We start from the raw sequence: 197,419 nt of genomic DNA, 5'->3' as shown, positions 1-197,419 counted from the left end.
TCAGCAAGTCGTTCTTCACCGTCGGCGCTAAGGCGGCCGATAAGGACGACTTCGTTGGCTACAACAAGCTGACGGGCGACGTATGGTACGATGCCAACGGCAACAAAGCCGGCGGTCAGGTCGTCTTCGCCAATGTCGGCAAGAACAAGGGCCTCACAAACCTCGACTTCGTCGTCATCTAACGAAGACAAGCTCCAAACCGCGGCAAGGGCTCTCCATTGTGGAGAGCCCTTGCTCTTATCTGGGCGTCCGGAGCCTTCCGGCCCTGGTGCCGCAGTTCGGGGAAGGGCTGGACAAGGGAGGGGGCTGCCCATAAGTGAAGCCTATGTTCGAAGCAAAACCCCTCCCATTCTCAGCCAGCAAGCATGAGCTTTATGCCTCGCTTGCTCAGCAGCTCGCAGCTCTTCTGGAAGGCGAGCCCGATGCCATCGCCAATGCGGCCAACATGTCAGCTCTGATCTATCAGATGCTTCCCGACCTGAACTGGGCCGGATTCTATTTCATGCGGGGCGATGGTTTGGTGCTTGGACCGTTCCAAGGCAAGACGGCCTGCGTGCGGATCGCAGTCGGGCGTGGCGTGTGCGGCACCGCTGTCGAACGCAAGGCATCCATCGTCGTGCCGGACGTCCATGATTTTCCAGGCCATATTGCCTGCGATAGCGCCTCGCGCTCGGAGCTCGTGGTGCCACTTATCAAAAACGGCACGGTTCTCGGCGTGCTCGACCTCGACAGCCCGAATCCCAACCGGTTCGACGAAGAGGACCGGAAGGGATGCGAAAGCCTCGTGGAGATTTATCTCAAGGCTTCCGATTTCACCGGCTGATTGTGCACGAGGCGGCGATCAGACATCGCTGCCTCGTGCGCTCATGATCAGAGATAGAAGGCGCTTTTCGCAAGGGTCGTATAGCCGAAGACTGCGATTTGGAAATCGGCAATCGAGTCACCGTTCACATCGCCCAGCACCACACCTTCTAAACAGCGCAGCTCGCCGGCCTTTCCGGAGAAGTCCGTCATGAAGATGTAGGTGAAGGCCTGGTCGCCTGCTGTGCCCGTATCGGCATCGATGGCGCGAAGGTCGATACGGTCGTAGCGGCTACTGAAATCCCGGATAGTGTCGATCTCCGTAATGCCGGTTTCGGCGAAGACGAAGACATCGGATCCGGATCCGCCCGTCATGGTATCTTGCCCGGCGTTTCCATAGAGCATGTCGTTACCCGCTCCGCCATCCAGGACATCGTTGCCGCCGCGCGCATAGATTTTATCGTTGCCCGCGCCACCCTTGATGATGTTGTTGCCGCCGTTTCCGCGTATGGTGTCGGAATAGGCGCTGCCGATGACGCCTTCCACTTCGTAAATGGTGTCGCCTAGGGCAGCGCCGCCGTTCTTGGATGAGCGCATGAGGTCGATGGAGACGGCGGATTTCGCATCTGAATAGCTGACACAGTCCGTCCCCCAACCACCGTAGAGAGCATCCTTACCGAGGCCCCCGTTGAGGATGTCGTTGCCCGAGTAGCCATAAAGCTTATCGTTGCCGGCATTGCCGAATAGGCTGTTGCGAGCCGTGTTGCCTTTGATGATGTCGCTGCCCGAACCGCCCTTGGCGTTCTCGATCAGCGAGCGAGGGTCGCCATTGAAAAGAAGCGCATTGGCGATATTGCCGATGGCCTTCTTCGTGCCGCTCAAATTCAGCTTGGCGAGCTGCTCGGAGGCGGTCTTTGTCCATTGTCCAGGCCGCAGATCGACCTGCACGGCGGTGGTGTACTTCGACAGATCGTAGGTGTCGGTGCCGCCGCCATCCCAGATGGTGAGGAAGATCTGGTTGCCGCCGGGCGCGCCCTGACCCTTGCCGCTGATGTACATCTCGCCCGTTTTAGGGTTCCAGGAATAGGTGGTGTTGCCGCTGTTGGTCGAATAGCGAGCGCCATACATGTGCTGAAGCGCGGCGATGTCGTACATCATCAGCGATTGCGCGAAGCCCCAAGTCTCGTTGGTGTAGCCACTGACACTGGAGGCTCCCACATGCGAGCGATAGGTCATGACCGTGTATTCCATCGAGTCACGGGCATAGGGCATGGCGCCGTCTTCATGGGCGTGCTTGAGGCCCAGCGCATGTCCGAGCTCGTGCAGGAAGGTCGCATAGGCGTAATTGCCCTTGCGAGGAGCGTCGTAATCACCGTCGGAATTGTTGAACCAGAGATCGCCGCCATGATCGGCGATGCTTGGATAATAGGCCCAGGCCGTCGATGGAGCATCGGACTTGGCGAAGCGCAAAACCGCATGCGTGGAGGATGTCTCCGTGACTTCCTTGAAGTATAGATTGGCGACCGAAGCATATTGCTTCAGAGCAATCCTCGCCGTTGCCTTCTGCACGGAGTTGAGTGTCTCGAAGGCATCTGTCGGCTCGCCATAGCCGTAATAGCGCCCGTAATAGGACGAGGAACTCGGGAAGCTGAAGGTCAGGCTGTTCGTTTCCCATTTGCTGCCGCTCAGCAGGGCGTCGATACAGGCATCTCCCGTGGAAGTGACGAAGTCGATGTCGGGCATGGCATTCTGGCTTTCGGCGAGGAAGTCTTAAGACGGGATCGGCGTTGCTTCACCGAATCGGGGTTGGTGGGCGGATGCTAACGGCTCAGCCTGTCGGAAACCTTGCCGCCAAGTGGTGCTGACGGGCAGAAGAGAGCCGCCGGATGACGGTTTCGCTTTACCGATCTAGACGACACCCCTTGAAGGGCTGTCATCCAATGCATATGCAATGTTAATACGATACAAATCCTAGTACTGGCTAGATCAATATGCGCAGAAAATTGGGAGAAGCGGCACAATGCCTCCGCAGATCTTATCCGAAACAAGATTTGTCTCGTCTTAAGAGGACATAGGAGTTGGTGAAGCCTCTCGTCTTTCGGCTACCGAGTTCCATCAGTCTCTGTAGGCTGCAATTGGCTACTTAGTGCCAAGTCGCTCATATATAGCGGTAATTACGCAGCGTGGACTTCTCAATCCAGTCCTGCAGCAGGCGGATACCATACTGCTATGATGCGCTGGGATGGAGAACGGCGAACCCAAATTGCCGCCATCGCTGACATATCTAAAGCCTGTTCTCGCATGGGCGAGAAGGATGGAGGCTGATATCCTCTATAACCTCAAAAGAATCGTATGCTTCGCCCAGGCGGCCTATCCCCTTTGTAAGGGAGCACGGACGATTGCCCCAGCCCTCCCGTCAACCCCTCTGATGCAAGGGAATAGCCGGATCGGCCCACCTATGGTAATCCCTAATAAAACAAAAAGGGGCAATCATGGCTTGGAAAAGAACACTGCTTGTAGTGGCGGCTTCGTCCTGCTTGACGTTAGCTGTCGTGGCTGGGACTCTCTGGGCCTATCCAACCGCCATGAAATCCTCTGCTATCGAGGTGCGATCAATCGATGACCTGAGACCATATGCTATCCCCGGAGCAGGCGAGTTCCTGTTTAGGAATTATCGCATTGCCAAGACCTATTCCGATGCAGATGACAGGCTTGTGCCACCTGCCTCTTGGGAGCCTCGTCCGATCAACAACAATTTGGATGATCTTCTCCCCGATCCTTGGCCGGCAGCCTATATCGAGGTCTATAAACAGCGGTTTAACCCGAGCTCGTTCTTCACCAATGCGGTGATGCTGTGCAATTATGCCGCCACCCATCCAGAGAGCAGGATGAGTGTTAAGCCTTTCCTCGATGCGCTGATGGACCGGCTTCTTATGTTCTCCAGTGCAGAGGGAGATGCTCTTTTCGTCCGGTATGATTTCCCGTTCCAGGCTCCGGCCAAGCGAATGCTCGAGCGCGGTTGGGTGAGTGGGATCGGCAACGGCTTCGCTCTTCGCGGGCTGATGCACATTTACAACTGCACGAAAGACCAACGGGCGCTTGAGCTGGCGGATAAGTATGCCAATGCCTTCAAGATCATCAATACGGGGACCAAGCAAGGGCCGTGGTTCAGCTATGTGGATGGCTTCGGTTTCCTCTGGTTCGATGAGTACCCGTATGGAGAGGGAAGCCCAAGCTATGTCCTAAATGGGCAGATTTACACCATTATCGGCCTGCTAAGTTATTACAGGAACCGTCCCGAGAGATGGGTTTTGCGTATGGTGCAGGGCGGGATTACGACTGTTCGAGAGTATGCTCATCTCTACCGCCGCGCGGGCAAGGTCAACCGCTATGCCCTGAGCGACTGGAAGAAAGTTGATTATGCACCTTCCCGCACCCCCAAACAGCAGCTGCAGCTTTATCAGATCTCGGGAGACCCCTATTTCAAGGCAATGGCAGAGGCGTTTGAGCGGGATATGGGGAAGGCGGATTAAGGCTTCTGATCCCTACCCATCAACCGCCTCTGATCGTCCATGATGGGTGCCCCCATCATCCGCTTGCGGAGCTTCCTCGGAAAGATTGATCAGCGGTTCAGGCTCGCCGCTATCTAGGGCAGGGGCAGCTAGAAGACTCGCATTTTCCAGCATGGATGAACCAATCCGGCCTATCGCTACGGTCACGCAATCATCAGTTCCCGGATTTTCCGAGTCGAATGGGGATGTTCCCGTGAAGCTCTGCTTGATCCTGCCGGATGAAAGGAAGTTCTTGAGGGTCTCGAACCCTTGTGGCGTAAGGATTTGGGATGGTGCTGCCAGAGAGGATCGAACTCTCGACCTCTCCCTTACCAAGGGAGTGCTCTACCACTGAGCTACGGCAGCCCGCCAACGAGCAGGGCCGCTTACTGCCACAGCCCGGCCCGGTGCGCAAGATTGGAATCGATCTTTTATTCGGCAGCTTGTGCTTTTTGCCCCAGGGGAAGCTTCAAGGCGCCCCAAACCTCCACGAGAGCAGCGCCGAGAGCGTTGATCAGGGCGTCGCTGTGGAAAGGACCGGGAGTGATGCGCAGGCGTTCCGTGCCGCGGGGCACGGTGGGATAGTTGATCGGCTGGATATAGATTCCGTGCTTCTCCAGCAGGCGGTCGGAGGCCGCCTTGCAGGCTTCCGCGTCGCCGACCATCACCGGCACGATATGGGTCACCGTGTCCATCACCGGCAGTCCCAGCCCGTTCAGCACCTGCTTGGTGCGTGCGGCCTGCCGCTGCTGCATCTCCCGCTCCTTGGACGAGGCCTTCAGGTGGCGAATCGATGCCGTCGCGGCCGCGGCCACGCCCGGGGGGAGGGCGGTGGTGAAGATGAAGCCCGGCGCAAAGCTGCGCACGGCATCCATCACGGCCTTGGTGCCGGTGAGATACCCGCCCATGACGCCGAAAGCCTTGCCGAGGGTGCCCTCGATCACGTCGATCCGGTGCATGGCGCCCTCGCGCTCGGCGATGCCGCCGCCGCGCGGGCCGTACATGCCCACCGCATGGACCTCGTCGAGATAGGTCATGGCGCCGTAGCGCTCGGCGAGATCGCAGATGGCATGGATGGGAGAGATGTCCCCGTCCATGGAATAGACGCTCTCGAACACGATGAGCTTGGGCCGGTCGCCGGCGGTCTGAAGCAGCTCTTCCAGATGCTCGAGGTCGTTATGGCGGAAAATCACCTTGTCGCAGCCCGACTGGCGCACGCCCTCGATCATGGAATTGTGGTTGAGGGCGTCCGAGAGGATCAGACAATTGGGGATCAGCTTGGCCAGCGTCGAGATGCCGGTCTGATTCGAAACATAGCCCGAGGTGAAGACGAGGGCCGCCTCCTTGCCATGAAGGTCGGCGAGCTCGGCTTCCAGCTCCACGATGGGATGGCTGGTGCCGGAAATGTTGCGGGTCCCTCCGGCGCCGGTGCCGAGCCGCCAAGCAGCCTCGACCATGGCGCGGGTCACATCCCGGTTCTGGCCCATGCCGAGATAATCGTTGGAGCACCAGACCGTGATGGGCTTAGGGCCCTCAGGGCTGTGCCAGATGGCATGGGGGAACTGGCCTGCCTTGCGCTCGATATCGGCAAAAACACGGTAACGGCGCTCCGCCTGAAGGCGGTCGAGGGCAGACGTGAAGAAATCCTGATAGTTCATCATCTCACCGGGTGGGCAACGCAATGCCCGGGGATTTACTCATTCATTATGCCAGACCACCTTGATCCTGGTCAAAGCCGGTCTTCGATATTGCGGTTGAGGGCGCTTCGCGAAGCCTTTATTGGGAAAGGCGACGATGGGTCGCGTGAACCATGACTGACGCAAAATCGCAAGACAAGGCCGAGCGGCTTAAGGCGGCCTTAAAGGAAAATCTGAGAAAACGGAAGGCTCAGGCCAGGGGCCGGCTTCAGGCTGCGAAAGCGGCTGGAACCGAAACCGAGGGCGTGCGTTCGGACACTTCGTCCGACCGCGACAAGCCGTCGGACTAGCCTATAATGCTCAGGGCGCTCATAGCATAAGCCCACAAGTTCAAGAGGAATACAGTTACATGGACCGCATTCGCATCCGGGGCGGCGCGCCTCTCAACGGATTGATCCCGATTTCCGGCGCCAAGAATGCGGCCCTGCCTCTCATGATCGCGAGCCTGCTCACGGATGAGACGCTGGAGCTTGGCAACGTGCCGCGGCTCGCGGACATCTCCTCGCTCCTGCGCATCATGAGCAATTTCGGCGTGGATCATTCCATTGCCGGCCGTCGGCCCGGCCAGTCCTCCGAGACGGGCCAGACAATCCGGCTGACATCCAAGAATATCATCGATACCTGCGCGCCTTACGAGCTGGTCTCCACCATGCGCGCCAGCTTCTGGGTCATTGCTCCACTGGTGGCCCGCTTCGGCCATGCCAAGGTGTCCATGCCCGGCGGCTGCGCCATCGGCACCCGTCCGGTGGACCTGCTCATCATGGCCCTCGCCAAGCTCGGCGCTGCCATCGAGATCGAGGCCGGCTATGTGGTCGCCACCGCTCCCAAGGGGCTGCGTGGCGCCGAGATCGACTTTGGAAAAGTAACCGTGGGCGGCACCCACGTGGCCCTGATGGCCGCGACGCTCGCCCAGGGCAGCAGCGTCATCCGCAATGCCGCCCGCGAGCCCGAGGTGGTGGATCTGGCCGAATGCCTCATCAAGATGGGCGCCAAGATCTCAGGACACGGCACCTCCGAGATCGTGGTGGAGGGCGTCGCCAAGCTCAATGGCGCGTCCCATGACGTGATGCCCGACCGTATCGAGACCGGCACCTATGCCATGGCAGTGGCCATGACCGGTGGCGATCTGGTGCTAGAGAACACCCGTCCCGAATATCTTCAGGCTGCCCTCGACGTATTGGGTCAGTCCGGAGCTGAAGTGTCCCCGACCCATAGCGGCATCCGCATCCGCCGCAACGGCAACGGCATCCAGGCCGTGGACGTGACAACCGATCCGTTTCCGGGCTTCCCGACGGACCTGCAGGCTCAGTTCATGGCTCTCATGACCCGCGCCAGCGGCACGTCGCGCATCCGCGAGACGATCTTCGAGAACCGGTTCATGCACGTGCAGGAACTGGCGCGCCTCGGCGCCCAGATCCGCCTCGACGGCGATTGCGCCTATGTGGACGGTGTTCCGACTCTGAAGGGCGCGCCGGTCATGGCTACCGATCTTCGCGCCTCGGTGTCCCTGGTGATTGCCGGCCTCGTGGCCGATGGCGAGACCACCATCAACCGCGTCTATCACCTGGATCGCGGCTTCGAGGCCCTGGAGGCCAAGCTCGCCCGCTGCGGTGCCGAGATCGAGCGTATCCGCGGCTGATCGAGGCGGAGGCTCTAAGCCTCCGCTCCCAAATATTTGCTCAGTAACCGATGTTTCCGCGCTTCATGCCGAAGCCGGGAATATCGCAGCGGCAGCCGACGCCGATCCGGAAGGGTTGCGGGTATTCGCAGCTTCCCCGGGAAGTCACGCAGACATGGCCGTACCCGGACGCCGCACGGCGGGTCTCATAGCGAGGCCTTTCGTAGCGGGGCCGCTCGTAACGGTACACGCGCCGCTCTTCATAGGGTTGAGGGCGGTAGCCGTAGCCCGGGCTCTCGTATTCGTAATAGCGGGGAGCAGGGCGCCGCTCCTCGTAATAGGGATTGCCATAATATTGGGCGGCCGCCGGGGCCGCGAAGGCCAGAGCCGCCAGGGCTGAGAGCATGAGACGTTTCATTCGGCACATCCTTCCGTTGATTTAGGCCATCATAGCCTTTCAAAGCTGAACCCAGACTTAAGCGGAAAGGTTGCGCGAAGCCGGGTGGCTCTCTACCTAAACATTAAAGTTCAACATAGGTTTAGGCTCATGGACCTCCTGAGACTCGTTGCGTTCGATCCGGAAGATCTTGCCGTCATTTCCGCCCATTTGCAGGATTCGCTGCTGCGGATCGGCGATATCGCCTATCTCCCCAAGGAACGCCGCTTCGCCATCCAGACACGCCGCTACGATTGGGAGGCCGCCACGCCCCAGCGCCGGCTGACCTGCATGCATTTCGAGCATGTGAAGGCGGTGCGCGTGCGCGGCATCGACCAGTCCAACAAGGACGCGGTTCTTAACCTTCTTGCTATTGCGTTCGAGCAGGGCGATGCGCCTTCCGGCACTGCCACCTTGATCTTTGCCGAAGGCGGAGCCATCCAGGTGGACCTGGAGTGCATCGAAATGCAGATGAAAGACATCGGCCCGGTCTGGGCTGCCGAAAGCCGCCCCGTCCACGAGGATCAGCCGCAGTCGGAGCGCCTGTGATGGTGCAACGGCTCGACGCGCGGGACGCCTCGTTCCCGATGGCCTTCTCCGCCTTGCTCTCGGCCAAGCGCGAGGTGTCGGAGGATGTGGATCAGGCGGTGCGCGCTATCATCGAAGATGTGGTGGCCAAGGGCGACGAGGCTCTCATCGACTACACTTATCGCTTCGACGGATTGGCGCTCCAGCCCGAGACGCTGAGGATCTCCGACGCGGAAATCGATGCGGCCGAAGCCCAGTGCCCGAAGGAAGCGCTCGATGCGCTCGCCCTCGCGAAGCAGCGCATCGAGGCCTATCACCGCGCGCAGCGCCCTGAAGATTCGATGACAACGGATGCTCTCGGCGTCACCCTCGGCTGGCGCTGGACGGCCATCGAATCCGTGGGCCTCTACGTTCCCGGCGGACGCGCGAGCTATCCGTCCTCCGTGCTCATGAACGCCGTGCCCGCGAAGGTCGCGGGCGTGCCACGCATCGCGATGGTGGTGCCGACCCCGCGCGGCGAGACCAACCCGCTCGTGCTTGCCGCCGCGCGCCTTGCCGGCGTCGACGAGGTGTTTCGCATCGGCGGCGCGCAGGCTGTCGCGGCCCTGGCCTACGGCACACATTGCGTGAAGCCCGTCGCCAAGATCGTTGGTCCCGGCAATGCCTATGTGGCCGCCGCCAAGCGCCGCGTGTTCGGGCAGGTGGGCATCGACATGATCGCGGGCCCCTCCGAGGTTCTGGTCCTCGCCGATTCCCACGCCAATCCCGATTGGATCGCCGCCGATCTTCTGGCGCAGGCCGAGCACGATCCCGCAGCGCAATCGATCCTGATCACCGACAGCGCCTCGCTTGCCGATGCGGTCGAGAAGGCGGTCGAGCGTCAGCTCAAGACCCTGCCGAAGGCGGAAATCGCGAGCGCGAGCTGGCGCGATTACGGCGCGATCATTCTCATCGACAAGCTCGAAAACGCCATTCCGCTCGTCGACCGCCTGGCGCCCGAGCATCTCGAGATCGAAACCGAGAATGCGGAGGAGCTGGCGGGACAAGTGCGCAATGCGGGCGCCATCTTCCTCGGCAGCCATACGCCGGAAGCCATCGGCGATTATGTGGGCGGGCCGAACCATGTTCTGCCCACCGCGCGCTCCGCCCGGTTCTCCTCCGGCCTCGGGGTGCTTGACTTCATGAAGCGAACCTCGATCCTGAAGTGCGATCCGGGCGCCCTGAGGGCGCTCGGCCCCGCAGCTATCGCGCTGGGGCGGTCTGAGGGATTGGAAGGGCATGCACGGTCCGTGGCGATCCGCCTGAACCTGTGAGGCCTGTTGGAGGGGGGATGTCGAGCAAAACGAAGGAGCGGTGCCGCCTGGTGGCGGTCACCCTCGACGAGGCATCCATCGGACGCGGCAATCCCGATCAGGAACATGAGCGGGCCATCGCGATCTACGACATCCTCGAAGACAACAGTTTCGCGCTGCCGAACTATGACGGCGGCCCCTATGTTTTGCGTATCTCGCTGATCGAGAAGAAGCTCTGCCTGGAGGTTTCCGCGCAGGATGGGGCGCCTCTCGTCTCACATCACTTGTCGCTGACGCCATTCAGAAAAGTCATTCGTGACTACGACATGATCTGCGAGAGCTATTATCAGGCGATCCGCTCCGCTTCGCCCGCGCAGATCGAAGCCATCGACATGGGGCGGCGCGGCCTGCACAACGAGGCGGCGGAAATCCTTCGCCAGCGTCTCGACGGAAAGCTCGACGTGGATTTCGACACGGCGCGGCGCCTGTTCACGTTGATCTTCGCCCTTCACTGGAAAGGCTGACGCGTGGAGAACGCGCGCGAGAAGCGGATCCATTCGGTTCTGTTCGTCTGCGCGATGAACGCGGTGCGCTCGCCCATGGCCGAGGCGATTGCGCGCCACTATTTCGGCAAGTCCATCTATGTGCAATCCGCCGGCGTGCGCAAAAGCGAGCCGGATGGCTTCATGGTATCGACGCTTTCCGAAATCGGCATCGACGCCGCCAAGCACAAGCCGCGCACGCTGGAAGAGCTGGAAGAGTGGGAGGGATTGAACTTCGATCTCATCATCACCCTCTCGCCGGAGGCGCATCACGCCGCGCTCGAACTCACGCGCACAATCGCGGCGGATGTCGAATATTGGCCCACGCCCGATCCGACGATCACGCAGGGCTCGCGCGATCAGATGTTGGACGCCTATCGCAACATCCGCGACGGACTGATCTATCGCATCCGCGTGCGCCTCAAGCAGGGCTCACAGAAGAGCCCTGATGATGGAGAGGGTGCCTAAGCCCGCCGCAAGGCCGAGAAGATCGATGCGCGTTGTCGCCATCACCGCGATGGCCGCGCCGAGCGCGACGATGGCGGGCCAGCCGTTGTCGAGGGCGACAGGCAAGATCGTGGCAAGAATGATCGAGCCCGGCAGCGCGCGAAGCCCGCGCTCGACGCGCGGCGTAATGCGCACATGACTCATCAGCACGACGCCGCCGATGCGGCACAGGAAGGTGACGAGCGTCATCGCCGCAATGGCGAGAGCCGCGCCCCAGGGACTCGCAATGAAGCTGCTCATGTCGCTCATTCGATCAGCATCCCTGCAATCACGCCCGCAAGCGCGCCCGCGACGATGTAGCCGTAGCCGGGCAAAAGAGCATGCGTGATGTAGGAGACGAGGCCGGCCACGATCCAGGGCAGGGCGGTGCGCGGTCCTTTCCAGAGCGGCACCAGCATGACACTGAAGAAGATCGGCATCACGAGATCGAGCCCGAAGGTTCTCGGCTCCGGCACGAGTGCCCCCGCGAAGAAGCCGACGATCGTCGCGAATTGCCAGACGAGCCAGAGAATGAGCCCCGCGCCGAGAAGCACGCCCACATCGCGGCCGCCCTCGTTGTAATAGCGCGTGCCGATGAGCCAGCCCGCTTCCGTGATGAGGAAGAGATTGAGCGCACTGCGTGGGATGGGCTCGTAGCGCAGCCAGGGCTGGAGTGTCGCGCCGAGCAGGATCATGCGCGAATTCACGACAGCGGTGACGGTCATGATGGTGAGGATCGTGGTGGGTGTCCAAGCCTTCTGCCAGATCTCGAGCCCGACCATCTGAGAAGCGCCCGCATAGACGAAGGCGGAAAGCCCCATGGCTTCAAAAAGCGTCAGCCCTTTCTGGGCTGCGGCCGTGCCGAACGCGACGGCGAACATGATGAAGCCGGGAAATGCTGGCAACGACGCACGCGCGCCGTAGCGGAGACCGGCCAGAGAAAAGAAAGGGCGGGGAGAGGAGGACATGAGCGATATGCTCTCTGCCTTCCCGCATTCCCGCCGTCAATGGTGACAATGGTCGGACATGGGCCGACCATCGCGTTCCTTAAGCCAGGAAGCTCGTCACGTAGGGCGCTACTTCCACATAGCCTTCGTAGATCATCTTGAGAGCCACATAGAGAATGATTGCCAGACCCACATAGGCGATCCAGCGATAGCGCTGGAGCAGGCGGGCGATGTAGGAGGCGGCAACGCCCATCAGGGCGATGGAGAGGAGAAGGCCGAAGGCGAGGATGTAGGGATGCTCGCGCGCCGCGCCCGCGACGGCGAGCACGTTGTCGAGCGACATCGACACGTCGGCGATAATGATCTGCCAGGCGGCCTGGGCAAAGGTCTTGCGCGGCGCGCCGCCGGCAATGGTGCCGTCCGCGTTGAGGTCTTTGCCTTCAAGTGCTTCCTCAGCGGCTTCTTCCTGCTCATGGGTCGTGCGCAGCTCGCGCCACATCTTCCAGCACACCCAGAGCAGCAGAATGCCACCGGCGAGAAGCAGGCCGACGATCGCCAGAAGCTGCGTCGTGATGAGGGCGAAGACGATACGCAGGCCGGTTGCCGCGAGAACGCCGAGGAGAATGGCCTTGTTGCGTTGTTCCTTGGGCAGGCCGGCGGCGGCAAGGCCGATGACGATAGCGTTGTCGCCGGCAAGTGCCAGGTCGATGCCAACCACCATCAGGAAGGCGACCACTTCCGGGCCGAAGAATTGGGAGAGTTCAAACATGCGTTGTCTCGTTGTCGGTTGAGGAGCAGCGCATGTGATACCCTCGAGGAGACGCTTGTCCCGCATCGGCGGGGCCGGAAGACCGGCCCTGGCTGAGGATGCGGGCTAAACGTCTGCTTGAACGAATCCAGGCCACCCTGGTTCATCCAGTCCGACATCGCCGCCCAACGAGTTGAGCGACCAGAGGGGCCCGGCCTGGCTAGCGCGAACATCTAGACAACCTGAGGCGGTCGATCAAGTCGTTCCGCTCAAGCTTCCCATGAGGCGCCTGTGCCATATAAGGATTCTCCTCAGGCTTCGTTCCACATCGGGAACGAGAGGCATGCCCTGTTGAGAAGGCCTTCGCCTAAAGAGGCGGATGCTTGATCCCGGATTTTGCCTTAGGCCACATTGGCAATGAACGAGAAACAAGGTGCTCCCAAGCGCCTGTCGGGAGGTTTTCCTTCATGTCCATTCCTCACGAAAATCAGGGGGCGGCCTCCCGTCGAGGGGCGGTCCGGGCCCCGCAGAGCCTCGCAGGCGGCCTTTTTCTGATCGCGCTCGCCGCCTTGGCCCTGTGGCTCACGAAGGACCTCGACCAGGGACGGCTGAATGCCATGGGCCCCGCCATGCTGCCCCGCTGGCTTGCCGTCGGCGTGGCCCTTTCGGGCCTCGCGCTCATCGTTCTCGCCTTCATCAAGGATGGTGATCTGCTGGAGCGCTGGAGCATCCGCGGTCCCTTCTTCATCATCGTGGCGATCCTGTCATTCGCTTTGACGATCCGTGGCTATGCTTCCGGATCTGTCGCTATTCCCGGTCTCGGTCTCATGTTCGCAGGACCGCTGGCCATCGTCATAGGTGGCTTCGCGACGCCCGATGCACGCTTCAGAGAGCTTCTGATCCTCGCGCTCGCGCTGACGCCCGGTTGCATGATCATGTTCGGCGACAGCGCGCTGCTCAATCTGCCGATCCCGATGTTCCCGCAGGCCTTGGCCGGTGTCTTCCCGGCGGGCTGGTCGCAGAATGCGATCCTGCGCACCATCGCAGCCATCATGGCGATTGCTGCTCTCCTTGTTTTCTTCACGACCCGCGGCTCCCGCCGCACGACGGTCGATGTCGCCGACCATAGCGGGAGGATCTGATGGGCGATCTGTTTTCCAATCTCGGCCTAGGATTTTCCGTCGCCTTCTCGGTCCAGAATATTCTCTCGGCTTTCATCGGCTGCCTCGTCGGCACGCTGATCGGCGTGCTGCCGGGCGTCGGCCCCATCGCCACCATCGCGATGCTGCTGCCGATCACCTTCAGCCTCGATCCGACCGGCGCGCTCATCATGCTCGCCGGCATCTATTACGGCGCGCAATATGGCGGATCGACCACGGCGATCCTCGTGAATATCCCAGGTGAGGCGACATCAGTGGTCACCGCGCTTGACGGTCACCAGATGGCGCGCCAAGGCCGCGCCGGTATCGCGCTCGGCGTGGCTGCCATCGGCTCGTTCTTCGCGGGCACGGTTGCGACTCTCGTGATCGCCGCGCTCGGCAAGCCGCTCACCGGTCTCGCCCTACTCTTCGGCCCGACCGAGTATTTCGCGCTCATGGTCATGGGCCTTGTGTTCGCGGTGGTGCTCGCGCGTGGCTCGATCCTTAAGGCGATTGCCATGATCCTTTTGGGCGTGCTGCTTTCCACCGTCGGTCTCGATCTCGAGACGGGCGAGGAGCGCATGACCTTCGGTCTCGCCTTCCTCTCCGACGGCATCGATTTTGCAGTGCTGGCCATGGGCGTTTTCGGCATTGCCGAGATCATGCGCAATCTCGATCACACCGAGCATCGCGACGTGGTGCGCCAGGCGATTGGCCGTCTCTTGCCGAACAAGGACGATTTCAAGCAGGCCTACAAGCCCGCCATTCGCGGCACGCTCATCGGCGCCGTTCTCGGCATCCTGCCCGGCAACGGCGCGGTGCTCGGGCCGTTCGCGTCGTATACGCTGGAGAAGAAGCTCGCGAAGGATCCACGCCGCTTCGGACGCGGCGCCATCGAGGGTGTGGCGGGTCCTGAATCCGCCAACAATGCTGGCGCGCAGACCTCGTTCATTCCGCTGCTAACGTTGGGCATTCCGCCGAATGCGGTGATGGCGCTGATGGTTGGTGCCATGACGATCCACGGCATCATTCCCGGCCCGCAGGTGATGACGAAAAACCCGGACCTGTTCTGGGGCATGATCGCCTCCATGTGGATCGGCAATCTCATGCTGCTCGTCATCAACCTGCCGTTGGTGGGCTTGTGGGTGCGATTGCTCAAGGTGCCTTATCGCCTGCTGTTCCCCGCGATCCTGATGTTCTGCTGCATCGGCATCTACTCCATCAACTCGCTGCCGACGGACGTGATGTTCATCGCCCTCTTCGGCTTCGTGGGTTACATGCTGATCAAGTTCGGCTTCGAGCCCGCGCCCATGCTGCTCGGCTTCGTGCTCGGCAAGCTGATGGAAGAGAACCTGCGCCGTGCGCTCATCCTCTCGCGCGGCTCGCTCGAGACCTTCATCGAGCGTCCGGTCAGCGCGGGTCTTCTCGCCGTCGCGGCCATCCTGCTCATCATCGCGCTGCTCCCCTCCATACGAAAGGGGAGGGACGAGGTGTTCACCGAGTAGCTTGCAATCGGGACGCTGCTGCCCACAATGTAAGCGCATAACTTTCCTAGGGAGGAAGATTGATGAAGAAGATTGCTCTGGCCTTCGCCGCCGTCGCTGGATTGGCTGCAACGGGCGCACAGGCTCAGAATTTCCCATCGCGTCCGATCACCATGATCGTGCCGTTCGCGGCCGGCGGCCCGACGGACGTCGTGGCCCGCATCGTTACCGACCACATGTCCCGCACGCTCGGTCAACAGATCGTGATCGAGAACGTGGCGGGCGCCGGCGGCACCACGGGCATCACCCGCGCCGCCCAGTCGCAGCCCGACGGCTACACCATCATGATGGGCCACATGGGCACGCACGGCGCTGCTCCCGCCCTCTATCCCAACCTCAAATACGATCCGACGAAGGATTTCGCCGCCATCGGCATGGCCGCAGGCACACCCATCGTCATCGTGGCCAAGAAGGACTTCCCGGCCAACGACCTGAAGGGCTTCCTCGACTACATGAAGACCAACGGCGAGAAGGTGAACATGGCCCATGCGGGCGTGGGCTCGGTCTCCCACTCGACGGGCATCCTGTTCAATTCGATCATCAAGGCGAAGCCCACCATGGTGGCCTATCGCGGCACGGGCCCGGCCCTGAACGATCTCATGGCCAATACGGTCGATTACATGACCGACCAGATCGTCAACGTGGCTCCGCAGATCCAGGGTGGCAACATCAAGGCCTTTGCCATTGCCACTCCTGAGCGTTCGCCTGTTCTGCCGAACGTGCCGACGACCAAGGAAGCCGGCCTCGGCGATTATCAGGTCAGCGCCTGGAACGCCGTGTTTGCCCCGAAGGGCACACCCCCGGATGTGGTGAAGAAGCTCAACGAGGCTCTCGTGAAGTCCCTCGATGACGAGAACACCAAGAAGCGCCTGCTGGAGCTGGGCGGCGTCCTGCCGAGCGCCGAGGAGAAGACCCCCGAAGGCCTCCAGAAGCTCGTCAACAGCGAAGTGGCCCGCTGGACCCCGGTCCTCAAGGCCGCCGGTGCGACCGCCGAATAAGGCTTTTCGAGCCTAACCCCTTGAAGCGGCGGGCCATTTGGTCCGCCGTTTTCATTTCTGGGCCTGGCGATGCAAAGAAGCCTTGAAATTGATCGCAGGCGCGATTACACCCTGCCTCACGTGCAGCCGTAGCTCAGTTGGTTAGAGCACCAGATTGTGGATCTGGGGGTCCCCCGTTCGAGCCGGGGCGGCTGTACCATTCCCAACGGTGGGAAGAGGGAGGTCAGAGGCGGGTGCCCTGGCCTTTTTTTATTGGCTGAATGCGCTCTTAGCGGGCTGCCGTCATGCCGGCTGCTTCCGGGACGGGGCTCTTGGTCAGGATCATCCGGTCGCCGTTGCGCTCGCAGGAAACCGTGACGAACCCGTCCTCCGCATTGATCCGCACCGTCGTCTTGTCGCCGTTATCGACAAGGCGGACCGGCGCTTCATCCATCTCCTGTGCTGTCTCGGCAATGATGGCCAGGCAGTCGGAATAGGGCATCGACGCGATCCGGGTGTTCGCTTCCTGGGCATGTGCGGACAGAAGTCCGAAAGAGCTCAGCAGAACGGTCAAGATCAGGCGTCGCATTGCTTCATCCTCTCACTCTCGGAAGATCACCACGCCCGAGGTCGTGCGGCTGTGTCGTATCGCACATGAAGGCAACGAGCCTCGGGTGGAAGCCGTTCCTGGATGTCGATGTCGCAGGATGAAAAGCCTTTGCCGTTAAAGAAGGCTTAGCCGCTTGACTCCTTTAGGCGAGCCGACATCTCGCGGCCGCGTTTTTCCGCTGTTTCCAAAGCCTGAGCGATCAGATGGCGCATCTGCTGCGCTGCTGTTGAATCCTGCTTGTCGATCTGCGCGAGAATTTTCTCCGCTTCCATTTCGTGGCGTTGATCGGGCATGCGCGAGGCTCCTTCGAAGGGATGGCTTTGTCTTTCAAACAGCCAAGGATGACGCGCGGTTCCTGGATGTGAAAATGTGCCTGCAAGCTTGGCCATGCGGCATCTTGAGCCTTGCGCCGATGATGCAAATGTAAGAAGGTACCATTTATTGAAGCCCGCAAATCACCAGAACGGGCTCGGCTGCGGAGCAAGCTCCAGGCTGCCGACATTGATCCATTGCATGCCTTCGCTGATCGGGATCCTTGTTCCGCTCAGCACCACATTCACTGACGTTCCATTCCATTATCGTGGGGATCTCGGTCCCCTTATTTCAGAGTCTTCGCGTTCAGCCATGATTCATCCCAAGAAAGTCAGGGGTGGCCCCATGAAAGTTGGCGGACCAGATCCCTTACAGGAAGCACTCGAACTGCGTGCGCATATCAGAGGCCTTCAGGCCCTGCTCGAATTTCAGCGCTGGCAGATTGAGGTGCTCAATGACAGGCTCTACGCCGCGCAATCCGGCGGCACGGCCGCGCGTCGTCTCCTCGCTCTCAAGAAGAGCGAGGAAGAGGAGGCGCGCCTGCGTCGCAGAAATGCTTCCCGCACGGCGCTAGCGACGTAGCTTCCGCTCTTTCAGTGGCAGGGTGTCGAGCTCCGGGATGTTCAGCTCGCTGACGTCCCAGTTCTTGATCAGATCCGGGATCTGCGTGCTCGGATTTGCTCCGCCGAACAGGAAGCCTTGGCCTAGATCGCAGCCTTGCGCGCGCAGGAAGTTTGCCTGGATCGCCGTTTCCACGCCCTCGGCCACGGTAGTGATGCCGAGGCTCTTCCCGAGATTGAGGACGGCGTGAAGGATCGCCGGATCGTCAGGGTTGCTGGCGAGATCATGCACGAAGGTGCGGTCGATCTTGATGATGTCCACCGGGAACTGCTTGAGGTGCGAGAGCGAGGCATAGCCCGTGCCAAAATCGTCGAGAGCAATCTTCACGCCCTCGCGGCTCAAGGTGCGCAAAGCCTTCTCGACGGACTCGGCGCCTCGGCCGAGGAAGACTGTCTCGGTCACTTCGATCTCGAGGCAGCGGTTGGGGATATTTCCTGCGCGAAGGCGCTCGAGGATCCTGTCGGCAAATTCCGGATCGCGGAATTCCGCGGCCGAGGCGTTGATCGCCACGTGGCCGAAAGCGACGCCCTCCTGCAGCCAGCGGCGCATGTCCTCGAAAACCATGTCATGCATCTGCTTGCTGAGAGCAACCGAGAGAAGCGGGTCGTCGAAGGCGGCTTGGATGCTTGCGGGAAGCTCGATGCCTGCACGCGTGTTGCGCCATCTCAAAAGCGCCTCGAAGCCTGCGAGTTCGCCGGAATTCAGATACACCTTGGGCTGGTAGAAAGGCTCGATGCTGCGCGCATCGATCGCGCCGCGCGCGTTGTTGCGCATCTCGGCTTTCCTCTGCGCCTCGGTTCGCATGGAGGGCTCGAAGATCATCACCCGGTTTCGACCCATCGCCTTTGCGGTGTAGAGCGCAATGTCGGCCTGCTTGAGCAGATCGGGCGCCTCTTGCGCATGGTCTGGCCAGATGCTGGCACCGACACTCGCACGGCAATCGAGCATGCGCCCCGTATAGGGAAGGGGCCTTTGCAGCTGTTCGAGGATCGGTGTGATGAGCGCCTTGATGTCCTGTTCGTCACCGATGTCGGGAAGGATGATGGCAAACTCGTCGCCACCGTTGCGGGCGACCGTGTCGGTGGGGCGGACGGCGGCGCTGAGCCGGTTGGCCACCGCCTGCAACACGGCATCGCCCGCGTCGTGCCCGAGGCTGTCATTGACCTCCTTCAGGTGATCGACATCGAGGATCATCAGGCCGACCTTGCGGCCTGACTTTGCCGATTGCTCGAGAGCCTTGGCGAGACGGATCTGGAAGAGCGCGCGGTTGGGAAGACGTGTCAGCGGGTCGTGATGCGCCGCCCAAGTAATCTTGTCCTCCGCCTCCTTCTGCGCGGTGACATCACTGATGATGCCTTCGAGGAAAGCCGGCTCTCCCGACGCATCGAGAATGCATTGTCCGCGATCGGCAACCCAGCGGATGTCGCCCGAACGGTTCCTGATCCGATACACGACGTGGAAGGACTCCCGCTTCGCGATGCTGTCGAGAACGGCATTCTCGACCGCCTGAAGATCGTCCGGATGGATGATTTCGCCCCAGCTGATCTTCTTCTCGATGAAGTCGGGTGATGGGTATCCGCTCAGAGCCTCCGCGCCTTCGCTCATGAAGGTAAAGGGCCATGGTGCTGCGATATCGCACTGATAGACGAGGTCCGGCAGATTATCGATGAGCGTTGCGAGCTGGCGCTTGCTTTCGAGAAGTTCAGCCTCTGCCTGCAGGCGATCCGTCAGATCGCGGGAGACGCCGATCACGCCGACGATCTCGCCATTCTGCCACCAGGGCACCTTCACGGTTTGAAACCGTCGTGGGTGTCCCCAGATGGGGATGACCTCATCGATGGTGACCGGCTCGCCGGAGAACAGCACCCTGTGATCCGATTGAGGATGGACCTCGGTTGCGTCGGACGCAAAGAACTCCTTGTCGAGCGTTCCTTCGACCGGTCCGCAGGCCTGCGTGAGCTGGCGGTTCGCGAAGACGAAACGTCCTTTTCGGTCCTTTACAAAGATCAGATCCTGAATGCTGTCGATGACGACTTGCAGCAGGTCCTTGCTCTCACGTGCCGTCTCTTCCGCTTTCTTGCGGGCATTGATGTCCTCGGCCACGGTGATGACCGAGACTGGTTTTCCGGTTTCATCGCGCACGAAGGTCACCGTCACGGCGCACCACACAAGCGATCCGTCGGGACGGACATAGCGCTTCTCGATCTGGAATGGCTCGCCCGTTGCGAGATGCCGCTTGAACACGGCCAGATTTTCCTGGAGGTCTTCCTCATAGGTGAAAGCCGCAATCGGCAGGCCATCCAGCTCTTCCCTGGTACGGCCCAGGAGGTCGCAATATCGCTGGTTGATCATCAGCACACGGCTGTTCAAATCGCGATGCATGATCCCGACCATGGTCTGGCTGAAGACCGTGGCGAGTTGCTGCTCCCTGAGCTGTAATGCTTCCGCCGCAGCATGCCGATCATTGATATTGCGGAAGATGACCATGAGGCCATTGTCCACCGGCGTGGCATGCACCTCGTACCAAGCCGAGAGAGGCTCGAAGTAGGCTTCGAAAATCCGCGTTTCGCGTTCGTCTACGGCGCGGCGATAATTCGCTTCGAAGATGGTGCCGACGATTTTCGGAAACCTGTCCCAGATGCAAGCTCCCAAAACATCGGATTTGACCTTCAGTTCCGTGGCCCCGCGGGTGTTGAAGAATGTGAAGCGCCAATCGCTGTCGAGAAAGAACACGCAATCCGACGTGCTCTCTGCAAACGCGTGTGTATATCTCGAGAGATCAAAAGCATCTGCCTGCTTTTCTTGCAGGTGTGATAGCTCGCCTGGGTTCGGAAGACGCCGGCGTAACCATGATAGGCCCCAGAGACGCATAACGGCACTCTTGATCTTTGCTCACTGCATTCGCGTTGGGTGCGCTACTCTGCTTATGTAATTTGCGCTGCGATATCGCGAGCTGAACAATGTTATATTTCGAATTTTAGAATAAGCGGCTTCATTGCTACACGAGGCAATGCTCAAATACAAATAATAGAATGTATCCCAAAGATTTAGCTATGTAATATCATTTAAATTTCATAGTTTTTATTGCCGGAAAAAGATCGCAGCAGACAACGAAAAAGGCCCGATGCAAGCATCGGGCCTCCTCTTAATCTTATGAGCTAAGATTTAGTTGAACTTGTAGTTTACGCCTGCGCGGAACACGCCGAACTCCGTGTCGCGACGGATGTGCACGCGGTCGGCATGCACGTAGTTGTCCTTGGTGTCGAGGTTCACGTAGAGACCTTCGACCTTCGCGGTGAAGTTGTTGGTCAGAGCGTATTCAACGCCACCACCCAGAGTCCAGCCCCAGTTGTTGCTGTTCTCGCGGTGAGCGCCGAGTTCCGTGTCGAGGCCTTTGTTGCCGCCGATGTCGCCATAAGCGAAGCCGGCGGTGCCGAACACGAGAGCGCGGTCGAAGGCCACACCGGCGCGAGCGCGGATCGTGCCGAAGTAACCGTCGGAGTCGCCCGGATAGTAGGTGTTGCCGTAGGACGAACCCTTGTTGCCGACAGCGGCGTACTGGATGTCGGTCTCAGCGCCGAGCACGAACATGCCGAACTGATAGTTGTAGCCGCCCTGCGCGCCGCCGATGAAGCCGCCCTTGCTGCCGCCGCCCGTCACGCCGAAGGCCGGGTCATAATAACGGCTGGTACCCGTGCTCCAGCCATAGCCGGCATTCAGGCCAGCGTAGAAGCCGGTCCAGGTGAAGATCGGCATGGCGTTGTAGGCCGGGGCCGGGGAGTAGCGGGAGGGAAGGTCAGCAGCCTGAGCGCTCGAAGCGGCAATGGCGAGAGCAGCAGAGGCGGCGAAAAGAGCAAGAGCAGAAGTACGCATCACTTTAAGTCCCGAGTTAACATCGAAATACGCTAGGCAGTAATTGCCTGTCCCCTGTGTCATAAGCCCGGAAGAGGTACTCATGCAATATGATTGCCTGTATTCGATGGCGACATGCTTGACGCTTTATGAATGTTTACTTTTCATCAACCATGATCGCGCTGGTGTATTGCTGTAGTGAATGATTTCTGAGCGTATGACTTATTGATTTGAACCGGCCGGCTCAAAGCATAGAGACATCTCACCTTCAGCCCTGCCTTGCGGCAGGGCTTTTTCTTTGAAGCGGAGTGAGTGTCAGGGCCGATCCGTCATTCCGTTCATGCTCTCGGCCTTTCGGGCGATCACATCCACATCCGCGCTCATGGGAAGCGTTGCGGGATCGAGTTCATCCACGAAAAACCAGCGGGCCTCGAGGGCATCATCACCCGCCACAGGCTCACCGGAAAGCCAGCGGCATGTCACGGCGATCAGAATGTAATGCTGGCGGATGCCGCCGTCTTCGGACGGCACGAGGATATCGAGCGTGGTGATGACGTCGAGCGCCTCTGCCTCGACTGTGGTCTCTTCCTTAAGTTCCCGAAGGGCCGCGTCGGCAACGGTTTCTCCGAACTCGATCTTGCCGCCGGGAAAGCCCCACAGACCAGCATCGGGCGGATTGGCTCTGCGCACGAGGAGCGCCTCGCCCTCGCGGATCACGACAGCGATCACGGCGGGGATCGGGGAGGGCGCATGAAAAAAGGCCTGGCCAGTCATGGCCAAGCCTTATCGCATCATCGTGAGCGCCGATAGCTGTTGATCAGCGGTGGCGCAGCAGGGCCGATTGCAGCGGTTCCACGCTCTTCGTCATCCAGCGTGCCGTGGTCTCGGCCACGTCCTTCCATTGCGCGGAGGCCGTCTCGAAGGCCTGACGGGCCACGCCGGTCTGGACGTTGAAACCGTCCGGCTGGCGGGAGGTGTCGATGGCCGTGCGCCACAGGTCGAGGGCGGCGTGCCCCTGAGCCTGCAGGGCCTCGATGATCTTGTCGTTCACCTCGAGAGCGCCCTTGGCCGAGACGGAAGCCGCCTCGCGCAGAGCCAGGCGGAAAGCCTCGCCCTGGTCCTTCAGGGAGAAGGCAAGGGGCTCGCTCTCCTTGGCTTTCGTCTTGGCGGAGACGGAGGGCTTCGGAGCAGGCACAGGCTCCGCGGCCTCGACGATCTCCGTCACCTCGGCAACGGAAGCTGCCGCCATCTCGACGAGATCGGCTTTGGGAGCGCTTTTCGGAGCGCCCGCCGGCTTACGGGTCCTGGTCTTCTTGGTTTCCGTCATCGTGACGTCCTCGCGAGCGGGATAAAGAGAAGGGGCTTACTTCTTCGAAGTCGGCTGCTTCATGGCAGACTGCGCGAGCGAGCCGAATTCCTTCATCTGGGTCTGCATGGCCTCGAACTGGCTGCGGACGAACTCGGCCTGGATCTGCATAGCTTCCTGCATGTCCTTGGCGCGAACCATGCGCTGGGCGAGGTCGAAAGCCGCCGACAGGTTCTGCTCGGCATAGGTGAAGGTCTTGCGGGTGGCATCCTTCGCGCTGGCCTGGACCGTGTTGGCCGAACCCTCGAAGGTGTCGACGGTCTTCTGGGCGGCGGTCATGAAGCCGTCGATGGCCTTACGGGCCTGCTCGACGCTCTTCTCGGCGAAGTCGCGCATTTCGGCCGGGACTTCGTAGTTCTGGTTCTGGTTCGTCGCCATGGGGTGCTCCTCTTCCTTAAGGGTATTGTGCAGTGCAATATCACATTGTGCAATGCAAAATCAACTGCTTTAGGGACCTGAACCATTAAGGTTACCTGAAAGTAAAAGGATTCAAGGGCTCAAGCTTGCTGTCTCCTTGCCAAGTCTGGTCTAAAGTCTGTCCACTAAGCTTATTCCAGGATGGTTTGAGACCAAGGACGCCATGAACAAGGCTCCCAACCAGTATGAAGCGCTGATCGCGCGGCTTGCCGCCGAGCCGGACCTGAGCCTCATGGCCAGGCCTGGCGCGCCTGTGCTCGTCTGGGATCGGGCGGTCGAGCGGTTGCTCTGGGCTTCCCCGGCAGCCGAGGGCCTGGCCGAGGCCTTTGCCGACAAGTCGGGTCGGCTCATCTCCGATCTTCGCGCCCGCGAGCGCCTGAAGGCCTTGGCCGCAGGAGCCGCCCCCCGGGAGGGAGGGCGCCTGGAGCGGCTGCGTCTCAACCCCATCCGTCCCTGGCAGCCAGTTCCCTGCGCCTGCCGTCTGGCGGCTCTCGATGACGGGGATGAGGTTCTGGTGACCGCGCTGCTCGGGCCCGTTCCCCAGGGCTTCGAGCGCGATGCCGTACCTGAAACGCCGTCCCTTTCTCACATTGATGACGATGCCGCCGACGAGGATGCTTCGGAAGAAGTCTCCACGCCTGAAGACAAGCCGCGCGGCTCCATCCGTTTCGTCTGGCAGGCGGATGCCGACGCACGTTTCACGATGGTCTCGCCCGTCCTCGCCGAGGCTGTCGGCCCGAGGGCAGGGGATATTGTCGGAAAGACCTGGAGTGAGCTGACACGCTCCGTTGTGTCCGATCCCGATGGTGAGATCGAAGGTCTTTTCGCGCGTGGCGAAACCTGGAGCGCGCGCAATGTCTATTGGGCCATGGATCGCCAAGCCATGGAGGTGGCGGTCGATTGGGCCGGCATGCCGGTCTTCGGGCCGCACCGTGAGCTGACCGGATTCCGCGGCTTCGGTGTTCTGCGCATGGACGACATGCGCGAGCGGGAGAACGTGGAACTCCCTGCAGCCAATCCCGAGCTCGAGAGCTTCCTAACCGATGCGGCCTTGCCCTTCGCTCCCCCGGAAGAGATGCCGGTCGCGGAGGAGGATGAACCTACTGAAGCTCCGCAGGAGGAGGACAACTGGTTCTCCCATCTGCGCGATCGTGTGGCCGAGGCCCTCGCAAGCTCCAAGCCGGCGGAGAAGCCCACGGAGAGTGAGGGCGCGCCGCAGAGAGAACCAAGCGAAGAAAAACCGCGCGTTGAGCCCGCATCGACGCTGTCCTCCGCCGAGCGCAATGCGTTCCGCGAGATCGCCCGCGCGCTGGGCGCACGCCTCGAGGAGAAGAGCGCGCAGCATGCGCAAGCTCCCGAAGAGGTGGCATCGCACGACGAGGAGGAGATCGAAGAGGTCGAACGGGTTTCAGAAGAAGTCGAACAGGTTGTCGAGGAGACTCCCGGCGAGCCCGCGACGCCTGACGTCATCGATAATGGCGATCGCATCCTAGACCGTCTTCCCGTCGGTATTCTCATTCATCGCGGCGAACAGATTCTCTTCGCTAACCGCTTCCTTTTCGACCTGACCGGTTATGCGGACAGCGATCAGCTCATGCAGGCGGGCGGTCTTGTGCAACTCTTCAGCGGATCGCCCGCTCTTCGATCAGCGCAGGAGGACGAGGCCGGCCTCGCGCTCACGGCGCGGCATGGGGAGAACATGCCTGTCAGCGTGCGCGCCTCCGATATCGAGTGGAACGGAGAGCGCGCCGAGCTCATGCTGATCCGCAGGTCGTTCGCTCATGACAGGGCGGAGCGGTCGCAGGACAGCCGCGTGCAGGAACTGGAGGCTATTCTCGACACGGCGACGGATGGCGTGATCCTGTTCGACGAGGCAGGCCGTATCATCTCGCTCAATCGCTCGGCTGAAGCGCTTTTCGGTTATCACCAGCGTGAAGTGGCAGGCAATCTCATCACGATCCTGCTTGCTCCCGAGAGCCACAAGGCCGCGTTTGATTATCTTGAGAGCCTGCGCTCGCCGGGCGTGGCGAGCCTGCTCAATGACGGCCGCGAGGTTCTGGGCCGCGAGCGCCAGGGCGGCACCATCCCGCTGTTCATGACGATGGGTACGGTGGGCGACGGCGAAAGCCGCAAGTTCTGCGCGGTGCTGCGCGACATGACCACTTTCAAGAAGGCGGAGGGCGAGCTTGTCGGCGCGAAGCGCGCGGCAGAGCAGGCGAGCGCCCAGAAATCCGATCTTCTCGCCAAGATCAGTCACGAAATCCGCACGCCGCTCAATGCGATCATTGGCTTTGCCGAGGTGATGCTGGAAGAGCGTTTCGGTCCCATCGGCAATGATCGCTACAAGGAATATCTGCGCGACGTTCACGCCTCCGGCTCGCATGTAATCAGCCTCGTGAACGATTTGCTCGATCTCGCGAAGATCGAGGCGGGGCGCCTGGAATTGTCGTTCACGGGCGTGAGCCTCAACGATCTCGTCTCGTCCTGCGTCACCCTGCTTCAGCCGCAGGCCATGCGCGACCGCATCGTCGTGCGCACGAGCTTCGCTCTCAAGCTTCCGCCCGTGGTGGCTGACGAGCGCTCCGTACGTCAGATCGTGCTCAACCTCGTCTCCAACGCCATCAAGTTCACGGATGCAGGCGGCCAGGTGATCGTCTCGACCGCGATGACCGATCGCGGCGAGGTAGCAATTCGCGTGCGCGATACTGGCATCGGCATGACGGCGGAGGAGGTCGAGGCCGCCCTCGAACCGTTCCGCCAGATCGCAACATCCCGCAGGGCTGGCGGCACAGGCCTCGGCCTTCCGCTGACCAAAGCCCTGGTAGAGGCCAATCGCGGCGCCCTGCAGATTTCGAGCCAGCCGAACGACGGGACCCTCGTCGAGGTGATCTTCCCGCCGACCCGGGTGCTGGCGGAATAATCCTCTGTCTTTCCCGGCCTTCGATGTGAAGCATTTGATCCTTCACAGTTCCGCGTTAGCTTTAGCGAACCAATTCCAAGGCCCTCACGAGACGAAGGATCATCCATGTCCACCTATCGCCTCGACAAGCTGTTCTCGCCCCGCTCCATCGCCGTGGTTGGCGCGAGTCCGCGCGCCGGGTCGATGGGTCTGACCTTTCTGAAGAATCTCATCGAAGGCGGCTTTCAGGGAAATCTTTATCCCGTCAATCCTCATCACAAACAGATCGAGGAACTGCCTTGCTTCGCGTCCATCGCCAAGCTGCCGGAGACACCTGATCTCGTCGTCGTCGCGGTTCCGCCTCGCAGCGTGCTCGACGTGATCGAGGATGCGGGCGAGCGCGGCGTGGCGGTAGCGATCATCGTGACCTCGGGCCTGGGCCGTGGTCCGAAGTCGATGGCAGAAAAGGTGCGCCTTGCTGCGCGCCGCTACGGCCTTCGCATCGTCGGGCCCAACTGCCTGGGACTCATCGCGCCACGGGCGCGGATGAATGCGAGCTTTGCGGCGCATAACGCGCGACCGGGCGATCTCGCCGTGATTTCCCAATCGGGCGCGGTGTCTATCGGCCTTGTGGAATGGGCGGTTCAGCGGCAGGTGGGTTTCTCCGCCATCGTGTCGCTGGGCGACAAGATGGATGTGGATTTCAGCGATTGTCTCGACTTCTTCTCCGCCGATGCGGGCACCCGTGCGATCCTGCTCTATATCGAGGCCATCGATAACGCGAAGAAGTTCATGTCAGCGGCACGCGCGGCGGCGCGCATCAAGCCGGTGGTGGTGATCAAAGCCGGACGTCACGTGCAGCGCGAAGGAATCTCCACCACGCATACGGGCGCGCTGGCAGGCTCCGATGCGGTTTACGATGCCGCTTTCCGACGCGCGGGTTTGCTACGCGTGCTCGATCTCGATCAACTCTTCTCAGCAGCCGAAACGCTGGGTCGGCAAAAGCCGTTTCCCGGCAATCGTCTTGCGGTGCTGACCAATGGCGGCGGCCTCGGCCTTCTGGCTGTCGACCGGCTCATCGACCATGGCGGAACGCTCGCGGCCCTGTCCGACGATACCAAGCAGCGGCTCGACGATATCATTCCAACCGCGTGGTCGCGCGCCAATCCCGTGGACATCATCGGCGATGCCGATGCATCGCGCTATGCCGGAGCCCTCGAAGCATTGCTCGCCGATCCTGAGAACGATGCCGTTCTCGTGCTCAACGTGCCGACCGCCGTGGCCAGTGCGTCAGGCGTGGCCTCAACAATTGCCGATGTGGTGAAGCGCCATCGCGCCAAAGGCTATCAGCAGAAGCCCGTCTTCGCCGCCTGGATCGGAGAGGATCCGGATTCCGCGCGCGTGTTCGAAGAAGCGCGCATTCCGCATTTCAACACCGAGGCTGATGCGGTTCGGGGCTTTCTCCAGTTGGTGCGCTACCGCGAGGCACAGACCGAGCTGATGGAAACGCCAGACAACCTGCCGCACGATTTCTCCCCCGACACGGAAACCGCGCGCGCCATCGTCGCAGGGGTGCTGGCGCAGAACCGAAGCTGGCTCAATCCGCTCGAAGTCAATGCGCTGTTGCGCGCCTATGATATTCCCGTCGCCCCCGTCACGCTTGCGAAGACACCGGAAGATGCGGTGAAGGCCGCACAGCCCATTCTGGAGGCCGGCGGCACGGTGGCTGTAAAAGTCTTATCGGCCGACATCGTGCATAAATCCGACATCGGCGGCGTGAAGCTCGATCTCACGACGGAGAATGCGGTGCGCAATGCCGCTGCCGAGATCTTCGAGCGGGCTGCGCGCCTGAGGCCGGATGCGTCGGTCGCAGGTGTCACGGTGCAGCCGATGGTGCGGCGCGCGAAGGCGCGCGAACTCATCGCGGGAATCGCGGACGATCCGTCCTTCGGGCCCGTCATCGTGTTCGGGCGTGGCGGCACTGCGGTCGAGGTCATCAATGACAGGGCGCTTGCCTTGCCGCCACTCGATTTGAAGCTCGCGGACGATCTCATCGCTCATACCCGCGTGGCGCGCCGTCTCAAGGCGTATCGCGATGTGCCGGCGGCGGACGAGCCGGCGATTGCTCTGACCCTGGTGAAGCTCGCGCAGCTTGCTGCCGATCTGCCGGATGTGCGCGAACTCGACATCAATCCCCTGCTTGCTGACGACACGGGCGTCATCGCTGTCGATGCCCGCGTGCTCGTGTCGCCGGAAGTGCGGAAGGGAAGTGTTCATCCACGCTTCGCCGTCAGGCCCTATCCCAAGGAATGGGAGCGCACGATCGCGCTGCGCAACGGGCGCTCGGCCTTTGTCCGCCCGGTGCGTCCGGAGGATGAGGAGCGGTTCAGAGAATTCTTCGAAAAGATCACGCCTGAAGATTTACGCCTGCGTTTCTTCGCGCCGGTCCGCGACTTCAGCCACACCTTCCTCGCACGCCTCACGCAGCTCGACTATGCCCGTGCCATCGCTTTCGTGGCTTTCGACCAGGAAACCGGCGAGATGATGGGAGCGGTGCGCGTCCATGCGGATGCAAACCACGAAACGGGAGAATACGGCATTCTCCTACGCTCTGACCTGAAGGGGTTGGGTCTTGGTTGGGCGTTGATGCGCCTCATGATCGAATGGGCGAAGGTAGAGGGATTGCGCGAGGTCGAGGGCCAAGTGCTGCGCGAGAACACGACCATGCTCGACATGTGCCGAAGCCTCGGATTCTCCGTGCGCGTCGATCCTGATGATGCGGAATTGCGCCTCGTCACGCTGCCTATCGCTTCCATCGAAGAGCCTGAGAAGCTCGCCGAGGGCGTCTGAAACGAAACGACCCGCCACAAGAGCGGGTCGTGAATTCCATTGCGGTCCGGATCGATCTCAGTGATCGTCTAGGCCACCGATATGCTTCTGAGCATAGAGCTCGACGCCGATCTGCTCAATGAGGTTGAGCTGCGTTTCGAGAAAATCGATATGGCCTTCCTCGTCCGCCATCAGCTCTTCGAAGAGGTTCTTGGACACGCGGTCGCCGATGCTTTGGCAATATTCGGCGGCTTCCCCATAGAGATTGCGCGCATCGTATTCGGCGGCGAGATCGGATTCGAGAATTTCCTGGATGTTCTGGCCGATGCGCAGAGGGTCGAGCACCTGCAGGTTGGCAAAGCCCTCGAGGAAGATGATGCGCTCGATGAAGCGATCCGCGTGGTGCATCTCTTCGATGGATTCCTTGCGCCAGGTCTTGGCGAGTTCCTTGTAGCCCCAGTCATCGAGGAGGCGGTAATGCAGCCAGTACTGGTTGACCGCGGTCAACTCGCTGCGCAGGCCTCGATTGAGATACTCGATAACCTTCGGATCACCCTTCATCATACCCTCATCGTCAAAACAGCACCCGGGAGGTGCCCGGGCGATCTCTTCTTTAGAGGATTTATGAACTAGGGTGAAACACTCTTTGTTTAAAGGTTGGGTTCGGCCGCGACTTTCTCGATAGAGGCTGGGCAGCAGCCCTTCTGGCAGACGGCGATGGGCTCCACTCCTGCCTCAAGCAGCGCCTTGTCCATGATTTCGCGGATGGTACGGGCGCAGCGGCCGCAATTGGGGCTGCATCCCAGGCAGCGATAGACCTGCGCGGGGGAGCGCGGGCAATCCGGTCCCGGCTTCATGCAGGCCTTCACATCGCCATCGGAGAGAACGTTGCAGGAGCAGACGATCATTTTGTTTTCTAGTTTAGAATTATTAAAAACTATGTTTGATTTCAAATACTTAGATGAATTTTTCAGCGTGCGCCAGTGCCTCGGCCCGCGCGGAGTTGTCACGCCGGAGACAATTCGTCAGTCCAGGCGCCGGAACAAGCCAGGATAATCCCGTATGAACCCATCCTCATCGACGGGTAGATCGGCGGTGAAGCCGTTCTCCAGGCTCCCGAACCGGAATAGGGAGCCCGGCGTCAGCGCTGTGTAGCGCTGGTCCTGGGCGGAGATGGCGAGGTCGGGGAGGGCGATGTAGCAGAGCCGGATCTCGACGGCCTGACCGGCCTGCCATTCCAGGCGGCGGATCGGCAGGGTGTTGGTGAGCGGGGTCGCCTGGATGTCGACATCGATGCAGCCTTGAAGATCGGGCCGGGGCTTGCCGTTTTCGGTCCAGCCGCCTTGCCCGTTGCTTTCAAGGTCGAGATCGTGCCCCGAGGTCGTGCGCACCTGAAGTGCCCTTGTGCGCCAGGAGGAATCCACCTTCAGCCGATAGTGAAGCCCGAACTTCGTTGCTTCGTCCTGACCGATCACGACCCCGGAGATCATGAGGCCGCCGTCCGCAGGGCGCACATCCACATGCTCCAGGCCCGCCTCGCAGCCATCCCAGGCGGACCAGCGAAGGGTGCGGAAGATCATGGGGTGTGATCGCATGACGGTCTCCAACCTGCGCAGCAGGGAGATATGCCAGCGCGCAGAATTTTCGAGGCCGTCTTACTCTCGCACCACCACCACATGCAGCCTGCGCGGACCATGGGCGCCGAGAAGCAGGGTCTGCTCGATGTCGCCCGAGCGGGAGGGGCCTGTGATCCAGTTTACCGTGCGCGGCATGCCGCCTTTGCCGAAGGTGAAGCGCACCTTGCTCCAGACGGATTCGTAATCGCTCGCGATGTCCTTGGCCGAGACCACGATGATGTGGTTGTCGGGGAGGAAGTTGAGAGTGGAGGGATTCTCCGGGCCCGAGATCATGGCGAGCGTGCCGGTCTCCGCCACGCCGCCGAAGGCATGGCTCACCGCGTTGAGATCGCGGCCCTCGCTCGGGCCATGCGAGATCTCCAGCGCCGTCTCACTCCAGGGCATCACCTTCAGGCGCAAGTCGTCGCCCATGCGCAAGGTCGCCGGAAGATTGTGATTGCGCAGGAAGAGCGCGATGGATTGCGGCACATCGGCGGCGGATTCCACCTCGGTGACGGTCGCCAGGGACGCTTCGGCCATCGTCTTGAACAGTGCAACGCGTTCCTCGCCGGAAACCTGCCCGCGAGCAGGAATGACGCCGCGCGGCGCGCGCTCCAGCCGGTCCTGCACGATCTGCCTGCGGATCGTCTCGCTGCCCTTCACGCCGAGCGAGCGGCGGATGTTGCCGAGGATGTCGTCACGGGCGCTCATGCGGTTCGTCCTTTGCGCTCGCGCTGCCAGCGCGCCTGGAATGTTTCGCCCTGCGGCGCCGGGAAGTCGCGATAGGCTGTCCAGCCCTTCGCGAGGGGCAGCCATCTGAAGCGGCCGCGCTGACGCCCCATGAAACCAAGTGTTGCCATGGCCGCGCGCGTGGCAAAGCGATAGAGGGCAGGGCGCTTCGCGAAGAAGCCCCAAAGACCCAGGCCCGAACGCACGGAAGCGGGCGTGAGATGACGCTCGAATTCCCGCTCGCGCCAATGGCGCATGAGTTTGGGCAGCGGAATGCGCACGGGGCACACGCTCTCGCAGCGCCCGCAGAAGGTGGAGGCGTTGGGCAGGTGCCCTGCCTTGTCGACGCCGATGAGGGAAGGCGTGAGCACCGCACCCATGGGGCCGGGATAGACCCAGCCATAGGCGTGCCCGCCGACCGCGTGATAGACCGGGCAATGGTTCATGCAGGCGCCGCAGCGGATGCAGCGCAGCATCTCCTCGAAGCTCGTGCCGAGCATGGCGGAGCGCCCGTTGTCGATGAGGACTACGTGATAATTCGCAGGGCCGTCGGCATCGGCCGAGCGGCGCGGACCGGTGGAGAAAGTGGTGTAGACCGACATCTCCTGGCCCGTGGCGGAGCGTGCGAGTACGCGCAGCAGCTGACTTGCGTCTTCGAGCGTCGGCACCAGCTTCTCGATGGAGGCGAGCACGATATGCGTCTTCGGCAGGATCTGCGTGAGATCGCCGTTGCCCTCGTTGGTGACGATGATCGAGGTGCCGGTCTCCGCCACCAGGAAGTTTGCGCCCGTGATGCCCACATCCGCCGCGAGGAAGCGCTCGCGCAGCACGGCGCGTGCTTCAGTCAGCAATTGTACCGGCTCGGACAGGTCGCGTTTGGCGTCGAGATGCGTGTGAACACGCCGGAAATCCTGCTCGACCTGCGTGGCGTTCAGATGCACCGCCGGCGCGATGATGTGGCTCGGCAGCTCGTTGCGCAGCTGAATGATGTATTCGCCCAGATCCGTCTCGATGGGACGGATGCCGTTGGCCTCTAGGTAGTGATTGATCCCGATTTCCTCGGAGATCATCGACTTGCCCTTGGTCACCGTCTTCGCATCCGCCTTGCGGCAGATGGAGAGGATGATCTCGCGTGCTTCGTCCGCATTGCGGGCGAAATGCACATGGCCGCCGGAGGCCTTCACTTTCTCCTCATAGGCTTCGAGATAAAGGTCGAGATGCTCCAGCGTATGGTTCTTGATGTCGTGGGCAGCATCGCGCAGGGCCTCGAACTCGGGCAGCTTGTCGGCGGCGCTTTTACGCTTGTCGATGAAGCCCTGCTTCACATTGTTCAGCGCCTTCTGCAGCTGAGGGTCGTGAAGCGCGCGGGTGGCGTTCTGCTTGAATTGGGGGGATGTGCTGTGAACGTTCATGGCTGATGATTATTTGGCGCGCGCCGCTTCCTTGGCGAGGCCGATGCCCGGCTCATCCGTCATGCCAGCCAGGATCTCGGCCACGTGACGCACTTCGATGGGCTTGCCGTCACGGCTGAGCTTGCCCGCCATGTTCATGAGGCAGCCGAGATCGCCTGCAAGAAGCGTCGGAGCCTGGGAGGCCCCGATGTTCTTCGCCTTGGCATCCACGATGGCGCCGGAGATGTCGCTGTACTTTACGGCGAAGGTTCCACCGAAGCCACAGCACACGTCGCTGTCGTTCATCTCGACAATGGTCAGGCCTTTCACGCTCGACAGCAGCTTGCGCGGTTGGGTTTTCACGCCGAGTTCGCGCAGGCCCGAGCATGAATCGTGATAGGTCACCGCGCCGTCGAAAGTTGCATCGACCTGCGTCACTCCGAGGACGTCCACGAGAAAGCTCGTGAGCTCGTAGGTCTTGGCTGCGAGCGCGTCGGCCTTCACGCGCCAGTTCGGATCTTCCTCGAACAGCTCGGGATAATGCTTCTTGATCATCCCGGCGCACGAGCCGGATGGGGCGACCACGTAATCGTAGCCCTGGAAGGTTTCGATCATTCGCTGCGCCAGATCGCGCGTGGTTCCCCGGTCACCTGAATTATAAGCTGGCTGGCCGCAGCAGGTCTGGACCGGGGCTTCCACCATGCAGCCCGCATCCTCCAGAAGCTTGACCGCGGCAAACCCTATGGATGGACGCATCAGATCAACGAGGCAGGTGACGAAAAGGCCTATCCGGAGCCGAGGGGGCGAACCATTCACTGCTTCAAACTTCCCTTCTTCGAGCTTCGCCATAAGGCCGCTCCGGTCTGGTTTGGAGGTGCCTTGAGGGTCGCTCGCGCATGACGCTGCCGCATGCATAGCGAGGATGTGACAGAGCGCACAATATGTGAAATAGGATGATGCGATATTATAGCGTGATGAAACGACCTGAGATTCGATCTCAGGTGCTTGTAATCTTTAAGGTTTTCGAAATGTCCGCACGTCTCTCGATTCTGCGTCTCGGCGCTTTGCTTCTCGGCCTCGCCATCCTGCCGGCCGCCGCTGCCGACCGCGCTCCCCTGACCCCGCAGGTCGAAAATACCTTCGTGGCCTTCACGGAATGGGTTTACGACGTCAAGCTTTCGAATGCGGAGAAGGAACAGGTTCTCGCCGTTTTCCGCAACGAGTGGCTCGGTTCCGACGAGACCACTTATCGGAACGCCAAGAACACCATCGACATGTATGAGCGCGTCAAGCGCATGTCGAAGGGTGAGGCGGTCAGCATGCGCAACCAATATTTCTCCCGGTTCTGGCCGCTGATGGATGCCAATCGCCAGTTCCCGGACGTGAACGCGGTGATGACGGCTTATCTGCGCCAGCACCGCATGCTGGCCAAGGGCCATCCGCCTCTGAGCGAGGAAATAGCCGACGCCAAGGCCCGCTATGTGCAGTTCACGCTGGACGAGGGCTCTGGCGGCGTCGTCCGTCTCGATCTCGATGCGCTGAAGAAGCAGTTGGCCGAAAGCTATCCGTCCCTGTCGGCGGAGGAGCAGAAGGCCACCGTCCATGCCATGGGCCAATGGGCTGAAATCCAGTACGGCTGGCCGAACATGTCCGAGAGCGAGCGCAACAATCACCGTCGCGGTTGGCGTGCCCAGGCCGAGAAGCTCTATCCGGATGCCGTCGCGCAGATGCCGCCGCTGTCGAACAGCAAGCAGGCGTCGTCGTCTGGCTCCGGCGAGCGGAGCATGATGGACATCTTCAACAAGTATCAGGAAGACGTGAAGAAGGTCGACGAGAAGAAGGCCGCCGAGATCGAGGCCGCGCTTCGCTCCGTGCCTGAGCCGACCCCTGAGCCTTCCACCGGCAATCCGGACCTCGACAAGTACCGCGCCGCGCAGCGCAAGGTCATGATGGACCAGATGAAGACGCAGATGATCAGCAACATGCTGGCCTCTCAGCATCAGGCACGTATGGGCATCATCAGCAACATGCCCGGCGCTCCGCAATACAAGTGGGTGTGGACGTACCGATAAGCGTCTGACGCACTGGCAATGAAAAGGCCGCCTTCGACAGGCGGCCTTTTTCGTTGAGCGTCAGGCTGTTTCCACCAAGCCTGTCACATCATTGCGTGGTCTTCTGGCCCTGGGCGTCGAACTGCTTCAGGTAGGCCACGAGATCGTTGACCTTCTGCTCGTCCTTGAGGCCGGCATAGATCATCTTGGTGCCGGGGACCTTGGCTTTCGGATCCTTGATGTAGTCCCGGAAAGTGGCCTCATCCCAGGTCAGGCCGGAATTCTTGTTGGCGGGGGAGTAGTTATAGCCTTCGACCGACCCGGAGTGGCGGCCGATGACGCCGTTCAATTCGGGCCCAACGGCATTCTTCGCATTCGGACCAATCTGATGACAGGCGCGGCATTGCGCGAACACCTTTTCACCGGCGGCGGCATCCTGGGCTTGGGCCTGGCCGAGGCCGGCCAGCAGCAGGGCGGCGGAGAGAACCAAGGAACGCATCAAAAACTCCTTTCCTGGACGAATATCCCATCCTAGAGAGATTCTACATTATTGGAAAAACCCTCCAAGGCCAGCTACCTTGTTGGGTAACGCAGCCATGTCGCGAAAGCGGTGGAGAGGCGGCGAGGGAGGGTGTCATGACGATCGCATTTCCCAAACCGGATGAAGCCATTCTGGCTCGCCGCAAGGATATTATCGCCGGATTGGGGCGGCTCGTTCCCTCCGAGGCCCTGATCGTTTCCGAGGATGAGCGCCGGGCTTTCGAGACCGATGGGCTGACTGCCTATCGTCAGATGCCGCTTGCCGTGGTGCTGCCCTCCACGACGGAGGAGGTCTCCGCCATCATGCGCTTCTGTCATGAGCATGGCGTGAAGGTGGTGCCGCGCGGAGCCGGAACCTCGCTCTGCGGTGGGGCAATCCCGCAGGAAGATGCCATCGTGCTCGGCGTCGCCAAGATGAACCGGGTGATCGACGTCGATTTCGAGGGCCGCACGGCAAGGGTTCAAGCCGGCATCACCAATCTCGGCATCAGCCAGGCGGTGGCGTATGAAGGGTTCTTCTACGCGCCCGATCCGTCGAGCCAGCTCGCCTGCACGATCGCCGGCAACATCGCCATGAATTCCGGCGGCGCGCATTGCCTGAAATACGGCGTTACCACCAACAATCTCATGGGTGTCACCATGGTGATGCTCGACGGCACGGTCGTGGAGATCGGCGGCGAGCATCTCGACAGCGCGGGCTACGATCTTCTCGGTTTGATCTGCGGATCGGAAGGCCAGCTCGGCGTGGTGACGGAAGCGGTGGTGCGCATCCTGCGCGCAGCGGAAGGCGCACGCCCCGCGCTGTTCGGCTTCGAGAGCGTGGAGGATGCAGGCGCCTGCGTCGCCGCGATCATCGGCGCCGGCATCATTCCCGTAGCCCTCGAATACATGGACAGGCCCGCGATTCAGATCTGCGAGGCTTTCGCGCATGCAGGTTACCCTCTCGATGTGGAAGCCATGCTGATCTGCGAGGTGGAAGGCTCGGATCAGGAAATTGACGACATGCTTCGCCGCATCGTCGCCATCGCCGAACCCTTCAAGCCGAAGACCATCAAGGTCTCGCAATCGGAAGCCGAAAGCGCCGCGATCTGGAAGGGCCGGAAATCCGCCTTCGGCGCGACGGGGCGTGTCGCAGACTATATCTGCATGGATGGCACGATCCCTACAGGCCAACTGCCTTACGTGCTCAAACGCATCGACGAGATCGCGAAATCCTACGGGCTTGGCGTCGCCAACGTGTTCCATGCGGGCGATGGCAATCTGCATCCGCTCGTCATGTTCAACACGAATGTTCCCGGCGAGATGGAGAAGGCCGAGAAGGCAGGCGAGGATATTCTCAAGCTCTGCGTGGAAGTCGGCGGCTGCCTCACGGGCGAGCATGGAGTCGGCATTGAGAAGCGCGATCTCATGACGTGCCAATTCAACGAGATCGATCTCGCGCAGCAGATGCGCGTGCGCGGCGTATTCGATCCGCTTTGGCTGCTCAATCCGGCCAAGGTGTTTCCCCTGGAAGGAAGGCTTGCTGCGTGACCCATCATCTTCCCCGCGACGAGCAGGATGCTTCGACGATCATCCGTGAGGCTTCCGAGAAAGGCAGCCTGCTCAGCCTTTCCGGTCAGAACACCAAGGCCGAGATGGGTCGTCCCAATCAGACGGATGCGTCGATCTCGTCTGCTGCGCTCACGGGCATCACGCTTTACGAGCCCGCGGAGATGGTGATTGCCGCAAAGAGCGGCACGTCCTTGTCCGAGGTGGTGCGCACGCTTGCCGAGAAGGGGCAGGAACTGCCTTTCGAGCCGATGGATTACCGCCCGCTACTCGGCACGAAGGCGGAGCCCACCATCGGTTCGGTCGCCGCCATGAACATCTCCGGCCCACGTCGCGTCATGGCGGGCGCTGCCCGCGACAGCCTCATCGGCGTGCGCTTCGTCAACGGACGCGGCGAGGTGGTGAAGTCGGGCGGGCGCGTGATGAAGAACGTCACGGGCCTCGATCTCGTGAAGCTCATGGCGGGCTCCTGGGGAACGCTCGGCTTTATGACGGAGGTGACGTTCAAGGTGCTGCCGAAGCAGGAGCGTAAGACCACGCTCGTGCTGCGCGGCCTCAAGGATGAGCAGGCCATCGAGGCGCTCTCGCAAGCCTTGGGCTCGCCTTTTGACGTGACGGGCGCGGCGCATATTCCGGCGCGCGACCGGCAGGGCGCGAGTACGATGATCCGCCTCGAAGGGTTCTCTGCTTCCGTCGATTATCGCCTCGGCGAATTGCGGCGCCTGCTGAAGCGCTTTGGCGGTTCCACCGATATTCTGGAGGGCAGGGGCGCCGAAGCCGTTTGGCAATCCGTGCGCGATGCGACCGTGCTTGCCGACGGCGCCGACCGCGCGGTCTGGCGCGTGTCCACGGCGCCAACTAAGGGGCCCGGCTTCACGAAGCAGATCGCGCAGTCGCTCGACGCGCAATGGTTCTACGATTGGGGTGGCGGCCTCATTTGGATCTCGACGCCGGTCGGAGAGGATGCGGGCGCATCCGTGCTGCGCGAGGCCACGCGCGCCTTCGGCGGCCATGCGACGCTCGTGCGCGCACCCTCGGAGGTGCGCTCGGCCGTCGACGTGTTCGAGCCGCAGGCGCAGCCGCTCATGACGCTGACGAAAGGCATCAAGGCCTCCTTCGATCCGGCGGGTATTCTCAATCCAGGCCGGATGTACGCAGGGATATAAGATGACAGGTTCTGCAGCGTTGAGTCCAGCTGTCGCGAAGAGCAGCGTGAGGCCTGCCGTCTACGTCGCTCTGGCCGTAGCCATGATCGCGCTGACTGCCGCGATCCTTTATGCCATGGGGCGCACGCCAATCTGCAAATGTGGAACGGTGGAGCTGTGGCATGGAATCGTGCGCGATTCCGGCAACTCGCAACATCTGAGCGATTGGTACACGCCTTCGCACATCATCCACGGCTTCCTGTTCTATGCCGGAACTTGGCTCATCGGCCGCCTGCGCGGAAAGGCGCTGCTGCTCGGTCTCGCGCTGCTCCTCGCCATCGGCGTGGAGGCGGCATGGGAGATTGCCGAAAACACCAACACGGTGATCGAGCGCTACCGTGCAACGAATATCGCTCTCGATTATTACGGCGACAGCGTCATCAATTCGGTGTCCGATATTTTTGCCATGATCGTGGGGTTCTTTTTGGCGCGAACCCTTCCGGTCTGGCTGACGATTGTCGCTGCCGTGGCGATGGAGGCATTCACCGGCTACTGGATCCATGACAATCTCATCCTCAACATCATCATGCTGATCCACCCGATCGAGGCCATCAATCAGTGGCAATCGGCGATTTGAGATAAAACGATGCAAACCAATTTCACGCCTGAGCAGCTCAAGGATTCGGCGACAGCATCGTCGGAGAAGATTCTCCGCACCTGCGTCCATTGCGGCTTCTGCACGGCGACATGCCCGACCTATCTGCTTCTCGGCGATGAGCTCGATTCACCGCGCGGGCGCATCTATCTCATCAAGGACATGCTGGAGAGTGGCAAGCCCGCCTCGCCCGAGGTGGTGAAGCATATCGACCGTTGTCTCTCGTGCCTGTCCTGCATGACCACCTGTCCATCGGGCGTGCATTACATGCATCTCGTGGATCATGCCCGTTCCTATATCGAGGCGACGTATCATCGTCCCTGGCATGACCGGCTCCTGCGCGGCCTGCTCGCGCGCATCCTGCCCTATCCAAACCGTTTCCGCTTCGCCATGGGAGCAGCCATTCTTGCGAAGCCCTTCAAGGGGCTGATCGGTGCGCTGCCGGGTGTCGGCAACCGACTGCAGGCGATGATCGATCTGGCGCCGGCCCATGTGCCGGCCCGCACGCCTCTGGACCAGCCGGGCACGTTCAAGGCCGAAGGCGAGCGCCGGGGCCGCGTGGCGATTCTGTCGGGCTGCGCTCAGCCCGTGCTCAAGCCAGGCTTCAACGAGGCCGCCATCCGCCTGCTCAACCGGCATGGAGTCGATGTGGTGCAGCCCAAGGGTGAGGGCTGCTGCGGCGCGCTCGTCCATCATATGGGCCGCGAGGAGCAGGGCCATGCCTTCGCCAAGCAGAACATCGACGCCTGGATCGCCGAGATGGATGGGGAGGGGCTGGATGCCATCATCATCACCGCGTCCGGCTGCGGCACCACGATCAAGGATTACGGGTTCATGTTTCGGGACGATCCGGCCTATGCCGAAAAGGCGGCGCGGGTCTCTGCCATTGCCAAGGACATCACCGAATACGCCCTGACCCTCGACTTGGCGCCTCCGGTCCGGGAAACCGATCTCGTCGTGGCCTATCACTCCGCCTGCTCCATGCAGCACGGCCAGGCCATCCGCACCGAACCCAAGACCCTGCTGAAGAAGGCGGGCTTCACGGTGAAGGACGTTCCCGAGGGTCACATCTGCTGTGGTTCGGCCGGTACCTACAACCTGCTTCAGCCCGAGATTGCAGGGCAGCTCAGGGCGCGAAAAGTGGCGAATATCGAACGCACGAAGCCGGACCTCATTGCCACCGGCAATATCGGTTGCATGACCCAGATCGGGAAAGGAACTGACATTCCAATCGTCCATACGGTCGAGCTTCTGGACTGGGCAACCGGCGGGCCGATGCCTGAAACCCTTGAAAAAGCAGGGTTTCAGAGCCGCCTCTCTGGCCCGTTAACCATTGCAGCGGAGTGACTCTGTCGCAGTTCCCGGAAACGAAATTTTGTTTTCAACCTGCCTGACTCTGGGTTAAAAGATGCCCAAAGTGTGACAATTAAGGCGTGAAGGGACGGCGCGATGTCTTCGGGTTGGACGTCTTTCAGAAACCGTTTCGGCGGCAAAAAGCCGGGTGACGATGGTGTCAGCGTTCTGCCTGTTCAGGCTGACGTTGGGTCAACTGCTGTTGCGGCTGCGGCAGCCGTGGTTCCTCAGGAGAAGGAGCCCATCGTGGTGCGCCCCAATGGCGCCCTCGATTCCGTGGGCCAGAAGAACGAGCTGATCCGCGTTCGCTTCGCCAACATGATCGACCGGCTGGAGGAAATCCGCAGCCTGAAGGAGGACTTCGCCCTCCTGAGCGAGCCGGTGACCGAGCTGATCCGCAGCTATCCCCAGCTCCAGTCGCGCCTGCTGGAGACGGAAGCCGTGCTCAAGCAGGAAACCGAGACCACCGGCTCCCTGCGCCGTGAGCTGCACGATCTCAACACGGTCCATGCCCGCACCCTGGACGATCTCGCCGCCACCGTGTCCCAGCTCCGCAAGGCCGAGTCCAAGACCCGCGAGCAGGAGTCGCACATCGAGGACCTGCGCCTCAATGTGAAGGACAAGGAGGCGATGGTCGCCGATCTGGAGAACCAGCTCTCCATCGAAACCGAGCGCGCCCGTAACATCACGGAAGAAAACCAGGCCCTGCGCCTTGAGGCGCAGGAAGCCGACCAGACGGTCGCCCGCGCCGAGCGTGAGCTCATCGAGACCCGCGAGCGTAACGGCCTCCTCGACCACGAGGTGAAGCGTCTGCAGAAGGTGGCGGAAGACCAGAATTACCGTCTCTCCAGCCTCACCAACCGCTATGGCGAGATCGAGACCCAGCTTGAGGCCACCCGTCAGCGCGCTTCCGAGCTCGAGACGAAGCTCATGGCCGAGCAGGTGCTGCGCCAGCGTCTCGAGACGCAGCTCGATTCCGAGCGCTCCTCGCACCAGACGGATCTCTCGGCGCTCGACATGAAGATCGAGGGCCTGAACTCCCGCCTCGGCGCCACCGACAAGATTCTGTCGCATACCCGCGACCAGCTGCGCGACAAGAACGAGGCCCTGCGCTCCGTCGAGCGTAACCTCAAAGAGACCACGATCGAGAAGAACACTCTCGACCGCCGTCTCGAAGCGACGCAGCAGGAAGTCGAGCGTCAGGTCGCCATGGTCAACGAACTCCAGCGCTCGCGCATCGAGCTGCAGGAGCGCGTTGAGATGCTCAACAAGGCGATCGCCGCCAAGGACTTCCAGATCGAGAGCTCCGACAACAAGCTCACGAGCCTTACCGAGCGTATCGACCAGCTCACCAAGCGCTTCGAGCAGGATCGCAGCACCCTTGAGGCCGCCAATCGCCGTCTCACGGAAGAGCTGCAGAACGAGAAGGCCGAGCGCTCCCTCGTTCAGGGCGCCCTGGAGATCGCGCGCGAAAGCCGCATCAAGATCCAGAAGAAATACATTGCCCTGCGCAAGAAGACCCGACTCGACTCGCAGGAGGACGATGCCGGTCTCCTCGACGAGGAAGAGGTCGAGACGAATGTCCATCCGCTGAAATCCACGGATGCCGAATAAGACAAAAAGCCCCGCTCTCGCGGGGCTTTTTCTTTTAGGCTGCTTCAAATCGCTTTCACCAGCGCATGACGCTTGCGTCCCGCCGTCAGCATGACGGTGCCATTGCGCATGTCCGCTGTCGTGACGAGTGTCTCCTCATTCATGACAGCATCGCCGTTCAGCTTTGCTCCACCGCCTTTGATCAGGCGACGTCCTTCGCTGCGTGATGTGACGAGTCCTGCCATGTGAAGAAGGGTCGCAATGGGAAGTCCGGCATCGAGTTCTGCCTTTGGAATATCGATGCTCGGCAACCCCTCGGACGATGCGCCTTCCGCGAAGGTACGATGGGCCGTTTCCGCAGCCTCACGTGCCGCTTCCTCACCATGGGCAAGGCGCGTCGCTTCGTCCGCGAGAACACATTTCGCCTCGTTGATCTCGGATCCCTGCAAACGGCTCAAGCGCTGAACCTCGTCGAGCGGAAGCTCGGTGAAGAGGCGAAGGAACCGCGCGACGTCATCGTCCTCCGTATTACGCCAGAACTGCCAGAACTCGTAAGGGCTGAGTCGCTCGCTGTTGAGCCAGATTGCACCGCTTGCCGTCTTGCCCATCTTCGCTCCCGACGAGGTTGTCAGAAGTGGAGTCGTTAGGCCGAAGAGCTGCTTCTGGTCGATGCGCCGCGCCAGCTCTATGCCGTTGACGATATTGCCCCATTGGTCCGAGCCGCCCATCTGCAGCACACAATTCTGACGTCGCGACAATTCGAGGAAGTCGAAGGCCTGGAGCACCATGTAGTTGAATTCGAGCAATGTCAGCGGTTGCTCACGCTCGAGCCGCAGGCGTACGCTGTCGAAGGAGAGCATGCGGTTCACGGTGAAATGCGTGCCGAACTCGCGCAGGAACGGCAGGTAGCGGAGCGGATCAAGCCAGTCCGCGTTGTCCACCATCACCGCATCCGTCGGGCCGTCGCCGAAGGTAAGGTATTGCGAGAACACCTTCCGGATTCCAGCGCTGTTATGCGCGATCTGCTCATCGCTCAACAGGGGACGACTGGCATCGCGAAAGCTCGGGTCGCCAAGCTGCGTCGTGCCGCCTCCCATCAGAATAATGGGTTTGTGCCCTGTCTTCTGCAGCCAGCGCAGCACCATGATCTGCACGAGGCTGCCCACATGCAGGCTGTCCGCTGTCGCATCGAAGCCGATGTAGGCCGCGATGGGGCCTTTGCAGAGCGTCTCGTCGAGCGCCGCAAGATCAGTGCATTGATGGATGAAGCCGCGCTCCGTGAGCGTCTTCAGAAATGTCGATTGTGGAATTGTCATCGTGGTCTCCTGGGTTTTGGACAAACCGCAGACCGGAGACCGATCCAGAAATGAAAACGCCGCCGGAATGCGGCGGCATGGATCGTGAGGTCGCAACCAAACGCAGCCGCCCTATGGGGACGGCGTATAATAGTTGAAGAAGGTTGCGCGGCTCGTGATCATGGGGCTGTTTATAGGGGCAACGTGCCGTTCGGTCAATAAGCCATGAGATTCGTCGGCGTGCAGGCTCCTGTTGAGAGGTGCGGAGGCATCTTGCCAAGCTCGGCCATTGGCCGCACCAAGGAAGCATTCGCGAAATAATGGAATGGATATGAGCGAGACTTTCGATGCGGGGGCTTTTCGTGCGCAGGTTGCCCATCTGCTCGACGAGCATGATCGTACGTTCGGCTTCGTCAGCGGACGGCATGCCATTCTCCGCCGTCAGATCGAGAATGGAGAAGACATCCATTCCCGCTCCACTTTTCCCGGCCATGTCACGACGTCGGCTTTCATCCTCGACGGGACGGGCCGGCGTATTCTGCTGATTCATCATCGCTCACTCGCGCGATGGCTTCAGCCCGGCGGGCATTATGAAGTGCCAGAGACCTTGCAGGCATCCGCGCTTCGCGAGGCCTTCGAGGAAACAGGCGTGCCGAATTTGACCCTCGATCCTTGGCATGCAGCTTCCGGCCTTCCCATCGATATCGACAGCCATCTCATTCCCGCCCGTCCGCAGAAGGGTGAGCCCGAACATTGGCACCATGATATCCGTTATGTGGTGCGGGCGGAGGAGGGCGCCGTGCGTCCCGATCTGGTCGAGGTGCATGAAGCGGCATGGCGCGACGTGGCGGAGCTGGAGGGCATCGCGCCGGAAGCCCTGCGCAATATGCGCAAGCTTGGCTTGGTCCGCCCCTAACAAAACACGAAGCCGCGCTTACATTGAAGGACGACAGTCCATGCGCGAAGGAGGTTTGCCATGAACGATCAGGAACGTGAGGTCATCGCCGATATCTTCCGACGGCTCGAGCAGGTTGCGAACCAGCCTCGCGATCCGGAGGCGGAGCGCTTCATCGCCGAGAAGCTGCGTCAGCAGTCCTATGCGCCCTACGCCATGGCGCAGGCTATCTTCGTGCAGGAGCAGGCCCTGGCGAGGCTCCAAGAGGAGAACGAGCAGCTGCGCGCGGAACTCGATCACGCAAGCCGCCAGCCGCAGCAAGGCGGTTTCCTTTCCAGCATCTTCGGTGGTGGTGCCCGCCCGCCCGGACCGGCCTATAACGAGCCGCCGACCCGCAGGGCATCGCCCTGGGGCGGGCAGCAACCGATGCAGCAGCAATCCTACGGTATGCCGCCGCAAGCCTCTGGTCCCTGGGGCGGGGGCATGATGCAGCCGCGCGGCGGTGGCTTCCTGCAGACGGCGCTTTCGACAGCGGCTGGTGTTGCGGGCGGCATGATGATCGCCAATGCGCTTACCCACGCTTTCGGCGGCGATGAGAATGCGGCGTCTGCTGGCCAGTCGGCTCTCGCCGATCTCGGCAACGATCAGGGCGGCAACACGGATTTCGCCGGCATCACGGATTCGCTCTATGGGAATTCGGGTCAGGAGCAGAACGACTTCTCCGATTTCGGCGGCGATGCCGGCGATGACGGCGACTGGGCTTAATCAACATTGCCATGCAGAAACAAAAACGCCCGCATCATGCGGGCGTTTTCATTTTGAATATGGTTGCCGCCGATCAGATCACGATGACGCTCGTGCCGACCTTTACGCGGTTGTAAAGATCGACCACATCCTCGTTCAGCATGCGGATGCAGCCGGAGGAGACGGCCTGTCCGATCGTGTGCGGCTCGTTGGTGCCGTGGATGCGATAGAGCGACGAGCCGAGATAGAGTGCACGGGCGCCGAGCGGATTATCGGGGCCACCTTCCATGAATCGCGGAAGGTCGGGGCGACGGCGCAGCATCTCTGCCGGCGGACGCCAGCTCGGCCATTCGCGCTTCATGGAAACTGTCTGGCGACCGCTCCACTCGAAGCCCTCGCGGCCGACGCCGATGCCATAGCGGATGGCGCGGCCGCCATCCTGCACGAGGTAGAGGAACTTCTCGTTCGTATCGACGACGATGGTGCCGGGCCGCTCATTGCCTGGATAGGACACGATCTGACGCTGGAATTCGGGCGAAATCGCGTAATCAATGCTGTTGTCGTAGCCGGGATCCGAGTAAGTCTGCGGAAGGCCCGCAACCTGCGTGCCGGCTCGCACAGAGCCCGTCGTGTAGGGACCTGTCGTATAAGGATAGGAGCCGCGCGTCGCCGGGCGCGTCACGAGCGGGTAATCCTCGGTATAGCCATCCTGCGTGCGGGCGTAGGGATAGTTATATTCCGAAGAGATGTAGGTATTGCCGTAGTAAGACCCGCTGCCGTAGACCGACTGGGCCGAACCGGAGGCCGGAGCGAGGGCGACGAAAAGCATTGCGGTGCAAGGGATCCAAGCGCGCATCGACGTATCCTGATTGTTGTTTCGAACAATAAACGGCAAGCGCGGCTTTTGTTTCCATCGAAGTGTTTTGTCTTATGCGCCGGCGCACATGAATGCGCATTGGGGGCTTTTCTGTCGACAGGACGAAACGGAGGGTGAAGCGGCCTTCGAATTGCTGTAAGAGCTGCTCTCTTCCGCAAAGGCTTCCATCCTGGATGGCCAAGCGCCTCACATCGTTGTGATCCGAATGCAATACGGTCCCGCCCTGCGGGCAGCCGCGGGTATCGCGGTTCTGTCCATCATGGATGCGGTCATCAAAGCGATGTCCGCCTCCTATCCGACCTTCCAGGTCGCCTTCCTGCGCTTTGCCTGCGGAACCATCGTCGCCACGGGTGTGGTGGCTGTCATGCGTCCCGGCTGGCCGAGCCGCGAGACGGTGCAAGCCAACAGCCTGCGTTCCGTCATTGCAATCATCACGGCGGTCACCTTCTTCTATGCGCTGGGGCAACTGCCGCTGGCGGAAACCCTCGTCCTGTCGTTCCTCTCGCCCATGTTCATCGCACTCTTCGGGCTGCTTATGCTCAAAGAGCGGGTGGATCCGAGGATCATCGCAGCCATTGTCATCGGCTTCGGTGGCACGCTCATCGTGGTTCTGGGGCAGACGGAGGAGGCCTCGGCCACGCGCTCCTGGCTCGGCGTCGGCGCAGCGCTGCTCTCTGCCGTCACCTATGCCTTGAGCCTCGTGCTACTGCGCCAGCGGGCCCAGCGGGACAAATTCCTTCACATCGTCTATTTCCAGAACATCGGTCCGGCGCTGCTCGTCATGCCGTTCGGCATATGGTTCTGGCAGCCTGTGAACCCAATGGATCTCGCCTGGTTCATGCTGATGGGCGCCCTTGGGATGATCGGCCATGTGCTGATGGCCACTGCCTATGCCAAGGCCGAGGCTGCCCGCCTTGCGCCCCTGGAATACACGGCCCTGATCTGGGCGACGCTGCTGGGTTATGGCCTGTTCAGCGAAGTGCCGACGCTTGCGACCCTCGGGGGAGGGCTTCTCATCGTGGCGGCCGCCATGCTGACCACCCGGCGCTGAGGGTCAATTTTAACGAAGCGATCAAAAAACCCTTCAAAAACAATATGTAATAAAGTTATAACAAACAGACATCTTGACTCCTTTTCGGCTCCTCCTTATCTCGCCCTCGTCGTTGGCACTCGTCTCCGGACAGTGCTAACAGATCGCAGACCAGGGTTCGGCCAGAGGGGCCGTACCTCATAGTCAAAGGGGAAGTTCCATGAAGTTCCGTCCGCTGCACGACCGCGTCGTCGTTCGCCGCATCGAAGCCGAAGAGAAGACGGCCGGTGGCATCATCATCCCGGACACCGCCAAGGAAAAGCCGCAAGAGGGCGAAGTCGTCGCCGTCGGCGCTGGCGCCCGTGACGAGAGCGGCAAGATCGTCGCCCTTGATGTGAAGGCCGGCGACCGCGTCCTGTTCGGCAAGTGGTCCGGCACCGAGGTGCGCATCGATGGCAAGGATCTCCTGATCATGAAGGAATCCGACATCATGGGCATCGTCGGCTAATTCAGCCTTCGACCCACCAAAAGATTTCAATTTAACTGGAGGCTAAGCCCATGGCTGCCAAAGACGTTAAGTTTTCTTCCGAAGCCCGCGAAAAGATGCTGCGCGGCGTCGACATCCTCGCCGATGCGGTGAAGGTGACCCTCGGCCCGAAGGGCCGCAACGTCGTGATCGAGAAGTCCTTCGGCGCTCCGCGCATCACGAAGGACGGCGTGTCGGTCGCGAAGGAAATCGAGCTTGCCGACCGTTTCGAGAACATGGGCGCCCAGATGGTGCGCGAAGTGGCCTCGAAGACCAACGACATCGCCGGTGACGGCACCACCACCGCGACGGTTCTGGCCCAGTCCATCGTCCGCGAAGGCGCCAAGGCCGTTGCCGCCGGCATGAACCCGATGGACCTGAAGCGCGGTATCGACCTCGCCACCGCCGAGGCCATCAAGGACATCCAGGCGCGCGCCAAGAAGGTGAAGTCGTCGGATGAGGTTGCCCAGGTCGGCACCATCTCCGCCAACGGCGACAAGGACATCGGCGAGATGATCGCCCATGCCATGCAGAAGGTCGGCAACGAGGGTGTCATCACCGTCGAGGAAGCCAAGACCGCCGACACTGAGCTCGACGTCGTGGAAGGCATGCAGTTCGACCGCGGCTATCTCTCGCCGTACTTCATCACGAACGCCGAGAAGATGGTTGCCGAGCTCGAGGATCCCTACATCCTCATCCACGAGAAGAAGCTCTCCTCGCTGCAGACCATGCTCCCCATCCTCGAGGCCGTTGTGCAGACCGGCAAGCCGCTGCTCATCATCGCCGAGGACGTGGAAGGTGAGGCTCTCGCCACCCTCGTCGTCAACAAGCTCCGTGGCGGCCTGAAGATCGCCGCCGTGAAGGCTCCTGGCTTCGGCGACCGCCGCAAGGCCATGCTCGAGGACATCGCTGTTCTCACCGCCGGCCAGACGATCTCCGAAGACCTCGGCATCAAGCTCGAGAACGTGACGCTCCCGATGCTCGGCCGCGCCAAGCGCGTCCGCATCGATAAGGAGAACACCACGATCATCGACGGCGCCGGCAAGAAGGCGGACATCGAGTCCCGCGTCGGCCAGATCAAGGCGCAGATCGAAGAGACCACCTCGGACTACGACCGTGAGAAGCTCCAGGAGCGTCTCGCCAAGCTCGCAGGCGGCGTCGCGGTGATCCGCGTCGGCGGCGCGACCGAAGTCGAGGTGAAGGAGAAGAAGGACCGCGTTGACGACGCTCTGAACGCCACCCGCGCTGCGGTGGAAGAAGGCATCGTTCCCGGCGGCGGCACGGCTCTGCTCCGCGCCAAGGCTGCGGTTGCCAAGCTCTCCAGCGACAATGCCGACGTGAAGGCCGGCATCAACATCGTGCTGCGCGCGCTCGAAGCTCCGATCCGTCAGATCGCCGAGAACGCCGGTGTGGAAGGTTCGATCGTGGTCGGCAAGATTACCGAGAACAAGACCGACACCTTCGGCTTCAACGCTCAGACCGAAGAGTTCGTGGACATGCTGAAGGCCGGTATCGTCGATCCGGCGAAGGTCGTCCGCACCGCTCTGCAGGACGCAGCCTCCGTGGCCGGCCTCCTCGTCACGACGGAAGCCATGGTCGCCGACGCTCCGAAGCGCGACAACGGCGCTCCGGCCATGCCCGGCGGCGGCATGGGCGGCATGGGCGGTATGGACTTCTAAGTCCAGCGTCCCATCAGAAATGAAGAAGCCCCGGAGGAAACTCCGGGGTTTTTTATTGCGCCAAAGGCTTGTGGAAAGATATTTTATAACGTAACAAGACATTAAACCTAAGGGAGAAACGCCGTGGCAACCCGTATCATCGATCCTTCGCGCCCATTACCCCCTACCTATGAAGACTATCAAGACGCCTTGGTTTTAGAGGAAGGCGACACTCTCATATTGATGCCTGGAGCGGAGGTCGCCGCTCACGGATACGATGCTGTCGGCATTTATGCAGCTTGGGGCAACACTTTGCTGATTGATGGAAGGGTCTACAGCCACCAAGCTGCAGCGATATGGGCAACAGGAATAGTCAATATCGGGATGTCCGGGACGGTTTCGGGAGGCTTGTCAGGTCTGCGCTTTGGGCACGATCTTAATGTCCTTAATAATCAGGGCAGATTGTATGGTGTGAGTGAAGGTGTCTTTCTTGATGGTAGTCGCAATGTCATCAACAATTCCGGCGAGATCGTAGGCGATACTGGAATCTATCAGTTTGCCTTATCCGATCCGGGCGAGTTTCTTACCATTAACAACACGGGTATCATTAAAGGTACAGGGGGCATCGCTATCCTTGGCGTCGTTGGTGTTAGCTCCAACAACGTTGTTACCAATCGCGGAGTAATCGAGGGCGATGTCATTCTGGGCGGCAACGGTTGGCTTGAGCCTGCCGGTCCTCCGACGCATGTTTACGACGGCCGTGGCGGCACGATTTCGGGAGTTGTTCGCTTCGCATCCGGGAACGATATCGCTTATGGCGGCGATGGCTCCGAGACGTTTGTGTTGGGTGCAAATACAAACTTCGTCGATGGCGGCGGTGGGATCGACACGCTGATTTACAATTTCCAGGCGACGGTTGACCTGAGAATTACATCCAAGCAGCAGACCGGCACGAACGCTTGGGATACCATTCAGAACATCGAAAACCTAAACGGCAGTTGGCGTGCCGATCGCTTTATCGGGAATGAAGTTGCAAACGTTCTGGTTGGCAATGGGGGCAACGATACTCTCGACGGCTATGACGGCAATGACCTTCTCAGTGGTGGGGAAGGTAACGATCTGCTTGTCGGCGGCTCAGGTTTCGACACGGCGGTGTTCACCGGCAAGTTCTCCGACTACACCATCACCGTTATCGCAGGCGGTGGAATAAAGATTACCGACAATCGGGCCTCGGGTGATGGCACCGACTATCTCGGCGGCGTGGAATTCGCTCTCTTCAGCGACAGGATTTACACGCTACCGCCTGTGCCGCCTGTCGGGCCCGTTACACCGGATACGCCTGCCGTCAAGAATCTCACATTCAAAGGCAGCACCAAAGCCGACAGGTTCGTTGGTGGCAAGGGACATGATCTGCTCAACGGCGGTCTGGGCAATGATCGGCTGACTGGTGAAGAGGGGCAGGATACCTTCGTGTTCAGCACTAAGCTCGCCAAGAACGTAGATCGGGTCACGGATTTCAAGCACGCCGACGATACGATCAAGCTGTCTAAGGCGATCTTCAGCAAGATCGAAAAAGGCATGCTGTCCAAGGGCGCGTTCTGGATCGGCGCCAAGGCGCACGATACGAACGACCGCATCATTTACAACAAGGATACGGGTAATCTGTTTTATGATGCGGATGGCACGGGTAAGAAGTATGGCGCAATTAAATTCGCGCAGCTGAACGCAAAGACACTCCTGAAGCATGATGACTTCTTCATTGCTTGATTGCAGTGAGCTTCAGAAAAATAAGAAGGCCCCGGATCTCTCCGGGGCCTTTTCGCTTGTGCGATGATGATTTACGCCGCCTGCTTCAGGCCTTCGGCCACAAGCGCTTCCTGCACCTTCGGGCGCGAGGCGACACGGCCCATGAAGGCGCTGAGGTTCTTGAAGGACGAGATGTCGATGGCGTGGAAGTTCGTCCAGTTCACGACCGTGAAGAGATAGGCATCGGCAATCGTGAAGGTCTCGCCCATCAGGAAGGGCTGCTTGCCGAGCGTTTCGTCGAGATAGGCGAAGCGGGTGGCAAGGCGCTCCTTCGCGGCATTCTTCACGGCGTCCGGATTGGCCGGATTCCAGAGCGGGCCGAAGCCCTTGTGAATTTCGGAGCTGATGAAGGTGAGCCACTCGATCAGACGATAGCGCTCCGTGGTGCCGTTGGCAGGCGCAAGGCCTGCATCGGGCTTCTGGTCGGCGACATACTGAATGATCGCGGCTGCTTCCGTGAGCAGTGAGCCATCCTTCAACGTCACGGCGGGCACATAACCCTTCGGGTTGATGGCGCGGAAGTTCTCGCCGTTCTCGGTGAGGTGCTTCGAGAGATCCACCTTCACGAGGTCAACGCTCAGACCGGCTTCGCGAGCAACGATGTGAGGAGCAAGCGAGCAGGCGCCGGGGGTGTAGTAGAGCTTCATGTTTTTCGTCCTTGTTTGGCGAGGAGTTAGGCTGCGGGCTTCAGCGAGGCCGAGCCCGAGAAGCTGGAAAGGCGGATGGAAGGGTTGAGCGCGTAGGCGCCGTCGCCGAGCAGTGCCTGTGCCACGGAAAGCACGATCAGGTACAGCGGATATTCCCAGCCGCCGCCGGTGCCTGAGAACACCCAGCCATTGCCGGCATGCACCCAGAAGGCTCCCGCGAGGATCGGCAGGAGAGCAAGCGAGACCCAGCGGGTCTGCACGCCGAGAACCAGCAGGATGCCGCCGATGAGTTCGGCATAGAAGGTGACATAGGCCAAAAAGGCCGGGAGGCCGAGGGATTCGAAATACTGCGCCGTGCCTGCGAGCGTGAAGGTCATGTATTTCAGGATCAGGCTGTGGGCGATGAACATGACGCCGAGGGAGACGCGAAGCAGGAGAACGCCATAGGCGTTGCTGGAAGAGGAAGTGGGGTGTGACATCGGAAGAACTCCATGCAGATGCATAGATATTCATATGCACTTGCATGGAAATGTCAAATATGATGCACTTGCATAGAAACAGGAGAGGCTTTGCCGTGGCGCAAAAGGGTCAAGGTTCCCAGGGGCGGGACGCTCCCTTCCAGGAGCCGTCGGATGCGGTGACCGATACCTGGGTTCGCTTGATCCGGGCCGGTCGCGAGATCGCAGGCGGAATCGAGGCTGAGCTGAAGGAGGCGGGCTTCCCGCCGCTCGCCTGGTACGATGTGCTGCTGCATCTGAAGAAGCAGGACGAGGGCCGCTCCTCTCCCAAGGCCATCGAGGAGGCGGCCCTCTTTGAGCAATACAACCTCTCGCGCCTTCTGGACCGCATGGAAGCGGAGGGCCTCGTGCGCCGCATCCCCTATCCCGGCGACAAGCGGAGGCAGCTCATCGAGATCACGGGAGAGGGGCGGGCGCTCCAGAAGCGCATGTGGGGCTTTTATGGTCCTGCGATCAACCGTTCCATCGGCGACAGGCTGAGCGAGAAGGAAGCGGTGCAGCTGGCAGCATTGCTTCTGAAACTTGTCGGGCAAAAGAACGATCCTTGCAGCTGAGCGTTCATGAAAAGACGGCTAAGGTCCGGCGATCGACAGGGGATGACCCGTGACGGCACGCTTCTCTTCACTCTCCAAGCTGCGGTGTGGCATTCTCATGGGTCTTGCGATCCTGGGCTTGGGTTGCCTTGCCGTGTCCCAGCTTCCAGCCCTCGCGCAATCCGGCACCTCCCCACGTCAGAGCTCCACATCGATCCGGACACCGGATTTCGATGAGAGCGTGCGCTGGTATCAGGACAAGCTGGGCTTTCGCCTCATCGCGGATCAGAACTTCGTTCAGGGGCGCAGCGCGGTTCTGGAGCGCAGCGGCTTTCTGGTGGAGGTGACGGAGGTCGATCATCTCCTCCAAGAAACCCGCGATCCTCATGCCACGGGCAATGTCACGTCCGTGCCCGTGATCAGCATTCTTGTTCCCGATGTGGACGAAGAGATCGCCCGCCTGAGCAAGGCGGGTGTCGAGGTGCTGCAGGAGCCTGCGGACGAACTCGACGGACGTTACCGCACGGCGCAGATCCGTGACAACGGACGGCACAGGATCGAACTGCGCGAGCCCATCAATGAGGGCGGCTTCAACGCCACAGGACGATAACGAAAATTCTTCTGCCTTGATGGAATAAAGCCGGGCGGCGGCGTGTCTTAAAGGCTGGTCATTATGGACCTTCAGGAGGACACCCATGAAGCTGCTTCTCAACTCTGCTCTCATCGCCGGATTGCTCGTCGCTGGTGGCGCGATAGCGCAAGGCATGGCTCCCGCGAAAGTGGCGGATACGAGCAAGGGCAAGGCGCTCGTCGATGCCAAGGGCATGACGCTCTATACCTTCGACCGCGATGCGGCCGGCAAGTCGAACTGCAACGGTCAATGCGCCCAGAACTGGCCGCCGCTGATGGCACAGGCCGGCGCCGCCGCTTCCGGCGACTGGAGCGTGGTCACGCGCGACGACGGTGGCAAGCAATGGGCTTACAAAGGCAAGCCGCTCTATCTCTGGGTCAAGGATACGAAGGCCGGCGAAGTCACCGGCGATGGCGTGAACAATGTCTGGCATATCGCCAAACCTTGACCTGGCCATGCCGTAACGCTTGCCACGCGGTGTAGGCTCGTCTTTGATGGGCCTTCAGTTTTGAGAGTTCGACATTGGACGAGATCGCCTCCCTTCTCGAACCACAGCTTCCAGGCTTGCGACGCTATGCCTGGGCGCTGTTGCGCGACGACGAAGGGGCGGACGATCTCGTCCAGGACACCCTGGAGAGGGCGATCCGCCATTGGGCACAGCGCCGCCGCGACGGCGATCTGAAGGCATGGCTCTTCGCCATTCAGCGCAATCTGTTTCTCGATGTCGTACGTCGGCGCAAGAGCCATGGAATTCAGGTTGGCGTCGAGGCATTGGAAGAAGTTTCCGCATCAGCGGACAACCCTGAAAGCCAAGTGGGAATGCGCGACATTCTCACCGGGCTTGATACGCTCTCGGAAGAGCAGCGGTCGGTGCTGCTGCTCGTCGGTGTCGAGGACCTGTCTTATGAACAGGCCGCGCAGGTTCTGGATGTTCCGGTGGGCACGGTGATGTCGCGCCTCAGTCGCGCGCGGGGGCGTTTGAGAGATTTCATGGAAAACGGACGGAGTGCCGTTTTGAGGAGAGTGAAGTGACGGGCGAGCGACCCATCGGAGAGGACGATCTGCAGGCTTTCGTCGACGGAAGGCTGGCGCCTTCCCGTTTGCAGATGGTGAAGGCCTTTCTTGCCTCCGATCCCACACGGGCCGAGAAGATCGAGCGTGAGATCGCGCAACGCGATGCCTTGCGCGCGCGCCTTTCCTTCAAGGCGCAGGAGCCGATCCCCACGCGCCTGCGCATCGACAATCTGATCGCAGCACGGCGACGGCCGAGCCGCATTTACGGGCGCGGCATCGCAGCGGCTGTCGCATGGCTTTTGATCGGCGGTGCGCTCGGCGCGACAGGCGGTGCATGGTGGGGCACACGTCAGACACAAGCCGCTCCGCAAATCGCTGTCGCTGATAACGCCATTGCGGCGCACCGTATCTATGTGGGCGAGCGGCTTCACCCTGTGGAAGTGCCCGGTGACCAGGAAGCACATCTGGTGCAATGGCTGTCACGCCGCGTCGGCAAGCCGCTGGTTGCGCCCGATCTGAAGCCGCAAGGCTATCGCCTCATCGGAGGAAGGCTCTTGCCCTCCAATGGTGAGGCCGCGGCGATGTTCATGTACGAGAACGGAGGCGGCAGCCGCCTCACGATCTATGCACGCTCCAGCGCGGGCGAGGAGGAAACCGCATTCCGCTTCGAATCGAAAGGCGAGATCTCAGCCTTCTCGTGGATCGATAACGGCCTGTCATATGTCGTGTCGGCCAAGGCGGAACGGGCTGAGCTTCTGTCGCTTGCGGAATCGATCTATCACCAGTTCGAGACGGCAAGCGGCCCCGCGAAGGGCCGCCTGTAGAAAGCACGATCAGCCGAAGATCGAAGGGTCGGGGCCGACGCGACCTTGTCTATCGTCCATCGCCTCAATGACGCGCATATCGTCCGCATCCAATGTGAAGTCGAAGACATCGATGTTCTCGCGGATGCGCGAGGGCGTGACGGATTTCGGAATGACGATGAACCCGTTGTCGAGATGCCAGCGCAGGATCACCTGAGCGGGGGTCTTGCCATATTTGCGCCCGATGGCGGCGAGTTTCTCGTCCGTGACGAGGCTGCCCTGTCCGAGGGGGCCCCAGGATTCCGTCGCGATGTTATGCTGCGCATGGAAAGCGCGCAGTTCCTTCTGCTGAAAGCGCGGATGCAGCTCGATCTGGTTCAAGACGGGCACGATGCCTGCCACGTCGATCAGGCGCTGAAGATGCTTCACCATGAAGTTGGACACGCCGATGGATTTCACGCGCCCTTCCTCCTTCAGGCGGGCGAGCGCGCGCCATGCATCGACATAGCCTTCGCCGCTCACGCCAGGCCAATGGATGAGGTAGAGATCGACATAGTCCAGCCGCAGCCGCTTCAGGCTCTCATCGAACGCGGCAAGCGCGGCATCGTAACTGCGCTTGTCGTTCCAAAGCTTGGTGGTGATGAAGAGATCGCTGCGTGGAACGTCGGTTGTCGCGAGTGCTTGGCCCACGCCTTCTTCGTTCTCGTAGATCGACGCCGTGTCGATGGAGCGGTACCCCGCCTTGATAGCTTCCGTGACGCATGTCCCCGCATCCTCGTTCGAGACCCGCCAGACCCCGTAGCCGAGCTGCGGCATCGTATTTCCATCATTCAAGCGGAAAGCTGGGTGGGTTGGCATCGATTGCTCCTTGAAGAGGGATGAAAGGGTGCGAGGCAGAGGTAGGGTCTTTTGCGGGATAAACAAACCGTGACGGCGTGAGCTCAAGGGAACTCAGATGCTTGAGCGGACGTTCCGCTGCTTAGCATCCACGTGGTTTTAAGAACGGGAGTGTCCCTTGTCCATTCCAGAAGCAAGAACCGGCACGCCCGATCCCACCCTCGACGAAGCCGAATTTCGCAGACGCTTCCTGCAGCCTTTCCAGGATCAGGCTTTTGAGCCTTTGGGACAGGAATTGCAACGCATCGCTGATGCTGCCTGGGATGCCTACAGTCACCATCGCAAGAGCCCCAAGACCCGAAAGGCGGGACCGGGCTTTACCGATCCCGGTTACGACCTAGCCGTGGATTGGCTCGCAGCGAAGGAAGCCATCGACCTTGCGCAGAAGCGGCACGAGGATTCCAACGGACCTGCGCGCTTTCTCCTGATCTCGGCGGCGGCGCGAAGCGAACATACCTGCCCGGGTGAGATGTCGAAAACCTATCGGCTTGTCGAGATCGCGCGTCAGGTGATTGCCAGTGCCGAGAATGTGGAAGTCGAATTCCTCGATCTCAGCCGCGTGACATCCGAGTATGGGCGCCACATTCATCCCTGCAAGACCTGCTTCTCCACGGCGGCGGCGCTCTGCCATTGGCCTTGCTCCTGCTATCCCAATTACTCCCTCGGGCAGACGCATGACTGGATGAACGAGATCTATCCAAAATGGGTGGAGGCTCATGGGGTCATGATCGTCACGCCCGTAAACTGGTATCAGGTCTCGTCGCCGTTGAAGCTGATGATGGATCGCCTGGTCTGCGCCGATGGCGGAAATCCCGACCCCACATCCACGCACGGCAAGAAAGTGAAGGAAGCGAAGGAGATGGAGCTGAAAGGCTGGGATTATCCCAAGCATCTCTCCGGCCGTCTGTTCTCTATTGTGGTGCATGGTGATGCGGAGGGAGCGGACGGCGTGCGCCGCAGCCTGTCGGATTGGCTGCGCGCCATGGATCTTTCGCCTGCCGGCAATCTCGCGGAACTCGATCGCTATATCGGCTATTGGAAGCCCTATGCCACGAGCCATGAAGAACTCGACCGCGATCTCGATGTGCAGGCGGAAGTGCGCAATGCAGCGCTGACATTGCTCGATGCCGTCACATCGAAAAGGGCAGGTCGCTGGGCAGAGGCAGGCGAACGCTTGCAGGAGCCGCGTCAGAAATAGAACTCGTGCGACAACAACGAAAAAGGCCGGGCGATGCCCGGCCTTTTCCGTGATGTTTCGAGGCTTACCAGCTCGTGAGAACCGAGCCCTTGAACTTCTCTTCGATGAACTTCTTCACCTCGGGCGTGTGATAGGACTCGACCAGAGCCTTCACCCACGGCTTGGACTTATCTTCGGTGCGAACCGCGATGAGGTTCACATAAGGACCCTTCGGGTTCTCGCGGGCGATGGGATCCTTCACCGGGTCGAGACCGCCAGCGGTCGCGTAGTTGGTGTTGATGATGGCGGCATCCACGTCAGGAAGAACGCGCGGGCCCTGAGCGGCTTCGATCTCCACGAACTTGATCTTCTTCGGGTTGTCGACGACGTCGATCGGCGTGGGCTTGTAGCCGACATTGTCCTTCAGCTTGATGAGGCCCTTGTCCTGCAGCAGGATCAGGGCACGGCCGCCATTCGTCGGATCGTTCGGGATCGAGATGGTCGCGCCGTTCGGGAGCGCGTCGAGGCTCTTGTGCTTCTTCGAGTAGATGCCGATCGGGAAGTTCACCGTCAGCGCAACGCTCTCGATCTTGAAGCCGCGATCGGTAACTTGGTTGTCGAGATAGGGCTGGTTCTGGAACGAGTTGGCCTCGATATCGCCGGAGGCAAGCGCCGCGTTCGGCACTACGTAGTCAGTGAACTCGACGATCTTGAGGTCGATGCCTTTCTGCGCCGCAATCGGCTTCACGGCTTCGAGGATCTGCGCGTGCGGGCCAGGCGTGGCGCCGATGCGGACCACTTGCGTCTGGGCGGCGGCAGGCAGGGCGGCGAGGGAGAGGAAGGCGGCGAAGCCCAGCTTCTTCAGGGACATGGGGTTACTCCTTGTGCGAGGTCCTGAGGGATTCGAGAAGAAAGATCAGCCGTGGCGGATGCGTTTGTTGAGATGCCGGGCGAGGCGGTCACCGATGCTCTGGACGGCTTGCACGAGCACGATGAGCACCACGACGACGGCGAGCATCATTTCCGGCATGAAGCGCTGATATCCGTAGCGGATGCCGAGATCGCCAAGGCCCCCGCCGCCAACCGCGCCCACCATGGCCGAGAAGCCGAGGAGCGAGACGATGGCAAGAGTCAGTCCCAGCACGATGCCGGGCAGGGCTTCGGGGATCAGAACCTTGAGCACGATCTGCAGCGGCGTTGCGCCGAAGGCGCGGGCTGCTTCCACGAGTCCCTGATCAACTTCGCGGATCGCGCCTTCGATGAGGCGCGCGATGAAAGGTGTGGCGGCAATCGTCAGCGGCACAATGGCTGCGCTGGTGCCGATGGAGGTGCCAGCGATGAGACGCGTGAGCGGAATGATCGAGACCACGAGAATGATGAACGGCGTCGAACGCGTGGCATTGACGATGACGCCGAGGATGCGGTTTACCCATGGCGCTGCGAACAGCTCACCCTTGCCGCTGGTGGCGAGAAATACGCCGAGCGGCAGTCCGAAGAGCGTGGCGATGAGTGCCGCGACAGCGACCATGTAGAGCGTTTCGCCGGTGGAATTGGCGATGAGGCGGATCATCTCAGGCGACATGGCCGAGCACCTCCGTGTCGAGACCGTGTTTCTTCAGGAAGTCGAGCGTTTTCAGCGTTGCGTTCTCCGGCACGCCGACGACGAGCGTGCCGAACGGACGGCCTGCAATCTCGTCCACAGCGCCAGACAGGATGTTGGCTTCGATCCCTTCCTCGCGCGCCAGCCGTGCGAGAACCGGGTCCGTCGCGTGCGGGCCGCGGAAGCCGATGCGGATGACGGCCTGGCTGTTCGGTGTCGCCTCTAGCGTCAGTCTGCTCTGCACGTAAGGCGGCAGCACGCGGCCGGCTTCGTCGCCGAGGAACGAGCGCGTCACTTCATGCTGCGGGCGCGTGAATACCTCGAACACGTCGCCCTGCTCGACGATGCGTCCGCCTTCGATCACTGTAACCTCGCGGGCGATGTTACGGATCACGGCCATCTCGTGGGTGATGAGCAGAATGGTGAGGCCAAGCTCGTCGTTGATCTTCGCAAGTAGGTCGAGAATGGAGCGGGTGGTTTCCGGATCGAGCGCGGAGGTCGCCTCGTCCGAGAGCAGCACCTTCGGCTTGGTGGCGAGAGCACGCGCAATGCCGACGCGCTGCTTCTGGCCGCCGGAGAGTTCTGACGGATAGCGGTTGCGCTTGTCGGTGAGGCCGACGAGAGCCAGAAGCTCTTCGACGCGATTCCTGATCTCGGCCTTGTCGTAGCCTGCCACCTCAAGCGGCAGCGCGATGTTCTGTGCCGCCGTGCGCGAGGAGAGCAGGTTGAAGTGCTGGAAGATCATGCCGATGGAGCGGCGGGCATGGCGCAGCGCCGATTCCGGCAGGGCTGCGATGTTCGCCCCGTCCACGATCACCTTGCCGGTGGTGGGCTTCTCGAGCCCGTTCACGAGGCGGATGAGGGTGGACTTGCCGGCACCGGATCGGCCGATCACGCCGAGGATCGAGCCCTGCGGCACGGACAGATCGATCTCGCGCAGGGCCGTGACAGGCTGGCCGTCGCGCCCCGGAAAGGTCTTGGAGATCTTTTCCAGGCGCACGATGGGCTCCGCCGGGATCAGGCGTTGTGCCGGCTGGTCGCCGAAATATCCGAGGGGGGCGTTCATCAGGGTCGCCTTGGGGTCTTTTCGTGGTCGTCTCAGGGTCTATGACAGATGGGACATGGCGTTCTCTATGTCAACTGAAATGTTCTTTAAACAGGATTGTGTGTTCTGAAGAACGGCCTTGGCCTTATGGGAGGGCGGTTCTCAATAGGGGCGCGGCATCACGAACCGGGGATTGCCCTCTTCCAGCGGACATTTCTCCTTTCTTTCGCCATGAGCACGGTTGATCGGGCTGCCCTATGTTCCTATGGAGCCGAAGAACGGTTCCGCTTCAGGAGAAAAGAATGATCAAGGCGAGCATTGCGCTGGCACTTATAGGTTTGGGCGTTCTCGGCGCCTCCCTGTCCGGAGCGGTCGAGGTTCCGTTCTACCTGCCTCTGTCCACCTTGGCGCTTGCGGGGATCGTCTACGCAGGCCGTCAAATCCCGACCTTCCTGCGTATCTTCCTCGCTATGCTGTCCGTGACCCATGTGGCTCTCGTGCTGTTGGTTCTTGGTGCCGTGCTAGGCCTGATTACGGGCGATTACAAAGGTTATGTTCCGCCTCCCTCTTCGGCTCTCGGCGCAACCGCATTCGGCGCGCTGATCTATGGGCTCTCCTATGTGCGTGTGATCCGCACCATCTGCCGCATCACGGACCGCTATCTCGATTCACAGGCTCACAGCGTGATCCGCATTCCCGCCATGGGTTTGCTGCGGGCGCGGGAAGGCTCCATCGGCAAGTGGATAATTGCCAGTCTTATTGCTCTCAACCTGCTTCAAGTCGCGCTCAGTGTCCGCCTGAGCTTCTTCAATCGGGATATGTACAATGCGATCCAAGACAAGGATGCAGCAGCTTTCTGGTACCAGCTCCTTCTGATCTTCACCCCTCTGGCCGCAGTCTCGGTTGCGATGGCCTTGGCCGAAGTGTTGCTGCAGAACACGCTGACAATCCGCTGGCGCGCATTCCTGAACAACTTTTACGTCGGCGAATGGCTTGGCGACGGCGCTCACTACCGCATGCAGGTTCTAGGTCGGAACGCAGACAACCCGGATCAGCGTATTTCCGAAGATCTTAGGAAGTTCGTTGAAAGCACTTACTCGCTCTCAATTGGCCTGATGAGTCAGGCGGCAACGCTTGTCTCGTTTATCGCCATTCTCTGGGCGATCTCGAGTGGTTTCACTTTCCCAGGAACGGATTTTGTCGTGCCGGGCCTACTGGTGTGGGTGTGCTTGCTTTATGCAGTCTTGGGTACCTGGATCACACACCTGCTTGGGCGGCCTCTTATTGGGCTTTACTTCAATAGGGAGCGTGTTGAGGCGGATTACCGCTTCTCATTGGCGCGCCTTCGCGAATACAGCGAACAAGTTGCTCTTCTCTCCGGCGAGCGAGCGGAAAGAGAAGCACTCGCCCATGGCTTCGGGAAGATCGTCAATAACTTCATGCAGATCGTTATTCGCCTTCTCAAGCTGAGAACTTTCACGTTCTCATATTTCCAGGCGAATGTGGTGGTGCCCTACATTTTGACGGCACCGTACTACTTCGCCGGCAAGATCACGCTGGGCCAGATGCAGCAGGTGGTGGGCGCCTTCTCGCAAGTGGGCGATGCTCTGACATACTTCATTCAGATCTACACCACGCTCGCCGACTATAAGGCAGTGCTCGACCGTCTCACCACCTTCGAGGGTGCGATCGCATCGGCACAGCGTGTGGGTGGCGAGAGCAAGCTTGCGATCACGCCTGCAGCCAGCCGTGAATTGCGCCTTAGAGATGTTAACGTGCGCCTGCCCGATGGCCGCGCGCTCATGCACACGGATAACCTTGCTTTCCGTCCCGGAGAGCGCACGCTGATGACGGGGCCATCCGGTTCCGGCAAATCGACCCTGTTCCGCGCCATTGCAGGCATCTGGCCTTTCGGTGAAGGTGAGGTGGCAGTGCCCGCAGGACAGAGCATGATGCTGCTGCCGCAAAGACCCTATGTTCCCATCGGCACTTTGCGTGATGCGGTGACCTATCCCGGTGAAACCAATGCCTACAGCGACGCTGAGATTGCAGATGCCCTGCGTGCTGCGAAACTCTCGCAGATCGCCGACAGGCTCGATGAGGAGCGGGCCTGGGGGCAGACGCTTTCGCTCGGCGAGCAACAGCGTCTTGCGGTCGCGCGCGCGCTTCTCGCCAAGCCCGACTGGCTGTTCCTGGACGAGGCGACCGCGGCGCTCGACGAGCCGACGGAGGCAGAGATCTATCAGGTGATCAAGGAGAAGCTGCCGCAAACGACCGTGGTCTCCATCGGCCATCGCTCGACGCTTCTGAACTATCACGACCGCCGCATCGATCTGAAGCGGGCAGAGAACGGTCTGGCGACCCCCGTCGACATGATGCAGCCGCAGCCTGCGGAGTAACAACCATGTCATCCCGGGCGGCGTAAGCCGATCCGGGATCGGATTCAGGATGAGGCGCTACTCTCGTCATGCGATCCCGGATCTGCGCTTCGCTTCGTCCGGGATGACCCTTCATCAAAAGAAAAAGGCCGGCAGCGATGCCGGCCTTTTTCATGAAGGGATGCCTGTCTTACAGCGCGCGCTCGAGGCGCAGCTCGCCGGTCTGGCTCTTGATGATCAGGGTGCGGCCCTGAATGTCCCACTTGCCGGAGGTGCGCAGGGCCATGAGGAAGGCCTGCTCGGTTGCCATGGCGGCCTTGTCGCAGTTCTTCTTCGTCAGGGCGAAGGGCGCAACCGCCAGGCCCTGCTCACGGAGCGGGTAGGCGGTGGTGGAGTAGTTGTTGCAGCCGGAGAAGCCGGTGGCGCGCATCTGGTCGTCGAGCTTGAAGCTCGGACGCTCGCCGCCGCCAAAGGGCTTGCCGTTCAGGGTCACGGCGACCCAGGACGAGCCCAGGGGGAAGACCTTGCCTTGGCCGCCCGGCTGTGGAACCGCCTTGTTGTCCACCTGGCGGGTCGGGCCCGCGGGACGACCGAGTGTTGCCGCCGACTGGGCATAGGCCACGGAAGCGGTAGCGGTGAAGGCCGTCAGGAGTGCTGCCAATCGAAGGGCGTTCATGGGAACCTCTTCATCGTAAAAAACGCCGGAACCATAAGAGGCCTTGACCGTGGAGGCAACGCCTTGAGTGATATTGTCCTAGGGCATCGGCTCCAAAAGGGGAATGCGCTTTTAGGTCCAATGCCGAAGCAACCATTGCCACAGGAAAGCTGAAGCCTCGCTGAAGAGGCTCCAGGCTTTGGCCCATCAGCCGATCCGCCTCAGAAGCCGCTCGGTGAGGGCATTGGTGGGGCGGAACAGGTAGTCGAAGGTGCGGATCGTGATGTCCTGGGCTCCGAGCTCCTGTAGGGCAGCCACCATGTCGAACATCGATGAGGCCGGGCAATGGAGCACCACCTCGCGCCCGGCCGGAGAGCCATAGGGCAGGCTGGCGCCGAGGCCCTGGGCGATGGCGGGGAGCGCGGAGGCCCTGGATGGGTCGAGGGAGGCGCGGATCTCACGGCTGTCCCTGGCCTCTTCCTCCGCTGTGATGCGTGTCAGCACGGATTTGGCGGCGGTCCGCGCCCGCTCGGACCAGGGTGCTCGGGCAGAGGCCACGAGATTGGCCTCGGAGCGCAGCATCACCCCATCGTCGAGGATCTTCAGGGCATTGGCGGCGAGCGTCGCGCCGGTCGTGGTGATGTCCACGATCAGCTCCGCCGAGCCCGCGCCCGGTGCGCCTTCCGTCGCGCCCAGGCTCTCGACGATGAGATAATCGGCGATGCCCTTCTCCGCGAAGAAGCGGCGGGTGAGGTTCACGTATTTCGTAGCGACCCGCATCTTGCGGCCATGGCGGGCGCGAAGGTCTGCGGCCACCTCGTCGAGATCAGCCATGTTGCGCACGTCGATCCAGGCCTGCGGTACGGCTACCACCACATTGGCATTGCCGAAACCGAGCGGGGTGAGGATCTCGACAGCTTCATCCGCGTCGGGAATCTGCTCGCGGATCAGGTCCTCTCCGGTGATGCCGAGATGTGCCGCGCCGGTGGCGAGCTGGTTCACGATCTCGGAGGCCGAGAGGAAGGCCACCTCCACGTCGGGCACGCCCTTCAGCGTGCCGCGATAATCGCGTGCGCCACGTGACTGGGAGAAGACGAGGCCCGCGCGGGCGAAGAACGCGGCCGCGTTCTCCTGCAGGCGGCCTTTGGAGGGCACCGCCAGGATGAGAGGGGAATCGGTCATCAGGGCCTCCCCACGATGCGGTCGAGCCAGAAGGAGCAGCCCACCGCCGGGATCGGGCTGTCTGCGCCCAGATGCTCCAGCAGGCGGTCATAGCGTCCACCGCCCACGATAGGCTTGCCGTCGCTGCGGCGCGGGTCCTGCACCTCGAAGATGAAGCCCGTGTAATAATCGATATTGCGGGCGAAGGTGGCGGCAAACGAGAAGGCACTCACATCGAGCCCGCGCGCGGCCATGAAGCCGGTGCGTTCCTCGAAGAGGCCGACGGCCGCATTCAGGTCGAGCCCCGCATCGCGGGCGAGCAGGCGCACGGCATCCGCCGCTTGGTCAGGATCGCCGGAGATGGCGAGGTAGCGCTCCAGCACCGCCCGCGCCTCGTTCGAGAGAACAGTGCGGTTGGCCGCGCGGGCCAGGAAGCGCTCGGCGATCTCGCCTGCGCTGCGGCCGCCGACGGTCGCAATGCCGGCAATCGAGAGGATGTCTTCCACGAAGGCTTTCGCCGCCTGAGGAGCCTGTCCCTCGATGGCGGCGAGAAGGCCCGCATGTTCCTGGGCGCTCTGGAACTCTGTCTCGGAAAGGCTGGCGAGCCCCTGGCCGGAAACGATGGCGCGGATCACCCGGCGCTTGGCCGCAGGGGCGACGCCCAGCGCATCGATAAGGGCATGGAGCAGGCCCATGTCGCCGAGCTTCACGGAAGGCGCCGGACCGCCGATCAGGCTGAGGCCTTCGAGGGCAAGGCTAAGGATTTCGGCGTCAGCGGCGGCGATATCCGTCCGGCCGATGGATTCGAGGCCTGCCTGCAGGAACTCGCCGCTCTCATTGGGGCGCATGCGGAAAACGGGGCCGCCATAGGAATAGCCGGAGGGCCTGGCGCCGCGGGAGCTGAGATGCTGGAGACAGACGGGAATGGTGTATTCGGGCCTGAGGCACAGTTCCGTGCCCGAGGCGTCCTGCGTCACGAACATGCGCCGCCGGATATCCTCGCCCGAAAGATCGATGAACACGTCCGCCGGCTGCAGAACCGGCGGCTCGATACGCGCATAGCCCTCGCGCTCGAAGAGCCCGATCAGCGCAACAATGGCATCCGTCTCCGTCACTGGCGTCGCCCAAATCCTTGTGGTCGCATGCTCTCTAGCAATGCCGGGCCGGGAAGGCGAACGTTTTCAGTGGGAAGGGTGAACGGAGGGGGGCTTGTCGAGGAAGCCGTCATCCCGGACGCCGAAGGCGAGCCGGGATCGGTTGACAAGAATGACGCTCCATTCGGGCCCCGATCCCGGATCTGCGCTACGCTTCGTCCGGGATGACACTAGAAAAGGGCCATCAACCCTTATGGGCCGTGTCGCTCTTCTTCGAGGTCTTGCGCTTGCTGTGATCGCTGGAGCGGTGAACGTATTTCACCTTCTTTGCCTCGCTCTTGCCGCGCTCCTCGCCGCCTTCATCACCCGTGAGGTTAGCGGGCAGGAAATGGCGGGCGGCTTCCGTCACCACATTCGCGACGGCGCCTGCGGCGGTCTGGGTCAGGTCCGCTCCCTGCGAGCCGGCATTCTTCGCGGCGACCCCGGCCTTCTTGGCGGTGCGGGTCTGGGTGAGGGCGGCAGCGGCAGCGCCTGCTGCGGCGATCAGCGCATCCGCCAGGATTTCCCGGCCGAGATTCGTGTTGATCAGATCCATCAGGCCCGATTTCTTGGCGGTCTTCGCCAGCTTCGCGCCCGTGCTCTTCTTATTACTGCTCTTCTTATCCTTGCTCTTTGCCTTCGGCATAAGTGTCTCCTGATAGTCAAGCTTCAGGAGACAACCCGGAGAAAAGCAAAGCGGTTCCAGCTTGCGTCGGACTCAGCCGAAATGCCGCGCCAGAACCTCGCGCACCGCTTCCACTATCTTGCTCTCGGCCACGGAGAACTGGGCGGGGCGGGCGGCCTTCCATTCCTCGTTGGAGGAAATGGCGGCAGCGGCCTTCGCGCCCTCGATCAGGTCCTTGATCTCGACCTCGCCGCGCTCGCGCTCGTTGGAGCCCTGGATGATCACGCAGGGGCTCTGGCGGCGGTCGGCATATTTCATCTGGGCCTTCATGCCCGACGAGCCGAGATAGAGTTCCGCGCGGATGCCGGCCTGACGCAGGGTCGAGACCATGCGCTGGTAGGCGGCGATCTGGTCCTTGTCCATCACGAGCACCACCACCGGGCCGGGCTTCTCAACACCCGAGACGATGGGGCTTTTGACCATCTGCAGCGCCGAAAGCAGGCGCGAGACGCCGATGGAGAAGCCGGTTGCCGGAACGGGCTCGGAGCGGAAACGGCCCACGAGGCCGTCATAGCGCCCGCCGCCGCCGACCGAGCCGAAGCGCACGGGGCGCCCATCCTCGTCCTGCACCTGGAAGGTCAGTTCCGCCTCGTAGACGGGGCCTGTGTAGTATTCGAGGCCGCGCACGACGGAGGGGTCGATAGTCACGCGCTCTTCATAACCGGATGAGGCGATGAGCGATGCGATCTCGGCAAGCTCGTTTGCGCCCTCAAGCCCGCGCTCAGAAGAACCCACGACCTTGCGCAGATTCTCGACCGTCGCTGCGTTGTTCGCGCCCTTGGCGGCAGTGAAAGCAAGCACGCGCTCGATGGCCTCAGCGGAAAGCTCAGCGCCCTTCGTGAAGTCGCCGCTCTCGTCCTTGCGGCCTGCACCGAGCAGCTGGCTCACACCCTCGGCACCGAGGCGATCGAGCTTGTCGATGGCGCGAAGTACAGTCAGGCGCTGACCTGCCTTGTCCTCGCCACCGAGGCCGATGGCTTCGAGCACGCCGTCGAGAACCTTGCGGTTGTTGATCTTGATGATGAATTCGCCACGCTTCAGCCCAAGCTTTTCGAGCGTGTCGGCGGCCATCATGCAGATTTCCGCATCCGCTGCGACGGAAGCTGCGCCCACCGTGTCGGCGTCGAACTGCATGAACTGGCGGAAGCGGCCCGGACCCGGCTTTTCATTGCGGAACACCCAGCCCGCGCGATAGCTGCGATAGGGCTTGGGTAGGACATCGAAGTTCTCGGCCACATAGCGGGCAAGCGGCGCGGTCAGGTCATAGCGCAGCGACAGCCATTGCTCGTCATCGTCCTGGAACGAGAATACACCTTCGTTGGGCCGGTCCTGATCGGGCAGGAACTTGCCGAGCGCATCCGTGTACTCGACGAAGGGCGTCTCGACGCCCTCGAAGCCGTAGAGCTCATAGGACTCGCGGATCGCGGCCAGCATGCGCTCGGTGGCGGCGAGATCGGCGGGAGTGCGGTCGGCAAAGCCGCGCGGTGCGCGAGCCTTGATCTTGTCGGCCTTGGACATGGTTTAACAGCAGCCGTTTAAATGAGAAAAACGTGCTGCGGTCTAACCCGTGAGGGCCGGAGGGGCAAGGGTTGTTGCGACTTGCGCGAGAACCCGTCATCTCGCGAAGGAAGAGATCCAGAACCGCAAGGCTTCCAGGCGACACCGCTCCAGAATGGGTGGTGCAGGCCAGTCAAGCCCGGCCTTGTTGGGCGATGGAAAGATGATGTCAAAGAGCGAGCGGGAATGGCCTCGCGAGCTGTGTGCTCCGAGGTATGGGGTGAGGGAGACGCGAGAGGTCGTCCGGCTCGCTATGGAATGAGTGAAGAACCTGACGGCCCCTCGCGCACGGTTCTTTTAGGCGTTCATCGTGTCTTGCAACGATGGGCCTCCTGGCCCGGCTTGCGAGACCGAACCAGGACCGTTCCCGGCTCCATCATTCACGACGCCTCGCGAGCGCGCCCCTCATCGAGCCAGGACACTCCACATATAGCCAAGGTTAGGAGGATTGTCAAGAACAAAAGCGGAACATTGATCCCAGGGCGTCATCCCGGACGGCCTCAGCCGAGCCGGGATTGCGGGCAGGATGGGGCGCAGGTCACCTCTCCCGTGCGGGAGAGGTCGACGCACGGTAGTGCGGCGGGTGAGGGCCACCGCCCTCTCCGGAGAGACCTGTAACCCCTCACCCGGACCTGCGGTCCGACCTCTCCCTCAGGGAGAGGTATCCCGTGCCATTCTCGTCCGACGATCCCGGATCGGCTTTCGCCGTCCGGGATGACGCTTGTCATGGGAGATCAGGCGACGGCCTTGATCACCTTGGTGAGCTTGTCGACGATCTCGCCGATCTGCGTTTCGGTGATGATGAGCGGCGGGGAAAGGGCGATGGTGTCGCCGGTGATGCGCATCATCAGGCCGTATTCGTTGAAGGCGCGGTCCATGGCCTCGAAGGCGCGGGCGCCGACGGCGTCCGGACGCGAGGCGAGGTCGATGGCGCCGACGAGGCCGATGGTGCGGATGTCGAGCACGTTCGGCAGGCCTTTCAGCGAGTGGATCGCATCGGCCCAGACCGGCTCCAGCGTCTTCGCGCGCTCGAAGAGCTTCTCGTCGCGGTAGACATCGAGCGTCGCGAGCGCGGCGGCGCAGGCGAGCGGGTGGCCGGAATAGGTGTAGCCATGGAACAGCTCGATCATGTGCTCCGGGCCCTTCATGAAGGTATCGTAGATTCCTTCACGAACGATCACGCCGCCCATGGGCACGGTGCCGGAATTCACGCCCTTGGCGAAGGTGATCATGTCCGGGATCACGCCGTAGCGCTCGGCGGCGAAAGCGGTGCCAAGGCGGCCGAAGCCCGAGATCACCTCGTCGAAAATCAGCAGGATGCCGTACTTGTCGCAGATCTCGCGCAGGCGCTTGAGATAGCCCTTCGGCGGCGGCAGCACGCCGGTGGAGCCGGCCATGGGCTCCACGATCACGGCGGCGATGGTGGAGGCATCGTGCAGGGCGACGATGCGCTCGAGATCGTCCGCGAGATGCGCGCCCCATTCCGGCTCGCCGCGCGAGAAGGCCTGCTCGGCACGATTATAGGTGTGGGGCAGGTGGTCGACGCCCGCGAGGAGCGTGCCGAAGAACTGGCGGTTCTTCACGATGCCGCCGACCGAGATGCCGCCGAAGCCGACGCCGTGATAGCCGCGCTCGCGGCCGATCAGGCGCGTCTTGCTGCCTTGACCCTTCGCGTTCCAATAGGCCAGCGCCACCTTGAGGGCGGTATCCACCGCCTCGGAGCCGGAGTTGCAGAAGAAGACGTGGTTCAGGTCGCCGGGCGCGAGCTGGGCGATGCGGGAGGCCGCCGCGAAACCTTTGGCGTGGCCGAACTGGAAAGCGGGGGAGTAGTCGAGCTCGGCGGCCTGGGCCTGGATCGCCGCGATGATCTCGTCGCGGTTATGGCCGGCATTACAGCACCAGAGACCAGCGGAGCCGTCGATCACTTCGCGTCCATCGGGCGTGTAATAATACATGTCCTTGGCGCGGGCGACCATGCGGGGACGTTGCTTGAACGAACGGTTCGCCGTGAACGGAAGCCACCAGGCCTCCAGGTCGTTAGGTGATGAAATGTCGTTGGCGGCCCGAGACTGAGCGGTCATTTTATTCCCCAAAAAGACTTTGCGCGGGGAGCCTATCAGCCGTTCCTGAAAGCCGCAAAAGGAACTTTCTGGGAATATTTCGACCCGCGTCGGGGTCATCCTGTCATGGCATGGGCCTCGTATCCCGCCGCATCGAGAGCACGGGCTATCTCGACGCTCTGGGCCTGGGTCATCACGTGCACCCGGCCATGCTCCAGGTCAACCTCGACCTTGGCTGTGGGGTCCAGGCGCTGGATCGCCTTGGTCACTGCATTGACGCAGCCCTGGCAGGTCATGCCATCGACCTTCATCAACAGGTCCTTGCGGGGTTCTTCCATGGAGGCTCCTCTCAAAGCTGTGCGTTTCCGGCAACAGAAGGGCAGTAAAGCTGTCTATTGTTGCAATGCAACGCTTGTGGCCTGAGTCATGACCGTTACAACATCGTTGCATTACTGATTCGCATATTTCGAACCAGGGGAGCGGGGGCGCCCATGGTGACCGACAAGGTTCACATCGATAAGGAGCTGAGGGCGAAATTGTTCGCTCTTGCGCTCGCCAGCCTTGCCATGACGGGCGCAGCCATCGGCCTTTTGCCGACGGAAGCCTTGCTGCCGCTTGTCGCCTTCTTAGGGATCGCTGCCTCCGCAGGCCTTGTCCTGGCATGGAAAAAGGCTGAGGCAGCATCGGAACTCGCCCGGCAGGCCGCCGATGATCTGGCTATCGTTACAGAGCGACTGGCTCGTATCGAGGGCCTCCTCCAAAACCCGGCAGCAACCCCGGCCCTGCGCACCACCATGGCGGAGGTCACCGGCACGGTGGGCCTTCTCGGCGGCGTGGTGCGCGAACTCGCCAAGAATGTCGCTGCCCAGAACCGGGACGTGGCCGAGCTGAAGGGGAGCCTCCAGGCTGCTCCTCAGGTGGAGCAGGCCAAACCCGCTCCCGTCATGCTGCCTCAGACTGTCGAAATGAACCGTCCGGCGCCTCAGGCCGCGCCGCGCAAGGCGGCGGAGGACGAGTTGCGCCGGATGCGCCTGATCATGCAGGCCTTCGAGGCCGATGGCATCGAGCTCCATCTGCAGCCCATCGTGTCGCTGCCCCAGCGCAAGATCCGCTTCTACGAGGCTCTGGCGCGCCTGCGTCTCGCCGATGGCACGCTGCTCGGTCCTGCAGAATTCCTCGGCGTTCTCGAGCGCCTCGGTCGCGCGCCGGAATTCGACCGCCGCGTCCTCAACCGCGCCATGGCGGTAGCCTATCACCTCATCACCAAGGGCAGCGAGGCCATCGTCGGCGTGAACCTGACGCCGCACTCGGTGCGCGAGCCGGGCTTCCTGTGGTCGCTGACGGGATTGATGAATGCCGCTCCCGAGGCCCTGGGCAAGGTGGTGCTCGAATTCCCGCAGGAATGCTGGCGTGACCTCGATGCCGATCAGAAATCGGCGCTTGCCGCCCTGCGCGACAAGGGCGTGCCGCTTGCCCTCGATACGGCCACGGATCTGCGCTTCGAGGCGCGGGAGCTGGCCGATCTCGGCTGCCGCTTCGTGAAATTCCCGGCCGAGCTTCTCGTCGCCGCCGAGCAGGACGACAACCACCGTTACGGGCCTGAACTCGGAGTGCGCGATTTCGCCTCCGCGCTGCGCCGCGAGGGCATCAGGCTGGTGGCCGAATATGTGGAGCGCGAGGATATCGTGCCCGCTCTCGCTGAGATCGGCGTGCCGCTGGCGCAAGGCTTCGTCTTCGCAGCCCCTCGCGCCGTCAAGGCCGAGGTTCTGGGAGGGGCTGCCCCGGAGAGTGCACAGCCGCTGCTGCGCCGGGCCGGTTGACTTAAGGGCCGCAAGGGCCTACCCGCCGGGTTCATCCATGGAGCTGGATTGCCGCATTTTTGGGCGGCAAACCGGAACCACTTTGCCGAAAAATGCTCTAGCGAGATCCCATGACAGCCTCTTCCCGTCCCGCTCTCGTCGAGGGCCTGAAATCTCTTGCCGAGAATTACGACCTCATCCTGTGTGACGTCTGGGGCGTGCTGCATAACGGCGTTAAGGCCTATGAATCCGCAGGCGATGCCCTGACGCGCTTCCGCGAGAAGGGCGGTCGTGTTGTCCTTGTCTCCAACGCGCCGCGCCCCGGCTCTTCCGTGGGCACGCAGCTCGACGGCTTCAAGGTGCCACGCACGGCCTACGACGCCATCGTCACGTCGGGCGACTTGACGCGCCTTGCCATCGAGGAGCGCATCGACAGGGTCGTGAACCATATCGGCCCCCCGCGCGACATGCCGATCTACAACGGGCTCGACGTGCGCTTCGGCTCCATCGAGGAGGCTGATTACGTGGTCTGCTCCGGTTTCGATGACGACGAGCATGAGACCGTCGAGAATTATCGCGACCGCCTCGAGGCGATGTTGCGCCGCGACCTGCTGATGGTCTGCGCCAATCCCGATCTCATCGTGGAGCGCGGCCACATGATCCTGCCCTGCGCCGGCGCGCTGGGCCTCGCTTACGAGGAGATGGGCGGCACCGTGTTCTACGCCGGAAAGCCTCATGCGCCCGTCTACGAGAAGGCCCTCGCCGTTGCCTCGACCTTGAGCCATCGCACTATTTCGAAGAACCGCGTTCTGGCCGTGGGCGACGCCATCCGCACCGACATCGCGGGAGCTGTCGGGTTCGGTATCGACTCCCTGATGATCGCGCGCGGCATCCACGCGAAGGAACTCGGCCTCCACGAAGGCGATCTGGTTTCCGATCACGTGCAGGATTGGGCCGACCGCCAGACAGCGATGCCGACGGCGATCATGGACACGCTTACGTGGTAGGCGTGTCGCTCCTCCTTGACCCCGCTGCCGGTTGAGGTAGAGACCCGTCATGCCCTCCGACACGACTCCTTCCCCGGTTGCATCATCCTTCGCGGTTTGCCGCGATGGAGAGGCCGTGCCTGGGACGCTGAAAGGGGCGGTTGCCGCCATCGGCAATTTCGACGGCGTGCATCGCGGGCATCGCCATCTCATCGACATGGCCTTGACGTCCGGCAAGCCCGCCGCCGTGCTCACCTTCGAGCCGCATCCGCGCAGCTTCTTCCAGCCTGACAAGCCGCTGTTTCGCCTCACGCCAGAGGTAGTGAAGCTCGCGATCTTCGCGCGCCTCGGTCTCGCAGGTGCATTCGTACGTCGTTTCGATCATGCGCTCGCCGCGCTCAACGCGGAAGAGTTCGTGCACCTTCTCGCACACGAACTCCAATTATCCGGCGTCGTCATCGGTCACGATTTCCATTTCGGACGCGGGCGTGAAGGCAATCCCGCACGCATGAAAGAATTGTGCGACAAGCTCGGGCTTAAATGCTTCATCGCTCCGGCCATCGTGGAAGGCTCCGAACCCGTTTCCTCCAGCGCCATTCGCGCGGCCCTTGAAACGGGCGACATCGCCACGGCCAACAAGCTTCTGGGTTATCGCTGGTTCGTGCGCGCCGAGGTGCGCCACGGCGACAAGCGCGGACGCGATCTCGGCTATCCGACCGCCAACATGCGCCTGCCCGACGATTGCCGTCTGCATCACGGCATCTACGCGGTGCGGGCATCCGTTGATGGCAAATCCGTCGATGGTGTCGCAAGCTTCGGCCGCCGTCCGACCTTCGATAATGGCGCTCCGCTTCTCGAAACACATCTCTTCGGTTTCAAGGGCGATCTCTACGGGAAGACGCTCGATATCGAATTCATCGGCTGGATCCGCGGTGAGGAGCGCTTCGACAGCATCGATGCGCTGATCGCGCAGATGGATCGGGATTCGGCGCAAGCGAAACGCATGCTCGTCGAAGATCGAACGCCGTCGATGATCGCTTGATGTGCGTCATCCCGGACGGAGCGTAGCGGAGATCCGGGATCGTCGGCAGAATAAGGCACCATCTCGTCCAACGATTCCGGGTTCTGCTGCGCAGCCCCGGAATGACTGCAAGCAGGCTCACACCGCAGCTTTCAGCGCCTGAGCGGCCATCGCATATCCTCCCATCGCGCCATCGACGAAATGCACGTGATCGCTACGTGTGGGCGAGGGCACGAAGCACGTCATGAGAGCCGATTGTTGCCGGTGCAGGCCAAAGCGGGCGATGCCCTGTAGCCGCGCTTGCGACAGCAGGCCTTCCAAACGGTCGGCAAGGTTCGGTGTGCAATCCAGCGTCATGCGCAGGCCATCGTCGAATTTGCGGAAATCCGTATTCTCGACAAGCTGATCCTGATAGCGCACGGGGTCGAAGCGGCCGATGCGCCGTCCGAGTTTGAAGATTATGAAAGCGAGGAGACGATACGCCGCGAGTTTCGCCTTCGCGGCAAGATTCCCGCGCTTCAGGATTTTGGACTCGATGGAAAATCCCTGGAATGGATTGGCAAGAGGCAGGCCGCCTTCCGGAAGGGGGCGGCGAGCCTCCTTCGGATTGTCGGCGAGAGAAAGAACATCGGCGATGAGCCGGATGAAAGCGGTCTGGTCGCCGTTGGGAACAGGGATGACGATCAGCGAGAGAATGATGCCTTTTTCCGAGCGCAGCTCGTCGAACCCGCAGGACAGGCCCGTCAGGTCGGGCAGGGTACCGGGCGGCGCAGGCTGCACCGCGAAGGCGCCTTCCTTCATGCGCCGCTCGGCAAAACTCAAACCTCCACCGGAGAACATGGCGTAGGTCACGTCATGCGAGGCGGCGAAGCGCGCGATGCGCACGTCATAACCTGCTGCCCTGATTTCGGAGACAGGCACCATGGCCACGCGTAGGGTGAAGCCGAAAGAATCCCCGGCCCAGGCCGCAACAGCCGCCAGCACATCGCGCGCGAGATCGGATTGCTCCGGCGGCACGGCGAAGCTCGCGCCATCGCCGCCGAACACGAAAGGAAAATCCTGGTCGCCCAGCCGGTTCGACAAGGCAGCGATCAGGGAGGCCGCCGCCGTGTTGACCTCCTTGTAGCGACCCGCCGCGATGGCGGCGGTGGAGTTCACGATGTCGCTGAGGCCGAGAACCCAGCCCTCTGGCAGAGGCGTATAGACATCGGGATCGGTGAGCCTGGAAAAGGGGGCGACGACGGGCAGGCGGGCATAGAAGCCCGCATCGTTCTGCGTGTCGGCTTCCTGTCCGCCCGTGTCCATGGCCCCTAGCCCTGTACTTCGCCCTCGGGGGCGCCCCGGCCCAGGTCATCCGGAAGGGGATCGCCTTCGGCCACGAAGCGCATGGAGACAGAGTTCATGCAATAGCGCTCGCCGGTGGGGGGAGGGCCGTCGGGGAAGACGTGGCCGAGATGGCCCTCGCAACGGGCGCAGCGGATCTCGGTGCGGACCATGCCGTAGCTCGTGTCCCGCACGAAGGCGATGTGATCGCGGTCGATGGGGTCGAAGAAGCTCGGCCAGCCGGTGCCGGACTCGAACTTGGTGCCTGCATTGAACAGGGGCAGGCCACAGAGGCGGCAGCAATAGGTGCCCTTTTCCTTGGCCTCGTTGAAAATGCCGCAGAAGGGCCGCTCGGTGCCGTGGTCCAGAATGACGCGGCGCTCCTCCTCGTCGAGGTTGTCCACGAGGGCGCGGAACAGTTCGGGAGAGGGGGGCGTCAGGTCGAAGCCGGCGCGGGAGCGCTTGGCCGTCGGGGTGGTCGTGTCTGCCATGGGGTCAGTCCTGCCTGTCAGGGTTTCCGGCTCATAGATAGGGACGTTGAGCCCAAATCACCACGCTTTATTATCCGCCCCGGCGCTGCTAAAAGGCTCCCATGCCCATGGTTTTTCAGGCTCGACCCACGGCCGGCATCCGGCCCGCGCGAATTATCGGCCCGGCCCTCGCGTAACCCGCGAAGGTCCGGGATTGCTACCGTTCGCCTCAACTGAAAGCCTGAATAGAGCCCCAGGACCAGGGGCCGCTTGGATCGATTGACCGCTATGACCGATAAGCCCGAGAGCGCCGCTCGCGACTATTCCGAAACCCTGTTCCTGCCGCAGACCGAGTTCCCCATGCGCGCGGGCCTGCCCCAGCGCGAGCCCCAGTTCCTGGAGCGCTGGAACGAGATGAAGCTCTACGAGCGCCTGCGCGAGACCCAGAAGGGCCGCAGCCGCTTCGTGCTGCACGACGGCCCTCCCTATGCCAACGGCAACATCCATATCGGTCACGCCCTCAACAAGATCCTGAAGGACCTGATCGTCCGCTCCCAGGGCATGCTCGGCTTCGATTCCAACTACGTGCCGGGCTGGGACTGCCACGGCCTTCCCATTGAGTGGAAGATCGAGGAGGAGTATCGCGCCAAGGGCAAGAACAAGGACGAGGTTCCGATCGTCGAGTTCCGCCGCGAATGCCGCGCTTTCGCCGAGAAGTGGATCGACGTGCAGCGCGAGGAGTTCAAACGCCTCGGTGTCGGTGGCGATTGGTCGAACCCGTATCTGACCATGAGCTACGACGCGGAAGCGCAGATCGCTCGTGAGATCATCAAGTTCGCAGTAAGCGACCAGCTCTATCGCGGCTCGAAGCCGGTGATGTGGTCGTCGGTCGAAAAGACCGCGCTTGCTGAAGCGGAAGTGGAGTATCAGGAGAAGACCTCCACCACGATCTGGGTGAAATTCAAAATCACCAACACGCTCGATGGCGATCTCGACAATGCATCAGTGGTGATCTGGACGACGACTCCCTGGACGATCCCGGCGAACCGCGCCATCGCTTATGGCGAGGGCATCGCCTACGGTCTCTACAAGGTCACGGAAGCAGCTGACGACAATTGGGCGAAGGTGGGCGACCGCCTCGTGCTCGCCGACAAGCTCGCCGCCGATGTGTTCGCGGCAGCCCGCGTTGCCGGTTACGAGCGCGTGAAGGATGTGCTGCCGGTGATGATCGAGCGCTGCGCGCATCCGTTCCGCGGCATCGAGGGCGGCAACGGCTATTGGGATTATCCAGTGCCGATGCTGGTCGCCGATTACGTCACCGACGATGCGGGCACGGGCTTCGTGCACACCGCGCCCGGCCATGGCGCGGACGACTATAATACGTATGTGAAGCATCGCGATGTGTTCGCCGCCTGCGGCACGACGGAAGTGCCGCATACGGTGTCGCCGGATTCATCCTACTTCCCGAACATCCCGCTCTTTGCGGGCGAGCGCATCTATGACGACAAGGGCAAGGATGCGGGCGCCAATGAAGCCGTGATCAAGAAGCTCGTGGAAACGGGCGCTTTGATCGCGCGCGGTCGCCTGAAGCACCAATATCCACATTCCTGGCGCTCGAAGGGCCCGCTCATCTTCCGCAATACGCCGCAATGGTTCATTGCGATGGACAAGCCGCTCGATGGCAAGGGCGACACGCTCCGTCAGCGTGCTCTCGGCGCTATCGAGAAAACCCAGTGGGTGCCGGAATCCGGTGAGAACCGCATCAATGGCATGATCGCCAACCGCCCCGATTGGGTGGTGTCGCGCCAGCGCGCCTGGGGTGTACCGATTGCCGTCTTCGTGAAGAAGGGCACCAACGAGATCCTGAAGGACGACAGCGTCAACGAAGCCATTGCTGACGCTTTCGAGAAGGAAGGCGCGGATGCGTGGTATGCGGATGACGGCTCGCGCTTCCTGAAGGCCGGCGGCTACGACCTCAACGATTTCGAGAAGGTGAACGACATTCTCGACGTGTGGTTCGATTCCGGCTGCACGCATGCCTTCGCGCTCGAAAGGCGTCCCGATCTGCATGTGCGCCGCAAGGTCGATGGCGGCCCCGATCAGGTCATGTATCTCGAAGGTTCGGACCAGCATCGCGGCTGGTTCCACTCGTCGCTGCTCGAGAGCTGCGGCACGCGCGGTCGCGCGCCCTACGACATCGTCGTGACCCACGGCTTCACGCTGGACGAGCAGGGCCGCAAGATGTCGAAGTCCCTCGGCAACACGGTCGCGCCGCAAACCGTCATCAAGGAATACGGCGCGGACATCCTGCGCTTGTGGACGGCTGCCGTCGATTACTGGGACGATCAGCGCATCGGTCCCGAGATCATCAAGACGACGGCGGAAACCTATCGCAAGCTGCGCAACACGATCCGCTGGATGCTGGGCTCGCTCGCTCATTTCCGCGAGGCGGATAAGGTCGCCTACAAGGACATGCCGGAGCTGGAGCGTTTCGTGCTGCATCGCCTCGTCGAACTCGATGGCGAGATGCGCGAGGCTTATTCCACTTACGACTTCAAGCGTGTCGTGGCGTTGCTGAACTCGTTCATGACAACGGATCTGTCGGCATTCTATTTCGACATCCGCAAGGACACGCTCTACTGCGATCCGATCTCCAGCATTGCGCGCAAGAGCGCGCTCACGGTGATCGATCAGACCTTCCGCTGCGTGGTGGCCTGGATCGCGCCGATCCTCGCCTTCACGGCGGAGGAGGCGTGGCTTGAGCGCTATCCGAATGCGGAATCGGTGCATCTCGAAACTTTCCCGGAAGTGTCGGGCGAGTGGCGCAACGAGGCGCTGGCCGAGCGCTGGGCCAAGGTGCGCCGCGTGCGCCGCGTCGTCACCGGCGCGCTGGAGATCGAGCGTGCGCAAAAGCGCATCGGCGCGAGCCTCGAGGCGGCGCCCGTCGTGCATATTGCGGACGAGGATCTGTTCAAGGCCGTTCAGGGCCTCGACATGGCCGAGATCAGCATCACCTCCGCGATCCAGGTGGTGCAGGGCGAAGGCCCTTCGGATGCCTTCCGTCTCGAAGATGTGAAGGGCGTTGCCGTGGTGCCGGCCCTCGCCAAGGGCACCAAATGCGCCCGTTCCTGGAAGGTCACGCCGGATGTCGGCACCGATGCGGATTACCCGGACGTAACGCCCCGCGATGCGGCGGCTTTGCGTGAATGGGACCGGCTGAAGGCGGCTGCGGAATGAGCAAGGGTAACGGTCCGGATATGCCGGCTCCCGGGGCGAATGCTCCGGAGGCCGCTCCGCAGCGCCCCCGCGCTGCGGCCAAAACCCCTGCATCGAAGCCTCGTTCGCCCAAGGGCCGCGCCGCTCAGGCAGGCCTTTCGGCCGCTTCGATCATCGGCTTCGCGGCAGCTGTGATCACCCTGGTTCTCGATCAGGTCACGAAGATCTATGCTTTTCGGGTTCTCGACCTTCCGATCAACGAACCCCTGGTCCTGACGCCTTTCCTCAAACTCGTCGTGGTGTGGAACCGGGGGATTTCCTACGGCCTCTTCCAGCAGGACGGGGATTTGGGCCGCTGGATCCTCATCGTGTTGTCAATTCTGGCGGCTATCGGCCTGTCGGTCTGGATCCGCCGTACCAGGGCCAAGCTCCTCGGGGCTTCCCTGGGGCTCATCGTGGGCGGGGCCGTTGGGAACGTGATCGACAGGCTTTGGTACGGGGCGGTGTTCGATTTCATCCAGTTTCATATCGGGGATTGGTCCTGGTACGTATTCAACGTGGCTGATGCGGCCATCGTTGCGGGTGTAATCGGATTGCTCTATGACTCCTTCGTCCTGGAGCCGCGGCGGGGGCGCTGACCCTTAAGCTGCCTTATGTTCGCCTCAAAGAGCGATCAGGCGTTCCAGTATAAAGAGAAACAATGGTGGGTGTGCCATGAAGGGAATGAAAGTCTTTTGCCGCGCGGGAGCTCTTGCGCTCCTGTTCGCCGCTTCCTCCGCTTCGGCGCAGGAAGGCGAGGCCGTTAAGAGCCTGCTGGGCAGCATCGGCATCATCCCCAAGGAAAAAGAGCCGATCATCTATAACGAGCGCGCGCCTCTGGTGCTGCCGCCGAAGATGGACCTGCCGGCTCCCGCTCCCCAAGGCGCCGCCGAGGCCAATGCCAATTGGCCCAAGGACCCGGATCTGGCCGCCCGTCGCAAGGCTGCCATCGAGGCCAAGACGCCTTATACGAGCTCCGAGGTCTACAAGCACAACAGCGACAAGCCGCTCTCCATCGACGAGATCCGCGCCGGCCGTAATCCGAACAACCGCGTCAGGACCCCTGGTCTGGTGGGTGGTCAGGCCGAGAACAGCCGCATGACGCCGGATGAGCTTCGCTCCTTCGCGACTGACAAGAAGGCCGAACTTCAGGGCGATGGCCTGGAGCGCCGCTACCTGAGCGATCCTCCGCAGAACCTTCTCAAGGCCGCAGGTGGCATGCCCCTCAGGGCCTCTGCCGATCCTAAGCCGATGGGTGATCCGGATAGCCCGACGGCCTTCATCGAGCAGCAGCGGCGCCGTAATCAATAAGCTGCTGCCATTTTCCTTCTTCTTCAGGCGAACGGGTTACCCCCGCTTCGCCTGAATACGTTCTGGGGTATTGCAAAGCCAAGCCTGATCACGCTTTTTCGATGCCGACCATGTCGCACCGTGAAAATATCCTGCCTCGCTTGCGCACCCTCTCAATTGGACTATCCCCGTAGGGATTAACCTACGAAACGATTTTGAGCCTTTAAGGTTGAACCGTCATGAAGACTGCCTCCAAGCCCATCCTCAGAGTCGACGCCTCGTCCTTCGGGCGCACGGAAGGCGGTGGCCCCAACCTCTCTTCGTTCACCCTCGATAACGGACTCGACGTCGTCGTGATCCCGGATCACCGCGCGCCTGTCGTCACGCATATGGTGTGGTACCGCAATGGTTCGGCGGATGATCCGATCGGCCAGTCCGGCATCGCGCACTTCCTCGAACACCTCATGTTCAAGGGTACCGAGAAGCATCCCGCCGGTGAGTTCTCGAAAGTCGTTTCCGGCCTTGGCGGCCAGGAGAACGCGTTCACGTCGTTCGACTACACGGCCTATTTCCAGCGCGTCGCGCGCGAGAACCTGAAGGTCATGATGGAGTTCGAGTCGGACCGTATGACCAATCTTCTGCTCGAAGAGTCGGTGATCGGCCCCGAGCGTGACGTGGTGCTGGAAGAGCGCCGCATGCGCGTGGAGACCGATCCGTCCGCTCAGCTCTCTGAGGCCATGGCTGCTTCGCTTTTCGTGCATCACCCTTACGGCATTCCGATCATCGGCTGGATGCACGAGATCGAGACTCTCAACCGTGAGCACGCGCTCGATTACTACAAGCGTTTCTATACGCCGGAGAACGGCATTCTCGTCGTCGCGGGCGATGTCACCGCCGACGAAGTACGTCGCTTGGCGGATTCCACCTATGGCCGCATCGCGCCGCAGGGCAAGCGCCCGGTTCGCGTGCGGCCGCGCGAGCCGGAGCCCGTTGCCGCGCGCCACATCACGGTGGCCGATCCCAAGGTCGAGCAACCGACGCTGCAGCGGCTCTATCTTGTCCCGTCCTGCCGCACGGCTTCGCAGCGCGACTGCTACTCGCTCGAGCTTCTCGCGGAAGTGATCGGCGGCGGCCCGACCTCCTATCTCTACCGCAAGCTCGTCATGGAGCGTGGCATCGCGGTGAATGCCGGCGCTTGGTACATGTCTTCCGCCATGGAGGACACGCGCTTCTGCGTCTATGCGGTGCCGGCTGAAGGCGTCTCGCTTTCTCAGCTCGAAGAGGCCGTGGATCAGGTGCTCAAGACCGTCTCCGCTGAGGCTCTCGATTCCGATGCCATCGAGCGCGCCAAGACGCGTCTTGTGGCCGAGACGATCTATTCCACCGACAGCCAATCGTCGCTCGCGCGCATCTATGGCTCGGCTCTCGCCATCGGCGAGACGATCGAGGACGTGAACCGCTGGCCTGTCGAAATCGAGAGCGTGCTCAAGGAGGATCTTGCCTCCGCCGCCGAGCGCTATCTCATCGCCCGCCGTTCCGTGACGGGCTATCTGCAGAAGTCGGCATCCTGACCGCCTGCTTGAGATTAGAGGTAAAGATGACCGCTTCCATCGAAACCCTGTCCGCGTCGCCGACCAACGTGAAGGTTCTGACCTCCGCGCGCGGCGTAGAGGCATGGCATGTTGAATCCGATGTGGTGCCGCTGATTGCGGTCTCCTTCATCTTTGACGGCGGATCGGCGCATGATCCTGTCGACAAGCCGGGCGTGGCGCAGATGCTGGCGCGTTTGCTCGACGAAGGTGCGGGCGAATACGATTCAGACGCCTTCCAGGAGCGTTTGGCTGCGCGCGCCATCGAGCTCTCGTTCAACGCCGGCAACGATGCCATCGGCGGCTCGCTGAAGACGCTCGTCAAGCATGCGGACGAAGCTTTCGAATTGCTGCGTCTCGCGCTCGTCGAGCCGCGCTTCGATAACGACGCCATCGAGCGCGTGCGTGCGCAGACCATCGCGGGCCTGCGCTATCAGCAGAACGATCCGGGCGTGATGGCAACCCGCCGCTTTTTCGACGAGGGTTTTGCAGGTCACGCTTACGGACGCCCCACTTCCGGCACGCCGGAGAGCGTGGCCGCGATCACGCGCGACGATCTTATCGCCATGCATCGCACCATGATCGCACTTGGGCGCGTGAAGATCGCCGTCGTCGGCGCCATTGATGGCGATAATCTGTCGGTGCTGCTCGACAAGGTGTTCGGCGCACTGCCCGAGACAAAGCCGCTCCCCATCATTCCCCATGCCGAGCTGCAGAAGATCGGCTCGCGCATCGTGGTGGATATCGATGTGCCGCAATCGGTGATCCGTTTCGGCACGCCCGGCATCGCCTGGCGCGATCCTGGATTCATCCCGGCCTATGTGCTCAACCATATCTATGGCGGCGGCTCCTTCACGTCGCGTCTCTTCCAGGAAGTGCGCGAGAAGCGCGGTCTTGCCTATAGCGTCGGCACGTCCCTCGTGAGCTACCGCGCCGCCGCCATGACTTGGGGCTACACGGCGACCAAGAACGAGCGCGTGGTGGAATGCCTCGACGTGATCGCTGGCGAGATGGCGCGCCTCAAGGAAGAGGGCCCCTCCGACGAGGAGCTGCAAAAGGCGAAGGATTACCTGATCGGTTCCTATGCGCTCGGCTTCGACACCTCGACCAAGATCGCCCATACGCTCGCGCAGATCGCCTTCGAGGGCCTGGGCGTCGATTACATCGCCCGCCGCAACGCCCTGGTGGCTTCCGTCAGCCAGGCCGATATCCGCGATGCCGCCCAGCGCATCTTCGGCGACGGCCGGATGCTCACCGTCATCGCAGGACGGCCGACGGGACTGTGATGCGACATCCGTATCGAGCGATTGAGGAGCCCATGGGCTCCTTTTTCGTTTCTAAGACGGAATGGCCGGCCATATGGGTTTTCCCCATCCTCTAGCCGTGCCCCTCTCTCTGCCCTAAAGTTCCGCTTCTCTTCAAAACGAGTCGGAGTACCCGCATGGCCCTGCAGCAATCGATTGATCTTGCCCTGGAATCCTCGATCGGGGAGGGCGGTCTTTCGCAAGGTGCTTTCGAGGCGGCTCTCGAGGCCGTTGGACAGGCCATGAAGCGGCTGTCCGATGACGATGCGTCAGGTCGCCTGCCGCTGCTGCACATGCCCCGCACGACGGATGATCTGACCGCCGTCAAGGAAGCCGCGGCATGGCTTCGCCGGGATGCGACGGATGTGGTGTTCCTCGGCACCGGCGGCTCGAGCCTGGGCGGCCAGACGCTTGCTCAGCTCAAGGATTATGCCGTGCCTGGCGCGGGCCGCTTCACCGAGAGCCCGCGCGTCCACTTCCTTGATAATCTGGATCCTCTCACTTTCGACCACGTGCTGCACAAGCTGCCGCTGTCCTCCACGCGCTTCGTGTCGATCTCCAAATCCGGCGGCACGGGCGAGACGCTCATGCAGACCATCGCCGTGCTCTCAGCCCTCGACAAGGCAGGCCTGAAGGCGCTGCCGAAGGATACTTTCCTTGGCCTGTCCGAGCCGCGCAAAGAAGGTGGCCGCAATGCTCTTCGCGACCTCCTGGAGCCGGAGGGCGTGCGTTTCCTGGAACATCACACCGGCATCGGCGGTCGCTATTCCGTGCTCACGAATGTGGGCTTGCTGCCCGCTGCCGTGCTGGGCCTCGACATCGCGGCCATCCGCGCGGGCGCGGCGGAAGCCTATGCACCGTTCCGTGACGGCTTGGCCGCCAAGGATGCGCCCGCTGCCGTGGGTGCTGCGCTGAACGTGGCTGCAGCCCGCGAGGGCAAGGGCATTGCCGTCACCATGGCCTATGCCGACCGCCTGGAGCGCTTCACCCGCTGGTGGGTGCAGCTTTGGGCCGAAAGCATCGGCAAGGACGGCAACGGCACGCAGCCCGTGGCCGCCATCGGCCCGGTCGACCAGCACAGCCAGCTCCAGCTTTATCTCGCAGGCCCCAACGACAAGCTCTTCACGGTCATGACTACGGGCGTGGCGGGGCAGGGGCCGATGATGGACGAGAAGCTCGCCAAGCGCGCCGGCGAGCCGGGCTTCGGCGGCAAGCGCATCGGCGATCTCGTGGCGGCGCAGGGCCGCGCTACCGCCGACACCCTGGCCAAGAACAGCCGCCCCACCCGCCGTATCCATATCGAAAAGCTCGATGAGCGGGCCGTCGGCGAGTTGCTGATGCATTTCATGCTGGAGACGATCCTCACCGGCTATGCGCTCGGCGTCGATCCGTTCGACCAGCCCGCCGTGGAAGAAGGCAAGATCCTCGCCAAGCAGTACCTGGCTCAGGGCTAAAAGTTCAGCGTCATCCCGGACGGCGTCAGCCGATCCGGGACCGCGTGCCGGATAAGGCGCCATTCTCGTCCAACGATCCCGGGTTCTGCTGCGCAGCCCCGGGATGACCACGGTGGATGAGCAGGGGAATAACGTCGCGGCTTCTGGCATCGGCCGCGTTCGATCCCTATTTTAAGCCTTCCCGAATCCCTGTTCAGAAGCGCCTCATGCTTGTCCGCCGCCTCGATCCCATTCTCGTCGACCGCATCGCCGCGGGCGAGGTTGTCGAGCGCCCGGCTGCTGCCGTGAAGGAGCTCGTCGAGAACGCCGTCGATGCGGGTGCCTCATCCATCGAGATCACGGTGGAAGCGGGCGGACGCCGCCTGATCCGCATCATCGACGATGGCCAGGGTATGACGCCTGACGACCTGGAGCTCGCCGTCGAACGGCACGCGACCTCCAAGATTCCCGACGGCGATCTTTTCTCGATCAACACGCTGGGTTTCCGGGGCGAGGCGCTGCCCTCCATCGGCGCGGTGGCGCGTCTTGCGATCACCACGCGCACAGCGGATGCCGAGACCGGCTCCATGATCGTGGTCGAGGCCGGTGTGAAGCATCCCGTGCGGCCCGCTTCCGCTCCCAAGGGCACGCGCGTCGAAGTGACGGATCTTTTCGCCGCCACACCCGCGCGCCTGAAATTCCTGAAGAGCGACCGTTCCGAAGCACAGGCCGTGGCGGAGATCGTGAAGCGCCTCGCCATCGCGCATCCGACCGTGCGCTTCACTCTTTCGGGTGAGCACATCACTGCCTTCACCTATCCGCCAGAAGAGCCCGGCGAGCATGGTTTCCTGCGCCGTCTCTCGCGCGTGCTCGGCTCCGACTTCCACGAGAACGCCATGTCCATCGGCGTCGAGCGCGAAGGCGTGCGGCTCACGGGTTTTGCGAGCCTGCCCACCTATCATCGCGGCACGTCGACTTCGATCCATTTCGTGGTGAATGGGCGTCCCGTGCGCGACAAGCTCCTGCTCGGCGCTGTGCGCGGCGCCTATGCGGACGTGATGGCCTCCGACCGCCATCCGGTGCTCGCCATGATGATCGATCTCGATCCGCGCGCGGTGGACGTGAACGTGCATCCGGCGAAAACGGAAGTGCGTTTCCGCGATCCTGCTTTCATGCGCGGCTTCGTGGTGGCTGGGATCAAGGAAGCGATCAACCGCTTCGGCATGCGCGCGTCATCGACTGTGGGCACGCGCACGCTGGAGAGCCTGCGCCCGCAAGGTGCGCTGCCTTCGCACGGGTCTTACGGTCATCATCGTCCTTCCATCATCCGTCCATCGAGCGGCTTCGCCAATTGGCAGGCGCCGCTCGATCCTGCTCCGCAATCGTATGCGCCTGCATCCGGCCTTGCGGAGGCGCAGGCGCATCTGCCTGATCTCGCGATGCCTTCCGCCGACAGCCGCGCGACACTGACCGATGTCGCGCCGGAAATGGAGGCCGCGCCCCTCGGCGCAGCGCGCGCGCAGGTGCATGGTACCTACATTGTCGCGCAGACGCAGGACGGCATCGTCATCGTCGATCAGCATGCGGCGCACGAGCGTCTCGTTTATGAGCGACTGAAGCGCGAGCGCGCCTCGTCCGGCATCGGGCGTCAGTTGCTGCTCATCCCCGAGGTGGTCGATCTCGATCCCGTCGATGCAGATCGCGTGCTCGCGGAAGCCTCCATGCTGGAAGGCCTCGGCCTCGTCGTCGAACCCTTCGGCCACGGTGCGCTGCTCGTGCGGGAGGTGCCGTCGGCGCTCGCAGGCGGAAGTATCAAGGAACTGGTGCAGGATGTGGCCGATGCGCTTGCCGAATGGGGGCAGGGCGCCACCAATCCGCTGGAGGAACGTCTCGACGCCGTTCTCTCGCGCATGTCCTGCCACGGCTCGATCCGCGCAGGCCGCCGTATGCGGCCGGAGGAGATGAATGCGCTGCTGCGTGAGATGGAGGCGACGCCGCTTTCCGGGCAGTGCAACCACGGACGGCCCACTTATGTGGAGCTAAAGCTCACCGATATCGAGAGGCTGTTCGGGCGGCGGTGAGGTTGTGGAGGCGTCCTGTTAGCCCAGGCACTGGCAGGCGAGGAAGCTGGTAAGTCCCATTCCGAGCAGGAAGAACGGGAACCACGTTGGGCAGCAACTTGGCTCGTCGAGTTCCATTCTTCCCTCCTTGCCCATTCCTCATCGTGAGGAATTAGTCCCGCTCTATGCGTCAAACCCGGTTCCAGTTCGCCGGAAGATCTCCGTCTGGAATTCTCAAGTCTTGAAGCGGTGACCAGTACGATCATCCGTCGATACTTAATAATATTGCAGTTAAAGGAAGCGTCAATCCCACTTGAGGGCTAAGCCGGCGGCCTTGCCTCACTGCCTATTCCAAGGGATTTCACGACTTGGCGGCGCGTATGGGGCTGTAAGAACAGGGCACAGGATTGCGCTCGATCTCGACGCGGGTTCTCTCGGGATCGGCCGTTGCTTCGGGTTCGGATCGTGTAATAAACGCGACGCCGATCATCCCGTCCTGACGCCAGCACAGCCGCGCGCGATGAACCTGCAATTCATGAGCCGCAATGAAGAGATCGAAATCGTCGGGAACATGGTAGCGGCTGTCGAGGCTGATCCTTGCGCCGCCGGTGGAGATGTCCTCCACCATGCAGGTAATCATGATATCGGGATATACTACGATCTTCGCGACATGATGGGCGCGAAAGCGCCGCGATTGACGGCGATCGTCGATAGGATTGGGCAAGCCCATCGTCCCGATCCCTTCATGAAGAAGATGGCGCTCCTTGAGTTAAGCCGATGCCCGGAACTCACTCAAACATTCTGAGGAGGTAACCAGGAAGTCCGGAAATGGTTCGGCTTCCGGCACTGGCGCAGGAAATGGGATCGGAGCACATTCAGGCGGCAGGAGGTGCTCCATGACGGCCATGACAGTGAGCTTGCGCGGCATTCCGGAAACGGAAGCATGTCTTGGATGGGCGGGCACTCATTCCATTGTCGTTGACCGCCCGGAGGGAAGGGCAGGCGGCAAGGGACGCGGCTTCAATGGCGGACAGTTGCTCGCGCTAGCAATCGGCGGATGCTTCTGCAACGATCTCTATTACGTCGCGTACGAGATGGGCATCACGTTGACGCATGTGGCGGTTGACGTGACGGTGGCCTTCGACGGCAATCCACTCCGTGCAACATCCGCCGACGTCCGTATTGCCGTCGAAGCCGCCGATGAGAGCGCCGACATCGATGCTCTCATTCGTAAGGCGCAGGAAACATCCACGGTGAGCAATTCCATCTCGCGTGGCGTTCCCGTCAATGTCTCATCGCATCGCTGATTTTACTTTCCGCGCGATGGTCCCTGGCGTTCCGACGATTGCGCCCAGATGTTGAGACCGCCTTCTCCAGCATAGCGATCGATCTCGGCAAGTTCCTCCGTGGTGAAAGAGAGGTTCTTCAATGCGCCGACGCAATCCGTCACCTGCTCGGGCCTGCTCGCGCCGATGAGTGCGGAGGTGACGCGCCCGCCGCGCAGCACCCAGGCGAGCGCCATCTGCGCCAGCGTCTGCCCGCGTCGTTGCGCGATGTCGTTGAGGCTGCGGATACGAGCGATGTTCTCCTCGCTCAGGAACGTCTTCTGCAGCGACTTGCCTTGAGCCGCGCGGCTCTCATCAGGAATGCCGCCGAGATATTTCGTCGTCAGCATGCCCTGCGCCAGCGGCGAGAACACGATGGAACCCATGGCTAAATCATCCAGCGTGTCGAGAAGCCCATCCTCCTCGACCCAGCGGTTGAGCATGGAATAGCTCGGCTGGTGAATGATGCAGGGCGTCTTGAGCTCGCGCAGAATGGCGACAGCCTCGCGCGTGCGCTTGCTGTTGTAGGAGGAGAGGCCGACATAAAGCGCCTTTCCCTGTCGCACGGTGGTATCGAGTGCCATCATCGTCTCTTCCAGAGGTGTCTCCGGATCGAAGCGATGCGAATAGAAGATATCGACATAATCGATGCCCATACGCTTGAGGCTCTGGTCCAGGCTCGAGAGAAGATACTTCCGGCTGCCCCATTCGCCGTAAGGCCCCGGCCACATGCGGTACCCAGCCTTGGTGGAAATCACGAGCTCGTCGCGCAATCCATGAAACTCGCTGCGCAAGATCTCGCCGAACAATGTCTCCGCCGATCCGGGAGGCGGGCCGTAATTGTTGGCGAGATCGAAATGCGTGATGCCGAGGTCGAAGGCCGTTCGGCAAATTTCCCGCGCCATCGCAGCGGACTTGTCCTCGCCGAAATTGTGCCAGAGTCCCAGCGAGATCGCGGGCAGCTTCAGGCCGCTCCGACCGCAGCGGTTGTAGATCATCTCATCGTAGCGCGTGGCGGCGGGCTGATAGGCCATTTGCTTTCTCCAGAAGTGCTTTGCGTGGCAGGCTGGCACAGGATGGATAGCTGTGTCGAGAGATGCATGTGTCCAGTCTCACAGGCTCTGCACGCTGTAAGTGTCCCGTGTCGCTCAGACGACGAAGAAATCCGCGTAGGTCAGCTTCAGGCCCTTGTTGAGGGCCGCGATCTTGATCTGTGCAGCGGAGCCTGTTCCGTCCTTGTCGTAATAGAGAGCACCGGTCTTGCTGTCGTAGATGATGCGGTCTTCCTGATCCTGCGCGCGCGGGCCTTTGACGAACATGTCCGACTTGAACTTCACGCCCGTGGGCGTGCCTTTGCCGAGCTTGGTGAAGACGCTGTTCTCCAACCGGAACGAGTCATAAACCGGGTTGAAGTCGTAGATGCGGTCCACATTGTATGTCTTGTTCGGTGCCGTGTTGAACACGAAGGTGTCCTTGCCGGATCCTCCGTAAAGCCTGTCGTTGCCTGCGCCACCATAGATCGTATCGTTTCCGCCTTGGCCCTTCAGGGTATTGTTGCCTGCATGGCCACGGATTTCATTGGCGATGTTGGATCCTGTCAGGCTGGCCGGAGTTCTGGTCGATAGGCCTGAGAGTTTGAGAACTTCGATCTGCGCATTTGCCGCCAAGGTGTGGCTTGTCTTGACGACGACCGTATCCCAACCTCCGTTGACAGCTTCCTCCACATAATCTCTCGCTTTGATGATGTAGGTATCATTGCCGCGGCCGCCCTTCAGGCGCGCGGCGCCGTTGCCGTAGAAAACATCATTGTAGGAAGAGCCGATCAGGCCTTCGATGTTGCGATAGACGTCCCCCGCCGCATCGCCTCCGATGCCGCTGTAAAGAGTTGCCGTGATGCCCTTCTTCGCACTGGCAAAGGACACGTAATCGATGCCGCCTGCGCCATTGAGAATGTCGGCACCCGCGCTGCCACTGAAGATGTCGTTGAACCCTGTGCCGATATAGTGATCCTTGCCCGATGTTCCCGTCAGCGAAACCGCTTCCTCGCGCGGATCGACGATCTGGATGCCATTCGACATCAATGCGGTGATGCGTCCGTCCGCCATCAGGGACAGGCCCTTGAGGGAAACGAGGCTCCCTGTCGTGGACGTGCTGACGAGCAGCTTTTCGCTGACCAATGCGCCTGCCGCGTCATAAACGGCCAGACGAACTTCCGATGTGTTGGTCATGGCATTCGTGACGACCTGAGAAGCCAGGGCAAAGCCGCCATTGGGAAGGGCTACCACATACGGCGTTCCTGTTAACTCAGCCTCATTGACGGTTGCGTAGAACGACAAAGGCTCCGTGGCCTTCTCGCCGTCGGAATCGTAGATTTGATACCTGACCGTGACGAGGGGCTCCGCACCGCTCGGACCAATCCCTCCCGCCTCCGTCCATGTCACAACGAAGCCGCCGCCTTTGAGGGCAGTGATCTCCATCGACGTCATTCCAACGTCCGCGACGACAGGAATCGTCACTTCTTTCAGAATAACAGGATTGCCGCTCGCAGACGGGTCCAGCACATAAATCTTGTTCTCGGTTGCGCTGGCACGAAACGCAGCAACCACTTTGCCGTCGGCCAACATTGCGAGATCGGCGATGGAGCCGAAGCCCGTATTGTCTGTGGTGGCGATCGTTGGGCCGAGTTCCAACGGATCGGAGAGAGTTCCGTCGGGATGCCAAACGCGCAGAAAAGCCTTGCCGTCCAGGCTCCGATACGTGGTGATGATGCGCCCATCGGCGAGGCCGATGGCGTCATCTCCCTTGTAGTGTCCATTCAGACCCTGGGGAGCGCTTCCAAGACCGGCAACAGAGATGGGCTTTCCGATGGGCGTCAGGTCGCTCCCGTAAATTCCCATCCATGCTCCGCGATGTCCGGGAGCATTGCTCACAATCGACCATGTCAGGACAATGCGTCCGTCCGGAAGCCCTGTCGCAAAAGGGCTGCTCGATATGGCTGTCAGGGGAGTGTCGTAAAAGGGAGGGCCGTAATCCAGCGAGCCGATGATCTTCTCTTCCTTGAGCGAGCCATCGGCATTGTAGATCCAGGCTCTCAGCTTGGCGTTCGGCGTCGCTGCTTCCGTCTTGCCGAGGACCAGGAAATTGCCGTTGCTGAGCGTCGTCACGCTCATATCGCTGACGCCTCCAGGCAGAGCGATCTGAGATCCCCAGAGAAACGGCTGAGACATGGTGGCCCCCGCTAGGTCGAACGGTGATGCAATGATGCGTGGGCGCAATTTATAGAAATCTGACGTTAGGACAACCTTCTTGCGAGCTTGGAGCACGCAAAAGTTGCGGCCTTATCCTCTGAACCGCCCGAACACCACTTTCGTCTCGCCGTAGTCGCGTCGCTCGATCTCTTCGAAGCCTTCAGGCAGCGTGACATCGACGCCTTGCGCCTCCTCCACGATCACGAGTGCATCGGGCGTGAGCCATCCGCCTTCCGCACAGGAGCGCAGTGCCTTCGGCGCGAGATCCTTGCCGTAGGGTGGGTCGCAGAACACGACGGAGAAGGGTGCGTTGGGGGCAGCGTCACCCATGCGCGTGGCGTCACGTCGGAAGAGGCGGGTTGCGCCGCCGACGCCCAGCGTCTCGATATTCTCGCGGATGATACCGCGCGCCTGCGCGCCATCGTCGACGAGGAGCGCGAAGGCTGCGCCGCGCGAAAGCGCTTCGAGCCCCAACGCGCCGGTGCCCGCGAACAGATCGAGCACGCGCGCGCCCTCGATGGGGTCGTCATAGCCGTGCTGGAGAATGTTGAAGATCGTCTCGCGCAGGCGATCCGAGGTCGGGCGAATGGCGTCCGAGCTCGGCCCCTTGAGCGAGCGGCCGCGCCAGCGCCCGCCCACAATTCTCATCGTTCAATCCTCACTTAGCGACGACCGCGCGGTCCGCCCTTGGAGCCACCCTTGGAGCCGCCTTTAAAGCCGCCCTTGGATGCGCCGCGCGGTCCGCCCTTGAAGCCACCGCCGCGAGGTCCGCCTCGCGAGGGACCGTCTCCACGCGGAGGCCCACGGCGCGGACGCTCGTCGCCTCCCTCGCTGCGTGCGCGGAAGGGCCTGTCGCCCTGCGGCTTGCGCGGGCGATCCTCGCCGCCTTCGCGGGAGCGGAACGGACGGTCGCCTGCCGGGCGGCGCGGACGCTCGTCGTCATCGCGACGGGGACGGCCTGCACCGAAGTCACGGCCGCGACGGGCCGGGGCTGCATCGCGATCATCGCGACGACGCGGACGATCATCGTCACGGCCAGCGCCGCGACCCTTGCGCGGTGCGGGAGCCTGCTCTTCTTGCGGCTGGCGCACGAGGCGCTCCACCACAACCTTGCGGCCTTCGCCCGAAGAGATGGCGCCGACGCGCTCGCGCGGACGTTCTGCGCTGGCGGCGCGCGCCTCGCGCGGATCGGCGCCACGGCGCGGTGCTCGTTTACGCGGAGCATCCTCGTCGCTCTCGCCGGCGCGCCACACGCTCTTCTTCGCCTCCAAACGCGAAGGACGCTTCTTCGGCTCTTCCTCTTCACGCTCGAAACGATCCTTGCCGCGCGAACGGAAGGGCTTCTCGTCATCGTCACGACGACGCGGACGCTCGTCTCCGCCACGGCCGAAGCGGGCAGGGCGTTCGTCGCGATCATCACGATCCTTCTTCGACGAACCGAAGGGCGCGATGGGCTCGCGCACAGGGCTTTCGAAATCCACGCCGGCTTCCGCAGCGAGCGCAGCGCCGAGCTGATCCTTCAGGATCTTCGTCTTCACTTCCTCGACGAGGTCCTGCTCGAGATCGCCGAGCTGGAACGGGCCGAAGGACATGCGGATCAGGCGGTTTACCTGCATCCCGAGATGTTCGAGGATGCGCTTGATCTCGCGGTTCTTGCCTTCGCGCAGACCCATCGTGATCCACACGTTGTCGCCTTGCACGCGGTCGAGCCGCGCCTCAACGGGACCGTATTCGATGCCGTCGATGGTGATGCCGTCGCGAAGCCCGTCGAGATCGGCCTGCGTGATGTCGCCATGGGCGCGCACCTTGTAGCGGCGCAGCCAGCCGGTATCCGGGTGGGCGATGACGCGAGCAAGACCGCCGTCATTGGTGAGAAGCAGCAGGCCTTCGGTATTGATGTCGAGGCGACCCACCGCCACCACGCGGGGCAGGTCTTCCGGCAGGTTCTCGAACACGGTCGGGCGGCCTTCGGGATCGCGGGCCGTGGTCACGAGGCCGCGCGGCTTGTGATAGAGCCACAGGCGCGTGCGCTCCTTGGTGGGCAGCGGCTCGCCGTCCACGGTGATCTTGTCGGCGGCGGTCACGTTGATGGCGGGGCTCTCCAGAACCTTGCCGTTGAGGGTGATGCGGCCTTCCGCGATCATCGCCTCGACGTCACGGCGGGAGGCGATGCCCGCGCGGGCGATCACCTTGGCGATACGCTCCTCGGACGGCTCCTGCGAAACCTCGGCCTGAACCTCAGGACGCTCCTCGCGCGGACGGCGCGGGCGATCCTCGGCCGAGCGGTCGAAACGGCGCGGACGGTCATCGCCGCCACGGCCACGGAAGGGCCTGTCGCCCTCGTCGCGGCGCGGGCGGAACGGCTTGTCGCCGCGCTCGGAGCGCTCACGGAACGGGCGGTCCCCATCTTCGCGACGGGCGCGGAAAGGCTTATCGCTACCCTCAGAGCGGCTGCGGAACGGACGATCTCCGTCTTCCCGGCGGGCCCGGAACGGCTTGTCGCCGCCCTCAGGGCGGCTACGGAAGGGGCGATCCCCATCCTCGCGGCGAGCCCGGAAAGGTTTGTCGCCCTCAGCACGCGGACGGCGCGGACGCTCGTCGTTGTCCCGGCTGCGGAAGGGCTTGTCGCCTGCGTCGCGGGGCTTGCGCGGGCGGTCATCCTCGCCTCGGGCGCGGAAGGGGCGCTCGCCGCCTTCGCGGGGTTTGCGGAAGGGCCTGTCACCGGAGGTGCGGCCACGGTCGGAGCGTCCCGAGGAACGGCCCTTGCGATTATCGTCGTTGCTGTCGGTCATAAGAGCCTGATAGCAGAGGAGAGCACGAGAAGCGAGTGACATGAGAAACGCCGATCACAGCCAGTCCGATCCAGCCGGATCCGATCCGATGAGCGTAGCCTTCGACGAGGCGCGCGCCGCCGCCGCGCGCGGGGAGGTGCCGGTGGGGGCTGTGATCGTGAAGGACGGCCGCATCGTCGCCTCGGCCGGCAACCGGCCCCGGGAACTGCGTGACCCATCTGCCCATGCGGAAATGCTCGCCATCCGCCGCGCCTGCGAGGCGCTGGACGACGAGAGGCTCTCCGGCTGCGATCTCTATGTCACGCTCGAACCCTGCACCATGTGCGCGGGCGCGATCTCGTTTGCCCGCATCCGCCGGGTCTATTACGCGGCGCATGACCCGAAAGGCGGCGCGGTGGATAACGGCGTGCGCTTCTTCGATCAGCCCACCTGCCATCACGCGCCGGAGATCTATGGCGGCATTCGCGAGAGCGAGGCGGCAGCGCTGCTGAAAGAGTTTTTCGAAGAACGGCGCTGAGGCAGTCATCACGGACGAAGCGAAGCTCATATCCGGAATCGCATAGTGAGATGACGCCTCATTCTGAGGACGATCCCGGGTTCTGCTGCGCAGCCCCGGGATGACGTTCAGGACTTCAGGAATTCCTGCAGCGCTTCAAGCGTCGCGCTTGCGTTTTCTTCGGCCACGAAATGGCCAGAGGTTACGCCGATTCCGTGAGCTTTGGGTGCGAAGCTCTTGTGCCAGACCTCAAGGGGCTGCCGGTCGTCGCCGACAGGGCCACTGACGAGATAGAATTCACTCCAGATGAGATAGACTGGGCATTGGATTTTCTTGCCCGCCGCAAGATCGGCCTCGTCGGCCTCAATATCGCGCGTGGCACCGGCCCTGTAATCCTCGCAGAAGGCATGGATGCGCGTGGGCTCGTTACAGCTCTGCCAATAGGCTTCGAGCGCGCGCGGATCGAAGGCATCGAGAGAGCCTGCCGCCGACCAAGCCTTCATCAACCCCTCGAAATAGGGGATGGGATCGCGCGTAATTTCTTCTTCCGGTTTCGGATAGGCCTGGGAGAGATAACCCCAATGCGCCTCCGGAATTTTGCCGGAGCGCATCTGCTCCCACACGTGATAGGTGGGCAGAATATCGAGAAGAGCGAGGCGCTCAACACGGCCGGGATGGTCGAGCGCCAGGCGGTAGCCCACGCGCGCACCGCGATCATGGCCGATGACGGAAAAGCGTACATGGCCGAGCGCTTCCATCACACGGATGACGTCCTGGCCCATGGCGCGCTTGGAATATGTCTCGTGCTTCGCGTCTCCCTTCGGAGCGGTAGACCAGCCATAGCCGCGCAGATCCATGCAGACAACCTTGTGCGTCTCGGCGAGTGAAGGCGCGAGGCGATGCCACATCACATGCGTCTGCGGAAAGCCATGCAGAAGCACGATCGGCGGACCATCGCCTTTCGAGCGCGCGAAGATGCGCCCGATATCCGTATCGATCCAATGGCTTTCGAATCCGGGAAAGAGGTCGTCGCTCATGAAATCGTCGCTCGCCGGTTGTGGAGAGGATGGTTTCTAGAACTTAGGGAGGCAAGTGCGTTTGTCAGCCCCGCTCGCGCGCAACAGCACGCCAGCCGATGTCGCGTCGGCAGAAGCCTTCCGGCCAATCGATCTTCGAGACGGCTTCATAAGCCTTCGCCTGCGCATCCGCGATTGTTCTGCCGAGGGCCGTCACATTCAGCACGCGTCCGCCATTGGCGACGATCTTGTCGCCATCCTGTTTCGTGCCCGCGTGAAAGACGATCACATCGTCGAGTGCTTCAGCCTTGTCGAAGCCACGGATCTCGGAGCCTTTCTCCACCGTTCCGGGATAACCTTTCGCGGCCATCACCACCGTCAGCGCCGCCTTATCGGACCAGCTAAGAGAAACGCTATTCAGTTTGCCTTCGACGGCAGCGAGCAGCACCTCCACGAGATCGGAATTCAGGCGCGGCAGCAGCACCTGCGTTTCGGGATCGCCCAGGCGCGCGTTGTACTCGATGAGCTGCGGTCCATCCTTCGTGAGCATGAGGCCGGCATAGAGAATGCCTTTGTAGGGCGTGCCGCGCGAAGCCATGCCCTTCAATGTCGGCTCGATGATCTCGCGCATGACGCGCGCCTGAAGATCGGGCGTCAGGATGGCGGCGGGAGAATAAGCGCCCATGCCGCCCGTGTTCGGCCCCTCATCGCCGTCGAACACCCGCTTGTGATCCTGCGCGGTGCCGAAGGGAATGGCGTGAGTGCCGTCGCACAGGGCGAAGAAGCTTGCCTCCTCGCCATCGAGGAAGGCCTCGATCACCACTTCGGCTCCGGCCGTTCCGAGGCCGCCGCCGATCATCATGTCGATGGCGCTCTCCGCCTCTTCGAACGAGGTGGCGACCACCACGCCCTTGCCGGCGGCAAGGCCATCGGCCTTCACGACGATGGGCACGCCGTAACTGCGCACATAGGTCTTGGCCGTCTCCGCATCGGTGAAGCGGCGATAGGCGGCGGTGGGAATGTTGAACTCGGCGCAGAGATCCTTCGTGAAGGCCTTGGAGCCCTCGAGTTGCGCTGCGGCCTTGCTGGGGCCGAAGGCCTTGATACCGGCAGCCGTCAGATCGTCCACCAGCCCCGCCACCAGAGGAGCCTCGGGACCGACCACCACGAAACCGATGGCCATGACCCGGCAGAAATCGATGACCGCCTGATGGTCGGTGACGTCCAGGGCAACATTGGTGCCGGCTTGAGACGTGCCGGGATTGCCGGGAGCGATGAAGAGCTTGCTGCAAAGGGGGCTCGCCGAAAGGGAGCGTGCCAGGGCATGCTCGCGGCCGCCGGAACCGATGAGAAGGATGTTCATGCCTTAAAAGCCCTCCATGGCGTCGCTGGGCTATTAGCCCCTCGGGGGCCTTTCGCCTACCCCGAAAATGCGGAAAGGCCGGGTCCCTCGCAGAGCCCGGCCCAAAGCAGGGAGGTCTTCGCTCAGATGACGAAGAAATCCAGATAGGTCATCTTCAGCTTCGTCGGGAGCTGGGCGAACTTGATCGCCCCGCCCTTGCCAGAGCCATCCGCATCGTAGGAAAGCGCGCCGGTCTTGTCGTTGTAGACGATGTAATCTTTGGAATCTTTCGCCTTCGGGCCGATGGTGAAGAAGTCCTTGCTGAGCTTGCCGGTCTTGGTCAGCTTCTTGAAGATGGCGTTCTCCAGGTAGATCGTGTCGTCCTTCACGCTGAAGTCCTTGATCGTGTCGACATTGGAGCGCGCGTTCAACGCCGTATTGAACACGAACACATCCTTGCCCGCCTGACCATAGAGAACGTCGTTGCCAGCGCCGCCATAGATGAAATCGTTGCCGGTGCCGCCGTAGATCACGTCGTTACCGACGCCGCTCATCAGCGTGTCGTTGCCGGCAGCGCCATTGAGCATGTTGTTTCCGAGATTGGCATGGAGTCGGTCGTTGCCGCTGGATCCCGTTACCTTCTCGCTGATCCAATCCGTCACGGAAACCACGAGGCTCTTATCAAAGGTTTTCGTGCCGTCGCTCACCCTGACCTTGATGGTGTGGAACGTGGCTTGTTCGTAATCCAGAAGCAGGCCGTTATTGACCACGAGCTTATCGCCCTCGATCCTGAAGCGCCCGCCAGCCGTATCGACCAGTTCATACGTGAAGGTGGAGTTGGCCTGGTCGGTTGCGGACAGGGTGCCGACTTCCGTGCCGCTGGCAGAGGCTTCGAGCACGCTGCTCGTATCGAGCACGATATTCGTCGGGCTGCGGTTGACGATGGTCGTGCGTACCGTGACCTCATCATTGGAGATGACGGTATCTGGATGAGCCGTATCGCTCACCTGGATCGAGAACACCGTTGAGACAACGGATCCCGCTTCGGCCTCCGGGCGCGCCGTCGGCTCGAAACGCAGCATGCGCAGGATGAGAGCGAGCGTGTCCGCCTTCCCGCTGAACGTATAGGTTTTGGTGCCGCCAGCGACTTCCTCGTTGGCGTCGATATAATCCGGGATGATCAGATTGCCGTCGGCAGCGGAGAAGCTGACCTTCACCGTGAGCGTGTCGTTCTCGACATCGGACAGGTTCACGCCCTTGAAGGGGTTTACCGCAGGTCCCGTATCCGTCGTGTTGGTAACGGCCTTGCCTGCGGAGATCACCACATTGGGAGTGTGATTGACGGGCGTCTCGTCCACATCGGTGAGCTCTATGTCGAACTCCTTCTCGAAGGACAGCCCGCCTTTGTCGGTGACGCGCACCTTGATCGTGTGAACGGCGGCGCTCTCGAAATCGAGACGAGAGCCGTCCTTCACGCGGAGCTTGCCGTTAAAGATCTCGAAGCGGCCGCCCGCATCGTTCACCAGCGTATAGGTGAAGCTGTCGCCTGCATTGTCATCGAGGGCGCCGAACATGCCGATCTCGGTTCCATTGGCCGAGTTCTCGGCAATGGTAGCGGTCGAGAGCGTGATGCCGAAGGGAGCAGTGTTCGCAGGAGTCTCGGGAAGATCGTTGAGGTGAATGCGGATCGTTCTCTCGATCACATGCCCACCATCGGTGACACGAACCGTGATGTCGTGGAAAGAGGCGGTCTCGAAATCGAGAAGCCCGCCATTCGCGACCAGGATCGACTTGCCGTCGGCTCCGATCTTGAAGCGGCCGCCGGCATTGTCCACGAGTTCGTAGACATAAGCTCCGGTCGCATCGGGATCGAGCGTGTTCAATGAGCCGACGAAGATGTTGTTGGCGGCGTTCTCGTCGATCGATCCGCCGTAAAGCAGAATATCGGTCGGCACTTCATTGACGTTGTTGACCGCAATCGCGATCACCTTCGTGTATGTGCCACCCTTGCCGTCGGAGACCTGTACCTTGATCGTATAAGAGGTCGCCGCCTCATAGTCGATCAGGCTGCCATTAGACACCAGAATTTTGGTCGTGGACGCATCGAGCTTGAAGCGCCCACCGGCATCGTCGAGGAGGGTATAGCTGAATGTATCGCCGCTATCGAGGTCGATGGCGCTTAAGGTGCCGACTTCGATATCGGTTCCAGCATTCTCGTCGACGGAGGCGTTGCCTTTCGCGCCACCCGAAAGGGTGATGTCGACCGGAGCGTGATTGCCGGTATCGCCTGATCCTCCAGGTGTTTCCGTCACGTCGCCGACATCGATGTCGAATTCTTTCTCGAAGGAAAGACCGCCTTTGTCGGTCACGCGCACCTTGATCGTATGAACAGTGGCGCTCTCGAAATCGAGACGCGTTCCATCCTTGACGCGTAGCTTGCCCTCGAAAATCTCGAAGCGCCCGCCAGCGTCATCGACGAGGCTGAAGGTGAACGTATCTCCGATATTCGCGTCGGTGGCGCTGAAGCTGCCGATTACCGTTCCATTGGCAGCGTTCTCCAGGACGGAGAAGGCGGAAAGCATAATATTGGATGGGGCTTCGTTCGCTGGAGGCTCGGGAATATCGTTGAGCTGGATGCGAATTGTCCTCTCGACGACATGTCCACCATCCGTGACGCGCACTGTGATGTCGTGGAACGAGGCGGACTCGTAGTCGAGCAGGGCGCCATTGGCGACCAGAATGGATTTTCCGTCGGCGCCGAGCTTGAAGCGTCCGCCGGCATTGTCCGTGAGCTCGTAAACATAGGTGCCGCCAAAATCTTCATCGATTACGCCGAGAGAGCCGACGAAAATGTTGTTCGACGCATTCTCATCCACGGATGAGCCGGTGAAGACGATGTTGGATGGCGCTTCGTTGACGTTGTTGACGGCAATCGCAATGGACTTGGTGAAAGTTCCACCCTTCCCGTCGGAGACCTGAACCTTGATTGTGTAGGAGGCCGCCGCTTCGTAGTTGATCAGGCTGCCATCGGCCACGACGATCTTGGTCTTGGTGGCATCGAGCTTGAAGCGACCGCCTGCATCGTCGAGCAGCGTGTAGGTGAAGCTGTCGCCGCTGTCGAAGTCGATGGCGCCGAGGCTGCCGATCTCGATCTCGGTTACGGCATTCTCGTCCACCGAGGCATTGCCTTTCGCGCCGCCTGAGAGAATGATGTCCACCGGCGCATGGTTGGCCGGGGCCTCGGCAACGTCAGTGAGATTGATGATGATGGTCTTTTCGTAGGTCAGGCCACCCTTGTCCGTCACCAGAACCTTGATCGCATGCGAGGAGGCGGTTTCGTAATCGAGCCTCGATCCGTCGGCGACCAGGATCTTTGTCTTTGTGGCGTCGAGCTTGAAGCGTCCATCCGCATCGTCGACAAGCGTGTAGGTGAACGTGTCGCCCACATCTTGGTCGACAGTGCTCAAGACGCCGACTTCCGTGTCGCTGGCCGTGTTCTCGGCAATGGACGTTTTCGACAGCAGAATATCCGTCGGGGCGTCGTTCTTGCCAGTCACGCTCACGGTGAGCGTTTTCACCTGGCTCATGCCCTTGGCGTCGATCACGAGCAGGGTGAGGGTGTGGGATGCGCCGTCGGGATCCTCGAAGTCGATGAGCGCGCCATTCGCCACGCGGATCTCGCTGCCGACGATCTTGAAGCGACCGCCCGCATTGTCCAGCAGGGCGTAGGTGATCGCGTCGCCCTCCGGATCGAAGCCGGTCAAGGAGGCGACGAGCGTGCCGGTCGTAGCGCCTTCGTCCACGACGATGGCGCCCGAGGGGCCCGTGCCGGTGATCGCGGTGTCGGGACGCTCGTTGACGTCGGTGATGCCGATGGTGATCGTCTGTGGGGCGCTGACGCCGCCCTTGCCGTCATCCGCATAGATCGAGAGCGTGTAGTATTTCTTGCCCGTGGCGAGCGCTTCGTAATCGAGCACGGCGCTGGGCGCGAGCTTGATCTGGTTCGTCACGGGATCGATGACGAAGAGGCCGCCCGCATCGCCGCTGGGCGCGAAGTGGAAAGTCACCGGATCGCCGTTCTTGTCCGTCGCGCTCAAGACGCCGATGAACGTATCGATGGTGGCGTCTTCCGCAATCGCCGTGCCGAGGCCGCCGTTCAGGCGTATATCCGTCGGCGCATCGTTGGTGTCGGCGATGTCGTTGACGGTGATCAGAACCGTCTTCGTCACCGAAGCGCCGAGCCTGTCGGTTACGGTAATCTTGATGGCATGCGACTTGGCGGTTTCATAATCGAGGTTCTCGCCTGACTTCAGACGCAATTCGCTGCCGACGATTTCGAACTTGCCGCTCGCATCCTCCGCGAGAGAGAAGGTGAAGCTGTCGCCTAAATCCGGATCGACACCATCGAGCGTCGCAATCAGGCCGGTTTCATCCTCATCCACGGCAGTGCGCGAGAGGATGACGCCGGTAGGCACACGGTTCTCGACCACATCCTTTACGGTGATTGTGACGGACTTGGTGACGGAAAGGCCCGTCTGATCGGTGACGGTGATCTTGATCGTGTGGGATGTCGCCGTCTCATAATCGAGGCTCTCGCCTGCCTTCAGGCGCAGCTCGTTACCGACGATCTCAAACTTGCCGCTGGCATCCTCTGCGAGCGCAAAGGTGAATGTATCTCCGGCATTCGGGTCGATGCCATCCAGCGTTGCGATGACGCCCGTGACGTCCTCGTTCACGCTCTCGCGGGAGAGCGTGATGCCGGTCGGAGGCGAGTTGGTGAAGTAACGCTTCTGATAGATGCCGTAGCCGTCGCCGTCCTGGCCGGCGGATTGCCAGCTGACGATCCAGCCGTCGTTGAGCGCCGTCACGCTCGGCATTTCCTGGTTGCCGGCGGTGGTGGTGTTGACGAGCATGTCCGCTGGGCCTGCGGGATTGCCGTTCTTGTCGAAGGCCTGCAGGTAGATGCCGTTGCCCGAGCCATCCTGTCCGGCCGATTGCCAGACAACCACCCAGCCGCCATCCTTCAGGGCCGTGACGGTGCCCGGTTCCTGCAATCCTCCTGTCGTGACATTGACGCGTTGCGGCGTGGAAAAGAGCGCCACGCCGTCCTTGTCGAAACGCTGCTGAACGATGTCACCGCCGGCGCTGTAGGAGGTCCAGGTGACGACCCAGCCGCCATCGGCCAGCGTCGTGACGGTTGGCATGACCTTGTAGTCCGAGTTGGTCGTCTCGACAGGCAGGTCAGTAGCGGCGGAGGCGACGCCGCTCGCATTGTAGCGCTGCTGATAGATCGCATGCGCCCCGGACGAAGTATGGGACTCCCAGGTGACCAGCCAGCCGCCGTCGGGAAGAGACGTCACCGAAGGCCGGGATTGCCCGCCATCCGTCAAGGCATTGACCTTGGTCTCCGCACCGACTGCGGTTCCCGACGCGTTGTAGCGCTGTTGGTAGACGCCCATGCCAGAGCCGTCCTGGCCGTCGGTCACCCAGGTCACCACCCATCCGCCATCCTTCAGGGCCGTGACGCTCGGCAGGGACTGATCGAGAGCCACATTCGTATTGACGAGCTTGTCCGCCGTGTATTGAGCAATGCCATCCTTGTTGTAGCGCTGCTGATAAATGCCGCCGTTCCAGCCGATGTCCTGGTTCTGTGAGACCCATGTGACCACCCAGCCCCCATCGGGGAGGGCCGTCACGCTCGGATCGGCCTGGTCGCTCGCCGTGGTGAGGTTGACGCGGAGATCGCTCGTGGAGATGGCAGCGCCAGTCTTGTCGAAGCGTTGCTGGTAGATGCCGTAACCGCCGCCGTCCTGATTGTTGGACTGCCAGGTGACGATCCATCCGCCATCGGCCAAGCCTGTGATGCTGGGAGCCTTCTGGTCCGAAACCGTGGTGATGTTGACCTTGGTCTCGGGACCAATCGAGGTGATGGGTGTCGTCATGACAAAGCTCCCCCAAGCATAGGCTTGTTGTCATGCCAGTACCGCACTGTTGAAAAAGATACAACGTATCTCAAAGCTGTAGAGTAACTTTTTACTTTACCGCTCAGGTTGATGCCGTAACGGAAGTTCAAATTGATGTTACGGCTTCCACTTGCCGTAGCGGTCGTTTTTCTCTCCTTGGAGAAGAGTCTCGATCCAGAGAAAACGGGCTGCGTCGCTCAGGCAGTGGACAAGGGTGGATTTGCTGCGGATTGGGGCTTCATTGAGAGCGTCCTGGCCTTGGCAGAGGAGGGGTGGACCGATTAGGTTCTCCTCATGTTCGCAGAAAAAGCTCCCTCCAACGCCCAGGAATGGTCCGTTTCGGATCTCGCGGGCGCTCTCAAGCGCACCCTCGAGGATGCCTTCGGCTTCGTGCGCCTGAGGGGCGAGGTGTCGGGCTATCGTGGGCCCCATTCGTCGGGCCACGCCTATTTCAGCATCAAGGACCAGAATGCCCGCATCGATGCGGTGATCTGGAAGGGCTCTTTCGCCAAGCTCAAGATCCGCCCCGAGGAGGGGATGGAGGTCATCGCCATCGGGCGCATCACCACCTTCCCGGGCTCGTCCAAGTACCAGATCGTCGTCGAAACCCTGGAGCCTGCCGGCGTCGGCGCGCTCATGGCGCTTCTCGAGGAGCGCCGCCGCAAGCTCACCGCCGAGGGGCTCTTCGCCGCCGAGCGCAAGCGCCGCCTGCCGTTCCTGCCCCAGGTGATCGGCGTCGTCACCTCGCCGACGGGCGCCGTGATCCGCGATATTCTTCATCGGCTCGAAGATCGCTTCCCGCGTCGCGTGCTGGTCTGGCCCGTGCGCGTGCAGGGCGACACCTGCGCGGCGGAAGTGGCTGCCGCCATCCGTGGCTTCAACGCCCTCGAGCCGGGCGGCCGTATTCCGCGTCCCGATGTGTTGATCGTGGCACGCGGCGGCGGCTCCATCGAGGATTTGTGGGGCTTCAACGAAGAGATCGTGGTGCGCGCCGCCGCCGAGAGCGCGATCCCGCTTGTCTCTGCCGTGGGGCACGAGACCGACACCACGCTTATCGATTACGCCGCCGACATGCGTGCGCCGACGCCGACAGGCGCCGCCGAAATGGTGGTGCCGGTGCGCGTCGAACTAATGGCGGATGTGAACGATCTCTCCCGTCGCCACACGGAGACGATGCTGCGTCTCATCGACCGCCGCCGCTCGGATTTGCGCGCGACGGCCCGCGCGCTGCCGTCGCCGGAGGCTCTCTTCTCGCCCAAGCGTCAGCGTCTCGATCTTGCCGCGACCAAGCTCTATCCAGCATTGGCGCGCAACGCGCGTGGACACGAGGAGCGGCTGCTCAAGGTCGCGCGCCAGCTCGCGCACGTTTCGCCTGTCGCGAATGTGGCGCGCATGCGCGCCAGGCTCGATGCGGTGGGCTCGCGCCCCTACAATGCCGTCTGCCGTCTGGTGACATTGCGCGAGGAAACGCTGAAGCAGCTCGATCGCCGTCTCGTCGTCTCGCGTGAGACCTTGCTGCGCGCGGAGCGCACGCGCCTCGCGCAATCGACGGAACTCACGCAGCGCGTAGCCGAGCGTCTGGTGCCTGCTCTCAAAGGCCAGCTCGCGCGCAAGGCGGATAGGCTGGAAGCTGTGTCCAAGCTTTTCGACAGCTTGAACTACAAGTCGGTGCTCAAGCGCGGCTTCGCCCTCGTTCGCGACGTGGATGGCCAGCCTCTGCGCTCGGCGGATGCAGTGCTCGACGGTCAGGCTCTCGTTCTCGAATTCGCGGACGGCAAGGCCGACGCTACGGGTGGCCGCATCGGCTCACGGCCGAAGCCCGTGAAACCGAAGCTCGTCGTCAAGGAAGAGCAGGGCGCTCTTTTCTAGGCGGCATTGAAAAGCACTGCCGCAGTTCCCTTATAAGGGACGACCGAACAAGCGATGGCGTGAATGATGAACAAGCATGAGCGCAGCGGCGGCGAGGCCGTGGTGCAGTATCTCGACAGCAATCTCCGGGTGGTAAAGCCCGGCGCTTTCGTCCGTTGCGCCGTGACCGGCGAGGCCATTCCTCTCGATGATCTCAAGTATTGGAGCGTCGAGTTGCAGGAGCCTTACGCGTCCCCGGAAGTGGTGATGATGCGCATCACCGGGCAGAAGCCCTCAGCATCCACCGGCCGGTGATTGTCAGGGGCGGCGCAGCCGTCTCTCGCCGACCTTGCGCAGGATGAAATTGCGTAAGGCGGCTTCGTCGTCGACGTGCAGGCGCACCGGCAGAACCGTCAGTCCTTCCCACACCGCCGAACCGTTCAGGCTGACGATCCGCACGAAATCCTTTTCCGTCGTCACCGCCTGCAGGCCGCGTGTTTCTGCCTCCCGACGAAGAGCTTCGAGATCGCTCCTGTTGTAGGGATGGTGATCGGGGAAGGAGCGAGCCTCCACCACAATGGCACCGCAGGCATGCAGGGTGTCGAAGAATTTCTCGGGCCGCCCGATGCCTGCGAAGGCGAGCACCTTCTGTCCGTTCAGCGTATTGGCCAGTCCCGGATCGGGCATGAGATTGCCCTTGAAGACGCGCTTGTTCAGGAGCGCTGCCTGACGCGCCACGGCTTCGCCGGCGGCTCCTGCACCCATCACGAGAACGGCATCGACGGCAGGCCATTGCGCGCTCATCCAGGCACGCAGCGGACCGGAGGGAATGGGCAACCCATTGCCGATGCCGGTGGCGCCGTCGATCACGGCAATCGCGCAATCCTTCTTGATAGAGGGATTCTGCAGGCCATCATCCATGATCACCACGGTCGCGCCGATCTCATGAGCGAGCCGTGCGCCTGCGGGGCGGTCGGCGGAAACGATGGTGGGCGCCATGCCCGCGAGAAGGATCGGCTCGTCGCCGACATCCATCGCCTTGTGCTGCGGCTGCACCTGCAGAGGACCGCGGAGCGTGCCGCCGTAGCCGCGCGTGAGGAAGGCCGGGCTCTCGCCCGCCGCATCGAGGATCTCGGCAATGAGCAGTGCCGTCGGTGTCTTGCCGGCGCCGCCTGCGGTGAAATTGCCGATGCAGATGACGGGAAGGTCCGCGCGCTCTCCCTGCCGTTTCATTCGCATGCTTGAAACAGTGCCGTAGATAGCACTTACGGGGCGCAGCAGATTAGCCAGGAATGACGTGCTGTTCTGCCACCAGAAGGAGGGAGCACGCATCAGCGTCGCGCTCCGAGTTTCGCCTGCACGATAAAGGGCTCGATGGATTGCATGGTGCGATCCACAGCGCCGCCCAGAGACTGCACGGCTTCGCCCGCGGCGCGCGCCATATCGCGCGTCAGCGCCGTATTGGTCAGAAGCTCGCTGACGGCGCGGGCAAGCGCCGTCGAGTCCTTCACCATCAGCGCGCCGCGCGCGACATCGATGGCGGCATAGACATCCTCGAAATTGTGAACATGCGGTCCGTGCAGGATCGCAGCGCCCAGCTTCGCCGGCTCGATGGGGTTTTGACCGCCATGGGCAACGAGCGAACCGCCCATCACCACGATGGGGGACAGGCGATAGAACAGCCCCATCTCGCCCACTGTGTCCGCCACATACACGTCCGTGGCGCGGTCGGGATGAATGCCCTCTGAGCGGCGGCTCGCGCGCAGGCCTGCCTGCGCTGCGATGGCCGCCACTTCAGGGCCGCGATGCGGATGGCGTGGTGCGATGATGGTGAGCAGATGCGGATGGCGCTTGGCCAGAGCCCGATGCACGGCGACGATCACGCCTTCCTCGCCCGCATGCGTGCTGGCGGCGAGCCAGATGGGCCGTCCGGCGACGAGGCCGGAGAGATGCGCCACGACGCGTGGATCGGCGGGGGGAGGGGCTGCGTCGAATTTCAGATTGCCTGTCATTACGACGCGCGGCGCGCCGAGGCGGGCGAGCCGCTCCGCATCGTCCTGCGTCTGGGCAAGGCAGAGGGCGAAGCGTTCGAGCAGGCTTCTGATGATGCCGGGCAGTTTCTGCCAGCGCTGGAACGAGCGGTCCGACATGCGTCCGTTGACCATCACGAGCGGGATGTGCCGCTCGTCGAGGGCCATCACCGTGTTGGGCCAGATTTCGGATTCGGCGATCAGGGCGAGGTCCGGCTGCCAGTGATCCAGGAAGCGGCGCATGTAGCGCGGCACGTCGAGGGGCACGAACTGATGCACCGCGCCGGGCGGAAGGCGACGCGCGATGAGCGCGGCCGAGGTGCGGGTGCCTGAGGTGACGAGCACTGCAAGCCCGCGCTGGGTCAGACGCTCGACGATAGGCAGCAGCGAGAGCGTCTCGCCGATGCTTGCGCCGTGGACCCAGATCAGATGGCCCTTGGGACGCTGGCGGCTCGGATAGCCCTGGCGCTCGCCGATACGCGTGCGATCCTCGCGCCCTTTGCGCTGACGCCACAATAGGAGGCCGAGAACGGCCGGTTCGAGAATTGCGGTGGCGGTGCGATAGGCCTTGAACAGGATCGGGGTGCTCATGCGCGCGAGCCTCCCGCCAAGGCCGGGATGCTCTTGGCGCCGGGGTCCTTCGAGCCGACGAGGGCATAGGCACGCTCATGGACGGCATCGAGATCCCGCTCCACCCGCTGGCGCAGGGTTTCGAGCAGGGTTTCATCCGCATCGCGGGGAACGGCAATCGGCTCGCCCAGAACCATGGCACCGCGCCCGAAGGGCAGGCCGATGCTGGCCCTGTCCCAGCTGTTGAAATCGATGCGGCGGCTCGTGACCACGGCCACCGGCACGATGGGCCGACCGGACATCTGCGCGAGGGTCACGATGCCCTGGCCGCAGATGCGCGAGATCTTCGGAATGTCGGCGGTCATCACCACCATCTCGCCGCCCGCAAGCGCCTTGAGCATCCCGCGCATGGCCTGGACGCCGCCTTTCTTGCGGATGTCGCGGCCGCGCGCGCCGGAGCCGCGAATGGCGCGAATGCCGAGATGGCGAAGAGCGATAGCGTTGAACTCGCCGTCGCCGGAGCGGGAGACGAGGCTCGCCGCGCGGTCCTGAGGCCGCTTGGCGAAATGGATCATGAAATGCTGCCCGTGCCACATGGCGGCGATCACGGGCATCTGGGGGGCGATCCGGTCATAGGCATCAGCCGGTTCCATGACGAACCGGTTCGTGCGCTGCACGAACTTGAGATAGCCGGCGACCAGGAGCCCTAATGTCTCCTGAACCGGCCGCGAGCGCGTGATGCGTTTGAGGAGCCCCATCTCGATCCGTTGTTGTTCTTAGCCTTGCGGCTCCAGCAGGCGGTGCAGGTGCACGATGAAGTAACGCATCTGCGCATTGTCCACCGTAGCCTGAGCCTTGGCCTTCCATGCCATATGGGCCGAGGCGTAGTTCGGATAGATCCCGACGATGTCGAGCTTGGTCAGGTCCTTGAAATCGACGGATTCAAGGCTCTCGAGCTCGCCGCCGAAAACCAGATGGAGGAGCTGCTTGCCAGGCGTGTCGGTCATGGGTTCAGAACTCTTCTGAAAGGAGTACGGAAAGGGTTGATACGGTGAGGCAAACCTTGTTCAGGTCCTCATGGCCCCAATAGCACGAGGATGCAACCGTGACGCAACGGCAATCATCTCATCGTGACGAGGCTGGGGCTTGTTATAAGCCGGTGGCAGGCCTGCGAAATCCGTCAAAAGGCCACCTGCCTCCTTCAGGATAAGATCGGCTGCGGCGATGTCCCAGTCCTGTGAATTGTGGGAAACAAGCCCGATATCGATGGTTCCCTCCGCCACCCGGGCCAGCCGCAGGGCAAGCGAAGGCACCTTGGGCAGACGCTCGACGGGGCCCGTCTTGCGCTCGAACCGGTCCACGAGAGGCTTCGGCCCGGCCACCCGGGGCCGAGCAGGCGTCTCGGTTTCGGAGAGTTGAAGCCGCTGCCCGTTGCACCAGGCACCGCCGCCGATGGTAGCCTCGTAGAGCTTGTCATGGATCGGCGCATAAAGGCTCCCGAGCACCGGCAACCCATCTTTCACGAGCGCGATGGAGATTGCCCAGTCGGGGTGGCCTGCAGCGAAGGCACGGGTCCCGTCGATGGGATCGACCACCCACACATGGCTGCGATCCAGGCGCGAGGGGTCGTCAGCGGTTTCCTCGGACAGCCATCCGGCTTCCGGAAACAGGCCGGTGAGATGGTCCTTCAGGAAATCGTCGAGGGCGATGTCCGCTTCCGTCACGGGGGAACTGTGCCCCTTGTACCAGAGCCGCGCCGCCGTCTGCTCGCCCGCGCGGAAATAGGGGAGCGCCAGGGCGCCTGCCTGGTGGGCCGCATCACGCACGGCCAAGGCGAGACGATCGAGAGAAGGGGCTGAGGGGGATGACATCGGGCTCAATATGGACGCGGGCAGCGGACGATGCCAGGGAAAGGAGCGAAGAAACCCTTCGCCGTCAGGAAAGAGACTTTACCTTGTCTCTCAGAGAAGGGCATCGGCGACCATGGCCGCGAAGAGGATCAGGCCCGCATCCCGGTTCGACCGGAAGAGGCGCAATGCGCCTGCGCCATCGGCCCGGTCGATGCGGGTGACCTGCCAGCCGAGATGAAGCGCGAAGAGTCCAAGGCCGAGATAGGAGACGAGGCCCACGCCTGCCTGGATAAAGGCTGCTGTCATGAGGACGAGGGTCAGGCCGTAGCAGATGCCGATACCCAATCTCACGCGCTCGCCGAAGAAGCGGGCGGAGGATTTGATCCCGGCGATCTCGTCGTCCTCGATATCCTGAAGGGCATAAATGGTGTCGTAGCCCACCACCCAGGCGACGCTGGCGAAATAGAGTAGGAGCGCGGCGAGGCTCAAAGACCCGAAGAGCGCAGCCCAGCCCATCAGGGCCCCCCAGGAGAAGGCGAGACCCAGCACGATCTGCGGCATCCAGAAGAAGCGCTTCATGAAGGGGTAAAGGGCCACCACGCCGAGCGAGCCGAAGCCCGTGAGGATGGCGAAGGTGTTGAACTGGAGAAGGACGAGAAGGCCTATGAGAGCCTGCAATCCCAGAAAGGCGAGGGCGCCCTTCAGGCTCACCTGACCGGAGGGTAGGGGACGCTGGCGGGTGCGCTCCACGCGGATGTCCAGGTCCCGGTCGACGATGTCGTTATAGGTGCAGCCCGCGCCGCGCATGGCGACGGCGCCGATGAGGAAAAGCAGGCAATGGAACGGGTTGGGCCAGGGCTGCCCCGCCGCGATGGCGGCCAGTGCGGCCGACCACCAGCAGGGAAGCAGCAGCAGCCACCAGCCGATGGGGCGCTCGATCCGCGCCAGGCGCAAATAGGGGCGAAGGCCCACCGGCGCCCACCGGTCGGCCCAATGGCCGCGCACGGCATCGGGAAGAGAGGATGCCGCTGGGCGCTCCATCGTTCTCAACGCCGGATCAGAGAGCGCCCTTCGGCACGCTCAGCGTGCCGGTCAGGCCACCGCCCATGCGGTTGCCGCCCTGCTGGGCCTGCTGCTTGGCGCGCTTCTCGGCCTCGGCCACCTTCGCGGCTGCACCGCAGGCCTGGCCCTTGATGGTTTGCACGCGCTTGTTGTCCTCGGTGAAGCTCTCCACTGCCTGGTCGGGGACCTGGCACCAATCCTTGTTGGTGGACATCCACTTCAAAGTGGTCTCGCCGTTGGCGGCCATCTTGGTCAGGATCGTGCAGGCGGGGCGGGGATCGACATTCTTCTTCTTGCCGCCTCCGGTCAGATCCGTGAATTGCTTGACCAGACCCTGGCGCTCAAGCAGCAGCTTCTGGCCGTCCTGGCAGACGGCCGACTGTGCGAAGGCAGGGGCGGATGCGAAAATGCCAACGGCGGCAAGCGCGGCCATCAAGGTCGAACGGATGTGCGTCATGGCAAAAACCCTTCAAAGGAGCCGGCGACGTCTCGCCAGCCTGTGCTCTGTTAACAGGTAAGGCACCCAAAGGCCAAGGGGCGATTGGTCGCCTGCTTCTCAAGCTGTGCAGCAGCGCACCTGAATTTTGGATGAGCGGAGGGGCGGTCTCTCCCCAGGAGGCCCGGAAGTTGCTAATGCTCCCCTTGCTCAAGCTCTCAAGGTTTCCATGGCCGAATACGACTTCAACGCGCCCCGTCTGTTCATCGATTCCCCCCTCCGGAAGGAAGCGAGGATCGGGCTCGACCGGGGACAGGCCAATTACCTGTTGAACGTGCTGCGCATGAAGGACGGCGAAAGCGTGCTGATCTTCAATGGGCAGGACGGGGAATGGCGGGCCGAAGTCGCGGTCGAGGGGCGCAAATCCGCCGATCTCGTCTGCGCGGAGCGAACCCGTGAGCAGACGCCCCAGCCCGATCTCGTCTATGCCTTCGCGCCCCTCAAGCATGCGCGTCTGGACTACATGGTCCAGAAGGCCGTGGAGATGGGGGCGGGCATTCTCCAGCCCGTCATCACCCGCCGCACCCAGAGCACGCGCGTGAACCTCGAACGCATGCGGAGTAATGCCATCGAGGCGGCGGAGCAATGTGGGATCCTCACTATTCCCGAGGTGCGGGAGGAAGAGAATTTAGAGCGTTTTCTCAAGGACTTGGAGCAGGATCGCGTACTTGTGTTCTGCGACGAGGATGCCGCCATTGCAAACCCCGTGGATGCTCTGGCCAAGCTTGGGAACAAACGATCAGGCGTTGCCGTTATCGTGGGCCCCGAAGGAGGGTTTACCGATCAGGAGAGAGCGCTTGTCGCCGCCCACGAAAGATGTGTTCGCGTATCGTTGGGACCGCGCATTCTGCGAGCCGATACTGCCGCAGTGGCAGCCCTCGCGATCGTGCAATCCGTGCTCGGCGACTGGAACTGACGCGCCCATTCGACAACGGGCCAAGCCAATTCGCCTCTAGCATCAGAAGCTTGGCAATTTAACGCCGATTCGCCCCACTGGCGCCCCATTCGGGCGGAGTGTTGTGTGCAATCGGAGCGCCTCCACATGCAAGGTCGTTTGCAAGGGTCATTCCTGAAAAAACAAATAGAGGAAACCGGGAAATGAGCTGGGATTTCAAGTTCGGCATCGAGGAAGAGTACTTCGTCAACGATGCCGCCAAGCGAGACGTAGCCAAGAACAAGATCAAGGAATTCTTCGCTTCCTGCCGGGACAAGCTCTCGGACGACATCCAGCCTGAAATGCTCGAGCCGCAGATCGAAATCGCCACCAAGCCGGTGAAGGATTTCGCGGAGGCGCGTTCGCAGCTCGCCGGCATGCGCGCATCTGTGGGTTCGATCGCGCGCGAATACGATCTCGCGATCATGGCCTCGGGCACTCATCCGCTCGCCATGTGGTCTCGCGTGCGCGCCAACGCGCAGCCGCGCTATGGCAAGGTGATGCACGACCTGCAGATGCTCGGCAACCGCACGGTTCTGTGCGGCATGCATGTCCATGTGGAAGTGCCGGATCTGGCGATGCGCGTGGACATCATGAACCGCATGCAGCCTTATCTTCCGCTGCTGCTCGCGCTATCCACCTCGTCGCCGTTCTGGCAGGCGCAGCGCACCGGCCTTCTGGGCTATCGCCTCGCGGCTTATCGCGAATTGCCGCGCACGGGCCTGCCCGATCTTTTCGAGAATGCAGCTGATTACCAGCGCTATATCGACACTCTGGTGGCGGCCCGCGCCATCGAGAATTCAAGCTATGTGTGGTGGGTGATCCGCCCCTCGCTCAAGCATCCGACGCTGGAGCTGCGCGTGGCGGACAGCTGCACCCGCGTGGATGACACCATCGCCATCGCCGCGCTTTATCGCTGCCTCGTGCGCCGCCTGAGCCTCGACACCAATCTCAATGCCGGTCAGACCGGAGCGTCGCGCGCCATCAACGACGAGAATTGCTGGCGCGCCATGCGCTACGGCATCCATGGCAGCTTCGTGGACGAGAAGAGCCGCAGCGCCAAGCCGGTGCGGGAGCTGCTCGACGATGTTCTCGACCTGATCGCGGACGATGCCAAGGAGCTCGGCTGCGAGCGGGAGGTGGACCTCGCCCGCTGGATCGTAGCCCGGGGCACCAGTGCCGACCGCCAGCTTACCCTTTATACGGAAGCCGTCGGCCGCGGGCTCTCGAGCCGCGACGCCCTGGTGAACGTGGTGGACTGGCTTTCCGCCGAGACCATGGGGGATCCGGTTCTCCAGCACTGAACTCTTAAAGGTGACCCTGCACATTTGTGGGGTCACCCCTCATTGCAGCTTGGCCTTAACGCGCCTATCTAGTCACGACCTGAGTCGGCGCGCCTTGAACGCGCTTATTGGATGAGGTGATGTATGGCGCGGGACGTATCCGATACGACCCCCATTGGCGCGCGTTCCGAGCTCGTCGCTTGGATCGCTGAAGGCGAAAAGCCGCGCGAGACGTGGCGGCTGGGCACCGAGCACGAGAAGGTTCCTTTCTATAAATCCGATGCTTCCCCCGTTCCTTATGACGGGGGCAAGGGCATTCGCGCGCTGCTCGAAGGCCTGCAGGACCGCACCGGCTGGGCGCCCATCATGGAAGACGACCACCCGATCGGTCTCTTCGATGAGAAGGGCGGCGGGGCGATCTCGCTGGAGCCCGGCGGCCAGTTCGAATTGTCCGGCGCGCCGCTGAAGACGCTTCATGAGACGGCGCAGGAAACGGCGCAGCACATCGCCGATGCGAAAGCTGTCGGCGAGAAGCTCGGCATCGAGTTTCTGACGCTGGGCATGAGCCCGCTCTGGACACGTGCCCAGACGCCGGTGATGCCGAAGAAGCGCTATGGCATCATGACGAACTACATGCCGAAGGTCGGCACGCTTGGTCTCGACATGATGTACCGCACGTCCACCGTGCAGGTGAACATGGACTATGCCTCCGAGGCGGACATGGTGAGGAAGCTGCGCGTGTCGCTCGCGCTGCAGCCGATTGCGACAGCGATCTTCGCCAATTCGCCCTTCACCGATGGCAAGCCCAACGGCTTCCTCTCCATGCGATCCAACATCTGGCTCGATACGGACAGGGACCGCACGGGCATGATGGCCTTCGCGTTCGAGGACGGTTTCGGCTACGAGCGCTATGTGGATTGGGCGCTCGACGTGCCGATGTATTTCGTCAAGCGCGGCGAGACTTATCATGACGTCGCCGGCGCGTCCTTCCGCGATCTTCTTGCCGGCAAGCTCGCGCAATTGCCGGGCGAGCGCGCAGTGCGTTCCGATTGGGCGAACCACGTCTCGACGCTCTTCCCGGAAGTGCGCCTGAAGCGCTATCTCGAAATGCGCGGCGCGGATGTGGGCAATATCGAACACATCACGGCGCTTTCCGCGTTCTGGACCGGATTACTCTACGACGATGCGGCGCTCGATGGCGCGTGGGAACTTGTGAAGAGCTGGAGTGCCGAACAGCGCGAGCAACTTCGCGCCGATGTGCCGAAGCTTGCCTTGAAAGCCACAATCGCAGGGCGTCCCGTGCAGGATGTGGCGAGCGATGCCCTGGCGCTCGCGCGCGAAGGACTCAAGCGCCGCGCCTATCGCGATGCAGCAGGCGATGACGAGACGAAGCACCTCGCCTATGCGGAAGAGATCGTCGCATCAGGCCGTACGCAGGCCGACCGGTTGCTGGAGCTCTATCATGGAGCCTGGGCCGGTTCGGTGATGCCTGCATTCAAGGAACGCGTTTTCTGAAAATGATCCAAGGCAATCCGCTTTCTCGTGACTTGAGTGGAGCGGATTGCAGGCTCAAGCGGCCTTTGCTGCAACAGCCACGCGGTTTCTGCCACCCTGCTTGGCGCGATAAAGCGCCTTGTCGGCCATGTGAATGAGTTCAGCCGGGCCAGTGACGGAGCGGTCGAAAGCGGGGTTCTGTGTCACGCTGCCGATGCTGATGGTCAGGGTATAGCTCGGCGGGTTGGCTTCGTGGTGAACGGCCAGCGCCTCCACCTGTGAGCGGATTTTCTCCGCAACCATTCCCGCTCCCGCCTCATCCGTATCGGGCAGCAGCACGACGATCTCCTCGCCGCCGTAGCGGGCCACGAAATCGCTGGGGCGCTTGACCGAATCCGCGATGACGCGCGCCACCTTGCGCAGGCACTCGTCGCCCTGCTGATGTCCGTAGATGTCGTTGTAGGACTTGAACTGATCCACATCGATGAGGAAGAGCGAAAGCGGCGTTCCATCGCGGCAGGCGCGCAGCCATTCCGTCTCCAGACGGTGATCGAAGTTGCGGCGATTGGCGAGGCCGGTGAGGCCATCGGTCGTAGCCAGCACGGCGAGTTCGGCCTCCACCTGTTCGCGGCGGCGCAATTCGCGTGCGAGTCTCCAGCCCAGCACGCCGATGATGGACACGAGAACGGCCACGCCCGCGGAGCGGATCTTGAATTCCTTTGCCCAATTCGCCAGGGCCTCCTCCTCGCTGACGGCTGTCAGCAGGACAACAGGATAGACGTGATTTCTCTGGTAGCCGGCAAGGCGCGTCACGCCGTCGATGGGCGACACATAACTGCCGGATCCGTAGGGGCTTCCGTCCAGGCTAAAAGACGATTGGCTGCGCGCAATGCCGATCGCCTGATCGGTATAGGGATAGCGCGAGAGAATCCGCCGATCGGTCGTGCTGATCATGACGATGGCGCCGCCGGCTCCCAGATCGATCCGGCCGAAGAAGTTCGCGAAATAGCGCGGCGGAATGCTGACCTGGATGACGCCGCCGAAAGTTCCGTCGGGCCTGTTGATGCGCCGTGACAAGGTCAGCACCCAGTCGCCTCCGAGAGGGTCGCGAATGATGGGGCCGAAGAACCACTTTCTCTCCGATGACATGGAGTGGTGCTGGAAGAATACCTGATCCTTCACGTTCACACTGGTGTGGCCCGGCAGCGAGCTGCTCCGAACGAAGCCATCTTCCCCATAGACCGTGAGCACCTTCAGCGCCTGCAGGGTCTGGATGCGTTCCGAGAAGAACGCCTCCATTCCGGCCGTGACCTCCTGCGTCGATCCCTGGCGCTCGATACGGTCGACCATGTCGACCAAGATGGCATCGGCTAGGTTGAAGGTATCCTCCGCATGCTGCGCAAGAGATTTGGCGAGATTTTTCATCTCGCTCTCTATCCTGACGAACTCATCCTCGCGCTCACTCCAGTCACGCCAGCCTTCGAGGCCGGCGATGGCCAGGCAGATCAATGTGACGAAAATCTTGAGCCAGAAGGACGAAGAATAGGTTTTGCGCGGAGAGGATACCATCTGGCTTCGTCTCCGCTCACGGGGCCGCGAATTTGAGGCCGAGAATGCCGGCGACGATCAGCCCGATACAGGCCAGACGCATGAGAGTGGCAGGCTCACCAAGGAGAACGATGCCGAGGATCGCTGTTCCCACCGTTCCGATGCCGGTCCAGACGGCGTAGCCGGTGCCGACCGGCAGGGTTTTGAGGGCAAGGCCTAGAAGCAGGACGCTCGCGATCATGCTCAGGGCCGTCAGGAGGGAAGGGACCAGCCGCGTGAAGCCCTCGGTATACTTGAGGCCGATCGCCCACCCGATCTCGAAAAGGCCTGCAAATGCCAGATAAACCCACGCCATTCCCGCTCTCACGCCACCAGAGGTGACACATTATTCTGGTTCGATAACGCGAGGCCCCCCTTGCGTTCCCCAAATATACAGGGGGCCGTTAGCAGGCTCAATAGAGGCAAAGGTTGCAGATCCGACCTCACGAAAACTCCCGGAAATGGGCCGATCCTTCCCGTCTTCTCACTCGATGGGGCGGGCTGAAGGCTTCAGGGACGCGTAGGGGTTGAAGGGTTCGTAGATCTGGTGCTTCCAGGCATCGCCGCAATTGACGCAGATCGAGCGGATCATGTGATTGCTCTGCTCAAGGCGCTTGAGCAGCTTCTCCTGACGCGCCTGGGCTTCATTCTGTGCATCGTAACCTGAAGGCCGAACCGTCAGCCGCATGCCCTGGCCGCTCTGAGCCTCCTGGGCAAAAGCCGCCGGTGCCGACAGGCCCACGAGAATGGCGGCTAGAACAACATGGCGCATCGGACTTTGAACCCCCTTAAGCCGATATGAATCATCCACGACTGGACGCTACGCAATGCTATTCCGTCAAGCCGGAAAGCAGGATTGAGACCATACGAAGCAGGTCTCACACATGAACGTGAGGGAAGGTTCCCTTGCGGGAGAAAAATATTTTCCGGTGCTGAGAAACAAATCCCCTCTGTTTAGAGAGGTGGTGCGGAGGGAGTACCTCCTAGATGGCCTAGCCTGTTCAACCAGAAACGGGCTGCCGAATGATTTTGTCGAAGCGCCATTCGATTGGCTTTTCCCTTTCCCTTCATGCTCCGGCCGTCAGGATGACGGCTGTCGCTTCCTCCGTTCTCCTCCTCTCATCCGCCGTTACGGGCTCGGAGGCATGGGCGGGCTGCTCCAGGACCGGCGCTACTGTCACCTGCACGGGAACGAGTTCGGCGACCGACATGCCGATCGCCGAAGTGACAAGCGGCGGCAAGGTGGTCATCGAAGGCACCGCATCCGTGAGCGGCAGCGTGGGCTATGGCGTTGTCGGCACAGGGGAAGGAACCAGCCTAGTCAATCGTGGCACCCTGAACGCGAATGGCGCGTCGCTCGATGCGATGGAGGTGGTCGGCAACAGGCATTCCATCGTCAACACGGGACGCGTCTTCACATCAGGCAATTCGGCCAGCGCCCTCCATGCGCTTGGAAACCTCAACAGTCTTTCGAACAGCGGCGTGATCGACACCGCGACGGGCAGTTCGTCCATGGGCCTTTATGCCGAAGGTCACCGGAATACCCTGCTCAACACCGGCACCATCACAACCGGTGGAAATGGCTCCGAAGGCCTCTCGGCTTATGGAGACGGCAATGTTCTGACCAATGACGGGACGATTGTCACGACCGGCGCCGTGGCGAACGGAATGCGCGTTCACGGCAACGGCAATACGCTCATCAACGAAGCGAACATAACGACGTCGGGTGTGGAAGGGCGCGGCATCAAGGTCGATGCGGGAACCGGCAATTCCGTCGTCAATCGCGGCACGATTGAAACGTCCGGTGAGCGCGGCTACGGCATCTGGGTCGCCAGTAAGGCGGGCGAGACGACGACCGTTCTCAATGAGGAAACAGGTATCATCCGCAGCTGGCGGGACAAGGTTTTCCAGTTCGGCGCCGGTAACGAGAGTGTCCAGAACTTCGGGGTCTTGAATGCGGCAGGCGGAGGGGCTGCCGCCGATCTCGACGCAGGCGACGACACGTTTCTCATCGGGGCAACATCCCGCATCACTGGCTACGTCGATGCAGGCAGCGGCAGAGATACTTTCTCATTGGGAGGCTCTGCCAATGCCTCGTTCGATGCTTCCCTGATCGGCGCGGGCGCTCAATATCGAAACTTCGAGATCTATGAGAAGCTCGGCACGTCCACATGGACCATTGACGGCAATAACGGCGATGTCATGCCCTGGCACGTCCGGGAGGGCAACCTTCTGGTGACGGGAAGCATGGGCGGGTCTTCCATGACAGTCTACGATGGCGCTCTCCTCGGTGGTAACGGAACCGTCGGCGGAATCGATGCGCGTTCGGGCAGCACCTTGTCTCCCGGAATGGGCGGCATCGGCTCTCTTGCTGTCACGGGCAACGTGCTGATCGCCAACGGCACGATCTACAAGATCGATCTCAATGCTTCCGGAGAGAGCGACCGGATTGTGGCCGGCGGAAATGCGAGCGTCGAAGGCGGCATGGTGCAGGTCAATGCTCTGCCGGGAAGCTACAGGCCGGGAAGCCGCTGGACCATTCTCACGGCGGATGGTGGAGTCGCGGGCCAGTTCTCGGACGTCACGACGAATCTGGTGTTCTTCCGTCCCGTGCTGAGCAAGGACAGCAACAACATCTATCTGAGCATCCATCGCATCGATGATCTTTGGGAAGAGGACGAGCTTGGATCGTCCGAGGAATCTCCCGCTCCCTTCGATCTGGGCACGATCCTCGTGCATGAGGATCTCTTCCGCGCCGCCGTGCTCTGCCGTCTGCGCTGCTCGACCGGTGGATTGCCGTCTCTTGCCGCCACGGGAATAGTGATGGCCGATTATGCTGCCGACATGCCGGTGAGCAAAGGCTCCGCCACGCCCATCACCGTTGCGGCGCCGCAAGCCACCCGTGATTGGGCCTTGTGGGCCAAAGCCGTCGGCTCCTGGGGCTCGACCGATGCGACGACGACATCGGCGTCCGTTACGCGCAGCACCGCCGGTCTGGTGTTCGGCGCCGATATGGGCTTCGGCTCGCCTTATCGGCTGGGCATCGCGGGCGGTTACTTCTCGACCAATCTCGACTTTGCCTCGTCATTCTCATCGGGCAACGTGGAGAGCATGCATATCGGTCTCTATGGCTCCGCGGCCTTCGGCGCGCTCAATCTGCGTGGCGGCGTGGCCTATGCCCATCACGAGGTGGACACTGCATTCACGGCTTCATATGCATCGAACCGTTTCAGCAGTTCCTCGGACAGCTTCCAGGCATTCGGCGAGATCGGCTATGAAGTTTTGATCAATGATCGGGTCATGATCGAGCCGTTCCTCGGCCTCGCCCATGTGCATATCGCAGGAAGCGGGATCGAGGTGGAAGACTTCGATCTGGTCACGGGACGGATCAACTCGTTCGACACCACATATTCGACGCTGGGCGCGCGCCTGATTGCAACGATCCCGACCGAAGCGGGAGCTGTGACGTTCAAGGGCCTTCTCGGTTGGCGTCATGCTTTCGGCGACACCCTGCCGAAAGCAACTTTCTCCTTCGTCGGCGACGATCGGCCACTGTTCATCACGGGCGCGCCCATCGACCGCGACAGCCTCATCGTCGAAGCAGGGCTGAACTGGGATGTTTCGAAGACCACGACGCTCAGCGTCTCGTATACGGGCGCTATGGGCAGGCGTGACCAGGAGCATACGGTGAGGGGAGGGCTCACGGTTCGTTTCTGATCGGCGTGGCGTAAGGCATAAAAAACAAAAGCCCCTGAAGCATTCTTCAGGGGCTTTTCAAATGGTTGAAGTCGCTTGTCTGCGATCAGATCTGACGCACGGCGCCCTTGGCGGCGCTGGTGGCGAGCATGGCATAGGCCTTGAGAGCTGCCGACACCTTGCGCTTGCGCGGCTCGGCGGGCTTCCAGCCCTTGGCATCCTGCTCAGCGCGGCGGCGCTGCAGTTCCGTCTCGTCCACGGCGAGATTGATGCTGCGGTTCGGGATATCGATCTCGATCCGGTCGCCGTCGCGCACGAGGCCGATGGTGCCGCCCTCCGCCGCTTCCGGCGAGGCGTGGCCGATGGAGAGGCCCGAGGTGCCGCCGGAGAAGCGACCGTCCGTGATGAGCGCACAGGCTTTGCCGAGGCCCTTCGATTTCAGATAGCTCGTGGGATAGAGCATTTCCTGCATGCCGGGGCCGCCGCGCGGCCCCTCGTAGCGGATGACCACCACGTCACCGGCCTTCACCTTGCCGTTGAGAATACCGCTCACCGCATCGTCCTGGCTCTCGAACACGACGGCCGGGCCGGAGAACACAAGGATGCTCTCGTCCACGCCCGCCGTCTTCACGATGCAGCCGTCGAGCGCAAGATTGCCGGAGAGCACGGCAAGGCCGCCATCCTTCGAGAAAGCGTGGTCCTTGTCGCGGATGACGCCGCCGGCGCGGTCCATGTCCACGCTGTCGTAGCGGCTTGCCTGGCTGAACGCGGTCTGCGTCGGCACGCCCCCGGGCGCGGCGCTGAAGAACTCATGCACCGCATGGCTATTGGTGCGGCGCACGTCCCAACGGTCGAGCGCCGTCTTCATGCTTTCAGAGTGAACCGTCGGCACGGAGGTGTGGAGAAGGCCCGCACGGTCGAGCTCGCCCAGAATGCCCATGATGCCGCCGGCACGGTGCACATCTTCCATATGCACGTTGGCGACGGCAGGCGCGACCTTGCACAGCACCGGAACGCGGCGCGACAGGCGGTCGATGTCGTCCATGGTGAAGTTGACTTCGGCTTCATAAGCAGCAGCCAGCAGGTGCAGTACCGTGTTGCTCGAGCCGCCCATGGCGATGTCGAGCGTCATGGCATTCTCGAAAGCATCGAAGTTCGCAATCGAACGCGGCAGAACATTCGCGTCGTCCTGCTCGTAATAGCGGCGCGCGAGATCGACGATCAGGTGTCCCGCTTCCACGAAGAGGCGCTTGCGGTCGGCGTGAGTGGCGAGCGTTGAGCCATTGCCCGGCAGCGACAGGCCGAGCGCTTCCGTGAGGCAGTTCATGGAATTGGCGGTGAACATGCCCGAGCACGAGCCGCAGGTGGGGCAGGCGGCGCGCTCGATGGCCTTGATGTCCTCGTCAGCCACGTTCTCATCGGCAGCGGCCACCATGGCGTCCACGAGGTCGAGCTTCTTGGTCACGCCGTTGAGCACGACCTTGCCCGCTTCCATCGGCCCGCCGGAGACGAAGACTGTCGGGATGTTGAGGCGCAGCGAGGCCATCAGCATGCCGGGGGTGATCTTGTCGCAGTTGGAGATGCAGACCATGGCGTCCGCGCAATGGGCGTTGACCATGTATTCCACGGAATCGGCGATCAGCTCCCGCGAGGGCAGGGAGTAGAGCATGCCGTCATGGCCCATGGCGATGCCGTCATCCACCGCGATGGTGTTGAATTCCTTGGCGACGCCGCCCGCCTTCTCGATTTCCCGCGCTACGAGCTGGCCAAGGTCCTTGAGGTGGACGTGGCCCGGCACGAACTGGGTGAAGGAATTGACCACGGCGATGATCGGCTTGCCGAAGTCGGAATCCTTCATGCCCGTGGCCCGCCAAAGGCCGCGAGCGCCCGCCATGTTACGGCCGTGGGTGGTGGTGCGAGAACGATAGGCTGGCATGGTCTAGTCCTGAATATCCTTTAGCCCGCCTTGTTCGAACGAAACGAGGCGACATGCAAGTGCTATTGCTGCCACCTTTAGGCGCAGAATGCATCCCAGGGCTGCGTTTTTGCGTAATTTTCTTGCCCGCCGAGCTTGCCGCCACCCTTGCCCGAACCGGCCAAGCCCTTATGCGTTGGTCCGGCAACGCCAATGGAGAGGGCTAAGATCATGGTGCCGAAGACCGATTGGGATGCTACAGCCCACCTGCAATACGAGCCGATGGGCACGCCCAAAGGCACCACGCCGCCTCACGGCAGCGACGTGATGGAATTCTCCTCCCTCAGAGAAGCCATCCACTGGGCCATGACCAACGAGGCTCCGGCGGGCATGCATGCGGTAATCCGCACGGCTTCCGGCGAGGTCATCGAGCCGAGCCAGCTCGAAGAGCTCTGGGCGAGCCTTCAGGGGCCTTGAGCATCGGCCCCCAAAGTGGAATGCACTTTTGGGGTCAATCCGATGCAATCGTTAGTGATCGTTAGATCCAGCCGAGGCTGAGGGCGCCCACGGCGAGGTAGCGGCCCGTCTTGGCGAGCGTCACAAGCAAAATGAAAACGGGCAGGGGCTCACGCAGCACGCCTGCTACGATGGTAAGCGGATCGCCGATGATCGGTACCCAGCTGAGCAGCAGGGTCCAGCGGCCATAGCGGCGATACCAACTTTCCGCCTTCGTCATCTGGTCGCGCTTCACTGGAAACCAGCGGCGGTCCTCGAAATGGGCGAAGAAGCGGCCCAGGAACCAGTTCACGATGGATCCGAGAATATTGCCGAGGCTCGCTACGAGGATGAGCACCCACCAGGTGTAATGCTCCGCCACCAGCATGCCGAAAAGAACGGCTTCCGATTGAAACGGAAAGATCGTGGCGGACAGGAACGCGGCGGCGAAGAGAGCGCCGTATTCGGCAAGATGAGGCATGAGGCTCAGGGGCTGAAGCGCGTGGACAGCATGCGCTTAGCACGTCTGTCCTGATGCGCTCAATCGCGCGGGCCTCAATCGAGCGAACGGCCGCGCGTCTCCGGCATCACGAAAACGTAAACGAGCAATCCAGCGACTGTCAGCGCGATCATGTAGGTGGAAACGTAAGCCACGCCGCCCAGACCGTTGAGCCAAGTGACCGCGATGGGAGCCGTGCCGCCGAAGATCGCGGCGCAGATTGCTTGAGGAATCCCAATGCCGGATGTGCGCACATGGGTCGGGAACAGTTCTGCGGCGATTGTAGCCGCCACGGCGCTGTTGATGGCGATCAGCAATGCGCTGACCAAAGCCACGAACAGATAGATGCCAAAGCTGATTGTTCCTGAAAGCAGCGACAGGAGCGGGTAGGTCAGCAGGACAAAGCCAAAGGCGGAAGTGATCAGGAACGGCTTGCGGCCATGGCGGTCGGAGAGCCAGGCAAAGATTGGAATGCCCGCGCAATAGACGATTAAGGCGATGAGATTTCCGGCAAAGCCTAAGGAACGGTCGAGCCCGCCGATCATGTTCGCATAGGTCGGCAGAAACACGAGCCAGAGATAGTAGTGAACGCCGCACAGCTGAAGGGCGAAAACGATGAAGGTTTCCTTCGGGTGCTGCGCCAATGCGCTGAAAATTCCGGCTATGGTGATCTTGTGCTGTGCGCGGGACCGCTCGAAAGCAGGTGTTTCCTGCAAGCCGCGACGCATGAAAAGGCCGTAGAGCGAAGCCACACCGCCGATGAGGAACGGAATGCGCCATCCCCAGGCGATCAGATCATCCTGCGGAAGAGCGGAGCTTATCAGGCTGGCCATGGCTGTTGCCACAAGAACCGCAAGGCCCACCACCATGAGCTGCGGCGAGGCCGCGAGCGCCCGGTGCTCGCGCGGAGCATGCTCGTTCAGAAAGGCAACGGCAATTTGCGCTTCGCCTCCTGCGGAAAAGCCCTGGAGAAGGCGGGCGGCGACGATCAGCAGCGGAGCCGCTAGGCCGATCTGCTCGTAAGTGGGGGATAGACCGATGACGAAGCTGCCGATGCCGGCGAGCAGAATGGTGATCGAAAGCAGGCTGCGCCGGCCGTATTTGTCCGCGAGCGGACAAAGCACCAGCGCGCCGATCGGGCGGCCCAGGAAGCCGATGGCGAAGACCGAGAAGCTCGCGATCAGGGATGCCGCCGTGCTGCTTGCAGGAAACATCTGCTGCGCGAAGATGGCGGCAAGAAATCCGTAGATCGACCAATCGTACCATTCGATGAAATGGCCGATCGACCCTCCGAGAAGGGTTCTGGCGCGGCTCGTGGCCGGTGTCGCCTGGGCGGCGCCGTGAAGCTCAACCTGTCCGCTCATCACCGCTCCCCTGATCTTTGGCGTTCTTGTTTCACCTTCCGCAGCGCAAGGTCTGCCAAGAGGCATTGTAATTATGTAACGATTATCCTTGAGCCTCTAGAGCTTCGAAGTCAATTGCCTTGCCAGCTTGCATGGAGGCCAGGAGATGCCTACGAACAGGCCGCGATCTTTTGCATGAGCCTTCAGGACATCCCTTGAAACATTTCGACGTTGTGGTGATCGGCGCAGGCGCCGCGGGCATGATGTGCGCGGCGGAAGCGGGCAAGCGCGGACGCTCCGTGCTGATCCTCGACCATGCCGACAAACCCGGCGAGAAGATCCGCATCTCCGGGGGAGGGCGGTGCAACTTCACCAACCTCAATGCTGCGCCCGCCAACTACATTTCGCAGAACCCGAGCTTCTGCATCTCGGCGCTGCGGCGCTATACCCAACGCGACTTCATCGCCATCGTGGAGCGCTACGGCATCGCCTATCACGAGAAGACGCTCGGACAATTGTTCTGTGACGGCTCCTCGCGGCAGATCGTCGATCTTCTTCTCAACGAGATGAAGCAGGCGAATGTCGAACTGCGTCTGAGAACATCCGTGACGCAGGTGGAAAAGACCGAGGGCGGCTTTCGTCTCACGCTCTCGGAGAGCGCCGTGCAGTGCCACTCTCTCGTGGTGGCAACAGGCGGCAAGTCGATTCCGAAAATGGGCGCGACCGGATTCGGCTATGATCTCGCGCAGCAATTCGGCGTGAACATTGTCGAGACACGCCCTGCATTGGTTCCGCTCACGCTGGAGCCGTCGATGCTGGAGCGGTTGTCGCCGCTTGCCGGCGTTTCCGTCGATGCCGTCGTCGGCTGCGGCAAGACGAAGTTCACTGAGGCGATGCTCTTCACGCATCGGGGCTTGAGCGGCCCATCGATCCTGCAGATCTCGTCCTATTGGCGCGAGGGCGCGGAGATTGTCGTGTCCATGCTTCCCGGCGTGAACCTGTTCGAGGAGCTGCGCACCGCGCGCTCCCGCAATGGTCGGCAGGCGCTCCAGACGGCCTTGGCCGAGTTTCTGCCGAAACGCCTCGCGCAGCTCGTCGCGGAGATGGAGAAGGGGCCTCAGAACCTTGCCGATTATTCCGACAAGCATCTGCGCCGCATCGACGAAGCGGTGAACCAGTGGCGCTTCAAGCCGGCGGGCTCGGAGGGCTATCGCACGGCAGAGGTGACTCTTGGCGGCGTCAATACGCGCGAGCTGGATTCCCGCACGATGGAGGTGAAGTCCGTTCCCGGCCTCTACATGATCGGCGAGGTGGTGGACGTAACCGGCTGGCTCGGGGGCTACAATTTCCAGTGGGCTTGGTCGTCTGGATGGTGCGCAGGGCAGGCGGTCTGACGGCCTCTCCTGTCCGCGCCGTTATGCCGGAGTAATTTTACTCTCAGAGGAGCGCGCCGCTCGATGCGCGTGCGAGAGCCCAATCCCGGGATGATTCAAGAGCGCTCGCCTCGCAGAGCCGCCGGATCAACTCCTCCACTTCTTCCTGTGTCTGGTAGATTCCAAAGCCAAGACGCAGGCGCTCGCCGCGCACGTCCGTCATCACCTTCAGCTTCGACAGCGTGTGATGGATTGCCTGTGCCTTCGAGGTTTCAAAGGTGAGAAAATTTCCTCGACGGACTTCATCCTGCGGTACTACCAGTCGAGCGTCGTTCAACAGGGCGCAATCAACCGCGCGCTGAAGGAACTGCTCCTGCAAGGCTTTCGCATGCGCATGGATGATCCCGGGCGACAGACCGTCTTCCCTCAGCCAGCGCATCACAGCGTTGAATCGGTAGAGACCTGAAGGATCGAAGGTGGCGCCCATGAAGCGCCAGCCGTCGGTGCTGTAGCCGACCTGTCCTGCTTGTGCCTGCGCGAGATTGCCGAAGGCGGCGTACCAGCCCGTGTCGGGCGGGCGCAAACCCCATCCCGCCGGACAATGCATGAAGCAGGCGCCTTCGCCGGCCATGGCATATTTGTAGCCGCCTGCGATGTAGAACGCCCGATCTGCGACGGTGCTCAGATCGGTTGGACGCGCCATGAAGCCGTGATAGCCGTCGATCACCACCATCGCATTGTCGCCTGCTGCTTCGACGAGCCTGCGCACATCCGCCGCGAAGCCCGAATTGAAAAAGACTTGGCTGACGAAAACGAGATCAAAATCGTTTTCACGTGCTGCAGTGGCGAAGCGGTCCTCGAAGCTCGCGAAAGGCTCGGTGGGTACACGTGTGACGCTGACGGTGCTGTCTTCTTCCAGCCGCGCGATCTGCCTGCTGAAGGAGTGGAACTCTCCATCCGAGGTCAGGATGCGAACGGGTTTGTCGGCCGGAAAGCATGACAGGATTCGCTTGAGGAATTCGTGCGTGTTGGGTGCTACGGCAATGGTCGATGGATCGGGCAGATTCAGTTGCATCGCCACATGCGCGCGAAATTCATCGAGCGCGGGGCCGAGCACATGCTCCCACTTGTCGTCGATGAGCCGCGCCGCGTCGTCCCATGCTTGCAGCTGCGCCTCGCGCGTCACGTCGGGCCAGGGATGATGGCTATGCGCCGCGAAATGCAGGCGCTCCGGTTCAGAGTTGAGAAAACGCGAAAAGTGGGAACGCAGGTCGAGCATGGTCATGCTTGATCGTTAAAGCTGGCCGCGCACGGACCAGAGTTCGGGAAAGAAATAACGCTCCAGCGCCTTGCGCAGATAGGTGACGCCGGTGCTGCCGCCAGTGCCGCGGCGCATGCCGATGATGCGCTCCACGGTCTTCATGTGCCGGAAGCGCCATTGCTGGAAGGCGTCTTCGAGGTCCACCAGCTCTTCCGCGAGTTCGTAGAGATCGAAATGCTCGCCGGAATGGCGGTAGATATCTTCCCACACCGCTTCCACGCCGGGATGGGCCACATAGGGCTGCGTCACGTCGCGGGTGAGCACATCCTGGGGCACGAAATAGCCGCGCCGCGCCAGAAGGCGCAAGGCCTCGTCGTAGAGGCTGGGGGCGCGATAGGCGGCTTCGAGCTGGGCAGCGATATCGCTGCGGTGCCGGTGCGGCGCCATCTTCATTTCGTCCTTGGCGCCGAGCTTGAACTCGATGAGGCGGTATTGCCAGGACTGGAAGCCGGAGGACTGGCCGAGCGCCGGACGGAAGCTAAGATAATCGGACGGCGTCATGGTGGAGAGCACCGTCCAGGCCTGGATCAACTGTTCCTGGATGCGGTTGATACGCGCCGTGCATTTGAAGGCAGGCTGCAGCTCGTCGGCCCGGAGATGGGCCAGCGCGGTATCGAGCTCGCGGTTCATGAGCTTGAGCCACAGCTCCATCACCTGGTGAATGGTGATGAAGAGCAATTCGTCATGCTCGTTCGTCAGGGTCTGCTGGGCAGAGAGCAGGGTATCGAGCCGGAGATAGTCTCCGTAGCTCATCCCCTCCTGGAAATCGGTGTGGATTCCTTCCGTATCGATCGACATTCTGCCCTCCTTAGCTCCTGCGCGGCCCCTCGAATCTGTTGTTTTGCAAGGGGCTGACGGAGTCAGATAGGGCGTGGGCGAACAATGTCACGAGGGAAGGCCGCATGGAATTGGCATTGGCCTCGGGAGAGGGTAGGTTGCGGGCCGATTTCGACCCCTCGATGGAGAACCTTGCCGATGGCCGACGCGCTTCCCGACCGCCTGTCCAACAACCCCGACAGCCCCTATTACAACGAGGAGATCCTGGCCAAGGGCGTGGGCATCCGCTTCAACGGGACCGAGAAGACCAACGTGGACGAGTATTGCGTCAGCGAAGGCTGGATCCGCGTCATCGCCGGCAACGCCAAGGACCGCTTCGGCAATCCCATGACCATCAAGCTCAAGGGCAAGGTCGAGCCTTACCTGCAGTCAAGCGACTGAAGTTGAGCGAGAGCCAACCCTGCGGCTTAAGGTTGAAGCGGGGCTGGACAGGCGCATAATCTGCCCAACATTCAAGGACAAGCTACCGATTGAGAAGAGCGTTCTCAAGAAAGGCTTGTCCTGCATGGCCTCAGGTTGGGGTAATAGGCAGACCCGGATTGCCGCCGCGGTGCTCTTTCTCTCCGCGGCTCAGGCGATGGCCCATAGCTGGTATCCGGCCTGGTGCTGCGACGATCACGATTGTCGCGAACTCATCGCCGCCAAGGGCGAGACCGTCTTCGAGACGGAAGACGGCTATCGCCTCTGGGATGGCCGCTTCGTCGGACGCGAATACACCAAAGCCTCTCCGGACGAGAAATACCATCTGTGCGAGGAGCAGGTGACGAAGGCCATCATCTGCTTCTTCGTCCCACAGGGTCAGTCGTGAAGGCGCTTCGCGCCCTGGTGGTTTTCTGCGCCGTGCTTTCGGCAGCCTTCTCATTCACTGCGCCAGCCCGGTCCCAGACGAACCCTTATCTTGAGGCTGCCAGCCCGCAAGGCCTGCCTGCCATCGGCAAATGGATGCTCACCGCGCAAGGCGTGCCGTCGGATTGGCTGGGAGAGGTGTATCAGGGCAAGATCCTGCGCGAGCCCATCAACGTCATCATCGTCGACGAAACAGCCGTCAGCCGGAATGATGCGGTCGCGCGTCTCTTAAGAGCGGCGGCGCAAGCGGGCTATCCTATCCGCCTCGGACATTCCGCCGGCTATCAGGGCATGATCGGCGGGCAGCTTTATGCGCAACTGCCCAAGGGCTGGGACGATGCGTTCTCCAACGAGGTGTTCGAACTCAGCAATAATCACGGCCGCATCTTCGGCCCGCATCAGATGGGGCAAGCCTATCTCTTCACCGCAGCCTTCAGCCGCGAGCGGGTCGATCCGTTCCGCTGGCCCGGACACCGCTTTGCGTCCTTCAATCAGGCGCGGGACGATTTTGCCGAGAGGATGAGTCGGAACGCCGCTTACAAGATGTCCGACTCCGTCAGCCTCGACAACGCTCTCACCGACAACCCCAAACTCACCACCGGCGATCACGACGGCAACGCGATTATCTTGCGTGCCGGCCCTTAACCCATGTTGCCCGCGAGAAACCGCGCATAAGCCTTCGGGTCCACGTTGCCGCCGCTGATGATGATGCCGACGCGCTTGCCCTTGCAAGGCACGACGCCGTGAAGGGCGGCTGCGGCCGCAAGGCAACCGGTCGGCTCCGTTACGATCTTCATGCGCTCGGCGAAGAAACGCATGGTGTCCACCAGCATCTCGTCCGTCACCGTCACCATGTCGGTCACAAGGGCGCGCATGATGGGAAATGTCTTCTGGCCCATATACGTGGTCTGCGCGCCGTCGGCGATGGTGACGGGCACGGGAATACGCACGACGGAGCCGGTGCGGAAGGATTGCTGCGCATCGTTGCCCGCTTCCGGCTCCACGCCGTAGATGCGGCACGATGGGGAAAGCGCCTGGGCTGCGAGCGCCGAGCCCGCGAGCAATCCGCCGCCGCCCACGCAGACGAGCAGCATGTCGAGCGGCCCGACTTCCTCGATCAATTCCTTCGCCGCCGTGCCCTGGCCCGCGATCACATCCTCGTGGTCGTAGGGCGGAATGAGCGTGAGACCGCGTTCCTCGGAAAGCCTGCGGCCGATCTCCTCACGGTCTTCCGTATAGCGGTCATAGAGCACCACTTCGCCGCCATAGCCCTTGGTGGCCTCCACCTTCATGGCCGGCGCGTCCTTGGGCATGATGATGACAGTGGGCACCTTCTGTAATTGACCCGCATAGGCGATGGCCTGCGCATGATTGCCGGAGGAGAAGGCGACCACGCCGCGCAGCTTCGCATCGTCCGAGAGCCGCGCGATGGCGTTGTAGGCGCCGCGGAACTTGAAGGCGCCGCCGCGCTGCAGGTTCTCCGCCTTGAAGAAAAGCGTGGCGCCCGTGCGCTCGTCGGCCGTGCGGGAGGTGAGAACCGGCGTGCGATGGGCCACGCCCGCGATGCGCCAGGCCGCCGTGATCACGTCGTCATAAGTGGGAAGAGACGAGGAGGCTTGCGATTGGGTCTGTGCGCTCATGGCCGGATGCTGGTTGAGAAAGAGATGTTCTTCCATAGCAATTTCGCAGGCGATTTGTCACGCGCCGACTCTTGCGCTCCAAGGAGCTACTCCTCGGAACGTCCGCGCCCTCCAGCCGTTCTCCGCTGAAGCAAGCGCCAGAGGAGGCTTACCATGGATCTGTGGCGAATGATTTTGTCGGAGCACGCGAATATCGAGGAACTCTGCCGCGAGGTGCTGGAGGCCACAGGAACGGGACCGAACAGCCGCGCTGAACTCTTCGCTGATCTCGAGGACGAACTCGACCGCCACATCGCGGCCAAGCAGAACGTTCTCTACCCCGCGCTTGCCCGCGACGGGCGCACGGAAACCTATCTGCACGAACTCGACGACGAGCATAACGATATTCGCCGCCGGATTGGCAGGCTCTCCACGCAACCGAACAAGAACACGAGAGAATGGGCTCTCGACTTCAAGGAACTCGTGGGCGTGATCCGTCATGCCTTCAGCCTGGAGGAGAATGGCGCTCTGGTCGCTGCGCACGGCATCATTTCCGCGCGTGAGGCGAATGAGTTGCGGCGCGCCTATGAGCGCGAGAAGATCGCTTCTTACGAAGCGTCGCGCTGGCATATGCCGCAGGCGATGATGCCAAGCCGCTATGGCATGCCGACCGGCATGACCTTCGCCATTCTCGCAGGCGCGTTCGCCATCGGCGGTGCAGCCCTGGCTTGGAGCATGTCGCAGGGCGGGCAATCGCGCTCGAACCGCCCTCTGCGCCCTGCGCCGCGCCGTCCGCAGCCGCCATTCCCGCTCGACAGTGGCGTGGTCGATCGCTCCTTGAGCCGACGCGGCATGGAAGGTCGTGCATCCACGGGCTCGCCGCGTTCCATGCCGCGAGATACCCGTGCGGGTTCGGAGGAGAACTGGTTCTCATCCGCCAATCCGCCTCGTGCACCGTCTAGTCTTTCGACGCCACTTCAGCCCGGCGGAACTGTTCCCGGCACCAGCCCGGCCTCCTCTGTGGGGTCGATGGGGACCGGCGGAGGGCAGACAGAGAACCGCGATACAGGTGCGATGAAGAAGGAGGGGCCGTAGAGCCCCTCCCGTGACAACCTGAACGGCTGGACTATATCCTCGGGCGTAGCACGCATTGCGAACGGAGACGCCCGATGGATGATGCCGTTTGGCCCGAGCTGAACTATCCGGAATGGCGCGACACGGCTGCCACGCTGCAGCTCTGGACGCAGATCGTAGGCAAGATCAGGCTGTCGCTGACGCCTTGGCTCAATCACGGCTGGCAGGTGCCGCTCTATGTGAGCGCACGCGGGCTCACCACATCGCCCATCCCTTTCGGACATGAGGCCGTGGAGATCGAGTTCGATTTCATCGCTCATCGGTTGCTCGTGCGCACGAGCCGGGGCGATGAAGGCATCATGGCGCTCGAGCCGTGCAGCGTCGCCGAATTCTACGAAGAGTTGCTCGATCTCCTGCGCGGCATCGGCGGGCATGTCACTATCAAGGAAATGCCGAACGAGGTGCCGGACCCCATCCGCTTCTCCGAGGATCGCATTCATGCGAGCTATGACGCGGATGCGGCCTATCGCTTCTGGCGCGTGCTGCTGCAGACGGACCGTGTGTTCAAGCTCTTTCGCAGCTCATTCCTGGGCAAAGCCTCGCCGGTGCATTTCTTCTGGGGCAGTTTCGATCTCGCTGTCACGCGCTTTTCGGGGCGTAAAGCACCGCCGCATCCCGGCGGCGTGCCGGGCCTGCCCGACGATGTGACGCGCGAGGCTTATTCCGATGAGGTGAGCAGCGCGGGTTTCTGGCCGGGCAACGATGCCTATCCGCAGGCCGCATTCTATTCATACGCTTATCCCGAGCCGCCGGGGTTTCGCGAAGCCGCCATGCCGGAAGGCGCATTCTTCGACACGGCCTTGAACGAATTCATCCTGCCCTACGATACTTTGCGCAAGGCAGACGACCCGGATACGCTGCTTCTCGAATTCCTCAGCCGCACCTATGCCGCCGCAGCCGATGCGGCAGGGTGGGATCGCGCGGCGCTGGAATGCGAGATGGGCGCCCCGGCGCGGGTGAGGCCGGTCTGACGCCTATTCCGCGGCCAGAGGACGGTTCAGCGGACCGTCGATGATCACCTGCGGACAGAAACGGGAGCAGCGCTCGATGCGTCCATCCACCCTGTAGATGCTGCGCAGAAGATCAGGCGTGATCACCTCTTCGACAGAACCGCAGCGCACCATGGTGCCTTCGTCGATCACCATCACGCGGTCGGCCACGCGCATGACCTGGTTAAGATCATGCACAGCAACGATCACGCACATGGCGCGCTCGCGCGCCAATGACTTCACCAATGCCAGAACCTCCACCTGCCGGTGAAGGTCGAGCGCGCTCGTCGGCTCGTCGAGAAGCAGAATCTTCGGATCGCGCACAAGGGTCTGGGCTAGCGACACCAGCTGACGCTGGCCTCCGCTGAGTTCCGACAATCCCTTGAAGGCGATGGCCTCGATCCGCAAAGCGGCAACGACGCCGTCGACCGTCTCGAGGTCGAGATCGGAGACATGACGGCTCAGGCTGCCCTGCTTGCGGGCGAGCAGGATCGACTCGTACACGGTCAACACCGTATTCACGGAGGTATCCTGCGGCATATAGCAGATCGTGCCGGAGGAGGGATCGAACGAAGCTTCCGTCAGATGAATCCGGCCTGGTCCGTCGAGCAGTCCCGCGATGCGGCGGAACAGGCTCGACTTGCCGGCGGCATTCGGGCCGATCACAGCCGTCACCTCGCCACCCTGCAAGACAGGCGTGCTGATGCCGGAGAGAACTTCGACCTTGCCATAACGGACGCCGACATTCTCGAGCTGCAACATGGCTACCATGCGCGCCTCCGCGTGGTCATGATGAGACTGAAGAGGAAGGGCACGCCCACCAGCGCCGTGATGATGCCGATAGGAAAGATCGTGCCCGGCACGATGGTCTTGCTGATGACCGAGGTGAGCGAGAGAATGGCCGCGCCCGACAGAACGGAAGCCGGCAGGAAGTAACGCTGATCCTCACCCACCAGCATGCGCGCGATATGCGGCCCGACAAGCCCGATGAAGCCGATAGTGCCGACAAAGGCGACCGGAACGGCGGCAAGCACGCTGATGATCATCATGGTCTCAAGACGCAACCAGCGCACGTTGACGCCGAAGCTCGCTGCCTTATCCTCGCCAAGCCGCAAGGCCGTCAGCGCCCAGGCACGGCGCATGAAGAGCGGCAGCGAGACGGCGAGCACGATCGTCGTAATCGCAAGCTTCGGCCAGGTGGCGCGTGTCAGGCTGCCCATGGTCCAGAACACGACGGCCGATAGGGCCTGCTCGGAAGCAAGATACTGAACGAGCGCGAGAAGAGCGTTGAACGTGAAGACGAGCGTAATGCCCAGGAGCACGATGGTTTCCACCGTCACGCCGCGCTTCTGGCTCATGAAGTGAATGAAGAGGGACGCTCCCATCGCCATGAGGAGCGCGTTGATCGACACCACGTAGTCGATGGCCCAGGGCAGAAAGCTTATGCCGAAGACGAGCGCGACGGAAGCGCCGAAGCTCGCGGCCGCCGAAATCCCGAGCGTGAAGGGGCTCGCCAGCGGATTGTTGAGGATGGTCTGCATCTGCGCGCCTGCTGCCGAAAGCGCCGCGCCGACGACAATGGCCATCAGCGCCACGGGCATGCGGATATCCCAGATCACGACGCTGATCTGCTCCGAGACTTCCGCGGAGCCCAGCAGCGCGAGCACGACTTCGCGCATGGAATAACGCGCCGGGCCGAGGCCGAGATCCGCGATCACGGAGAGTACCATGACCACGGCGAGCGCCAGCAGAATGAGCTGCTTGCGACGCACGAGGGCGCGGTAGACACCGCGCCCCTGCTGCAGAGAGATGGCTGGGGAGTGAGCCAAGGGATCAGTCCTTGTCCTTCAGCGACACCCAGTATCCGGTCTTGTAGGGCACCGGCAGGAAACGCTCGTAGAGCGTCTTCATAGTCGCTTCGGGGTCGACATCCTTGAACAGCTCGGGATGCAGCCACTTTGCCATCGCCTGGATCGCTACGAACTGATACGGGCTGTTGTAGAACTGATGCCAGACCGCATGCACTTGGTTGTCCTTCACCGCCTTCACGCCGGTATAGGCAGGGCGTTTCATGAGATTGGCGAGCTTCTGCCGAGCCTTTGCCTTGTCCGCGCCGGAGCCGACGCCGACCCATGCGCCGCCGGGCACATAGAGTTCCCAGTTGGAACCCGTGACGATGACGTGGTCGGGATTGGCGGCGATGATCTGTTCGGGATTCACGACGCCGAAAGTGCCGGGAATGATCTTGGCGGCGAGGTTCTGGCCACCTGCGATCTCCACGAACTTGCCGAAGTTCTCGTTGCCGAAGGACATGCAGCAATCATCCGAATAGCCGCCAGCGCGCTCCATCATCACGACGGGCTTTGCCGGGTTCGCCTTGGCGAGACGCTCGGTGACGAGATCGATCTGCTGCTTACGGAAGGCGATGAATTCCTCGGCGCGGGCTTCCTTGCCGAAGAGCTTGCCGATCAGGCGCATGCTCGGATCGGTATTCTCGAAGGGCTTCTCGCGGAAGTCCACGAACACCACGGGGATGTTGATCTTGGCGAGCTTCTCGATGAGCTTGGCGTCGTCCGTCGCGGTCTTGGCCTCGACATTGAGCAGGATCACGTCGGGCTTCAGCGAGACCGCCTGCTCCACGTCGAACGTGCCTTCCTTGAAGCCGCCGAAGGTGGGGATCTTCGCGATCTGCGGGTATTTGGCGAGGTAATCCTTGTAGCCGTCGAGGTCGGCCTTCTCGAGATCGTCGCGCCAGCCCACGACGCGCTTGAAGGGTTGATCCGTATCGATGGCGGCGACGAAATACATCTGCCGGCCTTCGCCGAGGATCACCTTCTCCACCGGCGCCTTCACCTGAACCTGACGGCCCGTGATGTCCGTGACGGTGATCGTGTCGGCAGCCTTAGAGGGCAGGGGAAGAAGCGCTGTCAGCGCCAGGATGGCGCCAAGGGCGAGCTTGTTCAGGTTCATCGTGACCTCGCATCGGGAGTAAAGCGAAGCCCTCCTATGGTCCTGATTTTTCGCCGCGCAAGAAATATCTTTTAGAATTACTTCAATTCAAAAGAAGCGCAGAGGCAGTTTACAATCATTCCATTCTGACTTTTCCGCATAACCGTTTGACTGTCGCTCAAACGAGAACTAGCTCTGGCGCGCTTTCATAAGATCACACGAGAATCGTCATGTCGGACGCATCCACGATATCGAATTACTCATTGCGTGACGAGATCCGCGATTACTGGTCGCAGCGTGCTGCAACCTTCGACACGCAGGTCGGGCACGAGATCTTTTCAGAGGAGGAGCGCCAGGCCTGGCATGCACTGTTCCTGCGCCATCTCGGCCATGGCGCCGGCCGCAGGGCGCTCGATCTGGCGAGCGGCACGGGCGTGATCTCTCACCTGCTTCACGATCTGGGCTTCGATGTCACGGGCCTCGACTGGTCCGAAGCGATGCTCCAGCAGGCGCGGGCGAAAGCTGCCAAGCGCGGTTCAAACATTCGCTTCGTCATGGGCGATGCGGAACGCACGCTGGAAAAGCCGGAGAGCTACGACGTGCTCGTCACGCGTCATCTCGTCTGGACGCTTGTCGATCCGAAGGCGGCCTTCCGCGAGTGGCATAACCTGCTCAAGCCCGGTGGGCGCGTCCTGATCGTCGATGGTGACTTCGTATCCGATACATTCGCGAAGCGGCTTATCCGCTTCATCGAGCGGTTGCTGCCGGGAGCAGCGGGCGCGCCGCACGCGCCCAATGCCATGCGGGAGACACACGAGCGCATCCTGAGCCAGGTGTATTTCTCGAAAGGCGCGCGCGCCGAGGAAGTGGCGGCGCTGCTGCGCGAGGCGGGCTTTGCCAAGATCACCATCGATCACGACCTCAGCGCCATCCACCGTCAGCAGGCGAAGAACCTGCCGTGGCTGAAGGGCTTCGAGCGGGCCACGCAGCATCGCTACGCGGTTGTAGCCGAGAAAGCCTAGCCCTCCTTGAGGTTCGTGCCCCATCGGGTGTGCAAGAAACGCTCCCACGGTGAAAAGAGCAGGCGGTCGACCAGAAGGCCGATCACTACGATCACGATCATGATTCCGATCACCTGATCCATGGCGTTGAGCTCGCGCCCGTAATGGAGCAGGTGGCCGAGGCCGAAGCCGGTGAGGATCGTGACGTAGATTTCTGCCGCCATCAGCGAGCGCCAGGCGAAAGCCCAGCCCTGCTTCATGCCGCTCACGAGAAAGGGAAGCGACGCGGGCAGGATCACCCGCGTCCATTTGTGAAAGCCCTCTGAGCCCATGGTACGCGCGGCGCGGGCATAAATCGGCGGAATGTTGCGCGCGCCGTGATCGGTGGCGATGATCACAGACCACACGGTGCCCATGATGACGACGAAGAGCATCGCGCCTTCCGTCTGCCCGAACCACACGAGTGCAAGCGGAACCCAGCACACGCTCGGCAAGGTCTGGAAGCCCAGGGCCAGTGCACCCAAGGTGTCCTCCAGGAATTGTGATGTGCTGGTGAGAAGCCCGAGCGGCAGGCCGATGAGTACGCCGGCGATATAGCCGACGAGCAGGCGCTTTAGCGTTACCCAAGTGGATTCGATGAGCGTTCCGTCGAGCAGCGCATACCAGATATATTCCGCCACATAGATGGGCGAGGGGAGCAGAACAGCGGACCAGCGTCCGCTGCGCACGGCAAGCTCCCATATCAGGAGAAGGCCGGCGAAAAAGAGAAGGGCAACCGCTATGCGCTTCATTCGGAAGATGCCCCGTTTGCCGTGCCCTTCAGTGCCGCCGCGATCTTCGATGCGTAAGCCGCAAGCTCCTGACTGTTGATGTCGCGCGGGCGCGGCAGGGGGATCTCGAACACCTGCTGGATGCGGCCCGGCGAGGGCGACATGAGCACGATGCGGTCGCCGAGGCATACCGCCTCGCGCACGTTATGCGTGACGAACACGATGGTCTTGCGGCTTTCCATCCAGATGCGTTGGATGTCATCGTAGAGCTGGTCGCGCGTCATCGCATCAAGCGCAGCGAAGGGCTCATCCATCAGCAGGACATGCGGATCGGGCGCGAGCGCGCGGGCGAGCGCCACACGCTGCTTCATGCCGCCCGAGAGTTCATGGATGTGCGCGTGCTTGAACTTTTCGAGACCCACAAGATCGAGATATTCATCGGCGATCTTGCGGCGTTCCGCATTGGTCAGATCGGGCTTGAGCTTCAGGCCGAACATCACGTTGCCGAAAGCATCGAGCCAGGGAAATAACGCGGATTCCTGGAACATCACCAGACGTTGCCGTCCGGGGCCCTCGATGACCTTTCCATCGGCGAGAACACGGCCATCATCGGGCTTGGTGAGACCTGCGATGATGTTGAGCAGCGTTGACTTACCGCAACCGCTGGGGCCAAGCAAACAGACGAATTCACCCTTCGTGACGGATAGCGACACATTGTCGAGCGCCTGGACCATGAGGCTGCGCTTGGGCGTGAACCATTTGGACACGCCCTCGATTTCGAGTTTGGGCAGGCGGGTCTCGGATGAAACGGTGGTGAGAACCTCCATCAAGGCGCCTCGATCAGGCGGCCGAGATCCGGCGTGCCGCGCAAGAAACCCACCGCCTGCGCACTCGTGACGAAGGATTGGAAGGCATTGAGCGTCACGTCCGGCGTGATGTTCATGCGCGCCCAGGCGCGGGCGACGAGTTCGGGCTGCATGTCGACCTTGAACGTGGCCTGTAACTCCTCACGGGCGAGGCGTTGCGCTTCGTCCGGGTTCTGCTTGATCCATTCGGTCAACTCGCGATGCGCGGCGACGAAGCGCTTCACGACATCGCGGTTCTTGGCGAGATAGCCCGCACTGGAAACGAGAATGGTGGTGATCGCGTCCTTCTCCTCCACCAGCACCTTGCCGCCGGCTTCCGATTCAAGGCGCGACACCCACGGCTCCACCGTCCACACGCCGTCGAGCTGCTTGTTCTGGAACAGGGTGAGCTGATCGGGATTGTTGGTGGGCACCACCTGCGCGTCGCCGCCCGTCTGCGTGATGCGAAGGCCGCCGGCGACGAGCCAGGCGCGGGCCGCCACGTCCTGCGTGTTGCCGAACTGGGGCGTGGCGATGCGCTTGCCCTTGAAGTCAATGGGCTTGGCAAGCGTGGAATCACCTTGGATCACGAGCGCCGAGCCGCCATTGACCGCGCCTGCCACCACGCGCACCTCGTCGCCGCGCGAGCGCGCATAGGCGTTGAGCGCCGGGTTCGGCCCCACATAGGTGAGGTCGAGGGAATTGGCGAAGATCGCCTCCATGGCGCTGGGGCCCGCATTGTAGACATACCACTCGATCTTGGTGCCCGGGCCGAGACGGTCCGCGAACCAGTTCCTGCCCTGCCGCTCCATGCCCCTGGCCACGAGGGCCTGCACATGGGTGATGTTGGGGAAATGCCCGACCCGAAGGGTTACGCCTTGCGCGAAGGCCGGGGCGTGAGCCGCCAGCAACCCTAAGGCCGCGAGAAGGAAAGGCCGCCATCCATGCCGCATCGGTGGTCTCCTTGTAACAGTCAAACAGGCTAGGCGATCCGCGAGCAAGGTCAATGGCGAGTGCCGCTGGCCGGTTCATTCTTAAAGCAACGCTTGGCTCTGATCCCTTGCGCTTTCAGGGGATTTGTGAGGAAATCGAGGAGGGGCGTCCTGTGAAGAAGGGAGGCCGTCGATGCGTAGCTATTACGTGTTCCATGCCGTGAACATGCCGGGCCTTCGCGGCTATACGGATGAGCCGCGCGCGGAGCTGCTGCCGCCGGAATACGGGCCTTGGATCATGGCCCGGGAGATCGGGCCCGACGAGGAATGGAACCTCGATACCAGCCGCGCGGTGGTGGCCGCAGGCATCCTGGAGAACGGCCATTATCTCTCCGGCCCGCTCCACCAGCCTGCGCCCAGGCCCGTCATCGAGAGCGACCGCGTGGAAGGCACGGCGGTCTATGGCCGCGACAACATGCAGATCGGCACCATCAAGCGCCTCATCATCGAAAAGGTGAGCGGGCGCGTGCTCTACGTGGATGTCACGTTCGGCGGGTTGTTCGGTATGGGGGTGCATCACCACACTATCCCCTGGGACAAGCTCACCTACGACACGGAACTCGAAGGCTACCACACGGAGATCACGGAAGAGCAGCTGCGCGGCTCGCCTCTCTTTACGCATGAGCGCGAGGGAAGGCTCGAGAAAGACCGCGAGCGGGAGATGCAGAATTACTGGCTCAATCGCCCGTAAAGGCGCATGCGCCAACGCTATAACCTGAGATCGGCTTGCCACCGATCTGCCATATCACGGGTCTACCAACCGCATGCTTCCTTTTGTGAGAAGTGAAAAAGCGTGCGGGTGTTATCATGCATACCAAGAACCCTCAGGCGATCCGCCGGGCACGCGGCATCGCAGCATTTCAATGGATGCGCGTCGTCATCGTCCTCGGTTTGGTGGGCGCCAGCGCATTCGCCGTCTCGCTGACGGCGGAGAGACGCAGCGCATCGCAGGACGCGATTACCTCTGCGGATACACGCGATACCACGAGCAATGTGCAGGTGCTCGATCAGTCCGCCCCATCATCCACGACGCAAGTGGCGAGCGCAGATCCTGATGTTGCCGATCTCACCGTCGACCATGCCATGGACACGGGCTCATCGGCAGCTTCAGCACCAGAGACCGCGCCGGGGATCATACCCGACAACGCGCAGCAGGGTGCTGCCGCTGCGACGCCTGCGGACCCGAATAAAGCTGTGCCCCTTCACGAAACGAAACAGGCCAACGCCAGCGAGCCACAGACTCATACAGCGCCCGAGATGACCGGCGCGGTGAATGTAGCAAGCAATCCGCCTTCAGGCGATCTCATCAATCTCAACACAGCGAGCTTCGAACAGCTCAACACCATGAAAGGCGCGGGCCCCCTCGGCCGTGCCATCATCAAGGGTCGCCCCTATGCGTCGGTGGAGGACTTGGTGAAGCGCAAAGTGATGCGCCGCTCGGTCTACGAGAAGATTAAAGATCAGGTGACGGTGCGGTGAGTGGGGCCACCACCTGAGTCAGTTTGAGTAGCTAGATACTCAGAATATTTTCTATATCAACAGTCTTAAAAAGGCATTCCAGATAACTAGATCTGATCGTGGCGCAGTTGGAATGTTGCTTAGAAAGTTAAGTTAGAAGGCACACATAACCCATACATGCAAAATGCATTCGTTATATCTGGCGTACTAGATAATTCTGGCTAAGGTCCGACAATGTGAGCAAGGCCATTCGCCACTCCGCCATAGCCACGAACTCTTCTGCTGCCATGGCCAGTGGAGAGCCCGACTCTACGTCGACCATCCACCTGTCGGGGAAGTACCTCGCGTAATTCCCTAATATATATAGGCCAATATAAATATACCCGAACTCGTTAATTGAAGTTTTAGACGGTAGAAAACGAATTTCATCAGTTGTCCACATCGCACAAGGAGGTAATGACATATGGACACGATCATCACTTTTATCCTGAACACGTAGCACAAAGGCAGAGGCTAGTTCGGTGATGTTTACTCGATCAACATCGCTTGCTCGAATTTTGATGTCATCCGAGAACTGCTGAATGCGATCGGCACGATGCGGATGGACCACTAGCTGTTGTTCTAAGCCCCCATCTTGGAGCACTCGTCCATTGAACATCGCACGGACAACATCGGAATTAACATCTTGTCCAGCGAGCCACTCAAGCATCCCTGGTGTTCCAGCAAAACAGTCAAGAAGTGAGATACCTTGCTCGGGAATTTCTCCCATACGTTCATCTCTTCCAACAAAGAACACATGGGCTGGAGCTGTAGTTGTTCCATCGCCAGAGGGGCGAGTCAGTAATCCAACTACCGGATCTTCTCGTGCAGTACGATGCCATAACTCGAAAGTTCCACGCCGTTTGCCCCCTGTTGTCATGGGCTCGGCTATTAGCCGACTGGCTGTTGTAGCAAGCTGATACGCATCCTTCGGTACTTGAGGGGTTCTGAAAACTAACCCATGATGCGAGTGCTCACCCCTTGCTGCATCAAGGCTGTCGTTGCCGCCTCCTTTGAAGAGGATTTGAGCAAGAGCAAGCGACATAAGGGAATAGTAGAGAAGCAACGGCTTGGTTGCTAAGGACGTTGCGGCAGCGGCCTCCTTGTACTCTCTAGCCTGAATTAAGCATTGCCTAATTTGGCTTGCCTGCTTGAGGACATTAGGTCGATGCTTTGACGGGACTGCGTGGAGTAACATCAGTGTATCAACGACTGAGGGTACATGATGAAATCTACGCAGCCCCGACCAAGCGAAGCGACCTACGTCAGTATGTGGGATTATATTTGCTTTCCTTAGGATCATAAGCTCGTTCAATAAGCAAAACTGTCTGGATGCGCAATTCTGCAAATGCAGCTTCTCCCTAAATCCCGCCACCGCTTTCGAACCACCATTCCTTTACCTCCCAGCCATAGCCTTCTTCCTCCATGATGCGGTCGAGATGGGCTTGGAGTTCGTCGCGCAATTCGTGGAGCGTGCGAGGAGGCGGCTCATCCTCGTCGTAGGCGAATTCCGTGCGCTGGGGTTCGGGAGGCGGGTTGTGCTTGTCCATGTCGCCGAGCACGCGCGTGAGGCGGGCCAGCGGCTGGAGTGAACGTTGGGCGAGCTCCACGGGCATATCTTCCAGCGCATCCGCGTGGCGCTCGGTGAGCCTCCAGAGCTTCTGCGTCACGCGTTCGCGCTGATTGGCCGTGCGAGCGGGAGCGGCGGCTCCCGGCGGACGTCGCCAGCCCTCCTGCGCCGTGTAGCGGGAGACAGTGGCGATGGAGACGCCGATCTCTTCGGCAATGCGTTTGTAGGAACGAGTCGTGCCCTCCACGAGATTGCGCATCGCGGCGATGCGGTCATGGGTGAGCTTTTCGCGGGAGGGGGTGGACTTCGCCGGTTCGGCGGCTTCATTGGAAGGAAGGATAGGGCAGGTGAAATAGGATGTCATGGCAATCAATAATCAGAACAAAACAAGAACAATGTAGCCGATCTGGGAAAACAGTCAAGGTTGAGATAGGGGGGATAGGAGGTGGCGTCATCCCGGACGGCAAAGCCGATCCGGGATCGTTGTCCGGATGAGGCGCCATTCTCGTCTCGCGATCCCGGCTCGCCTTCGGCGTCCGGGATGACCTTTGGGGAAATGAAATGCGGCGTCACGCAGACAGAAGGCTCGGTCGCGCTGTGGTTTGCACCATGGCGGCTGTTCTGGCGCTGCTCGTGCTTGTTGCGATTGGCACCATGGTGGAGATCGCGCTGTATGCGCGGCGCTTCAGCGATGGGCCTGCCGATGCGGCCATCGTGCTCGGTGCCGCGGTTTATACGGACAGGCCTTCGCCCGTCTTCGAGGAGCGTATCCGCCATGGCGTCGATCTCCTTCGCGCGGGCCGCGTGAGCAGGCTCGTCATGACCGGCGGTCTCGGGCCGGGCGACCGATTGACGGAGGCGGCAGCCGCGCGGGATTGGAGCGTGGCGCAGGGCGTGCCGCCGGAGGCCATCATGCTGGAGGAGGCCTCCCGTACCACGCAGGAGAACCTGGCTTTCGCGAAGCCTCTTCTGGAGAGGCATGGGATCAAGCGTGTCCTGATCGTCAGCGATCCTTTGCATATGCGCCGGGCCATGGCGATCGCGCAGCGACTCGGAATCGAGGCACAGCCGTCACCGACTCCGTCGAGCCGCTATGTGGGATGGAGGGCATGGGGAGGGTTTCTGGTGGCGGAGGTCTACTACCTCACCCGGTGCCGGGTTTCCGGGCATTGCTGAAACGGCTTGTTGCGGGTTTTTCAAGGGTTTTCGGAGACTTTCCGGCGCCTTTGAAGGCGTTTCCGTGAAACGTATCATCACCGTTCCAAGGGTGATCGATGACATTTCATCATTTGTGCTGATGAAGCGATGGGCGTAATCGGGTGCTCTGAAATTTCTTCGGGAAATGCCGCCATGACCCAGGCCACCGCCACGATGTCCGCGCCGGACTCCAAGCGCTTCGACGGAACCACGTTCGGGCTTTATGCCGCCACCGTCTTTCTGTGGGGCGTGAGCTGGATCGGCATTCGCGCGCAGCTCGGAGTCGTTGCGCCGGAAATGTCGGTGCTGTGGCGCTTTCTGTTATCCGCCGCGCTCATGTGGGGCTGGGTGCTGGTGACGAAGCATCAGGTGCGCTTCGGACTTGCCGATCACCTGCGGTTTATGGCGGTGGGATGCTGCTTGTTCTCGTTCAACTTCATCTCGTTCTATTACGGCGGCTTGAGCGTGCCGTCGGGACTTCTCTCCGTGGTGTTCTCGCTCGCCTCCGTATTCAACCTCGTGCTCAGCTTCGTCGTTTTTCGGCAGAAGGTGGAGCCGCGCGTGGCGCTCGGCGGCGTGATCGGCGTTGCCGGCATCGGGCTTCTGTTCTGGCCGGAGATCACGGGCGCGGGCTTTAATGCGGCGGCGTTGAAGGGGCTTGGCCTGTGCGTGATGGGCACGCTGTTCTTCTGCTCCGGCAACATGATCTCGACGGTGGTGCAGCGCCGCGGCGCGCCCCTTCTCTCCGCCACCGCCTGGGGCATGACCTATGGCTGCGGTGTGCTGCTGGCGATGAACCTGCTGCGCAGAAACGAATTCATCATCGAACCCACGGCGAAATATATCGGCTCTCTGCTCTATCTCGCCATCGGCGCGTCGGTGCTGGCCTTCATGTCGTATCTCACGCTGCTGCGCCGCTTGGGTGCGGCGCGCGCGGGCTATGCGACAGTGCTGTTTCCCATCGTGGCGCTCACTGTCTCGACGCTGATCGAGGGATACCAATGGACGCTGCTCGCAGGCATCGGCGTCGTGCTCGCTCTTGTCGGCAACGTGCTGGTGCTGCGCAAGCCCGCCGCGAAGTAAGGCTTACTCGGCAGCGACCTGAAACACGGGGCGCGTCGAGCCCAGATTGTCGAGCGACTGCTTGATGTGGAAGCCGAGCGCATCCGCGAGTGGGTTCTCCTCGCCGCGCGCGCGGATCAGGCCGATCTTGCACGAGGGCAGGGCGGGGAAGCCGTCCGAGGGGCCGAGAATCCGCATGCCGGGGCGCACGGCGCTTTCCGGCAGAACCGACACGGCAAGGCCCGCGAGAACGGCGGCGCCCACGGCGGTCGAGTGATAGCTCACATAGGCAATGCGGAAGGCGCGGTCGGCGCTCTCCAGCGCTTCCGTCGCCGAATGGCGCCAGTGGCAATTCGGGCGGCCGAGGGCGAGCGGGATCGGGTTCTCCTCATGCACGCCGTGGCGGGCGGAGGTCACCCACAGAAGCTGCTCGATGCGCACGATCTCCGACGGGCCGCGACGGTCAACATGCGTGATGATGGCAAGGTCAAGATCGCCGTGCTGCACACGCTCGATGAGGTTGTGCGTGGGCTCGCACATCACCGTCACCTCCGCCTTCGGATTGGAGCGCGAGAACCGTGCCAGAATCTCCGGCAGGTAGCGGTCGGCGTAATCGTCGGGAAGGCCGAGGCGCACCCGGCCGGTCAGCTCGTTATCGTCGAAGGAGGCCATGCATTCCGCGTTCAGGCGCACGATCCGGCGCGCGTAGTCGAGCAGCCGCTCGCCCTCGTCGGTGAGCTTGGAAAGGCGGCCATCACGTTCGAAGATCGCCTTGCCGACCCGGTCCTCCAGCCGCTTCATCTGCATGGACACGGCGCTCTGCGTCTTGTGCACGATCTCCGCCGCCCGCGTGAACGACCCCGTATCCGCAATCGCCACGAAAGTCCGGAGCTGATCGATATCGAGCAAATGCATGGCTTTTCCCTCCCATCATTTTTACTGATGATACATATCTCAAACAATCGTTTCAAGTGATGTAATGGGCTGTGCTATAGGTTACATTACAAGGAAAAATTTTCCTTAATAATATCAATAACTTGAAGTGGAAGGCCGATGGCAGATCTCTGGAAGATCTCCGGTATTCCTCTGACAGTTTTTTGAATGTTCATTGGCTGATCCGACAGATCGTGAAAGCCACTTGAGAGCGAAAGGAGACATGACATGACCCGGTCTGCAGCAACCGCCACGACCCTTCCCGGAGCCTCCATCCTGGGTCAGTTCGCGCGTGTGCTCATATCCCTCGCGAAAGCTTTTCAGGATCGCCGAGAGGTGATGAACCTCGCCGAATTCGACGAGCGCATGCTCAAGGATATCGGCCTCACACGGAACGACGTGACGGATGCTCTGGCGGAGCCTCTTCATCATCGGCCGTCATGGGTGTTGGTTCGATGTGCCAAGCGCACCGCTCCAGCTGCTCGAGCTGCCGCCCCACACAAGGCACGGCCCGTCGTCCAGCTGGTGAGCAGGCGGGCTTAAGGCTTCTTCGCGCCTGTACTCCAGGCGTCTTCGATGATTGATTGGAGGGACGTGAGATATTGCATTTGCATCTCGCGTCCCTTGTCCATCATCTCTCCCCATGACGCGGAGAGAGAGGGCTCCTCCTGCGGCGCCGGGGGCTCTTCCGGCTTCTGCAGGAAGCTCGTCATCATGTCCTGAAAAGGATTGGACGCGGGTTGCTTTTGCGGCTCTGCGGATTTCATCCATCCGGTCCACATCTCAGCCCATGGATTGGCCGCATCCTGCTTCGGCTTTTCAGGCTGCGCGAACGATTGGGCCGCCATCCATTGCGATAATCCGCCTGCGAGAATGCCCGCATAGAGCGGCAAGATCTGCTGCATGGTCTCGACGCCGATGCCGGCGAAGTCGGCTGCCTGATGCGCCACGCGGCGGCTGGCCTCGTCGGAGCCGAAAAGCTGGTCGAGTACCTGCCTGCCGGCTTGCTGAGCCTGGGGAGAGAAGGAACGCCCCGCCATCTGCCAGAAATTCTGATACCCGCCGCTCATGAGCGATTGCAGGAACGGGTTGGGGCCGTTGGCCGCCAGGGCATGCTGCAGGCCCATGATGAAGGCCGGCATGAGAGCGGCCATCGCCTTTTGCTGCTGATCGCCCGAGAGCTGGAATTGCTGCGCCAGGGTTTCGAAACCTGCCTGGGTCTGCGCCTGTCGCATCAGATCGAACCAGTTGAACATGGCGGACTCCCTGAACGCTCAGCCTGCCTACGGTATCGGAGCAGCTTGCCTCTCCAGACGCCGGATTGTCCAGAAGGCCGTAATGATGGCGGCAATCCCGAAGGCGATGGAACCGGCTCCGATGCCGACAATAGCACCTTTCGGCCCGCCGATCTGCGCACCGATATAGGCGAAGGGGATCATGCCGAGCGTGGCCCTGCCCCAATTGAAGAAGGTGGAGAGCAGGGGATAGCCGAGATTGTTGAAGGACGCGTTCGCCACGAAGACCAAGCTGATGAAGAACCAGATGAAGCCGCTCAGCAGGCAGAAGAACTGCACCAGCTCGGCCGTGAGTGGCGGCGCGTTGAATGCGATCACGATGGGGCGCTGCAGAACGACGAGCAGCAGCCAGACGCCCAGCACATAGACGATCATGAAGGTCAGTGAATCCTTCAGCGTCTGCTTCATGCGGTCATAACGCCGTGCGCCCCAGTTCTGCCCGAGAACCGGGCCGATGGCTCCGGCCAGGGCAAACACGCCTGCGAAGGAAACGGGCGTCACACGATCGATGATGGCGGAGGCGGCAATGGCCTCGTCGCCGAACTTCGACATGATGCCGGTGAAGAAGGCGTTCGATGCGGGAGCGGCGAGATTGGTGAGGATCGCAGGGATGGCGATGGCGAAGAACGGCTTCGCATCTTGCATCACCGATTGCAGCGTGGGACGGGACAGAAGCTGGTGGGCGCGCGTTACATAGAGATAGCCCACATAGACATAGGCCACGCGCGCGATGTTGATGGTCCAGGCGGCGCCATCGGATTGAAGATCGAGCACGAAGATCGTGATGGGATCGAGCAGCACCGTCACGATGGCGACGGAGAGCGAGGCATACATGCTGCGCTTGGCGTCGCCCGCCGCGCGCAGAACGGTGGAGAAGGCCATGCCGAGCGCCATCAGCACATTGGTCGGCAAGGCGATCCAGAGAAATCTCTGTGCCACCTCGAAGGCCTGGCCGCTTGCGCCCATCGCGCGCAGGATCTGAGGCAGGAAGGCGAGCGCGATCACGCTGACGGCGATGCCGATGAGGCCCATGAGCACGCTGCCCGAGGCGGCAAGCCGACGCGCATCGTCAGGATGACCCGCACCGAGCGCGCGGGAGACCAGGGCGCCGATCGGAATCATCAATCCCACATTGATGGACACCGAGAAGAACATCACGACGGTGGCGATGCCGACGCCCGCCGTCATGCTCGGATTGTTGAGCCAGGAAATGTAGAGCAGCGAAACGAGATCGACGATGAAGATCGCGATCAGGCCAGCGGCTCCCGTTCCCGTCATCACGAGAACGTGGCGCATAGTTGAGCCCTGCACGAAGATAGGCGCCTGGGTGCGTGCTTCTTCGCGCTCTGAGGCGGGCATATCCATTTAGAGGGCTCCTTCGCCGAGAATGTCGCGTGTCTCGGGGCTAAGTGCCTTGGCCTTGCCTTTCGGCGAGGTGAGAGGCTCGGGCGTGATCTTGGCGCCGACAACGAGTTCCGCGCCGCCCATCGTGCCGATCTCCTTCTGCAGGAACAGGCGAGCGATGTCGCGCTTGCGCACGTCCTGCGCGGAATTGGCGGCGATCTCCGCATCGATCCCCAGCTCCTCGAGCGCCGAACGGCCGAAGACAATGGCGGATTCGAATGTTTCGCGAAGCTGATAATCGACGCCGATCTTCAGAAGCCTCACCGCGTGAATGCGGTCATAGGCACGCACGAAGCTGCGGGCATTCGGGAAGTTCTCGCGAAGGATCTCGGCCACTCTTTCGACGGTGTCGGTGTCGTCGATGCAGACGCAGATCATCTCCGCCTTTTCCGCGCCGGCCGCGCGCAACACGTCCAGGCGCGTTCCGTCGCCGTAATAGATCTTCAGGCCGAAGCGGCCCGCGTCGCGCACGCGCTCCACGTTCTTGTCGATCACGGTAGCGTTGATGTTCTGCGACAGAAGAACCTGGTTCACGATCTGCCCGAAACGTCCGAAGCCGATCACGAGAACACGGCTCGACAGCTCACCCTCCTGGCCCATCAGCCCGTCCATGCCCGCATCGTCCACACGCTCGGGGCGTGCTTGCAGAGCCTTCTCGACGAGGGTCGAGAAGATCGGGCCGAGCAGCATCGTGATGGCTGCAAGCGCGATCACGGATTGCGCTTCGCTCGATGGCATCAGTCCGGCGGCGACCGCCACGGGCAGGAGCACGAAGGCGAATTCGCCAGCGGTGCAGAGCAGCGTGCCGGACCGCAGGCCTTCGCGCCATGTGGCGCCGAACATGCGCGAGAGAACCGTGATCAGCACGGTCTTGCCGAGGATCACCACGGGCGCGGCGATGGCCAGCAGAACCCATTGCTCGCGCACGAGCGCCAGATCGATGGACATGCCCACGCTCATGAAGAAGAGGCCGAGCAACATGCCACGGAACGGCTCGATATCGGCCTCCAGCTGATGACGGAAGTTCGACTCGGCGAGCAGAAGGCCTGCGAGAAACGCGCCCATCGCCATGGAGAGGCCGACTTCCTGCATGAGCAGGGCGGCACCCAGCACCACCAGCAGCGCGGAGGCCGTCATCACCTCGCGCGAGCCCGTGCGGGCCAGGATGCGGAAGAAAGGGTTCAGTCCATAGCGGCCCACGAGAACCACGGCGGCGATGGCGGCGATGGTCTCTCCAACCGTAATCAGTTGGTCGAGGGGCGAGGCCTGTTCCGCCGCCATGCCGGAGGCGAGAAGGGGCAGGATGGCGAGAATGGGAACGACGGAGAGATCCTGGAACAGCAGGATCGCGAAGGAACGCTGTCCGTACGGCGTTTGCAGGTCGTTGCGCTCGCCCAGCATCTGGAGCGCGATGGCTGTGGCCGACAAAGCGACCGCAATGCCGATGACGAAGGCGGCTTTCGGGCCGAAGCCGATCATGGACGCGGCTAAGCCCAGGCAGAGCGCCGTCACGCCCAGCTGGGCGAAGCCGAGGCCGAAAATGTCCCGCTTCATGGACCAGAGATGGGAGAGCTTGAGTTCCAGCCCGATGATGAAGAGCAGCAGCACCACGCCGAGCTCGGCCACGGTCGCGATGGTTCCCGGATCGCCGACGAGGCTCAGGCCCGACGGGCCGATGACCACGCCCGCCGCCAGATAGCCCAGCACGGCGGAAAGGCCCAGGAACCGGAACACCGGCACAGCGATCACGGCTGCCCCGCAGAAGGTCAGGACAGGAGGAAGAAAACTGACATGGGAGGCTGTGCTGGCCATCGAGCAATCGGATCCGGTGAACAATGCCCCCTTTCTAGGGAGTCTTTTCCCGTAGGGCGAGCGTTTCTTGGGGGAGTCCAGGGCTCATTCCCTCCCCCTTGCGGGGAGGGGCAGGGGTGGGGGGTGGTTCGACTGGGTGAGCGATTGAACTAGCGGGGCTCTGACCACCTCTCCCCGGTGGGGAGAGGTCGAGCGCAGCGAGGGTGAGGGGGTGAGACTTTTCCGGATGGACCTGTAACCCCTCACCCCGACCCTCTCCCTCAGGGAGAGGGAGCAGATGGTAGTGGCCTTCATGTTCACTGAAGTTCGCGTCGCACTTTGACTTTGCGACCCCCACCCTCAATCCCTCCCCGCAAGGGGGAGGGAATAAGCGCGCCGTCCGCGAATAACTGCCGCTCCCGCTTGACAGGAGGGGCCCCGTCTCGCCACATCGCGGGATCATGACGAAGCCAGCTCTCGACATTCAGCTTTGCGCCCCCCGCGGCTTCTGCGCCGGGGTCGTGCGCGCCATCGACGCCGTCGAGAAGGCGTTGGCGATCCATGGGGCGCCGGTCTATGTGCGCCACGAGATCGTTCATAACAAATACGTGGTGGAAAACCTGAAGCGGAAAGGGGCCGTCTTCGTCAAGGAACTCGACGAGATCCCCGATACCGAGGCACCCGTGATCTTCTCCGCCCACGGGGTTCCCAAATCCGTGCCGGAGGCGGCCCAAGCCCGCAATTTCTTCGCCATCGACGCCACCTGTCCGCTGGTGACCAAGGTGCATCGCGAGGCGCAGGTCCATAACAAGCGGGGCCGTCACATCATCCTGATCGGCCATGCGGGCCATCCGGAAGTGATCGGCACCATGGGCCAGCTGCCGGAAGGGGCTGCGACCCTGGTCGAGACCGTGGACGACATCGCCCGGCTCCAGCCCGCCGATCCGGAGAACCTGTCCTTCGTCACGCAGACCACCCTGTCCGTCGACGATACCCAGGACATGGTGGATGCGCTCAAAGCACGCTTCCCCTCCATCGTCGGTCCGCACAAGGAAGACATCTGCTACGCCACCACGAACCGCCAGGGTGCGGTGAAGCGCGTGGCGCCGCAGGTGGATGCGATGATCGTGGTGGGCTCGCCCAATTCCTCCAACTCCCAGCGCCTGCGCGAAGTGGCCGAGCGGGAAGGTTGCCCCTTGGTGCGCCTGATCCTGCGCGCCGAGGACATCGACTGGTCGCTGTTCGGCAACATCCGCAGCCTCGGCATCACGGCAGGAGCTTCCGCGCCGGAGATCCTGGTGGAAGAAATCATCGATGCCTTCGCCGAGCGCTACACGGTGTCGGTGGAGAGCGTGTCGACGGCGGATGAGAGCGTGTTCTTTCCTTTGCCGCGCGAGTTGCGTGAGCAGGCGGCGGAGTAAACATTGGCAGTCTATACGGAAGTCAGCGACGAGGAGCTCGAACGCTTTCTCGAGACCTACGACATCGGCACGGTGCTCTCCTACAAGGGCATCGCGGAGGGCGTGGAGAACACGAACTATTTTCTCCACACTACCAAGGGCTCCTACATTCTCACCCTCTATGAGAAGCGGGTGCGGGAAACCGATCTGCCGTTCTTCCTCGGGCTCATGCAGCATCTGGCGAATAGAGGTCTGACCTGTCCGCTGCCGGTCAACAACCGCAAGGGCGAAGCGCTCGGCCGCGTGGCCGGACGTCCCGCCGTCATCATCACCTTCCTTGATGGCATCGCGGTGCGTCGTCCCACAGCGAAGCATTGCGGGGCTCTCGGCGGAGCGCTCGCGAAGCTGCATCTCGCGGGCCGCGACTTCGCGATGAACCGGCCCAACGCGCTCTCGCTCGACGCATGGGCTCCGCTCTTCGCGCAAGCCGAGGCGCAGGCCGATACGGTCTCCGACGGGTTGGGCGAGCGCACGCGGCGTGAGCTTGCTTATCTGAAGGATGCATGGCCGCAGGATCTGCCCTCCGGCATCATCCATGCGGATCTGTTCACGGACAATGTGTTCTTCATCGGCTCCGAAGTGTCGGGGCTGATCGACTTCTATTTCGCCTGCACGGATTCCTTCGCCTACGACGTCGCCATCTGCCTCAATGCCTGGTGCTTCGAGCAGGACGGATCGTTCAATCTCACGAAGGGACAGGCGCTGCTCGCCGGTTATCAGGCGGTGCGTCCTCTCTCTGCTGACGAGATCGAAGCGCTGCCTGTTCTCTGTCGCGGTTCTGCGATGCGCTTTATGCTGACCCGTCTCGTGGACTGGCTCAACGTGCCGCCAGGGGCGCTCGTGAAGCCGAAGGATCCGCTTGAATACGACCGCAAGCTCCACTTCCACACCCATGTGAAGCATGCCCGCGAATATGGACTCGATACATGAGCAATTCTGAGCGCATCCTCATCTACACGGACGGCGCCTGCTCGGGAAATCCCGGGCCAGGCGGCTGGGGTGCGATCCTGTTCTTCAAGGGCAGCGAGAAGGAGGTCTCCGGCGGTGAGGCTCACACCACCAACAACCGCATGGAAATCCGCGCCGCCATCGAGGGGCTGAACGCGTTGAAGCGGCCCTGTGCCGTCGATCTGTTCACGGACTCGCAATATGTGCGCCAGGGCATCACGCAATGGATGCACAACTGGAAGCGCCGCGGCTGGCGCACCGCAGACAACAAGCCCGTGAAGAACGAGGATCTGTGGCGTGAGCTCGATGAGGCTGCATCTCGCCACGACGTGGCCTGGCACTGGGTGAAGGGCCATGCGGACGATCCCATCAACATTCGTGTCGACGAGCTGGCGGTGGCCGCCATGCAACCCTTCAAGAAGCGGCGTGCATAAAGCATCGAACCAAAGGTGGATTGGTACTTTTGGAGCTTACCTGGTGCACATAAAACAAAAGCCCTGCCAGCATTCAAGCGGGCAGGGCTTCGTGTTTTAGAGCTTGAAAGGCTCAGAGATCCTTCAGGATGTTTTCCGCACCCGACACTTGAGCCTTGGACGGCGTGTCCTCGACATTGATCGCCTTCACGACGCCGTCTTCCACCACCATCGAATAGCGCTGGGAGCGGGTGCCGAGGCCGAAGCCCGAGCCGTCCATGGTCAGCTTGATCGCCTTAGCGAAATCGCCGTTGCCGTCGGAGAGGAACTCGATGCCTTCAGCGCCTGCGGACTTGGCCCATGCATCCATGACGAACACGTCGTTGACGGCAGTCACCAGGATGGCGTCCACGCCCTTGCCCTTGATCTCCTCAGCCCGCTGCACGTAGCCCGGCAGGTGGTTGCGGTGGCAGGTGGGGGTAAACGCGCCGGGAACGGCCACGAGCACGACTTTACGTCCCTTGAAGAGGTCGTCCGTCGTCTTGGCGACCGGCCCGTCGGCGGTCATGACACGGAAGGTGACCTGGGGGAGGCGTTCTCCAACCTGAATGGGCATGCACTTTCTCCAAAGCGGCTTCGTAATAGTCTGTGCCTCTTCCCTAGCGCGGCAGCCCGTTGCCGTCGAGGCTGACTTGCGTCTCGACCGCCTTGTCGCCTGCAACCAGGGTCAGGGTGAGGGGGACCGGCCCTGCCGCGTCCTTGGGTTTCTCCTCGACCTTCACATTGAAGAAACGAGTCGTCGACACGGCGCTGCTCTCAGGGCCGACCTTCGACGTCGAGAAATACCAATTCTCCGGCCCTTCGGTGAAAAGCACAGGCGACGTGCCCGCAGGGGCGCGAACGGTGATGACGAAGTGTCTTTCGCCCGCAGCAGCTGAAACGGCCGAGAGGACGGAGAGATCGGCCTGCTCTCCAAGGGCCTGCTTGCGCGGAACCTTGGGCATGGCCTGCTCGATGGCGGCGCGATCGGAGGTTCCATCCGAGAGCGGCAGGTTCAGCTCCGCATGGGCCGGAATGCAGATATCCTTGCAGATGCCGTAATCGATGGTGAGCGCCAGCTTGACCGGCTTGCCCGCCTCGACAGGCTTCACCACCACCGGCAGAACGGCCTTCTGCTCATAGACATAGGCCACGCCCGCCGCATCCTCGTGACGCTTGGGGGCGGGCCATCGAACCTCGACATCCGCCACGTTCTCGGAGCGCGACCAGTCGAAGCTCGGCGGCAGGCCGGATTCGCCGGGATTGCGCCAATAGGTCTTGAAGCCCGGATCGAGGGCGATCTCGATCCCCGCAAGCCAGTTCCCACCCTGCCTGCCGCCGGACAGAAGGCGTACCTTTGAATGGAACCCTTGCGCCGAAGTGGACGAGGGGGAGGGCTGGGCAAAGCCGGGGAAAAGGGACAGAATCAGAAAAACGGCCGATGCGGCGATGCGGAATGTCATGGTCATGGAACTGACGCCTCCCTGAGGCGCTTCCTTTATGCGTTTTTTCTCCGGGCTTGCCATCCACGATCCCGTGATCGGGAGGCCGGCCCTCAAAGGCAGATTGCAGGACATGAGCTTTCAGCAAACCCCATATGACGCCGATTCCCCGTATCTCGACGGGCAATTGCTGGTGGCGATGCCCGGCATGACGGACGAGCGCTTCGCCCGGGCAGTGATTTATGTCTGCGCCCATTCACCGGAAGGGGCGATGGGCATCATTCTCAACCGTCCTGCCGCAAACGTGAACATGCCGGACCTCCTCGTCCAGCTCGAAATCGTGCCGGAACTCGACCGTATCCATCTGCCGGAGCAGGTGGGCCGGATGCAGGTTCTCATGGGCGGTCCAGTGGAGACGAGCCGGGGCTTCGTGCTCCATTCGCCGGATTACCACATCGCCCAATCCACCCTGCCCATTGACGATTCCGTCTGCCTGACGGCCACCATCGACATCCTGCGCGCCATCGCTCAAGGAAGAGGCCCGCGAGAAGCGGTTCTGGCACTTGGCTATGCGGGCTGGGGTGCCGGTCAGCTCGAACTCGAACTCCAGGCCAATGGCTGGCTGAACTGCCCTGCCTCTACCGAGCTGATCTTCAGCACGCCCGCCGATATTCGCTACGAGATGGCGCTTCGCCGCATCGGCATCGAGCCCGCCATGCTGTCCATGGAAGCAGGCCACGCCTGAGGAAGAACTACGCGGCTTCCGTCGTTGTCGCGCCTACGAGCTGGCGCGCCTGCATCACTGACATCGGTTCGCCGAAGACGGGGCCTTGCGCATATTCGCAGCCGAGCTGGTAGAGCTCGATCGCTTCCGACTCGCTCTCCGCGCCTTCCGCCACGATCTCCATGCCGAGCTCGTGCGACATCTTGATGATGGAGCGCAGGATGATCGCATTGCCCGACGCCATCTGGCGCACGAAGGACTCGTCCACCTTGATCGTATCGAACGGGAAGCGCAGCAGGTAGGAGAGGGCGGAATAGCCCGTGCCGAAATCGTCGAGCGAGAGACCGGCGCCGAGATCGCGCAGGCGCGCCAGCATCTGCGCCGAATATTCCGGGTTCTCCATCACGAGGCTTTCCGTCATCTCGATCTTGAGAGAGCCGGGGAGAACGCGTGTGCGCGCGATGACGTTCTTCACTTCCTGCAACAGGTCGTGACGCAGGAGGTGATGGCTCGACATGTTCACGCTGGCAAAGATCGGCGGCTCGACTTCGAGCGCGCTCTGCCAGATACCGAGCTCGCGCGCCGTCTGCTCCAGCAGGAACACGCTGAGCTTGACGATGAGACCCGTCTCTTCCGCAATCGACATGAAGTCGTCGGGCGAAACAGGGCCGAGGCGCGGATGTTCCCAGCGCAGCATGGATTCGAAGCCCGCGATGGTGCGATCCTCGAGCCGCACGATGGGCTTGAACAGCACCTTCATCTCGTTGCGCTCGAGTGCATGGCGCAGGTCGCTTTCCATCGTGAAATGGTCGCTGCGGTCCGAGCGCATGGTGGGGCGGAACACCTCGATGCGGTCGCCGCCGTGACGGCGCGCATGCGCCATGGCGATTTCCGCATTGCGCAGCACTTCCTCGCGACGTGCCGCGATCTGCGGATCGTGCAGGGCGATGCCGATGGAGGCGGTGAGGAAAATCTCGCGCTCGGCATAGGTGACCGGCGTGGTGACGATGCGCCGGACCATGTCGGCGAAAGCGATGATGCGGTCGGGCTCGCGCTCCGAGAGCAGGATGATCGCGAATTCGTCGCCTGCGATGCGCGCCAGCGTATCCTGCGGCTTCAACAGACGGCCGAGGCGGCGCGACAGGGTGAGAAGGATCGAGTCGCCTGCCGTGTAGCCCGATTGATCGTTCGCATCCTTGAACTTGTCGATGTCGATCACGAGCACTGTCGGACGCAATGAATCGTCCTGGCTCGCGAAGGTCAGCGCAGCTTCGAGGCGGTCGTAGAAGAGCTGGCGGTTGGGCAGGCTCGTCAGGTTGTCATGCACCGCGTCGAGCAGCAGCCGCTCCTCGGCGTTCTTGCTGCTCGTCACGTCGCAGAGCGTTCCGACGATGCGAATGACCTCGCCGTCGGAGCCGATCACCGGACGGGCCTTGAGGCGATACCAGTGATGCGCGCTGGACGACGAGCGCAGGCGGAAATCCTGCACCAGACGTCCACGACGATGCTCGATCACCGTATCGAGGGCAAGCCTGTAGCGATCCTTGTCGAAGGGATGGATCAGATCGAGCCAAGCCGAGGCAGGGCCTTCGAGCGCGCCGCGCTTCAGGCCGAGTTGATGCTCGATCTCAGGGCTCACGAAGATGTTGTCCGACACCACGTCCCAATCGAACACGATGTCGCCAGCGCCCGCGAGGGCGAGAGCGCGACGCTCCGTGTCGTTGACGAAGCCACGGGCAAAACCGCCACCGGCGAAGGCGTGCTGCATCACGGTGAAGCCGATCAGCATGACGATCAGCACGAGACCACCGATCAATGCAGGCGGCACGAGGTCGGAGCTCAGCTGCCCTAGAACCGTGAAGCTCGCCGCCACCGTCCAGGCAATCAGCAGGAGCCAGGTGGGCACGAGCATGATGGCGCGGTCATAGCCGTGCGTCGCCAGATGGATCACGAGCACGAAGCCGATGCCGGCCACCGCCGCGATCGACATGCGCGCCACGCCCGCAGCCACCGAGGCATCGAGCACGGCCAGCAGCAGCAACGCGCCGAGGAAGGCGAGCCAGAAGGCCGTGACGTGGCTGTAGCGCACGTGCCAGCGGTTCAGGTTGAGATAGGCGAAGAGGAACACGAGCAGCGTTGCCGCCAGCACCGCTTCCGCGCCGGCGCGATAGATCTGCTCCGTGACCTCGGAGATCGGGAACACGCGCTGGAAGAAACCGAAATCGATGCTGGCATAAGCCAGCACCGCCCAGGCGAGCGCGGCGGCCGCCGGGAAGATCAGCGCGCCCTTCACCACGAACACGATGGTGAGGAAGAGGGCGAGCAGGCCCGCGATGCCGATGATGATGCCCTTGTAGAGGGTGAGGCCGTTCACGCGCTCCTTGTAGGCATCCGCATCCCACAGATGGAGCTGTGGCAGGTTGTCGGTGCGCAGCTCCGCCACGAAGGTGACAGTGGTGCCGGGATCGAGCGTGATGAGGAACACGTCCGCATCGGGGCTGTCGTCCCGCTCGGGGCGGATGCCCTGGCTCGCGGTGATGGCGGCGATGCGGGAAGCGCCGAGATCGGGCCAAACCACGCCGGAGCCGGTCAACCGGAAATGCGGCGCCACGAGCAGGCGGTCGACCTGCTCGTCGGTATCGTTGGTGAGCGCGAAGACGATCCAGTCCGGGCGGGTGCCGGACTCACGCGCCTTCACGGCGATGCGGCGCACGATGCCGTCGCGGCCCGGAGCGGTGGAAATGCGGATTTCGTCGCCATCGGACTTGTAGCGCTCGATGGCCTGGGTCAGGTCGATTGCCTTGGTCTTGGGATCGACGCGAACGGATTCCACCGCCCAGCCGGAAGTCGGCCAGGTGAGCCCCACGAACGCCGCCAGAAGAAAGGCTATGGCGAAAGATACGATCCGCACTGCTTCGGTTCTTTCGTCCGGTCCAAAATTCGAAGGCAGATTGGTACCGGTCAGGGAGCCTGAGGGCAAGCCGAAGCCTCGGCAGGCCCCCACTTGTCCGCATGACTCGGTTTTTATCGTTAACCACGCGCATGGAGGCGCTTTGCGGCGGGATTGAGGTGAAATCGATATGACGTAGCGGAAAGCATTGCCCTTTCCTCGTCACCCCGGGCTTGTTCGGGGGATACATGTCTTCGCTTCCAACTCACAAACCTCATCCTGAGGAGCAGGCGGAGCCTGCGTCTCGAAGGAGGTTCCAGTGATCTCTGGAGACGCCCTCGTCCTTCGAGACGGTCGCTCCGCGACCCCTCAGGATGAGGGCTATGGGGGACAAGACGTGGATGGCCGGATCAACGCCCCCCTAGCTGCGCAGGCCCTTGCTGATAACCTCCAGGGAGGGAAGGCTTTTGATGGGACCGATGGCCGCGACCGTGGGATTGCCCTGCAGGAGGCGGCGTCCTGCCTCGCGGACATGCTCCTGATCCAGAATGTCGACCTTCCGCACGATCTCGTCGCTGCCCACGATCCGCCCCCAGGACAGGAGCTGGCGCGCCATGCGCTCGATCCGCCCGCCGGGCGTCTCCAGCGCGGTCAGCAGGGCCACCTTCATCTGAGCCTTGGAGCGGATCATCTCGATCTCGCTGATGTCGGTGGTGGCCTGGCGCATGCAGTCGAGCGTGACCTTGGTGAGTTCCTTCACGTCCGATCCAGCCGTGCCCGCCCCGATGCCGAAGAGGCCGCAATCGGAGAAGGGCCAGTGGAAAGAGTCGATGGAATAGGCGAGACCTCGCGTCTCGCGCACCTCGTGCCAGAGCCTAGAGGTAAGGCCCCCGCCAAGGATATGGGCGAAGAGATGCGCGGCGTAATAGCCCGGATCCTTGAACGAGAGACCGGCTAAGCCAAGCACGATATTGGCCTGTTCGAGCTTGCGCGAGATGCGCCGTTCGCCGCCCGTGTAATGCCCGGATTCCGGCGCGCGAATGTCGGCGGGCGGCATCGCACCGAAGAGGCGCTCCGCAGCATCCACGATCTGCGCATGGTCCACGTTGCCCGCAGCCGCAAGCACCATCTTCGACGGAATGTACTCACGCGCCAGGAAGGCGCGGATGGTGGCGGCGTCGAAGCTCCTGATCGTGTCCGGCGTGCCGAGGATCGGGCGTCCGACGGGCTGGCCCGCGAAGGCCGTTTCCATGAAGGCGTCGTAGATCAGATCGTCGGGCGTATCCTCGACGGCGGCGTGCTCCTGCAGGATCACGCCCTTCTCGCGGGCAAGCTCCGCGTCGTCGAAAACCGAATTGATGAGAATGTCGCCGAGCACGTCGAGCGCCACGTCAACATTCTCGCCGAGAACGCGCGCGGTGTAGCTCGTGTATTCGACGCTGGTCGCGGCATTGATGTCGCCGCCCACATTCTCGATGTCTTCCGCGATCTGCCGCGCGGAGCGGCGCGCCGTGCCCTTGAAGGCCATGTGCTCGATGAGATGCGACAGACCATGCTCATGCGCCTGTTCGTGGCGCGAGCCTGTGCCGACCCACACGCCCAAAGTGGCGGTGGCGATTTCCGGCATGTGCTCGGTCGCGATCGTCAGGCCGTTCGCGAGCTTCGTGATGTCGACGCGCTTCTCGCGCACGAAATGTTCGTTCATGCAGCAGCGCCTTTGACCGCACGGGCGCGCTCGCGGATGAAGCGTTCGACCGCCGATTGATCGTTCGGGAGAACCGTAAAGCTCTCCTTGCGCTCCATCAGATCCGCCATATGGGGCGGAAGGGCAGGGCGTATGCCAGTCGCGCGTTCGACCGCATCGGGGAACTTGGCCGGGTGCGCGGTGGACAGCGCAACGACGGGCACTTCCGGATTGGTCTTCAACAGCGCGCGCGCTGCACGCGTGCCGACGGCGCTGTGCGGATCGAGCACATAGCCGGTTGTGCGATAGGTGTTCGCCATCTCGTCGGCGACGCTCTTCTCATTCACGGCCTCCGCCGTGAACTCTTCTCGGATGCGTGCAAGCGGACCTGCATCGATGGTGAAGGAGCGCGATTGATTGAGGCTTGCCATCAAACGGCGGATCGCTTCGCCGTCACGGCTGTAAGCCTCGAACAGCAGGCGTTCGAAATTGGACGATATCTGAATATCCATGGACGGCGAGGTGGTGGCCTCGACGCCCTTCATCTCGTAGGTGCCGGTATTCAGCGTGCGCGCCAGAATGTCGTTGGCGTTGGTGCCGATCATCAGACGCTCGATGGGAAGGCCCATCTTCTTAGCCACCCAGCCCGCGAGAATGTCGCCGAAATTGCCGGTGGGCACGGAGAACGAGACGGGACGATGCGGACCGCCGAGCGCGACCGCCGCGGTGAAATAATACACGGCCTGCGCGGCCACGCGCGCCCAGTTGATGGAGTTCACGCCGGAGAGCTGCAGCTCGTCGCGGAAACCGCGATGATTGAACATGGCCTTCACCATGTTCTGGCAATCGTCGAACGTGCCTTCCACCGCGAGCGCATGCACGTTGGGGGAGGCGACCGTCGTCATCTGGCGGCGCTGCACATCCGACACGCGGCCATGCGGATAGAGGATGAAGATGTCGACCTGATCGAGGCCCTTGAACGCCTCGACGGCGGCGCTGCCCGTATCGCCGGACGTTGCGCCGACGATGGTGGCGCGCGCGCCGCGCGCTTTCAGCACGTGATCCATCAGACGGCCGAGCAGCTGCATCGCCACGTCCTTGAACGCGAGCGTCGGGCCGTGGAAGAGTTCGAGCAGGAACAGGTTGTCGTCGAGCTGCGTGAGCGGACACACGGCCGTGTGACGGAACGAGGCATAAGCCTCGTCGATCATGCGGCTGAGATCAGCCTGCGGAATGTCGCCATCCACCAGCGGGCCGAGCACGGCCTTGGCCACATCGGCATAGGATTTTCCGGCGAAGCCCTTGATCGTCTCCGTCATCAAGCTTGGCCATTTTTCCGGCAGGTAGAGGCCGCCGTCCCTGGCGAGGCCGGTCAGAAGTGCGTCGGAAAAGCCAAGCGCGGGAGCTTCCCCGCGGGTCGAGACATGGAGCACGGTCAATCTCCTGAAAATTCGGGCGGACATTAGGAGCAGCAGCCGGTTGCGGCAAGTCGCAACCGGCGTCCTCGTCACGGTTTTATCCGGGCCATGGCGTGGGCATCCACGAAGGAGCCGTCGCGGAAGGCATAGTCCCGGTGGGTGCCTTCAAGCTCGAAGCCATGGCGCTTGTAGAGGGCGATGGCGGGCGCGTTGTCCACGTAGACGGTGAGCTCCATCCGCCTGAGATTGAACCAGTTGTCGGCGGTATCCAGGATTTCCCGCAAAAGCCGCGTGCCGATGCCGCGGCCCTGATAGGCGTCGTGCAGGCCCATGCCGAGATAGCCCACATGGTTGCGCCGCCCCTGATGGCGCTCGAAGCCGCCGCTGCCGATGATGACGCCGTCCGCCTCGACCACGAGGTTCAGATTGCCGGGAGCATGGCCTTCCAGCCATTTCTTCGTCGTCTCGGGAGATTGATAGGGCAGCCGCAAGGTTCCCCAGCGCAGGCGGGGGAGACTCCCGAGGGCGGCGATGCCCTCATAATCGGAGGGCCGGGCAGCCCTGATCACGATGCCGTCGGCATCGATGGGACTGGGCGGATGTTGGGATGGTTGGGCGTTCATGTCGCTCTCCTTGGAAAAGGCGGAGGCGAACCGAACCTGCAAAGCCCTGCTCGTCTCCGCAGGGCTTTGGGAAAAATGCTCGACGCTTTCTAGATGCGCAAAGCCTCTCCCGCACGCCCTGCAAGGCGCGTCGTGAGGAGCATTACGGTCATGACAAGCGTGAACATGGAGCGAGGTTATCCGAGTTTTCTCAGGAAACCAAGCCTAGTCGTTGCGTTGCAAACGCCGCCAAGCGAAGGCCGCGAACACGCCGATGAGAGTGAGCGCGAGGCCGTACCAGGTGAGCGCATATTGCAGATGGTTGTTGGGCAGCGTGAGCGGGGTTTGCCCCCCGCGCGGCCAGCCGCCCGGATTGGGCGTGGCATCCGCATCGATGAGGAAAGGCGCCACGGGCTCGAGGCCGCGCGCCTGGGCGATGGCTTGCGGATCGCGCGTGAACCACGTGTTGCGGGCGGGATCGTCGTTCGGCGTGAAGGGATTGCGAGCTTCCGGCGCCCGCACGAGGCCGGTCACCGTCACCTCGCCGTCGGGCTGGCTTTGCGCGCGGGTGGCCGGGTTCTTCAAATCTGTCGGCACGAAGCCGCGATTGATCATCGCGATGCCGCCCGTGGTGAGCCTGAGCGGCGTGAGGATGTAGTAGCCCTGGATCGGTGCTCCCTGCCTGGAGCCCTGGGCCAGGCCATAAACCGGCGCTTCGCGATCGTGCAGGAAGGTGCCTGTGACGCGCACCTTGCGGAACTCGTCCTGGTCCGCGCGCCAGTTCTTCCAGTCTGATTCCGGAACGATGGAACCCGGCTCGCCATAGGCGCGGGTTTCGATCTGCCGGATCAGATCCTCCTTCCAGGCCTTACGCTGCATCTGCCACGTGCCGAGGCCCATGAGGATCGCAAGCGCGATGAGGGTCGCGAGGCCGGGGATGAGAAGGGAGCGGCCTTTGTGCGGGCTTCTAGCGATCACTACTGGAAGCGCCCTTCCTCGGCCTTGTGGAGATACTGGCTCGCCACCAGCATTCCTTTGACGGGACGGATCGGTGGAATGCAGGTCAGCAACAGGAACGGCAGCGTCGTGAGAAGATGAACCCAGAAGGGAGGCTCGAAGGCGAGTTCGACCCATACGCCGAAGCCCGCTGCCGGAATGCCCATGATGATCATCACGAAGAAGGCCGGACCATCGGCCGGATCGGCGAAGGAGAAATCGAGACCGCAGACGTCGCAACGCGGAGCAAGCGTGAGAAAGCCGTTGAACAGACGTCCCTTGCCGCATTGCGGGCAGCGGCATTTGAGGCCGGCGAGGATCGGGGACGACGTTTTCTGGACTTGGGCCACGATGGTTCTCCGTGAAGTGCCATCCGCTCACATGGGGAGGGGAGGCTGAAAAGCGAAGGGCGGCTCGAAAGCCGCCCTCGTTCGATCTTTTGCGTGAGCGGCCTTAATGCCCGGCTGCGTATCCGCCGTAGCCCCACACGTAGATGGCGGCGAAGAGGAAGAGCCACACCACGTCCACGAAGTGCCAGTACCAGGCGGCGAATTCGAAGCCGAGGTGCTGCTTGGGCGTGAAGTCGCCGCGATAGGCGCGCATCAGGCACACGGCGAGGAAGATCGTGCCGATGATCACGTGAGCGCCGTGGAAGCCCGTCGCCATGAAGAAGGTGGCGCCGTAGATGTTGCCTTTGAAGCCGAAGGCGGCGTGGCTGTACTCGTAGGCCTGCACGAAGCTGAACACGATGCCGAGGATGACCGTGAGCCACAGGCCTGCCTTGAGGCCCTGGCGGTCATTGTGCAACAGCGCATGGTGCGCCCAGGTGACCGTGGTGCCGGAGGTCAACAGGATCAGCGTGTTGAGCAGCGGCAGGTGCCAGGGATCGAAGGTCTCGATGCCCTTCGGGGGCCACACGCCGCCGAGCGCCTCGACGCGCGAGTAGAGCTGCGGGTCGCCGGCATAGAGAGCGGCGTCGAAGTAAGCCCAGAACCATGCTGCGAAGAACATCACCTCGGAGGCGATGAACATGAGCATGCCGTAGCGGTGATGCAGCTGGACCACGCGGGTGTGGGAACCCGTATTGGCCTCGCGCACCACGTCGCTCCACCAGGCGATCATCGTGTAGAGCACGCCGATGATGCCGGCGCCGAAGATGTAGGGGCCCAGGTGCAGGCTACCGAAGGCGATGTCCTTCCACCAGGTGACGAACCCGGAGGCCATCAGGAAGGCGCTGACCGCGCCGATCAGCGGCCACGGGCTCGGTTCAAGAATGTGGTAGTCGTGGTTCTTGGCGTGAGCCTCGGCCATTTTAGTCTCCGTGCCTCGATTGTGACTTCGCTTTAGGACGTTTCTGCCCAGCTTGTCACGTTCCTTATTGAACGGTGGGTTGGGTTGAAGATGTGGCCTCCGCCACCGGCTTGCCCGCCTTGGACGGGAAGTAGGTGTAGGAGAGGGTGATGGAAGAGAGGTCCTTCACGTCGGAATCCTGCACGAGGCGGGGATCGATGTAGAACACGACCGCCGATTCCAGGGTTTCCCCCGGTTTCAGGGTCTGCTCCGTGAAGCAGAAGCATTCGAGCTTCGAGAAGTAGGTGCCTGCAAGGTCCGGCTGCACATTGTAGGTGGCGATGCCGGTGGCGGGCTTATCGCCCGTGTTGGTGACCTTGTAATAGACGGTCGTCGTCTCGCCGAGCTTGACGGAGATCTCGGGCTTTTCAGCCGAGAAGCGCCAGCTCAGGCCCGGCGCCACATTGGCGTCGAAGCGCACGGCGATCTTTCGATCCATCACCTGCGTGTCGTTGCTGTCGCGCGCAACCGGCGTGCCGTCGAAGCCCGTCACCTTGCAGAAGAGATCGTAGAGCGGCACCGAGGCATAGGCGAGCCCGACCATGCCCACGACGACGCCGAGGCAGGCAAAGGCCGTGCGGTGCATCTTACGTTGCTGGTGGGGTGTCTCGGCCATGCTCATCTCACAGCGGACGGTTGAGAACCTGCGGGCCCAGCTTCGCCATCGTCACCGCGAAAAGCAGGATGCAGAGAATGCCGAGGGTCAGGCCGAGCGCGATCGAACGCCGTCTGCGGCGCTGCTGTTCCTCGGGAGTGAGGTGGTAGGAATTACGATCCGTCATGTCCGCTCACCCCAGAACCGGATGGAAGAAGCCGAAGCCGTGCTCCGCGAGCAGCGTGGCGAACAGCAGGAACAGGTAAAGGATCGAGAAGCCGAAGAGTTGCTGGGCCACCCGCATGGCAGGCTCGCCCTCGCGCAGGCGATAGACCTGGATCGCGAGCGCCAGCATGCCGAGGCCGCCGACAACCGAGATGATGGCATAAGCCAGGCCGCCGAAGCCGAAGAACACGGGCGCCAGGCCGAGCGGGGCGAGAAGCACCGTGTAGGCCAGGATCTGGAAGCGGGTGGAATTGGGGCCGGCGACATTCGGCATCATCGGGATGCCGGCACGCTCGTAATCGCCCGATTTCACGAGGGCCAGCGCCCAGAAATGGGGCGGCGTCCACATGAAGATGATGGCAAACAGGATCACGCTGTCCCAGGCCACTGATCCGGTGACGGCGGCCTGCGCGACGATGGGGGGCAGGGCGCCTGCCGCGCCGCCGATCACGATGTTCTGCGGCGTCGAGCGCTTCAGCCACATGGAATAGATCACGACGTAGAAGAAGATCGTGAAGGCGAGCAGGCCCGCGGCCAGCCAGTTGCTGGCAAGGCCGAGGATCAGCACAGAACCCGCGGAGAGGGTGAGGCCGAAAGCCAGGGCCTCATTGGGCTGGATCTTGCCGGCCGGGATCGGACGCTTGCGGGTGCGGGTCATCACGGCGTCGATATCCGCGTCCCACCACATGTTCAGGCAGCCCGATGCACCACCGCCGATGGCGATCATGAGCAGGGACACGAAAGCCAGCACGGGATTCACGTTCGGATGGCTGACGACCATGCCGACGAGCGCCGTGAAGACGACGAGAAACATCACGCGCGGCTTGAGGAGAGCGAAGAAGTCGGACACGTCACCCTGCGAGAGACCATTGCTGGCGATGCTCTCGTTCTGGGGCTCGGTCAAACTGTTCGACAGGGTGTTCATACCAAATGATCTTCCGAAATGCTGAAAAATAGAGGCGTCGAGTGCCTCGCGGTGTCAGCTCCTCGCCGGAAGGCTTAGGAAAAGCCCAAGCCCTCGGGGGAGGAGCGGGCGGCGAAAAAGCCGCCCGACTCGCTTGATTAGTGGCCCGTATCGATGATGCGGGGCAGGGTCTCGAACTGGTGGAACGGAGGCGGAGAGGACAGGGTCCATTCCAGCGTCGTCGCACCTTCGCCCCACGGGTTGCCGGCGGCCTTTTCCTTGCGGACGAAGGCATAGATCACGCCGCCGATGAAGACGAAGAGACCGGCGAAGAAGATGTAGGAGCCGATGGAGGACACGAAGTTCCAGCCCTTGAAGGCATCCGGATAATCCGCATAGCGGCGCGGCATGCCGGAGAGGCCGAGGAAGTGCATCGGGAAGAACAGCACGTTGGCGCCGATGAAGGCGATCCAGAAGTGCAGCTTGCCAATCCAGTCGGGCATCACGTAGCCGGTGATCTTCGGGAACCAGTAGTAGATGCCGGCGAAGATCACGAACACGGCGCCGAGCGACAGCACGTAGTGGAAGTGCGCGACGACGTAGTAGGTGTCGTGCATGTAGCGGTCGACCGGAGCGTTCGCGAGCACGACGCCGGTGACGCCGCCGACCGTGAACAGGAACACGAAGCCGACAGCCCACTGCATCGCGGCCGTGAAGCGGATGGAGCCGCCCCACATGGTGGCGATCCACGAGAAGATCTTCACGCCGGTCGGAACCGCGATCACCATCGTGGCGAACACGAAATAGGCCTGCGTCTGCAGCGAGAGGCCGACCGTGTACATGTGGTGCGCCCACACTACGAAGCCGACGACGCCGATCGCCACCATGGCGTAGGCCATGCCGAGATAGCCGAAGATCGGCTTCTTCGAGAAGGTGGAGATGATGTGCGAGACGATGCCGAAGGCCGGCAGGATCATGATGTACACTTCGGGGTGGCCGAAGAACCAGAACAGGTGCTGGTAGAGCACCGGATCACCACCGCCCGACGGGTCGAAGAAGGTGGTGCCGAAGTTGCGGTCCGTGAGCAGCATCGTGATCGCGCCGGCGAGAACCGGGAGCGACAGAAGCAGCAGGAACGCGGTCACCAGCATCGACCAGGCAAAGAGCGGCATCTTGTGCAGCGTCATGCCCGGAGCGCGCATGTTGAGGATCGTGGTGATGAAGTTGATCGCGCCGAGGATCGAGGCAGCACCGGCAAGGTGCAGGGCCAGGATGCCGAAATCGAGCGCAGGACCCGGATGGCCGGCCGTCGAAAGCGGCGGATAAACCGTCCAGCCGCCGCCGAAGCCGAGCGAGCCCGGAGCGCCTTCGACGAAGAGCGAGCAGAGCATCAGGGCGAAGGCCGAAACGGTGAGCCAGAACGAGATGTTGTTCATGCGCGGGAACGCCATGTCAGGCGCGCCGATCATGATCGGGATGAACCAGTTGCCGAAGCCGCCGATCAGGGTGGGCATCACCATGAAGAACACCATGATGAGGCCGTGGCCCGTCACGAAGACGTTGAACGTCTGCGGATTGGAGAAGAACTGCAGGCCGGGCTCCTGGAGTTCCAGGCGCATGGCGATCGACAGAAGACCGCCGACGATGCCGGCCGTGAAGCCGAAGATGAGATAGAGAGTGCCGATATCCTTGTGGTTCGTGGAATAGAACCACCGGCGCCAGAAACCTGGAAGGTGATCGTGGTGATCCGCGTGAGCGGCATCAGCTGCATGTGCCATGATGAGACCTCTATGGTCCTTGCTTTTTTAAATTACTGAGCGTTCGCGAACTTGATCGGAGCCGTATCGTCCGTCGAAGCATACTTCTGCTTCGACTCGGCGAGCCAGGCGGCATATTGCTGCTCGCTCACGACGCGGATCTCGATCGGCATGTACGGATGGCCGTTGCCGCAGAGCTCCGAGCACTGGCCGTAATACACGCCTTCCTTCTCGGCCTTGAACCAGGTTTCGTTCAGGCGTCCGGGAATGGCGTCGACCTTGATGTAGAAGGACGGCAGCGCGAAGGCGTGGATCACGTCGGCCGAGGTGACCTGAACGCGCACGACCTTGCCCACAGGCACGACCATGGCGTTGTCGGCGCCGAGCAGACGCGGCTGGTCGGGCTTCAGGGCCGCTTGGTCGGTCACCATGTTCGAGTCGAACTTGAAGCCGCCCTGATCGGCCGGGTACTCGTAGCCCCAGTACCAGGAATAGCCGGTGGCCTTGATCACCACGTCGGCCTGCGGCGGAACCAGCTGCTGACGCAGGAGGCGGAAGGACGGGATGGCGATGGCCACGAGGATCAGCACCGGAACGATGGTCCAGGCAACCTCGAGCAGGGTGTGGTGGGTGGTCTTGGAGGGAACCGGGTTCTTCTTCTCGTTGAAGCGGGCGACGATCACGAGGAGCAGCGCCAGAACGAACAGGCAGATCGCGGTGATCAGCCAAACCAGGTAGGTGTGGAAGCTGGAGACGCTCTGCCCCAGTTCGGTCACCATCTCCTGCATGCCGGTTTCCCAAGGGGAGGGGCGGCCTGCGGCGGCCCATGCCTCACTTATGCCCAACACAAGTGCGACCGCTGCCGTGGAGAGGGCGGTCACCGATCGACGTGCATTCTCGATCCGCATCGGCGTTCCAAAGCTCCTAAAGATGTGGTGGCCGGGCGGCCACGAAAGCATAAAGAGACAGCATGGGCGCGCGCATATCGGCGCCCGGCCCGCGCCATCACTTTAGATTTGTGCCAAAGACCACAGGACGCGGCGAAGCGCAACGGTTCTGTCGTCGCAATCTGTGCGTCATAACCTCCAAAAGCGTTTGTGATCCCCACTTATCCCCCTCTCGCTTGACATCAGGCCCCCGGCCATGGTCCCAACGGGCCAAAGATTTGGATCGGAGCGGTTTTAGGCCGCTGCCCTTCGCGGCGAAGGGCTCAAGAAGGAGAGACCGATGGGCGTATCACGATGGGTCCGTAACGGGGCGGCGGCCTGCCTGGGTCTGCTGGCCCTGTCCGCAGCGAGCGGCGCGGGTGCCCAGGGCATGGTGAAGAACACCTATGGCGACTGGCAGATGCGCTGCGAGACGCCCGCAGGCGCCACGGCCGAGCAATGCGCCCTCGTCCAGAACGTGGTGGCGGAGGACCGCCCCAACGTCACTCTCGTGATTATTGTGTTGAAAACCGCCGACGCCAAAAGCCGGCTTCTTCGCGTGGTCGCGCCCCTTGGTATCCTCCTGCCGTCCGGGCTCGGGCTGAAGATCGACCAGACCGATATCGGCCGGGCCGGCTTCGTGCGCTGCCTGGCTACGGGTTGCGTCGCCGAGGTTGTCATGGAAGATAATCTCATCAATCAGATGAAGACCGGCCAGGCCGCCACCTTCATCGTGTTCCAGACGCCCGAGGAGGGCATCGGAATTCCTGTGTCGCTGAACGGATTCGCGACCGGATACGATGCTCTGCCGTAAGGGGCGCACAAGGTAAGCTGGGGGTTTTCCATGGGTAAGGGTTTGAAGGCGAAGGCTGCTCTGGCGGTAGCTGTGCTAGGCACAACGGTTCTGTCCGGATGCGCCGGCTCGGGCGAGATGGGCCTTGGCGAGATGATCCTCACAGGCGGCGCCACCCAGGCTCCGGTCCAGGCCCAGGCGGTGGAAGACGTCTATTGCCCGCCGGTGGAGATCTTCGACGGCGGAGCGGCCATCCGCACCGGCGGCGCCGAAACCATGCGCAGCCAGATCGCCATCAGCAACCTTGCCCGTGAATGCCGCGGCCAGCCCGATGGCTCGACCCTCGTGAAGGTGGGCGTCGAGGCCCGTGCCCTCCTGAGCACCGGCGGTTCGGCTGGACGCCACAACGTGCCGGTTCAGATCATCGTGAAGGACGGCTCGACCGTGATTGCCAACCGCAGCCGCAGCGCGGTCGCGGTCATTCCGGCCGGCGGTTCGCAGGCCACCGTGACCATCGTCGAGGACGGGATCGTGGTTCCCCCGAACCTGGTCAACAGCTTCGAGATCGAAGTGGGCCTCGGCGGCAGGGCACGGCGCGGCTGATCCGCGCCTCCCTTCGATATCTCAATAAAGAGCTGACGAGCCCGCCCTCTGGGTGAGCGAGGTGGCGAGCACCTTGTCGATCCGGCGCTCGTCCAGGTCGATCACCTCGAAGCGCCATCCGAGCACGTCGACGAACTCGCCCGTATGGGGCAGGTGCTGCAATTCGCTGATCACGAGGCCGCCGACCGTATGGTAGCTGCGGGCCTCGGGCAGGCTGATTCCTAGAATATCCGCCATTTCATCGACGGCCATGGAGCCCGCGAGCAGCCAGGAGCCATCCTCGCGGCGCACGGCGTCGGGCTCCGGCTCCTCGCCTTCGGTGCGGAAGGCGCCGACAATGGCTTCCAGGGCATCGGCCGGGGTCACCACGCCTTCGAAATGGCCATATTCGTCATGGACGAGGGCCATGGGCACTTCCGAGTCGCGCAAGGTGGCCAGGGCATCCAAGGCATAGAGCGTATCGGGAATGACCGGGGCCTGCTGGACCTGGGCGCGGATGTCGAGGGGCTGGCCCGAGAGCAGGGCGGCGAGAAGCGCCCGCGACTGAACCACGCCGATGACGTTGTCCGGCGAGCCTTCGCTCACCGGCAGGCGGGAATGGGGCGTTCCCATCAGGAGCGAGCGGATCGTCTCCTCGTCGTCGCCGAGGTCGATCCAGTCCACATCCGTGCGCGGGGTCATGAGGCCACGCACCGTGCGGTCGCCGAGGCGGAGCACGCCGGAAATCATGCGCCGCTCCTCCTCCTCGATCACGCCGGCGCTCTCAGCCTCGCCGACGAGGTGCTTGATCTCCTCTTCGGTCACCGTCGAGCTGTCGTCCGAGGACGTGCCGAGCAGCTTGAAGATCGCGCCCGTTGAGGCGTTGAGAAGCCAGACGGCGGGCGCCGCGACCTTGGAGAGCACCAGCATCAGCGGCGCCATCGCGCAGGCGATGCCTTCCGGATGACGCAAGGCGAGCTGCTTGGGCACGAGCTCGCCGATCACGATCGAGAGATAGGTGATGATGCTGATGACGATGCCGAAGCCGAGCGGTTCGGCGACGCCTTCCGGCATGCCCTGATCCATGAAGATCTGCGACAGGCGGTCACCGAGAGCAGCGCCCGAGAACGCGCCGGCCAGGATGCCGACGAGGGTGATGCCGATCTGGACGGTGGAGAGGAAGCGCCCCGAATCTTCCATGAGGGTCAGGGCGGTATTGGCCCCTGGGCGGCCCTGTTCCGCCATGGCCTTCAGGCGAGGCCTTCGAGCGGACACGATGGCGAGTTCTGAAAGCGCGAAAACGCCGTTCAGGGCGACGAGAGCGATAGCGATGATCAGTTCGAGCAACGATGTCAGGAGCTGCCGACCGGATCAGGCCGCGCTTTCCCCCTTCTGTGGATGATGGCCTAACATGGAGGTTCGAAGCGCTGCCGTCAAATGAGGCGGGGGAGATGAGGATTGCGGCACCCTGCTTTGTTGACAGGACAGCATTTCCTCTTCAGAGCTTAAAAGCAGCCGATGATCCCCGCGGAAGAGACCGGGCTTAACGCCCGGCGCCGAAGGCGCAACCGCCCCGGAAACGCTCAGGCCAAAGGACCGCGCGGGAGCTGGCACTCTGGAAAGCGGCGACGTTTCAAGCGTCGCCCACCGACGGGCGTAACCTGTTGCGAATGCATCGGGGAAATCTCTCAGGTCTCGTGACAGAGGGGGCGCAGAACAACGGGCCGCAAGGCTCGATGAAACGCGCACCTTTGAGGGAACACGATGGCCGGGCCTGCGAACAGCGATCAGCCGCTTCTGAAAACGCCGCTTCATGCCGAGCATGTGGCGCTCGGCGCCCGCATGGTGCCGTTTGCCGGCTACGACATGCCGGTGCAATACCCCACCGGCATCATGACCGAGCACAACTGGACCCGCGAGCATGCGGGCCTGTTCGACGTTTCGCATATGGGCCAGGCTTTCCTCGTGGCCGAGGACAAGAACCACGAGACCGCCGCCAAGGCCTTCGAGGCGCTGATCCCGGCAGATGTGCTGAACCTCAAGCCGAACCAGCAGCGCTATTCGCAGCTCCTCGATGAGAATGGCGGCATTCTCGACGACTTGATGGTCACCCGTGTCGGCGCGCCCGGTCACGAAGGCTGGCTCTATCTCGTTGTCAACGCTTCCATGAAGGAGCAGGATTACGCGCATATCCAGGCGCGCCTGCCGAAGGGCGTTACGCTCAACCGCAAGGACGGCCTCGCGCTCATGGCGCTGCAGGGCCCGTCTGCCGAAGGCGTTCTCGCGAAACTCGCGCCCGAGACTGCCACTCTTCCCTTCATGATGTCGGCCGATGTGCAGATCGACGGCATGTGGTGCCACGTCTCCCGCTCCGGCTACACCGGCGAAGACGGCTACGAGATTTCCTGCAAGGCGGAAGATGCCGCCAAGCTCTGGAACAAGCTTCTCGAGAATCCGGAAGTGAAGGCCATTGGCCTCGGCGCGCGCGACTCGCTTCGTCTCGAAGCGGGCCTGTGCCTCTACGGTCATGACATCGACACAACGACTTCGCCCATCGAGGCAGGCCTCATCTGGTCGATCCAGAAGCGCCGCCGCGAGGAGGGTGGTTTTCCGGGCGCCGCGCGCGTCCAGCGCGAGATCAAGGAAGGTGCTGCCCGCGTGCGCGTCGGCATTCAGCCGGAAGGCCGCGCGCCTGCTCGCGAAGGCACCGTGATCACCATGCCCGACGGGCGCGAGGTCGGCATCGTCACCTCCGGCGGCTTCGGCCCCACCGTCAATGCCCCGGTCGCCATGGGTTATGTGTCGAAGGACGCATCCGCTATCGGCACCGATCTTCATCTCATCGTTCGCGGCAAGCCGCTGCCTGCAAAGGTCGCGGCGATGCCTTTCGCACCGCATCGCTACAAGCGTTAATCCCAGGGGAGAACAATAATGACCACGCGTTACACCAAGGATCACGAATATATCCGCGTTGAAGGCGATGCCGGCATCGTCGGCATTTCCGATTACGCCCAGGGCCAGCTCGGCGACGTCGTTTTCGTGGAGCTGCCGAGCGTCGGCAAGAACCTCTCGAAGGGCGATGAAGCCGCCGTTGTCGAGAGCGTGAAGGCTGCAAGCGAAGTCTACGCTCCGGTCTCCGGCGAAGTCGTCGAGGTCAACAGCGATCTCGAAGCTGCTCCCGGTACCGTCAACGAAGATCCCGCCGGTCGCGGCTGGTTCCTGAAGCTGCGCCTCACGAATCCGAGCGAGCTCGATGGTCTCATGACCGAAGAGCAGTACCAGACTTTCGTGAAGTCGATCTCGTAATCGAGGGCGCTCAACGAACTCTGCCCTCATCCTGAGAAGCCGCGTAGCGGCGTCTCGAAGGAGGGTCCAGAGATCACTGGAGACGCCTCGCCCTTCGAAACGGACCTGAAGGTCCTCCTCAGGGTGAGGCTCGGTAGAGAATAAAAGTCAGGTAAGGCGATGTCGCACGAATACAGGGCTACGGTGGTTTGGACGCGCGGGGAGGGCGAGGCCTTCTCCGACAACAAGTACAGCCGTGGCCATCGCTGGTCGTTCGACGGCGGCATCGAGTTCATGGGATCGGCATCGCCTTCGGTGGTGCCGCTGCCGCTCTCCCGCGAAGATGCGGTCGATCCCGAGGAAGCATTCGTGGCATCGGCGTCGAGCTGCCACATGCTCACTTTTCTCAGTATCGCCGCCAAGAAGCGCTTCGTGGTCGATTCCTACACGGACAAGGCCCTCGGCGTCATGACGCCGAACGAGAAGGGCAAGCTCTTCGTCTCCAAGATCACGCTCGACCCGGTGATTGAGTTCTCGGGCGAGAAGATTCCGACGCCCGAGCAGATCGCCGACATGCACCACCTCGCTCACAAGGAATGCTTCATCGCGAATTCCGTGCTTACGGAGATCGTGGTGAAGGGCATTCCCTCGCACTAACGAAACCAAGGTTTTCAACCGATGCGTTATTTGCCTCTTTCCGACACCGATCGCAGCGAGATGCTCGCGCGGATCGGCGTCAAGAATGTCGACGAGTTGTTCGCCGACGTGCCAAAGAACCTGCTTCTGAAAGCACCGGTCGATCTGCCGCGCCGCAAGGGCGAGCTGGAGGTGGAGCGCATCCTCTCCCGCATGTCGTCCAAGAACGTGCCTGCATCCTCCGTGCCGTTCTTCGTGGGCGCGGGCGCTTACAAGCACCATGTGCCGGCGACCGTAGATCACCTGATCCAGCGTTCCGAGTTCCTGACGAGCTACACGCCGTATCAGCCCGAGATCGCTCAAGGTACGCTGCAATATCTCTTCGAGTTCCAGACCCAAGTGGCAGCCCTCACCGGCATGGAAGTGGCGAACGCCTCCATGTATGACGGCTCCACCGGCACGGGCGAAGCGGTGCTCATGGCGCACCGGGTCACCAAGCGCCGCAAGGCCGTGCTCTCCGGCGGCCTGCATCCGCATTACGCCGAAGTGGTACGCACGCTCTCCGACATGGCGAGCGACCAGGTCGTCACCATGAAGCCGGATGTGGCGGGCTCGGAAGATATCCTCTCGCAGATCGACGACACCACGTCCTGCGTCGTCGTGCAGTCGCCGGATGTGTTCGGCAATGTGCGCGACCTGAAGCCGATTGCCGAGAAGGCGCACAAGCATGGTGCGCTGCTGATTGCCGTGTTCACGGAAGTCGTGTCGCTTGGCCTCGTCGCTTCTCCCGGCAGCCAGGGCGCCGACATCGTGGTGGGCGAAGGCCAGTCCATCGGCAACGCGCTGAACTTCGGCGGGCCTTATGTGGGCCTCTTTGCCACGCAATCGAAGTATATCCGCCAGATGCCGGGCCGCCTCTGCGGCGAGACGGTGGATGCGGACGGCAATCGCGGCTTCGTGCTGACGCTCTCCACGCGCGAGCAGCATATCCGCCGCGACAAGGCGACCTCGAACATCTGCACGAACTCGGGCCTCTGCGCGCTGGCGTTTACCATTCACATGACGCTGCTCGGCGAAACGGGTCTCACCCGTCTTGCCCGCGTGAACCATGCGAATGCGATCAAGCTGGCCGATCAACTGGCTGGCGTGAAGGGCGTCGAGGTTCTCAACAAGACCTTCTTTAATGAATTCACCGTGAAGCTCGCAAAGCCTGCGGCTGAAGTGGTTGAAGCGCTCGCCAAGAAGGGCGTGCTCGCGGGTGTGCCCGTGTCGCGCCTGCTGCCGGGTGCTGGCCTCGATAATCTGCTGCTCGTGGCTTCCACCGAAGTGAACACCGATGATGATCGCGCGGCCCTTGTCGCCGCCTTGAAGGAGGTTCTGTGATGTTGAACCGCCAGGGACGTCCCTCTTCCGCCGGTCAGGCCGGCGCCACCAACGCGCATCCGACCTTCACCGGCAATAAGGCGCTGGCGCAGATCGAGCCGCTGCTCTTCGAGATCGGCCGCTATAACACGACCGGCGTCGATATCGACGAGCCGGAGGCTTTCACGCCGCGCCTCGGCGGCCTGGAGCGCAAGGAGGCCATCGGCCTTCCTGGTCTCTCCGAGCCCGAGACCATGCGCCACTTCGTGCGCCTGTCTCAACAGAACTACGGCATCGACACGGGCCTCTTCCCGCTCGGTTCCTGCACGATGAAGCACAATGCGCGCCTCAACGAGCGCATGGCGCGCCTGCCGGGCTTCTCGGACGTGCATCCGCTCCAGCCGGTTTCCACTGTGCAGGGCGCGCTCGAGCTGATGAACGAGCTCGCGCATTACCTCATGACGCTCACCGGCACGAAGGCGGTCTCATTGTCGCCGAAGGCCGGCGCGCATGGCGAGCTCTGCGGCATGATGGCGATCAAGGCCGCCATCGAAGCGCGCGGCGAGGGCAAGACCCGCAACGTGGTGCTGGTGCCCGATTCCGCGCATGGCACGAACCCGGCCACCGCCGCTCTCATCGGCTTCGTCGTGAAGCCCGTTCCGGCCCGCGAGGACGGTTGGGTGCATGTGGAAGACGTGAAGGAGCGTCTCGGTCCGGATGTGGCCGCGATCATGCTCACGAACCCCAACACCTGCGGTCTCTTCGAGCCGCAAGTGGTCGAGATTGCCAAGGCGATCCATGATGCGGGCGGCTACTTCTATTGCGACGGCGCGAACTTCAACGCCATCGTCGGCAAGGCGAAGCCGGGCGATCTCGGCGTCGACGCCATGCACATCAACCTGCACAAGACCTTCTCCACGCCTCACGGCGGTGGCGGCCCGGGCTCCGGCCCGGTGGTGCTCTCCGAGCGCCTTGCGCCTTACGCGCCGGTTCCGTTCGTGCGAATGAAGGATGGCGGCTTCGAATTGGTTGAGCAAACCAATCAGGCTGGCGGCCCTGCCGCCCCGTTCGGCCGCATGACTGCGTTCCACGGCCAGATGGGCATGTATGTGCGCGCTCTGTCCTACATGCTCTCGCATGGTTCGGACGGCATGAAGCAGGCCTCCGAGGACGCCGTGCTCAATGCCAACTACATCCGTGCCGGTCTCTCCGACCTCATGTCGCTGCCCTTCGGGGACAAGCCGTGCATGCACGAAGTGCTGTTCGACGATGCATGGCTGAAGGACACGGGCGTGACCACGCTCGACGTGGCCAAGGCCATGATCGACGAGGGTTATCACCCGATGACCATGTACTTCCCGCTGGTGGTGCATGGCGCGATGCTGATCGAGCCGACGGAATCGGAATCGAAGTCGTCCCTCGATCTCTTCATCGCGGCTTTGCGCGATCTCGCCATGGCCGCGAAGAACGGCGACACGGAACGCTTCACCGGCGCTCCCTACCACGCCCCGCGCCGCCGTCTCGACGAGACCCGCGCCGCGCGTAATCCGGTGCTCAAGTGGACGAAGCCGGGCCCGGTGGCGGAAGCCGCGGAGTAAGGTTCTCTGAAAACGCAAATGCCCGGCCATGTGCCGGGCATTTTTCTTTTACATCGCACTCGTCATCCCGGGGGCCGCAGAGCGGAACCCGGGATCGCGGGACGAGAATAGCGCTCTATTCTGAAAACGATCCCGGATCTTCGCTGCGCTTCGTCCGGGATGACGTGGTGATTATGCCAATGCCTGTACGATTGCGGGCAGATCCGTCATTCGCTCGATGACAATTGATGCGCCTGCCTGCCGCAACACCTCGGCATGATCAGGCCCGCAATGCCCGCCGCCAGTAAAGCCGATCATGCGCATGCCCGCCGCAATCGCCGCTTGAACGCCGGCGGGCGAATCCTCGATGACCAGGCAATCTTGTGGGCGTGCCCCCATTTCCTGCGCAGCCAGAAGAAACAGGTCCGGCGCAGGCTTCCCGCGCGCGACCTGGGTGGCGCTGAAGACGTTTTCGAAAAGATCGGCAAGGCCCGTCACACGCAGCGATAAAGCGATTCGCTCCGGCACGGAGGAGGACGCGACGCAGCGCGGATGGGGGAGAGAGAGAATGGCGTCGCGCACGCCCGCAATCGGCTTCAGGTCGGTCTCAAAACGCGCGAAGAGGACGCTGTTGATCCGTTCCGCGAAATCGTCGGGAAGAGCGCGTCCATGCTCTGCCTCGATCCGGGCGATCATGTCCTTCATGCTTTTGCCGACGAATTGCCGTGCGATGTCGTCGGCCGTGTAGGGCAGGCCGAGATCGTTCAGGACATCCGCATCGACCTGGCAGGCAAGCACCTCGGAATCCACCAGAACGCCGTCGCAATCGAAAATCAGCAGCATGGGTTCGTCTCAGCAAAGGGGCGCAAATGCAACCGACCTCTCGCTTACCTGAACTGTCGCTACTCTCAACAGCTTTGACATCACTGTTTCGGCTTGAGGGTTTGTTCCTGTTTACGAGTCCGGATTTGTTCCTGGGCCGAGGTGTGGAGTTCGTCCCGACATCTTTTTTGGTTGTGGTAGAAGTAAGGGTCGCCGTTCGGCGGGCGGGAGCAGAGCATGGTGATATAGCCCGTGATCATGCAATCCTCGTAGGCCTTTGTACCAGGCTGTGCCACACGGTTGGCGCATAGATTATCCAGTCTCGTCAGGACATTCTTTTGTTGTTCTTCTGCCGTCATACATCCAGCCAGCAGGAGAGACAGGCTCACGCACAATCCTGATGTTCGAATATTCATCTCTGCGCCAATACAAAGTTACACCAAGTCTGACTGTATAGGCGCACCTGTCGGCTGTTGTGTACCTCGTTTAGTTCTGCACAAGAAAAAGGCCGCCTTTGAAGGGCGGCCTTTGAAATCATTGTCGATATGCGCGTTGCTTACTGCAGCTTCGCGCGCACGTCGTTGAGACCCTGGCTCACCAGCGAGGAGGCGGCGTTGCCGGTGATCTCCTGGCGCAGGACGCTTTCGGAGGCCTTGATGGCGGCATCGACGGCGGCGGCGCGCACCTCGGCGGAAGCCTGGGCTTCGGCCTGGGCGATCTTCGCCTCGGCGGAAGCGGTGCGGCGCTTCACGAAATCGGCCATCTTCTCCTGGGCTTCGCTGGCGAGGCGCTCGGCCTCTTCCTTGGCGTTGGAGACGATCTCGGCGGCTTCGCGCTCGGCGGCTGCGCGCTTGGCTTCGAATTCCTTCAGGAGCTTTTCGGCGTCCTCACGCAGGCGCTTGGCCTCGGCGAGTTCGTCGGCGATGCGCTTGCCGCGGGAATCGAGCTGCTTTCCGACATTGCCGGGCACGCCGTAATAGTACAGCAGCCCGATGAAGATGAAGAGGGCGACAGCGACCCAGAAAGTGGGATTGGCCAGAAGCGCGGACATGGGGCTCTCCTTACGCCTTGGTCTGATCGAGGGCGGCTTCGACGGCCTGCTTGGCAGGGGCCTTGCCGGTGATCCGTTCGACGATGGCCGTGGCCGTCTCGGCGGCGATGCCGCGGACATGGCTCATGGCTTCCGTCTTCTTGGAAGCGATGGTGGCCTCGGATTCGGCCAGACGCTTGTTGAGGTCGGCTTCCAGGCTCTTGCGCTTGGCGTCGCTCTCAGCGGCGAGCTTGGCGCGGGTTTCCTGGGCGAGCGCCTGAGCGCGGCCCTTGGCCTCGGTCAGGGCCTTCTCGTAGGCGGTGCCTGCCTCTTCCGCGCGGATCTTCATGGCGGCGGCCTCGTCGAGATCCTTCGCGATGAGCGAACGGCGGTTCTCGATGATGCCGGAAAGGCGCGGCAGAACGAGCTTCGAGAGAAGCGTGTAGAGCAGCACGAAGGTGATCGCGAGCCAGATGAGCTGACCGGCGAAGGTCTCCGTCGCGAAGGGCGGGAAGGTGGCATCCGCCGCGTGGGCGCCGCCGTGAGCTTCCGTACCAGCCTGTGTGGTCTGAGCCTGAGCCATGGAAATGGTCCTGGAATGTGGAAATGACGGCGGGGTCTTCCGCCGTCACTGTCTCAAGCAAGGCGCGAAGCGCACCTTGCTCTCCCGATCACCGAAAGAAGTGAATTAGGTGAACAGCAGGAGAAGGGCGACGACGAGGCAGAAGATGCCGAGGCCTTCCGCGAGCGCCGCACCGATGAACGCGCGAGCGAACTGGCTGTCGGCAGCCGACGGGTTACGCAGAGCGCCCGAGAGGAAGTTGCCGAAGATGTTGCCGACGCCGAGAGCGGCGAGGCCCATGCCGAAGCAGGCCAGGCCTGCGCCGAGGAACTTGAAAGCGATAGGATCCATCGTGATCTCCTAGGGGTGATGATCGGGAGAGAGGGAAGAGGACGACGCCGAGCCTTAGTGTCCCGGGTGCAAGGCGTCGTTGAGGTAGATGCAGGTCAACACCGTGAAGACGTAGGCCTGCAGCGCGGCGACGAGGAACTCGAGCGCCGTAAGACCAACCGCCATGAGAAGCGGAAGAGGGGAAAGAAGCGCGATGCCGATGCCTGCGGTGCCGAGCGACACCACGAAGCCGCCGAAGACCTTCAGGGCGATGTGGCCGGCGAGCATGTTCGCGAAAAGACGAAGCGACAGCGAGATCGGACGCGAGAGGAAGGAGATGATCTCGATCACGGTGATGAAGGGCAGCAGCCAACCCGGCACGCCCGACGGCGTGAAGAGATGCAGGAAGTGCAGGCCGTGAGCCACGAAGCCGTAAACGATGACGGTACCGATCACCAGGAACGCGAGCGCGAAGGTCACGACGATCTGACTGGTAGTGGTGAAGAAGCCGGGGATCATGCCGAGCAGGTTCGCCGTCAGCACGAACATGAAGAGCGAGAACACGAAGGGGAAGAACTTCATGCCTTCGCGGCCCGTCGTGTCGGTCAGCGTGTTCGCCACGAAATCGTGCAGGATTTCGGCAACCGACTGCGCGCGACCGGGGATCAGCGCCTTCTTGCGGGTGGCGTAGAGCAGACCGCCGACGATGACGGCCGCAGCGCCGACCATGAACAGCGATGAATTGGTGAAATTGATGGCGGGAATGATGGGCTTGACCTGGAATTGCTCGATCGGGCTAGCCATGATCCGCTCTCAAATCCTGTTGTTGCGCTGCTGTATAAACGTCGTCGAAACCGAGGCTTCTCACTTCTTGTCGTCATACCGGGCCGGCTTGATCGTGCCTGATGCTCGAAGAAGGTTGAGCATGCCGGCGCAGAAGCCGAGGATGAGACAAATAATGAGACCCCAAGGCGAAATGCCGAACAGTTTGTCGACGAGCCAACCCAGAATGCCGCCTGCAAGAACCCCTGAAACGAATTCGGCCGAATACCTGAAGGCCTGACCGATCGCGGTGTTGTCCTGCTTTGGGCGTTCGCGAGGTTCAGCCTCTGCTTGCTGCACGGATGCTTGAGAGATCCGTGCATCGAGAGATTTCAACCTCGCGGATAGGTTGGCATCGTCGGAACCATCCGGCTTCCGCTCATTCTCGCCGTTTCGCCCGGTAGGGTCCGCCATTGCGATCTCCTAAAAAGCGTTGCGGGAAAATGCTTGGAAGCCTGGCCCCGAAAGCCGGGCGCAACATATGAGCGGGGGTCCCCCCTGTCAAGGACCGTCTGAAAACATCTAAGTTGCTGATATTATTGCGATAAGAGTGTTTTCGAGCATGCTTGGGCAGAAAGCACACACGTTTTTGAGGCTGAAGCGTGGCGAGGCCTGAAAGCCTTACAGCATCGGGCCCAAAAGTGAATTTGCACTTTTGGGATCAACCCGATGCTTACATTCCTAAACGAGAGCATCGTTCGGGCGGAAAACCGGAACCACTTTTCCGCACGATGCTCTAGGCCACTTCAAGAATGCGCTCGGCACTCTGAAGGTCGACCGAGACCAGCTGCGAGACGCCGCGTTCCGCCATGGTGACACCGAAAAGACGGTCCATGCGAGCCATAGTGATCGGGTTGTGGGTAATGACCACGAAACGGGTTTCCGTCTGCTTGGACATCTCTTCCAGGAGGGAGCAGTAGCGTTCCACGTTCGCGTCGTCGAGCGGCGCGTCCACCTCATCCAGCACGCAGATCGGCGAGGGATTCGTGAGGAACACCGCGAAGATGAGCGCGGTCGCGGTGAGCGCCTGCTCACCGCCGGAGAGCAGGGTCATGCTCTGGGGCTTCTTGCCCGGCGGGCGGGCGAGGATTTCGAGTCCTGCTTCCAGCGGATCGTCCGAATCGACCAAGGTCAGTTCCGCCGTGCCGCCGCCGAAGAGGGTGGTGAAGAGGTTCTTGAAGTGGGCGTTGACCACGTCGAAGGCAGCGAGCAGGCGTTCGCGGCCCTCGCGGTTGAGGCTGCCGATGGCCTGACGCAGGCGCTTGATGGCCTCGACCAAATCGTCTCGCTCGGTGGCGATGCTCGTGTACTTGGCCTCGAGCTCGGTCAGTTCCTCATCGGCGCGCAGGTTCACGGCGCCGAGGCGCTCGCGGTCCGCCTTGAGGGAATGCAGCTTCGATTCAATTTCAGAGTGCGGAGGAAGCTCGGTCACTTCCCGCAAGCCCGCCATCTCGATGAGGCCGGCCGGCGTCGTTTCGAGGTTCTCCGCGATGTTGCGGGTGATCTCGGCAAGGCGCTGGACGGCTGCCTCGTGACGGGCCTGGGAGCCTGCGCGGGCCTCGCGGGCGGCGGCCAGGGCTTCGAGAGCCGCACGGGCGCTGCGATCCGTCTCGGCAAGGCCGGTCTCCGCATCGGCAAGCCGGTCGGCGGCTTCCTTGCGGCGGGCTTCCGCTTCCTCGACCTCGTTGATGAGGGCGCGGCGGCGCTGGAGATAGGTGTCGGGAGCCTCCAGCAGGCGCTGGTGCTCGTCCTGGGCGCGCTCGAGGCGCTCGCCCAAATCCTCTTGGGCCTTGGTGGCGCGGGCGGCGCGCTCGGTCCAGAGGCGAATGTCGGAGGCGATCGAATCCTGCCGGCGGCGGCGGAGTTCCGCTTCGTGCATCAGGGATTGCACGGCGGCGCGGGCCTCTGAGGCGGCAGCCCGGCGTTCGGCGACGCGGGTGCGCTCTTCGAGAAGGCGGCTTTCAAGATCCGGTGCGGGCGCGAGATCCTGCAGGGCGCCTTCCGCATCCTGCACGCGCTCGAGCGCTTCGGTCTCGCTCTCGGAGAAGCGGGTCAGGCCTTCCTGCAGGGCCGAACGGCGCTGGCCGAGTTCGGCTTCCTTGCGCTCGGCAACCGAGAGGCGGGTCCGGGCGGCGTCGAGAGCCTGACGGGCCTGACGGGCGGCCTCGATGGCCTGCATTTCGCGAGAGGCGGCCTGACGGACGGCCTCAAGTGCGCCTTCAGCCTCATGACGCAGCTGCTCGGCCTCTTCGCGGGCTTCCGCGGCTTCGCGTTCCAGATCGCCGAGGCGATTCTTTTCGGCCAGACGGCGGGCCGCCGGGGAAGGGGCTTCGGCTGCAGTGGTGAAACCATCCCAGCGCCACAAATCGCCTTCCTGCGAGACGAGGCGCTGACCGGGCTTCAGGAGACTGCGCAGACGCAGGCCATCAGCCCGGCTCACTACACCGATCTGGCGCAGGCGGCGCTGCAACTCCACGGGAGCGCGCGCCAGATCGGCCAGCGAACGCACGCCTTCGGGAAGGCGGGGGTCGCTCTCGCCGGCGCCGGTCATTTCCCAGTGATGGGGGGCGGACGGATTGGTCGAGGCTTCGAGATCGTCGCCGAGGGCTGCGCCGAGAGCCGCTTCATAGCCCTTCTCGACCGTGATCTGATCGAGCGCTGGGGGCCAGAGGTCGCCGGTGGCGGAGGTAACGAGCTTGGCGAGCGTCAGAACCTCTGTCTCAAGGCGCTGCGCCTTGCGCTCGGCCTCGTTGAGGGGCTGACGCAGGCGGTTTTCCATCTCGCGGGCAGCCGCCAGAGCCTCGCGGGCCTCGATCACGGCCTCTTCTGAAGACTGGGCGGTTTCCTCGGCGAGCGCGGTTTCCTCACGCAGATCGTCGATGGGCGGGCCGTCATGGGTCGAGGAGGCCGAAAGCGCCTCGATCTCGCGCTCCAGACGCTCCTTCTCGGAGCGGAAGCGGGCGGCGCGCTCCATCTCCTCGCGCACGGAGCGTTCGAGAGCGGCGCGGCGGGCATTGAGGTCGGAGGTCTGGGCCTGAAGGGCGCTCAACGCTGCTTCCGCCTCGGCCAGAGCCGCTTCGGCAGTCTGGAGGCGCTCCTCGTTCTCCGCGCGAACGTCGTCGGCCCCGTCCGTGGTTTGGGCGATCTCGGCAGCCTCGACCTGGAGACGCTCGATGGTGGCTTCCGCATCAGTGCGCTGGGCGGCCTCGCGGGCGATGTCGCGGTTCAGGTCGCCGATATGGCGCTCCAGCTCCACCACGCGGTCCTTGGAGCGGCGCTCCTCGGATTCCAGCTCGTTGCGGGCGTGGGTGAGGCGCTGCAGGGCAGCGGCGGCCTCGGCTTCGGCCTGACGCAGGGCGGGAATGTGATGGGCGGCCACGGCCTGGGCAGTGGCGGTCTGGGTCTGCGCCTCGGTGAGGTCGGCAACCGCCTTGAGGTCTTCGGCCACCTGGCGCTCGGCGGCAGCGGCCTGATCGCGCGCATCGGCATAGGCGATGGCGTACATCAGGGCTTCGAGGCGGCGGATCTCGGAGGACAAATTCTTGTAGCGCGAGGCTTGGCGGCCCTGGCGTTTCAGGCTCTCGACCTGGCTTTCCAACTGGCGGATCACGTCCTCGGCGCGGACCAGGTTGTCCTCGGCGGCCTTCAGGCGCAGTTCCGCCTCGTGGCGGCGGGCATGGAGACCAGCGATGCCGGCGGCGTCTTCGAGGATGCGGCGGCGGGCCTGGGGCTTGGCCGCGATGATTTCGCTGATCTGGCCCTGGCGGACGAGGGCGGGCGAGCGCGAGCCGGTGGCGGCGTCCGCGAACAGGATCTGCACGTCGCGAGCGCGCACTTCCTTGCCGTTCACCCGGTAGGTGGAGCCTTCCTCGCGCTCGATTTTGCGCGAAATTTCAAGCACATCCGAGTCGTTGAAGGCGGCGGGCGCCGTGCGCTCGATATTGTCGATGGTGAGCATCACCTCGGCCCAATTACGGGCCGGGCGGTTGCCGGAGCCGGAGAAGATGACGTCGTCCATCCCCGTGGCGCGCATATTCTTGTGAGAGTTTTCACCCATCACCCAGCGCAGGGCTTCCATGAGATTGGACTTGCCGCAGCCGTTCGGCCCGACCACGCCGGTAAGGCCCGGCTCGATCAGGAAGTCGGTCGGCTCGACGAAGGTTTTGAACCCTGCGATGCGAAGGCGCGTCAGCTTCATGGGCGCGCCTTCCCGTCCCGCCTGCTAGCGCATCGTGCGGAAAAGTGGATCCGGTTTTCCGCCTCGAACGATGCGCGCATCAAGAGAGAGGGCATCGGATTGATCCCAAAAGTGGTGTCCACTTTTGGGTCCGATGCCCAGACGGCAGGGGATAGGGGCTTATTCGCCCAGCAGAGGCTTGATGACCTTTTCAATCTCATCGATCGACAGGCTTCCCGGATGACGCTGACCATTGATGAAGAAAGTCGGCGTGGAGTCTACGTTGAATTGCTCCATACCCCGGTTCTTCACCGCGTTGACTGCGTCATAAAGTTTCTGGTCCTTGAGGCAAGCATCAAATTTTTCCTGTGAAAAACCAGCCTGTCTCATGAACTGACGGAGCGCATCCAGGGGCTTTTCCACAAAGGCCCAATTCTTCTGCTGTTCGAACAGCAAATCCGTGATGGGGTAATATTTGTCGTTTCCGTCGCAGCGGGCGAGCATGAAGCCGGCCGTCGCCAGGGGATCGAGGGGGAATTCGCGCAGGATGAAGCGGATCTTGCCCGTGTCGATGTAGCGCTTCTTCAGCTCCGGCCAGGTATTCGCGTGGAAGTTGGCGCAGTGAGAGCAGGTCAGCGAGGCGTACTCGATGATCGTCACCTTGGCGTTCTCCGGGCCGAGGGCCACATCGCCGAGGGGGCCTGCCGCTGCGAGGTCCTGAGGGGCCACGTTCTGGGCGAGCGCCGGAAGGCTCGAGGCGAGATAGGCCGTAACGGCTGCGGTCCCGAGAAGCTGAAGCGTCTGACGCCGGGTGATCATGATGAAGAGGTCTCCTGAAGAGGTTTCGTCCTGCGGTAGAATGCCTTGGCCGTGGAGGCAAGCGCCCGTTATCTCACGCTTTCGTGCGTGAACCGGAACTGACAATCGCCTGCCCCAGCCGGTCGAGGGCCGCCTTGAGATTGTCTTCCTCGACGCCCTCGATGGCGGAATCGACCTTCTCCCGATCCGCCGGGGAGAGGGCGGGAGGAGAGGGCTTCCTCTTCTCAACCCGCCGCACGGGGCCTTGTTTCAGCACGAGTTTCCCGATGCAGCGCCAGCCGTAATAGGTGTTCACCCGGTCGATCACGGTGGGGGCCATGTGCTGGAGTTCGAGGGCGAAGGCGCTTTCCACCCGCACGACGAGAGTAGAGGGCTCCGCCCTGGCTTCCGGATCGGCATGGGGGGCCTTGCGCTTCCACTCGATCTTGATCGGCTGGGTGAAGGCGGCGAGCCGCTCGCCCACGATATCGGGCCAGGCCATGATGATGTCCGAGGTCGCAAAGCCCTGCGCCGCCAGGCTCGGGGAGAGACAGGCGTCGAGAAACTCGGCAAGCGGGCGGGCCAATGGCCTCGGCTGTCTCATGTTGAATGTCCAAAAGCCGCGTTGGAATATGTCATGTAGATCGCTATTCCAAATCTCATGTTAACGCCCGCCCCGAGCGCAACCAAGCCCGACCCGCAGGACCTGCTTGCCTGGTACGATCGTCACCGGCGCGAGTTGCCGTGGCGCGCCAAGCCCGGCGAGGTCGCAAACCCTTATCGCGTCTGGCTTTCCGAGATCATGCTGCAGCAGACGACGGTGGTGGCGGTCAAACCCTTCTACCTGAATTTCCTCGAGCGCTTCCCGACGGTCGAGGCGCTGGCCGACGCTCCGACGGATTCGGTCATGCAGGCCTGGGCTGGGCTCGGCTATTATTCCCGCGCCCGCAATCTCCATGCCTGCGCCAAGGCGGTTGTGGAAAAGCATGGCGGCCAGTTTCCCTCGACGGAGGCCGAGTTGCTCCAGCTTCCCGGCATCGGCGCCTATACGGCGGCAGCGGTCGCGGCCATCGCGTTCAATCAGAAGGCTGCTGCGGTGGACGGCAATGTGGAGCGGGTCATGTCGCGCCTCTACATGGTCGAGGAGCCGCTGCCCAAGGCGAAGCCGCTGATCCGCGCTTTGACGGAAGAGCTCGTGCCGGAAGACCGGCCCGGCGATTTCGCACAGGCCGTGATGGATCTCGGCGCCACCATCTGCACGCCCAAGCGCCCGGCCTGTGCGCTCTGCCCCTGGATGAAGCCGTGCCAAGCACGCGCTGCGGGTTTGCAGGAGACCTTTCCGAAGAAGCAGAAGAAAGAGACCGGGCAGTTGCGCAAGGGCGCGGCTTTCGTGGTTCTGCGCGCGGACGACACGATCCTCCTGCGCACCCGTCCGCCGACGGGCCTCCTCGGCGGCATGGCCGAGCCGCCGACGAGCGAATGGCAGCCTGCTTACGAACCCTCCCGCGCCGTGCTCGACGCGCCCATCGAGGCGCGCTGGCAGCGCCTGCCCGGCACTGTGCGCCACGTCTTCACCCATTTCCCGCTGGAACTGACGGTGCTCTTCGCGAAGGTGCCCAAGGGCACGCCAGCACCGTTCGACATGCGCTGGACGCCACGCCTTCAACTGCATGAGGAGGCGCTGCCTGGCGCCATGAAGAAGGTGCTCGTTCATGCGCTCGGCGATCTGCCGGGAGGCAGCGTGAAGCCCGCAGCCAAACGGGCCAAGGCCGGCAACTCATCAGGATAATGATCCTGGTTTGCTTTTGACGGTTCAAAGGCCAAGGTGGTAAGAGGCGTAACTCAGTTTCGCATCTTACGTCGCCGAGAATCTCGATGTCCATGCAACCGGATGAATTCACGGGCGGCGCAAAGCCCGATGCGCGGCGGCCGATTGCGGCGCGCAACAGCGGCTTCGCGCAAAAGCTCACGCAGGCTCTGCTGAAGACCTCCGTCACGCCCAACCAGATCTCGGTGGCGAGCATCGCGTTCGCTGCTTTTGGCGCCGCTGCTCTCGTCTATGCGCCTGCCTATCCGCTGCTTTACGTGGTTGCCATTCTCGGCATTCAGCTGCGCCTCCTGTGCAATCTGCTCGACGGCATGGTGGCGGTGGAAGGCGGACGCGGCTCGCCGGTCGGCGCGCTCTACAACGAGGTTCCAGATCGTATTGCCGACACGCTGCTGATCGTGGCTTTGGGCTATGCCGCCGGTTCTTCATGGCTCGGTTGGGCCGGCGCGCTCGCGGCGGCATTGACGGCCTATATTCGCGTGTTCGGCGGAGCGCTGGGACAAGCCCAGGATTTTCGCGGGCCGATGGCGAAGCAGCATCGCATGGCGCTGCTGACGGGTGCTTGCGTTCTCGCCCTCATCGAAGCGTTCGTCTGGGGTGAACGCTATGTGCTTCTCATCACTGCGTGGATCATGCTGATCGGATCAATTGCGACCTGCGTCGCGCGCCTGAAAGCCGTTGCGGATCGCATCGGAGCCGATAAGCCATGATCGATCTCGTTCTCATCGGCCTCACGCGTTTTCTCGTCGGCGCGCATTCGCGCTGGACAGGCTCTGAACCTGTCGAGAAACAGCGCATTTATTTCGCCAATCACGGCAGTCATCTCGATACGCTGCTGTTGTGGTCCGCCTTGCCGAAAGAACTGCGCGCGACCACGCATCCGGCCGCTGCCGCGGATTATTGGGGGCAGGGCGCTCTCAAGCGCCTCATCGCGCAAAAGGGCCTCAACGCCGTGCTGATCGACCGCTCAGGATCCTCCGCGCCCGGCGAGGCGCTGGAGCCCCTGCGCAAGACGCTCACTGAAGGCCATTCGCTGATCCTGTTTCCGGAAGGCACGCGCAGCGCCAACAGGCTGCCTGGACCTTTCAAAAGCGGGCTTTATCGATTGGCCAAAGAGTTTCCGAACGCGGAGCTCATCCCGGTTTATCTCGACAATCCCGCGCGGGCGATGCCGAAAGGCGCAATCCTGCCGCTTCCCATCATCTGCTCCGCGCATTTCGGTCCTGCTCTCGCGTATGTCGAGAACGAGGAGAAGGAAGCCTTCCTTCTGCGCGCGCAGGCCGCCGTCTCAGCGCTCGCGCCGCCCGCTCTCGAGGCCCTGACGTCATGACGCTTCTCCAGAAATCCCTGATCCTGTTCGGGATCGTCGTCGCGATCTTGGCGCTGGCCTCCGCCATCGGCACGTGGCTTGCGCGCAAGACAAAATCGGAAAGCGGTGTTGCGACGGTCGAGAACCTCAATGCGCGCATCAAGGCGTGGTGGGGGATGATCGCGATCTTCGCGGCCTGCTATGCGCTGGGCTTCACCGCGACGGTGCTGCTGTTCGCGCTCACATCCTTCTATACCTTGCGCGAATTCATCTCGCTCACGCCGACCCAGCGCGCGGATCATGCGCCGCTGGTGCTTGCGTTCTATGTGCTGTTGCCGCTGCAATACTGGCTTGTCTGGAGCGATTGGTACGGCCTTTTCGCGATCCTGATCCCGGTCTACGGCTTCCTCCTTCTGCCGAGCCTGTCGTCGTTGCAGGGCGATCCGGTGAACTTCCTGCTGCGCGTCAGCCGCATTCAATGGGCGGTGATGCTCACGGTCTATTGCATCAGCCATGCGCCAGCGCTGATCCTGCTCCAGATCCCCGGCTATGAAGGCCAGGGCTTTCTGCTGCTGTTCTTCCTCACCGCCGTCGTGCAGTTCAGCGACGTGATGCAGTACGTGTTCGGCAAGCTGATGGGAAAGACGAAGCTCGCGCCCGTCATTTCTCCGTCAAAGACCGTCGAGGGACTTGTCGGCGGTGGTCTGTCAGCGATGGCGCTCGGTGCCGCCCTGTTCTGGATCACGCCGTTCTCGCCGCTCGCAGCAGCAGCGATGGCGGGCCTGATCGTGATCGCGGGCTTCCTCGGCGGATTGTCGCTCTCCGCCGTCAAGCGCTCCATGGGTGCGAAGGATTGGGGCACGATGGTGCAGGGCCACGGCGGCGTTCTCGACCGCATGGATTCGGTGAGCTTCGCCGCGCCCCTGTTCTTCCACCTGACGCGCTTTTTCTACACCGTATAGGCGCTCAACCGCCGATCAGCGCCTTCTGACTGCGCTTGAACAAGGCAGCCAGCGCATTCGCCACGCGCGTCACGTTCGGGCGGTTGCGGCTGCGGCGATGCATGACGAGGAACACGTCTTCGATCAGATCGCCTTCGGGCTTCACGATCTGCTTGAGGTCGGGATCGGTATCGCCGAGCCAGCAGGGCAGGAAAGCTGCGCCCAGACCCGACTTCGCCGCCTGATAGCGGATCGGCATGTCGCCGATGCGCGCGGCGATGGTGCGGCCTTGCGCGAACTCAGCAACATAAGCGGCTTGGCGCGACAACGTCGGATCTTCCGGCGGAGCGATGACGGCGTCAGGATTCTCCGTCGTGGCGTAGATGGCAAACGCGATCTGCCCGATCTTGCGCGCCACGAGATCGTCCGTGCCTTCAGGCAGGGTTCGCATACGAAGTGCAATGTCGGCCTCGCCCGAGGCGAGATCGAGCCTCTTGCGGGTGGGAATGTAGGAAATCTCCACCGGCTCCGCCGCCTTGTGCAACTCGCCCGAGTGCAGCGACAGGAACATGGCGACCGAAGAGGTGGCCGTGATCCGCACGGGTGCATCTGGATCGGGGCGATAGGCAGCAGCCGTGCGCGACACGACGCTCGCGGCGTCTCCCATCGGAGAGGCCGCGTCGACGAGGGCCTGCCCGGCTTCCGTCAGTTCGAGATTGTTGGGGCCGCGCTGAAACAGATCGAGCCCGAGGGTTTCCTCCAGCGTCTTGATGCGCCGGGCAATGGTCGGCTGGCTTTGGCCTAGGGCCTTCGCCGCGCCGTTCATTGATCCATGAGCCACCACGGCCAGGAGGATCCGCAGGTCGTCCCAGGACGGTTCTGTGAAGGCAAGGGTGAAGGGGGCGTGAGGAGCGTGAGCCATGAGAGGATGCTAAAACGTCTGACCGGGTTCGGCATAGGGGGATGTTCCGGGTGCTTGGATCAATCCACCATCGCTTCAAGCCGGATCCGGCGCAGCCCTCCATTCGCTTGAGAGCATTCTACAACCTTGAAGGGGTCGAGGGGCTTCACAAGGCTTAAGAGCTGAGGCACAAGCAGTTCCTCACGCGAAGGACGGAACAGATGCCTCTCATTCGTTAGCGACGCTATCCGACACGATACCTGTGACACGGAACCCCTTTGTCGGGGCTGCCCCGTCACGTCTTCGTGGCCGAAGCATCGGCTTCGGCTGGATCATGACGCACGTTTGAAAGAAACATCATGTCTCAATTCAAGACACCTGAAACCGCCACGCGCGGCACCATTCGCTCCGGCCATTTCGAGCTGGCCTATTCCGTCGAGGGGCAGGGCGCGCCTGCCATCGTCATCGGCAGCGCGGTCTATTACCCACGGGTTTTCTCGGATCGCCTGAGGCAATCCCTGCAGCTGATCTTCGTGGATCATCGCGGCTTCGCGAAAGCCTCCGAGGAACTGAAGCCCGCCGATTACAGCCTCGATGCAGTGCTCGACGATATCGATCTCGTCCGACGCCATTTCGGGCATGAGAAGGTGATCGTCATCGGCCATTCCGGCCATGGCTACATGGCGCTCGAATATGCCAAGCGCTACTCGAGCCATGTCTCGCATGTGGTGATGATCGCTACAGGCCCGAGCCACAGCGCTGCGCACCATGAAGCCTCGGAGCGTTACTGGAACGAATCCGTCTGTCCCGAGCGCAAGGCGAGGCTCGCGAGCGATCTCGCGTTGTTGCCGGGTGAGATCGAGGCAGCGCCCGAGAAGCGCTTCGTCACCTTCTGCATCCGTCTCGGTGCGAAGAGCTGGTACGACCATGCTTATGATGCCGCGCCTCTCTGGCAGGGCGTCGAGGTGAACATGCCCGTGTTCGATCACCTCTGGGGCGAGACGTTCCGCGATATCGATATCAGGCAAGGGTTGGACAAGCTCGACACCCCAGTCTTCCTCGCGCTCGGCCGCTACGATTACCTCGTTGCGCCTTATGCGACATGGGATGTGTATCGCAGCAGCTTCCGCGATCTGACAGTGCGCGTGTTGGAGAAGAGCGGGCACACGCCGCAATTGGAAGAGAGCGATCTCTTCGATGCGGAATTGCTGCAATGGCTGTCGTTGTCCTAAGATCAACGAACTGCCCTTGTTGAAATATGGCTCCTCGAATTGACCATGCTGCTCTGTGAACGCCAGTACAATGTGTATGCTCTATTCGGGGATCCGAATCTTGAACCCCCTTGGATCGAGGCCCGTTGGCGCGAGATCGCCGCGATCCTCGATCCCCTTTTAGCGGCTACGGGCAGCAAGGCTGCCGTCCGCTCGACGCAAACTTACTTTCCTCCGGGATCGTCAGCAGCTCGCCCCATGTCTTTTGGCCGGATCGGATGGAACGACAAAGGGCATCAGAAGTGGACGCATTCCATGTCTGGCCATGTTGGAGGAGAAACATCGGTCAAGTTTCTTGATGCAGAAATATGGGCTCCCTCATGGAATGACATGGTCAAGGATCAGAAGGCGCCGGATCTTTATTGCTCCATCGTCAACAAGGCTCACTATTCTTCATCGGATTTCAACCCGCTGTACATACTGGCGGTTGCTGCCGACCATGCCGAGCTTCAGGAAGCAACAGCACGGGAAGCCGCGAGCCTGATTGCTGAAACGATCGGCTCCCTGATGCGCGTTCACTCTCGCCGCCCATGGGGCTACTCCCTCCCCGGTGGAGGGTTCGAGGGGGCAATTCAGGATCTATCCGTCGTTGGACTATTCCAGCCTGGGATGGGCAATCAGCGGCCCCTATCGCCCTCATTGCTCAAGGGTGACTGGACGCAGTTCTAACCAGGATCTCAAATAAAAATACCCAGCGTAGGCTGGGTATTTTCTTTTGCTTGTGATGTCAGTCCAACTATGCGGCCATATCCGCGCGAACCTTGGTGCGGAACTCATCGATAGAGATGAGCTTGCCGTTGCGCTCGACACACCAGAAGGTCCAGCCGTTGCAGGAGGGGAAGCCCTGCGTGAGCGCGCCGATCTTGTGGATCGAGCCGACGATGGGGCCAAGCGCCAGCGTGCCGTCGGCGCGCACCACCGCCTTATGGCGGCGGCGTTCGTCCACCAGCGTCTCACCGGCCTTCACGTAACCGCCTTCGATCAGCGAGAGGAACGGTACGCGCACTTCCGTGCGCTTCTCCGGCGGAGCGGCCACCGACACGTCGTCGAGCGGCACGACCGCGTCGATGCGCTTGCGCGCGGCCTTCGCATAGGTCGGATCGCGCTCGAGACCGATGAAGTTGCGGCCGAGCATCTTGGCGACGGCGCCGGTGGTGCCGGAGCCGAAGAAGGGATCGAGCACCACATCGCCCGGATTGGACGAGGAGAGCAGGATGCGGGCGAGAAGAGCTTCCGGCTTCTGCGTCGGGTGCACCTTTTTCCCGTCCGCATCCTTCAGGCGCTCGTCGCCGGTGCAGATCGGAATGAACCAATCCGAGCGCATCTGCACGTCTTCATTGCCGGCTTTCAGCGCATCGTAATGGAAGGTGTAGCCCTTCGAATCCGCGCCGCGTGAGGCCCAGATCATGGTCTCGTGCGCGTTGGTGAAGCGGCGTCCCTTGAAGTTCGGCATCGGGTTGGCCTTGCGCCACACGATGTCGTTGAGGATCCAGAAATCGAGATCCTGCAGGGCCGCGCCAACGCGGAAGATGTTGTGATAGGAGCCGATGACCCAGAGGGTCGCGTTCTTCTTCATCACGCGGCGCACGGCGGAAAGCCAGGCGCGGGTGAAGGCGTCGTAATCGGCAAAGCTCGCGAACTTGTCCCAGTCATCGTCGACGGCATCGACGAGGCTCTGGTCCGGGCGCGTCAGCGCCTGTTCGAGCTGGAGATTGTATGGAGGATCCGCGAAGACCACGTCCACGCTCTCAGGCGGGAGCTTCTCAAGATTGGCGATGCAATCGCCGAGAAGGATCTCGTTGAGAGGAAGAGACTTCGGCAGAACGGAGAGGGGCGTTTTACGCCCCGTCCGAGGAGCCGGCGCAGACCGCCCGGTACGCGAGACACTAATCCGGGAGGCGGCGCCGGCAGCCCCGGTACGCGAGGTACCCATGGGTGATCACCGGTTACGCAACTGACACTCAGGATCATCGTCCGTTAGGGTAAAGAACGCGTTTATGACGGAGAAAAAATGCGTGTTATTTTGGGTCGGCAAAACTTGCCGACTTATTGAAAAGATTGAGCTTTTTGGGTTAACGCGCGTTAGGTTTGGTTACAGGTCCAGTAACCCTTGCTTCAACGGCGCAAAACTCAGCCGATGAAACGGGCAAGGACCGTCGCTTGCGAGCACTGAAAGATGCGTTTTCGTGCTGTAGCCCGCATTGCTCGCGAATCCATAAGCCGGATAGGCCTCGCCGAGGCGGGCCATCATGCGATCACGCACCACTTTCGCGACGATGGAAGCGGCGGCGATGGAAGCGATGCTCGAATCACCCTTGATGACGGCTTCCGTGGCGCAGGGCAGGCGCGGCGGGTCGTTACCGTCCACGAAGGCCATGTCGGGCGTGCAGGGAAGGGCGGCCATGGCGCGGCACATGGCAAGCAAGGACGCCTGTCGGATATTGATGGTATCGATCTCCGCATGGGACACGGAGGCGATGCCGACCTTCGCCGTCGCCAGGATTTCCGCAAACAGCGTTTCACGCTTCTGGGCGGAAAGCGTCTTCGAATCCGCTAAGCCCTGAGGCGCGTTGCCGAGATCGAGCACGACCGCCGCCGACACGACCGGACCTGCAAGGGGACCACGCCCGACCTCGTCGAGGCCGACGATGCAGGTATAGCCCTGCGCGCGGGCTGAAAGCTCGCGGTCGAGGCCAAGGCCGGGTTTTTTCGTTGAGCGAATCGATGCGGTCATGGGCGGGATCAAAGCGGTACGCGCCGCTTCTATCATCCCCCTCTACCCCCCGTCATCCCGGACAAAGCGAAGCGGAGATCCGGGATCGGATTCAAGATAAGGCGCCAGTCTCGTCAAACGATCCCGGCTCGCCTTCGGCGTCCGGGATGACGCTCTCCGATTAAAACAGACTCAGCTGCCCCGTCTCCTTGGCCGGCGCCTGGAACAGGTCCTTGCGCAGGGAGAGGTTGCGCTTGTTCATGCCCAGCCGCTCGCAGGCGGTTTCGAAGCGGCGGCCGATCATCCAGGCATAGGGGCCGACGCCCGATTGGCGCGTGCTCCAATCGGCATCGTAATCCTTACCGCCGCGCGCTTCCTGCAGCAGCGAGAACACGTGCTTGAGCTTGTCGGGGTAATGCTCCACCAGCCAGTCGCGCATCAGATCCTTCAGATCGTGCGGAAGGCGCAGCAGCACGTAGCCCGCCTCCTGCGCGCCGGCCTGCTGCGAGACTTTGAGAATCTCCTCGATCTCGTGATCGTTGATGGCCGGGATGATGGGGGCGACCAGCACGCTCACCGGAATGCCGGCCTCCGAGAGCTTGCGCACGGTCTCCAGGCGCTTGGCGGGCGCGGCGGCGCGCGGCTCCATCCTGCGCGCGAGCGTCGGATCGAGTGTCGTGATCGAGAGCGCGACCTTGACCAGATGCTTGTCGGCCAGCTGGCTAAGAATATCGATGTCGCGAGTGACCAGCGCCGATTTCGTCACAATGCCGACGGGATGATTGGCGCGGTTGAGCACTTCGAGAATGGAGCGCGTGATGCGGAATTTCCGCTCCACCGGCTGATAAGGATCGGTGTTGGCGCCAAGCGCGATGGTGGTGGGCTGATAGCTCGGCGCGCGCAGCTCCTTTTCCAAAAGTTCGGCGGCATTGGGCTTTGCAAAGATCTTGGTTTCGAAATCGAGACCCGAGGAGAGACCCTGATAGGCGTGCGTCGGCCGCGCGAAGCAATAGGAGCAGCCATGCTCGCAGCCGCGATAAGGGTTGATCGATTTCTCGAAGAGAATGTCGGGCGAGTCGTTTTTGGTGATGATCGTGCGCGGCTTCTCGATGATCACCTCGGTGGGGAGGGAAGGAAGCTCCTCCTCAATATTCCACCCGTCGTCGAAGCTCTCGCGGGGTCCCGGCTCATAGCGCCCGGTCGGATTGGAGACGGCACCCCGGCCGCGCCTTCGGTCCACCTCCACCCGATAGGCCGGATCGTCCATGCGCCGCCGCGCAGCCTCTGCAGCCTCGATGGGCGAGCGCTGTACGGGCCTCGTGGGGGCAGGCTGATCCTTGAAACGGATGGACATGGCGGCCTCGGACGAATCTGCGGACAAAGAACATAATAAGAACAGAACATAATGAGAACAAAATCAAGAGGCGCCGATGAATATCTTGCTGGCGAGGGTTTATTCGGAGGGGCTATAGATAAGGACATGATCACCGTCCTTGTCCGCGTCACCCATGGGCCCGAGGCCCTGGCCGCCACATTGAGCGCCCTCGTGCCCGCCGTTGCGGCGGGGCTCGTGGGCGATGCCGTCATTCTGGCGCGCGAGCAGGACGAGGTTCTGGCGAAGGTTGCCGATGCGGCGGGCGCGAGCCTTGTCGTGGCGGAGAACGTTTCCTGGAGGGATGGGGTCGAAGTAGCCCGGCGCGAATGGCTGCTTTGCCTTGATGACGGCGACATCCCGCAGGAAGGCTGGATCCGGGTTCTCGACCGGTTCGTGGGTTTGGCCCAGCCCGAGCAGGGCCTCGCCCGCTTCCGCCGTCATGGCGCTGGCATGTCGGGCCTTATGCGCCGTGTCTTCCTGCGCTCAAGAATTCATGCGGGCGATCTTGTGCATCGCCGCGTGTTGCTCAACGAAGTGAAAGCCCGCACGCCCGTGCGCCTCTCGGCGCGGATCGAGCGCGATCCGGTGTTCGGTTAATTCAGCTCTGCAACTTTCCGCGCTTCAGGTGCTCATCCAAACGCGGCATGATCTCGACGAAATTGCAGGGGCGGTACCGGTAATCGAGCTGTGTCGCGAGAATGCCGTCCCACGCATCCTTGCATGCGCCGGGCGAGCCCGGCAGCACGAAGATGAAGGTGGCACTCGCAACACCTGCCGTTGCGCGCGACTGGATCGTGGATGTGCCGATCTTCTCGTAGGAGATGCGGTGGAAGATGGCGGAGAAGCCGTCCATGCGCTTCTCGAACAAAGGCTCGATGGCTTCTGGCGTTACATCTCGCCCCGTAAAACCTGTGCCGCCCGTGGTGATGATCACGTCGATGGCGGGATTATCAATCCAGCCTTTCACCTTCGCGCGGATCGCATCGATGTCGTCCGCCACGATGGCGCGCTCTTCGAGCGAATGGCCTGCCTTCGCGATGCGATCAGTGAGTGTCGCACCTGACTTGTCATCATCGAGGGAGCGCGTGTCGGATACGGTGAGCACCGCGATGGAAAGGGGGATGAAGGTGAGCGTTTCGTCGATGCCGGGCATGAGAGTTTCTCGCGTGATCGATGTGGTTGTAGCGTAGAGCTATTCATTCGACCACAGGCGTCATCCCGGACGAAGCGCAGCGCAGATCCGGGATCATCTTCAGGAAAAGACGCCATTCTTGTCATGCGATCCCGGATCGGCTTCGCCGTCCGGGATGACGTCTTTGTATATACTCTTAAAGCCTGCTCGCCCTGAACGTATCGCAGGCCTGCACCGAACCGCTCTTCAAGCCGGTCGTCAACCAGCGCATGCGCTGCTCTGACGAGCCGTGCGTGAAGCTGTCAGGCACCACGCGGCCTTGGGCCTGTTTCTGCAAGCGGTCGTCGCCGATGGCTTCCGCCGCGCGGATCGCTTCCTCGATGTCGCCCTGTTCGAGCGATTTCCAACGCTGATTGGAATGATGCGCCCATACGCCCGCCAGGCAATCCGCCATCAGCTCGACGCGCACGGAAAGCTGGTTTGCTTCCGAGCGGCTCACCTCCTGCTGGCGCTGCTGCACGCGCGGCAGGATGCCGAGCACGTTCTCCACATGGTGGCCGACCTCGTGCGCGAGCACATAGGCATAGGCGAAGTCGCCGCCTGCGCGGAAGCGCTGCTGCATTTCCTGGAAGAAGGAGAGGTCGATGTAAACGGTCTGGTCGAGCGGGCAATAGAATGGACCCATAGCCGATTGCGCGCCGCCGCAGCCAGAACGCGTCGCGCCGGAGAACAGCACGAGCTTCGGCTCGCGGTATTCGCGGTTGGCCTGCTGCGGCAGCACCGTCTTCCACACGTCTTCCGTGTTGCCGAGGATCGCGGCCGCGAAGCGGCCCATCTCGTCCTGCGGGGTTCCGGTCTGGCCCTGCTGCTGATAGCCCGATCCGCCGCCCGTGATCATCTCCGCGCCGCCGATGAGGATGCGCGGATCGATGCCGAGCGCCCAGCCGACAAGGCCGAGGATCACGATGGCCCCGATGCCCAGGCCTCCGCCGCCAGCCATGCCCATGCCACGGCGGTCTTCCACATTGGAGGAGGTTCGAAAGTCATCCCAGCGCATGATTCACCTACGAGCAGCAGCGCGATCGGCTGCATCAGCTTAAGGCGTAAGTATACGGACGAGTTCCGAAGGCCGGAAGAGAAGGCTTATTCCTTGGCGTCGAGCGCCCGGCGTAACGCCATGAAGTCACGCCAGCCGAGGCGTTTCTGCAGGGGCTGGCGCAGCAGATAGGCCGGATGCAGGGTCGGCAACGCGCGAATCTCGCGCCCATCCTCGGTCTTATAGGTGAGCCAGCGCCCGCGCGTGCGCAGGATGCCGTCCTTCAGGCCGAGCAGGTTCTGGGCGGCGGGTCCGCCGAGAAGAAGCAGGAAATCCGGATTGGCCAACTCGATCTGGCGCGCGATGAACGGCTTGCAGATCGCGATTTCCTGCGGCGTCGGCGTGCGATTGCCTGGTGGGCGCCAAGGCACGATGTTGGCCACGTAAACCTGGGTCCGGTCGAGGCCGATGGTGGCGAGCATCCGGTCCAGAAGCTGGCCGGAGCGGCCCATGAAGGGCTTGCCGATCCGGTCCTCGTCAGCGCCGGGGGCCTCGCCCACCAGCATCACCCGGCCTTCCGGGTTGCCGTCGGCAAAAGCGAGATTCTTGGCCGAGAATTTCAGGGCGCAGCCCTCGAAACCGGCAAGGATCGTCTCAAGCTCTTCGAGGGATTGCGCGTGGCGCGCCTGCTCGCGGGCCATGAGCGCAACCTCGTCCGGCGCGCTGGCGGCAGCCTTCGGCAAAGCGCGCGACGGGGCAGGCGCGGCAGGAGAGGAGGCAGAGCGTGAGGGCTGGCCCTGCGGGGCAGGGCTTGCGGATCGGGCCGGTTCGGGCTTGGGTTCCGCGAAACGGTTATGCGGGGTCTCGTCCAGGGCAAGATCGACCCCCGCCTCGACATGGAAGTCGAGGAGCGCCTTCAAAGCATCGCGGTCGGAAGGGAGATCCTGCATGGATCGTATGTAAGCATTCCGGGGCCGATGAACAACTCAGGACCGCACTAAGCCCTGAGGAATCATCAACTTTGCTGACCCTGGCCCTTCGCTCAGGAAATCAGGTCGAAGAGCGTCGGACTGTCGTCGCGCCGGGCGTCTTCGATGGCGAGCAGCCGGCGCTTCGTATCGCCGCCGCCATTGGCCGAGAACCCGCCGAGCTTGCCGCCTGCCGCAACGACCCGGTGGCAGGGAACGATAATGGGAAACGGGTTCTTTCCAAGCGCCTGACCGATCAGCCGGGCATTGTCGACACCAATCCGGGAGCCGATTTCTCCATAGGTCAGAAGCCGCCCGGGCGGGATGCTTGAAGCGACCTCATAGACTTGGCGGTGAAGCTCCGGCACGCCTTCCATGTCGAGCGGAACATGGGACAGA

The 197,419-nt window shown here is 62.2% G+C and carries 187 protein-coding genes, 2 tRNA genes, 2 pseudogenes and 1 riboswitch (1 of these 192 only partly in view); of the genes and pseudogenes, 83 read left to right on the top strand and 108 right to left on the bottom strand.

Translation table 11 applies throughout. From position 1 onward, the window contains the following. Positions 1–182 (top strand): annotated as a pseudogene (locus MJ639_RS12795) (calcium-binding protein); the annotation flags it as partial. A 143-nt stretch (positions 183–325) separates the two neighbouring features. After that, entirely contained in the window at positions 326–823 is a 498-nt protein-coding gene (locus MJ639_RS12790) for a GAF domain-containing protein (RefSeq protein WP_243373217.1), read from the top strand. Between the two features lie 47 nt (positions 824–870). On the opposite strand, the gene MJ639_RS12785 is transcribed toward MJ639_RS12790, so the two are convergent. Then, positions 871–2,544: a M10 family metallopeptidase gene (locus MJ639_RS12785; protein WP_243373215.1), complete on the bottom strand. Its 1,674-nt coding sequence runs from the start codon at positions 2,542–2,544 to the stop codon at positions 871–873. 749 nt (positions 2,545–3,293) lie between these two features. Between MJ639_RS12785 and MJ639_RS12780 the strand changes: the two genes are divergently transcribed. Further along, complete coding sequence (locus MJ639_RS12780; RefSeq protein WP_243373213.1) at positions 3,294–4,334, top strand: D-glucuronyl C5-epimerase family protein; 1,041 nt, start codon at positions 3,294–3,296, stop codon at positions 4,332–4,334. A 309-nt stretch (positions 4,335–4,643) separates the two neighbouring features. On the opposite strand, the gene MJ639_RS12775 is transcribed toward MJ639_RS12780, so the two are convergent. Both MJ639_RS12775 and hemA read right to left on the bottom strand, forming a co-directional pair. Beyond that, positions 4,644–4,718, bottom strand: a tRNA-Thr gene (locus tag MJ639_RS12775). Between the two features lie 65 nt (positions 4,719–4,783). Beyond that, positions 4,784–6,010 (bottom strand): 5-aminolevulinate synthase, encoded by a 1,227-nt coding sequence (gene hemA / locus MJ639_RS12770; RefSeq protein ID WP_243373211.1) that lies wholly within the window; start codon positions 6,008–6,010, stop codon positions 4,784–4,786. Positions 6,011–6,398: 388 nt separating this feature from the next. On the opposite strand from hemA, the gene murA reads away from it, so the two are divergent. Continuing rightward, on the top strand, positions 6,399–7,688 hold the full coding sequence (gene murA / locus MJ639_RS12765) for a UDP-N-acetylglucosamine 1-carboxyvinyltransferase (RefSeq protein WP_243373208.1): 1,290 nt from the start codon (positions 6,399–6,401) through the stop codon (positions 7,686–7,688). A 40-nt stretch (positions 7,689–7,728) separates the two neighbouring features. Here murA and MJ639_RS12760 read toward each other — a convergent pair whose 3' ends face one another. Then, positions 7,729–8,085 carry a hypothetical protein gene (locus MJ639_RS12760; RefSeq protein WP_243373196.1) on the bottom strand — a complete coding sequence of 119 codons (357 nt, stop codon included), beginning with the start codon at positions 8,083–8,085 and terminating at the stop codon, positions 7,729–7,731. A gap of 129 nt (positions 8,086–8,214) precedes the next feature. Here MJ639_RS12760 and MJ639_RS12755 point away from each other — a divergent pair, with 129 nt between their 5' ends. From MJ639_RS12755 to MJ639_RS12740, 4 genes are read left to right on the top strand one after another with little or no spacing between them, the layout of a single operon-like run. Next, positions 8,215–8,652 (top strand): DUF2948 family protein, encoded by a 438-nt coding sequence (locus MJ639_RS12755; RefSeq protein WP_243373194.1) that lies wholly within the window; start codon positions 8,215–8,217, stop codon positions 8,650–8,652. Between the two features lie 2 nt (positions 8,653–8,654). Next, entirely contained in the window at positions 8,655–9,944 is a 1,290-nt protein-coding gene (gene hisD, locus MJ639_RS12750; RefSeq protein ID WP_243373272.1) for a histidinol dehydrogenase, read from the top strand. Between the two features lie 17 nt (positions 9,945–9,961). Next, positions 9,962–10,447, top strand: coding sequence for a UPF0262 family protein (locus MJ639_RS12745; protein ID WP_243373191.1), 486 nt, complete (start codon positions 9,962–9,964; stop codon positions 10,445–10,447). A 3-nt stretch (positions 10,448–10,450) separates the two neighbouring features. After that, positions 10,451–10,933 (top strand): arsenate-mycothiol transferase ArsC, encoded by a 483-nt coding sequence (locus tag MJ639_RS12740; RefSeq protein WP_341482661.1) that lies wholly within the window; start codon positions 10,451–10,453, stop codon positions 10,931–10,933. Here MJ639_RS12740 and MJ639_RS12735 read toward each other — a convergent pair. The 3 genes from MJ639_RS12735 to MJ639_RS12725 all read right to left on the bottom strand — a co-directional run bounded on the left by MJ639_RS12735 (position 10,898) and on the right by MJ639_RS12725 (position 12,667). Continuing rightward, on the bottom strand, positions 10,898–11,221 hold the full coding sequence (locus MJ639_RS12735) for an AzlD family protein (protein WP_243373189.1): 324 nt from the start codon (positions 11,219–11,221) through the stop codon (positions 10,898–10,900). The genes MJ639_RS12740 and MJ639_RS12735 overlap by 36 nt on opposite strands. After that, complete coding sequence (locus MJ639_RS12730) at positions 11,218–11,919, bottom strand: AzlC family ABC transporter permease (RefSeq protein ID WP_243373180.1); 702 nt, start codon at positions 11,917–11,919, stop codon at positions 11,218–11,220. The genes MJ639_RS12735 and MJ639_RS12730 overlap by 4 nt, the downstream gene beginning before the upstream one ends. A 79-nt stretch (positions 11,920–11,998) precedes the next feature. Next, entirely contained in the window at positions 11,999–12,667 is a 669-nt protein-coding gene (locus MJ639_RS12725; protein ID WP_243373178.1) for a TerC family protein, read from the bottom strand. 446 nt (positions 12,668–13,113) lie between these two features. Here MJ639_RS12725 and MJ639_RS12720 point away from each other — a divergent pair, with 446 nt between their 5' ends. The 4 genes from MJ639_RS12720 to MJ639_RS12705 all read left to right on the top strand — a co-directional run bounded on the left by MJ639_RS12720 (position 13,114) and on the right by MJ639_RS12705 (position 16,526). Next, positions 13,114–13,788, top strand: a complete 675-nt coding sequence (locus MJ639_RS12720) for a tripartite tricarboxylate transporter TctB family protein (protein ID WP_243373176.1) — start codon at positions 13,114–13,116, stop codon at positions 13,786–13,788. Then, positions 13,788–15,290: a tripartite tricarboxylate transporter permease gene (locus MJ639_RS12715; RefSeq protein ID WP_243373174.1), complete on the top strand. Its 1,503-nt coding sequence runs from the start codon at positions 13,788–13,790 to the stop codon at positions 15,288–15,290. The genes MJ639_RS12720 and MJ639_RS12715 overlap by 1 nt, the downstream gene beginning before the upstream one ends. A 62-nt stretch (positions 15,291–15,352) precedes the next feature. After that, a complete protein-coding gene (locus MJ639_RS12710; RefSeq protein WP_243373172.1) occupies positions 15,353–16,327 on the top strand; it encodes a tripartite tricarboxylate transporter substrate-binding protein in 975 nt (324 codons plus the stop codon). 122 nt (positions 16,328–16,449) lie between these two features. Continuing rightward, positions 16,450–16,526 (top strand) — tRNA-His (locus tag MJ639_RS12705). A gap of 69 nt (positions 16,527–16,595) precedes the next feature. On the opposite strand, the gene MJ639_RS12700 is transcribed toward MJ639_RS12705, so the two are convergent. Both MJ639_RS12700 and MJ639_RS12695 read right to left on the bottom strand, forming a co-directional pair. Then, positions 16,596–16,895 carry a hypothetical protein gene (locus MJ639_RS12700; RefSeq protein WP_243373170.1) on the bottom strand — a complete coding sequence of 100 codons (300 nt, stop codon included), beginning with the start codon at positions 16,893–16,895 and terminating at the stop codon, positions 16,596–16,598. A 146-nt stretch (positions 16,896–17,041) separates the two neighbouring features. Then, the gene (locus MJ639_RS12695) at positions 17,042–17,305 is read right to left on the bottom strand and encodes a hypothetical protein (RefSeq protein ID WP_243373168.1); all 264 of its coding nucleotides are present in this window, start codon (positions 17,303–17,305) and stop codon (positions 17,042–17,044) included. A gap of 268 nt (positions 17,306–17,573) precedes the next feature. Here MJ639_RS12695 and MJ639_RS12690 point away from each other — a divergent pair, with 268 nt between their 5' ends. Next, positions 17,574–17,810 carry a hypothetical protein gene (locus MJ639_RS12690; RefSeq protein ID WP_243373160.1) on the top strand — a complete coding sequence of 79 codons (237 nt, stop codon included), beginning with the start codon at positions 17,574–17,576 and terminating at the stop codon, positions 17,808–17,810. On the opposite strand, the gene MJ639_RS12685 is transcribed toward MJ639_RS12690, so the two are convergent. The 5 genes and pseudogenes from MJ639_RS12685 to MJ639_RS12665 form a co-directional block, all read right to left on the bottom strand. Then, a complete protein-coding gene (locus tag MJ639_RS12685) occupies positions 17,799–20,720 on the bottom strand; it encodes a GGDEF and EAL domain-containing protein (protein ID WP_279306613.1) in 2,922 nt (973 codons plus the stop codon). The two genes, MJ639_RS12690 and MJ639_RS12685, sit on opposite strands and share 12 nt — an antisense overlap. A gap of 294 nt (positions 20,721–21,014) precedes the next feature. Next, positions 21,015–21,722, bottom strand: a complete 708-nt coding sequence (locus MJ639_RS12680) for an outer membrane protein (protein WP_243373148.1) — start codon at positions 21,720–21,722, stop codon at positions 21,015–21,017. A 294-nt stretch (positions 21,723–22,016) separates the two neighbouring features. Continuing rightward, positions 22,017–22,475: an NUDIX hydrolase gene (locus MJ639_RS12675; RefSeq protein WP_243373146.1), complete on the bottom strand. Its 459-nt coding sequence runs from the start codon at positions 22,473–22,475 to the stop codon at positions 22,017–22,019. Between the two features lie 43 nt (positions 22,476–22,518). Continuing rightward, a complete protein-coding gene (locus tag MJ639_RS12670; RefSeq protein ID WP_243373144.1) occupies positions 22,519–23,028 on the bottom strand; it encodes a phasin family protein in 510 nt (169 codons plus the stop codon). A gap of 54 nt (positions 23,029–23,082) precedes the next feature. Continuing rightward, positions 23,083–23,445: pseudogene (locus MJ639_RS12665) on the bottom strand (phasin); the annotation flags it as partial. A 202-nt stretch (positions 23,446–23,647) separates the two neighbouring features. On the opposite strand from MJ639_RS12665, the gene MJ639_RS12660 reads away from it, so the two are divergent. Both MJ639_RS12660 and MJ639_RS12655 read left to right on the top strand, forming a co-directional pair. Beyond that, positions 23,648–26,404 carry a PAS domain-containing sensor histidine kinase gene (locus MJ639_RS12660; protein ID WP_243373137.1) on the top strand — a complete coding sequence of 919 codons (2,757 nt, stop codon included), beginning with the start codon at positions 23,648–23,650 and terminating at the stop codon, positions 26,402–26,404. A gap of 105 nt (positions 26,405–26,509) precedes the next feature. Further along, entirely contained in the window at positions 26,510–29,233 is a 2,724-nt protein-coding gene (locus tag MJ639_RS12655; RefSeq protein WP_243373136.1) for a bifunctional acetate--CoA ligase family protein/GNAT family N-acetyltransferase, read from the top strand. Positions 29,234–29,290: 57 nt separating this feature from the next. Here the strand turns inward: MJ639_RS12655 and bfr are convergent, their stop codons facing one another. From bfr to MJ639_RS12625, 6 genes are all read right to left on the bottom strand, one after another. Next, entirely contained in the window at positions 29,291–29,773 is a 483-nt protein-coding gene (gene bfr, locus MJ639_RS12650) for a bacterioferritin (protein WP_243373268.1), read from the bottom strand. A gap of 89 nt (positions 29,774–29,862) precedes the next feature. Beyond that, positions 29,863–30,120: a (2Fe-2S)-binding protein gene (locus MJ639_RS12645; RefSeq protein WP_243373134.1), complete on the bottom strand. Its 258-nt coding sequence runs from the start codon at positions 30,118–30,120 to the stop codon at positions 29,863–29,865. A 117-nt stretch (positions 30,121–30,237) separates the two neighbouring features. Beyond that, positions 30,238–30,807: a putative glycolipid-binding domain-containing protein gene (locus tag MJ639_RS12640; protein WP_243373124.1), complete on the bottom strand. Its 570-nt coding sequence runs from the start codon at positions 30,805–30,807 to the stop codon at positions 30,238–30,240. A 60-nt stretch (positions 30,808–30,867) separates the two neighbouring features. Continuing rightward, a complete protein-coding gene (locus tag MJ639_RS12635) occupies positions 30,868–31,539 on the bottom strand; it encodes a LutC/YkgG family protein (protein ID WP_243373121.1) in 672 nt (223 codons plus the stop codon). Further along, on the bottom strand, positions 31,536–32,969 hold the full coding sequence (locus MJ639_RS12630; RefSeq protein WP_243373119.1) for a LutB/LldF family L-lactate oxidation iron-sulfur protein: 1,434 nt from the start codon (positions 32,967–32,969) through the stop codon (positions 31,536–31,538). The genes MJ639_RS12635 and MJ639_RS12630 overlap by 4 nt, the downstream gene beginning before the upstream one ends. 9 nt (positions 32,970–32,978) lie before the next feature. Beyond that, on the bottom strand, positions 32,979–33,797 hold the full coding sequence (locus MJ639_RS12625) for a (Fe-S)-binding protein (protein ID WP_243373108.1): 819 nt from the start codon (positions 33,795–33,797) through the stop codon (positions 32,979–32,981). A gap of 179 nt (positions 33,798–33,976) precedes the next feature. Here MJ639_RS12625 and MJ639_RS12620 point away from each other — a divergent pair, with 179 nt between their 5' ends. After that, on the top strand, positions 33,977–35,020 hold the full coding sequence (locus tag MJ639_RS12620; protein ID WP_243373106.1) for a hypothetical protein: 1,044 nt from the start codon (positions 33,977–33,979) through the stop codon (positions 35,018–35,020). Positions 35,021–35,108: 88 nt separating this feature from the next. Here the strand turns inward: MJ639_RS12620 and MJ639_RS12615 are convergent, their stop codons facing one another. Beyond that, positions 35,109–35,498: a c-type cytochrome gene (locus MJ639_RS12615; RefSeq protein ID WP_243373104.1), complete on the bottom strand. Its 390-nt coding sequence runs from the start codon at positions 35,496–35,498 to the stop codon at positions 35,109–35,111. A 137-nt stretch (positions 35,499–35,635) separates the two neighbouring features. On the opposite strand from MJ639_RS12615, the gene MJ639_RS12610 reads away from it, so the two are divergent. The 5 genes from MJ639_RS12610 to MJ639_RS12590 all read left to right on the top strand — a co-directional run bounded on the left by MJ639_RS12610 (position 35,636) and on the right by MJ639_RS12590 (position 41,854). Continuing rightward, complete coding sequence (locus MJ639_RS12610; protein WP_243373102.1) at positions 35,636–37,069, top strand: FAD-linked oxidase C-terminal domain-containing protein; 1,434 nt, start codon at positions 35,636–35,638, stop codon at positions 37,067–37,069. Next, the gene (glcE, locus tag MJ639_RS12605; RefSeq protein ID WP_243373100.1) at positions 37,066–38,253 is read left to right on the top strand and encodes a glycolate oxidase subunit GlcE; all 1,188 of its coding nucleotides are present in this window, start codon (positions 37,066–37,068) and stop codon (positions 38,251–38,253) included. Before MJ639_RS12610 ends, glcE begins: the two co-directional genes overlap by 4 nt. Before the next feature lies 1 nt (position 38,254). Further along, positions 38,255–38,869, top strand: a complete 615-nt coding sequence (locus tag MJ639_RS12600; protein WP_243373098.1) for a DUF2585 domain-containing protein — start codon at positions 38,255–38,257, stop codon at positions 38,867–38,869. Between the two features lie 9 nt (positions 38,870–38,878). After that, a complete protein-coding gene (glcF, locus tag MJ639_RS12595) occupies positions 38,879–40,234 on the top strand; it encodes a glycolate oxidase subunit GlcF (RefSeq protein WP_243373087.1) in 1,356 nt (451 codons plus the stop codon). A gap of 102 nt (positions 40,235–40,336) precedes the next feature. Beyond that, the gene (locus tag MJ639_RS12590) at positions 40,337–41,854 is read left to right on the top strand and encodes a chromosome partitioning protein ParA (protein ID WP_243373085.1); all 1,518 of its coding nucleotides are present in this window, start codon (positions 40,337–40,339) and stop codon (positions 41,852–41,854) included. Positions 41,855–41,898: 44 nt separating this feature from the next. On the opposite strand, the gene tyrS is transcribed toward MJ639_RS12590, so the two are convergent. Next, a complete protein-coding gene (tyrS, locus tag MJ639_RS12585; protein ID WP_243373083.1) occupies positions 41,899–43,149 on the bottom strand; it encodes a tyrosine--tRNA ligase in 1,251 nt (416 codons plus the stop codon). Between the two features lie 310 nt (positions 43,150–43,459). Between tyrS and MJ639_RS12580 the strand changes: the two genes are divergently transcribed. Next, a complete protein-coding gene (locus MJ639_RS12580; protein WP_243373081.1) occupies positions 43,460–44,044 on the top strand; it encodes an NUDIX hydrolase in 585 nt (194 codons plus the stop codon). 60 nt (positions 44,045–44,104) lie between these two features. After that, the gene (locus tag MJ639_RS12575) at positions 44,105–44,788 is read left to right on the top strand and encodes a DUF2076 domain-containing protein (RefSeq protein ID WP_243373079.1); all 684 of its coding nucleotides are present in this window, start codon (positions 44,105–44,107) and stop codon (positions 44,786–44,788) included. A 73-nt stretch (positions 44,789–44,861) separates the two neighbouring features. On the opposite strand, the gene MJ639_RS12570 is transcribed toward MJ639_RS12575, so the two are convergent. Further along, the gene (locus MJ639_RS12570) at positions 44,862–45,623 is read right to left on the bottom strand and encodes a L,D-transpeptidase (RefSeq protein WP_243373067.1); all 762 of its coding nucleotides are present in this window, start codon (positions 45,621–45,623) and stop codon (positions 44,862–44,864) included. Between the two features lie 226 nt (positions 45,624–45,849). On the opposite strand from MJ639_RS12570, the gene MJ639_RS12565 reads away from it, so the two are divergent. From MJ639_RS12565 to MJ639_RS12550, 4 genes are all read left to right on the top strand, one after another. Next, positions 45,850–46,695, top strand: coding sequence for a DMT family transporter (locus tag MJ639_RS12565; RefSeq protein ID WP_243373034.1), 846 nt, complete (start codon positions 45,850–45,852; stop codon positions 46,693–46,695). Between the two features lie 199 nt (positions 46,696–46,894). Continuing rightward, positions 46,895–47,182, top strand: coding sequence for a co-chaperone GroES (gene groES / locus MJ639_RS12560; RefSeq protein ID WP_243373032.1), 288 nt, complete (start codon positions 46,895–46,897; stop codon positions 47,180–47,182). 50 nt (positions 47,183–47,232) lie between these two features. Continuing rightward, complete coding sequence (gene groL / locus MJ639_RS12555) at positions 47,233–48,879, top strand: chaperonin GroEL (protein WP_243373030.1); 1,647 nt, start codon at positions 47,233–47,235, stop codon at positions 48,877–48,879. Between the two features lie 123 nt (positions 48,880–49,002). Then, on the top strand, positions 49,003–50,625 hold the full coding sequence (locus MJ639_RS12550) for a calcium-binding protein (protein ID WP_243373004.1): 1,623 nt from the start codon (positions 49,003–49,005) through the stop codon (positions 50,623–50,625). A 71-nt stretch (positions 50,626–50,696) separates the two neighbouring features. Here the strand turns inward: MJ639_RS12550 and gstA are convergent, their stop codons facing one another. Together gstA and MJ639_RS12540 are read right to left on the bottom strand one after the other, a co-directional pair. Then, the gene (gstA, locus tag MJ639_RS12545) at positions 50,697–51,311 is read right to left on the bottom strand and encodes a glutathione transferase GstA (RefSeq protein ID WP_243373002.1); all 615 of its coding nucleotides are present in this window, start codon (positions 51,309–51,311) and stop codon (positions 50,697–50,699) included. Positions 51,312–51,337: 26 nt separating this feature from the next. Beyond that, positions 51,338–51,790 (bottom strand): DoxX family protein, encoded by a 453-nt coding sequence (locus MJ639_RS12540; RefSeq protein WP_243373000.1) that lies wholly within the window; start codon positions 51,788–51,790, stop codon positions 51,338–51,340. 95 nt (positions 51,791–51,885) lie between these two features. Here MJ639_RS12540 and MJ639_RS12535 point away from each other — a divergent pair, with 95 nt between their 5' ends. From MJ639_RS12535 to MJ639_RS12515, 5 genes are all read left to right on the top strand, one after another. Then, positions 51,886–52,383 (top strand): MarR family winged helix-turn-helix transcriptional regulator, encoded by a 498-nt coding sequence (locus tag MJ639_RS12535; protein ID WP_243372998.1) that lies wholly within the window; start codon positions 51,886–51,888, stop codon positions 52,381–52,383. 49 nt (positions 52,384–52,432) lie between these two features. Then, complete coding sequence (locus MJ639_RS12530; RefSeq protein ID WP_243372996.1) at positions 52,433–52,972, top strand: VOC family protein; 540 nt, start codon at positions 52,433–52,435, stop codon at positions 52,970–52,972. An 85-nt stretch (positions 52,973–53,057) separates the two neighbouring features. Then, the gene (locus tag MJ639_RS12525; RefSeq protein WP_243372994.1) at positions 53,058–53,441 is read left to right on the top strand and encodes a COG4315 family predicted lipoprotein; all 384 of its coding nucleotides are present in this window, start codon (positions 53,058–53,060) and stop codon (positions 53,439–53,441) included. 74 nt (positions 53,442–53,515) lie between these two features. Next, entirely contained in the window at positions 53,516–54,025 is a 510-nt protein-coding gene (locus tag MJ639_RS12520; RefSeq protein ID WP_243372992.1) for an RNA polymerase sigma factor, read from the top strand. Continuing rightward, the gene (locus MJ639_RS12515) at positions 54,022–54,831 is read left to right on the top strand and encodes an anti-sigma factor family protein (RefSeq protein ID WP_243372990.1); all 810 of its coding nucleotides are present in this window, start codon (positions 54,022–54,024) and stop codon (positions 54,829–54,831) included. Before MJ639_RS12520 ends, MJ639_RS12515 begins: the two co-directional genes overlap by 4 nt. Before the next feature lie 9 nt (positions 54,832–54,840). Here MJ639_RS12515 and MJ639_RS12510 read toward each other — a convergent pair whose 3' ends face one another. Continuing rightward, a complete protein-coding gene (locus MJ639_RS12510; RefSeq protein ID WP_243372988.1) occupies positions 54,841–55,668 on the bottom strand; it encodes an aldo/keto reductase in 828 nt (275 codons plus the stop codon). 157 nt (positions 55,669–55,825) lie between these two features. Between MJ639_RS12510 and MJ639_RS12505 the strand changes: the two genes are divergently transcribed. Beyond that, a complete protein-coding gene (locus MJ639_RS12505; protein ID WP_243372986.1) occupies positions 55,826–56,905 on the top strand; it encodes a flavodoxin family protein in 1,080 nt (359 codons plus the stop codon). Positions 56,906–56,969: 64 nt separating this feature from the next. Here the strand turns inward: MJ639_RS12505 and MJ639_RS12500 are convergent, their stop codons facing one another. The 3 genes from MJ639_RS12500 to MJ639_RS12490 are packed head-to-tail and all read right to left on the bottom strand — an operon-like array spanning position 56,970 to position 59,550. Next, complete coding sequence (locus tag MJ639_RS12500) at positions 56,970–57,755, bottom strand: MetQ/NlpA family ABC transporter substrate-binding protein (protein WP_243372984.1); 786 nt, start codon at positions 57,753–57,755, stop codon at positions 56,970–56,972. Between the two features lie 45 nt (positions 57,756–57,800). Further along, positions 57,801–58,466 carry a methionine ABC transporter permease gene (locus MJ639_RS12495; RefSeq protein ID WP_243372982.1) on the bottom strand — a complete coding sequence of 222 codons (666 nt, stop codon included), beginning with the start codon at positions 58,464–58,466 and terminating at the stop codon, positions 57,801–57,803. Then, the gene (locus MJ639_RS12490) at positions 58,456–59,550 is read right to left on the bottom strand and encodes a methionine ABC transporter ATP-binding protein (RefSeq protein WP_279306612.1); all 1,095 of its coding nucleotides are present in this window, start codon (positions 59,548–59,550) and stop codon (positions 58,456–58,458) included. The genes MJ639_RS12495 and MJ639_RS12490 overlap by 11 nt, the downstream gene beginning before the upstream one ends. A gap of 281 nt (positions 59,551–59,831) precedes the next feature. Between MJ639_RS12490 and MJ639_RS12485 the strand changes: the two genes are divergently transcribed. Beyond that, positions 59,832–61,928 (top strand): ABC transporter ATP-binding protein/permease, encoded by a 2,097-nt coding sequence (locus MJ639_RS12485; RefSeq protein ID WP_243372981.1) that lies wholly within the window; start codon positions 59,832–59,834, stop codon positions 61,926–61,928. A 169-nt stretch (positions 61,929–62,097) separates the two neighbouring features. Here MJ639_RS12485 and MJ639_RS12480 read toward each other — a convergent pair whose 3' ends face one another. From MJ639_RS12480 to MJ639_RS12450, 7 genes are all read right to left on the bottom strand, one after another. Beyond that, positions 62,098–62,583, bottom strand: a complete 486-nt coding sequence (locus MJ639_RS12480) for an META domain-containing protein (protein ID WP_243372979.1) — start codon at positions 62,581–62,583, stop codon at positions 62,098–62,100. Positions 62,584–62,769: 186 nt separating this feature from the next. Beyond that, positions 62,770–63,744 (bottom strand): ATP phosphoribosyltransferase, encoded by a 975-nt coding sequence (hisG, locus tag MJ639_RS12475; RefSeq protein WP_243372977.1) that lies wholly within the window; start codon positions 63,742–63,744, stop codon positions 62,770–62,772. Further along, the gene (locus MJ639_RS12470; RefSeq protein WP_243372975.1) at positions 63,744–64,838 is read right to left on the bottom strand and encodes an ATP phosphoribosyltransferase regulatory subunit; all 1,095 of its coding nucleotides are present in this window, start codon (positions 64,836–64,838) and stop codon (positions 63,744–63,746) included. The genes hisG and MJ639_RS12470 overlap by 1 nt, the downstream gene beginning before the upstream one ends. A 223-nt stretch (positions 64,839–65,061) precedes the next feature. Then, complete coding sequence (locus tag MJ639_RS12465) at positions 65,062–65,502, bottom strand: hypothetical protein (protein WP_243372974.1); 441 nt, start codon at positions 65,500–65,502, stop codon at positions 65,062–65,064. A 72-nt stretch (positions 65,503–65,574) separates the two neighbouring features. After that, a complete protein-coding gene (gene hisS, locus MJ639_RS12460) occupies positions 65,575–67,059 on the bottom strand; it encodes a histidine--tRNA ligase (RefSeq protein WP_243372964.1) in 1,485 nt (494 codons plus the stop codon). A 773-nt stretch (positions 67,060–67,832) separates the two neighbouring features. Beyond that, positions 67,833–69,179 (bottom strand): omega-aminotransferase AptA, encoded by a 1,347-nt coding sequence (gene aptA / locus MJ639_RS12455; protein WP_243372962.1) that lies wholly within the window; start codon positions 69,177–69,179, stop codon positions 67,833–67,835. 95 nt (positions 69,180–69,274) lie between these two features. Next, positions 69,275–69,496 carry a heavy-metal-associated domain-containing protein gene (locus MJ639_RS12450; RefSeq protein ID WP_243372960.1) on the bottom strand — a complete coding sequence of 74 codons (222 nt, stop codon included), beginning with the start codon at positions 69,494–69,496 and terminating at the stop codon, positions 69,275–69,277. A gap of 153 nt (positions 69,497–69,649) precedes the next feature. Between MJ639_RS12450 and MJ639_RS12445 the strand changes: the two genes are divergently transcribed. From MJ639_RS12445 to MJ639_RS12435, 3 genes are all read left to right on the top strand, one after another. Further along, positions 69,650–70,978, top strand: coding sequence for an EAL domain-containing protein (locus tag MJ639_RS12445; protein WP_243372958.1), 1,329 nt, complete (start codon positions 69,650–69,652; stop codon positions 70,976–70,978). A 110-nt stretch (positions 70,979–71,088) separates the two neighbouring features. Next, the gene (locus MJ639_RS12440; protein WP_243372956.1) at positions 71,089–71,964 is read left to right on the top strand and encodes a TIGR01459 family HAD-type hydrolase; all 876 of its coding nucleotides are present in this window, start codon (positions 71,089–71,091) and stop codon (positions 71,962–71,964) included. A 49-nt stretch (positions 71,965–72,013) separates the two neighbouring features. Beyond that, positions 72,014–72,985: a bifunctional riboflavin kinase/FAD synthetase gene (locus MJ639_RS12435; RefSeq protein WP_243372954.1), complete on the top strand. Its 972-nt coding sequence runs from the start codon at positions 72,014–72,016 to the stop codon at positions 72,983–72,985. Between the two features lie 117 nt (positions 72,986–73,102). Here MJ639_RS12435 and MJ639_RS12430 read toward each other — a convergent pair whose 3' ends face one another. Further along, positions 73,103–74,269 carry a DUF3095 domain-containing protein gene (locus tag MJ639_RS12430; RefSeq protein ID WP_243372952.1) on the bottom strand — a complete coding sequence of 389 codons (1,167 nt, stop codon included), beginning with the start codon at positions 74,267–74,269 and terminating at the stop codon, positions 73,103–73,105. A gap of 5 nt (positions 74,270–74,274) precedes the next feature. After that, positions 74,275–74,778, bottom strand: a complete 504-nt coding sequence (gene msrB / locus MJ639_RS12425) for a peptide-methionine (R)-S-oxide reductase MsrB (RefSeq protein WP_243372950.1) — start codon at positions 74,776–74,778, stop codon at positions 74,275–74,277. A 267-nt stretch (positions 74,779–75,045) separates the two neighbouring features. Between msrB and ileS the strand changes: the two genes are divergently transcribed. The 7 genes from ileS to mutL all read left to right on the top strand — a co-directional run bounded on the left by ileS (position 75,046) and on the right by mutL (position 85,709). After that, complete coding sequence (gene ileS, locus MJ639_RS12420) at positions 75,046–77,994, top strand: isoleucine--tRNA ligase (protein WP_243372948.1); 2,949 nt, start codon at positions 75,046–75,048, stop codon at positions 77,992–77,994. A 149-nt stretch (positions 77,995–78,143) separates the two neighbouring features. Continuing rightward, positions 78,144–78,611, top strand: a complete 468-nt coding sequence (gene lspA, locus MJ639_RS12415; RefSeq protein WP_243373264.1) for a signal peptidase II — start codon at positions 78,144–78,146, stop codon at positions 78,609–78,611. A gap of 76 nt (positions 78,612–78,687) precedes the next feature. Beyond that, positions 78,688–79,323 (top strand): hypothetical protein, encoded by a 636-nt coding sequence (locus MJ639_RS12410; RefSeq protein ID WP_243372939.1) that lies wholly within the window; start codon positions 78,688–78,690, stop codon positions 79,321–79,323. Between the two features lie 218 nt (positions 79,324–79,541). Next, positions 79,542–80,873 carry a M16 family metallopeptidase gene (locus MJ639_RS12405; RefSeq protein WP_243372936.1) on the top strand — a complete coding sequence of 444 codons (1,332 nt, stop codon included), beginning with the start codon at positions 79,542–79,544 and terminating at the stop codon, positions 80,871–80,873. Between the two features lie 26 nt (positions 80,874–80,899). Continuing rightward, positions 80,900–82,177, top strand: coding sequence for a M16 family metallopeptidase (locus MJ639_RS12400; RefSeq protein WP_243372934.1), 1,278 nt, complete (start codon positions 80,900–80,902; stop codon positions 82,175–82,177). A 155-nt stretch (positions 82,178–82,332) separates the two neighbouring features. Next, complete coding sequence (locus tag MJ639_RS12395; RefSeq protein ID WP_243372932.1) at positions 82,333–83,649, top strand: glucose-6-phosphate isomerase; 1,317 nt, start codon at positions 82,333–82,335, stop codon at positions 83,647–83,649. Between the two features lie 206 nt (positions 83,650–83,855). Beyond that, the gene (gene mutL / locus MJ639_RS12390) at positions 83,856–85,709 is read left to right on the top strand and encodes a DNA mismatch repair endonuclease MutL (protein ID WP_243372930.1); all 1,854 of its coding nucleotides are present in this window, start codon (positions 83,856–83,858) and stop codon (positions 85,707–85,709) included. 340 nt (positions 85,710–86,049) lie between these two features. On the opposite strand, the gene MJ639_RS12385 is transcribed toward mutL, so the two are convergent. Continuing rightward, the gene (locus MJ639_RS12385) at positions 86,050–86,418 is read right to left on the bottom strand and encodes a PilZ domain-containing protein (protein WP_243372928.1); all 369 of its coding nucleotides are present in this window, start codon (positions 86,416–86,418) and stop codon (positions 86,050–86,052) included. A 166-nt stretch (positions 86,419–86,584) separates the two neighbouring features. On the opposite strand from MJ639_RS12385, the gene MJ639_RS12380 reads away from it, so the two are divergent. Beyond that, complete coding sequence (locus MJ639_RS12380) at positions 86,585–86,995, top strand: OsmC family protein (protein ID WP_243372926.1); 411 nt, start codon at positions 86,585–86,587, stop codon at positions 86,993–86,995. A gap of 2 nt (positions 86,996–86,997) precedes the next feature. On the opposite strand, the gene mgrA is transcribed toward MJ639_RS12380, so the two are convergent. The 4 genes from mgrA to MJ639_RS12355 all read right to left on the bottom strand — a co-directional run bounded on the left by mgrA (position 86,998) and on the right by MJ639_RS12355 (position 93,053). Further along, the gene (gene mgrA, locus MJ639_RS12375) at positions 86,998–88,047 is read right to left on the bottom strand and encodes an L-glyceraldehyde 3-phosphate reductase (protein ID WP_243372924.1); all 1,050 of its coding nucleotides are present in this window, start codon (positions 88,045–88,047) and stop codon (positions 86,998–87,000) included. Positions 88,048–88,161: 114 nt separating this feature from the next. Beyond that, positions 88,162–90,240, bottom strand: coding sequence for a calcium-binding protein (locus tag MJ639_RS17845; RefSeq protein ID WP_279306611.1), 2,079 nt, complete (start codon positions 90,238–90,240; stop codon positions 88,162–88,164). A gap of 111 nt (positions 90,241–90,351) precedes the next feature. Continuing rightward, positions 90,352–90,909 (bottom strand): 16S rRNA (guanine(966)-N(2))-methyltransferase RsmD, encoded by a 558-nt coding sequence (gene rsmD, locus MJ639_RS12360; protein WP_243372922.1) that lies wholly within the window; start codon positions 90,907–90,909, stop codon positions 90,352–90,354. A gap of 14 nt (positions 90,910–90,923) precedes the next feature. Beyond that, the gene (locus tag MJ639_RS12355; protein WP_243372920.1) at positions 90,924–93,053 is read right to left on the bottom strand and encodes a pseudouridine synthase; all 2,130 of its coding nucleotides are present in this window, start codon (positions 93,051–93,053) and stop codon (positions 90,924–90,926) included. A gap of 40 nt (positions 93,054–93,093) precedes the next feature. On the opposite strand from MJ639_RS12355, the gene MJ639_RS12350 reads away from it, so the two are divergent. Continuing rightward, on the top strand, positions 93,094–93,570 hold the full coding sequence (locus MJ639_RS12350) for a nucleoside deaminase (protein ID WP_243372917.1): 477 nt from the start codon (positions 93,094–93,096) through the stop codon (positions 93,568–93,570). Positions 93,571–93,677: 107 nt separating this feature from the next. Here the strand turns inward: MJ639_RS12350 and MJ639_RS12345 are convergent, their stop codons facing one another. From MJ639_RS12345 to MJ639_RS12335, 3 genes are all read right to left on the bottom strand, one after another. After that, complete coding sequence (locus MJ639_RS12345) at positions 93,678–94,586, bottom strand: alpha/beta fold hydrolase (protein WP_243372909.1); 909 nt, start codon at positions 94,584–94,586, stop codon at positions 93,678–93,680. Between the two features lie 64 nt (positions 94,587–94,650). Further along, the gene (purD, locus tag MJ639_RS12340) at positions 94,651–95,928 is read right to left on the bottom strand and encodes a phosphoribosylamine--glycine ligase (RefSeq protein ID WP_243372908.1); all 1,278 of its coding nucleotides are present in this window, start codon (positions 95,926–95,928) and stop codon (positions 94,651–94,653) included. A 122-nt stretch (positions 95,929–96,050) separates the two neighbouring features. After that, positions 96,051–101,849 (bottom strand): cadherin domain-containing protein, encoded by a 5,799-nt coding sequence (locus MJ639_RS12335; RefSeq protein WP_243372899.1) that lies wholly within the window; start codon positions 101,847–101,849, stop codon positions 96,051–96,053. A 315-nt stretch (positions 101,850–102,164) separates the two neighbouring features. On the opposite strand from MJ639_RS12335, the gene xseA reads away from it, so the two are divergent. Beyond that, positions 102,165–103,739, top strand: a complete 1,575-nt coding sequence (xseA, locus tag MJ639_RS12330) for an exodeoxyribonuclease VII large subunit (RefSeq protein WP_243372897.1) — start codon at positions 102,165–102,167, stop codon at positions 103,737–103,739. A 63-nt stretch (positions 103,740–103,802) separates the two neighbouring features. Then, entirely contained in the window at positions 103,803–104,033 is a 231-nt protein-coding gene (locus MJ639_RS12325; RefSeq protein WP_423790792.1) for a DUF2093 domain-containing protein, read from the top strand. 3 nt (positions 104,034–104,036) lie between these two features. Here MJ639_RS12325 and lpxK read toward each other — a convergent pair whose 3' ends face one another. From lpxK to MJ639_RS12290, 7 genes are all read right to left on the bottom strand, one after another. After that, a complete protein-coding gene (lpxK, locus tag MJ639_RS12320; RefSeq protein ID WP_243372886.1) occupies positions 104,037–105,050 on the bottom strand; it encodes a tetraacyldisaccharide 4'-kinase in 1,014 nt (337 codons plus the stop codon). Then, complete coding sequence (locus tag MJ639_RS12315; RefSeq protein ID WP_243372877.1) at positions 105,050–106,339, bottom strand: 3-deoxy-D-manno-octulosonic acid transferase; 1,290 nt, start codon at positions 106,337–106,339, stop codon at positions 105,050–105,052. The genes lpxK and MJ639_RS12315 overlap by 1 nt, the downstream gene beginning before the upstream one ends. Further along, entirely contained in the window at positions 106,336–107,076 is a 741-nt protein-coding gene (locus MJ639_RS12310) for a lysophospholipid acyltransferase family protein (protein WP_243372874.1), read from the bottom strand. The genes MJ639_RS12315 and MJ639_RS12310 overlap by 4 nt, the downstream gene beginning before the upstream one ends. A gap of 18 nt (positions 107,077–107,094) precedes the next feature. Beyond that, a complete protein-coding gene (locus tag MJ639_RS12305) occupies positions 107,095–107,325 on the bottom strand; it encodes a DUF4170 domain-containing protein (protein ID WP_243372873.1) in 231 nt (76 codons plus the stop codon). 60 nt (positions 107,326–107,385) lie between these two features. Next, positions 107,386–108,189, bottom strand: a complete 804-nt coding sequence (locus tag MJ639_RS12300) for an inositol monophosphatase family protein (protein ID WP_243372854.1) — start codon at positions 108,187–108,189, stop codon at positions 107,386–107,388. Between the two features lie 90 nt (positions 108,190–108,279). Further along, a complete protein-coding gene (gene ubiA / locus MJ639_RS12295) occupies positions 108,280–109,209 on the bottom strand; it encodes a 4-hydroxybenzoate octaprenyltransferase (protein ID WP_243372838.1) in 930 nt (309 codons plus the stop codon). 16 nt (positions 109,210–109,225) lie between these two features. Next, on the bottom strand, positions 109,226–109,687 hold the full coding sequence (locus MJ639_RS12290) for a hypothetical protein (protein WP_243372835.1): 462 nt from the start codon (positions 109,685–109,687) through the stop codon (positions 109,226–109,228). A gap of 208 nt (positions 109,688–109,895) precedes the next feature. On the opposite strand from MJ639_RS12290, the gene MJ639_RS12285 reads away from it, so the two are divergent. The 3 genes from MJ639_RS12285 (at position 109,896) to MJ639_RS12275 (ending at position 113,458) form a co-directional block, all read left to right on the top strand. Beyond that, positions 109,896–110,642, top strand: a complete 747-nt coding sequence (locus MJ639_RS12285) for a 16S rRNA (uracil(1498)-N(3))-methyltransferase (RefSeq protein WP_243372833.1) — start codon at positions 109,896–109,898, stop codon at positions 110,640–110,642. A gap of 182 nt (positions 110,643–110,824) precedes the next feature. Then, positions 110,825–111,964 carry a carboxylate-amine ligase gene (locus MJ639_RS12280; protein WP_243372831.1) on the top strand — a complete coding sequence of 380 codons (1,140 nt, stop codon included), beginning with the start codon at positions 110,825–110,827 and terminating at the stop codon, positions 111,962–111,964. A gap of 123 nt (positions 111,965–112,087) precedes the next feature. After that, positions 112,088–113,458, top strand: a complete 1,371-nt coding sequence (locus MJ639_RS12275; RefSeq protein WP_243372829.1) for a glutamate--cysteine ligase — start codon at positions 112,088–112,090, stop codon at positions 113,456–113,458. A 54-nt stretch (positions 113,459–113,512) separates the two neighbouring features. Here the strand turns inward: MJ639_RS12275 and MJ639_RS12270 are convergent, their stop codons facing one another. The 4 genes from MJ639_RS12270 to MJ639_RS12255 form a co-directional block, all read right to left on the bottom strand. Then, complete coding sequence (locus MJ639_RS12270; RefSeq protein WP_243372826.1) at positions 113,513–115,006, bottom strand: sensor domain-containing diguanylate cyclase; 1,494 nt, start codon at positions 115,004–115,006, stop codon at positions 113,513–113,515. A 16-nt stretch (positions 115,007–115,022) separates the two neighbouring features. Continuing rightward, positions 115,023–115,340 (bottom strand): quaternary ammonium compound efflux SMR transporter SugE, encoded by a 318-nt coding sequence (gene sugE / locus MJ639_RS12265; RefSeq protein ID WP_243372816.1) that lies wholly within the window; start codon positions 115,338–115,340, stop codon positions 115,023–115,025. A gap of 168 nt (positions 115,341–115,508) precedes the next feature. Continuing rightward, positions 115,509–115,796 (bottom strand): hypothetical protein, encoded by a 288-nt coding sequence (locus MJ639_RS12260; RefSeq protein ID WP_243372814.1) that lies wholly within the window; start codon positions 115,794–115,796, stop codon positions 115,509–115,511. Between the two features lie 295 nt (positions 115,797–116,091). After that, positions 116,092–116,235, bottom strand: coding sequence for a hypothetical protein (locus MJ639_RS12255; protein ID WP_243372812.1), 144 nt, complete (start codon positions 116,233–116,235; stop codon positions 116,092–116,094). Between MJ639_RS12255 and MJ639_RS12250 the strand changes: the two genes are divergently transcribed. Then, positions 116,234–118,741, top strand: a complete 2,508-nt coding sequence (locus MJ639_RS12250; protein WP_243372810.1) for an autotransporter family protein — start codon at positions 116,234–116,236, stop codon at positions 118,739–118,741. The two genes, MJ639_RS12255 and MJ639_RS12250, sit on opposite strands and share 2 nt — an antisense overlap. Before the next feature lie 85 nt (positions 118,742–118,826). On the opposite strand, the gene ilvD is transcribed toward MJ639_RS12250, so the two are convergent. Beyond that, the gene (ilvD, locus tag MJ639_RS12245; protein WP_243372808.1) at positions 118,827–120,656 is read right to left on the bottom strand and encodes a dihydroxy-acid dehydratase; all 1,830 of its coding nucleotides are present in this window, start codon (positions 120,654–120,656) and stop codon (positions 118,827–118,829) included. 210 nt (positions 120,657–120,866) lie between these two features. On the opposite strand from ilvD, the gene MJ639_RS12240 reads away from it, so the two are divergent. Beyond that, a complete protein-coding gene (locus MJ639_RS12240) occupies positions 120,867–121,112 on the top strand; it encodes a hypothetical protein (RefSeq protein WP_243372806.1) in 246 nt (81 codons plus the stop codon). A 61-nt stretch (positions 121,113–121,173) separates the two neighbouring features. Here the strand turns inward: MJ639_RS12240 and MJ639_RS12235 are convergent, their stop codons facing one another. Both MJ639_RS12235 and MJ639_RS12230 read right to left on the bottom strand, forming a co-directional pair. After that, positions 121,174–121,611 carry a YqaA family protein gene (locus MJ639_RS12235; RefSeq protein ID WP_243372804.1) on the bottom strand — a complete coding sequence of 146 codons (438 nt, stop codon included), beginning with the start codon at positions 121,609–121,611 and terminating at the stop codon, positions 121,174–121,176. Positions 121,612–121,685: 74 nt separating this feature from the next. Then, positions 121,686–122,993 (bottom strand): MFS transporter, encoded by a 1,308-nt coding sequence (locus MJ639_RS12230; RefSeq protein WP_243372802.1) that lies wholly within the window; start codon positions 122,991–122,993, stop codon positions 121,686–121,688. A gap of 194 nt (positions 122,994–123,187) precedes the next feature. Here MJ639_RS12230 and MJ639_RS12225 point away from each other — a divergent pair, with 194 nt between their 5' ends. After that, complete coding sequence (locus MJ639_RS12225) at positions 123,188–124,366, top strand: BaiN/RdsA family NAD(P)/FAD-dependent oxidoreductase (RefSeq protein ID WP_243372800.1); 1,179 nt, start codon at positions 123,188–123,190, stop codon at positions 124,364–124,366. 43 nt (positions 124,367–124,409) lie between these two features. Here the strand turns inward: MJ639_RS12225 and MJ639_RS12220 are convergent, their stop codons facing one another. Continuing rightward, on the bottom strand, positions 124,410–125,630 hold the full coding sequence (locus MJ639_RS12220) for an aminotransferase class V-fold PLP-dependent enzyme (RefSeq protein ID WP_243372798.1): 1,221 nt from the start codon (positions 125,628–125,630) through the stop codon (positions 124,410–124,412). Positions 125,631–125,639: 9 nt separating this feature from the next. Then, the gene (gene kynA, locus MJ639_RS12215; RefSeq protein ID WP_243372796.1) at positions 125,640–126,464 is read right to left on the bottom strand and encodes a tryptophan 2,3-dioxygenase; all 825 of its coding nucleotides are present in this window, start codon (positions 126,462–126,464) and stop codon (positions 125,640–125,642) included. Positions 126,465–126,641: 177 nt separating this feature from the next. On the opposite strand from kynA, the gene MJ639_RS12210 reads away from it, so the two are divergent. The 3 genes from MJ639_RS12210 (at position 126,642) to MJ639_RS12200 (ending at position 127,994) form a co-directional block, all read left to right on the top strand. Further along, complete coding sequence (locus tag MJ639_RS12210; RefSeq protein WP_243372794.1) at positions 126,642–126,884, top strand: DUF3297 family protein; 243 nt, start codon at positions 126,642–126,644, stop codon at positions 126,882–126,884. Between the two features lie 124 nt (positions 126,885–127,008). Beyond that, positions 127,009–127,311 (top strand): hypothetical protein, encoded by a 303-nt coding sequence (locus tag MJ639_RS12205; RefSeq protein ID WP_243372792.1) that lies wholly within the window; start codon positions 127,009–127,011, stop codon positions 127,309–127,311. Continuing rightward, positions 127,308–127,994 (top strand): hypothetical protein, encoded by a 687-nt coding sequence (locus MJ639_RS12200; protein WP_243372790.1) that lies wholly within the window; start codon positions 127,308–127,310, stop codon positions 127,992–127,994. The genes MJ639_RS12205 and MJ639_RS12200 overlap by 4 nt, the downstream gene beginning before the upstream one ends. Here MJ639_RS12200 and MJ639_RS12195 read toward each other — a convergent pair. Then, the gene (locus MJ639_RS12195) at positions 127,991–128,989 is read right to left on the bottom strand and encodes a threo-3-hydroxy-L-aspartate ammonia-lyase (protein WP_243373246.1); all 999 of its coding nucleotides are present in this window, start codon (positions 128,987–128,989) and stop codon (positions 127,991–127,993) included. The genes MJ639_RS12200 and MJ639_RS12195 overlap by 4 nt on opposite strands. A gap of 153 nt (positions 128,990–129,142) precedes the next feature. Between MJ639_RS12195 and MJ639_RS12190 the strand changes: the two genes are divergently transcribed. Beyond that, positions 129,143–130,063: a hemerythrin domain-containing protein gene (locus tag MJ639_RS12190; protein WP_243372788.1), complete on the top strand. Its 921-nt coding sequence runs from the start codon at positions 129,143–129,145 to the stop codon at positions 130,061–130,063. 74 nt (positions 130,064–130,137) lie between these two features. After that, positions 130,138–131,073, top strand: coding sequence for a DUF5996 family protein (locus MJ639_RS12185; RefSeq protein ID WP_243372786.1), 936 nt, complete (start codon positions 130,138–130,140; stop codon positions 131,071–131,073). A gap of 3 nt (positions 131,074–131,076) precedes the next feature. Here MJ639_RS12185 and MJ639_RS12180 read toward each other — a convergent pair whose 3' ends face one another. From MJ639_RS12180 to MJ639_RS12170, 3 genes are read right to left on the bottom strand one after another with little or no spacing between them, the layout of a single operon-like run. Then, positions 131,077–131,862, bottom strand: coding sequence for an ABC transporter ATP-binding protein (locus MJ639_RS12180; RefSeq protein ID WP_243372784.1), 786 nt, complete (start codon positions 131,860–131,862; stop codon positions 131,077–131,079). Then, positions 131,856–132,920: a FecCD family ABC transporter permease gene (locus MJ639_RS12175; RefSeq protein ID WP_243372781.1), complete on the bottom strand. Its 1,065-nt coding sequence runs from the start codon at positions 132,918–132,920 to the stop codon at positions 131,856–131,858. Before MJ639_RS12175 ends, MJ639_RS12180 begins: the two co-directional genes overlap by 7 nt. A gap of 4 nt (positions 132,921–132,924) precedes the next feature. Further along, on the bottom strand, positions 132,925–134,061 hold the full coding sequence (locus MJ639_RS12170; RefSeq protein ID WP_243372771.1) for an ABC transporter substrate-binding protein: 1,137 nt from the start codon (positions 134,059–134,061) through the stop codon (positions 132,925–132,927). Positions 134,062–134,270: 209 nt separating this feature from the next. Here MJ639_RS12170 and MJ639_RS12165 point away from each other — a divergent pair, with 209 nt between their 5' ends. After that, positions 134,271–135,062: a class I SAM-dependent methyltransferase gene (locus MJ639_RS12165; RefSeq protein ID WP_243372769.1), complete on the top strand. Its 792-nt coding sequence runs from the start codon at positions 134,271–134,273 to the stop codon at positions 135,060–135,062. Here the strand turns inward: MJ639_RS12165 and MJ639_RS12160 are convergent. The 3 genes from MJ639_RS12160 to MJ639_RS12150 are packed head-to-tail and all read right to left on the bottom strand — an operon-like array spanning position 135,059 to position 137,609. Continuing rightward, positions 135,059–135,832: an ABC transporter permease gene (locus MJ639_RS12160; RefSeq protein WP_243372767.1), complete on the bottom strand. Its 774-nt coding sequence runs from the start codon at positions 135,830–135,832 to the stop codon at positions 135,059–135,061. The two genes, MJ639_RS12165 and MJ639_RS12160, sit on opposite strands and share 4 nt — an antisense overlap. Beyond that, positions 135,829–136,638, bottom strand: a complete 810-nt coding sequence (locus tag MJ639_RS12155; protein ID WP_243372765.1) for an ABC transporter ATP-binding protein — start codon at positions 136,636–136,638, stop codon at positions 135,829–135,831. The genes MJ639_RS12160 and MJ639_RS12155 overlap by 4 nt, the downstream gene beginning before the upstream one ends. After that, positions 136,638–137,609 carry an ABC transporter substrate-binding protein gene (locus MJ639_RS12150; RefSeq protein WP_243372763.1) on the bottom strand — a complete coding sequence of 324 codons (972 nt, stop codon included), beginning with the start codon at positions 137,607–137,609 and terminating at the stop codon, positions 136,638–136,640. The genes MJ639_RS12155 and MJ639_RS12150 overlap by 1 nt, the downstream gene beginning before the upstream one ends. A gap of 172 nt (positions 137,610–137,781) precedes the next feature. Here MJ639_RS12150 and MJ639_RS12145 point away from each other — a divergent pair, with 172 nt between their 5' ends. Both MJ639_RS12145 and MJ639_RS12140 read left to right on the top strand, forming a co-directional pair. Then, positions 137,782–138,339, top strand: coding sequence for a PRC-barrel domain-containing protein (locus MJ639_RS12145; protein WP_243372745.1), 558 nt, complete (start codon positions 137,782–137,784; stop codon positions 138,337–138,339). Between the two features lie 116 nt (positions 138,340–138,455). Next, positions 138,456–139,127, top strand: a complete 672-nt coding sequence (locus tag MJ639_RS12140; RefSeq protein WP_243372742.1) for a helix-hairpin-helix domain-containing protein — start codon at positions 138,456–138,458, stop codon at positions 139,125–139,127. 172 nt (positions 139,128–139,299) lie between these two features. Here MJ639_RS12140 and MJ639_RS12135 read toward each other — a convergent pair whose 3' ends face one another. Next, positions 139,300–140,343, bottom strand: a complete 1,044-nt coding sequence (locus MJ639_RS12135) for a YaaC family protein (RefSeq protein ID WP_423790791.1) — start codon at positions 140,341–140,343, stop codon at positions 139,300–139,302. 163 nt (positions 140,344–140,506) lie between these two features. Further along, positions 140,507–141,079, bottom strand: a complete 573-nt coding sequence (locus MJ639_RS12130) for a COG3415 family protein (RefSeq protein WP_243372738.1) — start codon at positions 141,077–141,079, stop codon at positions 140,507–140,509. 197 nt (positions 141,080–141,276) lie between these two features. Between MJ639_RS12130 and MJ639_RS12125 the strand changes: the two genes are divergently transcribed. Further along, positions 141,277–141,891 (top strand): YdcF family protein, encoded by a 615-nt coding sequence (locus tag MJ639_RS12125; protein ID WP_243372728.1) that lies wholly within the window; start codon positions 141,277–141,279, stop codon positions 141,889–141,891. 174 nt (positions 141,892–142,065) lie between these two features. After that, complete coding sequence (locus MJ639_RS12120) at positions 142,066–142,995, top strand: DMT family transporter (RefSeq protein WP_243372725.1); 930 nt, start codon at positions 142,066–142,068, stop codon at positions 142,993–142,995. Between the two features lie 3 nt (positions 142,996–142,998). Here the strand turns inward: MJ639_RS12120 and MJ639_RS12115 are convergent, their stop codons facing one another. After that, positions 142,999–143,889 carry a LysR substrate-binding domain-containing protein gene (locus tag MJ639_RS12115; protein WP_243372723.1) on the bottom strand — a complete coding sequence of 297 codons (891 nt, stop codon included), beginning with the start codon at positions 143,887–143,889 and terminating at the stop codon, positions 142,999–143,001. A gap of 246 nt (positions 143,890–144,135) precedes the next feature. Here MJ639_RS12115 and MJ639_RS12110 point away from each other — a divergent pair, with 246 nt between their 5' ends. Next, a complete protein-coding gene (locus MJ639_RS12110; RefSeq protein ID WP_243372714.1) occupies positions 144,136–144,450 on the top strand; it encodes a DUF1127 domain-containing protein in 315 nt (104 codons plus the stop codon). Here MJ639_RS12110 and MJ639_RS12105 read toward each other — a convergent pair. The 3 genes from MJ639_RS12105 to MJ639_RS12095 are packed head-to-tail and all read right to left on the bottom strand — an operon-like array spanning position 144,447 to position 148,418. Beyond that, positions 144,447–145,163 carry a DUF937 domain-containing protein gene (locus MJ639_RS12105; protein ID WP_243372712.1) on the bottom strand — a complete coding sequence of 239 codons (717 nt, stop codon included), beginning with the start codon at positions 145,161–145,163 and terminating at the stop codon, positions 144,447–144,449. The two genes, MJ639_RS12110 and MJ639_RS12105, sit on opposite strands and share 4 nt — an antisense overlap. 27 nt (positions 145,164–145,190) lie before the next feature. Beyond that, the gene (locus MJ639_RS12100) at positions 145,191–146,567 is read right to left on the bottom strand and encodes an MATE family efflux transporter (RefSeq protein ID WP_243372710.1); all 1,377 of its coding nucleotides are present in this window, start codon (positions 146,565–146,567) and stop codon (positions 145,191–145,193) included. After that, the gene (locus MJ639_RS12095; protein WP_243372699.1) at positions 146,568–148,418 is read right to left on the bottom strand and encodes a monovalent cation:proton antiporter-2 (CPA2) family protein; all 1,851 of its coding nucleotides are present in this window, start codon (positions 148,416–148,418) and stop codon (positions 146,568–146,570) included. Positions 148,419–148,858: 440 nt separating this feature from the next. On the opposite strand from MJ639_RS12095, the gene ispH reads away from it, so the two are divergent. From ispH to rnhA, 3 genes are read left to right on the top strand one after another with little or no spacing between them, the layout of a single operon-like run. After that, positions 148,859–149,818 carry a 4-hydroxy-3-methylbut-2-enyl diphosphate reductase gene (ispH, locus tag MJ639_RS12090; protein WP_243372697.1) on the top strand — a complete coding sequence of 320 codons (960 nt, stop codon included), beginning with the start codon at positions 148,859–148,861 and terminating at the stop codon, positions 149,816–149,818. Between the two features lie 3 nt (positions 149,819–149,821). Continuing rightward, positions 149,822–150,787, top strand: a complete 966-nt coding sequence (locus tag MJ639_RS12085) for a homoserine kinase (RefSeq protein WP_243372695.1) — start codon at positions 149,822–149,824, stop codon at positions 150,785–150,787. Beyond that, entirely contained in the window at positions 150,784–151,239 is a 456-nt protein-coding gene (rnhA, locus tag MJ639_RS12080) for a ribonuclease HI (RefSeq protein ID WP_243372693.1), read from the top strand. The genes MJ639_RS12085 and rnhA overlap by 4 nt, the downstream gene beginning before the upstream one ends. A gap of 112 nt (positions 151,240–151,351) precedes the next feature. Here the strand turns inward: rnhA and MJ639_RS12075 are convergent, their stop codons facing one another. Continuing rightward, entirely contained in the window at positions 151,352–151,834 is a 483-nt protein-coding gene (locus MJ639_RS12075) for a peroxiredoxin (protein WP_243372690.1), read from the bottom strand. Between the two features lie 43 nt (positions 151,835–151,877). Further along, complete coding sequence (locus tag MJ639_RS12070; protein ID WP_243372689.1) at positions 151,878–152,726, bottom strand: protein-disulfide reductase DsbD domain-containing protein; 849 nt, start codon at positions 152,724–152,726, stop codon at positions 151,878–151,880. A 106-nt stretch (positions 152,727–152,832) separates the two neighbouring features. On the opposite strand from MJ639_RS12070, the gene MJ639_RS12065 reads away from it, so the two are divergent. After that, on the top strand, positions 152,833–153,444 hold the full coding sequence (locus MJ639_RS12065; RefSeq protein WP_243372687.1) for a YqgE/AlgH family protein: 612 nt from the start codon (positions 152,833–152,835) through the stop codon (positions 153,442–153,444). Positions 153,445–153,451: 7 nt separating this feature from the next. Here the strand turns inward: MJ639_RS12065 and MJ639_RS12060 are convergent, their stop codons facing one another. From MJ639_RS12060 to coxB, 12 genes are all read right to left on the bottom strand, one after another. Beyond that, the gene (locus MJ639_RS12060; RefSeq protein WP_243373244.1) at positions 153,452–156,313 is read right to left on the bottom strand and encodes an EAL domain-containing protein; all 2,862 of its coding nucleotides are present in this window, start codon (positions 156,311–156,313) and stop codon (positions 153,452–153,454) included. A gap of 421 nt (positions 156,314–156,734) precedes the next feature. Further along, positions 156,735–158,018 (bottom strand): M16 family metallopeptidase, encoded by a 1,284-nt coding sequence (locus MJ639_RS12055; protein ID WP_243372685.1) that lies wholly within the window; start codon positions 158,016–158,018, stop codon positions 156,735–156,737. After that, positions 158,015–159,430 carry a threonine synthase gene (gene thrC / locus MJ639_RS12050; RefSeq protein WP_243372683.1) on the bottom strand — a complete coding sequence of 472 codons (1,416 nt, stop codon included), beginning with the start codon at positions 159,428–159,430 and terminating at the stop codon, positions 158,015–158,017. The genes MJ639_RS12055 and thrC overlap by 4 nt, the downstream gene beginning before the upstream one ends. 74 nt (positions 159,431–159,504) lie before the next feature. Beyond that, complete coding sequence (locus MJ639_RS12045; protein WP_243372681.1) at positions 159,505–160,038, bottom strand: GNAT family N-acetyltransferase; 534 nt, start codon at positions 160,036–160,038, stop codon at positions 159,505–159,507. A 204-nt stretch (positions 160,039–160,242) separates the two neighbouring features. Further along, positions 160,243–160,992: an SURF1 family protein gene (locus MJ639_RS12040; RefSeq protein WP_423790794.1), complete on the bottom strand. Its 750-nt coding sequence runs from the start codon at positions 160,990–160,992 to the stop codon at positions 160,243–160,245. Positions 160,993–160,994: 2 nt separating this feature from the next. Further along, positions 160,995–161,363: a DUF983 domain-containing protein gene (locus MJ639_RS12035; protein WP_243372670.1), complete on the bottom strand. Its 369-nt coding sequence runs from the start codon at positions 161,361–161,363 to the stop codon at positions 160,995–160,997. A 103-nt stretch (positions 161,364–161,466) separates the two neighbouring features. Next, positions 161,467–162,324 (bottom strand): cytochrome c oxidase subunit 3, encoded by an 858-nt coding sequence (locus MJ639_RS12030; protein WP_243372668.1) that lies wholly within the window; start codon positions 162,322–162,324, stop codon positions 161,467–161,469. Between the two features lie 64 nt (positions 162,325–162,388). Next, positions 162,389–162,979, bottom strand: a complete 591-nt coding sequence (locus tag MJ639_RS12025; protein ID WP_243372666.1) for a cytochrome c oxidase assembly protein — start codon at positions 162,977–162,979, stop codon at positions 162,389–162,391. A gap of 7 nt (positions 162,980–162,986) precedes the next feature. Further along, complete coding sequence (locus MJ639_RS12020; RefSeq protein WP_243372664.1) at positions 162,987–163,145, bottom strand: hypothetical protein; 159 nt, start codon at positions 163,143–163,145, stop codon at positions 162,987–162,989. 6 nt (positions 163,146–163,151) lie between these two features. After that, complete coding sequence (locus MJ639_RS12015) at positions 163,152–164,108, bottom strand: heme o synthase (RefSeq protein WP_243372662.1); 957 nt, start codon at positions 164,106–164,108, stop codon at positions 163,152–163,154. Between the two features lie 137 nt (positions 164,109–164,245). After that, positions 164,246–165,865: a cytochrome c oxidase subunit I gene (gene ctaD / locus MJ639_RS12010; RefSeq protein ID WP_243372651.1), complete on the bottom strand. Its 1,620-nt coding sequence runs from the start codon at positions 165,863–165,865 to the stop codon at positions 164,246–164,248. A 32-nt stretch (positions 165,866–165,897) separates the two neighbouring features. Beyond that, positions 165,898–166,752 (bottom strand): cytochrome c oxidase subunit II, encoded by an 855-nt coding sequence (coxB, locus tag MJ639_RS12005; protein WP_243372648.1) that lies wholly within the window; start codon positions 166,750–166,752, stop codon positions 165,898–165,900. Between the two features lie 319 nt (positions 166,753–167,071). On the opposite strand from coxB, the gene MJ639_RS12000 reads away from it, so the two are divergent. Both MJ639_RS12000 and MJ639_RS11995 read left to right on the top strand, forming a co-directional pair. Continuing rightward, a complete protein-coding gene (locus MJ639_RS12000) occupies positions 167,072–167,584 on the top strand; it encodes an invasion associated locus B family protein (protein ID WP_243372646.1) in 513 nt (170 codons plus the stop codon). 30 nt (positions 167,585–167,614) lie between these two features. Then, positions 167,615–168,166 carry a hypothetical protein gene (locus tag MJ639_RS11995; protein ID WP_243372640.1) on the top strand — a complete coding sequence of 184 codons (552 nt, stop codon included), beginning with the start codon at positions 167,615–167,617 and terminating at the stop codon, positions 168,164–168,166. A 21-nt stretch (positions 168,167–168,187) separates the two neighbouring features. On the opposite strand, the gene MJ639_RS11990 is transcribed toward MJ639_RS11995, so the two are convergent. Further along, a complete protein-coding gene (locus MJ639_RS11990; RefSeq protein WP_243372639.1) occupies positions 168,188–169,492 on the bottom strand; it encodes a hemolysin family protein in 1,305 nt (434 codons plus the stop codon). A gap of 171 nt (positions 169,493–169,663) precedes the next feature. Beyond that, positions 169,664–169,754: riboswitch (glycine riboswitch) on the top strand. 155 nt (positions 169,755–169,909) lie between these two features. On the opposite strand from MJ639_RS11990, the gene gcvT reads away from it, so the two are divergent. From gcvT to gcvPB, 5 genes are all read left to right on the top strand, one after another. Then, positions 169,910–171,058: a glycine cleavage system aminomethyltransferase GcvT gene (gcvT, locus tag MJ639_RS11985; protein WP_243372629.1), complete on the top strand. Its 1,149-nt coding sequence runs from the start codon at positions 169,910–169,912 to the stop codon at positions 171,056–171,058. An 18-nt stretch (positions 171,059–171,076) separates the two neighbouring features. Continuing rightward, complete coding sequence (gene gcvH / locus MJ639_RS11980) at positions 171,077–171,451, top strand: glycine cleavage system protein GcvH (RefSeq protein WP_243372621.1); 375 nt, start codon at positions 171,077–171,079, stop codon at positions 171,449–171,451. 159 nt (positions 171,452–171,610) lie between these two features. Further along, positions 171,611–172,087, top strand: coding sequence for an OsmC family protein (locus tag MJ639_RS11975; protein WP_243372619.1), 477 nt, complete (start codon positions 171,611–171,613; stop codon positions 172,085–172,087). 21 nt (positions 172,088–172,108) lie between these two features. After that, entirely contained in the window at positions 172,109–173,449 is a 1,341-nt protein-coding gene (gcvPA, locus tag MJ639_RS11970) for an aminomethyl-transferring glycine dehydrogenase subunit GcvPA (RefSeq protein WP_243372617.1), read from the top strand. Then, positions 173,449–175,026 carry an aminomethyl-transferring glycine dehydrogenase subunit GcvPB gene (gene gcvPB / locus MJ639_RS11965; RefSeq protein WP_243372615.1) on the top strand — a complete coding sequence of 526 codons (1,578 nt, stop codon included), beginning with the start codon at positions 173,449–173,451 and terminating at the stop codon, positions 175,024–175,026. Before gcvPA ends, gcvPB begins: the two co-directional genes overlap by 1 nt. Positions 175,027–175,197: 171 nt before the next feature. Here the strand turns inward: gcvPB and MJ639_RS11960 are convergent, their stop codons facing one another. The 10 genes from MJ639_RS11960 to MJ639_RS11915 form a co-directional block, all read right to left on the bottom strand. Further along, complete coding sequence (locus MJ639_RS11960; protein ID WP_243372606.1) at positions 175,198–175,848, bottom strand: HAD family hydrolase; 651 nt, start codon at positions 175,846–175,848, stop codon at positions 175,198–175,200. An 80-nt stretch (positions 175,849–175,928) separates the two neighbouring features. Next, positions 175,929–176,216 carry a hypothetical protein gene (locus MJ639_RS11955; RefSeq protein WP_243372604.1) on the bottom strand — a complete coding sequence of 96 codons (288 nt, stop codon included), beginning with the start codon at positions 176,214–176,216 and terminating at the stop codon, positions 175,929–175,931. Between the two features lie 167 nt (positions 176,217–176,383). Further along, the gene (locus MJ639_RS11950) at positions 176,384–176,866 is read right to left on the bottom strand and encodes a F0F1 ATP synthase subunit B family protein (protein WP_243373242.1); all 483 of its coding nucleotides are present in this window, start codon (positions 176,864–176,866) and stop codon (positions 176,384–176,386) included. A 22-nt stretch (positions 176,867–176,888) separates the two neighbouring features. Beyond that, positions 176,889–177,440, bottom strand: coding sequence for a F0F1 ATP synthase subunit B family protein (locus tag MJ639_RS11945; protein WP_243372602.1), 552 nt, complete (start codon positions 177,438–177,440; stop codon positions 176,889–176,891). 105 nt (positions 177,441–177,545) lie between these two features. After that, a complete protein-coding gene (locus MJ639_RS11940; RefSeq protein ID WP_116526730.1) occupies positions 177,546–177,770 on the bottom strand; it encodes a F0F1 ATP synthase subunit C in 225 nt (74 codons plus the stop codon). Between the two features lie 54 nt (positions 177,771–177,824). Continuing rightward, on the bottom strand, positions 177,825–178,553 hold the full coding sequence (locus tag MJ639_RS11935) for a F0F1 ATP synthase subunit A (protein WP_243372586.1): 729 nt from the start codon (positions 178,551–178,553) through the stop codon (positions 177,825–177,827). A 60-nt stretch (positions 178,554–178,613) separates the two neighbouring features. Continuing rightward, the gene (locus tag MJ639_RS11930; RefSeq protein ID WP_243372584.1) at positions 178,614–178,985 is read right to left on the bottom strand and encodes an AtpZ/AtpI family protein; all 372 of its coding nucleotides are present in this window, start codon (positions 178,983–178,985) and stop codon (positions 178,614–178,616) included. A gap of 322 nt (positions 178,986–179,307) precedes the next feature. Continuing rightward, entirely contained in the window at positions 179,308–182,769 is a 3,462-nt protein-coding gene (gene smc, locus MJ639_RS11925) for a chromosome segregation protein SMC (protein ID WP_243372573.1), read from the bottom strand. A 159-nt stretch (positions 182,770–182,928) separates the two neighbouring features. After that, positions 182,929–183,567, bottom strand: a complete 639-nt coding sequence (locus MJ639_RS11920) for a DsbA family protein (RefSeq protein ID WP_243372520.1) — start codon at positions 183,565–183,567, stop codon at positions 182,929–182,931. Between the two features lie 73 nt (positions 183,568–183,640). Beyond that, complete coding sequence (locus tag MJ639_RS11915; protein ID WP_243372518.1) at positions 183,641–184,150, bottom strand: DUF721 domain-containing protein; 510 nt, start codon at positions 184,148–184,150, stop codon at positions 183,641–183,643. A gap of 57 nt (positions 184,151–184,207) precedes the next feature. On the opposite strand from MJ639_RS11915, the gene mutY reads away from it, so the two are divergent. The 4 genes from mutY (at position 184,208) to MJ639_RS11895 (ending at position 187,645) form a co-directional block, all read left to right on the top strand. Then, the gene (mutY, locus tag MJ639_RS11910; protein WP_243372516.1) at positions 184,208–185,335 is read left to right on the top strand and encodes an A/G-specific adenine glycosylase; all 1,128 of its coding nucleotides are present in this window, start codon (positions 184,208–184,210) and stop codon (positions 185,333–185,335) included. Positions 185,336–185,421: 86 nt separating this feature from the next. Then, positions 185,422–186,084, top strand: coding sequence for a CDP-alcohol phosphatidyltransferase family protein (locus MJ639_RS11905; protein WP_243372505.1), 663 nt, complete (start codon positions 185,422–185,424; stop codon positions 186,082–186,084). After that, on the top strand, positions 186,081–186,704 hold the full coding sequence (locus MJ639_RS11900) for a lysophospholipid acyltransferase family protein (RefSeq protein WP_243372504.1): 624 nt from the start codon (positions 186,081–186,083) through the stop codon (positions 186,702–186,704). Before MJ639_RS11905 ends, MJ639_RS11900 begins: the two co-directional genes overlap by 4 nt. Then, entirely contained in the window at positions 186,701–187,645 is a 945-nt protein-coding gene (locus tag MJ639_RS11895) for a phosphatidate cytidylyltransferase (protein ID WP_243372502.1), read from the top strand. The genes MJ639_RS11900 and MJ639_RS11895 overlap by 4 nt, the downstream gene beginning before the upstream one ends. A 4-nt stretch (positions 187,646–187,649) precedes the next feature. Here MJ639_RS11895 and MJ639_RS11890 read toward each other — a convergent pair whose 3' ends face one another. Next, on the bottom strand, positions 187,650–188,546 hold the full coding sequence (locus MJ639_RS11890; RefSeq protein WP_243372485.1) for a LysR family transcriptional regulator: 897 nt from the start codon (positions 188,544–188,546) through the stop codon (positions 187,650–187,652). Between the two features lie 338 nt (positions 188,547–188,884). On the opposite strand from MJ639_RS11890, the gene MJ639_RS11885 reads away from it, so the two are divergent. Both MJ639_RS11885 and MJ639_RS11880 read left to right on the top strand, forming a co-directional pair. Continuing rightward, a complete protein-coding gene (locus MJ639_RS11885) occupies positions 188,885–189,757 on the top strand; it encodes an alpha/beta hydrolase (RefSeq protein ID WP_243372483.1) in 873 nt (290 codons plus the stop codon). Between the two features lie 39 nt (positions 189,758–189,796). After that, the gene (locus MJ639_RS11880) at positions 189,797–190,465 is read left to right on the top strand and encodes a hypothetical protein (RefSeq protein ID WP_243372481.1); all 669 of its coding nucleotides are present in this window, start codon (positions 189,797–189,799) and stop codon (positions 190,463–190,465) included. Positions 190,466–190,532: 67 nt separating this feature from the next. On the opposite strand, the gene MJ639_RS11875 is transcribed toward MJ639_RS11880, so the two are convergent. The 3 genes from MJ639_RS11875 to MJ639_RS11865 form a co-directional block, all read right to left on the bottom strand. Further along, complete coding sequence (locus tag MJ639_RS11875; protein WP_243372479.1) at positions 190,533–191,729, bottom strand: site-specific DNA-methyltransferase; 1,197 nt, start codon at positions 191,727–191,729, stop codon at positions 190,533–190,535. A gap of 159 nt (positions 191,730–191,888) precedes the next feature. Then, entirely contained in the window at positions 191,889–192,530 is a 642-nt protein-coding gene (locus tag MJ639_RS11870) for a ribonuclease HII (protein WP_243372477.1), read from the bottom strand. Between the two features lie 160 nt (positions 192,531–192,690). Next, positions 192,691–193,776, bottom strand: coding sequence for a PA0069 family radical SAM protein (locus MJ639_RS11865; RefSeq protein WP_243373240.1), 1,086 nt, complete (start codon positions 193,774–193,776; stop codon positions 192,691–192,693). Positions 193,777–193,989: 213 nt separating this feature from the next. Between MJ639_RS11865 and MJ639_RS11860 the strand changes: the two genes are divergently transcribed. After that, positions 193,990–194,481: a hypothetical protein gene (locus MJ639_RS11860; protein WP_243372476.1), complete on the top strand. Its 492-nt coding sequence runs from the start codon at positions 193,990–193,992 to the stop codon at positions 194,479–194,481. A 1-nt stretch (position 194,482) separates the two neighbouring features. Here the strand turns inward: MJ639_RS11860 and moaB are convergent, their stop codons facing one another. The 4 genes from moaB to MJ639_RS11840 all read right to left on the bottom strand — a co-directional run. Then, the gene (gene moaB, locus MJ639_RS11855) at positions 194,483–195,037 is read right to left on the bottom strand and encodes a molybdenum cofactor biosynthesis protein B (protein WP_243372465.1); all 555 of its coding nucleotides are present in this window, start codon (positions 195,035–195,037) and stop codon (positions 194,483–194,485) included. Between the two features lie 175 nt (positions 195,038–195,212). Beyond that, positions 195,213–196,073: a KPN_02809 family neutral zinc metallopeptidase gene (ypfJ, locus tag MJ639_RS11850; RefSeq protein WP_243372464.1), complete on the bottom strand. Its 861-nt coding sequence runs from the start codon at positions 196,071–196,073 to the stop codon at positions 195,213–195,215. Between the two features lie 86 nt (positions 196,074–196,159). Continuing rightward, complete coding sequence (locus MJ639_RS11845) at positions 196,160–197,002, bottom strand: uracil-DNA glycosylase (protein WP_243372462.1); 843 nt, start codon at positions 197,000–197,002, stop codon at positions 196,160–196,162. 92 nt (positions 197,003–197,094) lie between these two features. Then, on the bottom strand, positions 197,095–197,419 hold the 3' portion of the coding sequence (locus MJ639_RS11840; RefSeq protein ID WP_243372452.1) for a methylated-DNA--[protein]-cysteine S-methyltransferase. It continues 242 nt past the right edge of the window; 325 of the gene's 567 nt are visible here — the last part of the coding sequence; its start codon lies off the right edge, out of view; it ends in the stop codon at positions 197,095–197,097.

This window comes from Microvirga solisilvae, assembly GCF_022808595.1.
Taxonomy (GTDB): domain Bacteria; phylum Pseudomonadota; class Alphaproteobacteria; order Rhizobiales; family Beijerinckiaceae; genus Microvirga; species Microvirga solisilvae.
Note: the sequence above shows the minus strand (reverse complement) of the source record. Positions and strands in the feature narration are given on the sequence as shown.

What these genes read in the sequence shown, in the direction of transcription:
- MJ639_RS12790 (WP_243373217.1), top strand. Translation starts at nt 326, where the DNA reads ATGTTCGAAGCAAAACCCCTCCCATTCTCAGCCAGCAAGCATGAGCTT.
- MJ639_RS12785 (WP_243373215.1), bottom strand. Translation starts at nt 2,544, where the DNA reads ATGCCCGACATCGACTTCGTCACTTCCACGGGAGATGCCTGTATCGAC.
- MJ639_RS12780 (WP_243373213.1), top strand. Translation starts at nt 3,294, where the DNA reads ATGGCTTGGAAAAGAACACTGCTTGTAGTGGCGGCTTCGTCCTGCTTG.
- hemA (WP_243373211.1), bottom strand. Translation starts at nt 6,010, where the DNA reads ATGAACTATCAGGATTTCTTCACGTCTGCCCTCGACCGCCTTCAGGCG.
- murA (WP_243373208.1), top strand. Translation starts at nt 6,399, where the DNA reads ATGGACCGCATTCGCATCCGGGGCGGCGCGCCTCTCAACGGATTGATC.
- MJ639_RS12760 (WP_243373196.1), bottom strand. Translation starts at nt 8,085, where the DNA reads ATGAAACGTCTCATGCTCTCAGCCCTGGCGGCTCTGGCCTTCGCGGCC.
- MJ639_RS12755 (WP_243373194.1), top strand. Translation starts at nt 8,215, where the DNA reads ATGGACCTCCTGAGACTCGTTGCGTTCGATCCGGAAGATCTTGCCGTC.
- MJ639_RS12745 (WP_243373191.1), top strand. Translation starts at nt 9,962, where the DNA reads ATGTCGAGCAAAACGAAGGAGCGGTGCCGCCTGGTGGCGGTCACCCTC.
- MJ639_RS12735 (WP_243373189.1), bottom strand. Translation starts at nt 11,221, where the DNA reads ATGAGCGACATGAGCAGCTTCATTGCGAGTCCCTGGGGCGCGGCTCTC.
- MJ639_RS12730 (WP_243373180.1), bottom strand. Translation starts at nt 11,919, where the DNA reads ATGTCCTCCTCTCCCCGCCCTTTCTTTTCTCTGGCCGGTCTCCGCTAC.
- MJ639_RS12725 (WP_243373178.1), bottom strand. Translation starts at nt 12,667, where the DNA reads ATGTTTGAACTCTCCCAATTCTTCGGCCCGGAAGTGGTCGCCTTCCTG.
- MJ639_RS12720 (WP_243373176.1), top strand. Translation starts at nt 13,114, where the DNA reads ATGTCCATTCCTCACGAAAATCAGGGGGCGGCCTCCCGTCGAGGGGCG.
- MJ639_RS12715 (WP_243373174.1), top strand. Translation starts at nt 13,788, where the DNA reads ATGGGCGATCTGTTTTCCAATCTCGGCCTAGGATTTTCCGTCGCCTTC.
- MJ639_RS12710 (WP_243373172.1), top strand. Translation starts at nt 15,353, where the DNA reads ATGAAGAAGATTGCTCTGGCCTTCGCCGCCGTCGCTGGATTGGCTGCA.
- MJ639_RS12700 (WP_243373170.1), bottom strand. Translation starts at nt 16,895, where the DNA reads ATGCGACGCCTGATCTTGACCGTTCTGCTGAGCTCTTTCGGACTTCTG.
- MJ639_RS12695 (WP_243373168.1), bottom strand. Translation starts at nt 17,305, where the DNA reads ATGGCCAAGCTTGCAGGCACATTTTCACATCCAGGAACCGCGCGTCAT.
- MJ639_RS12690 (WP_243373160.1), top strand. Translation starts at nt 17,574, where the DNA reads ATGAAAGTTGGCGGACCAGATCCCTTACAGGAAGCACTCGAACTGCGT.
- MJ639_RS12685 (WP_279306613.1), bottom strand. Translation starts at nt 20,720, where the DNA reads ATGCGTCTCTGGGGCCTATCATGGTTACGCCGGCGTCTTCCGAACCCA.
- MJ639_RS12680 (WP_243373148.1), bottom strand. Translation starts at nt 21,722, where the DNA reads ATGCGTACTTCTGCTCTTGCTCTTTTCGCCGCCTCTGCTGCTCTCGCC.
- MJ639_RS12675 (WP_243373146.1), bottom strand. Translation starts at nt 22,475, where the DNA reads ATGACTGGCCAGGCCTTTTTTCATGCGCCCTCCCCGATCCCCGCCGTG.
- MJ639_RS12670 (WP_243373144.1), bottom strand. Translation starts at nt 23,028, where the DNA reads ATGACGGAAACCAAGAAGACCAGGACCCGTAAGCCGGCGGGCGCTCCG.
- MJ639_RS12660 (WP_243373137.1), top strand. Translation starts at nt 23,648, where the DNA reads ATGAACAAGGCTCCCAACCAGTATGAAGCGCTGATCGCGCGGCTTGCC.
- MJ639_RS12655 (WP_243373136.1), top strand. Translation starts at nt 26,510, where the DNA reads ATGTCCACCTATCGCCTCGACAAGCTGTTCTCGCCCCGCTCCATCGCC.
- bfr (WP_243373268.1), bottom strand. Translation starts at nt 29,773, where the DNA reads ATGAAGGGTGATCCGAAGGTTATCGAGTATCTCAATCGAGGCCTGCGC.
- MJ639_RS12645 (WP_243373134.1), bottom strand. Translation starts at nt 30,120, where the DNA reads ATGATCGTCTGCTCCTGCAACGTTCTCTCCGATGGCGATGTGAAGGCC.
- MJ639_RS12640 (WP_243373124.1), bottom strand. Translation starts at nt 30,807, where the DNA reads ATGCGATCACACCCCATGATCTTCCGCACCCTTCGCTGGTCCGCCTGG.
- MJ639_RS12635 (WP_243373121.1), bottom strand. Translation starts at nt 31,539, where the DNA reads ATGAGCGCCCGTGACGACATCCTCGGCAACATCCGCCGCTCGCTCGGC.
- MJ639_RS12630 (WP_243373119.1), bottom strand. Translation starts at nt 32,969, where the DNA reads ATGAACGTTCACAGCACATCCCCCCAATTCAAGCAGAACGCCACCCGC.
- MJ639_RS12625 (WP_243373108.1), bottom strand. Translation starts at nt 33,797, where the DNA reads ATGGCGAAGCTCGAAGAAGGGAAGTTTGAAGCAGTGAATGGTTCGCCC.
- MJ639_RS12620 (WP_243373106.1), top strand. Translation starts at nt 33,977, where the DNA reads ATGTCCGCACGTCTCTCGATTCTGCGTCTCGGCGCTTTGCTTCTCGGC.
- MJ639_RS12615 (WP_243373104.1), bottom strand. Translation starts at nt 35,498, where the DNA reads ATGCGTTCCTTGGTTCTCTCCGCCGCCCTGCTGCTGGCCGGCCTCGGC.
- MJ639_RS12610 (WP_243373102.1), top strand. Translation starts at nt 35,636, where the DNA reads ATGACGATCGCATTTCCCAAACCGGATGAAGCCATTCTGGCTCGCCGC.
- MJ639_RS12600 (WP_243373098.1), top strand. Translation starts at nt 38,255, where the DNA reads ATGACAGGTTCTGCAGCGTTGAGTCCAGCTGTCGCGAAGAGCAGCGTG.
- glcF (WP_243373087.1), top strand. Translation starts at nt 38,879, where the DNA reads ATGCAAACCAATTTCACGCCTGAGCAGCTCAAGGATTCGGCGACAGCA.
- MJ639_RS12590 (WP_243373085.1), top strand. Translation starts at nt 40,337, where the DNA reads ATGTCTTCGGGTTGGACGTCTTTCAGAAACCGTTTCGGCGGCAAAAAG.
- tyrS (WP_243373083.1), bottom strand. Translation starts at nt 43,149, where the DNA reads ATGACAATTCCACAATCGACATTTCTGAAGACGCTCACGGAGCGCGGC.
- MJ639_RS12580 (WP_243373081.1), top strand. Translation starts at nt 43,460, where the DNA reads ATGAGCGAGACTTTCGATGCGGGGGCTTTTCGTGCGCAGGTTGCCCAT.
- MJ639_RS12575 (WP_243373079.1), top strand. Translation starts at nt 44,105, where the DNA reads ATGAACGATCAGGAACGTGAGGTCATCGCCGATATCTTCCGACGGCTC.
- MJ639_RS12570 (WP_243373067.1), bottom strand. Translation starts at nt 45,623, where the DNA reads ATGCGCGCTTGGATCCCTTGCACCGCAATGCTTTTCGTCGCCCTCGCT.
- MJ639_RS12565 (WP_243373034.1), top strand. Translation starts at nt 45,850, where the DNA reads ATGCAATACGGTCCCGCCCTGCGGGCAGCCGCGGGTATCGCGGTTCTG.
- groES (WP_243373032.1), top strand. Translation starts at nt 46,895, where the DNA reads ATGAAGTTCCGTCCGCTGCACGACCGCGTCGTCGTTCGCCGCATCGAA.
- groL (WP_243373030.1), top strand. Translation starts at nt 47,233, where the DNA reads ATGGCTGCCAAAGACGTTAAGTTTTCTTCCGAAGCCCGCGAAAAGATG.
- gstA (WP_243373002.1), bottom strand. Translation starts at nt 51,311, where the DNA reads ATGAAGCTCTACTACACCCCCGGCGCCTGCTCGCTTGCTCCTCACATC.
- MJ639_RS12540 (WP_243373000.1), bottom strand. Translation starts at nt 51,790, where the DNA reads ATGTCACACCCCACTTCCTCTTCCAGCAACGCCTATGGCGTTCTCCTG.
- MJ639_RS12525 (WP_243372994.1), top strand. Translation starts at nt 53,058, where the DNA reads ATGAAGCTGCTTCTCAACTCTGCTCTCATCGCCGGATTGCTCGTCGCT.
- MJ639_RS12510 (WP_243372988.1), bottom strand. Translation starts at nt 55,668, where the DNA reads ATGCCAACCCACCCAGCTTTCCGCTTGAATGATGGAAATACGATGCCG.
- MJ639_RS12500 (WP_243372984.1), bottom strand. Translation starts at nt 57,755, where the DNA reads ATGTCCCTGAAGAAGCTGGGCTTCGCCGCCTTCCTCTCCCTCGCCGCC.
- MJ639_RS12495 (WP_243372982.1), bottom strand. Translation starts at nt 58,466, where the DNA reads ATGTCGCCTGAGATGATCCGCCTCATCGCCAATTCCACCGGCGAAACG.
- MJ639_RS12490 (WP_279306612.1), bottom strand. Translation starts at nt 59,550, where the DNA reads ATGAACGCCCCCCTCGGATATTTCGGCGACCAGCCGGCACAACGCCTG.
- MJ639_RS12485 (WP_243372981.1), top strand. Translation starts at nt 59,832, where the DNA reads ATGATCAAGGCGAGCATTGCGCTGGCACTTATAGGTTTGGGCGTTCTC.
- MJ639_RS12480 (WP_243372979.1), bottom strand. Translation starts at nt 62,583, where the DNA reads ATGAACGCCCTTCGATTGGCAGCACTCCTGACGGCCTTCACCGCTACC.
- hisG (WP_243372977.1), bottom strand. Translation starts at nt 63,744, where the DNA reads ATGACCGATTCCCCTCTCATCCTGGCGGTGCCCTCCAAAGGCCGCCTG.
- MJ639_RS12465 (WP_243372974.1), bottom strand. Translation starts at nt 65,502, where the DNA reads ATGCCGAAGGCAAAGAGCAAGGATAAGAAGAGCAGTAATAAGAAGAGC.
- hisS (WP_243372964.1), bottom strand. Translation starts at nt 67,059, where the DNA reads ATGTCCAAGGCCGACAAGATCAAGGCTCGCGCACCGCGCGGCTTTGCC.
- aptA (WP_243372962.1), bottom strand. Translation starts at nt 69,179, where the DNA reads ATGACCGCTCAGTCTCGGGCCGCCAACGACATTTCATCACCTAACGAC.
- MJ639_RS12450 (WP_243372960.1), bottom strand. Translation starts at nt 69,496, where the DNA reads ATGGAAGAACCCCGCAAGGACCTGTTGATGAAGGTCGATGGCATGACC.
- MJ639_RS12445 (WP_243372958.1), top strand. Translation starts at nt 69,650, where the DNA reads ATGGTGACCGACAAGGTTCACATCGATAAGGAGCTGAGGGCGAAATTG.
- MJ639_RS12440 (WP_243372956.1), top strand. Translation starts at nt 71,089, where the DNA reads ATGACAGCCTCTTCCCGTCCCGCTCTCGTCGAGGGCCTGAAATCTCTT.
- MJ639_RS12435 (WP_243372954.1), top strand. Translation starts at nt 72,014, where the DNA reads ATGCCCTCCGACACGACTCCTTCCCCGGTTGCATCATCCTTCGCGGTT.
- MJ639_RS12430 (WP_243372952.1), bottom strand. Translation starts at nt 74,269, where the DNA reads ATGGACACGGGCGGACAGGAAGCCGACACGCAGAACGATGCGGGCTTC.
- msrB (WP_243372950.1), bottom strand. Translation starts at nt 74,778, where the DNA reads ATGGCAGACACGACCACCCCGACGGCCAAGCGCTCCCGCGCCGGCTTC.
- ileS (WP_243372948.1), top strand. Translation starts at nt 75,046, where the DNA reads ATGACCGATAAGCCCGAGAGCGCCGCTCGCGACTATTCCGAAACCCTG.
- MJ639_RS12410 (WP_243372939.1), top strand. Translation starts at nt 78,688, where the DNA reads ATGAAGGGAATGAAAGTCTTTTGCCGCGCGGGAGCTCTTGCGCTCCTG.
- MJ639_RS12405 (WP_243372936.1), top strand. Translation starts at nt 79,542, where the DNA reads ATGAAGACTGCCTCCAAGCCCATCCTCAGAGTCGACGCCTCGTCCTTC.
- MJ639_RS12400 (WP_243372934.1), top strand. Translation starts at nt 80,900, where the DNA reads ATGACCGCTTCCATCGAAACCCTGTCCGCGTCGCCGACCAACGTGAAG.
- MJ639_RS12395 (WP_243372932.1), top strand. Translation starts at nt 82,333, where the DNA reads ATGGCCCTGCAGCAATCGATTGATCTTGCCCTGGAATCCTCGATCGGG.
- mutL (WP_243372930.1), top strand. Translation starts at nt 83,856, where the DNA reads ATGCTTGTCCGCCGCCTCGATCCCATTCTCGTCGACCGCATCGCCGCG.
- MJ639_RS12385 (WP_243372928.1), bottom strand. Translation starts at nt 86,418, where the DNA reads ATGGGCTTGCCCAATCCTATCGACGATCGCCGTCAATCGCGGCGCTTT.
- MJ639_RS12380 (WP_243372926.1), top strand. Translation starts at nt 86,585, where the DNA reads ATGACGGCCATGACAGTGAGCTTGCGCGGCATTCCGGAAACGGAAGCA.
- mgrA (WP_243372924.1), bottom strand. Translation starts at nt 88,047, where the DNA reads ATGGCCTATCAGCCCGCCGCCACGCGCTACGATGAGATGATCTACAAC.
- MJ639_RS17845 (WP_279306611.1), bottom strand. Translation starts at nt 90,240, where the DNA reads ATGTCTCAGCCGTTTCTCTGGGGATCTCAGATCGCTCTGCCTGGAGGC.
- rsmD (WP_243372922.1), bottom strand. Translation starts at nt 90,909, where the DNA reads ATGAGAATTGTGGGCGGGCGCTGGCGCGGCCGCTCGCTCAAGGGGCCG.
- MJ639_RS12355 (WP_243372920.1), bottom strand. Translation starts at nt 93,053, where the DNA reads ATGACCGACAGCAACGACGATAATCGCAAGGGCCGTTCCTCGGGACGC.
- MJ639_RS12350 (WP_243372917.1), top strand. Translation starts at nt 93,094, where the DNA reads ATGAGAAACGCCGATCACAGCCAGTCCGATCCAGCCGGATCCGATCCG.
- MJ639_RS12345 (WP_243372909.1), bottom strand. Translation starts at nt 94,586, where the DNA reads ATGAGCGACGACCTCTTTCCCGGATTCGAAAGCCATTGGATCGATACG.
- purD (WP_243372908.1), bottom strand. Translation starts at nt 95,928, where the DNA reads ATGAACATCCTTCTCATCGGTTCCGGCGGCCGCGAGCATGCCCTGGCA.
- MJ639_RS12335 (WP_243372899.1), bottom strand. Translation starts at nt 101,849, where the DNA reads ATGACGACACCCATCACCTCGATTGGTCCCGAGACCAAGGTCAACATC.
- xseA (WP_243372897.1), top strand. Translation starts at nt 102,165, where the DNA reads ATGTTCGCAGAAAAAGCTCCCTCCAACGCCCAGGAATGGTCCGTTTCG.
- MJ639_RS12325 (WP_423790792.1), top strand. Translation starts at nt 103,803, where the DNA reads ATGATGAACAAGCATGAGCGCAGCGGCGGCGAGGCCGTGGTGCAGTAT.
- lpxK (WP_243372886.1), bottom strand. Translation starts at nt 105,050, where the DNA reads ATGCGTGCTCCCTCCTTCTGGTGGCAGAACAGCACGTCATTCCTGGCT.
- MJ639_RS12315 (WP_243372877.1), bottom strand. Translation starts at nt 106,339, where the DNA reads ATGAGCACCCCGATCCTGTTCAAGGCCTATCGCACCGCCACCGCAATT.
- MJ639_RS12310 (WP_243372874.1), bottom strand. Translation starts at nt 107,076, where the DNA reads ATGGGGCTCCTCAAACGCATCACGCGCTCGCGGCCGGTTCAGGAGACA.
- MJ639_RS12305 (WP_243372873.1), bottom strand. Translation starts at nt 107,325, where the DNA reads ATGACCGACACGCCTGGCAAGCAGCTCCTCCATCTGGTTTTCGGCGGC.
- MJ639_RS12300 (WP_243372854.1), bottom strand. Translation starts at nt 108,189, where the DNA reads ATGTCATCCCCCTCAGCCCCTTCTCTCGATCGTCTCGCCTTGGCCGTG.
- ubiA (WP_243372838.1), bottom strand. Translation starts at nt 109,209, where the DNA reads ATGGAGCGCCCAGCGGCATCCTCTCTTCCCGATGCCGTGCGCGGCCAT.
- MJ639_RS12290 (WP_243372835.1), bottom strand. Translation starts at nt 109,687, where the DNA reads ATGACGCACATCCGTTCGACCTTGATGGCCGCGCTTGCCGCCGTTGGC.
- MJ639_RS12285 (WP_243372833.1), top strand. Translation starts at nt 109,896, where the DNA reads ATGGCCGAATACGACTTCAACGCGCCCCGTCTGTTCATCGATTCCCCC.
- MJ639_RS12280 (WP_243372831.1), top strand. Translation starts at nt 110,825, where the DNA reads ATGAGCTGGGATTTCAAGTTCGGCATCGAGGAAGAGTACTTCGTCAAC.
- MJ639_RS12275 (WP_243372829.1), top strand. Translation starts at nt 112,088, where the DNA reads ATGGCGCGGGACGTATCCGATACGACCCCCATTGGCGCGCGTTCCGAG.
- MJ639_RS12270 (WP_243372826.1), bottom strand. Translation starts at nt 115,006, where the DNA reads ATGGTATCCTCTCCGCGCAAAACCTATTCTTCGTCCTTCTGGCTCAAG.
- sugE (WP_243372816.1), bottom strand. Translation starts at nt 115,340, where the DNA reads ATGGCGTGGGTTTATCTGGCATTTGCAGGCCTTTTCGAGATCGGGTGG.
- MJ639_RS12260 (WP_243372814.1), bottom strand. Translation starts at nt 115,796, where the DNA reads ATGCGCCATGTTGTTCTAGCCGCCATTCTCGTGGGCCTGTCGGCACCG.
- MJ639_RS12250 (WP_243372810.1), top strand. Translation starts at nt 116,234, where the DNA reads ATGCCGATCGCCGAAGTGACAAGCGGCGGCAAGGTGGTCATCGAAGGC.
- MJ639_RS12255 (WP_243372812.1), bottom strand. Translation starts at nt 116,235, where the DNA reads ATGTCGGTCGCCGAACTCGTTCCCGTGCAGGTGACAGTAGCGCCGGTC.
- ilvD (WP_243372808.1), bottom strand. Translation starts at nt 120,656, where the DNA reads ATGCCAGCCTATCGTTCTCGCACCACCACCCACGGCCGTAACATGGCG.
- MJ639_RS12240 (WP_243372806.1), top strand. Translation starts at nt 120,867, where the DNA reads ATGGTGCCGAAGACCGATTGGGATGCTACAGCCCACCTGCAATACGAG.
- MJ639_RS12235 (WP_243372804.1), bottom strand. Translation starts at nt 121,611, where the DNA reads ATGCCTCATCTTGCCGAATACGGCGCTCTCTTCGCCGCCGCGTTCCTG.
- MJ639_RS12230 (WP_243372802.1), bottom strand. Translation starts at nt 122,993, where the DNA reads ATGAGCGGACAGGTTGAGCTTCACGGCGCCGCCCAGGCGACACCGGCC.
- MJ639_RS12220 (WP_243372798.1), bottom strand. Translation starts at nt 125,630, where the DNA reads ATGACCATGCTCGACCTGCGTTCCCACTTTTCGCGTTTTCTCAACTCT.
- kynA (WP_243372796.1), bottom strand. Translation starts at nt 126,464, where the DNA reads ATGTCGATCGATACGGAAGGAATCCACACCGATTTCCAGGAGGGGATG.
- MJ639_RS12210 (WP_243372794.1), top strand. Translation starts at nt 126,642, where the DNA reads ATGGCCGACGCGCTTCCCGACCGCCTGTCCAACAACCCCGACAGCCCC.
- MJ639_RS12205 (WP_243372792.1), top strand. Translation starts at nt 127,009, where the DNA reads ATGGCCTCAGGTTGGGGTAATAGGCAGACCCGGATTGCCGCCGCGGTG.
- MJ639_RS12195 (WP_243373246.1), bottom strand. Translation starts at nt 128,989, where the DNA reads ATGAGCGCACAGACCCAATCGCAAGCCTCCTCGTCTCTTCCCACTTAT.
- MJ639_RS12190 (WP_243372788.1), top strand. Translation starts at nt 129,143, where the DNA reads ATGGATCTGTGGCGAATGATTTTGTCGGAGCACGCGAATATCGAGGAA.
- MJ639_RS12185 (WP_243372786.1), top strand. Translation starts at nt 130,138, where the DNA reads ATGGATGATGCCGTTTGGCCCGAGCTGAACTATCCGGAATGGCGCGAC.
- MJ639_RS12180 (WP_243372784.1), bottom strand. Translation starts at nt 131,862, where the DNA reads ATGGTAGCCATGTTGCAGCTCGAGAATGTCGGCGTCCGTTATGGCAAG.
- MJ639_RS12170 (WP_243372771.1), bottom strand. Translation starts at nt 134,061, where the DNA reads ATGAACCTGAACAAGCTCGCCCTTGGCGCCATCCTGGCGCTGACAGCG.
- MJ639_RS12165 (WP_243372769.1), top strand. Translation starts at nt 134,271, where the DNA reads ATGTCGGACGCATCCACGATATCGAATTACTCATTGCGTGACGAGATC.
- MJ639_RS12160 (WP_243372767.1), bottom strand. Translation starts at nt 135,832, where the DNA reads ATGAAGCGCATAGCGGTTGCCCTTCTCTTTTTCGCCGGCCTTCTCCTG.
- MJ639_RS12155 (WP_243372765.1), bottom strand. Translation starts at nt 136,638, where the DNA reads ATGGAGGTTCTCACCACCGTTTCATCCGAGACCCGCCTGCCCAAACTC.
- MJ639_RS12150 (WP_243372763.1), bottom strand. Translation starts at nt 137,609, where the DNA reads ATGCGGCATGGATGGCGGCCTTTCCTTCTCGCGGCCTTAGGGTTGCTG.
- MJ639_RS12145 (WP_243372745.1), top strand. Translation starts at nt 137,782, where the DNA reads ATGCGTAGCTATTACGTGTTCCATGCCGTGAACATGCCGGGCCTTCGC.
- MJ639_RS12140 (WP_243372742.1), top strand. Translation starts at nt 138,456, where the DNA reads ATGCATACCAAGAACCCTCAGGCGATCCGCCGGGCACGCGGCATCGCA.
- MJ639_RS12135 (WP_423790791.1), bottom strand. Translation starts at nt 140,343, where the DNA reads ATGTTACTCCACGCAGTCCCGTCAAAGCATCGACCTAATGTCCTCAAG.
- MJ639_RS12130 (WP_243372738.1), bottom strand. Translation starts at nt 141,079, where the DNA reads ATGACATCCTATTTCACCTGCCCTATCCTTCCTTCCAATGAAGCCGCC.
- MJ639_RS12125 (WP_243372728.1), top strand. Translation starts at nt 141,277, where the DNA reads ATGCGGCGTCACGCAGACAGAAGGCTCGGTCGCGCTGTGGTTTGCACC.
- MJ639_RS12120 (WP_243372725.1), top strand. Translation starts at nt 142,066, where the DNA reads ATGACCCAGGCCACCGCCACGATGTCCGCGCCGGACTCCAAGCGCTTC.
- MJ639_RS12115 (WP_243372723.1), bottom strand. Translation starts at nt 143,889, where the DNA reads ATGCATTTGCTCGATATCGATCAGCTCCGGACTTTCGTGGCGATTGCG.
- MJ639_RS12110 (WP_243372714.1), top strand. Translation starts at nt 144,136, where the DNA reads ATGACCCGGTCTGCAGCAACCGCCACGACCCTTCCCGGAGCCTCCATC.
- MJ639_RS12105 (WP_243372712.1), bottom strand. Translation starts at nt 145,163, where the DNA reads ATGTTCAACTGGTTCGATCTGATGCGACAGGCGCAGACCCAGGCAGGT.
- MJ639_RS12100 (WP_243372710.1), bottom strand. Translation starts at nt 146,567, where the DNA reads ATGGATATGCCCGCCTCAGAGCGCGAAGAAGCACGCACCCAGGCGCCT.
- MJ639_RS12095 (WP_243372699.1), bottom strand. Translation starts at nt 148,418, where the DNA reads ATGGCCAGCACAGCCTCCCATGTCAGTTTTCTTCCTCCTGTCCTGACC.
- ispH (WP_243372697.1), top strand. Translation starts at nt 148,859, where the DNA reads ATGACGAAGCCAGCTCTCGACATTCAGCTTTGCGCCCCCCGCGGCTTC.
- rnhA (WP_243372693.1), top strand. Translation starts at nt 150,784, where the DNA reads ATGAGCAATTCTGAGCGCATCCTCATCTACACGGACGGCGCCTGCTCG.
- MJ639_RS12075 (WP_243372690.1), bottom strand. Translation starts at nt 151,834, where the DNA reads ATGCCCATTCAGGTTGGAGAACGCCTCCCCCAGGTCACCTTCCGTGTC.
- MJ639_RS12070 (WP_243372689.1), bottom strand. Translation starts at nt 152,726, where the DNA reads ATGACCATGACATTCCGCATCGCCGCATCGGCCGTTTTTCTGATTCTG.
- MJ639_RS12065 (WP_243372687.1), top strand. Translation starts at nt 152,833, where the DNA reads ATGAGCTTTCAGCAAACCCCATATGACGCCGATTCCCCGTATCTCGAC.
- MJ639_RS12055 (WP_243372685.1), bottom strand. Translation starts at nt 158,018, where the DNA reads ATGAACGAACATTTCGTGCGCGAGAAGCGCGTCGACATCACGAAGCTC.
- MJ639_RS12045 (WP_243372681.1), bottom strand. Translation starts at nt 160,038, where the DNA reads ATGAACGCCCAACCATCCCAACATCCGCCCAGTCCCATCGATGCCGAC.
- MJ639_RS12030 (WP_243372668.1), bottom strand. Translation starts at nt 162,324, where the DNA reads ATGGCCGAGGCTCACGCCAAGAACCACGACTACCACATTCTTGAACCG.
- MJ639_RS12025 (WP_243372666.1), bottom strand. Translation starts at nt 162,979, where the DNA reads ATGGCCGAGACACCCCACCAGCAACGTAAGATGCACCGCACGGCCTTT.
- MJ639_RS12020 (WP_243372664.1), bottom strand. Translation starts at nt 163,145, where the DNA reads ATGACGGATCGTAATTCCTACCACCTCACTCCCGAGGAACAGCAGCGC.
- MJ639_RS12015 (WP_243372662.1), bottom strand. Translation starts at nt 164,108, where the DNA reads ATGAACACCCTGTCGAACAGTTTGACCGAGCCCCAGAACGAGAGCATC.
- ctaD (WP_243372651.1), bottom strand. Translation starts at nt 165,865, where the DNA reads ATGGCACATGCAGCTGATGCCGCTCACGCGGATCACCACGATCACCTT.
- coxB (WP_243372648.1), bottom strand. Translation starts at nt 166,752, where the DNA reads ATGCGGATCGAGAATGCACGTCGATCGGTGACCGCCCTCTCCACGGCA.
- MJ639_RS12000 (WP_243372646.1), top strand. Translation starts at nt 167,072, where the DNA reads ATGGGCGTATCACGATGGGTCCGTAACGGGGCGGCGGCCTGCCTGGGT.
- MJ639_RS11995 (WP_243372640.1), top strand. Translation starts at nt 167,615, where the DNA reads ATGGGTAAGGGTTTGAAGGCGAAGGCTGCTCTGGCGGTAGCTGTGCTA.
- gcvT (WP_243372629.1), top strand. Translation starts at nt 169,910, where the DNA reads ATGGCCGGGCCTGCGAACAGCGATCAGCCGCTTCTGAAAACGCCGCTT.
- gcvH (WP_243372621.1), top strand. Translation starts at nt 171,077, where the DNA reads ATGACCACGCGTTACACCAAGGATCACGAATATATCCGCGTTGAAGGC.
- MJ639_RS11975 (WP_243372619.1), top strand. Translation starts at nt 171,611, where the DNA reads ATGTCGCACGAATACAGGGCTACGGTGGTTTGGACGCGCGGGGAGGGC.
- gcvPA (WP_243372617.1), top strand. Translation starts at nt 172,109, where the DNA reads ATGCGTTATTTGCCTCTTTCCGACACCGATCGCAGCGAGATGCTCGCG.
- gcvPB (WP_243372615.1), top strand. Translation starts at nt 173,449, where the DNA reads ATGTTGAACCGCCAGGGACGTCCCTCTTCCGCCGGTCAGGCCGGCGCC.
- MJ639_RS11960 (WP_243372606.1), bottom strand. Translation starts at nt 175,848, where the DNA reads ATGCTGCTGATTTTCGATTGCGACGGCGTTCTGGTGGATTCCGAGGTG.
- MJ639_RS11945 (WP_243372602.1), bottom strand. Translation starts at nt 177,440, where the DNA reads ATGGCTCAGGCTCAGACCACACAGGCTGGTACGGAAGCTCACGGCGGC.
- MJ639_RS11940 (WP_116526730.1), bottom strand. Translation starts at nt 177,770, where the DNA reads ATGGATCCTATCGCTTTCAAGTTCCTCGGCGCAGGCCTGGCCTGCTTC.
- MJ639_RS11935 (WP_243372586.1), bottom strand. Translation starts at nt 178,553, where the DNA reads ATGGCTAGCCCGATCGAGCAATTCCAGGTCAAGCCCATCATTCCCGCC.
- MJ639_RS11930 (WP_243372584.1), bottom strand. Translation starts at nt 178,985, where the DNA reads ATGGCGGACCCTACCGGGCGAAACGGCGAGAATGAGCGGAAGCCGGAT.
- smc (WP_243372573.1), bottom strand. Translation starts at nt 182,769, where the DNA reads ATGAAGCTGACGCGCCTTCGCATCGCAGGGTTCAAAACCTTCGTCGAG.
- MJ639_RS11920 (WP_243372520.1), bottom strand. Translation starts at nt 183,567, where the DNA reads ATGATCACCCGGCGTCAGACGCTTCAGCTTCTCGGGACCGCAGCCGTT.
- MJ639_RS11915 (WP_243372518.1), bottom strand. Translation starts at nt 184,150, where the DNA reads ATGAGACAGCCGAGGCCATTGGCCCGCCCGCTTGCCGAGTTTCTCGAC.
- mutY (WP_243372516.1), top strand. Translation starts at nt 184,208, where the DNA reads ATGTTAACGCCCGCCCCGAGCGCAACCAAGCCCGACCCGCAGGACCTG.
- MJ639_RS11905 (WP_243372505.1), top strand. Translation starts at nt 185,422, where the DNA reads ATGTCCATGCAACCGGATGAATTCACGGGCGGCGCAAAGCCCGATGCG.
- MJ639_RS11900 (WP_243372504.1), top strand. Translation starts at nt 186,081, where the DNA reads ATGATCGATCTCGTTCTCATCGGCCTCACGCGTTTTCTCGTCGGCGCG.
- MJ639_RS11895 (WP_243372502.1), top strand. Translation starts at nt 186,701, where the DNA reads ATGACGCTTCTCCAGAAATCCCTGATCCTGTTCGGGATCGTCGTCGCG.
- MJ639_RS11890 (WP_243372485.1), bottom strand. Translation starts at nt 188,546, where the DNA reads ATGGCTCACGCTCCTCACGCCCCCTTCACCCTTGCCTTCACAGAACCG.
- MJ639_RS11885 (WP_243372483.1), top strand. Translation starts at nt 188,885, where the DNA reads ATGTCTCAATTCAAGACACCTGAAACCGCCACGCGCGGCACCATTCGC.
- MJ639_RS11875 (WP_243372479.1), bottom strand. Translation starts at nt 191,729, where the DNA reads ATGGGTACCTCGCGTACCGGGGCTGCCGGCGCCGCCTCCCGGATTAGT.
- MJ639_RS11870 (WP_243372477.1), bottom strand. Translation starts at nt 192,530, where the DNA reads ATGACCGCATCGATTCGCTCAACGAAAAAACCCGGCCTTGGCCTCGAC.
- MJ639_RS11865 (WP_243373240.1), bottom strand. Translation starts at nt 193,776, where the DNA reads ATGGACGATCCGGCCTATCGGGTGGAGGTGGACCGAAGGCGCGGCCGG.
- MJ639_RS11860 (WP_243372476.1), top strand. Translation starts at nt 193,990, where the DNA reads ATGATCACCGTCCTTGTCCGCGTCACCCATGGGCCCGAGGCCCTGGCC.
- moaB (WP_243372465.1), bottom strand. Translation starts at nt 195,037, where the DNA reads ATGCCCGGCATCGACGAAACGCTCACCTTCATCCCCCTTTCCATCGCG.
- ypfJ (WP_243372464.1), bottom strand. Translation starts at nt 196,073, where the DNA reads ATGCGCTGGGATGACTTTCGAACCTCCTCCAATGTGGAAGACCGCCGT.
- MJ639_RS11845 (WP_243372462.1), bottom strand. Translation starts at nt 197,002, where the DNA reads ATGCAGGATCTCCCTTCCGACCGCGATGCTTTGAAGGCGCTCCTCGAC.